Source organism: Actinacidiphila sp. bgisy145 (genome assembly GCF_057708125.1).
In genome coordinates this window covers 1-227517 of record NZ_JBYIRL010000008.1, presented here as the reverse complement: position 1 = coordinate 227517, position 227517 = coordinate 1, and the positions used below count along the sequence as shown (strand labels likewise).

Here is a 227517-nt window from a genome sequence, read left to right as displayed (position 1 = left end):
AGCCACGGTGTCATTGCTCCTGGGGTTCGCGGACGCCGTTGTCCGCAGGGTGGTGCTGCGGCCGCGCGCGGCGGGCGGTGCTGCCGCCGGGACGGCGGGGTGCTGCTGCCGGGGTGGCGGGCACGGCCGCCCGCCACCCCGGCCGGCCCGGCTACAGCGCCGGGTACAGCGGGTGCTTCTCCGCCAGCGCGGTGACCCGCTTGCGCAGCGGCTCCACCTCCGACGGCGGGAAGGCCGGCGACGCGGTGAGCGTCGCCGCGATGATGTCGGCGACCTCGCGGAAGTCGTCGGCGCGAAAGCCCCGCGTGGCCAGCGCGGGCGTACCGATCCGCAGCCCCGAGGTCACCATCGGCGGCCGCGGGTCGTTCGGGACCGCGTTGCGGTTGACGGTGATGCCGACCGCGTGCAGCCGGTCCTCGGCCTGCTGGCCGTCGAGGGCGGAGTTGCGCAGGTCCACCAGGACCAGGTGCACGTCGGTGCCGCCGGACAGCACCGACACACCCAGCTCCGCCACGTCGGGCCGGGTCAGCCGGTCGGCGAGGATCTTCGCACCTTCCAGGGTACGGGTCTGGCGGTCCTTGAACTCGTCGGTCGCCGCGGCCTTGAACGCCACCGCCTTCGCCGCGATCACGTGCTCCAGCGGGCCGCCCTGCTGCCCGGGGAAGACCGCCGAGTTGATCTTCTTCGCCAGGCCCGCCCTGGCCAGGATCACCCCGCCGCGCGGGCCGCCGAGCGTCTTGTGGGTCGTGGTGGTGACCACGTCGGCGTACGGCACGGGGGAGGGGTGCAGCCCGGCCGCGACCAGCCCGGCGAAGTGCGCCATGTCCACCATCAGGTACGCGCCGACCTCGTCGGCGATCCGGCGGAACTCCGCGAAGTCCAGCTGCCGCGGGTAGGCCGACCAGCCCGCCACGATCAGCTGCGGGCGGTGCTCCTTGGCCAGCCGCTCCACCTCGGCCATGTCGACGAGGTTGGTCTCGGCGTCCACGTGGTAGGCCGCGACCTGGTACAGCTTGCCGGAGAAGTTGATCTTCATCCCGTGGGTCAGGTGCCCGCCGTGCGCCAGGTCCAGGCCGAGGATGGTGTCGCCCGGCTTGAGCAGGGCGAACATCGCGGCGGCGTTCGCCTGGGCACCGGAGTGCGGCTGCACGTTGGCGCTCTCGGCACCGAACAGCGCCTTGACCCGGTCGATCGCGAGCTGCTCGATCACGTCGACGTGCTCGCAGCCGCCGTAGTAGCGGCGGCCCGGGTAGCCCTCCGCGTACTTGTTGGTCAGCACCGAGCCCTGCGCCTCCAGCACGGCGACCGGCGCGAAGTTCTCGGACGCGATCATCTCCAGCGTGGACTGCTGGCGGCGCAGCTCGGCGTCGACCGCCGCGGCCACGTCGGGGTCGAACGCGTGCAGGGACTGGTTCAGCAGCGACATCGCGGGGTTCCCTCAGCTCTCGATGAAAGCGTCGTACTCGGCGGCGGACAGCAGGTCGGACGGCTCCTCGGCCACCTTCACCTTGAACAGCCAGCCGCCCTCGAAGGGGGCGGAGTTCACCAGCGACGGGTCCTCCACCACGTCCTGGTTCACCTCGGTGACCTCCCCGCCGACCGGCGAGTACAGGTCGCTGACGGACTTGGTGGACTCCAGCTCGCCGCAGGTCTCGCCCGCGGTCACCGTCGCGCCCACCTCGGGGAGCTGGACGAAGACCACGTCACCGAGCGCGTCGGCGGCGTGCGAGGTGATGCCCACGGTGGCCGCGCCGTCGGCGGGGGCCGACAGCCACTCGTGCTCCTTGCTGTAGCGAAGCTGCTCAGGGTTGATGCTCATGGGTGGATTCTCCCGGATCGGCAGGGGTGCTCGCGTGCGCGGCACGGCAAACGGAAAGGTAAGGGTGGGGGTGCGGGGGCGGGGCGCCCGGGTCCCGGTCGGTTCGGGCGCCAGCCGGTGCCGGAGCCCCGCGGTCAGTGCCGGGGCCCCGGCTCGCGCCGGAGCCCCGCGCTCAGCGCTCGCGCTTGTAGAACGGCAGCGCCACGACGTCGTACGGCTCCCGCGTCCCGCGGATGTCCACCGCGACGTCCGGCGTGCCGGGCGCCGCGTGCGCCGCGTCCACGTACGCCATCGCGATCGGCTTGCCCAGGGTCGGCGACGGCGCCCCCGAGGTGACCTCGCCGATCACCGTGCCCGAGGCGTCGGTCACCGGGTAGCCGGCCCGCGGCACCCGGCGGCCCCGCGCGACCAGCCCGACCAGCTTGCGCGGCGGCAGGTCGGCGGCCCGCTCGGCGGCGGCGCCCAGCGCGGCGCGCCCGACGAAGTCCCCGGGCTTGTCGAACTTGACCACCCGGCCCAGCCCCGCGTCGAACGGCGTCACCGCGGCGGTCAGCTCGTGCCCGTACAGCGGCATGCCCGCCTCCAGGCGCAGCGTGTCCCGGCAGGACAGCCCGCACGGCACCAGGCCCGCGGGCGCGCCGGCCTCGGTGAGCGCCTGCCACAGCCGCTCGGCGTCGCCCGGCGCCACGAACAGCTCGAAGCCGTCCTCGCCGGTGTAGCCGGTACGGGCGATCAGCGCCGGCACCCCGGCCACGGTGCCGGGCAGCCCGGCGTAGTACTTCAGCCCGTCCAGGTCGGCGTCGGTCACCGCCTTCATGATCGCCGGGGCCTGCGGGCCCTGGACGGCCAGCAGCGCGTACGCCTCGCGGTCGTCGCGGACCTGCGCGTCGTACTCCGCCGCCCGCAGCGCGACCGCGTCGAGCACGGTCTGCGCGTTGGAGGCGTTGGCGACGATCATGAACTCCCGCGCGCCCAGCCGGTAGACGATCAGGTCGTCGAGGATGCCGCCGTCGGGCGCGCAGATCATCGTGTAGCGGGCCCGGCCCACCGCCAGCGCGGACAGGTGGCCGACCAGGGCGTGGTCCAGCGCCTCGCCCGCCTGCGGGCCGGTCACGGTGATCTCGCCCATGTGCGACAGGTCGAACAGGCCGGCGCGGGTGCGCACCGCCTGGTGTTCCTCGCGCTCGCTGGCGTACCGCAGCGGCATGTCCCAGCCGGCGAAGTCGGTCATGGTCGCGCCGAGGGCGCGGTGCAGGGCGTCGAGCGCGGTACGGCGGGGTTCGCTCATCGGTGACGGGCTCCCAGGCTCGGTCTCGGTGAAGAGAGAAAGGGGACGACGGATCGGATGCTCCCCATCTGTCATCGGAACCTGAGAGGTTCACCGTGAACCCCGCACCGGCGGGTCACGGTTTGCACCTTGGGTGGGCGGGGCCGGGCGGGTACCCCCAGGGGTGCGCCGACGGCTCCGTCGCTTTTCAGATCTGCCTCGCCCGCGCGGTATCTGTGCCTGAGAGATTCAAGGGAGGACTTGCTCCTTCGGCGCCCGGCCCGCCGCCCGCGAGCAGGTCGCGTGCACCGGTCCGGGACTCTCCCGCGCGGCCTCGAACGGCCGGTATGCAAGTTGTCGGCTTCATCATTGCATGCCCAGGGTGCGCGGCCCCCGGCAGCCGTTAGGGTTTCCGGGGCACGACGCTACAGACGCGGTACTCGGGCGGACAAGGGTGGACATGGAGAATCCGGCGCCGTACACATGGCCGGCGAACGAGCTGGAAGAGGTGCTGAGCGCCAGCCTCGGCAACCCCTCGGCCACGCCCAGGCTGCTGGAGGTGCTCGGCCGGTCCCGGGTGTGGGTGCCGCTGCCGAACGGCGGCTCGCGCGAGGCGGCCGGCCTGGACCTGCCGACGGTCGTGCTGGGCGGCGCGCCCTACGTGCCGGTGTTCAGCTCCGAGCAGCAGTTCCGGCAGGCCGCGGACGGCATGCCCTGCACGGTCGCGCCGGTGCACGAGTTCGCCCGCGGGCTGCCGCCGCTGGTCGGGATCGCCGTCAACCCCGGGGGCGCGGTCGGTGTGCCGCTGCCGCCGGCCGCGGTGGCCGAGCTGTGCCGCCCGGCGCAGGGCGAGCGCCAGGCGGCGTTCGCCGGGGTGCGCGGCGGCGACGCGCCGCCCGGCGCCCGGGTGCGGCTGTGGGAGCCGGACCACGACGAGGAGCCGGTGGACTTCCTGGCCGCCGCGGCCGGCGAGTTCGCGGTCACCTCGGTGGTGCTGAGCGGCCGGCGGGCCCTGGCGGTGGTGGAGGAGGAGCCGCCGGCGCTGTTCGTCGGCGTGGAGCTGGACCGCTGGACCGAGGCGGACCGGTCGGCCGCGATGGACGCGCTCGGCCGGGCGATGGGTGCGGCCCAGCCGCCGTGGCCGGTGCACCTGATCCTGCTGGACGTGGCGCAGGACCCGGTGGGGGACTGGATGCTGGAGACGGTGCGGCCGTTCTTCGCCCGCGACTGAGCCCGGGCACGGCACGGCACGGCACGGGGCAGGGCCACGGCAGGTGCGGCTCGGCGCACGCGTTCAGCGGTCGTATACCGCGTCTATAGCCGGTTCGGTTTGAGTCGGCGGGCATACCGCTGGGCACACTCGACCTGGTTTGATGTCGTGCGAAGAGCAGTACGAAGGGAAAGGGGCGGTCCCACGTGATCGCGGGCGCGCAAGGCGGTGCGGCGCAGGCCGGCCATGTGGAGCAGATGCTGCTCCAGGTGGCACCCGGCCGGTTCGACGCATACGAGAACCTGCTCGCGTCACTCGCCGAGGGCCAGGTGTGGATGCTGCTGTGGCAGGGCGCCCCCGGCACGCCCGACGCGCAGTACGGCACGATGGAGATCGGCGGCTACGGCTACGCGCCGTGCTTCACCTCGCCGCGGGAACTGGCCGCCAGCGGGTGGAACCGCGAGCACGAAGTGGTCTCCGGGCGGGACATCGCCCAGACCCTCTTCCCGGACCGGTCCGGACTCTGGCTCAACCCGCACAGCGCCGGCGGCGGCCTCGGCATCCCCTGGGCCGACCTGCGCCGGATCGCGGTCGGCCTGGACCTGCTGCCCGCCGGGCCGCTCCAGATCGGCGAACCCTCGCTCCAGATGCCCCAGTTCTACGCGCTGCTCGCCCAGGCGGCGCACCGCACCTCCGCGGTGCGCGCGCTGCGCCAGGCGTGGGTGCAGCCGGTGCTCGGCGAGCCCTACCTCGCGATCGGCGTCGAGCTCTACGAGGGGGCCGGGCAGGCCGTGGAGTCCGTCCGGCTGATGATGCAGCAGGCCGTCGGCGGGGTGCCCGACTCGGTGGCCGTCTCCACGGTCGCCATGGCCGACCCGTACGACCCGGTCGCGCTGTGGATGCGTACGTTCGGCCGGCCCTTCTTCGACCGCTAGGCGACTGCGCGGCGATCAAGCGGCGGCTGTGCGGCGGCTGTACAGCGGCGATCACGCGGCCGGGCCGGGCGGGTGGACCGCCGCGTCCAGCAGGCCCAGGGGCGGGCTGCCCAGGTGCAGCAGGGCGGCGTGGAAGCGGGGCAGGGTGAACTCGGCGCCCCAGGCGCGCTGCGCGCGGGCGCGGGTGCGCAGGATCTCCAGCTTGCCCCAGGTGTAGCGGCCGTACCCGGCGTCGAAGGTGCCGCGCCGCGCCTCCGCGGCGGCGGCCGCCGGCGACAGGTGGGCGTCGCGCACGAAGTACCGCGCGGCCTCCTCCAGCGACAGCGCCCCGGTGTGCAATCCGATCGCGCAGGTGAGCCGGGTGACGCGGACCAGCGCTTCGAGGGCGACGCCGATCGCGAAGCGCGGGTCGCGGGCGCGGAAGCCCTCGTCGAGGCAGACCTCCTCGACGTAGTGCGCCCAGCCCTCGGCGAAGGACAGGCTGTGCAGGAGCCGCCGCACCGGGGAGGGGGCGCGGCGCAGGGCGCGGCCGTGCGCGAAGTGGCCGGGCGCGACCTCGTGGAGGGTGATGGACGGCAGGCTGGTGCGGCTGAAGACGGTCAGCCACTCCTCGCGCTCGTCGGCCGGCCAGTCCGGCTCGGGCGGGGTGACGTGGTACCAGGAGGGCGCGTCGGCCTCGGCGGGCGCGGACCAGGTCATCATGGCCATCGCCCAGCGCCGGGAGGCGGGTGCCGGGCCGACCAGGCACTCGCCGTCGACGTAGGGCGCAAGGCCCCGTTCCCGGGTGAACTCCACGGCCTCCTCGGTGAGCCGGGCCGCCTCGGCGATGACGCCGTCGGCGCCCGGGTGGTCGGCGAGCAGCCCCGGCAGGAGTTCGTCCACGCCGCGGCCCGGGTCGAGGACGCGGCAGGCGTCGGTGAGCAGTTCGGTGAGCCGGACGCGCTCCTTGTCGGCCTGCCCGGCCAGCTCGGTCAGATCCACCCGAAGGCCCTCCTGAGCTCCCATCAAGGCAGCCAGGGCCCGCCCGCCGAGCCGCGGGTCGGGGTCGCCGTGCTCGGCGACGTGCCGCAGATGGCCCTCCAGCCGGGCGTGCGCGCGCAGTGCGGCCCGCTCCACCTTGCCGCCGTCCGGGTCGAGGTCGGCGGCCAGTCCCAGCACCGGCCCGAGCAGCGCCTCGGCGACCGGGGCCCGTACCCGGTCCAGCGAGGCCAGCGCGGCGTCCACCGCGTCCGGCCACCGCGCCAGATGCGCCTTGCGGGCCTTCCTGCGGTCGGCGCGCGGGGCGTACTCGCGGTCGTAGCAGGCGAGTTCGAGGTTGGACAGGTGCGGGTAGGGGTCGCGGCGGTGCAGCTCCAACTCGCCGTACTGCACCCGCAGTGACTCCTCGAAGACAGCCAAGTGGGCCTCGTCGTGCGGGTCCTGGAGCGGTCCGGCGCTCCGGGCGGCGCGGGCCATCGCGGCCAGGCCGGCGCGCACCCCCTGGGGGGAGAGGTCCTGCACCTGTCCGTCGTACTCGTGCAGGCCCGACATCTCGCGGGCCTGGGGCACCATCAGGTCGCAGACCGCGCGCAGCCGTTCGTCCATCTGGTGACCGTACCCCGAGGTACGCGTCGGTAACGATGAAAGAACCACCCACATCACAGTTGCGCATCCCTTCTCCGTGGGGTCTGGCGGGTGATCGCCGACCGGAAGAAGAATCCAGCGGCAAGACGCCTTGGCGTTGACATGTCCCAACCGCAATGCGCGTAGTGGATACGCACGTCGCACGCATGATCACGAAGAGCGTTCACTGCGGGTGACGGCCGTTTCGTACGCAACCGAAGCACCACAGGCACCAAGTGACGAGGAAGCCGCTACCGCGGCGGGCGCGCGCCGGTCACCACCGGCGAGAGGGGTCGGCAAAAACGCCATGACCGCACCTATCGAGACCACCTCCGGACAGGCGGCGGCAGACCCGGAGGCCGTCCTGAGCGGGGCCGGGCGAGGCATGATCGAGGGCCGTTCGCTCGGGCAGATAGCCTGGCGCCGGCTCAGACGCGACAAGGTCGCGATGGCCGGCGGTGTCGTGGTGGTGCTGCTGGTGCTGCTGGCGATCCTCGCCAAGCCGATCGAGATGGTCTTCAACCTCGACCCGAACGCCTTCCACCAGAACCTGGTCGACCCCGAACTGCTGGCGCCCAAGGGCGGCTGGGGCGGGATGAGCTGGTCCCACCCGTTGGGCGTGGACCCGAAGTTCGGCCGCGACATCCTCGCCCGGATCGTCGAGGGCTCCTGGATCTCCATGCTGGTGGCCACCGGCGCCACCGTGCTGTCCAACGTGATCGGCACCGTGCTCGGCATCATCGCCGGCTACTACGGCGGCTGGGTGGACAGCCTGATCAGCCGGCTGATGGACGTGTTCCTCGCCTTCCCGCTGCTGCTCTTCGCGATCTCCATCTCCGCCTCGCTCCAGGACGGCGCCTTCGGGCTGAGCGGGCTGCCGCTGCGGATCTGCGTGCTGATCTTCGTGATCGGCTTCTTCAACTGGCCCTACATGGGGCGGATCGTCCGCGGCCAGACCCTCAGCCTGCGCGAGCGCGAGTTCGTCGACGCCGCCCGCGGCATGGGCGCGCGCGGGCCGTTCATCCTCTTCCGCGAGCTGCTGCCGAACCTGGTGGCGCCGATCCTGGTCTACTCCACCCTGCTGATCCCCACCAACATCCTGTTCGAGGCCGCGCTGAGCTTCCTCGGGGTCGGCATCGCGCCGCCGCAGGCGTCCTGGGGCGGCATGCTGACCAGCGCGGTCGACGTCTACCAGTCCGACCCGCAGTACATGTTCGTGCCCGGCCTGGCGATCTTCATCACGGTGCTGGCCTTCAACCTGTTCGGCGACGGGTTGCGGGACGCCCTGGACCCGCGCAGCAAGTGATCCCGCAGGGACACCCATCGAACCCCGGGTGGCACCCCGTGTGCCGTGCGGCGCACCGCGACCGACCCGGCGACTCCATAGGAAGTGAGGGGCGTAACCCGGTATGAACACCAGAAAGGTGACCTCCGCCATCGCGCTCGGTCTGGCGATGGCACTCGGTGTGTCCGCCTGCGGCGGCTCGGGCGGCAGCAAGAGCTCCGGCAAGAAGGACCAGGCGCTCACGTCGATCGTCAACGCGTCGACGAAGAAGGGCGGGACGGTCACGGCCGACCACTCCAGCGGCCCCGACTCGCTCGACCCGGGCAACACCTACTACGGCTGGGTGCAGGACTTCTCCCGGCTCTACGCCCGTTCGCTGCTGACCTTCAAGCCGGCGGCCGGCAAGGCCGGCCTGACGGTGGTCCCCGACCTGGCGACCGGGCTCGGCACCGCCAGCGCCGACGCCAAGACCTGGACGTACCACCTGCGCACCGGCGTGAAGTTCCAGGACGGCACCACGGTGACCTCCAAGGACGTCAAGTACGCGATCGAGCGCAGCAACTTCGCGCCCGAGGTGATGTCCAACGGCCCGGTGTACTTCAAGAGCTACCTGGCCGACGACAGCACGTACCAGGGCCCGTACAAGGACAAGAGCCCGGACGGGCTGAAGTCCATAGAGACGCCTGACGACCAGACGATCATCTTCCACCTGGCCAAGCCGTTCGCCGACTTCGACTACCTGGCGACGTTCTCGCAGACCGCGCCGGTCGAGCAGTCCAAGGACACCGGCGCGACCTACGTGCAGCACATCCAGTCGACCGGCCCGTACAAGTTCGCCTCCTACTCCGAGGGCAAGGGCGCCACGCTGGTGCGCAACCCGGAGTGGAGCAAGGCCACCGACCCGATCCGCACCGCGCTGCCCGACAAGTACGTGCTGAAGTTCAACATCAACCAGCGCACCATCGACAACGACCTGATGGCCGACAACGCCACCGTCGACCTCCAGGGCACCGGCGTCGAGGCCGAGACGCAGTCGAAGATCCTGGGCAACAAGAACCAGCTCTCGCACACCGACGACGCGATCGCCGGCGCCACCTCGTACATGGCGCTCAACCTGCACGTGGCGCCGTTCGACAACATCAACTGCCGCAAGGCCGTGCAGTACGCGGTGGACAAGACCTCCGTGGTCAACGCCGAGGGCGGCGCGGTCAAGGGCGACGTCGCCACCACGCTGCTGCCGCCGTCGGTGAACGGCTACACCAAGTTCGACGAGTACCCGACCGCCGGCAACAACGGCGACGTGGCCAAGGCCAAGGCGGCGCTCGCGGCCTGCGGCAAGCCAGGCGGCTTCACCACCACGCTCACCGCGCGCAGCGACCGGCAGCCCGAGGTGGACGGCGCCACCGCCATCCAGGCGGCGCTGAAGAAGGTCGGCATCACCGTCAACATCAAGACCTTCCCCGCCGACAAGTACTTCTCCAACTACGCGGGCGTCCCGGACTACGTGCACTCGCACGACGTCGGCATGATGATGATGGCGTGGGGCGCCGACTGGCCCACCGGCTACGGCTTCCTGGACCAGATCGTCGACGGCGGCGCGATCAAGCCGTCCGGCGGCAACAACCTGATGGAGCTGAACGACCCGAAGATCAACCAGGCGCTGGCCGCGGCGATCTCCAACACCGACGCCGCCGCCCGCACCAAGGCCTGGGGCGACATCGACAAGATGGTCATGGCGAACGCCTCCGTGGTGCCGCTGATCTACCGCAAGAACCTGCTCTACCGCCCGAGTTCCGCCACCAACGTGACGGTCACCCAGGCGTACCTGGGCATGTACGACTACCTGCTGATGGGCTCCTCGAAGTAGCCGCAAGGCTCCTACGCACCGAAAGGCAGGTGAAGGCTCCGGCGTCCGCCCGGTCCGGCCCGCGATCCGGGCCGGGCGGACGCCAGCCGGAACGGCCGTGACCGCTTACTTCATCCGTCGCGTGTTCGCCGCGATCGTGCTCCTGCTGGTGGTCAGCATGATCACCTTCGCGATCTTCTTCCTCGTGCCCCGCATCGGCGGCCAGACCACCACCCAGCTCGCCACGCAGTACGTGGGCAAGGACGCCAACCCGGCGGCCGTCGCGGCGATCAAGAGGAACCTCGGCTTCGACCTGCCGCTCTACGAGCAGTACTGGCACTTCCTCAAGGGCCTGGTGGCCGGCGCCGACTACCACTACGGCCCCGACCCGGTGCACTGCCACGCACCCTGCTTCGGCTACTCCTTCAAGAGCCACGTCGAGGTGTGGCCGCAGCTGAAGTCCCGTATCCCGGTGACGTTCTCGCTGGCCATCGGCGCCGCGGTGATCTGGGTGATCACCGGTGTCGCGGTCGGCGTGGTCTCCGCGCTCAAGCGGGGCACCATCATCGACCGGCTGTCGATGGGCGTGGCCCTGATGGGCGTGTCGCTGCCGATCTTCTTCACCGGCATCCTCGCGCTGAGCGTCTTCACCGTGCAGTGGCCGCTGTGGAGCAACGGCATGAGCTACGTGTCGTTCACCGACAACCCCGCCGACTGGGCGTGGAACCTGCTGGTGCCCTGGTGCAGCCTGGCCTTCCTGTACTCCGCGCTGTACGCCCGGCTGACCCGGGCGGGCATGCTGGAGACGATGGGCGAGGACTACATCCGCACCGCGCGCGCCAAGGGCCTGCGCGAGCGGGACGTGGTGGTCAAGCACGCGCTGCGCTCCACGCTCACCCCGATCGTGACCATCTTCGGCATGGACTTCGGGCTGCTGGTCGGCGGCGCGGTCATCACCGAGCAGGTCTTCTCGCTGCCGGGCATGGGCGCCTACGCCATCCAGGGCGTGACCGCCAACGACCTGCCCATCGTGATGGCCGTGACCTTGGTGGTCGCCTTCTTCGTCGTGGTCTGCAACCTGCTGGTGGACCTCGCCTACGCCGTTCTCGACCCCCGCGTGAGGTACTCGTGAGTTCCGCCGACAGGCTGCTGAAAACCCCGCAAGAGCCGCCCGCCGCGCAGGACGCGTACCTGTCGGTGCGCGACCTGCGCATCCACTTCGACACCGACGACGGCCTGGTGAAGTCCGTCGACGGCATCAGCTTCGACCTGCCGCGCGGCCGCACCCTGGGCATCGTCGGCGAGTCCGGGTCGGGCAAGTCCGTCACGTCCCTGGGCATCATGGGCCTGCACCGCACCGCGCGGGCCCGGATCTCCGGCGAGGTGTGGCTGGACGGCGAGGAACTGGTCGGCGCCCCGCCGGACGCAGTACGGCGGCTGCGCGGCCGCAAGATGGCGATGATCTTCCAGGACCCGCTGTCGGCGATGCACCCGTACTACTCGATCGGCAACCAGATCGTCGAGGCGTACCGGGTGCACCACGCGGTCAGCAAGAAGGAGGCCGCCCAGCGGGCCATGGACATGCTCGACCGGGTCGGCATCCCCGAGCCGCGCAAGCGCTTCCGGGACTACCCGCACCAGTTCTCCGGCGGCATGCGGCAGCGCGCGATGATCGCGATGGCGCTGGTGAACAACCCCGAGCTGCTCATCGCCGACGAGCCGACCACCGCGCTCGACGTCACCGTGCAGGCCCAGATCCTCGACCTGATCCGCGACCTCCAGCAGGAGTTCGGCTCCGCGGTCGTCATGATCACCCACGACCTGGGCGTGGTCGCCGAGGTCGCCGACGACCTGCTGGTGATGTACGCGGGCCGGGTGATCGAGCGCGGCACCGCCGAGAAGCTCTTCAGCGAGCCCAAGCACCCCTACACCTGGGGCCTGCTCGGCTCCATGCCCCGGCTGGACCGGGAGCGCACCGACCGGCTCAACCCGGTCAAGGGGACGCCGCCCAGCCTGATCAACGTGCCGAGCGGCTGCGCCTTCCACCCGCGCTGCCCCTACGCCGAACTGACCGGCGGCGCCTCGCAGTCCGAGGTGCCCGAGCTGCGCGAGGTCGCCGCCGGCCACGTGGCCGCCTGCCACCTCGGCGACGAGGAGCGGGTCAGGATCTGGACCGAAGAGATCGAGCCGAAGCTGTGAAGGGCCGGGACGAGACCGTGGCGGAGAAGACCTCGCTGGACAAGGGCGGTCCGGCCGCCGACGCGACGCCGCAGGAGCGCACCCCCGCGCCGCGCAGGCCGGCCGGGGAGCCGCTGCTGAAGGTCACCGGGCTGACCAAGCACTTCCCGATCACCAAGGGCCTGCTGCGCCGCCAGGTCGGCGCGGTGCAGGCGGTCGACGGCATCGACTTCCAGGTCCGGGCGGGCGAGACGCTGGGCGTGGTCGGCGAGTCCGGCTGCGGCAAGTCCACCATGGGCCGGCTGATCACCCGGCTGCTCGAACCGACCGGCGGGACGGTCGAGTTCGACGGCCGCGACATCACGCACCTGAGCACCGGCGCCATGCGCCCGCTCCGCCGCGACGTGCAGATGATCTTCCAGGACCCGTACTCCTCGCTCAACCCGCGGCACACCATCGGCACCATCGTCGGCACCCCCTTCCGGTTGCAGAAGGTCGCCACCGAGCAGGGTGTGAAGAAGGAAGTGCAGGGGCTGCTGGAACTGGTCGGCCTCAACCCCGAGCACTACAACCGCTACCCGCACGAGTTCTCCGGCGGGCAGCGGCAGCGGATCGGCATCGCCCGGGCGCTGGCGCTGCGCCCGAAGCTGGTGGTCGCCGACGAGCCGGTCTCCGCGCTGGACGTGTCCATCCAGGCGCAGGTGGTCAACCTGCTGGACGACCTCCAGTCCGAACTCGGCCTGACCTACGTGATCATCGCGCACGACCTGTCGGTGATCCGGCACGTCTCGGACCGGATCGCGGTGATGTACCTGGGCAAGGTGGTGGAGCTGGCCGACCGGGAGGCGCTGTACAGCTCGCCCTTCCACCCGTACACCACCGCGCTGCTGTCCGCGGTGCCGGTGCCGGACCCGAAGCGGCGCAACCGGCCGACGGTGACGCCCGAGGTGCCCGGCGAGGAGGCCGCGGACACCGCTGCGGACCCCAGCGCCGATGCCCCGGCGGACGCCGAGCCGGCGCCCGCGCGGGCCGCCGCCCCGGTCAGCGGCAGCGGCCGCATCCTGCTCACCGGCGACGTGCCCTCGCCGATCTCCCCGCCGCCCGGCTGCCGCTTCCACACCCGCTGCTGGAAGGCGACCGCGGTGTGCACCACCGAGCAGCCGCCGCTGGTGGAGCTGGCGCCCGGCCACCAGGTGGCCTGCCACCACCCGGAGAACGCCGCCGACCAGCGTCCGGAGCCCGCTCTGCGATGACGCCCCGGCCGCTACTGTTCCGCCGCGCGGCCCCCTATCGTCGTAAGCATGGCGGACGACGCGAACGGGACGGCGGGCGGCACCGCGGCCGGCGGCAGCGGCCGGCGGGTGCTGCTGAGCATCGAGGCGGTCAACAAGCGGTTCGGTGACTTCGTCGCCCTGCGCGACGTCGACCTCGACGTGCACGAGGGCGAGGTCGTCGTCGTGCTCGGCGCGTCCGGCTCCGGCAAGTCCACGCTGTGCCGCTGCGTCAACCGGCTGGAGACCGCCGACTCCGGCCGGATCGTCTTCGACGGCCGCGAACTGCCGCAGGAGGGCGCCGCGTTGGCGGCGCTGCGGGCCGACGTCGGGATGGTCTTCCAGTCCTTCAACCTGTTCGCGCACAAGACCGTGCTGGAGAACGTGGTGCTCGGCCCGACCCGGGTGCGCAAGGTGCCCCGGGCCGAGGCCGTCGAGGAGGCGCGGGCGCTGCTGGAGCGGGTCGGCGTGGCGGACAAGGAGTCCCGGCACCCCGCGGAGCTGTCCGGCGGCCAGCAGCAGCGCGTCGCGATCGCCCGCGCCCTGGCGATGCACCCCAAGCTGATGCTCTTCGACGAGCCGACCTCCGCGCTCGACCCGGAGATGATCCGGGAGGTGCTGGACGTGATGGTCGGCCTGGCCCGCGACGGCATGACGATGGTCGCCGTCACCCACGAGATGGGCTTCGCCCGCCGCGCCGCGGACCGGGTGGTGTTCATGGACGCCGGGCAGATCGTCGAGACCGGCGAGCCCGAGGCGTTCTTCACGAAGCCGCGCACCGAGCGCGCCCGCGACTTCCTCTCCACGATCCTGCGGCACTGACGCCCGGCATCCGGCGCCCCGCGCCCGCTGCCGTCCGGACCACCCGTACCCGTACCCGTATCCGTACTCGTACCGAAGGAGTCCCTCATGGTTCCTCAGCAGCGCGGCCGTCGGACGGAGCAAGGACCAGGCGGTTTACCGCGGTGGCGCCGGGCGGTGCTCGCCGCGGGCGCGGCACTGGCGCTGACCGGAGTGCTCGCCGCGTGCGGCGGCAGCAGCGTCCACCCGGTCAAGGGCGGCCGGGGCGGGACGGCCGGGCCGACCCAGGAGCAGGTGGTCGCGGGCGCGCCGGTCGCCCCGGCTGCCGCGATCACCCCCGGCTCCTGGATGGCGAAGGTGAAGAAGCGCGGCACCCTGCTGGTCGGCGGCACCGACTCCTCCGCGGTCTTCTCCCAGCGCAACCCCGTCACAAATAAGTTGGAGGGCTTCGACGCCGGGCTGTCGCAGATGCTGGCGCGCTACATCATCGGCAAGCCGTCCACGAAGCTCTCCCTGGTCACCGTGGACACCCGCGAGACGCTGCTCCAGAACGGCACCGTGGACGCGGTGTTCGCCACCTACACCGTCACCCCGCAGCGCGCGGAGAAGGTCGCCTTCGCCGGGCCGTACTACGAGTCGGGCGACGCGATCCTGGTCAAGGCGGGCACGACCGGGATCACCGGGCCGGCCGACCTGAACGGGAAGACGGTCGCCACCGAGGGCAACTCCACCGCCGCGCTGGACCTGAAGAAGGTCGCCCCTAAGGCGAAGACCCTGCTCTTCCAGGAGGACGGCGAGTGCGTCGCCGCGGTCAAGCAGGGGCGCGCGGACGCCTACGTGCTGGACCAGAGCATCCTGCTGGGCGACGTGGCCGACGACACGGGCCTGAAGGTCGTCGGGCAGCCCTTCACCCAGGAGCCCTACGGCATCGGCCTGCCGAAGGCCGACCCGGAGGCGAAGGCGTTCGTCGACGCGTGGCTGAAGACGATCTACGCCGACGGGCAGTGGGCCAAGCTGTGGCAGGCCACCATCGGCGCCAAGGTGGGCGGTTCGCCACCCGCGCCGCCCGCCATCGGCTCCGCCGACGGCTCCTGACGGCCCGCCGTGCACGGGGTCCTCAGCCACCTCGGCTACCTCGCCGGCGGACTCGGCACCACCCTGGAGCTGTCCCTGCTCGGCTTCGCCGGCGCACTGCTGCTCGGCACCCTGCTGACGGTGCTGCGGGTCGGCCCGGTCCTCCCGCTGCGGCTGCTCGGCACCCTGTACGTCGAGGTGTTCCGCAACGTGCCGCTGCTGGCGTTCCTGGTGCTGTTCGTCTTCGGACTGCCCGACGCGGGCGTCACCTATCCGCTGTTCACCTCCGAAGCGGCCTGCCTGGCGCTGTACTTCGCCGCGTACGTCTGCGAGGCGCTGCGGGCCGGGATCAACGCGGTGCCGGTCGGGCAGGCCGAGGCGGCCCGCGCGATCGGGATGACCTTCGGCCAGTCCCTGGCCCTGGTGATCCTCCCGCAGGCCTTCCGCACCATGGTCCAGCCGCTGGCCAACATCCTCATCGGCGTGGTGCTCTCCTCCTCGCTGGGCGCGGCGGTCGGCGTCAGCGAACTCATCGGCCGCACCCAGTGGCTGGACCTGAAGTACGACGAGCCGGTGCCGACCTTCCTGCTCGCCGCGGCCGGCTACGTGCTGGTCACCGCGGCGGTCGCGCTGCTCGCCGGGCGGCTCCAGAAGCGGATGGCGGTGCGCCGGTGAGCGGGCCGAACCGGGTGCTGTTCGACGCGCCGGGACCGCGGGCCCGGCGCCGCATCCGGCTGGCCACCCTGCTGTCGGTGCTGCTCATCGCCGGGCTGCTGGCCCTGGGGCTGCACCAATTGGCGCGGCACGGCCAGCTCGACCGCGCCCGCTGGCAGCCCTTCGGGCAGTGGCCCTACCAGCGCTTCCTGCTCCAGGGGCTGGTGCGCACCCTCAAGGCGGCGGGGGTGGCCGCGCTCCTCGCGCTGCCGGCCGGGGCGCTCCTCGCGCTCGGCCGGCTCTCGCCGCACCGGCTGACCCGGCTGGCCGCGGGCGGCTTCGTCGAGCTGTTCCGCTCGGTGCCGCTGCTGCTGGTGCTGTACGTCTTCCTGATGGGCATCCCGCGGGCCGGCTACACCTTCCCGGTCTTCTGGGAGCTGGTCATCCCGGTGGTGCTGTGCACCTCGGCGCTGCTCGCCGAGGTCTTCCGGGCCGGCGTCCTGGCCCTGGACCGCGGGCAGTCCGAGGCCGCACACGCCCTCGGGCTCAGCCGCCGCCAGGTGATGCGGCTGGTGGTGCTGCCGCAGGCGGTCCGCCTCGTGGTGCCCACGCTGGTCTCCCAACTGGTCAGCCTGCTCAAGGACACCACCCTCGGATACGTCGTCAGCTACCCCGAACTCCTCAACCAGGGCAAGGTGCTGGGCTCCTACACGCACGACTTCCTGCAGAGCTACCTGACGGTCACGGTGGTGTACATCGTGGCCAACGCGGCCCTGTCCCAGCTCGCCGAGGCGCTGGAACGCCGTGGCAGGCGCCGTCCGGCAGCGGGCACACCGGGTACGGCAGGCGGGGCATCCGGGGTCGCCCCGCGCCTGCCCGGTCCCCGGGAGCCGAAGGCCGCCGGGGGCGCGGGGGCCGAGCCGCTGCGCCCGGTCTGAGCGCGGCTGCGGCCCCGCGGACCCCGCGGGCCGGGCGCGGCCGGGTCAGGTGCGGCCCGCCGCCCGGGCGCGTTCCACCGCGGGGCCGATCGCCGCGGTGAGGGCCGCCACGTCCTCGGCGGTCGAGGTGTGCCCCAGGGAGAAGCGCAGGGTGCCGCGCGCGTCGCCCGCGGAGCGGCCCATCGCCAGCAGCACATGGCTGGGCTGGGCCACGCCCGCGGTGCACGCCGAGCCGGTGGAGCAGGCGATGCCCTGCGCGTCCAGCAGCAGCAGCAGGACGTCGCCCTCGCAGCCGGGGAACGTGAAGTGGGCGTTCCCGGCGAGCCGGCCCTCGGGCGAGGGGTCGCCGTTGAGCACCGCGTCCGGCACCGCCGCGAGCACCCCGCGTACCAGGCTGTCGCGCAGCGCGCCGACGTCGCGGGCGAACTGCGCGCGCCGTTCGGCCGCGAGCGTGCCCGCCGTGGCGAACGCGGCGATCGCCGGCACGTCCAGCGTGCCGGACCGGCTGCGCTCCTGGCTGCCGCCGTGCAGCAGCGGCACCGGCGTGTCCTCGCGGCGCAGCAGCAGCGCGCCGACCCCGTACGGGCCGCCCACCTTGTGCCCGGTCACCGTCATCGCGTCCAGGCCGCTCGCGGCGAAGTCCAGGTCCACCTGGCCGAACGCCTGCACCGCGTCGGAGTGCATCGGCACGGCGAACTCCCGTGCCACCGCCGCCAGTTCCGCGATCGGCAGCACGGTGCCGACCTCGTTGTTCGCCCACATCGCGGTGATCAGCGCCACATCCGCCGGGCCCGCGCCCCGCTCCAGCGCCGCCCGCAGCGCCTCCGGCCGCACCCGGCCGTAGCCGTCGACCTCCAGCCACTCCACCACGGCGCCCTCGTGGTCGGCGAGCCAGTACACCGCGTCCAGCACCGCGTGGTGCTCCACCGGGCTCGCCAGCACCCGCACCCGCCGGGGGTCCTCCGCACGGCGCGACCAGAACAGGCCCTTCACGGCCAGGTTGTCCGATTCGGTGCCGCCGGCGGTGAAGACCACCTCGCTCGGCCGGGCGCCCAGCGCCGCCGCCAGCGCCTCCCGCGACTCCTCGACGGTACGGCGTGCCCGCCGGCCCGCCCCGTGCAGTGCCGACGCGTTCCCCGTCACCGTCAGGTGCGCGGTCATCGCCCGGACCGCCTCCGGGAGCATCGGCGTCGTGGCGGCGTGATCGAGGTAGGCCATGATCCCCCGATTCTAAGGGTGCCCCCGACCCCCCGGGTGCCCCCGTCCTGTCGGGCGAGGGACCACCTGCCGGTGGGGGGTTCCCTCCGGGCTGCCCGCCCCTGTGGATCGCGGGACCTTGCGGTGGGTGGGTGGCCGGTCGCGCAGTTCCCCGCGCCCCTTCGGCTGCGCGCCGTCGTGGTTGCGCTGTGCTGTCCGGCCTCCGGCCGGTGGCGTGTTGCGCGCGCAGTTCCCCGCGCCCCTGGATTCGCCCGGGTCCTTCCGGGGCAAGCCCGATGCGAGCCGCAGTTGCCCAGGGGCGCGGGGAACTGCGCGACCAGCCACCGCGGACCGCAAGGTCCCGTGGAACCGCGGACGGGGCAGCTCGGGGGGCACCCCCCACCGGCAGGTGGTCGCTGAGGGGGCCGGACAGGGGCACCCGGGGGCGTCAGCCGCGCGGGGCGCGAGCCAACTGGCGGGACTGGGCCACGAGCCGGTCGTTGCCGTCCCAGACCTCGCAGTCCTCCTCGAGCAGCCCACCGGCGAGGTTCCGCGTGGTGACAGAGACCCGCACGGGCCCGGGTGCGGGCCGGCACCGCAGGTGCACGGTGAGTTCGAGCGTGGGCGTCCACCCCTTGAGCCCGAGGTCGAACGCCGCCGGCGGCAGCGCGTCGACGGCGAGCAGCAGCGACAGCGGATCGTGGTCGCGTCCGTCCGCGAGCCCGAGCCAGCCGCGGACCTCCCCGGCCCCGGAGGGCGCCCCGACCGCCCACCCGGCCGTGGCCGGGTCGAGCCGCAGGTCCAGCCGGTCCATGATCGCGGTGGAGCCGGTGAAGGGCGCGTCCTCGGGCGCCTGCTCGCGGCCGACGCACTCGTCGTACCCCGGCATGAGGGGCGGCCGCGCGGAGGTCCGCACGTCGTCGGGGAGCGCGTCGAGGTCGCCGTAGCCGGCCAGCACCCGCAGCCGCTCGACCTCGTTGCCGTCCTCGTCGTACTGGAAGACGGACGCCTGCCCGGTCGACATGGTCCGCCCGGCGCGCACGGTCTGGGTGCGGACCACCGCGGGTCCGGCCTTCGCCGCGGTCAGGTAGTGCGCGGTGATGGTCAGCGGGTCCGGGTGCGGCAATTGCGCGCGCAGCGCCCGCGCGGCCAGCGCCAGCAGGTAGCCCCCGTTGATCGCCGCGACGATCGTCCACCCTTCGGACAGCTCGGCGTCGTACGTCCCGGGCTCGCCCGCCCTGGGCGTGACCGCGGTGTCCCGGTCGAACTCGCTGTCGTCGATGGCCGCGCCGGCCGTCCTGTGTGCCATGACCGCATGTTACCCATCGGTAAGGCCGACCTGTCCAGGCTTCCCGGGCAAAGACCGGGCGAGCGCGCGGTGGCCGGCGGCCGACGCCCGCGCCGAGGGGGCGGAAAAGCCCGCGCGGCTCGGCCCGGGCCGCCCGTTACCCTGGTCCGGTGAGTGATATCCCGACCGAGCCGCCGCGGCAGCGGCTCCGCGTGCTGGCCGCCATGAGCGGCGGCGTCGACTCCGCGGTCGCGGCCGCCCGGGCCGCGGGGGCGGGCCACGACGTGACCGGGGTGCACCTGGCCCTGTCCGCCAACCCGCAGAGCTTCCGCACCGGCGCCCGCGGCTGCTGCACCCTGGAGGACTCCCGGGACGCCCGGCGCGCCGCCGACGTCATCGGCATCCCGTTCTACGTGTGGGACCTCGCCGACCGCTTCCGCGAGGACGTGGTGGACGACTTCGTCGCCGAGTACGCCGCCGGCCGCACCCCCAACCCCTGCCTGCGCTGCAACGAGAAGATCAAGTTCGCCGCGCTGCTGGACAAGGCCCTCGCCCTCGGCTTCGACGCGGTCTGCACCGGCCACTACGCCGCCGTGCGCACCGCCCCCGACGGCAGCCGCGAACTGCACCGCTCCGGCGACGCCGCCAAGGACCAGAGCTACGTCCTGGGCGTCCTGGACCAGCAGCAGCTCGCCCACGCCATGTTCCCGCTCGGCGACACCGCGGCCACCAAGGACGAGATCCGCGCCGAGGCCGAGCGCCGGGGCCTGATGGTGGCCCGCAAGCCCGACAGCCACGACATCTGCTTCATCGCCGACGGCGACACCCAGGGCTTCCTGGCGAAACACCTGGGCACCCGCGAGGGCGAGATCCTGGACGAGAGCGGCGCGGTCGTCGGCACCCACACCGGCGCGTACGGCTTCACCGTCGGCCAGCGCAAGGGCCTGCGGCTGGGCGTGCCCGCCGACGACGGCAAGCCCCGCTACGTCCTGGACATCTCGCCGGTGGACAACACCGTCACCGTCGGCCCCGCCGAAGCCCTCGACGTCACCGCGCTCACCGCCATCCGCCCGCGCTGGTGCGGCACCCCGCCGGCCGGCCCGGCCGCGTACACCGCCCAACTGCGCGCCCACGGCGAGGAGGTGCCCGCCACCGCCGAACTCCTCGACGGCACCCTGCACGTCTCCTTCGACCACCCGATGCGCGGCATCGCCCCCGGCCAGGCGGTCGTGCTGTACGACGGCACCCGCGTCGTCGGCTCCGCGACCATCGCCACCACCGACCGCGAGCGCGCCCGCGACCAGGGCCGCCCCGCCCCGGCCGCGGCAGGACACCCCGCATGACCGGCACCACCGAACCGGCGGCCGAGCCCGCGGTGGGAGCCGCCCTCGCGCCCGTCGCCGGCACCCGCCCGGTCCGCCCGCTGAACATCTGCGTCTTCCTGTCCGCCGCGGACCTCCCCGAGCAGTACACCGCGCCCGCCCGCGACTTCGCCCGCCTGCTCGGCGCCGGCGGCCACACCCTGGTGTGGGGCGGCTCGGAGTCCGGGCTGATGAAGGTCGTCGCCGACGGCGTACGGCAGGCCGGCGGCCGGCTGGTCGGCGTCTCCGTGGAGTTCCTGCGCGCCAAGGCGCGCGCCGACGCCGACGAGATGGTGATCGCACCGGACCTCGCCGCCCGCAAGGCCGAACTGCTGCGCCGCAGCGACGCGATCGTCATCATGGTCGGCGGCACCGGCACCCTCGACGAGGCGACCGAGATCCTGGAGCTGAAGAAGCACGGCCTGCACGCCAAACCGGTGGTCCTGCTCAACAGCGGCGGTTTCTACGACGGACTGGCCGCCCAGCTGCGCAGGATGGAGTCCGAGGGCTTCCTGCCCCTGCCGCTCGCCGAGCTGGTGCACATCTCCGACCACGGCGCCGACGCGCTGGCCTACCTCCAGGAGCACGCGTGAGCGTCCATCTCGTCACCGGCGCCGGCTCGGGCATCGGGGCCGTCGTCGCCCGCCGGCTGCTGGACCGCGGCGACGAACTGTGGCTGCTGGCCCGCGACGCCGGCCGGGCCCGGCAGCTCGCCGAGGAGTTCGGCGGCGCGCACACCGTCGTCGGCGACCTCGCCGTACCGGGCCGGCTGTCCTGGGCGCTGGAGAAGCAGGCGCTGCCGGACCGGCTGGACTCGCTGCTGCACATCGCCGGCACCGTGGACCTCGGGCCGGTCGGCGAGATCACCCCGAAGCTGTGGGAGCACACCCTCGCGGTCAACCTCACCGGCCCCGCCGAACTGACCCGGCTGCTCCTGCCCCAACTGCGGCTGTCCCACGGCACCGTGGTCTTCGTCAACTCCGGCGCGGGCCTCCAGGCGCACGCCGAGTGGAGCGCGTACGCCGCGAGCAAGCACGGCCTGAAGGCCCTGGCGGACTCGCTGCGCGCCGAGGAGCATGCCGCCGGTGTGCGCGTCACCACCGTGTACCCCGGGCGGACCGCCACCCCCATGCAGCAGAAGGTCCACCAGCAGGAGGGCAAGCCCTACGACCCGGCGCGCTTCATCGACCCCGGGTCCGTCGCGACCGCCCTGCTGACCGCCCTCGACCTGCCGCGGGACGCCACGATCCCCGACCTCACGGTCCGCCCCGCGCGGTAGTCCCGGCGCGGGGCGCCGCGGCCGAACCTCTACGCTGCCACCGTGAGCACCGAGACCAGTGAACGTTTCACCCTGCCCGAGGGCGCCGCGACGGGCGTCGGGTCGATGCCCGGGGGAGACGCGCGAGAAGCCGCCCGGGTGGCCACGGAGGCCGTCGGCGCCCTGCCCTACCTGCCCGAGCTGCCGGCCCGCGGCCCGGGCGCGGACATGATCGGCCGCACCCTGGGACTGCTGGTCGACCTGTACGCGCGGGTGGAGCCCAGCGGCTGGCGCTTCGGCGACCGGCCCGGGCGCGACACCAAGCGGGCCCGGGCGTGGCTCGGGGAGGACCTGGACGCGCTGGAGGAGTTCACGCAAGGCCACCAGGGCCCGCTCAAGATCCAGGCGGTGGGCCCCTGGACGCTCGCCTCCGCCGTCGAACTGCACGGCGGGGAGGCCGCGCTGCGCGACCCCGGCGCCGTCCGCGACCTGACCGCCTCCCTCGCGGAGGGCCTCACCGCGCACCTCGCCGACGTCCGCCGTCGGGTGCCCGGCGCCCGCCTGCTGCTGCAACTCGACGAACCCGGCCTCACCGCGGTGCTGCGCGGCCAGGTCAGGACCGCCAGCGGCTACCGCACCCACCGCGCGGTGGACCGCGCCGTCGTCGAGGGCGCGCTGCGCGACCTGGCCGGCGCCGCACGGGCCGCGGGCGCCGCCGTCAGCGTCCACTCCTGCGCCCCCGACGTGCCGTTCGCGCTGCTGCGCCGCGCCGGGGTCGACGGCATCTCCTTCGACTTCGATCTGCTCACCGAACGTGACTGGGACGCCTTCGGGGAGGCCGCGGAGGCCGGCCTCGCGCTCTTCGCCGGTGTCGTGCCCGGCACGGACGCCCCGTTGTCAGACCCAGCCGGTAGCGTCAGTGGTGTTCGGGCGCTGTGGCGCAGGTTGGGACTGGCACCGGGGGCGTTGGGCGCCGCCGTGGCCCTCACCCCGTCCTGCGGTCTGGCGGGGGCCTCACCGGCCTATGCCCGTGCCGCGCTCGTGCACTGCGCGAAGGCGGCACGCTCGCTCGTCGACAACCCAGAGTGACGCCGGAGTGCGGCCGCTTGCGGCCCGATTGGTAGGAGGGACACGGACGTGGCAGCCGAGCAGGAGGCCGGCCGGGCGGACATCCCCGCCGAGGCCCGTGAGGAGCACGCGCGCCTGGCCGAGCAGGTCGAGGAGCACCGCTTCCGCTACTACGTGAACGACGCACCGGTGGTCAGCGACGCCGAGTTCGACCGGCTGCTGCGCCGCCTGGAGGCGGTCGAGGAGCAGCACCCGGCCCTGCGCACCCCCGACTCGCCCACCCAGAAGGTCGCCGGCGCGTACGAAACGGAGTTCACCTCCGTCCAGCACCGCGAGCGCCTGCTCTCGCTGGACAACGCCTTCACCCACGAGGAACTGGCCACCTGGGCCGACCGCGTCGCCGCCGAACTCGGCCCGCCGGACAACACCCGCAGCCCCTACCACTTCCTGTGCGAGCTGAAGGTCGACGGCCTCGCGGTCAACCTCACGTACGAGCACGGCCGGCTGACCCGCGCCGCCACCCGCGGCGACGGCCGCACCGGCGAGGACATCACGCCGAACGTGCGCACCATCTCCGACATCCCCGACCGGCTGGCCGGCGAGCGGGTGCCCGAACTGGTCGAGATCCGCGGCGAGGTCTACTTCCCCGGCGAGAAGTTCGAGGAGCTGAACGCGCGGCTGGTCGAGGGCGGCGACAAGCCGTTCGCCAACCCGCGCAACGCCGCGGCCGGCTCGCTGCGCCAGAAGGACCCCCGGATCACCGCCACCCGCCCGCTGCGCATGGTGGTGCACGGCATCGGCGCCCGCGAGGGCTTCGCCATCGACTGCCAGTCGCAGGCGTACGAACTGCTGCACGAGTGGGGCCTGCCCACCGCCCGCCACAACAAGGTGGTCGGCTCGCTCGCCGCCGTCCGCGAGTTCATCGCGTACTACGGCGAGCACCGCCACGACGTCGAGCACGAGATCGACGGCGTCGTCGTCAAGGTCGACGAGATCCCGCTCCAGGGCCGGCTCGGCTCCACCTCCCGCGCCCCGCGCTGGGCGATCGCCTGGAAGTACGCCCCGGAGGAGGTCAACACCAAGCTCGTGGACATCCGGGTCGGCGTCGGCCGCACCGGCCGGGTCACGCCGTACGCGGTGGTCGAGCCGGTGACGGTGGCCGGCTCCGAGGTCGAGTTCGCCACCCTGCACAACCAGGAGGTGGTGAAGAAGAAGGGCGTCCTGATCGGCGACACCGTGGTGCTGCGCAAGGCGGGCGACGTGATCCCGGAGATCCTCGGCCCGGTCGCCGACCTGCGGGACGGCAGCGAGCGGGAGTTCGTGATGCCCGCCGAGTGCCCCGAGTGCGGCACCGCCCTCCAGCCGATGAAGGAGGGCGACATCGACCTGCGCTGCCCCAACGCGCGGCGCTGCCCCGCCCAGTTGCGCGAGCGGATCTTCTACCTCGCCGGCCGCCGCTGCCTGGACATCGAAGCGCTCGGATACGTCGCGGCGACCGCGCTCACCCAGCCGCTCGCCCCCGACCAGCCGCCGCTGGCCGACGAGGGCGACTTGTTCGACCTCGCCATCGAGCGGCTGCTGCCGATCCGCTCCTACGTCCTGGACCAGGACACCGGCCTGCCCAAGCGCGACCCGGAGACCGGCGAGGAGAAGGTGGTCACCTTCTTCGCCAACCAGAAGGGCGAGCCGAAGAAGAACGCGCTGTCCATGCTGGAGAACATCGCCGCGGCCAAGGAGCGCCCGCTCGCCCGGGTGCTCACCGGGCTGTCCATCCGGCACGTCGGGCCGGTGGCCGCCGAGGCGCTCGCCCGCGAGTTCCGCGACCTGGACCGGATCAAGGACGCCGAGGAGGCCGAGCTCGCCGCGGTCGACGGGGTCGGGCCGACCATCGCCGCCTCGCTCAAGCAGTGGTTCTCCGTGGACTGGCACCTGGAGATCATCGAGAAGTGGCGCGCCGCCGGGGTGACCTTCACCGAGGAGGGCTCCGACGAGGGCCCGCGTCCGCTGGAGGGGCTGACGGTGGTGGTGACCGGCACCCTCACCGGCCACACCCGCGACGGCGCGAAGGAGGCGCTGGCCGGCCGCGGCGCCAAGGTCACCGGCTCGGTCTCCAAGAAGACGCACTTCGTGGTGGTCGGCGACAACCCCGGGTCGAAGTACGACAAGGCGGTCCAGCTGAAGGTCCCGATCCTGGACGAGGACGGATTCGGGGTGCTCCTGGAGCAGGGCGCCGACGCCGCCCGCGCGGTGGCGGTCAACCCGCCGGAGCCGGAGCCGGAGCCGGAGCCCGAGCCCGAGCCGCAGTCCGAAGCGGAATCCGACGCCGCATCAGACTGACCTGGAGCCACATGTCACCCGATCGGCCCCTGTCGGACAGGTGAGTTCGAGCGCGTGCGTTCCGGGGCGCGCGGAAGCATTGACCGCCGATCGGTGCCCGCGACGGCACGCCGCGGCCTACTGTTGAGGAGCGCCCCGTCGGGCAGCGGGATCGCGGCGGCCCATCCGGCCGCCCCGCGTCCGTCCCGGCACCCGCGCACCTGCTTGCTTCACGGGCTGTGAGAGGGACACGGGTATGGAACCCACGGAGAGCGCCGGAGCGGCACGGCTGCCCCGGAGCAGCGCGGCCGCACCGGTCCTCCCCACGAGCCCGGCCCCGATCGTGCGCTGGGCCGTGCTCGTCGGGGCGGCCGCCGTGCTCGCCGCCGGGGTCGGGCGGCTGCTGGACGAAGGCGACGCACTCTTCCCCGGCGGCCGGATCGGCTGGGCGCTGGCGGTCCTGACGGGGATCATCGTCGGCCATCTGGTCGCGATGGGGCGCGACCGCTGGTGGGGCGGCACCGGTTCCGGTGCCGCCCTCGTGCTTGCGGTGCTGCTGCTCTTCGGCTGGGTGCCCGCGGTGCTGGTCAGCCTCGCGGTGGTGGTGCTGGTCGGCGCCGCCCGCCGGCACCGCTGGTGGCAGGCCGGACTGCACGGCGCGATCGACATCCTCGGCATCGGCGCGGGCGCGCTCAGCCTCGACCTGTTCGGCATCCACCCCTCCGTGGCCCGGCCCTGGAGCACCTCCGGCTGGGACTGGTCGGCGCTGCCCGCCGTCATCGTCACCGCCCTGGCCTACCTCACCGCGACCAGGGTCCTGCTGTGGGCCGCGTTCGCGCCGCGCGGCGGCCTGCCCACGGTGGCCAGGACCGCCCTGGTCCGGCAGGGGCTGGTCGGCGCCGCCCTGCTCGGCATCTCCCCGCTGATCCTCGTCGTCGCCTGCGACCAGCCGGCGCTGCTGCCGCTGTTCGCGGTGCCGCTGATCGCCCTGGACTCCACGCTGTGGATCGTGCACGCCCGGGCCGAGGAGCAGCTGCGCGACCCGCTCACCGGGCTGCCCAACCGGCAGTGGCTGCTGGAGCGCACCTGGTCCGCGATCGACACCGCGCGCGGCGCGGGCGGCGGCCCCGGCGAGAGCACGCCCGCGAGTTGGGGCCGGGTCGGGCTGATCCTGATCGACCTGGACAAGTTCCGCTCGGTCAACGACACCCTCGGGCACCTCGCCGGCGACCGGCTGCTGCTCCAGGTCGCCGACCGGCTGCGGCTGGCCCTGCCGCGCGGCGCGGAGGCGGCCCGGCTGGGCGGCGACGAGTTCGCGGTGCTGCTGCCGGCCTGCGACTCCGCCACCCGCGCCCAGCGGATCGCCCGCACCCTGGTCGCCGCGCTCGGCTCACCGCTCAACCTCGACGGGCTGACGCTGGTGCTGGAGGCCAGCGCCGGGGTGAGCATCTTCCCCGAGCACGCCTCCGACGCGGAGGGCCTGCTGCGCCGCGCCGACGTGGCGATGTACCAGGCCAAGCGGGACCGCAGCGGCGCGGAGGTCTACGAGGCCACGCGCGACGCCAACACCCCCGACCGCCTCGGCCTGCTCGGCGACCTGCGGCGGGCACTGGACGCCGGGGACGTCGAACTCCACTACCAGCCGAAGGTGCGGTTCGACGGCCAGGTGGCCGGGCTCGAGGCGCTCGTGCGCTGGGAGCACCGCGAGCGGGGCCGGGTCAACCCGGAGGAGTTCATCGCGATGGCGGAGACCTCCGGACTGATGCCGCAGCTCACCGAGTACGTCCTGGACACCGCGCTCGCCCAGATCGCCCGCTGGCGGGCCATGGGGCTCGACGTCCCCGTCGCCGTCAACGTCTCGCCCCGCGACGTCCACAGCCCGGGGTTCGCCGGGGCCGTCGCCGCGCGGCTGTCCCGCCACCAGGTGCCGCCCGGCTCCCTCCAGCTGGAGATCACCGAGCACGTCCTGCTGGAGGACCCGCAGCGCGCCGCCGACACGCTCAACGGGCTCACCGGGCACGGCGTGAAGATGTCCCTCGACGACTTCGGCACCGGCTACTCCTCCCTGGTCCACCTGCGGAGGCTGCCGGTCAGCGAACTGAAGATCGACCGCTCCTTCGTGGCCCGGCTCATCGCCGACGCCGAGGACGCGGAGATCGTGCGCTGCACCATCGACCTCGCGCACTCGCTCGGGCTCATGGTCGTCGCCGAGGGCGTCGAGGACGACGAGACCTGGGAACGCCTGCGGGACCTGCGGTGCGACGCCGTGCAGGGGTGGCTGGTGGCCGCCGCCATGCCCGAGCAGGAGGCCACGCAGTGGCTGCGGGCCCGCGGCGAGCGCGGCTGGCAGCGCCCGGCCGCCGCCCTCCCCGCCAAGCAGGCGTAGCGGGCGCCCTCGCGGAAGAGGGCAACAAGGGGGCGCGGGGAACTGCGCGACCAGCCCTCCACCGGCCGGGGGTCCGGCGACTCGCCGCGGGGGCTGGGCCTGCGGGCCCGGCGCGGCGCCGTACCGGCCGAGCGCGCAGTTCCCCGCGCCCCCTTGTTGCTTGCCGCTGCCCGCGCAGGGCACCCGCACCCGGGGGATATCGGTTCGGGTCGGCCGCAGGGGCACCGTAGGATTGGGGGTCCATCGACATCTCACCCCGCAGAGGACCGCTGCATGCCTGGCATCACGCCCGAGGAGGTCGCCCACCTCGGGCGGCTCGCGCGGATGGAGCTGTCACGCGAAGAGTTGGACCACTTCGCCGGACAGCTCGACGACATCATCGGCGCCGTAGCCCGCGTCTCGGAGGTGGCCGGCGAGGACGTGCCGCCGACCTCCCACCCGCTGCCCCTGACCAACGTGATGCGTCCGGACACCGTCCGGCCGTCGCTGACCGCGCAGCAGGCGCTGTCGGGCGCGCCCGCGCAGGAGCAGCAGCGCTTCAAGGTCCCGCAGATCCTGGGGGAGGACTGACGTCGTGACGGACATCATCAGGCTCACCGCCGCCGAGACGGCGCAGAAGATCGCGTCCGGCGAGCTGACCGCGGTCGAGGTGACCGAGGCGCACCTGGCCCGGATCGAGGCCGTGGACGAGAAGGTCCACGCCTACCTGCACGTGGACCGGGAGGGCGCGCTCGCCCAGGCCCGCGCGGTGGACGCCAAGCGCGCCGCGGGGGAGGCGCTGGGCCCGCTCGCCGGGGTGCCGCTCGCGCTGAAGGACATCTTCACCACCGAGGGCGTGCCGACCACCGTCGGCTCGAAGATCCTCGAGGGCTGGCTGCCGCCCTACGACGCGACGGTCACCCGGAAGCTGAAGGACGCCGACGTGGTGATCCTCGGCAAGACCAACATGGACGAGTTCGCGATGGGCTCCTCCACCGAGAACAGCGCGTACGGCCCGACCGGCAACCCGTGGGACCTCACCCGCATCCCGGGCGGCTCGGGCGGCGGCTCGGCCGCGGCGCTCGCCTCGTACCAGGCGCCGCTGGCGATCGGCACCGACACCGGCGGCTCGATCCGGCAGCCGGCCGCGGTCACCGCCACCGTCGGCGTCAAGCCGACCTACGGCGGGGTCTCCCGCTACGGCATGGTCGCGTTCTCCTCCTCGCTCGACCAGGGCGGCCCGTGCGCGCGCACCGTGCTGGACGCGGCGCTGCTGCACGAGGTGATCGCCGGCCACGACCCGCTCGACTCCACCTCCGTGGACGTGCCCGTGCCGCCGGTGGTCGAGGCCGCCCGCAACGGCGACGTCAAGGGCCTGCGGATCGGCGTCATCCAGGAGTTCGGCGGCGAGGGCTACCAGGCCGGCGTGGTCCAGCGGTTCGAGGAGTCCGTCGAGTTGCTGCGCGAGCTGGGCGCGGAGATCGTCGAGCTGTCCTGCCCGTCGTTCACCTACGCGCTGGCGGCGTACTACCTGATCGCGCCGTCGGAGTGCTCCAGCAACCTGGCCCGCTTCGACGCGATGCGCTACGGGCTGCGGGTCGGCGACGACGGCACCCGGTCCGCGGAGGAGGTCACCGCGCTCACCCGCGAGGCCGGCTTCGGCCCCGAGGTCAAGCGCCGCGTCATCCTCGGCACCTATGCGCTCAGCTCCGGCTACTACGACGCCTACTACGGCTCGGCGCAGAAGGTCCGCACCCTGATCACCCGCGACTTCGAGCGCGCCTTCGAGCAGGTGGACGTCATCGTCTCGCCCACCACGCCCACCACGGCGTTCCCGATCGGCGAGCGCGCCGACGACCCGCTGGCGATGTACCTCGCCGACCTGTGCACCATCCCGGTCAACCTGGCCGGCAACGCGGCGATGTCGCTGCCGTGCGGTCTCGCGCCGGAGGATGGTCTCCCGGTGGGCCTTCAGATCATCGCGCCCGCGCTCAAGGACGACCGGCTCTACCGGGTCGGCGCCGCCGTAGAGGCCGCCTTCGTGTCGAAGTGGGGCCACCCGCTACTTGAGGAGGCACCGCAGCTGTGAGCACCCAGACGAAGTCCGCGGCGAAGAGCACCGGCAAGGCCACCGGTCCGGCGGACCAGGACAAGAGCGGCAAGAGCAAGAAGGGCACCTACCTGTCCATCGGCACCTCGCTGTTCAGCGCCTTCTCCGCGGTGAAGAAGGTCCGCGCCGCGCGCGCCGAGGAGGACAACCTCCAGCTGCTCGACGCGGTGCTGCGCGCCGCCGCGGTGACCACCGGCATCGTGCTGCTCGTCCGCGAGCTGCGCCGGCTCGGCGACGACGACGTCCTCGCGGGCTGAGCGACCGACGGACTGACGGAAGAAGAGGTACAGGAACAGTGACCGTCACGGACCTGCTGTCCTACGAGGACGCGCTCGCGTCGTACGACCCGGTGATGGGCCTGGAGGTCCACGTCGAGCTGGGTACGCGGACGAAGATGTTCTGCGGCTGCTCCACCGAACTGGGCGCCGAGCCCAACTCGCAGGTCTGCCCGACCTGTCTGGGCCTGCCCGGCGCGCTGCCGGTGGTCAACGAGATCGGCGTCGAGTCGGCCGTCAAGATCGGCCTGGCGCTCAACTGCGAGATCGCCGAGTGGTGCCGGTTCGCCCGGAAGAACTACTTCTACCCGGACATGCCGAAGAACTTCCAGACCTCGCAGTACGACGAGCCGATCGCCTTCAACGGCTACCTGGACGTCCAGCTGGAGGACGGCGAGGTCTTCCGGGTGCTCATCGAGCGCGCCCACATGGAGGAGGACACCGGCAAGTCCACCCACATCGGCGGCGCGACCGGCCGTATCCACGGCGCCTCGCACTCGCTGCTGGACTACAACCGGGCCGGCATCCCGCTGATCGAGATCGTCACCAAGCCGATCGAGGGCGCCGGGGCCCGCGCGCCCGAGGTGGCCCGCGCCTACGTCGCCGAGCTGCGCGAGCTGATCAAGGCGCTGGGCGTGTCCGAGGCCCGGATGGAAATGGGCCAGATGCGCTGCGACGTCAACCTGAGCCTGCGCCCGCACGGCCGGGAGAAGTTCGGCACCCGCAGCGAGACGAAGAACGTCAACTCGCTGCGCAGCGTGGAGCGGGCGGCCCGCTTCGAGATCCAGCGGCACGCCGCGGTGCTCTCCGCGGGCGGCACCATCGTGCAGGAGACCCGGCACTTCCACGAGGAGGACGGCTCCACCACCTCCGGCCGGATCAAGGAGGAGGCGGAAGACTACCGCTACTTCCCCGAGCCCGACCTGGTGCCGGTCGCCCCGGCCCGGGAGTGGGTCGAGGAGCTGCGGGCCCAACTGCCCGAACTGCCGCTGGCCCGCCGCAAGCGGCTCAAGCAGGAGTGGGGCATCTCCGACTTCGAGATGCAGTCCGCGCTCAACGCCGGCGCGATCGACCTGATCACGGCCACCATCGACGAGGGCGCGGACGCGGCCGCCGCCCGCAAGTGGTGGATGGGCGAGCTGGCCCGGCACGCCAACGAGACCGGTGCGGAGCTGGCCGGGCTGGCCATCACCCCCGCGCAGGTGGCCCGGGTCGCCGCGCTGGTGGCGGCCGGCGACCTCAACGACAAGTTGGCCCGCCAGGTCATCGAGGGCGTGCTCGCCGGCGAGGGCGACCCGGACCAGGTGGTCGACAAGCGCGGGCTGAAGGTCGTCTCGGACGACGGCGCGCTCGGCGCGGCCGTGGACCAGGCCATCGCGGACAACGCGGCGGTCGCCGAGAAGATCCGCGGCGGCAACCTGGCGGCGGCCGGCGCGCTGATCGGCGCGGTCATGAAGCTGACCCGCGGCCAGGCGGACGCCAAGCGGGTGCGCGAACTGGTGCTGGAGAAGCTCCAGGGCTGACCCGCGGTCCGCGTGCGCACATCGGGCACGCACCTGAAGGAGGCGGCACCCCGGCCGGGGGGCCGCCTCCTTCGTGCTGCCAACGGGGTGCGGCCGCCTTCGCCTGCCACCGGAACTCTTTATCCCTTTCGGACACTTGTGAGGAGAAGCACGAAAGACGCAAAAAACCGTTATCTGCTGGCAGAGTAGGCGGAACGTGTCGCCACGGAACCCACCCGGCGTACCGACCAACCGCACCCGCAAGGGGACAGCAGCCCATGGCCGTACTCGCTCGGTGGTGTTTCCGCCGCCGCCTCCTCGTGGTGCTGCTGTGGCTGACCGCGCTGCTCGGGCTCACCGCGGCCGCCGCCGTCGCCGGCTCCACGTACTCCCAGAAGTACGAAGCGCCGAACACCGAGTCCGGCCGGGCCGCGCAACTGCTGCGCACCGCCTTCCCCGCGCAGGCCGGCGACTCCGACACGATCGTGTGGCACACCGGGCACGGCACCGTCCGCGCCGCCGCCGTCGAGCAGACCATGACCAAGGTGCTCGACCAGGCCCGCACCCTGCCCGGCGTCACCTCCGTGACCAGCCCCTACAGCGCCGCGGGCGGCACCCAGATCAGCGCCGACGGGCACACCGCCTACGCCGCCGTGGGCTACGGCAAGGACGCCGACGGGGTCAGCCGCGCCCAGGCCCAGGCCCTGGTCGACACCGCCAAGTCCGGACAGCGGGCCGGCCTGGAGGTCGAGCTCGGCGGCGAGGCGGTCGGCACCACCGAGGCGGCCAGCGCCCACCTCAGCGAGGCGGTCGGGGTGGCGGTGGCCGCGGTGGTGCTGCTGGTCGCCTTCGGGTCGTTCGCCGCGATGCTGCTGCCGATCGCCACCGCGCTGATCGGCTGCGGCACCGCCTACATGGCCACGGTCCTGCTCGGCCACGCCATGACCGTCGCCGACTTCGCCCCCATGCTCGGCATGCTGATCGGGCTCGGCGTCGGCATCGACTACGCGCTGTTCATCGTCACCCGGCACCGCAAGGGCCTCAAACGCGGTCTGCCGGTGGCCCGTGCCGCCGAGGAGGCGGTGGCCACCACCGGCAAGGCGGTGGTCTTCGCCGGCGGCACCGTGTGCGTGGCGGTGCTCGGGATGCTGCTGCTGCGGCTGGACTTCCTGGACGGCGTCGCCGTCGCCGCCTCACTGACGGTGCTGCTCACGGTGGCTGCGTCGGTGACGCTGCTGCCGGCGCTGCTCGGCGTCATAGGGCACCGCGCGCTCAGCCGCCGGGAGCGGCGGGTGCTGGCGCACGGCGGCGGCTGCCCGGCGGCGCAGCACCGCCGGGCCGAACGCCATCCGGGCTGCCGCGGCGCCGACAGCCCGGCGGCCCCGCCCACCGGCGCCGCCGCCCGCTGGTCCGGTTTCGTCTCGCGCCACCCCCGGCTGCTCGGCGCGTTCGCCGCCGCCGCCATGGTGGTGCTCGCCCTGCCCGCGTTCTCGCTGCACCTGGGCACCTCCGACCAGGGCAACGACCCCTCGACCTCGACCACCCGCAAGGCGTACGACCTGCTCGCCGAGGGCTTCGGACCCGGCAGCAACGGCCCGCTGACGCTGGTGGCCACCACCGGCAGCGCGGGCGGGCTGGTCGCCCTGGAACACCTGCCGGACACCCTGCGCCACACCCCGGGCGTCGCGTCGGTATCCGGCCCCGACCTCGATGACGCCGGCAGCACCGGCGTCATCACGGTGGTGCCCACCACCTCCCCGCAGTCCACCGCCACCTCCCGCCTCGTCGGCGAACTGCGCCACCAGGTCCTGCCGGCGGCGGAGCGGGGCACCGACCTGGAGGTCGACGTCGGCGGCTCCACGGCCAGTTACGACGACTTCGCCGCCGTGGTGGTCGGGAAGCTGCCGCTGTTCGTCGGCTGCGTGGTGGGGCTCGGTTGCCTCCTGCTGCTGGTCGCCTTCCGCTCGGTGGGTGTCCCGGTCAAGGCGGCGCTGATGAACGTGGCCGCGGTCGCCTCGTCCTTCGGGGTGGTCACCGCGGTCTTCCAGTGGGGCTGGGGCAGCGAGTGGCTGGGCCTGGGCCGGGCCGGGCCGATCGAGCCCTTCCTGCCGGTGATCCTCGTCCCCGTGCTGTTCGGGCTGTCCATGGACTACCAGGTCTTCCTGGTCAGCCGGATGTACGAGGAGTGGCGGGAGACGGGCGACAACGGCCGGGCGGTACGGGTCGGACTCGCCGAGACCAGCCGCGTGATCAGCTCGGCGGCGGTCATCATGGTCGCGGTCTTCCTGGCGTTCGTGCTCAGCGGGGACCGGGTGATCGCGATGTTCGGCATCGGGCTGGCGTCGGCCGTCGCCCTCGACGCGTTCGTACTGCGCACACTGCTGGTCCCGGCGCTGATGCACCTGCTCGGCCCGGCCAACTGGTGGCTGCCGGGCTGGCTGGACCGGAGGCTGCCGCGGCTGGACATCGAAGTGGTGCCGGGCGGCGGTCCGGACGCGAAGGTGCCCGTCCCGGTCGCGGTGCCGGCACCCGCGGCGCCCGTCGCGGTGTCCGTCGTCCCGCCGCCTGTCCCGTCACCTGTCCCGCCGCCCGCGCCGCCGCGCGTCACCGTGTAGCCGCCGCGATCGGGCCCGCCGCGACGGGCCCGATCGCGGTCAGGAGACGGTGAGTTCGAGCACCCGGTCGTCGCCGGAGCGGGCGGTGCCGCGGTCGTCGGTGTTGCTCGTGGTGAGCAGCAGCGTGTGGTCGTCGAGGGCGACGACGGTCCGCAGGCGGCCGTAGGTGCCGGTGAGGAACGCCTGCGGGGCGGCGGACGGCTTGGCGCCGGCCAGCGGGACCCGCCACAGCCGGCCGCCCTTGAGGGAGGCCGTCCAGACGCAGCCGGCCGCGTAGGCGACGCCGCTGGGGGAGGCGTCAGCGGGGTGCCACTGCTCGACGGGGTCCACCAGCCCGGCCCGGTGGGCGGTGCCCTCGACCGTGGGCCAGCCGTAGTTGCCGCCGGGCTTGACCAGGTCCAGCTCGTCCCAGGTGTCCTGCCCGAACTCCGAGGCCCACAGCCGCCCCTGGCCGTCCCAGTCCAGGCCCTGGACGTTGCGGAAGCCGGTCGCGTAGACCAGCGAGCCGGACGTCGGGTTGTCGGCGGGGGCGGCGCCGTCGGGCGCCATCCGCAGGATCTTGCCGCCGAGCGAGGAGGCGTCCTGGGCGAGCGCGCGCCGGCCGGCGTCGCCGGTGCCCGCGTAGAGGTCGCCGTCGGGGCCGAACGCGATCCGGCCGCCGTCGTCCTGGGTGCCGGTCGGGATGCCCCGCAGCAGCGTGTCGGGCGCGCCCAGCTGCTCGCCCTTGGGCCGCGACGGGTCGTACAGGAAGCTCGCGACCCGGTTGTCGGACTCGGTGGAGAAGTAGGCGTAGACGAGGTGGTCGGAGCCGTAGTCCGGGGAGACCGCCAGGCCCAGCAGGCCGTTCTCGCCGCCCTTGGTGTGGGCGACCCCCGGCACGAGGCCGACCTCGCTCACCGCGTGCGTCGCGTGGTCGACCCGGGAGATCCGGCCGGTGTCGCGCGCGCCCACCAGCAGGCTGCCGTCGGGGAGCCGGGCCAGCCCCCACGGCGCGCTCAGCCCGGTCGCCATGGTGGCGGTGACCTTCGCACTTCCCTTGGCGGGCGGGGTGGACACCGGGGCGGAGGGGGCGGCGGACCCGGAGGGCGCGCCGCCGCCGGAGCGCGCGGTGCCGGACGCGGTGGGGGACACCGGGTGCGCCAGGTTCGGGGACGCGGCCGAGGAGCAGCCGCCGACCAGCACCGCGGCGAGCGCCGGCGCGAGCCACGCGGCGCGCCGCACCGGCGCGCGTACCGGCCCGCGTACGAGCCTGCGAGCGGTTCCGCGAGCGGGGCCGCCGGGCCTGCCGGGCCTGTTGAAGGGTCGGGCCAGGAGCCCTCGTACGGGCCCGCGCGCCGATCCGCCGTCCGCCACCGTCAGCTCCCGCAACCGTCGATCCACGCGCTCCACCAGTTCCGCCGGGCCCGCACCGCCGGGCCGCTCCAGCAGCCAAGCACACCACATCCCGCCGTTGCCCAGGGGCAGTTCGGGCCCGACGCGGTCGGCGTCACACCGCCCGGCCGGGCGCGGACGCGGGCCGGGCGGTCAGTCCCAGGAGCCCTGCGCGGGCGGCAGCGCGGCGATCTCCTCGAGGTCCGCGGCGGTCAGCGCGAGGTCGGCGGCCGCCGCGTTCTGTGCCGCCCGCTCGGCGGAGCGGGTGCCGGGCAGCGGGACCACCGACGGGCCCTGCGCGAGCACCCAGGCGAGCGCGACCTGCGCCGCGCTCGCCCGGTGCCGCGCGCCGACCCGGCGCAGCCCGGCCACGATCGGCTGGTTGGCGGCCATCATCTCGGCGGTGAACCGCGGGTGCCGGGCCCGCAGGTCCTCCGGCGCGAAGCCCTCGCCGGGGGTGAGGGTGCCGGTGAGGAAGCCGTTGCCGAGCGGCATCGCGGCCAGGAAGCCGATGCCGCGCGCGGCGCACCACGGCAGCAGCTCCGCCAGTGCCTCCGGCGCCCACACCGACAGCTCCGCCTGCACGCAGCCGACCGGGAAGACCTGCTGCACGCGGGCGAGATGACGGATCGTCTCGTCGTACCGGCCGCCGCCCGCGCGGCCGCCCCGGGTGCGGCGGCCGCGCGCGCCCACCGCGCTCAGGCCCAGCGCGCGCACCTTGCCGGCCGCGACCAGCTCCGCCATCGCCCCCCACGTCTCCTCGACCGGCACCTCCGGGTCGACCCGGTGCAGCTGGTAGAGGTCGATCGTGTCGGTCCGCAGCCGCCGCAGCGACGCGTCGCACGCCCTGCGCACGTAGGAGGGGCGGCCGTTGGCCACGAGGTGCTGCTCGCCGACGAGCAGCCCGCACTTGGTGGCGACGAACGCGTCCGCCCGGCGCTTCTCCAGCACCCGCCCCAGCAGCAGTTCGTTGGTGAACGGGCCGTACATGTCGGCGGTGTCCAGCAAGGTGGCGCCCGCGTCGAGTGCGGCGTGCACCACCCGCAGCGACTGCTCGATGCCGCTGCCGCGCCCGGCGGGGGCTGACACGCCGCGGTGCCGCGGGGGGCCGTAGCCCCAACTCATCGGCATGCAGCCGAGGCCGACCGCGCCCACGTCGAGCGCCGTGGCCCCGACCCTTCTGCGCTCCACCCGTCACAACCTCCTTGCGCCGCCCCACTGTGTCATAGCCTCCTGACCATGACCGACACCACCCGAAGCGACCGGACCGCGGCCCGCGGCACCTCCGGAGAGCGCCCCACCGTGTGGCTCTCGCTGCCGCCCGCGGACTTCGACGACCTGCCCGACGCCTTCGACTACGTCTTCTGGGACGGCGCCGACGAGTACCCCGCCGACCCCGCCGAGGCCGCCTTCTACGTCGTGCCGTACATGAGAGGGCCCGTGCTCGGCGCGCGCCCGCTGCCGCGGATGAGCCAAGTCCAGGTGGTGCAGACGCTCAGCGCGGGCGTCGACCACATCGCACCCCACCTCGGGCAGTTGCCGGCCGGCGTCCGGCTGTGCAACGCCCGCGGCGTGCACGAGGCCAGCACCGCGGAGCTGACCCTCGCGCTCATCCTGGCCTCGCTGCGCGGCATCCCGCGCTTCGTCCGCGGCCAGGACAACGAGAAGTGGTACGCCGGTTTCTACCCCGCGCTCGCCGACCGCCGGGTGCTGATCGTCGGTTACGGCTCGATCGGCTCGGCCGTCGAGGACCGGCTGACGCCCTTCGAGTGCACCGTCGACCGGGTCGCCCGCACCCGGCGGGACGCGCCGCGCGGGCCGGTCCACGCCATGGCCGAGCTGCCCGCGCTGCTGCCGTCCGCCGACGTCGTGGTGCTCACCACCCCGCTCACCGAGCAGACCCGGGGACTGGTCAACGCCCCGTTCCTGGCGGCGATGAAGGACAACGCGCTGCTGGTCAACGTCGCGCGCGGACCGGTGGTGGACACCAAGGCGCTGCTCGCCGAGACCGAGTCGGGGCGGCTCACGGCGGCGCTCGACGTCACCGACCCCGAGCCGCTGCCGGCCGGGCACCCGCTGTGGCACGCGCCGGGGGTGCTGGTCAGCCCGCACGTCGGCGGCAGCACCTCCGCCTTCCTGCCGCGCGCCAAGCGCCTGGTGCGCGCGCAGCTGGAGCGGTTCGCGGCCGGCCTGCCGCTGGAGAACGTGGTCGCCGGGAACTGAACGGCCCGCCGGGCGGCGCCACCTGGTCCGGGAATGCCGGCAACCCCCTGATGGTTACACACAGTAGGAAAGACCTATCCCAGAGTGACGAATCTGGTGTATCGTCGGCATTCGGGGGCACGTTGTGACCGAACGACCACGGGCGCGGCGCTGTGAACGACGACGAAGTGAGGGGGCGGGTGATGCAGGACCGACCGTGCGGACCGATCACGCGGCACCGGCGTACCGCGGCACAGCGGAGCGCGGCATGAGCACCGGGGGAGCCGTGCTCGCGGCGCCGCAGACCACCGCCGAGGCCGAGGGCCACGCCGCCGTCGGCCTGCTGCCCCAACTCCTGCTGGCCCTGGTCTGCGGCGGCTACACCACCGGCGCCGCACTCGGCTGGGGAAGCCACGAAATGGCCCTGGTCATGGGCGACTTCGGGCTCGCCGCGGCCGCGTCCGCCGCCTCGGTCTCCGCCCTGCTGTACGCCCGGCGCCAGGCCGGGCCGCACCGCCCGGCCTGGCTGCTGTTCGCCTGCTCCTCCGCGATGACGGCCCTGGGCAACGGCATCTGGGGATGGTACGAAGTGGTGCTGCGCCGTCCCGTGCCGCAGACCTCCGCCGCCGACTTCTGCTTCCTGATGTTCGCCCCGCCCGCGATCATCGGGCTGCTGGTGCTCGCCAAACGCCCGGTGACCAGGGCGGGTTGGGTCTGCTTGGCGCTGGACACCTGGCTGATCGGCGGCTCGCTGCTCACCTTGTCCTGGAGCCTGGCGCTGGCCCGCACCGCCGCGATCGACGCTCCCAGCACCGCCCGGACGGCCCTGTCACTGGCCTACCCGCTGCTGGACATCGTGCTGGTTAGCATGGTGCTCGCGCTGCACTTCCGGCGCGCCGGGGTCAACCGCGCCGCCGTCAACACCGCGATCGCCGCCCTGGCGCTCACCGTGCTGTGCGACGCGCTGTTCACCTCGCCGCTGCTGCGCGCGCACTACCGCTCCGGCCAGGTGCTCGACGCCGGCTGGTTCGCCGGCAGCCTGCTGCTGGCGTACGCGCCCTGGGTCGGCGCGCGGCTGTACGCCCACCCGCACCCCGCCCGCCGGGCCGGCGCCACCACCCGCAAGGTCGCCACCTCGCTGACCGCCCTCACGCCCTACCTGGCGGCAGCCGTCTGCACCCTCGGCATCCTGTACAACGTGATCACCGGCCAGACGTGCGACCGCGTCGTGCTGCTCACCGGCTGCACCGTGGTGCTGGCGCTCGTGGTCCGCCAGGGCATCATGCTCCTCGACAACATCGCCCTCACCCAGGAACTGGCCCACAAGGAGAACCACTTCCGCTCCCTGGTGCAGGGCTCCAGCGACGTCATCATGATCGCCGCGCCCACCGGCGTGCTGCGCTACGTCAGCCCCGCCGCCCAGGGCGTCTACGGCCGGGACCCGGAGGAGATGGTCGGCACCGAGCTGGCCGCCCACATCCACCCCGAGGACCTGGGCCGCGTCCTGCACGAGGTGCGCCGCTTCCTGGCCGCCCCGCCCGGCGAGGAGCCGGCCACCCGCATCGAGTGCCGCATCCGCGCCGACCGCCACGGCTGGCTCGACATCGAGTCCAGCGTCACCCGCTACCAGGGCGGCCTGATCTTCAACAGCCGCGACATCACCGAACGCGTGCGGCTCCAGGCCCAGTTGCAGCACAACGCGTCCCATGACCCGCTCACCGACCTGCCCAACCGCGCCCTGTTCCTGGAACGGCTCGGCCGCGCGGTCGGCGGCCGGCGGGCCGGGGACGCCAGGGCCGCCGTGCTCTATGTGGACCTCGACGGCTTCAAGGCGGTCAACGACACGGTCGGCCACCAGGCGGGCGACGACCTGCTGATCCAGGCCGCCCGCCGGCTGCGGGACACCCTGCGCTCCGGCGACGTGGCGGCCCGCCTCGGCGGCGACGAGTTCGCCGCGCTCATCTCGGGCCCGGAGGCGGCCCCCGCCGCCGCGCAGGCGCCCGGGTCTCCAGGGCACCCCACGCACCCGGCGCACCCGGCGCACCCGGCGCACCCCGAGGGGAGCGCCGACCACGCCGGGGCCGCCCCCGGCCACCTGCCCTGTCCCGCCCACCCCGGCGGGCACCCGGGCCACTGCGCGTACCTCGGGCACGGTTCGATCCCCGGGCCCCGCGCGGCCCCCGCCGAGCCACTGCCCGCCCCCGACCCGGCCGCGGGCCCCGGTACCGGCCCTGGCACCGGCGCAAGCACCGGGCCGGCTCCCGGCGCCGCTGCCCCCGGCCGGCCCGCCGCCACCGTCGAGGACCGCGTCCGCGACATCGCCGACCGGCTGCGCGCCGTCCTCTCCGAGCCCTACCGGGTGGACGGCATCGAGGTCCGGGTCGGCGCCAGCGTCGGTATCGCCTTCGCCGAGCCCGGCGCCGCCCCCGGCGACGTGATGCGCCACGCCGACCTCGCGATGTACCGGGCAAAACAGGCCGGCAAGGGCCGCGTGGAGCTGTACGCCCCGCGGCTGCAATCCGACGCCGTGCGGCGCAACGAACTGGCCGGGCGGGTGCGCAAAGCCCTCGACGACGGCGAGTTCACCCTGCTGCACCAGCCCGTCGTGGAACTGGTCGGCGGCCGGATCACCGGCGTCGAGGCCCGCCCCCGCTGGCGCACCCCGCAGGGCATACTCTCCACGCCCGCCGAGTTCCTGTACTCCGGTGACGGCGGCGAGCGCGCGTTAGGGACCGGGCGCCTGCTGGACCGCCTGCTCGACCAGGCCGTCGAACAGGCCGCGCTGCGCTACGGCGCCGGCCACCGCGTCCCGGTCACCGTACGGCTGTCCGCCGGCCGTCTGCTCCACCGCGACCAGCCGGCCACCGGCATCGAGCGGCTGCTCGCCCGCCACGAGCTGCCGCCCAGCGGCCTGGTCGTCGAGGTGACCGGGGGCGACCCCCGGATCGCCCCCGAGGAGCTGGAGCGCCGGCTGACCGGCCTGCGCCGGCTCGGCGTGCGCATCGCGCTCGGCGGCTTCGCCGCCGGATACGGCGCGCTCGGCGCCCTGCGCACCCTCCCGGTGGACATGATCAAGCTCGACCGCGCCTTCACCGACGGCGTGGTCGAGTCCGGCCGGCTGCGCAAGATCACCGGCGGCCTGCTGGACATCGCCGCCGACCTCGGCATCCGCGCCGTCGCCGACGGCATCGACCGCCCCGAGCAGCTCCAGGCGATGCACGAGATGGGCTGCGCCCAGGGCCTGGGCATGGCCTTCTCCGGCCCGCTCGACGAGCACCACCTGCGCGGCTCGCTGGCCCGCGGCGGCTACCCGGTATGCTCGAATAATGAGACGCCCGTCCCACCGGCTTGACACCAAAGCGGGGGCGGGAGGAGGGTCGGAGCCATGCGCACCCGAATTCTCGTACTTGGAAAGCGCGTCGGCTGACCGAGGCCCCTACGCCTCGCACCGCACCGGCGCGCTCCCCTCGCTTGCCTCACGGCACGGGGGGTTTTTTGTTGCCCGGCGGCAGCCCGTCGCCGCCGGCCACCGCAGTACCAGAGCAGCGACGCACCACCGCAAACCCTCATCTTCGAGAGAAGAGAACGCAGATGACCGAGCAGGCCACCGGGTCCCACCACCCGCAGCGGAGCCGCAGCGCGGCGCCCGCCGCCCCCGCGGAGCGCATGACTGGTGCACAGGCCCTCATCCGCTCCCTTGAGGCCGTAGGCGCCGACACCGTGTTCGGCATCCCGGGCGGCGCGATCCTGCCGGCGTACGACCCGCTGATGGACTCCGTGAAGGTCCGCCACGTGCTGGTCCGCCACGAGCAGGGCGCCGGCCACGCCGCCACCGGCTACGCCCAGGCCACCGGCAAGGTCGGCGTGTGCATGGCCACCTCGGGCCCGGGCGCCACCAACCTGGTCACCCCGATCGCCGACGCGCACATGGACTCCGTGCCGATCGTGGCCATCACCGGCCAGGTCGCCTCGAAGTCCATCGGCACCGACGCCTTCCAGGAAGCCGACATCTGCGGCATCACCCTGCCGATCACCAAGCACAACTTCCTGGTCACCGACCCGGCCGAGATCCCGCGCACCATCGCCGAGGCGTTCCACATCGCCGGCACCGGCCGCCCCGGCCCGGTCCTGGTCGACATCGCCAAGGACGCGCTGCAGAACGAGACCACCTTCAGCTGGCCGCCGCAGCAGGACCTGCCCGGCTACCGCCCGGTGACCAAGCCGCACGCCAAGCAGATCCGCGAGGCCGCCCGGCTGATCAACGAGGCCCGCCGCCCGGTGTTCTACGTCGGCGGCGGCGTGCTCAAGGCCCGCGCCACCGCGGAGCTGCGCATCCTCGCCGAGCTGACCGGCGCCCCGGTGACCACCACCTTGATGGCGCTCGGCGCGTTCCCCGACAGCCACCCCCAGCACGTCGGCATGCCCGGCATGCACGGCGACGTCTCCGCGGTCACCGCGCTCCAGAAGTCGGACCTGATCGTCGCGCTCGGCGCCCGCTTCGACGACCGCGTCACCGGCCGGCTGGACACCTTCGCGCCGAACGCGAAGGTCGTGCACGCCGACATCGACCCGGCCGAGATCTCCAAGAACCGGATCGCCGACGTGCCGATCGTCGGCGACGCCCGCGAGGTGCTCGCGGACCTGATCGTCGCCGTCCAGTCCGACCACGAGGCCGGCCACCGCGGCGACTACACCGACTGGTGGCGGCAGCTGTCCTTCTGGCGCAACACCTACCCGCTCGGCTACGAGACGCCCGGCGACGGCAGCCTCGCCCCGCAGCAGGTCATCGAGCGGATCGGGCAACTCGCCCCCGAGGGCACCCTGTTCGCCGCCGGCGTCGGCCAGCACCAGATGTGGGCCGCGCAGTTCATCAAGTACGAGCAGCCCGGCACCTGGTTCAACTCCGGCGGCGCCGGGACCATGGGCTACGCGGTGCCCGCCGCGATGGGCGCCAAGGCCGGCCGCCCGGAGCAGACCGTGTGGGCGATCGACGGCGACGGCTGCTTCCAGATGACCAACCAGGAACTGGTCACCTGCGCGCTGAACAACATCCCGATCAAGGTCGCCGTCATCAACAACGGGGCCCTGGGCATGGTCCGCCAGTGGCAGAACCTCTTCTACGGCGAGCGGTTCTCCAACACGGTGCTGCACGACGGCGCCGAGCACGTGCCCGGCTCCACCCAGGGCGTCGGCTCCATCCGCAACCACGGCACCCGGGTGCCGGACTTCGTGAAGCTCTCCGAGGCGATGGGCTGCGTCGGGCTGCGCTGCGAGTCGCCCGACGAGCTGGACACGGTCATCGCCAAGGCGAACGAGATCAACGACCGCCCGGTGGTGGTGGACTTCATCGTGAACGAGGACGCCATGGTCTGGCCGATGGTCGCCGCCGGCACCTCCAACGACGAGATCATGGCCGCGCGCGACGTCCGCCCTGACTTCGGCGACAGCGAAAACGACTGAGCGAGCCGGGACGAGCGAAGGAAACCACTGACATGTCCAAGCACACCCTCTCCGTCCTGGTGGAGAACAAGCCCGGCGTCCTGGCCCGGATCACCGCGCTGTTCTCCCGCCGCGGCTTCAACATCGACTCCCTCGCGGTCGGCACCACCGAGCACCCCGAGATCTCCCGGATCACCATCGTGGTCAACGTGGTGGACCAACTGCCCCTCGAACAGGTCACCAAGCAGCTCAACAAGCTGGTCAACGTGCTGAAGATCGTCGAACTCGACCCGACGGCCGCGGTCGCCCGCGAACTCGTCCTGGTGAAGGTGCGGGCCGACAACGACACCCGCTCGCAGGTCGTGGAGATCGTGCAGCTCTTCCGCGCCAAGACCGTCGACGTCTCGCCGGAGGCCGTCACCATCGAAGCCACCGGCGGCGCCGACAAGTTGGAGGCCATGCTCAAGATGCTGGAGCCGTTCGGCATCAAGGAGCTGGTCCAGTCCGGCACCATCGCCATCGGCCGCGGCGCCCGCTCCATCACCGACCGGAGCCTGCGCGCGCTCGACCGCTCCGCGTGACGCGGCGGACGGCCCGGCGCGCGCGACCCGCGCGCGGGCCGATCCGCATGGCGAGACCCCGAAACCCCTTCCCGCCCACCGGCGTACGGTGGGCCGTACCAACCGAACCAAGGAGATACCCGAAGTGGCCGAGCTGTTCTACGACGACGACGCCGACCTGTCCATCATCCAGGGCCGCAAGGTCGCGGTCATCGGCTACGGCAGCCAGGGCCACGCCCACGCGCTGTCGCTGCGCGACTCCGGCGTCGATGTGCGCATCGGCCTGCACGAGGGCTCCAAGTCCAAGGCGCAGGCCGAGGAGCAGGGCCTGCGCGTGGTGACGGTCGCCGAGGCCGCGGCCGAGGCCGACGTCATCATGGTCCTGGTGCCGGACCCGATCCAGGCGCGCGTCTACGAGGAGTCCATCAAGGACAACCTCAAGGACGGCGACGCCCTCTTCTTCGGGCACGGCCTGAACATCCGCTACGGCTTCATCAAGCCGCCGGCCGGCGTCGACGTCTGCATGGTCGCCCCGAAGGGCCCGGGCCACCTGGTCCGCCGCCAGTACGAGGAAGGCCGCGGCGTGCCGTGCATCGTGGCCGTCGAGCAGGACGCGAGCGGCAACGGCTTCGCGCTGGCGCTCTCCTACGCCAAGGGCATCGGCGGCACCCGCGCCGGCGTCATCAAGACCACCTTCACCGAGGAGACCGAGACCGACCTCTTCGGCGAGCAGGCGGTGCTGTGCGGCGGCACCTCCGCGCTGGTCAAGGCGGGCTTCGAGACCCTGGTCGAGGCCGGCTACCAGCCGGAGATCGCGTACTTCGAGTGCCTGCACGAGCTGAAGCTCATCGTGGACCTGATGTACGAAGGCGGCCTGGAGAAGATGCGCTGGTCGGTCTCCGAGACCGCCGAGTGGGGCGACTACGTCACCGGCCCGCGGATCATCAACGAGAACACCAAGGCCGAGATGAAGAAGATCCTCGGCGAGATCCAGGACGGCACCTTCGCCAACAACTGGATCGCCGAGTACAACGCCGGCCTGCCGAAGTACAACGAGTACAAGAAGGCCGACGAGAACCACCTGCTGGAGACCACCGGCAAGAAGCTGCGCAAGCTGATGAGCTGGGTGGACGAGGAGGCGTAAGCCCCGCGGTCCGGGCCGTCCCGGACCGGCCCCCGCGCGCCTCGTTTCGTACACGACCCCGCCCCCGGCAGTGCCCCTGAACGGGGGATTCGGGGCGGGGTTTGTACGAAGCGACGCAACCCTTGAGGGTGATCCTTCCATTTCGGCGATGGCGCTGATCCACCCCGCCGATACACTCCCTTAACAAGCGCGTCAGGCTCACAGCGTCGTGCGTCTTCCACGCGGCATGCCATCCCCCGGATGGGTGGGCTTCTTCTTCGCCCACTACCCCGCCCTCCCAGGAGCGGCCCCACGGGACCGGCCGCCCCCGCAGGAACAAGTGAGGACCACGTGAGCCAGAAGCCTGTCGTACTCATCGCAGAAGAGCTGTCGCCGGCCACGGTCGACGCGCTCGGCCCGGACTTCGAGATCCGGCACTGCAACGGCGCGGACCGAGCCGAGCTGCTGTCCGCGATCGCCGACGTCGACGCCATCCTGATCCGCAGCGCCACCAAGGTGGACGCCGAGGCGGTCGCCGCCGCGGGCAAACTGCGGGTCGTCGCCCGCGCGGGCGTCGGCCTGGACAACGTCGACGTGGCCGCCGCCACCAAGGCCGGCGTCATGGTCGTGAACGCCCCGACCTCCAACATCGTCACCGCCGCCGAACTCGCCTGCGGGCTGATCATCGCCACCGCCCGGAACATCGCGCCCGCCAACGCGGCGCTGAAGGCCGGGGAGTGGAAGCGGAACAAGTACACCGGCGTCGAGCTGAGCGAGAAGACCCTCGGCGTGGTCGGCCTGGGCCGGATCGGTGTGCTGGTCACCCAGCGGATGTCGGCCTTCGGGATGAACGTCGTCGCCTACGACCCCTATGTGCAGCCCGCCCGCGCCGCGCAGATGGGTGTCCGGCTGCTCTCCCTGGACGAGCTGCTGGAGGTCTCCGACTTCATCACCGTCCACCTGCCGAAGACCCCCGAGACGCTGGGCCTGATCGGCGACGAGGCGCTGCACAAGGTCAAGCCGTCGGTGCGGATCGTCAACGCCGCGCGCGGCGGGATCGTCGACGAGGAGGCGCTCGCCGCGGCCCTCAAGGAGGGCCGGGTCGCCGGCGCCGGCCTGGACGTGTACGCAAAGGAGCCGTGCACCGACTCCCCGCTCTTCCAGTTCGACAACGTGGTGGCGACCCCGCACCTGGGCGCCTCCACCGACGAGGCGCAGGAGAAGGCGGGCATCGCGGTCGCGAAGTCGGTGCGGCTCGCGCTCGCCGGCGAACTGGTCCCGGACGCGGTCAACGTGCAGGGCGGCGTCATCGCCGAGGACGTCAAGCCCGGGCTGCCGCTCGCGGAGAAGCTGGGCCGGATCTTCACCGCGCTGGCCGGCGAGGTCGCCGCCCGCCTGGACGTCGAGGTCCGCGGCGAGATCACCCAGCACGACGTGAAGGTGCTCGAACTCAGCGCGCTCAAGGGCGTGTTCGAGGACGTGGTGGCCGAGACCGTGTCCTACGTCAACGCACCGCTGTTCGCGCAGGAGCGCGGGGTGGAGGTCCGCCTCACCACCAGCTCCGAGTCGCCCAACCACCGCAACCTCGTCACCGTGCGCGGCACCCTCGCCGACGGCACCGAGGTGTCGGTGTCCGGCACCCTGGCCGGCCCGAAGAACCTCCAGAAGATCGTCGCGGTCGGCGACGAGGACGTGGACCTGGCGCTCGCCGACCACATGGCGTTCCTGCGCTACACCGACCGCCCGGGCGTGGTCGGCACCGTCGGCCGCATCCTCGGCGAGGTCGGCGTCAACATCGCCGGCATGCAGGTCGCCCGCGCGGCCGCGGGCGGCGACGCGCTCGTCGCCCTCACCGTCGACTCCACCATCCCCGCCGGCGTCCTCACCGACATCGCCGACGAGATCGGCGCCACGTCCGCCCGCGCGGTCAACCTTACGGACTGATTCCGGACCGCGGTGGCGCGTAGGCTTGTCTTTATGACGTGACCAGAAAACACCGGTAGTACAAATCACTCGTTCGGGTGGTGGCGCCGGTGTTTTCTGGCGTTCATCTGATCAATGCCGACACGATCCCGTCCATGGGAGGACAGATGACTGCCGAAAAACTCCCGGACTGGGTTTTCCCCCCTCCGGGTGGCTTCACCGCGGACGACCTCGACCGCATCCCCGATCTCCCGCCGCACACCGAGCTGATCGACGGGAGCCTCGTTTTCGTGAGTCCGCAGAAGAGTTTCCATGCGCTGGTCCTGGACCTGCTGGTCCACGCGCTGCGCGGTTTCGCGCCGAAGGACCTTCGGGTGCGCCGAGAAATGACCATCGTGCTTGACAAGACCAACCGGCCTGAGCCGGACCTGACGGTCCTGCACGAACGTGCGGTGCCGAAGGCCGGACATGGTGAGACGAGCTACCGTGCCGAGGACGTGGTCCTCGCGGTGGAGGTGGTCTCGCCGGAGTCCGCCGACCGTGACCGTGAGCGCAAACCGCTGCTCTACGCACGTGCGGGAATTCCGCATTTCTGGCTGGTCGAGCGGACGGAAATCGGTCGCCCGGTGGTCCACACCTACGAGTTGGACCGGCTCGGCCACGCGTACGAGTTGACCGGCATCCACCACGACCGCCTCAAGGTCTCCGCCCCGTACACCATCGACATCGACCTGACCGAGATCGACCGCATGTAGCGCTGTCCGACCGTGCCGCCACGTCCCGCTACAGGCGGGCGGCCTTCAGTGCCATGTGGAGCAGCAGGCGGGACTCGCCGTCGGCCAGGTCGAGTCCGGTGAGCTGCTCGATCCGGGACAGGCGGTAGTAGAGCGTCTGGCGGTGGATCGCCAGTGCGGTGGCGGTCCGCCCGGCCTGGCCCGCGTGGTCGAGGAACACCTCGGCGGTGTGGGCGAGTTCGCGGTGCGCGTCGGTGAGCAGGGAGGCGATCGCCGGGTCCGGCGACGCCTCGGCCGGCAGCGCGGTGAGCAGCCGGTACGGCCCGATCCCCGACCACTTGGCGACCGGCCCGAGCAGCGGCTGCGCCCGGGCCGCCCGGGCGGACGCGGTCGCCTCCTGCCAGGCGCCGGGCAGCTCCGCCAGCGAGGTGCGCGCGTCGCTCACCCCCGCCACCGGCTCCTGCGCCCCGCCGGCCCCGTTCGCCTCACCCGGGCCGCCCGCCGCGACCGCGGCCAGCACCCGGGTCGCCGCCGTCCGCGCGGGCGCCAGCACCTGCGGCGAGCGCAGCCGCACCAGCACCGCCACCGCCGCCCAGCGCCCCCACCCCGGCACCCGGGCGATCGCCGCGGCGCCCGGCACGGTCCGCGCCCCGGGCAGGTCGTCGGCGCGGCCGGCCCAGCCCTCCGGCGGCGGCCCGGCCAGCCGCTTGCCGCCCCGCTCCGGCGGCCACACGCACACCAGCGCGTGCGGCTCGTCCGCGTCCGGCCCCAGCGCCTTGCGCAGCGCCTCCTCCGCGGTGTCCAGCGCGGCCCGGGTCGCCCCGGTGAGCAGCGCCCGCAGTGCCTGACCGGCCTCGGCCCCGGCCGCGGACATCGCCGCGAGCCGGTCCCCGATCCGCGCCGCGACCGCCATCGCCGCACCGAGCTGCCCGGGGGAGTGGTCGGCCTCGTCCAGCAGCCACACATAGCCGTAGACCACCCCGGCGTGCCGCACCGGCAGGCACAGCCGGCCGGTGAAGACCCCCGCGGACGGCGCCGCGGGGATGCGGACCGGGGCGGTGGCGCGGGCGATGCCGAACTGCTCGAACCAGGCGCGGACCTCCGCGGTGGAGCGCCGGGTCAGGATCGACCGGGTCCGCACCGGGTCGACCGCGGCCTCGTCGTCGCTGTCGTGCACACCGAACGCGATCAGCCGGAAGTCCCGGTCCTCCAGCGTCGCGGGCGCCCCGAGGAGCGCCGAGACCTCGTCCACCAGATCCTGGAAATCACCGTAGTCAGCGGCCACCCGTCCATTGTCCTCCACGGGCCTCATACATCTGTATGAGGGGTCGCACCCGGATGCGTGACAGGTGTCGATGGCCCACCGGGCGGGCCCGTACCTACATTCGCGGTGACGGCACGCGATCCGTGCCGCCGCCCCGGTGCGGCGGCCACCCCCGCCGCACCGGCAACCCGCCCATCCGCCCACCGGCCCCGCCCGGCGGTCCCACCGCCCCGGCAGCCCGCCATCCGCCAGGAGGCCCCAAGTGCTCGGTCCCGTGCTGCTCGCCGCGTCGCGCAGCGACCGGCTGCGCCGCGTCGTCGCCGCCGCCCCCGTCACCCGTCCGGTGGTGGACCGCTTCGTCGCGGGCGACGCGCTGCACCCCGCGATGGACACCGTCCACGCGCTGACCGCCGCCGGCCTGGAGGTCACCCTCGACCACCTCGGCGAGGACGTCACCGACCGCGCCACCGCCCGGCAGACCCGCGACGCCTACCTGCGGCTGCTGGAGACACTGGCCACCGCCGACCTCGGCGGGCGCGCCGAGGTGTCGGTGAAGCTCTCCGCCTTCGGCCAGGCGCTGCCCGACGGCGGCCACGACATCGCGCTGGAGAACGTCCGCGCGGTCGCCGAGCTCGCCACCGCGACCGGCACCACCGTCACCCTCGACATGGAGGACCACACCACCGTCGACTCGACGCTGGCGGTCCTGCGCGAGCTGCGCCGCGAGCACCCGCGCACCGGCGCGGTCCTCCAGTCGTACCTCTTCCGGACCGAGGCCGACGCCAAGGAGCTGGCCACCGTCGGCTCCCGGGTCCGGCTGGTCAAGGGCGCCTACAAGGAGCCCGCGCACGTCGCCTACCAGGACCGCAAGTCCGTCGACCGCGCCTACGTGCGCGCGCTGCGCATCCTCTTCGAGGGCGAGGGCTACCCCATGGTCGGCTCGCACGACCCGCGCATGATCGCCATCGCCCAGGAACTCGCCGCCCGCAACGGGCGGGCCGCCGGGTCGTACGAGTTCCAGATGCTCTACGGCATCCGCACCGCCGAGCAGCGCCGGCTCGCGGCGGCCGGCGAGCGCATGCGCATCTACGTCCCCTACGGCGCAGACTGGTACGGGTACTTCATGCGCCGCCTCGCTGAGCGCCCGGCGAACCTCGCCTTCTTCCTGCGCTCCTTCGCCCCCAGCCGCTGAACCGTTCCGCCGAACCGATCCGTCGAACCGTTCCGCCGAACCGATCCCACAAGGAGACACGCTCCATGGACGCTGTGACCCAGGTCCCCGCGCCGGTCAACGAGCCGGTGCACACCTACGCGCCCGGCAGCCCGGAACGCGCCCGGCTCGAGGCGAAGCTCAAGGAGCTGGCCGGCAACCCGATCGACCTGCCGCTGGTGATCGGCGGCACCGAGCGGATGGGGCGCGGCGAGCGGTTCGACGTGGTGCAGCCGCACCACCACGCGGCCCGGCTCGGCACCAGCGCCGCCGCCGACGCCCAGGACGCCCGGGACGCGGTGGACGCGGCGCTCGCCGCGGCCCCCGCCTGGCGCGCCACCTCCTTCGACGACCGCGCCGCGATCTTCCTGCGCGCCGCCGAACTGCTCTCCGGCCCCTGGCGCGAGACGCTCGTCGCCTCCACCATGCTCGGCCAGTCCAAGACGGTGCAGCAGGCCGAGATCGACAGCCCCTGCGAACTGGTCGACTTCTGGCGGTTCAACGTCCACTACGCCCGGCAGATCCTCGCCGAGCAGCCGGTGACGAACTCCCCCGGGGTGTGGAACCGCCTGGACCACCGCCCGCTGGAGGGCTTCGTCTACGCGATCACGCCGTTCAACTTCACCGCCATCGCCGGCAACCTGCCCACCGCGCCCGCGCTGATGGGCAACGTGGTGGTGTGGAAGCCGTCGCCGACCCAGACCCACTCGGCGCTGCTGGTGATGCGGCTGCTGAAGGAGGCCGGGCTGCCGGACGGCGTCATCAACCTCGTCACCGGGCGGGGCGAGGCCGTCTCGGAGGTGGCGCTCACCCATCCGGAGCTGGCCGGCATCCACTTCACGGGCTCGACCAGGACCTTCCAGTACCTGTGGCGGACGGTCGGCGAGAACATCGAGCGCTACCGCTCCTACCCGCGGATCGTCGGCGAGACCGGCGGCAAGGACTTCGTGGTCGCCCACCCTTCGGCGGACCCGGCGGTGCTGAAGACCGCGCTGACCCGCGGCTCCTTCGAGTACCAGGGCCAGAAGTGCTCGGCCTCCTCGCGCGCCTACCTGCCGCGCTCGCTGTGGGAGGGCGGCTTCAAGGAGGAGTTCGCCGCCGAGGTCGACGGCCTGGCCATGGGCGACGTCACCGACCTGAGCAACTTCCTGGGCGCGCTGATCGACGGCGCCGCGTTCGCCAAGAACAAGGCCGCGATCGAGCGCGCCAAGGCCGACCCGGCCGTCGAGGTGGTGGCCGGCGGCACGTACGACGACTCGGTCGGCTGGTTCGTCCGCCCGACGGTGCTTGTCGCCACCGACCCGGAGCACGAGATCTTCCGCGAGGAGTACTTCGGCCCGCTGCTGGCGGTGTACGTCTACGACGACAGCGACGAGGCGGCGTTCGACGCGATGCTCGACCAGATGGAGTCGGTCGCCTCCTACGCGCTGACCGGTTCGGTGATCGCCCGCGACCGGGCGGCCGTGGCCCACGTGATGGAGCGGCTGCGCTTCGCGGCGGGCAACTTCTACATCAACGACAAGTCGACCGGCGCCGTGGTCGGCCAGCAGCCGTTCGGCGGCGCGCGGGCCTCCGGCACCAACGACAAGGCGGGCTCCGCGCAGAACCTGCTGCGCTGGACGTCGACCCGCGCGATCAAGGAGGCGCTGGTCCCGCCGACGGACTACCGCTACCCGCACCAGGGCTGACCGCCCCCGCGCCACTGCCCCCGCCTCCCGGCCTCGGAGACGGGGGCAGTTCCCTGTCCGGCCCCTACACGGCCTCCGTACGGCCGAACGAACGGCCGGTCGTCTCAGATAGTAGGAAGTCCGAGTAAACCTGGGGACAGGGCGCGCGCTGTGTCCTAACTTTGAATGAGCCGAACGTTTCCCGCTCGACCGAGCGGACGGCGGATGCGAGCCAGGCGCCTCCAGGCGGGCCACCCCCGCGGCGCTGCTCTCCGCCCGCGTTCCTTGGCACGTCTCACCACCCGTCGGTACCACTCTTCAACGGAGTTGATTCCCATGGACGACGACGCCCGCCAGAACGCCCTGCGCGCCCTCCAGCGCTCCATGGACCGCCGCGACAACGGCGGCTCCACCGGCCACGAGCACTGAGCCGCGCGCATACCGCACGCGCCCAGAACGCACCGGAGATGCTGCGTCCGACATGCGGACGTGCTGTGTCATAGGTCAAGACGCGGAGTAGGGTGCCCCGCATGTCTCGCAGCATCAACCTCGCAGTGATCCCCGGCGACGGAATCGGTCAGGAAGTCGTCGCCGAAGGTCTCAAAGTCCTCGCCGCGGCGCTCCCGCAGGAAACCAAGCTGGAGACGAAGGAGTACGACTTCGGCGCCAAGCGGTACCACGCCACCGGTCAGACCCTCACCGACGCGGACCTGGCCGAGCTCAAGGCCCATGACGCGATCCTGCTCGGGGCGATCGGCGACCCGTCGGTGCCCTCCGGCGTCCTGGAGCGCGGCTTCCTGCTGAAGCTGCGGTTCGCCTTCGACCACTTCGTCAACCTCCGGCCCAGCAAGCTGTTCCCGGGCGTGGGCACCCCGCTCGCGGGCAGCCCGGACATCGACTTCGTGGTGGTCCGCGAAGGCACCGAGGGCCCCTACACCGGCAACGGCGGCGCGATCAGGACCGGCACCCCGGCCGAGGTCGCCACCGAGGTGAGCCTGAACACCGCCTACGGCATCGAGCGCGTGGTGCGCGACGCCTACGCCCGCGCCCAGGCCCGCCCGCGCAAGAAGCTCACCCTGGTGCACAAGAACAACGTGCTGGTGCACGCCGGCGGCCTGTGGACCCGGATCTTCGAGGCGGTCGGCAAGGAGTACCCCGAGGTCACCACCGACTACCTGCACGTCGACGCCACCATGATCTTCCTGGTGACGCAGCCCGAGCGGTTCGACGTGATCGTCACCGACAACCTCTTCGGCGACATCGTCACCGACCTCGCCGCGGCCGTATCCGGCGGCATCGGTGTGGCCGCGAGCGGCAACATCAACCCCAGCGGCGAGTTCCCGTCGATGTTCGAGCCCGTGCACGGCTCGGCGCCCGACATCGCCGGCCAGTCCAAGGCCGACCCGACCGCGACCGTGCTGTCCGTCGCGCTGCTGCTGCGGCACCTCGGCTACGACGCGGAGGCCGACCGGATCGACGCCGCCGTCCACGCGGACCTCGCCGAGCGCGCCGGCCGCCCGGCCCGCTCCACGGTCGAGATCGGCGACGCGCTGGCCGCGCGGGTGGCCGGCTGACGCGGGAAGCCGGCCCACCCGAGGTACCACCCGGCCCCGTCGCTGCGATAATCGGTGACGGGGCCGCTTCCTGGCGGGAAAGTAGGACGTCCTAGCAGTACGGTCGAGGGCGTCAGCGACACGGTGAAGGAACAGAAGATGACGACGCCCACGATCGAGTTGAAGCCCTCCGCGCACCCGTTGCCCGCGGTGGAGCGCGAAGCGATCCTGTCCGACCCCGGCTTCGGGCGGTACTTCACCGACCACATGGTCACCATCAAGTGGACCGACGGCCGCGGCTGGCACGACGCCCAGCTGGTGCCGTACGCGCCGCTGTCGGTCGACCCGGCGAACATGACGCTGCACTACGCCCAGACGATCTTCGAGGGCCTCAAGGCGTACCGCCAGCCCGACGGCGGCGTGGCCACCTTCCGGCCCGAGGCCAACGCGCGGCGCTTCCAGAACTCCGCACGGCGGCTGGCGATGCCGGAGCTGCCGGTGGAGACCTTCGTCGAGGCGTGCGACGTGCTGGTCCGCCAGGACAAGGACTGGGTGCCCAGCCAGGGCGAGGCATCCCTCTACCTGCGGCCCTTCATGATCGCCACCGAGGTCGGCCTCGGTGTCCGGCCCTCCCGCGAGTACCTCTTCCTGGTCATCGCCTCCCCGGCCGGCGCCTACTTCTCCGGCGGGGTCAAGCCGGTCTCGGTGTGGCTGTCCGAGGAGTACGTCCGCGCGGCCCCCGGCGGCACCGGCGCGGCCAAGACCGGCGGCAACTACGCGGCCTCCCTCGTCGCCCAGGCGCAGGCTGCCGAGCAGGGCTGCGACCAGGTGGTGTGGCTCGACGCGATCGAGCGGCGCTGGATCGAGGAGATGGGGGGCATGAACCTGTACTTCGTCTACGGCAACCGCATCGTCACCCCCTCGCTCAGCGGCTCGCTGCTGCCCGGCATCACCCGGGACTCCCTGCTCGCGATCGCCGCCGACCTGGGGTACGAGGTCGGCGAGGGCCGGATCAGCGTCGACGACTGGAAGCAGGGCAACGAGGACGGCACCCTCACCGAGGTGTTCGCCTGCGGCACCGCGGCCGTGATCACCCCGGTCGGCTCGATCAAGTCCACCCGGGCGAACTGGACGGTGGGCGACGGCGGTCCGGGCGAGGTCACCCTGCGGTTGCGCGAGGCCCTGCTCGACATCCAGACCGGCCACGCCCCCGACCCCCACGGCTGGATGCACCCCCTGGGCGCGTGAGCGCCGGTACGCTGCCGAGCCCCCCGCCTGCCGTGGCGGGGGGCTCGCCGTCCTGCTCAGAACGTGAGACGGCCACCCGTATGGCGGAAAGGTGTGCCACACTGCTCGCGTGTCCTCGTACGCCACGCTGATTATTGGCCGCAGGCACGCCGGTCCGCAGTGACGCTTCCGCTGAACCCAGGTGGAACCTCACCGTGCCCCAGACCCGCGTGCAGACCTCTCGCATCCGCGAGGGGTTTTTTCGTTTCCCGGCCCACCCGCGCCGGAGGCGGAACCGCACGAGGAGACTGGGGGCAAGTGGAGTCGGAACCTCCGGATGAACGCCGTCCGGGGCCAACCCCACCCACCCGACAGGAGTTGCAACCACCATGACCGCCGAACCCGACGACAGCTTCCACGTCTTCGACACCACGTTGCGCGACGGCGCGCAGCGCGAGGGCATCAACCTCACCGTCGCCGACAAGCTGGGCATCGCACGGCACCTGGACGACTTCGGCGTGGGCTTCATCGAAGGCGGCTGGCCCGGTGCGAACCCCCGCGACACCGAGTTCTTCGCCCGCGCCGCCGCTGAGCTGGACCTGAAGCACGCCACGCTGGTCGCGTTCGGCGCCACCCGCCGCCCGGGCACCAAGGCCGCCGACGACCCGCAGGTCAACGCGCTGCTGGAGTCCGGCGCCCCGGTCATCACCCTGGTCGCCAAGTCCCATGACCGGCACGTGGAACTGGCGCTGCGCACCACGCTGGAGGAGAACCTCGCGATGGTCCGCGACACCGTCGCGTACCTGGTCGAGCAGGGCCGCCGGGTCTTCGTGGACTGCGAGCACTTCTTCGACGGCTACCGCGCCAACCCCGGCTACGCCACCTCCGTGGTGGCCGCCGCCCACGAGGCCGGCGCGTCCGTGGTGGTGCTGTGCGACACCAACGGCGGGATGCTGCCCAAGCAGGTCCAGACCGTCACCGCGCAGGTGCTCGCCGACACCGGCGCGCGGCTGGGCATGCACGCCCAGGACGACACCGGCTGCGCGGTCGCCAACACCCTCGCCGCCGTCGACGCCGGCGCCACCCACGTCCAGTGCACCGCCAACGGCTACGGCGAGCGGGTCGGCAACGCCAACCTCTTCCCCGTCACCGCGGCCCTGGAACTCAAGCACGACCTGCGGGTGCTGCCCGAGGGCGCGCTCGGCGAGATGACCCGCATCTCGCACGCCATCGCCGAGATCGTCAACCTGCCCTCCTCCACCCACCAGCCGTACGTGGGCGTGTCCGCCTTCGCGCACAAGGCCGGGCTGCACGCCTCCGCGATCAAGGTGGACCCCGACCTCTACCAGCACATCGACCCCGAACGGGTCGGCAACACCATGCGGATGCTGGTCTCCGACATGGCCGGCCGCGCCTCGATCGAGCTGAAGGGCAAGGAGCTCGGCATCGACCTCGGCGGCGACCGCGAACTGGTCGGCCGGGTGGTGGCCCGCGTCAAGGAGCGCGAGCTGCGCGGCTACACCTACGAGGCCGCCGACGCGTCCTTCGCGCTGCTGCTGCGCGACGAGTTGCAGAGCGGCCACCCGGAGGGCCCGCGCCGCTTCTTCCGGATCGAGTCCTGGCGCGCCATCACCGAGGACCGCCCGGACGGCTCGCACGCCAACGAGGCCACGGTGAAGCTGTGGGCGAAGGGCGAGCGGATCGTCGCCACCGCCGAGGGCAACGGGCCGGTCAACGCGCTCGACCGGGCCCTGCGGGTGGCGCTGGAGCGGATCTACCCGCAGCTGGGCACCTTCGCGCTGGTCGACTACCGGGTCCGCATCCTCGAAGGCCGCTCCGGCACCGACTCGACCACCCGGGTGCTGATCACCACCTCCGACGGCGCGTCGGAGTGGTCCACGGTCGGTGTCGCCGACAACGTCATCGCCGCCTCCTGGCAGGCCCTCGAGGACGCCTACGCCTACGGCCTGATCCGGGCCGGCCTGGAGCCGCAGGACGAGGTACCGAGCACCTGACGCCGACTGACGCCGACTGACGCCGACTGACGCAGCCTGACGCCGCCTGATTCCGACCGGCCGCAGTGCCTCGCGGGCCGCGAAAACCGGTCGAGTCCGCGCCCGGCAGGCCCTAGCCTGCCGGGCGTGACAGCAACCGAGCAGCAGCAGGCATCCGTCCGTCCGGCGGAGGCCGCCGACGCGGCCGCCATCGCCCAGGTGCACATCACCTCGCGGGAAGCCGCGATGCCGTGGCTGCCGCCGCGCAGGCGTACCGACGCGGAGGTGGAGCGCTGGGTGCGCGAGGTGGTGCTCGCGCAGTCCGACGTCTGGGTCGCGGTCGACGGCGGCGGCACCGTCCTCGGATACGCGGCGGTGGAGGGGGAGTGGCTGGAGCACCTCTACCTGCTGCCCGGCGCGCGGCGGCGCGGCATCGGCTCGCTGCTGCTGGCCCGCGCGAAGGCGCACCGCCCGCACGGCCTGGATCTGCACGTCTTCCAGCGCAACACCGACGCTCAGGCGTTCTACGCGCGCCACGGCTTCACGGTGGTGGACCGCAACGACGGTTCGCGGAACATGGAGCGGGAACCGGACATGACGCTGCGCTGGACCCCGGTGACCAACGGCACACCTACTGACGGGTAACCGTCCGGTGCCCGCGGTCGTAGGGTGAGCGCCACACCCTCGACCCGACACCACCGGGAGATCGCATGCGCTCGGCGAAGGACTTCTTCCGCCCGCTGGCCGTGGGGGCGCCCACGCCCGTCAGGGACGTGCCGTTCCGCCCCTCGCGAATGATCCACTTCTTCGACCCGGGCAACGAGAAGATGGCGGCCAAGGTGCCCTCCCTCGCGCCGGCCGTCGACGTCCTGCTGGGCAACCTGGAGGACGCCGTCCCCGCCGACCGCAAGGAGGCGGCCCGGGCCGGCCTGGTGCGGACCGCCCGGGCCACCGACTTCGGCGACACCCAGCTGTGGACCCGGATCAACAGCCTCGACTCGCCCTGGGCGCTGGACGACCTGCTCACCCTGGTCCCCGAGATCGGCGACCGCCTCGACGTGGTGATGGTGCCGAAGGTGGAGGGCGCCCACGACATCCACTACGTCGACCGGCTGCTGGCCCAACTGGAGGCGAAGGCGGGGCTGGACCGGCCGATCCTGGTGCACGCCATCCTGGAGACCGCGGCCGGCGTCGGCAACGTCGAGGAGATCGCCGCCGCCAGCCCCCGGATGCAGGGCCTGTCGCTCGGCCCGGCCGACCTGGCCGCCAGCCGCCGGATGAAGACCACCCGCGTCGGCGGCGGCCACCCCGGCTACCTGGTCCGCGCGGACCCCGGCCCCGGCGGCGACGGCCCCCGGCCCACCTACCAGCAGGACCTGTGGCACTACACGATCGCCCGGATGGTCGACGCCTGCGCCGCGAACGGCATCCTGCCGTACTACGGGCCGTTCGGTGACATCAAGGACGTCACCGGCTGCGAGGACCAGTTCCGCAACGCCTTCCTGCTCGGCTGCGTCGGCGCCTGGTCGCTGCACCCGGTGCAGATCGACATCGCCAAGCGGGTCTTCTCGCCCGCCCCCGAGGACGTCGCCTGGGCCCGCCGGGTGATCGCGGCGATGGGCGACGGCACCGGCGCGGTGATGATCGACGGCAAGATGCAGGACGACGCGACGTACAAGCAGTGCCAGGTGGTCGCCGGACTCGCGGACACCCTGGCCGCCCGCGACCCCGAACTCGCCGCCGCCTACGCCGCCGCGGCCGACACCGCCGCCACCGAGGAGCCCGCCCGATGAGCACCGCCGCCGACCCCGCCGCCAACTCCGCCGCGCCCGCCGCCGCGCCGCGCCCCCGCCGCTCCGTGCTCTACATGCCCGGCGCCAACGAGCGCGCCCTGGAGAAGGCGAAGACCCTCCCCACCGACGCGCTCATCCTCGACCTGGAGGACTCCGTCGCCCCCGACGCGAAGGCCGAGGCCCGCGCGCGGGTCGCGGCCGCCGCCGCGAGCGGCGCCTACGGCCCGCGCGAGGTCGCCATCCGGGTCAACGCCCCCGGCACCGCCTGGCACGCCGACGACCTGGCGGCCGCCGCGGCCGCGGGCCCGGACGCGGTCGTCGTCCCCAAGGTGGACTCCGCCCGGACCGTACGGGAGGTCGTGGCGGCGCTCGAGGCGGCCGGCGCGCCGGAACACACCGCGCTGTGGGCGATGCTGGAGACGCCCGCCGCGCTCCTGGACGCGCGGGCGATCGCCGAGGCGTCCCCGCGGCTGACCGTCCTGGTGCTGGGCACCAACGACCTCGCCAAGGAACTGCACGCCGAGCACGTGCCCGGCCGGGCCCCGCTGCTGACCGGGCTCTCGCTGGCCCTGCTCGCCGCCCGCGCGGCCGGCAAGGTCATCTTGGACGGTGTCTACAACGACGTCCAGGACACGGCCGGCTTCGAGGCCGAGACCCGCCAGGCGCGGCAGCTCGGCTTCGACGGCAAGACCCTGATCCACCCCCGGCAGCTCGAACCCTGCAACCGGATCTTCGCGCCGGACCCGGCGGCGGTCGAGCGCGCCGAACGGATCATCGCCGCCTTCGAAGAGGCCACGTCACAGGGGCGCGGCGTGGTCACCGTGGACGGCCGGATGATCGAGAACCTGCACGTCGAAGAGGCCCGGCGGGTGCTGGCGCTGGCCGCCGCGGTCGCCGCCCGCTGACCCCCGGGCCACCCGCGGCGGCACGCAACCGCGCGGTGGGGCGGGCCCCGGCACCGGCCGCCGGACCCCGCCCCACCTCGCCGTCTGTCGGGACCCACCAGGCTGAGCCGTTGGACACTGTACGAAGTTGATGGCGCCTTCCGGCCCTTGACGCTCGTACTGTCGGTACATGACCACATCGCAAGAGCTGCCCGTCACGGCGAACGACGCCCGGGGGCGCGTCGAGGAGCTTCGTGCGATCCGCGAGGAGGTGCAGCGGGGGCCGAGCGAGAAGGCCACCGCGGCGCAGCGGGCCAAGGGGAAGCTGACCGCGCGCGAGCGGATCGAGCTGCTGCTCGACGAAGGCTCCTTTCGTGAGGTGGAGTCGCTGCGGCGGCACCGGGCCACGGGCTTCGGGCTGGAGGCGAAGCGGCCCTACACCGACGGCGTGATCACCGGGTGGGGGACCGTGCACGGCCGGACCGTGTTCGTGTACGCACACGACTTCCGGATCTTCGGCGGCGCGCTGGGCGAGGCCCACGCGCAGAAGATCCACAAGATCATGGACATGGCGATCTCGGCGGGCGCCCCGCTGGTGTCGCTCAACGACGGCGCGGGCGCCCGTATCCAGGAGGGCGTCTCGGCGCTCGCCGGCTACGGCGGCATCTTCCAGCGCAACACCCGGGCCTCCGGCGTCATCCCGCAGATCTCGGTGATGCTCGGCCCGTGCGCGGGCGGCGCGGCCTACTCCCCGGCGCTCACGGACTTCGTGTTCATGGTGCGGGAGACCTCGCAGATGTTCATCACCGGCCCCGACGTGGTGCAGGCGGTGACGGGCGAGGAGATCACCCAGAACGGCCTGGGCGGCGCCGACGTCCACTCGGCGGTCTCCGGCGTCTCGCACTTCGCGTACGACGACGAGCAGACCTGCCTGGAGGAGGTCCGCTACCTGCTGTCGCTGCTGCCGCAGAACAACCGGGAGAACCCGCCCGCCGCGGAGAACCAGGACCCGGTGGACCGCCGCGGCGACGTGCTGCTGGACCTGGTGCCGGCCGACGGCAACCGGTCGTACGACATGCACAAGGTGATCGAGGAGATCGTCGACGACGGCGAGTACCTGGAGATCCACGAGCGGTGGGCCACCAACCTCATCGTGGCGCTCACCCGGATTGACGGCCAGGTGGTCGGCGTCATCGCCAACCAGCCCGCCTCGCTCGCCGGCGTGCTCGACATCGAGGCGTCCGAGAAGGGCGCGCGCTTCGTGCAGATGTGCGACGCGTTCAACATCCCGATCATCACCCTCCTGGACGTCCCCGGCTTCCTGCCCGGCGTCTCGCAGGAGCACGGTGGGATCATCCGGCACGGTGCGAAGCTGCTGTACGCGTACTGCAACGCGACGGTGCCGCGGATCTCGCTGATCCTGCGGAAGGCGTACGGCGGCGCCTACATCGTGATGGACAGCCAGTCGATCGGGGCGGACCTGACGTTCGCCTGGCCGACGAACGAGATCGCGGTCATGGGCGCGGAGGGCGCCGCGAACGTGATCTTCCGCCGGCAGATCGCCGAAGCCGACGACTCCGACGCGATGCGCGCCCGCATGGTCAAGGAGTACAAGGCCGAGCTGATGCACCCGTACTACGCCGCCGAGCGCGGCCTGGTGCACGACGTCATCGACCCGGGCGAGACCCGCGAGGTGCTCGCCCGCTCGCTGGAGATGCTCCGCACCAAGCACGCCGACCTGCCGTCCCGCAAGCACGGCAACCCCCCGCAGTGACCTCCCCGACCAGGACCGCCCAGGCGGCCCACCTATTGGAGACCATCGTGAGCACTCCCACCGATTCGCTGGTGCGCGTCGAGAAGGGGCACGCGGCACCCGAGGAGGTCGCCGCACTGACCGCGCTCCTGCTGGCCCGCGCCGCCGCCGGCGGCTCCGCCGCCCCGGCCGCGCCCACCCCCCGCTCCACCGCCGGCTGGCGCCGCCTGGAGCGCACCCCGGGCTTCCGCGCGCCCCACTCCTGGCAGGGCTAGCCGGCCCTCCGCGGTGCCCCGTCCTGTGATGCACGGGACCTTGCGGTCCGCGGTGGCTGGCCGCGCAGTTCCCCGCGCCCCTGGGTAAGTGCGGCCACCACCGGGCCTGCCCCGGAGGAACCCGGGCATATCAAGGGGCGCGGGGAACTGCGCGACCAGCCCACCACCGGCGGGTGGTCCCGGAACCGACAGGGACCACCCACCCCGGAGGGTCAGGCCAGCTTCGCCAGCGCAGCCTCGATCCGCGCGAGGGTGCGCTCGCGCCCCAGCACCTGGAGCGACTCGAACAGCGGCAGCCCGACGGTGCGGCCGGTGACCGCGACCCGCACCGGAGCCTGCGCCTTGCCGAGCTTGAGGCCGTGCGCCTCGCCGGCCGCGAGCACCGCCTCCTTCAACGACTCCGCGGCGGACCAGTCCGCCGCGGCCAGCTGCTCCCGGGCCGTGCGCAGCAGCGCGTCGGACCCTTCCTTCATCGCCTTCGCCCAGGACGCCTCATCGTCGACCGGCTGGTCGAGGAAGAGGAAGTCCACGTTCGCGGTGATGTCGGAGAGCACCGTGACCCGGGTCTGCGCGTAGGGCGCGATCGCCTGCCACGCCGCCTCGTCGAAGGACTCCGGCGCCCAGGGCGCGAACGGCGCCTGGAGCCAGGGCGCGCACGCCTCGGTGAACTCCTTCACGCCCAGCCGCCGGATGTGGTCGGCGTTGATCGCCTCGGCCTTCTTCAGGTCGAAGCGCGCCGGGTTGGCGTTGACGTCGGAGATCTCGAACTTCGCCACCATCTCCTCGATCGAGAAGACGTCCTGGTCGGCGGAGAACGACCAGCCAAGCAGCGAGAGGTAGTTGAGCAGCCCCTCGGGCAGGAACCCGCGCTCCCGGTAGAGGTTGAGCGACGCCTGCGGGTCGCGCTTGGAGAGCTTCTTGTTGCCCTCGCCCATCACGTACGGCAGGTGGCCGAAGGCGGGCACGGACCGGGCGAGGCCCAGCTCGATCAGCGCGCCGTACAGCGCGATCTGCCGCGGGGTGGAGGAGAGCAGGTCCTCGCCGCGCAGCACGTGCGTGATCTCCATCAGCGCGTCGTCCACCGGGTTGACCAGGGTGTACAGCGGCGCGCCGTTGGCCCGCACGATGCCGTAGTCCGGCACGTTCTCCGGGGTGAAGGTCAGCTCGCCGCGGACCAGGTCGGTGAAGGTGATCGGGTGGTCCGGCATCCGGAAGCGCACGATCGGGGCGCGGCCCTCGGCCCGGTAGGCGGCCGTCTGCTCGGCGCTGAGGTCCCGGCAGTGGCCGTCGTACCCGGAGGGGCGGCCGGCGGCGCGGGCGGCCTCGCGGCGGGCCTCCAGCTCCTCGGTGGTGCAGTAGCAGTCGTACGCGTGCCCGGCCTGCTTCAGCCGCTGTGCCACGTCGGCGTAGACGTCCATCCGCTGGGACTGCCGGTAGGGCGCGAACGGGCCGCCGACCTCCGGGCCCTCGTCCCAGTCCAGGCCGAGCCAGCGCATCGAGTCCAGCAGCGCCTGGTAGGACTCCTCGGAGTCGCGGGCCGCGTCGGTGTCCTCGATGCGGAAGACCAGGGTGCCCTGCTGGTGCCGGGCGAACGCCCAGTTGAACAGCGCGGTGCGGACCAGCCCGACGTGCGGGTTGCCGGTGGGGGAGGGGCAGAACCGGACGCGGACGGCGGAGCCGGAGCCGGAGTCGGAGGAGCCGCCGGAAGCGGGGGCGGAGGGTGCAGGAGTTGCGCTAGCCACGCGAGATCACCTTGTTGGTGAGAGTGCCGATGCCTTCGATGGTGACGGCGACCTCGTCGCCGGGGAGCAGCGGGCCCACGCCCGCGGGGGTGCCGGTGAGCAGGACGTCGCCGGGCAGCAGCGTCATCGCCTCGGTGATGTTGACGATCAGGTCCTCGATCGAGTTCAGCATCTGCCGGGTGCGGCCGGCCTGGCGCAGTTCGCCGTTGACGGTCGCGGTGATCGCGAGGTCGCCGGCCGCCTCCAGGTCGATCGAGGTCTCGATCCAGGGACCGAGCGGGCAGGAGGAGTCGAAGCCCTTCGCCCGCGCCCACTGCTTCTCGGACCGCTGGGTGTCGCGGGCCGTCACGTCGTTGGCGCAGGTGAAGCCGAGGATCACGTCCTTGACCCGCTCCCGCGGCACGTCCCGGCACAGCCGGCTGATCACGACCGCCAACTCCGCTTCGTGGTGCACCTCCTGGGAGAAGGAGGGGTACACGATGGGGTCGCCGGGGCCGATCACCGAGGTCGAGGGCTTGAAGAACGCCCAGGGCGCGTCCGGCACCTCGTTGCCCAGTTCCGCGGCGTGGGCCGCGTAGTTGCGGCCGATGGCGACCACCTTGTTGGGCAGGACCGGCGGCAGCAGCCGCACCTTGTCCAGCGGGACCTTCGTGCCGGACAGCTCGAAGTCCGCGAAGGGCACGCCCTTCATGATGTCGACGGAGAGAGCCTCGGGACCGCCGGCCGGGTCGCCCTCGACCGCTCCGAACGCCACGTTGCCGTCGATGGAGAACCTGACGATGCGCATGCCTTCACCCTAGCGGCCGGGCCGCCTCCCACCGGACCGAGGCGATCGCCGCAGGTCAGTGCCGTTCAGGGGGCGATGCGCGGCTTCGGCAGCTCGTTGAGCTTCGTACGGCGCGGGTTCGCGGTGGTCCGCGGCAGCACGGCGGCCGCCGCCGCTTCCGCGGCCTCGGTGTCCGCCGTCGCCACCGGGGCGGGCGAGCCGAGGAGTTCGGACGCGTCCTTTAGGTGCGCGAGAGTGGTGCGCCGCGGGTTGGCGATCATCTGTGGGGACCTCGGGTCTCGACGGGGGAGCGGGACACGGCGGCTCACACAGCCGCCTCCCGGATAAAGCACCAGGTTAGTGGGGGCTCTTCCCACGGCAGCCGGGCGCAGACATCTGACGGTGTGTGATTTTGCTCACGAACTCCACCGCATACCACGCCTTTCGGACAACCGACTCGGTAGCAGGAAAGCCGCAAAAGCCGTGAAGGCCGGGAAAAGTCCGTCGCGCGGCGTGACGGGCACGCTCTGACACCCCTCCGTGCGGTTACGCGAGCGGCCCGTATTCGCCCCATATCACCGCCCTGACGCTCGACGCAGTGTGCATGGTCCGTCGCGATCGGTGACGCATTCCAACAGGTCGGCAACGGGCCTTGTTGCGAGATCAGGCACTGTGCTGGAATTCCCCGAACCGCTGCATCACAACGAACCGGCGCGCAGGGGGCGCGGACGGAACACCGTGCGGCGGTGAAGGGCACACCAGCCGTCCCGTGACCCGGGTCGGCCCGAGCCCCCATGACTCGACACCGTCCCCGCAGCCTCACGGCGGGGGACGCCTGGTCCAGAGGTTGCGACGCTAGTGCAGGGACGTTTCAAGAGGGACAGCGGCGCTGCGGGCGAATCGGAGCAGCCCGGCGGGGCCGGCAACGGCTCCAAGGCCGCCGCCGACTCCGGAACCGCCACGCCGGGTACCACTGCGGCCCCCGGGCGGATGAGCATGCCCAGCGGCTTGGAAGCCGGCAAGATCACCGGCCTCGACGGCAAGCCCGGCCCCCGAATAGCCATGCGCAACTGGCGCATCAGCACCAGACTCATCTCCCTGCTCGCGCTCCCCGTGGTCACCGCCTCCGCGCTCGGCGGCCTGCGCATCAACAACTCGCTGGACAACATCCACCAGCTCGAGCACATGAAGACCCTGACCGACATCACCGAGCAGGCCACCAACCTGGCCGCCGCGCTCCAGGAGGAGCGCGACAGCTCGGCGGGCCCGCTGTCGGCCAACCAGAAGAACAACGACGCGGTCGCCGCCTCCCGGCAGGCCACCGACCGCGACCTCAAGCTCTACGAGCAGGCGACCGACGGCATCTCGGACGACGACCCGGTCTTCAGCGGAGTCCGCGCCACCCTGGTCGCCATCGGCGGCCAGCTCGCCAACCTCAACGAGATCCGCAGCGAGGCATACACCTCCCAGTCGGGCATCGCGCAGACCGTCTCCGAGTACGACGGCCTGGTCACCTCGCTGCTGTCGCTCTCCCAGGACATGGCGCAGGCCACCAGCAACTCCGAGATGATCAAGGCGACCCGCGCCCTGTCGGCGTTCTCCTCCGCCAAGGAGTACGAGTCGATGCAGCGCGCGGTGATCAGCGCCGCGTTCGCCAGCGGCGGCAAGCTCAACGCCGACGAGTACCAGTCGGTGAAGTGGTCCGCCGCGGACGAGAACACCGCGATCACCCGCTTCATGAAGGTCTACGGCACCGACGCCGCCTCGCTGCTGCGCCCGATCCAGGGTGACAACGACACCATCGCCGCCCACGACAACGAGCGTGAGCGGATCGCGAGTTCGCAGAGCGCGATCACCAAGATCAACAGCTCGTACCTGGACTGGGACGACGCGGCGAAGACCAAGATCGACGCGATGAACCAGATCGAGCGCTCGCTGCTCAGCGAGATGCAGCAGAAGTCGCTGCACCTCCAGAGCGAGGCGAAGCGCGAGGCGCTGATCTCCGGCGCGATCATCCTGCTCGTGCTCGGCGTCGCCGTCGTCGGCGCGTTCGTCGTCGGCCGCTCGATGGTCCGCTCGCTGCGCCGGCTCCAGCAGACCGCCCAGGACGTCGCCCAGAAGCGGCTGCCCGAACTGGTCAAGCAGCTCTCCGACACCGACCCGCAGGACGTCGACACCTCGGTCGAGTCGATCGGCATCAACAGCCGCGACGAGATCGGCCAGGTGGCCCGCGCGTTCGACGAGGTGCACAGCGAGGCGGTCCGGCTCGCCGCCGAACAGGCGCTGCTGCGGGGCAACGTCAACGCGATGTTCACCAACCTCTCGCGCCGCAGCCAGGGCCTCATCCAGCGCCAGCTGTCGCTCATCTCCGAACTGGAGTCGCGCGAGGCCGACCCGGACCAGCTCTCGTCGCTGTTCAAGCTCGACCACCTCGCGACCCGTATGCGCCGCAACGGCGAGAACCTGCTGGTCCTCGCCGGCGAGGAGCCCGGCCGCCGGTGGACCCGCCCGGTCCCGCTGGTCGACGTGCTGCGCGCGGCCGCGTCCGAGGTGGAGCAGTACGAGCGGATCGAGCTGACGTCGGTGCCCTCGGCGGAGGTCACCGGCCGGATCGTCAACGACCTCGTCCACCTGCTCGCCGAGCTGCTGGAGAACGCGACGTCGTTCTCCTCCCCGCAGACCAAGGTGCGGGTCACCGGCCACTCGCTGCCCGACGGCCGGGTGCTGATCGAGATCCACGACACCGGGATCGGCCTGTCCCCCGAAGACCTCGCCGACATCAACGAGCGGCTGGCCAACCCGCCGACCGTGGACGTCGCGGTCTCCCGCCGGATGGGCCTGTTCGTGGTCGGCCGGCTGTCCCTGCGGCACGGCATCCGCATCCAGCTGCGCCCCTCCGACTCCGGCGGCACCACCGCGCTGGTCATGCTGCCGGTCGACGTCACGCAGGGCGGCGCCAACGCGAAGGGCGGCGCCGCTCCCGGGGCACGCCCCGCGGGCGCCGCGGGCGGCAGCGCCGCCACCGGCATCGCGAACGCGTTCGGCAACGCCGGCAAGGGCGGCCGCGGCGCGGCCCAGGTCGGCCAGGGCGGGGCGCGCCCCGCGCTGCCCGGCCGGCAGCCGGGCGCCTCCGGCGGCCCGGGCGGCAACGCCGGCCCCGGCGGTCCCGGCGGCGGCCCGCGCTGGGCCGCGCAGGGCAACCAGCAGCAGGGCCTGGGCGAGGACACCCCGCGCGGCCACGAGGAGGTCGAGGCGCCCGCGTTCGACGCCTTCGACCAGTCCGGCCCCGGCAGCCGCCCGCAGCCCCAGCAGTCCGGTCCCGGCTGGCCGGGCCAGGGTCAGGGTCAGGGTGCGGGTCAGGACCAGGGCTCCGGCCGGCCGTCCGGCCCCGGCGGCTTCCCGACCCCGCAGCCGCAGAACACCGGCCCCAACGGCTTCCGCTCCGACGTCTTCGGCGGCCGCCCCGGCCCCTTGCAGCGCTCCGGCGGCCCCGGGGCGACCCCCGCGGCCGCCTCGGGTGGTCCTGGCGGTCCCGGCGACACCGGCCAGTTCCCCGCCGTCCGCGCCGACGGCCCCGCCGCCGGCGGCCAGGGCGACGGCTCCCGCGGCCGCCTCCCGCAGCGCGGCCAGCGCGCCCCCCAGGCCAACTCCGGTGACACGGGCTCCTTCCGGCTGCCGGGCGGCCCCGGCGACACCGCGCAGTTCCCGCCGATCCGTGACGAGAACCCGCCGCAGGGCCAGGGTGCCGGTCGTCCGGGTGACACGGGTTCCCTCCGGCTGCCGGGTGGTCCGGGTGACACCGGCCAGTTCCCGGCGGTGCGTGACGAGAACTCGCCGCAGGGTCAGGGTGCCGGTCGTCCGGGTGACACGGGCTCCTTCCGGTTGCCGGGTGGTCCGGGTGACACCGGTCAGTTCCCGGCGGTGCGTGACGAGAGCGGCCTGCAGGGTCAGGGTGCCGGTCGCCCCGGTGACACGGGTGCCTTCCGGCTGCCCGGCGGTCCTGGGGACACCGCGCAGTTCCCGCCGATCCGTGACGAGAACCCCCCGCAGGGCCAGGGCGTCGGCCGCCCCAGTGACACGGGTGCCTTCCAGGTGCCCGGCGCTCCCGGCGACACCGGCTCTTTCCCCCTGCCGGGCGGTCCTGGCGACACCAGCCAGTTCCCCGCCGTGCGCGACGGCAGCCTGCCGCAGGGCCAGGGTGCCGGTCGTCCCGGTGACACGGGTGCCTTCCCCCCGCCGGGCGGTCCTGGCGGCCCCGGCGACACCAGCCAGTTCCCCGCCGTGCGCGCCGAGGACGGCTCCGGGGCGTACCCGGCGCAGCAGCCCGGCCCCGCACCGGCCGGGGGACTGCCGCAGCGCGGCCCGCGCGGGCCGCAGGGCACCCCCGGCTGGAGCCCGCAGGGCGGCCAGGGCCAGGGCGGCCCCGCGCAGCAGCCGCAGGACCCGTACAGCACCGGCGCGCTGCCGGTGCCGGGCCACGGCGACACCGGCGGGTCGTACCCGGCGGTGCCCCAGTCGCCGTTCCAGGACGAGCTGGGTCCGCTGCCCGTGCCGCGCCAGGAGCCGCAACTGCCCGGCCCGGCCGAGCCGATGGCGCTGCCGCCGGCCCCGACCCGGGGCGACGAGCCGACGCCGATCTTCTCGTCGATCGAGTCCGACTGGTTCCGCACCGGCCAGGCCGAGCGGATGCAGCAGATCCACGTCGAGCAGGGCCTGCGCGGCCAGCAGGCGCCGCCGCCCCGCCCGGTGGGCCGCACCGCGCCGCCGCAGCGCCCGCGCACCGACCGGCCCGGGCCGGCCCCGGCGGGCGGCCCGCAGCGGCTGTCCGGCGGCCCGCAGCCGGCCGTCCAGGCCACCTCGGCGCCCGGCGGCCCGGCGGCGCCCGGCGGCGCGCAGAACGGCGCCCAGGCGCCGTCCGCGCCCGCGGCGCAGCCGCTGCCGCGCGAGACGCCGAACTGGCGCACCTCGCCCAACGACGCGCTGCGTCAGCGGGCCGAGGCCATCCGGGAACCCACCGCGGGCGGGGTCACCCCCTCCGGCCTGCCGCGGCGCGTTCCCCGGGCGAATCTCGTCGCGGGCGGCGCGGCCCCCCAGCAGGCCCCCCAGGGCGGCCCGCAGGTCTCCCGCGCCCCCGACGACGTGCGCGGACGTCTGACCAACCTCCGCAGGGGTATCCAGCAGGGCCGCCAGGCCGGCGGTACCGGTACCACCGACGGCCGTGGTTTCGGCATGAACAACCAGGAGCGCTAGTTGAGTGCGATGAGCCAGGCGGCACAGAATCTGAACTGGTTGATCACCAACTTCGTGGACAACACCCCTGGGGTGTCCCACACGGTGGTGGTCTCCGCCGACGGCCTGCTGCTCGCGATGTCTGATGGTTTTCCGCGTGATCGTGCGGATCAGTTGGCGGCGGTGGCCTCGGGGTTGACGTCGTTGACGGCTGGTGCCTCCCGGATTTTCGAGGGGGGGAGTGTGAACCAGACGGTGGTGGAGATGGAGCGGGGTTTCCTGTTCATCATGTCGGTGTCGGACGGTTCGTCGCTGGCGGTGCTGGCGCATCCGGAGTGCGACATCGGCCTGGTGGGCTACGAGATGGCCCTGCTCGTCGACCGGGCGGGCGCCGTCCTCACCCCCGACCTCCGCGCCGAGCTCCAGGGCAGCCTGCTCAACTGAGTACCGCCCGCCCGCTGTTCACCCGCACAACAGATCGTTCCCGTACTTCCGCACCAGCAAGAGCACTGCCCGGACACGGAGGACCCTCATGACCCCGCCACCCGCCTCGCCGGGCCCGTACGGCGCGTCCCACCATGCGCCGTACGGGGTGGAAGGCGACCAGCCGCTGGTGCGGCCGTACGCCATGACCGGTGGCCGCACCCGGCCGCGCTACCAGCTCGCGCTCGAGGCCCTGGTCAGCACCACCGCCGACCCGGCGCAGTACGCGGGACTCCTTCCCGAGCACCAGCGGATCTGCCATCTGACGCGTGAGATCAAGTCGGTGGCCGAGATCTCGGCGCTGCTCGCGATACCGCTCGGGGTGGCCCGGATTCTCGTGGCCGACCTCGCCGAGGCCGGCATGGTGGCCATCCACCAGCCCGGCAGCGGCGACGCGGGCGGCCAGCCAGACGTGACATTGCTTGAGAGGGTGCTCAGTGGACTTCGGAAGCTCTAGGCCGCAACCGCAGCAGGCGGCGTACGCTGCGCCGCCGGTGCGGTCGACCACCTCCGCGAAGATCGTGGTGGCGGGTGGCTTCGGCGTGGGCAAGACCACGTTCGTCGGTGCGGTGTCGGAGATCAACCCGCTGCGCACCGAGGCCGTGATGACCTCGGCGTCGGCCGGTATCGACGACCTGAGCCACGTCCAGGACAAGACCACCACCACGGTGGCGATGGACTTCGGCCGCATCACGCTCGACGACGACCTGATCCTCTACCTGTTCGGCACCCCCGGCCAGGACCGGTTCTGGTTCATGTGGGACGACCTGGTGCGCGGCGCGATCGGCGCCGTGGTGCTGGTCGACACCCGGCGGCTGGCGGACTGCTTCCCGGCGGTCGACTACTTCGAGAACAGTGGACTGCCGTTCGTGATCGCGCTCAACGGCTTCGACGGCCACCAGCCGTACCGGCCGGAGGAGGTGCGCGAGGCGTTGCAGATCGGCCCGGAGGCGCCGATCATCACCACCGACGCCCGGCACCGCGGCGACGCGAAGAGCGCGCTGATCACGCTGGTCGAGCACGCGCTGCTGGCCCGCCTGAAGTAGCGCGCAGCTGCGGGCGGACACCGCCGACGCAAGGCCGAGGGCCCGTTATGTCACACGACATAGCGGGCCCTCGGCCTTCCATAACATTTCGAGAGAGTTTCCTTCAGGTGGCGAACACGGCTCGCGCTCGATCAGTGCCGCCGCGTGTACGTCTGTCATATGGTTTGCTCGGCCTTTGGACTTATGCCCTTTTTATCTCTAGCCTTCTGGCGTGATCCGCCGGACGCCGGACGTTTCCGGACGTTTGGCGTGCACCTGCATGGCGTGCTGGAATGCGCAGACCTGAGTGCGGGAAGCGCAGGAAGCGCAGGGAACGGCCGTCGTTGTCGCGTCGTCGCCGAGAGGTTGTTGGTCCAGTGAGGAATACGAGGCGAGTCGAGGCGGGTGCCGACCGGGGCCCGCGGGGGAACTTCACTCCGCCGCAGCGCACCGGGGGCACCCCGGAGCCGGTGGCCGAGGACCTGCCGGGGCCGGGGCGCCGCTTCGGCATGCGCAACTGGCGGATGGCCACCCGGCTGAACGCGATCCTCCTGATACCGGTGCTCGTCGCCCTCGTCCTGGGCGGCTTCCGCGTCAACAGCTCCGTCACCACCTGGCAGCAGGCCGACGACGCGGTGCGCACCGCGAAACTGGTCCGCGCCGCCGCCACCTACAGCAACGCGCTGGAGAACGAGCGCGACACCACCGTGGTCCCGCTGCTGGAGGGCCACCGCACCGCGTCGAGCGTGTCCGCCGCGTACGCCGCCACCGACGCCGCCGCCCGCGCCTTCGACAGGGCCGCGGTCGGCATACCCGACGGCGCCGACCTCCGGCGCCGCATGGCCAGCTTCCGCAGCGTCGAGCCGCAGCTGTCCTCCCTGCGCAAGTCCGCCTTCACCGGCCAGCTCTCCGGCGTGCAGACCGAGGAGTGGTACGTCAAGATCCAGCACCCGCTGAGCGAGCTGTCCAACGAACTCGGCTTCGGCACCGGCAACAGCGCCTCCTACGGCCGGACCCTGTACGCCGTCTCGCTCGCCAAGGCCGCCGAGTCGCTGACCCGCGCCATCGGCACCCACATCCTGGTCGAGAAGCACCCCACCTCCCAGGAACTCGCCCTCCAGAAGACCGCGCTCGGCTCCTACCAGTACCTGGAGGGCATCGCGCTGGAGGAGTACGACGGCGGCGGCAGCACCGCCGACCAGGCCCGGCTGAAGGCCGCGCAGGACGCCGCGGTGAAGAAGGGCCAGGCCCAGGTCACCGCCGCGCTGAGCAAGGCGAAGGCGAACCACACCGCGTACATCGTGCCGCCGGACCTGACCCGGATGGTCACCGACCTGACCGACCCGGCCTACACCGTCACCCGGCTCAACGCCGAGGGCGTCACCCCCGCGTCCTACCTGTCCGCCGCCACACTGTCGTTCGACGCCTACCGCTCGGTCGAGACCCAGCTCGCCGACCAGGCGGCCGCCGACTCCGCGCGGGTGGCCGCCCACGCCAAGCGCGACGTCTTCATCAACTCCGCGCTCGTGCTGGTCGCGCTGATCATCGCGTTCATCGTCGCCGCCCTGATGGCCCGCGCGATGTCCCGCAGCATGCGGCGGCTGCGGACCGCCGCGTTCGACATCGCCGAGACCCGGCTGCCGGCGCTGGTCGACCAGCTCTCCCGCACCGACCCCGGCCGGGTGGACACCCAGGTCGCGCCGATCCCGATCACCACCCGCGACGAGATCGGCGAGGTGGCCCGGGCCTTCGACCAGGTGCACCGCGAGGCGGTCCGGCTCGCCGCCGAACAGGCGCTGCTGCGCGGCAACGTCAACGCGATCTTCACCAACCTCTCGCAGCGCAACCAGGGCCTCATCCAGCGCCAGCTGACCCTGATCACCGAGCTGGAGAACAACGAGGCCGACCCCGACCAGCTGGCGAACCTCTTCCGGATGGACCACCTGGCCACCCGTATGCGGCGCAACGGCGAGAACCTGCTGGTCCTCGCCGGCCAGGAGCCCGACCGCCAGTGGAACCAGCCGGTACCGCTGGTCGACGTGCTGCGCGCGGCCGCCTCCGAGGTGGAGGCGTACGACCGGATCGAACTGGTCGGCATACCCGAGACCGACATCCACGGCAGCGCGGTCAGCGACCTGGTGCACCTGCTCGCCGAACTGCTGGAGAACGCCACCACCTTCTCCTCCCCGCAGACCAAGGTGCGGGTCACCGCCACCCGGCTGCCCGACACCCGCCTGATGATCGAGATCCACGACAAGGGCATCGGCCTGACCGCCGAGGACTTCGCCGACATCAACCACAAGCTCGCCGACCCGCCCACCGTCGACGTGGAGATCGCCAAGCGGATGGGCCTGTTCGTGGTCGGCCGGCTGTCGCTGCGGCACGGCATCCGGGTCCAGCTGCGCCCCTCCGGCGAGCAGGCCGGCACCACCTCGCTGGTGATGCTGCCCGAGGCGATCACCCGCGGCGGCGGGGGCGACCCGGTCGCCGACGACACCGACTTCACCGTCTCCCGGATCGTCCCCGAGCACCTGGCCGACCGCATCGGCGACGCCCACCCGCAGGTCACCGGCGAGCGCACCGCCGCCGAACTCGGCTTCGACGACTCCCGCTACGACCGAGCGGGTGAGACCGGCCCCCACCCGCTCGACCCGGTCGGCCGCTCGCTGCAACGCGAGGAACTGCGCGAGGAGCGCCGCGCCCGGCTGGAGGCCGGCGCCGCCGGGACCCAGGACCCCCACCTGGGCCAACTCCCGCCGCAGCGAACGGAATCGGCCGACTTCGCCCAGCCCTATGCACAGGACCCCACCGCCCAGTACGCCCAGGGCTACGGCCCCGACGCCGCCCCTTCCTACGGGCAGCAGCCGTATGAGCAGGGCTTCCAGCCCGGCTACGAGCAGCAGGGGTACGCCGAACAGAACGGCTACTTCGAGCAGCCGTACGGGACGGTTTCCGGCCAGACCTACGACCCGGCCGCGCCCTACGGCGGGCCGTCGCAGTACGCCGAGCCGTACCAGGAAGCCGGACCGGGCGGCCACTTCGCGCCCGACGCGGGTTACAGCCCTGCTCAGGAGGGATGGCCGCAGGACGCACCCCAGGTAACGGAATCCGTTCCGCCGCTCCCCGAGGGCCCCTCCGAGAGCGTAGTCTCGCCTTCGCTGACGGACGCCGGCCTCCCGCGCCGCGAACGCCGGCACCCCGCCCCGTCCGACGACCCGCGGCCCGACCGGCAGCCCGGTGGGCCGATCCGGCAGGAGCAGCCCGACGACGAGTCCACCGACCCCCAGGAGCAACCCCAGCCGGACGGTGACGGCTGGCGGTCGACGAACGACGAGCACTGGCAGCGGGCCGAGTCGGTCCGCGAGCCGAAGGCAGGCGGAGTCACCCCTTCCGGTCTGCCCCGGCGGGTACCCAAGGCCAACCTGGTCCCGGGTGCCGCGGCACAGACCCCGCAGGGCGGCCCACAGGTCTCCCGCGCACCGGAGGACGTACGCGGCAGGTTGAGTAATCTGCGACGTGGCGTCCAGCAAGGGCGCACTGCTGGAGCTGACACGAACGGACAGGCCACCGACAGCCGATTCGGCGGCCCCCAGAACCAGGAGCGCTAGTTGAGTCCGATGAGCCAGGCGGCACAGAATCTGAACTGGTTGATCACCAACTTCGTGGACAACACCCCTGGGGTGTCCCACACGGTGGTGGTCTCCGCCGACGGCCTGCTGCTCGCGATGTCTGATGGTTTTCCGCGTGATCGTGCGGATCAGTTGGCGGCGGTGGCCTCGGGGTTGACGTCGTTGACGGCTGGTGCCTCCCGGATTTTCGAGGGGGGGAGTGTGAACCAGACGGTGGTGGAGATGGAGCGGGGTTTCCTGTTCATCATGTCGGTGTCGGACGGTTCGTCGCTGGCGGTGCTGGCGCATCCGGAGTGCGACATCGGCCTGGTGGGCTACGAGATGGCCCTGCTCGTCGACCGGGCCGGTAGCGTCCTCACCCCCGACCTCCGGGCCGAACTTCAGGGCAGCCTGCTCAACTAATGCATGGGCCGCGGGCCGGCCCGGGCACCTGCCAGGTGCTCAGGCGGCCGCGCGGCCGTTTCAGGAGGAGGACCAGTGAGCACTTCCCCCGGTGGAGACCCGTACGGCAACCAGCACCAGCAGCCGGCCCAGCCGTACGGCTACCCGGCCGAGCCCGAGCCGGAGCAGCGGCCCGGGCAGCCCGGCACGCCCTACCGCCAGCCGCGCATCCAGCCGTACGCCCCACCGCAGGCCCCGCCACCGCAGGGCCGGGTCCCGGGCGCGCCCGGCCACCAGGAGGTCCAGGCGCACCAGGTCCACGGCCACCAGGGCCAGGACTACGGCCAGGAGTACGGCCAGGAACGCCAGGGCCACGGCGGGCAGCCGGACCGGCACGACACCGGCCGCTCACGCACGCCCTCAGGACTGGTCCGCCCCTACGCCATGACCGGCGGCCGGACCAGGCCGCGCTACCAGCTCGCCATCGAGGCGCTGGTCAGTACCACCGCCGACCCGGAGCGGCTGCGCGGGCAGCTCCCCGAGCACCAGCGGATCTGCCTGCTGTGCCGCGAGGTCAAGTCGGTTGCCGAGATCTCCGCGCTGCTGACCATTCCGCTCGGGGTGGTCCGCATTCTCGTCGCCGACCTGGCCGAGGCCGGACTCGTCGCGATCCATCAGCCCGGCGGCGACGAGGCCGCGGGCGGCCAGCCTGATGTGACACTGCTTGAAAGGGTGCTCAGTGGACTTCGGAAGCTCTAGCGGTCCGGCCCGCGCCACCACCTCCGCGAAGATCGTGGTGGCGGGCGGATTCGGCGTGGGCAAGACCACGTTCGTCGGTGCCGTCTCGGAGATCAACCCGCTGCGCACCGAAGCCGTGATGACCTCCGCGTCAGCCGGCATCGACGACCTCACGCACGCGCCGGACAAGACCACCACCACGGTGGCGATGGACTTCGGCCGCATCACGCTCGACGAGGACCTGATCCTCTACCTGTTCGGCACGCCCGGGCAGGACCGGTTCTGGTTCATGTGGGACGACCTGGTGCGCGGCGCGATCGGCGCGATCGTCCTGGTGGACACCAGGAGACTTGCGGACTGCTTCCCGGCGGTCGACTACTTCGAGAACAGCGGACTGCCGTTCGTGATCGCGCTCAACGGCTTCGACGGCCACCAGCCGTACGGGCCGGAGGAGGTGCGCGAGGCGCTCCAGATCGGCCCGGAGGCGCCGATCATCACCACCGACGCCCGCAACCGCGGCGACGCGAAGAGCGCGCTGATCACGCTCGTCGAGCACGCCCTGATGGCCCGGCTGCGCTAGTGCCGCGCGCGGCCGCCGGTGCGTCCTGACGGCGCACCGGCCCGGTTCCGGGGGGACTTGGCGATACTCGTTTTGGAGCGCCGTCCCGGATCGGGTAATGTTCTTCCTGCGCCGCCGGACAGGGCAAAGCCCGGAACGGAGACGCAAACCGAACAAGATCCCTTACCGGGGTTGCGTTTTGGTGGGGTATGGTGTAATTGGCAACACGGCTGATTCTGGTTCAGTTGTTCTAGGTTCGAGTCCTGGTACCCCAGCAGCACTTCACAAGTGCGAGCCCCCGTTGTGTAGCGGCCTAGCACGCTGCCCTCTCACGGCAGTAGCGCCGGTTCGAATCCGGTCGGGGGTACAGATCCTTTCATTCCGTCCCCGCCGGGTCGCGCCCGGTGCGGACGACGCGAGGATCGCCAGGGCCCCCGTTGTGTAGCGGCCTAGCACGCTGCCCTCTCAAGGCAGTAGCGCCGGTTCGAATCCGGTCGGGGGTACGCATCGAAGCGACAGCGCCGGAAGCGGCGCCACATACGACGAGAAGCCCGCCGCGAACCGCGGCGGGCTTCTTCGTGTGTCCGTGTCCCCAGGTCTCTCCGGTTCCCCAGGTCCCCCGGTCTCCCGGTCTCCCCGGGCTCAGCCGGAGCGGCGCAGGGCCTCGCTGAGCCGCCCGGCGGCCTCCACGACGGCCTGGGCGTGCATCCGGCCCGGGTGCCGGGTGAGCCGCTCGATCGGCCCGGAGACGGACACGGCGGCCACCACGCGGTTGGACGGCCCGCGCACCGGCGCGGAGACCGAGGCGACCCCGGGCTCGCGCTCGCCGATCGACTGCGCCCAGCCCCGGCGGCGCACCCCGGACAGCGCGGTGGCGGTGAACCGGGCGCCCTGGAGCCCGCGGTGCAGCCGCTCGGGCTCCTCCCAGGCCATCAGCACCTGCGCGGCGGAGCCGGCCTTCATCGGCAGCGTGGAGCCCACCGGCACGGTGTCCCGCAGTCCGGACAGCCGCTCCGCCGCGGCCACGCAGATCCGCATGTCGCCCTGGCGCCGGTAGAGCTGGGCGCTCTCCCCGGTCACGTCGCGCAGATGCGTCAGCACCGGCCCGGCCGTGGCCAGCAGCCGGTCCTCGCCGGCCGCGGCGGCCAGCTCCGACAGGCGCGGGCCCAGGATGAAGCGGCCCTGCATGTCGCGAGCCACCATGCGATGGTGTTCGAGCGCCACCGCCAGGCGGTGCGCGGTGGGGCGGGCCAGGCCCGTGGCACCGACAAGCCCGGCCAGGGTGGCCGGGCCCGACTCCAGCGCACTGAGCACCAGAGCCGCCTTGTCGAGAACGCCGACGCCGCTAGAGTTGTCCATGCAACGATACTCGCGTCTCAGAGTGTGAAACGCAAGTTCAATTTTCCCGGGAACGCGTCACGCTGGACGCACAGCGCAGCACCAACACCTATGTAGGCCCCGCGACGACGCGGGCCGGAGGGACAGCGATGGGTAGGACACTCGCGGAGAAAGTCTGGGACGACCATGTCGTCCGCCGCGCCGAAGGCGAACCCGATCTGCTTTTCATCGATCTCCACCTCATCCACGAGGTGACCAGCCCCCAGGCGTTCGACGGGCTGCGGATGAACGGCCGGCGGGTGCGCCGTACCGACCTCACCATCGCCACCGAGGACCACAACACCCCCACCCTCGACATCGACAAGCCGATCGCCGACCCGGTCTCCCGGACCCAGTTGGAGACGCTGCGCAAGAACTGCGCGGAGTTCGAGGTGCGGCTGCACCCGCTCGGCGACGTCGAGCAGGGCGTCGTGCACGTGGTGGGCCCGCAGTTGGGCCTGACCCAGCCGGGCACCACCGTGGTCTGCGGCGACTCGCACACCTCCACGCACGGCGCGTTCGGCGCGCTGGCGTTCGGCATCGGCACCTCGCAGGTCGAGCACGTGCTGGCCACCCAGACGCTGCCGCTCGCCCCGTTCCGCACCATGGCGGTCACGGTGGACGGCGAGCTGCCCGAGGGCGTCACCGCCAAGGACCTGATCCTCGCGGTGATCAGCCGGATCGGCACCGGCGGCGGCCAGGGCTACGTCATCGAGTACCGCGGCAGCGCCATCGAGAAGCTGTCGATGGAATCCCGGATGACCGTCTGCAACATGTCGATCGAGGCCGGCGCCCGGGCGGGCATGATCGCCCCGGACCAGACCACGTTCGACTACCTCCAGGGCCGTCCGCACGCGCCCAAGGGCGAGGACTGGGACGCGGCCGTCGCGTACTGGAAGACGCTGAGGACCGACGAGGACGCCGTCTTCGACCACGAGGTGCGGATCGACGCGGCCGAGTTGGCGCCGTTCGTCACCTGGGGCACCAACCCCGGCCAGGGCGCGCCGCTGAGCGCGTCGGTGCCGGACCCGGCGTCGTTCGCCGACGCCAGCGACCGGCTCGCCGCGGAGAAGGCCCTGGAGTACATGGGCCTGACCGCCGGGCAGCCGCTGCGCGAGGTCGCCGTGGACACCGTCTTCGTCGGCTCCTGCACCAACGGCCGGATCGAGGACCTGCGCGCCGCCGCGGGCGTCGTCCGGGGCCGCCAGGTCGCCGACGGGGTGCGGATGCTCGTCGTCCCCGGCTCGGTGCGCGTGGCGCTCCAGGCCGTCGAGGAGGGCCTGGACAAGGTCTTCACCGCGGCCGGCGCCGAGTGGCGGCACGCCGGGTGCTCGATGTGCCTGGGCATGAACCCCGACCAACTCGCGCCCGGCGAGCGGTCCGCGTCCACCTCGAACCGCAACTTCGAAGGACGGCAGGGCAAGGGCGGCCGTACCCACCTGGTCTCCCCGCAGGTCGCCGCGGCCACCGCGGTCACCGGCCGCCTCTCCTCGCCCGCCGACCTGTCCGACGCCCCCGCCCCCTCCGCCTCGAAGGAAGCCTGAGCAGCCATGGAAGCCTTCACCACCCACACCGGCCGGGCCGTGCCGCTGCGCCGCAGCAACGTGGACACCGACCAGATCATCCCGGCGCACTGGCTGAAGAAGGTCACCCGCAACGGCTTCGAGGACGGCCTGTTCGAGGCCTGGCGCAAGGACGACGCGTTCGTGCTCAACGCGCCGCAGTACGCGGGCGCCACGGTCCTGGTCGCCGGACCCGACTTCGGCACCGGCTCCTCCCGCGAGCACGCCGTCTGGGCCTTGCAGAACTACGGCTTCAAGACGGTGATCTCGTCCCGCTTCGCGGACATCTTCCGCGGCAACTCGCTGAAGAACGGGCTGCTGACGGTGGTGCTGCCGCAGGAGGTCGTCGAGGAGCTGTGGCAGCTGACCGAGGCCGACCCGACCGCGGAGATCACCGTGGACCTGGTCGCCCGGCAGGTGCGCGCCGACCGCCCGCAGGGGCAGCTGGTCGCGCCGTTCGAACTCGACGACAACGCCCGCTGGCGGCTGCTGGAAGGGCTGGACGACATCAGCCTGACGCTCGCCAACGAAGCGGACATCGCCGCGTTCGAGAGCACCCGGCCGTCCTGGAAGCCCAGCACCGCAAGGGTCTGACGCCCTTCGGCGGCCGCACGCCCGCGCCGCCGCCACCGCCGGCGCAAGCGCCCCCCACGTCCTCGTGGGGGGCGCTTTCGCGTGTCCGGACGAGCCGGACGCCACCCCGCCATGGGTACGGAAAACCAGCCGCGGAACACCCGGTTGGCCCTGTCATGCGCCGCAACTCGCCGCAGATGGCACAATCGACGCATGGAACGCGACGGCCAACTGGAGCTCTACGGGGTCCTCGCCGCGCGTTTGAAGCAGGCGCACACGCGCGTCGCCCATCCCGAAGTCCCGGACGGGACAAGGCGGGAGTTGACCCGGCGACTGCTCGCGGTGACCGCGGTGGCGAAGCACGATCTCGCCGACGCGGCACGGCGCCTGGAGGTGTTAACGGCTGAGTTGGACGACCTCGGAATCCCCGATCACTGATCACGTGGAGCACCGAGTTCGTTGCGGCACAAGGGTGATTCGCCCGTTTCGTATTTGATTTGCGGTATATATCCGCCTAGCGTGCGAAATCAGCCCGTACTCATTCGCCGGGCAAGTTTCCGAAGGGGAAGACGTGAACAAGGCGCAGCTCGTAGAAGCGATTGCCGACAAGGTGGGCGGCCGGCAGGCCGCCGCGGACGCGGTTGACGCGGTTCTCGACGCGATCGTCCGCGCGGTGGTCTCCGGTGACCGGGTCTCGGTCACCGGGTTCGGTTCGTTCGAGAAGGTCGAGCGTCCCGCCCGTTACGCTCGCAACCCCCAGACCGGGGAGCGGGTCCGGGTCAAGAAGACCTCCGTGCCGCGGTTCCGTGCGGGGCAGGGCTTCAAGGACCTGGTCAGCGGGTCGAAGAAGCTTCCGCGAGGCGGCGAGGTCTCGGTCAAGAAGGCGCCCAAGGGCAGCCTGAGCGGCGGTGCCTCGACCACCGCCCGCACCGCCACGAAGAAGGCCGCTGCGAAGAAGGCGACCACCGCGCGCAAGGCGGCCACCGCCAAGACCGCGGCCGCGAAGAAGACCACCGCGGCCAAGAAGGCCACCGCGAAGAAGACCACCACCGCCAAGAAGTCGGCGGCCAAGAAGACCACCGCGAAGAAGGCGGCGGCGAAGAAGGCCCCCGCCAAGAAGGCCACCGCGAAGAAGGCGCCGGCCAAGCGCGCCGCCCGCAAGACCGCGAAGCGCACCGCCGCCAGGTGATACGGCCGCTTCGCCGCACCACTGATCGACCTGCTCCACCGCGCCGGGCCGGGCCCCTCTCCCACGGGGTGCCCGGCCCGCGCTATTGCGCCGCCGGGTCCGGGAAGGTCTGGAGGGTCAGGAAGGTCACGCGGCGCTCCGCGCCGGTGCCCTCGGTGCGGATGCGCACCCGCTGGCCCGGGCGCAGCAGCCGCAACTGCCCCGCGTCGAAGGCCGCGGCGCCGAACTCCAGCGGGGTGCCGTCATCCAGCAGCACGCTCCCCGTGCGGCTCTCGGCATCGAACGTGAACGCGGTGGCTTGCATGTGCCCAAGCCTAGACGCCGCCCGGACCGGTCTCAGCTGCCCTCGAAGGTCAGCGCCGCCGCGGCCGCGACGGTGAACCGGCCCACGCCCAGCGCCAGCGCCACCGCGAGGTCCTGCGGGGTGTCGACGTCCTGGCGGACCGAGGGCGCCGCGGGGAGGGTGATCTCGGCGGCGCCGGACGCGAGATGGCGGGCGCGCGAGGCCCCGCCGAAGCCGGGGGAGAGGGACACCCGCGGCGGAGCCGCGAGCAACGTTGTCCCCGTACCGGCCGCGTCGGCGAGGAACGCCCGCTCACAGGCTCCCGCGGCGGCCCGCAGCACCTCCGCCAGCTCCGCGGGCCGCAGGGCCGGGAGATCGCCGTTCAGCGCCGCGACCGGCGCGTGCGGCCTGCGGGACCTGACCGCCGCCTCGCCGTGCCGCAGCGCCGCGTTCAGCCCGGCGGCCGGGGAGTCCGCCACGACGAACGCCCCGAGCCCGGCCAGTTCCGCCCCCGCGGTGAGGTCGTCGGTCACCACCGTGACGTCCCGCACCTCCCGGCACGCCAGCGCGGCACCCACCGTGTCCAGCACGAACGCCAGCGCGAGCGCGGGCCGCACCGCACCCGCGCCCGCCAGCCGGCTCTTGGCCACCGCCAGCGGCTTCAGCGGAACCACCAGCGACCACCTCGCGTCATCCACGCCGTCCATTGTGCGGCCGCTCCCGCCGGCACGGCCGCCGCCGGTGGCAGAGGTGCTCCCTCGGCTGCCGGGCGCTGGCGTTAACCTCTCGGTAGCCGCGATCCCTGAGCGGCGCCAACGGCAACGAAGAGGAGTCCCGGGTGTCCCGCCGCAGAATCGGTTTCTGGTACCGCCTGGCGGCCGCCATCGCCAAGCCCCCGCTCACCGTGCTCTTCAAGCGGGACTGGCGCGGAAAGGAGAACATTCCGGCCGAGGGGGGATTCCTCACGGCGGTGAATCACAACTCCTACCTCGACCCGCTGCTGTACGCGCATTTCCAGTACAACACCGGTCGCCTTCCGCGCTTCCTGGCGAAGGCGTCGCTGTTCAAGCCGTTCTTCGTCGGCGCGGTGATGCGCGGCACCGGGCAGATCCCCGTGGTGCGCGCCAGCGCCGACGCGGCGGCCGCGTACCGCTCGGCGGTCGAGGCGGTCAACAAGGGCGAGTGCGTGGCCTTCTACCCCGAAGGCACCCTCACCCGCGACCCCGACCAGTGGCCGATGGTCGGCAAGACCGGCGTCGCCCGCGTCGCGCTGCTCACCCGCGCCCCCGTCATCCCGATCGCCCAGTGGGGCGGCAACGAATTCCTGCCGCCGTACGCGAAGAAGCCGAGCTTCTGGCCTCGCAAGACGCACCGCGTGCTGGTCGGGCCGCCGGTCGACCTGAGCGCCTGGCACGGCAAGGAGCCCACCGCCGAGGTGCTCCGCGAGGTGACCGGGGCCATCATGACCGATGTGAAGCACCTCCTCGCAGAACTCCGCGGCATCCCCGCCCCGGACGGCCTGTACGACCCGCGCAAGGCGGCCAAGGACGCGGAGCGCGCCGGCACATCCGCCGCCGCGCCCGCCGCGGCCACTGCGTCCGCCGCAACCACGGCCTCCGCCGCCTCTGCCGCCTCCGACAAGGACAACGACGCGACGGCCGCCGACGGCACGGGCGGCGCCGGCACCGGCGGCGGCCAGGGCGGCCACGGCAAGGGGGCGGCGTGACCGCTCGCTGCGCCGTGTACGGCACCGGGTCCTGGGGCACCGCGTTCGCGATGGTGCTCGCCGACGCGGGCTGCGAGGTCGCGCTGTGGGGCCGCCGGCCCGACATCACCGCCGCCATCAACACCACCCGGGTCAACCCCGCCTACTCCAGCGAGATCACGCTGCCGGCCACCGTGACGGCCACCACCGACCCGGCCGAGGCCGCGGCCGGCGCGGAGTTCGTCTTCCTCGCGGTGCCCTCGCAGTCGCTGCGCGCCAACCTCGCCGACTGGGCGCCGCTGCTGCGCCGCGACGCGGTCCTGGTCAGCCTGATGAAGGGCGTCGAACTCGGCACCGCGAAGCGGATGAGCGAGGTCGTCGAGGAGGTCGCCAAGGTCGACCCCGAGCGCGTCGCGGTGCTCACCGGCCCCAACCTGGCCGCCGAGATCGCCGCCCGCCAGCCCGCGGCCGCGGTCGTCGCCTGCCGGGACGAGGCGGTCGCCCGCCGTATCCAGACCGCCTGCCACACCGCCTACTACCGCCCCTACACCAACACCGACGTGATCGGCTGCGAACTGGGCGGCGCGGTGAAGAACGTGATCGCGCTCGCGGTCGGCATCGCCGGCGGCATGGGCCTGGGCGACAACACCAAGGCGTCGCTGATCACCCGGGGCCTGGCCGAGACCACCCGGCTGGGGCTGGCGATGGGCGCGGACCCGTACACCTTCGCCGGCCTGGCCGGGATGGGCGACCTCGTCGCCACCTGCTCCTCCCCGCTGTCCCGCAACAACACCTTCGGCCACAACCTCGGCCGCGGCATGAGCCTGGCGGAGACCATCGCCGCCACCAGCCAGACCGCCGAGGGCGTCAAGTCCTGCGAGTCCGTCGCCGACCTCGCCCGCAGGCACGGCGTCGACATGCCGATCACGGAGACCGTGGTCGACATCGTGCACAACGGGAAGCCTCCCGTCGTGGCCGTCAAGGAGTTGATGTCACGTTCCGCGAAACCCGAACGGTAAGGTCAACGCGACATGAGCAACCTGCCAACGCCCCCGAGCCAGGACCCGCGCTCCGAGCGGCCGGGCTACCACCGAAAGCCGCGCGTCGCCGTCGTGTTCGGCGGACGCAGCTCCGAGCACGGCGTGTCCGTGGTGACCGCGGCCAGCGTGCTGCGCGCCATCGACCGCGACAAGTACGACGTCCTGCCGATCGGCATCACCACCGAGGGCCGTTGGGCGCTGACCGCCGACGCACCCGAGCGGATGGCGATCGCCGACCGGCGCATGCCCAGCGTCGAGCAGGTCACCGACCACGACGGCGCGGTGCTGCTGCCGGTCGACCCGGCCAACCGCGAGGTCGTCTACACCGAGATCGGCGCCGTGCCCAAGGCACTGGGCGAGGTCGACGTCGTCCTGCCGCTGCTGCACGGCCCCTACGGTGAGGACGGCACCCTCCAGGGCCTGCTGGAGCTGTCCGGCGTGCCGTACGTCGGCGCGGGCGTGCTCGCCTCCGCGGTGGGCATGGACAAGGAGTACATGAAGCGGATCTTCACCTCGTTCGGGCTGAAGGTCGGCCCGTACACGGTGGTCCGCCCGCGCGAGTTCGCGCAGGACCCGGCCGCCGCCCGCCGCAAGGTGCTTCAGTTCGCGCAGGTCCACGGCTGGCCGCTGTTCGTCAAGCCGGCCCGGGCCGGCTCGTCCATCGGCATCAGCAAGGTCGACGGGCCCGACGGGCTGGACGCGGCCCTCGCCGAAGCCCGCCGGCACGACCCCAAGGTGCTGGTCGAGTCCCTGCTGAGCGGCCGCGAGATCGAGTGCGGCGTGCTGGAGTTCGCCGACGGCCCGCGCGCCTCCGCGCCCGCCGAGATCCCGCCCGCCGCCAGCAGCGACTTCTACGACTTCGACGCGAAGTACATCGACTCCGCCGAGGGCGTCGTCCCCGCGCCCCTCACGGCGGAGCAGACCGAGCGCGTCCAGCGCCTGGCCGTCGAGGCGTTCGAGGCCGCGTCCTGCGAGGGCCTGGTCCGCGCGGACTTCTTCCTGCTGGACAGCGGCGAGTTCGTGATCAACGAGATCAACACCATGCCGGGCTTCACCCCGATCTCGATGTACCCGCGGATGTGGCAGGAGAGCGGCGTCGGCTACACCGAGCTGATCGACCTGCTCATCCAGGCGGCGCTGCGCCGCTCCACCGGCCTGCGCTGACCCCCTGCGCCGCCGGGCCGGTCAGCCCGCGAAACCCGCGAGGCCCGGTACGCCCGCAACGCCGCCGAAGCCGTCCCCGCCGCGCCGTGTCACAGGCCGGCGGGGATGGTCGCCTTCACGGCGGGCGCCAACTCCGCCAGCGGCGTCGCGTCGTGGGCGTACCTGGCCGGCAGCAGCAGCTCCACGTACGCCTTGCGCAGCGTCGTGGTCAGCCGCGCGCTGCCGTCCGGGTCCTGCTGCCAGGACCAGGAGACCCCGCCCACCTCGGCGCCGGGGGTGTTCACGTCGTCGTCGTTCGCCGGCCGCGGTACCCCGCAGCGCAGCACGATCGTAGGATCTCCCCAGCCGGCGGTGAGCTCGGACGCCGGCTTGAGCGCGCGCCCGGGCATGCCGTCGATCTTCTTCGGCAACTGCGCGTGCAGCGCTCGGCAGTAGCCCGCCGCCTCCGCGCTCGGAACCGGTACGGCGACGGACTCGTCGTCGCTACCGGAGGCGGTGAACACGTAGACCGCCGCCGCGGACAGGCACGCGGCGGCGGACACGGAGACCAGCACGACCCGGCGGTGGAACATCACCGGGAAAGCATAAGGAACAGCGGGGAGGAGCCCTGCACCAGGGGCTCGTCGGGGGCTTGAGCGGCGGGGACTATATATGGACGACCGGACACGTCAGTGTGCGGGTGATGCCTTCGGCCTGCTGGACCTTGGCCACCACCATGCGGCCGAGTTCGTCGACCGTCTCCGCCTGTGCGCGGACGATGACGTCATAGGGACCTGTGACGTCCTCCGCCTGGATCACGCCGTCGATCTTGGAGATCACCTCCGCTACTGCCGAGGACTTCCCGACCTCGGTCTGGATCAGGATGTACGCCTGTACCACGGAACCTCCAGGGCGGCTTCGAGGATCATGTGGGAGGGGAGACGCCACGTTATCGCGTCGCCGCGCGCAGCGGGGAGACCCGCGCGGTACCAGACCCTTGTATTGACGGGAATAACGCAGTGGAACGGACCGGGGCACGGACGCCGGCCGACAACCGAGGGGACGACACTATGAAGGGGACTGTGGGCGAGCTGGGGGAGTTCGGGCTCATCAGGGAACTCACCTCCCGCCTCACCTCCACCCCCGCGGTGCAGATCGGCCCCGGCGACGACGCCGCGGTGGTCGCCGCGCCCGACCGCCGGGTGGTGGCCACCACCGACGTGCTCCTCGAAGGACGGCACTTCCGCCGCGACTGGTCCACCGCCTACGACGTCGGCCGCAAGGCCGCCGCGCAGAACCTCGCCGACATCGCGGCCATGGGCGCGGTGCCGACCGCGGTGCTCCTCGCCCTCGTGGTGCCCGCCGACCTGCGCGTGACCTGGCCGGTGGAGCTGATGGACGGCATCCGGGACGAGTGCCAGGTGGCGGGCGCCGCGGTGGTCGGCGGCGACGTGGTGCGCGGCGACACCATCACCGTCTCCATCACCGCCCTCGGCGACCTGCGCAGCCGGGCCGCCGTCACCCGCGGCGGGGCCCGCGCCGGCAACCTGGTCGCCGTCACCGGCTGGCTCGGCTGGTCCGCGGCCGGACTCGCGGTGCTCTCCCGCGGCTTCCGCTCGCCGCGCGCCTTCGTCGAGGCGCACCGCCGGCCCGAACCGCCCTACCACGCCGGCCCGGCCGCCGCCGAACTCGGCGCCACCGCCATGACCGACGTCAGCGACGGCCTGGTCGCCGACCTCGGCCACATCGCCGCCGCCAGCGGCGTGGACATCGACCTGCGATCCGCGGCCATCGACATCCCCGCGCAGATGACGGACATCGGCCAGGCCGTCGGCGTGGACCCGCTGCACTGGGTGCTCACCGGCGGCGAGGACCACGCCATCGTGGCCGCCTTCCCGCGCGACGTGAAACTCCCGGCCCGCTGGCGGATCATCGGCGACGTCACCGCGCCGGCCGGCCGCACCCCGCGGGTCACCGTCGACGGCGCGCCGTGGGACAAGGCCGCCGGATGGGACCACTTCGGGCCGGGGGAGTGAGGACGGACGAGCCCGCGGCGGGCACCGCGTACGACCCGGCGGCGGACCCCGCAGTTGACCCGGTGGACTCGGTGGACCCGGTGGACCCCGCGGCCGCGCCCCATCCGGCGCCGCCGCGGGTGCTCACCGTCGCCGGGTCCGACTCCGGCGGCGGCGCGGGCATCCAGGCCGACCTGAAGGCGATGCTCGCGCTCGGGGTGCACGGCATGAGCGTGCTCACCGCGGTCACCGCGCAGAACTCGCTGGGCGTGCACGGCGCTTGGGAACTGCCCGCCGAGGCGGTCCGCGCGCAGTTCCGCGCGGTCGTCGACGACATCGGGGTGCAGGCGGTCAAGACCGGCATGCTCTCCTCCGCGGCGACCGCCGCCACCGTCGCCGACCTGCTGGCCGGCCTCGACCCGGCCGTACCCGTGGTGGTCGACCCGGTCGCCGTCTCCAAGCACGGTGACGCGCTGCTGCGCGCGGAGGCCGTCGAGGTGGTCCGCACCCGGCTGCTGCCCCTGGCCACCGTGGCCACCCCGAACCTCGACGAAGTGACCTGGCTCACCGGGATCGTGGTCACCGACGAGGAGGGGATGCGCGCCGCGGCCCGCGCGGTGCTCGGCCACGGCCCGCGCTGGGTGCTGGTCAAGGGCGGCCACCTGCCCGACACCGAGCAGGCGGTGGACCTGCTCTCCGACGGCCGCGCGGAGCACTGGTACCGCGCCCCGAGGCACGGCAACCGCCACACCCACGGCACCGGTTGCACCCTGGCGAGCGCCCTCGCCTCCTACCTCGCCCTCGGCGACGACGTGCCCACCGCGGTCGGCCGCGCCAAGGAGTACGTCAGGGGCGCCCTCGCGGCCGGCTTCCCGCTCGGCGCGGGCATCGGCCCGGTCGACCACGGCTGGCGCGCGCGGGCACACTGAAAAGCCGATCCACCGCGAGGTGGATCGGCTTCAGGTGGCCACCCAGGACTGCGCTGCGGTCAGCGCGTGACCTTGCCGGCCTTGATGCACGAGGTGCAGACGTTGAGGCGCTTCGGCGTCTTCCCGACCACCGCACGCACGCGCTGGATGTTGGGGTTCCAACGGCGCGGGGTACGGCGGTGCGAGTGGGAGATGCTGTTGCCGAAGCCCGGCCCCTTGCCGCAGACGTCGCAGTTAGCAGCCACGGGTCACTCCAAAGACTTCAGATGCTCAGATGCATTTACGGTGAGAAAACCCGGGAGAACCCCAGGCAACCGGAGCAGCATACAACGACCGCTCCCGTACCGCGAAACTACCACGGTCCGGGCATCCGCCCGCCCGCCGCCGGGTGCTCGGCCCCTGCCGCGGCGCCGCCCGGCAGTACGCTCACCAGCAGCCCCCCGAGCCCCGCGGCGGCCGAACAACCGGAACGTCCGGCCGAACACCACGGGTCCGGTGCCCCGCAAGGAGGACCTGTTGCCCCCCACGCCCGACGCGGCCGCGGTGCGTTCCTGGTGCCGGCTCTCGCTCCGGGCGCTGGGCAGGGCCCGCGAGGAGATCGACGCGATCAACGTCTACCCGGTCGCCGACGGGGACACCGGCACCAACCTCTACCTCACCGTGGAATCGGCCGCCCAGGCCGTCGAGGCGGTCTTCGACGCGCACACGGCGGGCGGCGGCGCCGAGGAGGCCGTGCCGACCTTCGCCGAGGCCTTCCGCGCCCTGGCGCACGGCGCCCTCATCGGCGCCCGCGGCAACTCCGGCACCATCCTCGCCCAGCTGCTGCGCGGCATGCACGGCGCGCTCGCCGCGCCCACCGGGCCCGACGGGCGGATCTGCGCGGACGACCTGCGCCGCGCGCTCGCGGCGGCCGCCGCCGCCGGATACGACGCCGTCGCCCGGCCCGTCGAGGGCACCATGCTCACCGTGGCCACCCGCGCGGCCGACGCGGCCCGCGCCGCGGGCGGCAGCCCCGCCGAGGTCGCCCGCGCCGCCCACGCCGCCGCGTCGGCCGCGCTGGCCGCCACCCCCGCCCAACTCGACACGCTGCGCCGGGCCGGCGTGGTCGACGCCGGCGGCCTCGGCCTGGTCGCCCTGCTCGCGGTGCTCTGCGAGGTCGTCACCGGTGAGCCCCCCGCCGCCGCGTCCACCGCGGCGGCCACCGCCGCCCCGCCCGCGCAGGCCGTCCCGCCCGCCCCCGAGCCGTGCGCCGAGACCGGGCAGTTCGGGCCGGACGGCCCCGCGTTCGAGCTGATCTTCCTGCTGGAGGCGGCCGACGCCGCCGTGGCGACCCTGCGTACCCGGCTCGACGCCCTCGGCGACTCCCTGGTCGTGGTCGGCGGCGACGGCCTGTGGAACGTCCACGTGCACGTGGACGACGTCGGCGCCGCGGTCGAAGCCGCCATCGACGCCGGGCGGCCCTACCGGATCAGGGTCACGCACTTCGGCGACCAGGCCCGGCGCTCCCGCGGCGAGCGGGCGGTACGCGCAGTCGTCGCCCTCGTCCGCGGCGACGGCCTCGCCGCGCTCTACGGCCAGGCCGGCGCGACGGTGGTCGCCCTGCGCCCCGGCGAGCGGCCCGCCAGCGGTGAGATCGCCGCCGCGGTGCGCCGCGCCCACGCCCGCGAGGTCGTCCTGCTGCCCAACGACGCCGAACTGCGGCACACCGCCGGCGCGGCCGCGGAACAGGCCCGGGGCGACGGCGTACGGGTCGCCCTCATCCCCACCCGCTCGGCCGTCCAGGGGCTGGCCGCCCTCGCCGTCCACGAGCCGGGCCGCCGCTTCGACGAGGACGTGGTCGCCATGACCGCGGCCGCCGGCGCCACCCGCTACGCCGAACTCGCCGTCGCCGAGCACCAGTCCTGGACCACCGCGGGCATCTGCCAGGCCGGCGACGTCCTCGGGCTCATCGACGACGACGTCGCCGTCATCGGCACCGACCTCGCGGAGACCGCCGTCGGCACCCTCGAACGCATGCTGACCGGCGGCGGCGAACTCGTCACCCTCATCCTCGGCTCCACGGCTCCGCCGGACCTCGCCGACCGCCTCCGCGCCCACGTCCACGACCACCACCTCGCCGTCGACACGGTCACCTACGAAGGCGGCGACACCTCCACCCCCCTCCTCATCGGCGTGGAGTAGGGGACCCGGACTGGGCACCCACCCTCCCCCCGGCCGGCCCGTGGTAGCCGGTGAGCCGTTCTTACGTGTCGGCACCGTTACGTGCGAGCCGTTCTTACGCGGCGGCACCCGCTCAAGCCCCTTTTTTGCCGCCGGTTCGCCTCCGGGGGCTTTAACCCGGTGTGGGGGTACCTCCCAGGCGAAGCTCTGGGGGAGGTCGATCATGCTCGGTTCGCTCGTTCCTCGCGAACCTCCGCGTGTTCTCCCTTTCGACACCGGCGCCCCCTTCGGCTCACCGGCTACCACGGGCTGGCCGGGGGGAAGGTCGGCACCCCACGGGTGGGCCGGGGGGAAGGTCAGCACCCGCACCGGCGGACGGACCCGCCCCCGTGAACGTTCGGCCCCCGCCTGAGCGGGGTTGTCGGTGCGGTGGGGCAGGATAGGCGGGGATGACTGGTAATCCGTTGGACGACCCGCTGCGCAAGCTCGTCGGTGACCGTACGGCCAAGGTGCTCGGCGAGCATCTCGGGCTGCACACGACCGGGGACCTGCTCCACCACTATCCGCGGCGGTACGCGGAGCGCGGCGAGCTGACGCGGCTGGCCGACCTCCCGGTGGACGAGTACGTCACGGTGGTCGCGCAGATCGCGAAGGCGGACAAGCGGACGTACGGGCGCGGCTCGGGGGTGCGGCTGGAGGTCGTGGTGACCGACGGCAGCGGCTCGCTGACCCTGGTGTTCTTCAGCAAGGCGGCGCACGCGCACGCCCACCGGCTGATCCCGGGCCGGCGCGGCATGTTCTCCGGGAAGGTCTCGGTCTTCAACCGCACGCGCCAACTCGCGCACCCGGACTACCAGTTGCTCGACGCGGGTGCGGACGAGGGCCCGGACGCGAAGGACGCGGCCGACGCGTTCGCGAACCGGCTGATCCCGCTGTACCCGGCGGTGAAGCAGATCACGTCCTGGCGCATCGCGCAGGCGGTGGACACCGCGATCGACTCGCTGGGCGCGATCGGCTGGGCCGGGGTCGGGGAGCCGCTGCCGGCGGAACTGCGGGCCGGGCGCGACCTGGTGGGGTTGCCCGAGGCGCTGGAGAAGGTGCACCGGCCGCGGTCGAAGCGGGACATCGAGGTGGCGCGGCAGCGGCTGAAGTGGGACGAGGCGTTCGTCCTCCAGGTCGCGCTGGCCAGGCGCCGGGCCGACGAGTCGGCGCTGCCCGCGCTGCCGAGGGTGCCGGGCGGGGACGGGCTGCTGGCGGCGTTCGACCGGCGGCTGCCGTTCACCCTCACCGAGGGCCAGCGGGCGGTCTCCGCGGAGATCTTCGCGGACCTGGCGACGGAGCACCCCATGCACCGGCTGCTCCAGGGCGAGGTCGGCTCCGGCAAGACCATGGTGGCGCTGCGCGCGATGCTCGGGGTGGTGGACACCGGCGGCCAGGCGGCGATGCTCGCGCCGACCGAGGTGCTCGCCCAGCAGCACCACCGGTCGGTCACCGAGATGATGGGCGACCTCGCGGAGTCCGGCATGCTCGGCGGCTCCGAACTGGGCACCAAGGTGGTGCTGCTGACCGGTTCCATGGGGGCGGCGGCCCGCCGTACCGCGCTGCTGGACCTGGTCAGCGGGGACGCGGGCATCGTGATCGGCACCCACGCCCTGATCGAGGACAAGGTGAAGTTCCGCGACCTGGGCCTGGTGGTGGTGGACGAGCAGCACCGCTTCGGGGTGGAGCAGCGCGACGCGCTGCGCGCCAAGGCCGCGCAGCCGCCGCACCTGCTGGTGATGACGGCGACCCCGATCCCGCGCACGGTCGCGATGACGGTCTTCGGCGACCTGGAGACCTCGGTGCTCGACCAGCTGCCCGCCGGGCGCTCCCCGATCGCCACCCATGTGGTGCCGGCGGCCGAGAAGCCGCACTTCCTGGCGCGGGCGTGGGAGCGGGTCCGCGAGGAGGTCGAGGCGGGCCACCAGGCGTACGTGGTCTGCCCGCGGATCGGCGACGAGGAGGACGCGAAGGCGGCCGCCAAGCCGGCCGGGAAGAAGGGCGGCGCCGCCGGGCCGAAGGACGGCCCCGGCCCGGACGACGCCGAGCGCCGCCCCCCGCTGGCCGTGCTGGAGGTCGCCGACCAGCTGGGCAAGGGCCCGCTGGCCGGTCTGCGGGTGGAGGCGCTGCACGGCAGGATGGCCCCCGACGCCAAGGACGACGTGATGCGCCGGTTCGCCGCCGGCGACGTGGACGTGCTGGTCGCGACCACCGTCATCGAGGTGGGGGTCAACGTGCCGAACGCCACCGCGATGGTGATCATGGACGCCGACCGGTTCGGCGTCTCCCAGCTCCACCAGCTGCGCGGCCGGGTGGGCCGGGGCAGCGCCGCCGGGCTGTGCCTGCTGGTCTCCGAGGCGCATGAGGCCAGTCCGGCCAGGACCCGGCTGGACGCGGTCGCCCGCACCCTGGACGGCTTCGAGCTGTCCCGGATCGATCTGGAGCAGCGCCGGGAGGGCGACGTGCTCGGCCAGGCCCAGTCCGGCAGCCGCTCCAGCCTGCGGGTGCTCGCCGTCATCGACGACGAGGACGTGATCGCGGCGGCCCGCGACGAGGCCACCGCGCTGGTCGCCGCCGACCCCGAACTGGCCGCCCACCCCGATCTGCGCAGCGCGCTGGAGAGCCTGCTGGACGCCGACCGCGAGGAGTACCTCGACAAGGGCTGACGCCGTGGCGGGCCCGGGCGCCCGGTAGGGTCGGGGCCGTGAGCAAGTCATGACCCGCGTGATCGCCGGGGCGGCCGGCGGCCGCCGGCTCGCCGTCCCCCCGGGCAACGGCACCCGCCCCACCTCGGACCGGGCCAAGGAAGCGCTCTTCTCCACCTGGGAGTCGCTGCGCGGCCCGCTGGCGGGGGCCAGGGTGCTGGACCTGTACGCGGGCTCGGGCGCGGTCGGCCTGGAGGCGCTCTCCCGCGGCGCGGCGCACGTCCTGCTGGTGGAGGCCGACCCGCGGGCCGCCAGGGTGGTCCGGGAGAACACCGCCACGGTGCGGCTGCCCGGCGCCGAGGTGCGCCCGGCCCGGGCGGAGAAGGCGGTGGCCGGACCGCCGCCGGGCCCGCCGTACGACACGGTCTTCCTCGACCCGCCCTATGACGTGCCGGACCCCGAGCTGCGGGAGATCCTCCTCACACTCGCGGCCAACGGCTGGTTGACCGCCGACGCACTGGTCACCGTGGAACGCAGGACGCGCGGCGGTGCCTTCGAGTGGCCCGACGGCTTCGCCGGGGTGCGCTCGCGTACCTACGGGGAGGCGACTTTTTGGTACGGTCGCGCCGCCGAAGTTACCGGCGAGTCATGAACCCGCCATGAACCGCAGCCCGAGCGTCACCGCTACGGAGAGCGAGGAGCCACTCTTGCGCCGCGCAGTCTGTCCGGGGTCCTTCGACCCCATCACCAACGGACACCTCGACATCATCGCCCGCGCGTCCCGGCTGTACGACACCGTCCACGTCGCCGTGATGATCAACAAGTCCAAGCAGGGCCTGTTCGACATCGGCGAGCGGATCGCGCTGATCGAGGAGGTCACCGCGGAACTCGGCAACGTCCGGGTGGAGTCCTTCCACGGCCTGCTCGTCGACTTCTGCAAGCAGCGCGAGATCCCCGCCATCGTCAAGGGGCTGCGCGCGGTCAGCGACTTCGACTACGAACTGCAGATGGCCCAGATGAACATCGGCCTGTCCGGCGTGGAGACGCTCTTCGTGCCCACCAACCCCGAGTACAGCTTCCTGTCCTCCAGCCTCGTCAAGGAAGTCGCCCAATGGGGCGGTGACATCTCCCACTTGGTCCCGCCACCGGTCCTCCGGGCGCTGACCGCGCGGCTCCGGCAGCAGTAGGCTTTGCCGCTGTGGACGTCCAGAAGAAGCTCGATGAGATCACGGCGACCGTCAGCGCAGCCCGGTCCATGCCGATGTCGGCCTCCTGCGTGGTGAACCGGGCCGACCTGCTCGCGATGCTCGAAGAGGTCGCCGCGGCGCTCCCGGACTCGCTGGCCCAGGCCCAGGAACTCCTGGGCGACCGCGAGCAGATGGTGGAGCAGGCCCGCGCCGAGGCGCAGCGGATCATCGAGTCCGCACACGCCGAGCGCGGCTCGATGGTCTCGGACACCCAGATCGCCCGGCAGTCCCAGGACGAGGCCGACCGCATCCTGGCCGAGGCGCGCCGCGAGGCCGACGAGATCCGCGCCGAGGCGGACGACTACGTGGACAGCAAGCTCGCCAACTTCGAGGTGGTCCTCACCAAGACCATCGGCTCGGTGGACCGCGGCCGCGAGAAGCTGCTCGGCCGCGACCCGTACGCCGAGGACGGCCAGGGCTACGCCGAGGACGACCCCGACGCCCCCGAGCGCAGCACCGACCCGGAGACGCTGCGCCGCCGCGCGGACGAGTACGTCGACACCAAGATGCGCGCCTTCGAGGCGGTGCTCAGCAAGACCCTCGAAGCGGTCGGCCGCGGCCGGCTCAAGCTCACCGGGCACAACCCGATCGACGACCTCGCCGCGCAGATCGCCGCCGCCGACGCGGCCGACGGCAGCGGCGAGGTGCGGCACCGGCAGTCCGACGACGAGTTCATGGCGGGCCTGGCCGCGCCGGCCGCCGACAACCAGGCCGACCTGTCGCAGTACGGCTACACCCCGGCCGCCGCGGCCGCCGCGCCGCAGCAGCCCGAGCAGCAGCAGGGCTACGAGGCCGACCCGGCCTACGAGGCGGACCCCGCCTACGGCTACCCGCAGCAGGACGTCTACGCCCAGCAGGCCCAGCCCGGCGGCTACCCGCAGCCCCTGCCGCCCCAGCAGCAGGAGTACGCGCCGGCCGGCTACGACCCGTACGGCAGCCCGCAGCAGGGGTACGACTACCAGGCCGCCGCTCCGGTGGACCCGGCCGGCGGCTACGACCAGCAGTACGGCGGGCAGCCGCAGATCCCGTACCAGCAGCAGGGGCCGGGGTACGGCCAGCAGCCCGGGACGCAGCCCGCGGCGCTGGACGAGACCAGCTTCTTCGACACCGGCATGATCGACCTGAACCGGCTCCGGGAGCTGGAACAGGGCCTCTGACCTCGCCCTCGGCCCCGGCGTCGGGCGGCCGCCGCCCCTGCGGCGACCGCCGGCGTTTGGGCCCGGGCGCACTGTCAAGTATCCTGTGGGCTCCAGCCGTGTCACGCACCGGCGCTTCGGCCTGCCCGTCCACCAGGGCCCTCCAGGGGGACCGCGCGGACGCGGGCGTAACGCTGTAGGCCGTACCGATGAAAGCAGGAAGCCCTGAACACCCGCCTCGACCACCGCAACCCCCTCGTGTTCGACACACACGAGCTGGGTCGGCGTCCTGGTGCGATGAAGAAGGTCTCCCGCACGGTCTCCGCGCCCGTCGACCTCGGTATCGCCGAGGTCATCGGGGTGCCGGAGGGCGCCGACGTCGAGCTGGAGCTCCGCCTGGAGTCGGTCATGGAAGGCGTGCTGGTCACCGGCACCGCCCATGCGCCGGTGACAGGGGAGTGCATCAGGTGCCTGGAGCCGCTGGAGCGCGAGCTCGACGCGGAGTTCCAGGAGATGTTCTCCTACCCCGACGCCGACACCCGGACCGCCCGCAGGGACGAAGCCGGTGACGACGCCGCGGCCTCCGAGGAGGACGAGCTGTACCTCGAGGACGACCTGTTCGACCTCGAACCCGTGCTGCGGGACGCGGTGGTGCTCGCACTGCCCATGCAGCCGGTGTGCCGGGAGGACTGCCCGGGTCTGTGCCCCCAGTGCGGGGTGCGGCTCGCGGACGATCCCGACCACCACCACGAGGCGACCGACATCCGTTGGGCCGCCTTGCAGGACTTCCAGCAGAACGGCACCGGAGACGGTGCCGACGAGAACCAGGAGAAGTAGCCGTGGCTGTTCCGAAGCGGAAGATGTCGCGCAGCAACACGCGCCACCGCCGTTCGCAGTGGAAGGCTGCGCCCGTGAGCCTGGTGGCCTGCGAGCGCTGCCACGAGCCGAAGCTCCAGCACATCGCGTGCCCGAGCTGCGGCACCTACAACCGCCGTCAGGTCCTCGAGGTCTGATCGGCAGGTGACAGGCCCAGTGTCCTCAACGTCCTCCACGCCCGACACCCCGGTGTCGAAGAAGGCCGCCGCGGACAAAGCCTCGTCCCACACGCTTCTGGAAGGGCGGCTCGGGTACCACCTCGAGCCCGCCCTTCTGGTGCGTGCGCTCACCCACCGCTCGTACGCGTACGAGAACGGCGGGCTGCCCACCAACGAGCGGCTGGAGTTCCTCGGGGACTCCGTGCTCGGCCTGGTGGTCACCGACACCCTCTACCGCACCCACCCCGACCTGCCCGAGGGCCAACTGGCCAAGCTCAGGGCCGCGGTGGTCAACTCGCGGGCTCTGGCCGGGGTCAGCCGCGGGCTCGACCTGGGCGCGTTCATCCGGCTCGGCCGCGGTGAAGAGGGAACCGGCGGGCGGGACAAGGCATCGATCCTCGCGGACACCCTCGAAGCGGTCATCGGCGCGGTCTATCTCGACCAGGGCCTCGACGCGGCTTCGGCACTCGTCCACCGGCTCTTCGACCCGCTGATCGAGGAGTCCTCCAACCTCGGCGCCGGCCTGGACTGGAAGACCTCGCTCCAGGAGCTCACCGCCGCCGAAGGGCTCGGCGTCCCCGAGTACGTCGTCTCCGAGTCCGGCCCCGACCACGAGAAGACCTTCACGGCTGCCGCCCGCGTCGGTGGTGTCGAGTACGGCACCGGCACCGGCCGCAGCAAGAAGGAGGCGGAGCAGCAGGCGGCGGAAGCAGCCTGGCGCTCCATCCGCGAAGCGTCCACCTCACAGCCGGCGGGCTGAGCCCCTCCCGAACGCCGGGCGCGCCGACCGAACCGTCGGCCCGCCCGGCGTTTCCTGGAGCGGCCCGGCACCCGGCGAAGCAACCATCCCGCCCGGCCGTCAGGACCCCACCGTGCCAGAACTCCCGGAAGTCGAGGTAGTCCGCCGCGGCCTCGCCAAGTGGGCCGCCGACCGGACGATCGCCGCGGCCGAGGTCCTGCACCCCCGTGCCGTACGCCGCCACCCCGCCGGCCCGGACGACTTCACCCACCGCCTCACCGGCGCCACCCTCGCCGCCCCGCACCGCCGCGGCAAGTACCTGTGGCTGCCGGTCGGGGAAGGCACCGCGATGGTCGCCCACCTCGGCATGAGCGGCCAGTTCCTGATCCGCCCGCAGGAGGCGAGCGCCGAGAAGCACCTGCGGGTCCGCCTCACCTTCGACGACACCGAGGGCACCGACCTCCGCTTCGTCGACCAGCGCACCTTCGGCGGGCTCTCCCTGCACGACACGGTCCCCGGCGACCCCGAGCAGTTGCCGCAGCCGCTGGCGCACATCGCCCGCGACCCGCTCGACCCGGCCTTCGACGACGACGCCTTCCACGCGGCGCTGCGCCGCAAGCGGACCACGATCAAGCGGGCGCTGCTGGACCAGACCCTGATCAGCGGGGTCGGCAACATCTACGCCGACGAGACGCTGTGGCGCACCCGGCTGCACTACGACCGCCCGACCACCGCGCTGACCCGCCCGCGCACCGCCGAACTCCTCACCCACGTGCGGGAGGTGATGGGCGACGCGCTGGCCGCCGGCGGCACCAGCTTCGACAGCATGTACGTCAACGTGAACGGCGAGTCGGGGTACTTCGCCCGCTCGCTGGACGCCTACGGCCGCGAGGACGAGCCCTGCCGCCGCTGCGGCACCCCGATCCGGCGCCGGGCGTGGATGAACCGCTCCAGCTACTTCTGCCCGCGCTGCCAGCCGGCGCCGCGCGCCTCGTCGTAGCGTCCGCGGGCCGCCAGCACCTCCGGCATCCGGCCCTCGACCAGGTGGATCAGGTCAAGCAGCCGGGTCGCGGTCTCCTGACCGAGCGGGGTGAGCCGGTACTCCACGTGCGGCGGGGCGACCGGCTGCGCGTCGCGGATCACCAGACCGTCGCGCTCCAGCGCCTGGAGCGTCTGGGAGAGCATCTTCTCGCTCACGCCGTCCACCCGGCGCCGCAGCGCGTTGAAGCGCAGGGTGTCCTCGGCGAGCGCCGACAGCGTCAGGATGCCCCAGCGCCCGGTGACGTGCTCCAGGGTCGGCCGTGACGGGCAGTCCCGCGAGAACACGTCGAACGCGTCCACCTGCTCCGTGACCTGGCTCATGAGCCCAGCGTAGCGTCCGAACCGCGGCCGGTCAGTAGCCGAAGTCCTGGGTCCACCAGGGGCCGCCGGTGCCGAAGTGGATGCCGACGCCGAGGGTCTTGTAGTCGCAGTCGAGAATGTTGGCGCGGTGGCCGGGGCTGTTCATCCAGGCGGTCATCACGGCCTGGGCGTCGGCCTGGCCCATGGCGATGTTCTCGCCGCCGAGGTCGGTGATGCCGAGCTTCTTCGCCCGGTCCCAGGGGTCGTTGCCGTCCGGGTCGGTGTGGTCGAAGAAGCCGCGGGCGGCCATGTCGTCGCTGAAGTCCTGCGCGAGGGTGTCCAGGGCGGAGCTCGCGGTGAGCGGCCGGCAGCCGGCGGTGGCGCGCTGCGCGTTGACCAGGGTGAGGATCTGGGCCCGGGCGGAGGTGACCGCGTCGGTGGTGGCCGTGGCCGCGGTGGTGGGCGCGGCGGTCTTCGGGGCGGTGGTCCGCACCGGGGTGGTGGGCGCGGCGGTGGTGCGGGTGGGGGAGGGCGCGGCGGCCTTGGTGGTGGCCGTGCGGGACGGCGTGGCGGCGCGGGCCGTGGCCGCGGGCGCGCTCCTGGTCGCGGTCGCGGTGGGCGCGCCGGACGCGGAGGTGGTGGCGCCGTCGGACGAGGGCGTGTTGGTGCCGGCCAGGGACGAGGGCGAGCCGGTGCCGGTGGGCCCGGTCCCATCCGCCTGGGTGCTGGCGCCGTCGCCGTCGAGGTGGCGCAGCTCGCCGTCGAGGTCCGCCAGCAGCCCGGAGGACGCGGCGACCGCGCCCACCGCGAGCGCCGCCGACGACGCCAGCAGCCCGGTCCGTACCGGGTGGTGCCTGCGCGGGCCGCGGTGGCTGCGCGGCCCCGGCTGCGGGGCCGCGGGCTCGGCATGTCGGCTGTGACGCCCCATCGCCGCACTCCTCACTGCTCGCACTGCTCGCCTGAATTACTCCGAACGGGTGAAGCTGTTGAGGGGGGACTGTAGCGAATGCGGGGTGGGTCGGACGAGGCTGCGTGGTCAGGCGGCCGGACCGGCCGGGCCGCGGCGCTCGGGCGGGCCCGCGGCGGCGGACGGGATAGCGTGCCGGTATGAATGAAGAGGTCCGGCTCACCGCGTGGGTGCGCGGCCGTGTGCAGGGCGTCGGCTTCCGCTGGTGGACCCGGGCGACCGCGTTGGAGATCGGCGGCCTGGACGGCTACGCGGGCAATCTCGCCGACGGGCGGGTGCAGGTGGTCGCGGAAGGCGGCTTCGAGCGGTGCGAGCGGCTGCTGGAGTGGCTGCGGCACGGCGACACGCCCGGGCGGGTGGACGGGGTGACCGAAATCTGGGGGGTCACCCGCGGCGGATACGAGGGTTTCGAGATCCGATGACCACAACCCGTTGCCTTCCGGCGATCGGCGTGTCAGGCTGCCCCCGGGCGAGGATGATCGTCAGACCTCGCGGATGACCACGCGGGCAGCCCGCGGCGCAGGTCGGCGCCGTGTATTCCGAGGCGGACCCGACGGCTGGGCTGTGATCGTGTTGACCGGTCCCCGTTTTGGTGAGACGCTGGAAGCCCCGCGCATCGTGGCACCGATGAATGCACGGCAGCCTCGATTTCGGCAGTCGCGCGGGAGCGACCCCCCTCAACCACGACCCACCCGCCCCGGTCGGTCACTCAGCGTGGAGGACCATTCATCATGGCAAAGGCGCTTCTCGGTTACGTCGGCGGCCCCGACCCGCGACTCCTCGCCGAGATGCGAAGGCTTCAGCAGCGCGTTCAGGACCTGGAGTCCGAGCTCGTCCGCATGCAGGCGGAGAACGACGCACTGGCTGTCGCATCGCGTGAAGAGTCGCTGCTCAGCAGCATCGACGTCACTCGCGCGGAGCCCGCGCTCGCCTGATCCGGCGGGTGGCGGGGCCTTCCCCCACACCGATGTCGCCGGACGGCGGCCAGGGACTCCCGTCCCCGTCGTCCCCTCGGCAGCCTGCTTCCCGGGGCTGCCCTGACTTACCCATGCCTGGCTCGCCCATGCCGGTCCGCAGCGGCGCCGCTGGTCGGCGCCGTCGCGGCAGTACGCGGTCACGGCACTTCAAGGGACGCCCGTGCGGCGTCCCTTCGTAGTTCCCCGGAGGCCTGATCCCTCCGGCCCTGCTGCCCGCCCCTCGCCTCTTTGTCCCAACTGCTTCACATGCGCGACGATCACCCGTTGCCCCGGTTCTACGTCTGATCTGCCCTGCGGATTCCTCGGTGAAACCGCACCTGCCGGGTAGAGTCGACCGGCGTGCATCTCAAGAGCCTCACGCTGCGCGGCTTCAAGTCATTCGCCTCCGCGACGACGCTGCGCTTCGAACCCGGAATCACCTGCGTCGTCGGGCCCAACGGCTCCGGCAAGTCCAACGTCGTGGACGCGCTGTCGTGGGTGATGGGCGAGCAGGGGGCCAAGTCACTGCGCGGCGGCAAGATGGAGGACGTCATCTTCGCCGGCACCACCGGGCGCCCCCCGCTGGGCCGCGCCGAGGTGTCGCTGACCATCGACAACACCGACGGCGTGCTGCCGATCGAGTACGCCGAAGTCACCATCACCCGGATCATGTTCCGCAACGGCGGCAGCGAGTACCAGCTCAACGGCGACACCTGCCGGCTGCTGGACATCCAGGAACTGCTCTCCGACTCCGGCATCGGCCGCGAGATGCATGTCATCGTCGGCCAGGGCCAGCTGGACTCCGTCCTGCACGCCGACCCGATGGGCCGCCGCGCCTTCATCGAGGAGGCGGCCGGCGTCCTCAAGCACCGCAAGCGCAAGGAGAAGGCGCTGCGGAAACTCGACGCGATGCAGGCCAACCTCGCCCGCGTCACCGACCTCACCGGCGAACTGCGCCGCCAGCTCAAACCGCTCGGCCGGCAGGCGCAGGTCGCCCGCCGCGCCGCCGTCATCCAGGCCGACCTGCGCGACGCCCGGCTGCGGCTGCTCGCCGACGACCTGGTGACACTGCGCGAGGCACTGCGCGCCGAGGTCGCCGACGAGGCCGCGCTCAAGGAGCGCAGGGCCGCCGTCGAGACCGAACTCGCCGCCGCGGTGCAGCGCGAGGCCCGCCTGGAGGAGCAGGTGCGGGCCCTGACACCGCGGGTCAACGACGCGCAGGCCGCCTGGTACGCGCTCTCCCAGCTCACCGAACGGGTGCGCGGCACCATCGGGCTGGCCGAGCAGCGCCACCGGCACGCCACCGGCCAGCCCGCCGAGGAGCGGCGCGGCCGCGACCCGGAGGACATGGAGCGCGAGGCCGCCCGTATCCGGGAGCAGGAGGCCGAACTCACCGAAGCGCTCGACGCGGCCGAACGCGCCCTGGAGGACACCGTCGGCCACCGCGCCGAACTCGAACGCCGCCTCGCCGAGGAGGAGAACCGGCTGCGCCAGGCCGCCCGCGCCATCGCCGACCGCCGCGAGGGTCTGGCCCGGCTGAACGCCCAGGTCAACGCGGCCCGCTCCAAGGCCGGTTCGGCCGAGGCCGAGATCGGCCGGCTCGCCGCGGCCCGCGACGAGGCCCGCGAGAGGGCCGAGTCCGCGCAAGGCGAGTACGAGGAACTGCGCGCCCAGGTCGAGGGGCTGGACGCCGACGACAGCGAACTCGAAGCCCGCTTCGAGGCCGCCCGCGCCGCGCAGGCCGCCGCCGACGAGGAGTTCAGCGCCGCCCGGGAGGCGGCCACCGCCGCGGAGCGCCGCCGCGCCGCCGTCGCCGCCCGCCGCGACGCGCTCGCCCCGTCGCTGCGGCGCAAGGACGGCACCGGCGCGCTGCTGGCGCGGGCCGGGACACCGGACGGCCTGGACGGCGTCCTCGGCTCGGCCGCCGAACTGCTGCACGTCACCCCGGGGTACGAGGTCCCGCTCGCCGCGGCCCTCGGCGCGGCCGCCGACGCGGTTGCCGTCACCGGCCCGGCCGCGGCCGCGGACGCGCTGCGGCTGCTGCGCAAGGAGGACGGCGGCCGCGCCGCGCTGCTGCTGGCCCTGCCGTCCGGAGGCGCCGATCCGGTCCTGCCCGGGCAGAGCGCGGGGGACCGTACCCGGCCGGAGCACGGGCCGGGGCCGGGGCCCGTCGCACCCGCGGCCGGCGCGCCCCCGTACGGCGGTGCGGCCGGGGACCGCGCGGACCCGGGCCGGCCGGGCGCCGCGCCGTATGCCGACCGGGAGCGTACGGCGGCGGCCGTCGCGGGCTCGGGGGTGCCGGCGCCGCGGCCGGAGGAGGCGGGGCTGCCCGGGCAGGCGCGGCCCGCGGTGGAGCTGGTCGCCGGGGACGCCGGCCTGCTGCCCTCGGTACGGCGGCTGCTGGACGGTTTCGTGGTGGTGCCGACGCTGGAGGACGCGCAGGAACTGGTTGCCGCGCACCCGGAGCTGACCGCGGTGACCGCCGAGGGCGACGTGCTGGCCGCGCACATGGCGCAGGGCGGTTCGGCGAAGGCGCCCAGCGTCCTGGAGGTGCAGGCGCAGGTCGACGAGGCGGACGCGGAGCTGGAGCGGCTGGCGGGTCAGTGCGCGGAGCTGGCCGAGCGCCAGCAGGCGGCCAGGGACCGCCGGGCGGCCGCGGCGCGCGAGGTCGACGAGCTGGGGCAGCGGCGCCGCTCGGCGGAGAAGGCGAAGTCGTCGGTGGCGCAGCAGTTGGGCCGGTACGGCGGGCAGGCGCGGGCGGCGGCCGGGGAGGCGGAGCGCGCGGCGGCGGCCGTGGTCCGGGCGCAGGAGTCGCTCGCCGCGGCGCGCGAGGAGCTGGAGGAGCTGTCCTACCGGCTGGGCGAGGCGCAGGAGGAGCCGGGCGAGGAGGAGCCGGACACCTTCGCCCGGGACCGGCTTGCGGCCGACGGTGCGAACGCGCGGCAGACCGAGATGGAGGCGCGCCTGCAGGTGCGCACCCACGAGGAGCGGGTCAGGGGTCTGGCCGGGCGGGCCGACGGGCTGGACCGGGCGGCCCGCGCCGAGCGGGAGACCCGGGCGCGGGCCGAGCGGCGGCGGGCCCGGCTGGCGTACGAGGCGTCGGTGGCGGCGGCCGTCCTGGCCGGCGCGCGCGGGCTGCTGGCGTGCGTTCAGGTGTCGCTGGGCCGGGCGGAGGCCGAGCGGGTCGCCGCCGAGCAGGCCAGGGCCGAGCGGGAGGCGGAGCTCGGCGCGGAGCGGCGGCGTGGCCGGGAGCTGAAGTCGGAGCTGGACCGGCTGACCGGGGATGTGCACAAGGGCGAGGTGCTGGGCGCCGAGAAGCGGCTGCGGATCGAGCAGTTGGAGGCGAAGGCGCTGGAGGAGCACGGCATGGAGCCGGCCGGGCTCGTGGCCGAGTACGGGCCGGGGCTGCCGGTGCCGCCGTCGCCGCCCGCCGAGGGCGAGGTGCTGCCCGAGGACCCGGCGCACCCGCGCAACCAGCCGGTGCCCTACGTCCGCGCCGAGCAGGAGAAGCGGCTGCGGGCGGCGGAGAAGGCGTACGCACAGCTCGGCAAGGTCAACCCGCTGGCGCTGGAGGAGTTCGCGGCCCTGGAGGAGCGGCACAAGTTCCTCACCGAGCAGCTGGAGGACCTCCGCAAGACCCGCGCCGACCTGCTCCAGGTGGTCAAGGACGTCGACGAGCGGGTGGAGCAGGTCTTCACCGCGGCCTTCCACGACACCGCGCGGGAGTTCGAAGGCGTCTTCTCCCGGCTCTTCCCGGGCGGCGAGGGGCGGTTGGTGCTGACCGACCCGGACAACATGCTCACCACAGGGGTGGAGGTTGAGGCACGGCCGCCGGGGAAGAAGGTGAAGCGGTTGTCGCTGCTGTCGGGCGGTGAGCGCTCGCTGACCGCGGTGGCGATGCTGGTGTCGATCTTCAAGGCGCGGCCGAGCCCGTTCTACGTGATGGACGAGGTCGAGGCGGCGCTGGACGACACCAACCTGCAGCGGCTGATCCGGATCATGGAGGAGCTCCAGGAGAGTTCGCAGCTGATCGTCATCACGCACCAGAAGCGGACGATGGAGGTCGCCGATGCCCTGTACGGAGTATCGATGCAGGGCGACGGGGTGTCCAAGGTGATCAGCCAGCGGCTGCGGGACGGCAAGCGGACGGCCGCCAAGGCCGACTGAACCTTCACAACCTGAACTCGTCTTCCTGCCTCACCTGGGTTTCCCAGGTGAGATAGCTAACGTGCGCACGATTGCGCCCTCTTCTGATTTCTTGTGTTCGAAAGTTGTATGCATAATCTCTGAGCGTTTGCCTATACGTCCGAGTGGTGGCCGCTCCAACGGCGGCCAACACTGGAAGATCCGAACCCTCATGTGAGGGCTCGCCGCCGAGCCCCAGGAGCGCAACTTGACCAGCACCGCATCAGCGGCCGGCACCTCTGGCCGGGTCCCGCCGCCGACCGAACACCTCGGCCACGTCATCTTCATCACCGCCGCCGCCGCGATGGGCGGCTTCCTCTTCGGCTACGACAGCTCGGTGATCAACGGCGCGGTCGAGGCGATCCGGTCCAGGTACGGCATCGGGTCCGCGGCCCTCGCCCAGGTCATCGCGATCGCCCTGATCGGCTGCGCGATCGGGGCCGCCACTGCGGGCCGGATCGCCGACCGCATCGGCCGCATCCGCTGCATGCAGATCTCCTCGGTGCTCTTCACCATCAGCGCGGTCGGCTCCGCGCTGCCGTTCGCCCTGTGGGACCTGGCGTTCTGGCGGATCGTCGGCGGCTTCGCGATCGGCATGGCCTCGGTGATCGGCCCCGCCTACATCGCCGAGGTCTCGCCGCCGGCCTACCGCGGCCGGCTCGCGTCCTTCCAGCAGGGCGCCATCGTGCTGGGCATCGCCATCTCCCAGCTCGTCAACTACGGCATCCTGCAGTCCGCCAACGGCGACCAGCGCGGCACGGTGCTCGGCCTGGAGGCGTGGCAGGTCATGCTCGGGGTGATGGTCATCCCCGCGGTCATCTACGGGCTGCTGTCCTTCGCCATCCCCGAGTCGCCGCGGTTCCTGCTGTCGGTCGGCCGGGACCGGGAGGCCCGCGCGGTGCTCGCCGACGTCGAGGGCAAGGACACCGACCTCGACGCGCGCGTCACCGAGATCCGCACCGCCATGCGCCGCGAGCACAAGGCGAGCTTCCGCGACCTGCTCAACCCCAGGTCCGGCCGGATGCCCAACTTCCTGCCCATCGTCTGGATCGGCATCGGGCTGTCGGCGTTCCAGCAACTCGTGGGCATCAACGTGGCGTTCTACTACTCCGCCACGCTCTGGCAGTCCGTCGGCATCGACCCGAGCAGCTCGTTCCTGTACTCCTTCACCACCTCGATCGTGAACATCATCGGCACGGTGATCGCCATGATCTTCGTGGACCGGATCGGCCGCCGCCCGCTGGCCCTGATCGGCTCCGCCGGCATGACCGTCGCCCTTGCCCTGGAAGCCTGGGCGTTCTCCTCCAAGCACGGCGCGACCCTCCCCACCGCCGAGGGCACCGTCGCCCTGGTCGCCGCGCACTGCTTCGTGCTGTTCTTCGCGCTGTCCTGGGGCGTCGTCGTCTGGGTCTTCCTCGGCGAGATGTTCCCCAACAAGATCCGCGCCGCGGCCCTGGGCGTCGCCGCCGCCGCGCAGTGGATCGCCAACTGGGCCATCACCGCGAGCTTCCCCAGCCTCGCCGACTGGAACCTGTCGGGCACCTACGTCATCTACACCTGCTTCGCCCTGGTCTCCATCCCCTTCGTCCTGCTCTTCGTCAAGGAGACCAAGGGCAAGTCCCTGGAGGAGATGGGCTGACCGCGCGGGCCCGCTCGGCCGGGTGGAGCCGTTGACAAGCTCGGTTAATGAGATTAGCTTTTAGCTAACGAAGTTAGCCGCGCTGGGCCGGAGGAGACGCCATGACCGAGTACCTCGCCGTCGGGGACGGCACGATCGCGTACGAGCTGAGCGGAACCGGCCCGCTGGTCGTGCTGGCGCACGGGATGGGGGACAGCCGCGCCTCGTACCGCGCGGTGGTTCCCGCGCTGGTGGACGCGGGCTACCGGGTGGCCGCGGTGGACCTGCGCGGCTGCGGCGAGTCCAGCACGCGGTGGCCGGAGTGGAGCCGTGCGGCGATCGCGGGGGACCTGCTCGCGCTGATCCGGTACCTGGGCGGCCCGGCCGTCATCGTCGGGCACTCGATCTCCGGCGGCGCCGCCACCATCGCCGCCGCGCGGGAGCCCGCGCTGGTCAGCGCGGTGGTCGAACTGGGGCCGTTCACGCGCAAGCAGTCGTTCGCACTGGGCGACCTGCGGGTGAAGCGCTACCGGCAGGGCCTGCTGCGGCTGGCCGGGGCCGCGCTGTTCGGCAGCGTGCGGCTGTGGAAGGCGTACCTCGACCTGGCCACCCCCACCAAGCCCGCCGACTGGCAGCAGCGGATCGGCCGGATCGACGCGACCATGCGCGAGCCGGGCCGGATGAAGGCGATGCAGCTCATGGGCCGCGCCGCCCCGGCGGACGCCGGCGAGCAGCTCGCCCACGTCACCCGGCCCGTCCTGGTGGTCATGGGCACGCTCGACCCGGACTGGGCCGACCCGCACGCCGAGGGCGCCGCGATCGTGGCCGGACTGCCGGACGGGATCGGCCGGCTGGAGATGGTCGAGGGCGGCGGGCACTACCTGCACGACCAGTACCCCGACCAGGTCGCCGCCCTGGTGCTGGACTTCCTGCGGACGCAGGCCGCCCGTGCCTAGGGCCGGACTGGACCGGGCGGCCGTGGTCGCCGCCGGCGCCGACCTCGCCGACGAGGTGGGCCTGGCCCGGCTGACCATGGGCTCGCTCGCCGAACGGCTCGGCGTGCGCACCCCCTCGCTGTACAAGCACGTCGCCGGGCAGGACGACCTCAACCGCCGGATCGCGGTCCTGGCGCTGGCCCAGGCCGCGGACGCCGTCGGGAGCGCGGCTTCGGGGTACGCGGGCCGCGACGCGCTGGCCGCCGCGGCACGCGCCTTCCGCGCGTTCGTCGTGGCGCACCCCGGTCGGTACGCCGCGACCGTCGGCGTGGAACCCGCCGGCCCGGACGACCCGCTGGCCGCCGAGGGGCGGCGGCTGCTCGACTCCTTCATGGCGGTGCTGCGCGGCTACGCGGTCGCGCCGAAGGACGTGGACCACGCGCTGCGCACCCTGCGCAGCCTCTGCCACGGCTTCGCCACCCTCCAGGCGGCCGGCGGCTTCCAGTGGAGCGCCGACATCGACGAGAGCTTCGAGTGGCTGATCGCCTTCGCCGACCAGGGACTGCGGGCCGCCACGGCGCGGGTCGCGCCGGTTGGGACGGCGGCGACCCGGGAGTAGGGATACTGGGGGGGCTATGGAAACCGTCATCCTTGTCGTCGTCATTGCCCTGGTCGTGGTCCTCGGGGCCGGCGGGCTGGTGGTCGGCAGCCGCCGCAAGAAGAAGCAGCTGCCGCCGTCCCCCCCGAGCACCCCGACGATCACCAAGCCTCCCGCCGAACCGCACGTCGGGGATGAGGCCGCGCCCCCGCGGGAGGAGCCCCGCCGGACCATCGAGGAGGTTCCGCTCCCCGGCGCGACCGCCGCGCCCGAGGCCCCCGAGGAGGTGCAGCTCCCCGAAGAGGTCGTCATCGAGCGGCCCGAGCCGACCGCGGGCCGGCTGGTACGGCTGCGCTCGCGCCTGTCCCGCTCGCAGAACTCGCTCGGCAAGGGCCTGCTCACCCTGCTGTCGCGGGAGCGGCTGGACGACGACACCTGGGAGGAGGTCGAGGACACCCTCATCACCGCCGACGTCGGCGTGACCCCGACCCAGGAACTCGTCGAGCGGCTGCGCACCCGGGTGCGCGTGCTGGGCACCCGCACCCCCGAGGAACTGCGCACCCTGCTGCGCGAGGAGCTGGTCGCGCTGGTCGACCCGTCCCTGGACCGCACCCTGCACACCGACAGCCACGAGGAGTCCCCGGCCGTCGTGCTGGTCGTCGGCGTCAACGGCACCGGCAAGACCACCACCACCGGCAAGCTCGCCCGGGTGCTGGTCGCCGACGGCCGCAGCGTGGTGCTGGGCGCGGCCGACACCTTCCGGGCCGCGGCCGCCGACCAGCTCCAGACCTGGGGCGAGCGCGTCGGTGCCCGCACCGTCCGCGGCCCCGAGGGCGGCGACCCCGCGTCGGTCGCCTTCGACGCGGTCAAGGAGGGCATCGCCGAGAGCGCCGACACCGTCCTGATCGACACCGCCGGGCGGCTGCACACCAAGACCGGCCTGATGGACGAGCTGGGCAAGGTCAAGCGCGTGGTCGAGAAGCACGGCCCGGTCGACGAGGTGCTGCTCGTGCTCGACGCCACCACCGGGCAGAACGGCCTGGTGCAGGCCCGTGTCTTCGCCGAGGTGGTGGACATCACCGGCATCGTGCTCACCAAGCTCGACGGCACCGCCAAGGGCGGCATCGTGGTCGCGGTCCAGCGCGAACTGGGCGTCCCGGTCAAGCTCATCGGGCTCGGCGAGGGCGCCGACGACCTCGCGCCCTTCGAGCCGGAGGCGTTCGTCGACGCGCTGATCGGCGAGTAGCCGAGCCATGGTGACGCCGGAACCCCACCCGGCGCACGCGTAAGGGGCGCCCCTGCAGAGGGGCGCCCCTTACACATGACGGGCGGCTGCCGCGTACGCGGCCGATCGCGGCTACCCGCAGTCCCGCGTGCGGTGCGCCACGTACGCCAGCGTGCCCAGCACGAGGCGGGCCTCCGGCGGCTGCGGCAGCGAGTCCAGCCGCGGCTCGCGCAGCCACCGCACCGGCCCCAGCCCGCCGAAGTCCGACGGGGGAGCCACCACATGGTCGCCCGGGCCCAGGCAGCGCAGGTCCAGCCGCGCGTCGTCCCAGCCCATCCGGTACAGCAGCTGCGGCAGTTCGGCCGCCGCGCCCGGCGCCACGAAGAACCGCGCCCGCCCGGTGGGCGTCAGCAGTACCGGCCCCAGGTGCAGCCCCATCCGCTCCAGCCGCACCAGCGCCCGGCGGCCCGGCAGTTCGGCCACGTCGAGGATGTCGAAGGTCCGCCCGACCGGCAGCAGCACCGAGGCGCCCGGCATCCGCTGCCACATCCGCTCGGCCGCCTGGAGCCCCGCCCCGGCCGGGACCTCGGCCATCGGGTCCAGCGGGTGCGCGCCCGGCTCCTTGCACCGCACGTCCCCGCAGGAGCACACCTCGCCGCCGCGCCCCGCCCGCGCCCCCGGCGCCACCGTCCAGCCGCACAGCCCGGTGTACTCGGCGACGGTGCCGCACACCGCCGCACGCGCCCTGCGGCGTACGGCACTCCACCCGCCGGGGAGCGCCGCCGCCCGTGCAGCGTGCCGCACGACGGCCCGCTGCTCCCGCGTCTCGCGCATGCTGCCGATCGTGAACACCATGACCCCTCCAACGGATCGCGCCGGCCGTTGGTTACGCACGCGCAAGGCGGCGGTCCCGGCGGCATGTGTCAAGTGAATCGCTCGCAGACGCCCCGGAGTTCATCCGATGGGGTGGCGAATGGTGGCGTTTCCGCAATTGCGGTCCCGCGGCATATGGCCGGGGGATACGTTACGTATGAAGCAGAAGCGGGATGGGGGCGCGGCCGGTGACCGGGACAGCGGACAAGCAGCCCAACGCGCAGTTGACCTCGTGGTTCGTGCGCAGCGGCTGGTCCAAGGGTGAGCTGGCGCGCCAAGTCAACCGCAGGGCACGGCAGTTGGGCGCCCACCACGTCAGCACCGACACGTCAAGGGTTCGCCGGTGGCTGGACGGCGAGCAGCCCCGCGAACCCATCCCGCGCATCCTGTCCGAGCTGTTCTCCGAACGCTTCGGTTGCGTCGTCCCCGTCGAGGACCTCGGGCTGCGCTCGGCCCAGCAGCCGCCCTCCGGCGGCGACATCGACCTGCCCTGGGCCGGCCCGCAGACCGTCCAGCTGATCAACGAGTTCTCCCGCAGCGACCTCATGCTCGGCCGCCGCGGCTTCCTCGGCGCCTCCCTCGCACTGTCCGCGGGACCCGCCCTGCTCGAATCCATGCAGCGCTGGCTGGTACCGGCCTCCACCGCGCCCCGCCCGCCCGCAGCGGCCGCGGGCCTGAGCGGCGGCCGGGTGGCCCGGCTGTCCGAGCAGGAACTGCAACTCCTGGAGTCCACCGCGGCGATGTTCCGCGACTGGGACAGCCAGTGCGGCGGCGGACTGCGCCGCAAGGCCGTCGTCGGCCAGCTGCACGAAGTGACCGACCTCCTCCAGGAACCGCACCCCGAGCCCGTCACCCGCCGGCTCTACCGCGTCACCGCCGACCTGGCCGCCCTCGCCGGCTGGATGAGCTACGACGTGGGGCTGCAACCGATCGCCCAGAAGTACCTGGTGCTCGCGCTCCACGCGGCCAAGGAGGCCGGCGACCGCCCGCTCGGCGCGTTCGTGCTGTCCTCGATGAGCCGCCAGATGATCCACCTGGAGCGCCCCGACGACGCCCTGGAACTCATCCACCTCGCGCAGTACGGCAGCCGCGACTCGGCCGGCGCCGCCACCCAGTCGATGCTCTACGCGCTGGAGGCCCGCGCCTACGCCAACATGGGCCAGGTCAACAAGTGCCACCGCGCGGTCCGGATGGCCGAGGACACCTTCACCGACGCCCGCCCCGGCGAGGAGCCCGCCTGGATCAGCTTCTTCACCGAGGCCGAACTGCACGCGGAGAACGCGCACTCCTACCGCGACCTCGCCTACGTCGCCGGCCGCAGCCCGACGTACGCCTCCCTCGCCCAGCCCGAGATGCGCCAGGCCGTCGAGGGCTTCCGCACCGACCCCGTCCACCAGCGCGCCTACGCGCTGAACCTGGTCGGCATGGGCACCGTGCAGCTGCTGATGCGCGACCCCGAGCAGGCCGCGCACTACACCGACCAGGCCATCGCCGTCGCCAAGCGGGTCCGCTCCGAGCGCGTGAACACCCGTATCCGCAAGACCACCCATGCCGCCGTCCGCGACTTCGGCGACGTACCCGAAGTGGCTCAGCTCGCCGAGCGGCTTTCCGAGGAACTCCCGGAAGTCGCCGAGTCCGCGTAATCCGCTTCCCCACCCGTATACATCCTTCACCGAACACCCGGATGGTTCATCTCCGCGTAACACGGGTGACTTCTTCGTCACTGCGGTGAAACATCCTATGGCATCGGGTGAAACCCGCCTCGGCCAACCTCTAGGCCCATACCGGCCCACCCCTGCACCGCCCGCACGGGCCGTTCGGATGACGAGGAGACGCCGATGGCACCAGCCATCATCACACTGGCCGCGGACGCGCCCAAGCTCGACACCGGCAATACCGCATTCCTGCTCCTGAGCTCCGCGCTCGTGATGCTGATGACCCCGGGGCTGGCGTTCTTCTACGGCGGAATGGTCCGCGTGAAGAGTGCCCTGAACATGCTGATGATGAGTTTCATCAGCCTCGGGATCATCACCCTGCTGTGGACCGGATACGGATTCAGTTTCGCGTTCGACGGCGACCACGGCGGATTCCTCGGCGGCACCGGCTGGCTCGGCCTGCGCGACATCGCACCGGACGACCTGTGGGGCGCCACCGGCACCCCGGTCTTCGCGTTCGCCGCGTTCCAGCTGATGTTCGCCGTCATCACCCCGGCCCTGATAAGCGGCGCCCTGGCCGACCGGGTGAAGTTCACCGCCTGGTCGCTGTTCATCGCCGTCTGGGCGACCGTGGTGTACTTCCCGGTCGCGCACTGGGTGTGGGGCGGCGGCTGGCTCGGCAAGAAGGGCGTCATCGACTTCGCCGGCGGCACCGCGGTGCACATCAACGCCGGTGCGGCCGCCCTCGGCGTGATCCTCGTCATCGGCAAGCGGGTCGGCTTCAAGCGCGACCCGATGCGCCCGCACAGCATGCCCTGGGTGATGCTCGGCGCCGGCCTGCTGTGGTTCGGCTGGTTCGGCTTCAACGCCGGCTCGGAGATCACCTCCGACGGCGTCGCCTCCACCGTCTTCATCAACACCCAGATCGCCACCGCCGCCGCCATGATCGGCTGGCTGGCCTACGAGCGGCTGCGCCACGGCTCCTTCACCACCCTGGGCGCCGCCTCCGGCGCCGTCGCCGGCCTGGTCGCGATCACCCCCTCCTGCGCCTCGGTCAGCCCGCTCGGCGCGATCGCGGTCGGCGTCATCGCCGGCGTCATCTGCGCCGCCGCGGTCGGCCTGAAGTACCGTTTCAACTACGACGACTCCCTCGACGTCGTCGGCGTCCACATGGTCGGCGGCATCGTCGGCTCCCTGCTGATCGGCCTGCTGGCCACCGGCGGCGTCGGCCAGGACGTCAAGGGCGTCTTCTACGGCGGCGGCTGGCACCAGTTCGGCATCCAGGCCATCGGGGTCTTCGCGGTCCTGGGCTACTCCCTGGTCTGCTCCGCGATCCTCGCCAAGCTGATCGACATGGCGATGGGCTTCCGGGTCGCCGAGGACGTCGAGATCAGCGGCATCGACCAGGCCGAGCACGCCGAGACCGCCTACGACTTCACCGGCGTCGGCAGCGTCTCGCACGCGGCCCCCGCGGGCACCCAGGCCGCCGCGACCAAGAAGGTGGACGCGTGAAACTCATCACCGCCGTCGTGAAGCCGCACCGGCTCGACGAGATCAAGGAAGCCCTCCAGGCGTTCGGCGTGCAGGGCCTGACCGTCACCGAGGCCAGCGGCTACGGCCGCCAGCGCGGCCACACCGAGGTCTACCGGGGCGCGGAGTACACCGTCGACCTCGTGCCGAAGATCCGGATCGAGGTCCTCGTCGAGGACGCCGACGCCGAACAGCTCATCGAGGTCGTCGTCAAGGCGGCCAGGACGGGCAAGATCGGAGACGGGAAGGTGTGGAGCCTGCCGGTCGACACGGCCGTCCGGGTCCGCACCGGCGAGCGCGGCCCCGACGCGCTCTGACGACCCGCGGGTGCGATCGGCGGCGGGCGGGCACGGCGCTCCCCGGCGCCCGGCCCCCCGGGCGGGACAGGCTGCGCCAGGCAGCCGGCCGCCGACCGCACCCCGGGCCGCAGGCCCCGGCCACCTCGCGCCGCGGCCCGACCACGACACAGCGGAGCACGAGTGACCGACAGCGTCGAAGCGGAAGGCCACGGCTATGCGGCGGCCCGGCTGCGCCTCCTCACCGAGGAGGGGCGGTCCGGGCCGCCGCGCCGCGCCGCCCTCGCCACCCTCACCGACCAGTGGCTGGCCGCGCTGGCCACCGACGCCGCACGCGAGACCGGCGCCACCGACTGGGCGCTGGTCGCCGTCGGCGGCTACGGCCGCGGCGAGCTGTCCCCCCGCAGCGACCTCGACCTGCTGCTCCTGCACGAGTCCCCACGCTCCGCCGCCGCCCTCGCCGACCGCCTCTGGTACCCGGTGTGGGACCTCGGCCTCGCCCTCGACCACTCCGTACGCACCCCGGCGGAGGCCCGCGGCACCGCCGCGGACGACCTGAAGGTCCACCTCGGCCTGCTGGACGCCCGGCACATCGCCGGGGACACCGCCCTCACCGCCGGCCTGCGCAGCACCGTCCTCGCCGACTGGCGCAACCAGGCCCCGAAACGGCTCCCCGCGCTGCACGAGATGTGCGCCGAGCGCGCCGAACGCCAGGGCGAGCTGTCCTACCTGCTCGAACCCGACCTCAAGGAGTCCCGCGGCGGCCTGCGCGACGCCACCGCGCTGCGCGCCGTCGCCGCCTCCTGGCTGGCCGACGCCCCCCGCGAGGGCCTCGAAGAAGCCCGCAGCAGGCTGCTCGACACCCGCGACGCCCTCCACCTGGCCACCGGCCGCGCCACCGACCGGCTCGCCCTCCAGGAGCAGGACCAGGTCGCCGACGCCCTCGACCTGCCCGACGCCGACGCCCTGCTCCGCCAGGTCTACGAGGCCGCCCGCCGGATCGCCTACGCCTCCGACGTCACCTGGCGCGAGGTCGCCCGGGTGCTGCGCGCCCGCGCGTCCCGCCCGCGCCGCCGCGGCCTGCTCGGCCGCGGCCGAGCTCCCAGCCCCCAGGCGGCCGCCGAACGCGTCCCGCTCGCCGAGGGCGTCGTGGAGCAGGAGGGCGAGGCGGTGCTCGCGCTGGCCGCCAAACCCGAACGCGACCCCGTGCTGCCGCTGCGCGCCGCGGCCGCCGCCGCCCAGGCCGGCCTGCCGCTGTCCCTGCACGCCGTCCGGCGCCTGGCGGCCACCGCCCGGCCGCTGCCCGTGCCGTGGCCGGCCGAGGCCCGCGAGCAACTGCTCACCCTGCTGGGCGCCGGCGAGTCCGCCGTGCCGGTCTGGGAGGCCCTGGAGGCCGAGGGCCTGATCACCCGGCTCCTCCCCGACTGGGAGCGGGTGCGCTGCCGCCCGCAGCGCAACGCCGTGCACCGCTTCACCGTCGACCGGCACCTGGTCGAGGCGGCCGTCCAGGCGTCCGGCCTCACCCGCCGGGTCGGGCGCCCCGACCTGCTGCTCACCGCGGCCCTGCTGCACGACATCGGCAAGGGCTGGCCGGGCGACCACAGCGAGGCCGGCGAGGTGATCGCCCGCGACGTCGCCGCCCGGATCGGCTTCGGCCCGGCCGACGCCGACACCCTCGCCCTGCTGGTCCGCCACCACCTGCTGCTCATCGACACCGCCACCCGCCGCGACCTGGACGACCCCGAGACCGTCCGCACGGTCGCCGAGACCGTCCGCGACACCTCCACCCTGGAACTGCTCGCCGCCCTCACCGAGGCCGACGCGCTGGCCACCGGGCCCGCCGCCTGGAGCACCTGGCGCGCCTCCCTCCTGGCCGACCTGGTCGAACGCGTCGCCGGCGCCCTGGACACCGGCGACCTGCCCGACAGCGCCGACCGCGAGCCCACCGCCGAGGAGGAGCGCCTGGCCATCGAGGCGGCCCGCACCGGCGGCCCCGTACTGGCCCTGCACGCCAAGGCCGAGCCGGAACCGGAAGGCGACGCCCAGGACGAGGCGCTCGGCGTCGAACTGCTGCTGGCCGTACCCGACCGGCCGGGCCTGCTCGCCCACGCCGCCGGGGTGCTGGCCCTGCACCGGCTCACCGTGCGCGCCGCCGACCTGCGCGCGGTCGACCCGGTGGGGGAGGGGCCGGTGGCCCTGCTGAGCTGGCGGGTCTCCGCGGAGTACGGGGCGCTGCCCGAGGCCGCCCGGCTGCGCGCCGACCTCGCCCGCGCCTTCGACGGCTCCTTGGACATCGAGGCGCGGCTGGCCGAGCGGGAGGCCGCCTACCCGCGCCGCCGCGGGGTGGTGCCGCCGCCGGCCCGGGCCACCGTCGCCCCGGGGCACACCTCGCAGACCGCCACCGTGCTGGAGGTCCGCGCCCATGACGCCCCGGGCCTGCTGCACCGGATCGGCCTGGCGCTGGCCGCGACCGCCGTCACCGTGCGCTCCGCACGCATCTCCACCCTGGGCGCCAACGCGGTCGACGCCTTCTACCTCGTTGGCAAGGACGGCGACCCGCTGCCCGCGGCCCGCGCCGCGGAAGTGGCCCGCCAGGTCGAGGCCGCCCTGCGCTGACGGCCGATTCCGGCGGGTTCCGCCCGGGGCATCCGGCTCGGCGCGCGGGCCGGATACCCTGGAGGGCGACTGTCTTCCGCCCCCGACCCCTGAGGACCTGCGACCACCGTGTTCGACACTCTGTCTGATCGCCTCGCGAATACCTTCAAGAGCCTCCGGGGCAAGGGCCGCCTGAGCGAGGCGGACATCGACGCCACGGCACGCGACATCCGCGTCGCGCTGCTGGAAGCCGACGTCGCGCTCCCGGCGGTGCGGGCCTTCATCGCCAACGTCAAGCAGCGCGCCCTGGGCGCCGAGGTCTCCCAGGCACTGAACCCGGCGCAGCAGGTCATCAAGATCGTCAACGACGAGTTGGTCACGATCCTGGGCGGGGAGACCCGGCGGCTGCGGTTCGCCAAGCAGCCGCCGACCGTGATCATGCTGGCCGGCCTCCAGGGCGCCGGCAAGACCACGCTCGCGGGCAAGCTGGGCCGCTGGCTGAAGAAGGAGGGCCACGCCCCGCTGCTGGTCGCCTGCGACCTCCAGCGCCCCAACGCGGTCAACCAACTCTCCGTCGTCGCCGAGCAGGCGGGTGTCGCGGTCTACGCGCCCCAGCCGGGCAACGGCGTGGGCGACCCGGTCCAGGTCGCCCGGGACTCCATCGAGTACGCCAGGACGCAGCAGTACGACATCGTCGTGATCGACACCGCCGGCCGGCTCGGTGTCGACCAGGAGATGATGCAGCAGGCCGCGGACATCCGGGACGTCACCCGCCCCGACGAGATCCTGTTCGTGGTCGACGCGATGATCGGCCAGGACGCGGTGAACACCGCGGAGGCCTTCCGCGACGGCGTCGGCTTCGACGGCGTGGTGCTCTCCAAGCTCGACGGCGACGCCCGCGGCGGCGCCGCCCTGTCGATCGCGCACGTCACCGGCAAGCAGATCATGTTCGCCTCCAACGGCGAGAAGCTCGACGACTTCGACACCTTCCACCCCGACCGCATGGCGTCGCGGATTCTGGACATGGGTGACGTCCTGTCGCTGATCGAGAAGGTCGAGCAGACCTTCAGCCAGCAGCAGGCCGAGGAGATGGCCGCCAAGCTGGCCAAGGGCCCCAAGGAGTTCACGCTCGACGACTTCCTGGCGCAGATGGAGCAGGTCCGCAAGATGGGCTCGCTCTCCAAGCTGCTCGGCATGCTGCCGGGCATGGGCCAGATCAAGGACCAGATCAACAACCTGGACGAGAAGGACGTCGACCGCACCGCCGCGATCATCAAGTCGATGACGCGCGCCGAGCGGGCCGACCCGCACATCATCAACGGCTCGCGCCGGGCCCGGATCGCCAAGGGCTCGGGGGTCGAGGTCAGCGCGGTCAAGAGCCTGGTGGAGCGGTTCTTCGAGGCGCGCAAGATGATGTCGCGGATGGCGCAGGGCGGCGGCATGCCGGGGATGCCCGGGATGCCGGGCATGGGCGGCGGCCCGGGCCGGCAGAAGAAGCAGCAGAAGCAGGCCAAGGGCAAGCGGCAGTCGGGCAACCCGATGAAGCGCAAGGCCGAGGCGGCCGCGGCCGCGGCGCGCCGCGAACAGCAGCAGCAGGGCGGCGGCGCGGGCCCGGCGGAGCTGCCGGGCGGCAAGGACTTCGAACTGCCGGACGAGTTCAAGAAGTTCATGGGCTGACCTGGCGTCAGCAAGGGGGTCGGCGGTCGCGGACCGCCGGCCCCCGCCGCTGTGCGCGGTGCGGGGCCCTGTGCGGACAGCGCGCGGCGGCCGCGGTCGGCTGGGATGATGCGATCATGCGTATTTCGATCCGCGAGCCCCGGCTGGGGGACGCCCAGGCCCACCGCGCCGCCGTGCTGCGGTCCGCGGCGCACCTGCGGCCGTGGAACCCGGTCGAGCCGGACGCGCTGCCCGAGCTGCTGCGGCGGCAGGGCGACGGCCTGCGGACGTTCCTGATCCTCGACGAGGACGAGGACGAGGACGAGGGCGAGGACGGGGCGGCCGCGTCCGGCGCCGCCGGGGGCGGGATCGTCGGCGTGTGCAACGTCGCCAACATCGTGCTGGGCCGCTTCCGCAACGCGGCGCTCGGCTACGACAGCTACCTGCCGTACGCGGGCACCGGGCGGATGACCCGCGGGCTGCGGCTGGTGGTCGACCGCTGCTTCGCCGCCCGGCCGGGCGGGCTGGGGCTGCACCGGCTGGAGATCAACGTCCAGCCGCACAACGACCGTTCGCTGGCGATGGCCCGGCGGCTGGGCTTCCGGCACGAGGGCTTCTCCCCGCGCATGCTGTACATCAACGGCGACTGGCGGGACCACGAGCGGTTCGCGCTCACCGCCGAGGAGTGGGGCGCCGCGCAGCCGTAGCGGCGTTCGGCGCGCTGCGCGGGCGGTCACGGGGCAGGGAGTGCAGGGGCCAGGGCCGCAGGTCGCAGGTCGCGGATCACCGGTCACAGGCCGCGTATCACAGGCCGCGGGCGCGGGTCACAGCAGGGAGGGCAGCCCATCGGTCCTGGCCACCCGCTCCAGCTCGTCCAGCGCCCGCACCGCCCGGTCGGCGGCGGCCGGGTCCTTGGCGGCCAGTCCGCTCGCCGCGAACTCGTCCTCGTCCAGCCGCAGCACGTCGGCGCCGTCGGCGGACACCCACAGGTCGAGGTCCAGGTCCTCCGACAGCAGCGTGCCGCCCTCGACGGCGACCGGGCGCGTGACGTCGCAGTACCAGCCCTTCAGGGCGCCGGCCGGGTCGCGCACCTCCTTGACCGCGTACCAGCGGTCGCGCCAGTAGTGCTCGGTGAACACGTCGCCGGGCGCGAAGCGCACGAAGCCGAAGTCGCGGACGGCGGGCAGCGACCAGGGCGCGGTGACGGTCACCCGGACCCCGTCGTCGAAGCGCACGGTGGCGTCGTAGCGGACCTTCTCCCGGCCGGCCTTCAGCAGGCGGACGACGGCGGGGGAGCCGGCGGGCAGCGGTGCGGGCGGCTGGGTGTGCGGCGGGGCGGGCGGAGTCGGCATGCGGCCACTGTGGCCGAGCCGGCGCCCGGCGGCCAGCCGTTTTCCCCCGCGCCGCGCCGCGGGCGGCCGGGTGCCCCGGCGGCAACCGATTCACGCTGCGGCGGCGCGGGGCCGTACCATCGGCCCATGGCTAAGGCTCCCGTTCTCACCCCCCAGGCGGACGACTTCCCGCGCTGGTACCAGGACCTGATCAACAAGGCCGAACTGGCCGACAACGGACCGGTGCGCGGCACCATGGTGATCAGGCCGTACGGCTACGGTCTGTGGGAGCGGATGCAGGCCGACATGGACGCGCGGATCAAGGCGGTCGGCGCGCAGAACGCGTACTTCCCGCTCTTCATTCCGCAGTCGTACCTGACCCGCGAGGCCGAGCACGTGGAGGGCTTCGCGCCGGAGCTGGCGGTGGTCACCCACGGCGGCGGCAAGGAGCTGGAGGAGCCGATCGTCGTCCGGCCGACGTCCGAGACGATCATCAACGAGTACTTCTCGAAGTGGGTGCAGAGCTACCGCGACCTGCCGCTGCTGATCAACCAGTGGGCGAACGTGGTGCGCTGGGAGCTGCGGCCGCGGCTGTTCCTGCGGACCACCGAGTTCCTGTGGCAGGAGGGGCACACCGCCCACGCCACCCAGGCCGACGCCCGCGAGTTCGCCTCCCGCATCCAGTACGACGTCTACGCCGACTTCATGGAGAACGTCCTGGCGATGGACGTGGTGCCGGGCCGCAAGACGGCCAGGGAGCGGTTCGCGGGCGCGATCAACACCCTCACCCTGGAAGGGATGATGGGTGACGGCAAGGCGCTCCAGCTGGGCACCAGCCACGAGTTGGGGCAGAACTTCGCCAAGGCGTTCAACACCTCCTACCTGTCCAAGGAGGGCACCCAGGAGCACGTCTGGCAGACGTCCTGGGGCAGCACCACGCGGATGATCGGCGCGCTGGTGATGATGCACGGCGACGACAACGGGCTGCGGGTGCCGCCGAAGCTGGCGCACGTGCAGGTCGTCGTCCTGGCGATCAAGGACGACGAGGCCGTGGTGGGGAAGGTGCGCGAGGTCGGCGAGCAGCTGCGCGCGGCCGGGCTGCGGGTCGTCGTGGACGACCGGACGGACACCCCGTTCGGCCGGCGGGCGGTCGACTGGGAGCTCAAGGGCGTGCCGGTGCGGATCGAGATCGGCCCGCGCGACCTGGCCGGCGGCACCGCGATGCTGGCCCGCCGCATCCCCGGGGGCAAGGAGCCGGTCGCGCTGGACGCGCTCACCTCGGTGCTGCCGAAGGTGCTGGAGGAGGACCAGGCGCTGCTGCTCCAGGAGTCGCGCGACCGCCGGCTCGCCCGGACCGTGGACGTGGCGTCGGTCGGCGAGGCGGTCGAGGCCGCGGCCGACGGCTGGGCCCGCATCCCGTGGGCCGACCTCGGCCCCGAGGGCGAGGCCAAGCTCGCCGAGCAGGGTGTGTCGGTGCGCTGCCTGGTCGCCGAGGACGGCTCGGTGCCGGTCGCGGACGACGCCCCGGGCACCGTGGCGATCGCGGCCCGCGCCTACTAGATCGCGGCCCGCGCCCACGAGGCCGCCGTCGGGCGGTGCCTAAGGGCCGGCGGGCGGCTCCCCGCGGCGCTCCCGGCCGCGTCCGCTGACCGACCCTCGGCGTACGGAATATGTTCATACGTCCGCGCTTGGGGCGGGTGCGCAGGTTCACCGGTGTTACTCCGGTCCCTCCGCACCCGCCCCGCGTCATGCGTATCCATGCGCAACATCCGGAACTGACCGATCAGTGCAAATTAATTGGGCTGGCCCGGAATAGGAACACCGGGGGCGCCCGGCTCGTTGTCACGGCGTGAGCACGACACCACCTGTTCTCGCCGCCGAGCTGGCAGTCGCCTGGGCCGATATTCAACGGCACCACCCCGAGCTGCCCGATCTGGCCGCGCCCGAGTCCCTGATCGGCGAGTCCTCGTCCGCCTGCGGCACCGAGCTCTCCTTCGAAAGGCTGCTGCACGAAGCCGTGCACGGCATCGCCGCGGCCCGCGGCATCCGCGACACCTCGCGCGCCGGCCGCTACCACAACCGCAGATTCCTCACCATCGCCGACGAGATGGGGCTCGACCACGCCGACGAGCCGCATCCCAGCAGCGGCTTCTCGCTCGTGGTGATGCGGCCCGACACCCGCAAGCGCTACCGGGCCACCATCGAGCGGCTCCAGCGCGCGCTGAAGGCGCACTCCGCGGCCACCACCGACGACACTGCCCGCTCCTTCCGCGGACCTGCCGCCCGGCACGGCTCCTCGGGCGGCGGCGTGCGGGTCAAGGCCGTCTGCGACTGCGGGCGGAATGTCCGGGTGGTGCCCTCGGTCCTCGCCCAGGCCCCGATCATGTGCGGAGCCTGCGGGCAGCCCTTCCGCATCCCGGAGGTCGTTGGGGTCGCCTGACTGTGGCAGAATGTTCAGCTGAGAACTCGACAGCCGTGCAGGAACCCTCTCTCCTTCGGCTGACGCGTCCGCCGGGCGCACGACCTCCACAACCCCACGTGGCCGTCCGCGTGCCCAAACACGTCAACTCCAGGAGAACCCACTCCCGTGGCAGTCAAGATCAAGCTGAAGCGCCTGGGCAAGATCCGCGCGCCTCACTACCGCATCGTCGTCGCCGACTCCCGTACCCGCCGTGACGGCCGGGCCATCGAGGAGATCGGCCTGTACCACCCGGTGCAGAACCCGTCGCGCATCGAGGTCGACTCCGACCGCGCGCAGCACTGGCTCTCCGTCGGCGCGCAGCCGACCGAGCCCGTGCTCGCCATCCTGAAGCTCACCGGCGACTGGCAGAAGTTCAAGGGCGAGCCCGCCCCGGCCCCGCTGCTCCAGCCGGAGCCGAAGGCCGACAAGCGCGCGCTGTTCGAGGCCGCGGCCAAGGACACCGCCGACGAGCCGAAGGGTGAGGCGATCACCCCCAAGGCGAAGAAGGCTGACAAGAAGGCCGACGACGCCGAGGCCACCGCCTCGGCCGAGTCCACCGGGGCCTGAGCGTGCTGGAAGAGGCCCTTGAGCACCTTGTGAAGGGCATCGTCGACAACCCCGACGAGGTACAGGTCGGCATGCGGACGCTGCGCCGCGGCAGTGTGCTGGAGGTCCGGGTCCACCCCGACGACCTCGGCAAGGTCATCGGCCGCAACGGCCGTACCGCGCGTGCACTGCGCACCGTGGTCGGCGCCCTCGGCGGCCGCGGTGTCCGGGTCGACCTCGTCGACGTGGACCAGGTGCGCTGAGCGCGCCTGCCACGTCCCCGTGGGTGCCGGCGCCCGCCGGCACACCGGGTTTTCGTTGCACCGGGCCGGAGGCGGTCATACCGCCTCCGGCCCGACGCGTTTCCCGCCGCGGCCGCACCGGCCGCGGTCTCCACCGTTCCCCCAGCGGAAGTTGAGCAGGACGTGCAGCTCGTAGTCGGCCGGATCGGACGCGCCCACGGCATCAAGGGCGAGGTGAGCGTCGAAGTGCGCACCGACGAGCCGGAGCTGCGGCTCGCACCCGGCGCCGTACTGGCCACCGACCCGGCCGCGACCGGGCCGCTGACCATCGCCACCGGCCGGGTGCACTCCGGCCGCCTGATGCTGCGCTTCGAGGGCGTCACCGACCGCAACGGCGCCGAGGCGCTGCGCGGCACCCTGCTGATCGCCGAGGTCGACCCGGAGGAGACCCCGGAGGACCCCGAGGAGTTCTACGACCACCAGCTCATCGACCTGGACGTGGTGACCGTCGACGGCCGCGAGATCGGCCGGATCGCCGAGATCACGCACCTGCCGTACCAGGACCTGCTGGTGGTGGCGCGCACCGGGGGCGGCGAGGTGCTGGTGCCGTTCGTCTCGGCGATCGTGCCGGAGATCGACCTGGCCGAGCAGCGCGCCGTGATCGACCCGCCGCCCGGGCTGCTGGACGAGCTTCCCGCGCCGGGCGAGGGCGGTACTCCGGGCGAGGGCGGTACTCCGGGTGAGGGCGGCGCCTGACATGCGGATCGACGTCGTCACGATCTTCCCCGAGTACCTCGCGCCGCTGGACGTCTCCCTGGTCGGCAAGGCCCGCGCGGCCGGCCGGCTCGACGTGCGCGTGCACGACCTGCGCGGCTGGGCGCACGACCGCCACAACACGGTGGACGACACCCCGTACGGCGGCGGGCCCGGCATGGTGATGATGACCGGCCCCTGGGGCGAGGCCCTGGACCAGACCCTCGCCGACGGCTACGAGCAGGGCGCCCACGACCCCGTCCTGGTCGTCCCCACCCCCAGCGGCCGTCCCTTCACCCAGCAGACCGCGGTGGAGCTGTCGCGGTGCCCCTGGCTCGTCTTCACCCCGGCCCGCTACGAGGGCATCGACAGCCGCGTCACCGCCGAGTACGCCACCAGGATGCCGGTCTGCGAGGTCTCCATCGGCGACTACGTCCTGGCCGGCGGCGAGGCCGCGGTCCTGGTCGTCACCGAGGCCGTCGCCCGGCTGCTGCCCGGTGTCCTGGGCAACGCGCAGTCGCACGCCGACGACTCCTTCGCCCCCGGCGCCATGGCCGACCTGCTGGAGGGCCCGGTCTACACCAAGCCGCCCTCCTGGCGCGGCCGCGGCATCCCCGAGGTGCTGCTCAGCGGCCACCACGGCAAGGTCGCCCGCTGGCGCCGCGACGAGGCGCTGCGCCGGACCGTCGCCAACCGGCCCGACCTGGTCGAGCGCGCCGACCCCGCCGCCTTCGACAAGAAGGACCGCGAGATGCTCAGCATCCTGGGCTGGCAGCCCGGCCCCGACGGCCGATTTGGGCGCAACCCCGACGCCGTGGAAGAATGACCCGCTGTTGCCTGCCCCGCGAGCGCCCCTGCCACAGGGGGACAGCCGCCGCCCGGAGCGAGGCGGCCACACCGTAGGACCGATGAACATCCGACACGAGCATGCCGCCGATGACCTGTGGCATCGGCGAGGAAGCGACGAACGACCATGAGCAGCCTGATCGACAGCGTCAACAGCGCGAGCCTGCGCACCGACGTGCCGGCCTTCCGCCCCGGCGACACCGTCAACGTCCACGTGCGCGTCATCGAGGGCAACCGCTCCCGTGTGCAGCAGTTCAAGGGCGTCGTCATCCGCCGCCAGGGTGCGGGGATCAGCGAGACCTTCACGGTCCGCAAGGTCAGCTTCTCCGTCGGCGTCGAGCGCACTTTCCCGGTGCACACGCCGATCGTCGAGAAGATCGAGGTCGTCACCCGCGGCGACGTCCGCCGCGCGAAGCTGTACTACCTCCGTGAGCTGCGCGGCAAGGCCGCGAAGATCAAGGAGAAGCGCGACAACTGATCGCTTGACCTTCCCTTGGGGCGGGCCGGATAAGCTTCCGCCCCGATGGACAGCGAAGCAGTGACCCCGGAGCGCGACCGTTCCCCCACCGCCGATCAGGCGGAACCGGAGGAGCGGTCGCGTTCCGTCGTGAGCGAGCGGATCGCCGACTTCTGGGAGGACTGGCACCGCACGCTGCTGCTCGCGCTCGCCTGCTGCGCCGCGCTGCTGCTGGTCAGCCACTTCGTGGTGGAGCCCTTCGAAGTGCCCAGCTCGTCCATGGAGAACACACTGCGGGTCGGCGACCGGGTACTGGTCAACAAGTTGGCGTACCGGTTCGGCGGCACGCCCCGGCGCGGGGACGTGATCGTGTTCGACGGCAAGGACTCCTTCACCACCACCGCCGGCACCGACTACGTCAAACGCGTGATCGGCGTCGGCGGCGACCGCGTCACCTGCTGCGACGCCCAGGGCCGGATGACCGTCAACGGCCGGGCCCTGGACGAGACCGGCTACCTGCGCCCGGGCAACGCGCCCTCCCGCGACCCGTTCGACATCGTGGTGCCCGCGGGCCGGCTGTGGGTGATGGGCGACCACCGCGCCGACTCCGCCGACTCCCGCGACCACCTCGGCGACCCCGGCGGCGGCACCGTACCGGTCGGCAAGGTGATCGGCCGCGCCGAGTGGATCGCCTGGCCGCCCGGCCACTGGACCCGGCTGCGCCGCCCCGCCACCTTCTCCCACGTGCCCGCGCCGGCCGGTGCGCATGGGTAACCGGGGCCGCCCGCGCGGCACCGACGCACCCCCCGCGGCGCCGGTCAGCGGCAGCCGGGTGGAGCGGCGCAAGCTCGCCCGCAAGGTCAGGCGCAAACGGCGCCGCGCCACCGCCCGCGAGGTGCCGCTGCTGATCCTGGTGGCGCTGGCCATCGCGCTGCTGCTGAAGACCTTCCTGGTGCAGGCGTTCGTGATCCCGTCCGGGTCGATGGAGCAGACCATCCGGATCGGCGACCGGGTGCTGGTCGACAAGCTCACCCCGTGGTTCGGCGCGAAGCCGCAGCGCGGCGACGTGGTGGTCTTCAAGGACCCCGGCGGCTGGCTGCAGGGCGAGCCCGCGCCCAAGCCCGACCCGGTGGTGCTCAAGCAGGTCAAGCAGGCGTTCAGCTTCATCGGGCTGCTGCCCGCCTCCGGCGAGCAGGACCTGATCAAGCGGGTGATCGGCGTCGGCGGCGACACCGTGAAGTGCTGCGACGCCCAGGGCCGGCTGACGGTCAACGGACAGCCGCTGGACGAGCCCTACCTCTACCCCGGCAACCCGCCCTCGACCATCAAGTTCACCGTGCACGTACCGCTGGGCCGGCTGTGGGTGATGGGCGACCACCGCTCGGACTCCGCCGACTCGCGCTACCACATGGACGAGGTGATCGACGGCAAGCACACCGACGGCACCATCTCCGAGCAGCAGGTGGTCGGGCGGGCGGTCGTGATCGGCTGGCCGATCGGGCACTGGCGGCGGCTGAAGGCGCCCGCGACGTTCGGCTCGGTGCCGCGGGCCGACGCGGCGTTCCCGGGCCGTACAGCGGCCGGGACTATGGTGGACGGGACCGACAACTCGGCCAACAATGCTCAAAGGACCGACCCGCTCCCGACTCCTGCGGAACTCCCGCTCGTTATGGGAATGGTGGGCCTGCGCCGAATCCGGCGCGGGCGACGTTATCGAATGAGGAGTGGATGTGGGGGACCTGGTGGTCGGCGCGCGGTCCGGTTCCGGCGAGCCCGAGAAGGGGGATGGCCGCCCGGTGCCCCCTGCGGACGGCGCACGGGCCGACGGCGTGGTCCCCGCGGACTCGACGGGCAGCGCGGCATACGGCAGCCCGTCCGTCGGCAGGGTCCCCGGGCCCTCCGACGGCGGCTACCCGGGCGGCGGTGACCCCGGCGGCCACCAGCCCGGCGGCCAGGGCTACGACCCGGGCGGCCCGGCGTACGACCCGGGCGTTCCCGGTGACGGCGGCGCGGCGGGCCAGCCCGGTTACGAGCCGGGCTACGTCCCCGTGGCGGGCACCAGGCCGGAGGACGTGAACGGCGTGGGCGCGCACCGCTACGACCCCGAGGGCCCCGGCGGGCCCGGCGGGCCGGAGGGCGAGGACCCCTCGGGCGGCGAGCCCGCGCCCGCCGCGGCGCGCAAGCCGCGCTCCTTCTGGAAGGAGCTGCCGCTGCTGATCGGCATCGCGCTGGTGCTGGCGCTGCTGATCAAGACGTTCCTGGTGCAGGCGTTCTCGATCCCGTCCGACTCCATGAACAACACCCTGCTCAGGGGCGACCGGGTGCTGGTCGACAAGCTCACCCCGTGGTTCGGCTCCGAGCCGACCCGCGGCGAGGTCGTCGTCTTCCACGACCCGGGCGGCTGGCTGCCGGAGAACCCGCCGCCGAGCAGCAATCCGGTGGTGCGCGGCTTGCAGAAGACGCTGAGCTTCATCGGCCTGATGCCGTCGGCCGAGGAGAAGGACCTGATCAAGCGGGTGATCGGGGTCGGCGGCGACACCGTCAGCTGCAAGGGCACGGGTCCGGTGATGGTCAACGGCAAGGCGCTCGACGAGCCGTACGTCTACCCGGGGAACACCCCGTGCAGCCCGGACAAGCCGTTCACCGTCCATGTGCCCAAGGGCCACATCTGGGTGATGGGCGACCACCGCCAGGACTCCCTCGACTCCCGGTACCACATGGACGAGGTGATCAACGGCAAGCACACCGACGGCACCGTCTCGACCAAGCAGGTCGTCGGCCGCGCGATCGTGGTCGCCTGGCCGATCAACCGCTGGGACTGGCTGGGCATCCCCGGCACGTTCTCGCAGTCGGGCATCAATGCCGCAGGCACGGTCGCCCCGACCGCGCTCGGGGTGGCCGGCGCGGTCCCGCTGGTGATGCTGCGGCGGCGCAGGCTGCTGCGCCGGCACGAGGCGGCGGGCGCGGAGCAGGGCTGAGCGGGCTGAGAGGGCTGACCGGGGCGCGTGCCGCCGGATAGGGTGCGGCTCCATGAGCGCGACACGTACGAGCAGCCGCCAGGTGGTATCCAAAGGCCGTGGCGGGACCGGGCACCGGCTGTCCGGGATCGCCGTGGCCCTGGGCTGCGTCCTCTTCCTGGGCGGCTTCGCGTGGGCGGCGGTGGTCTACCGGCCCTACACGGTGCCGACGAACTCGATGGAGCCCACGGTCCGGCCCGGGGACAAGGTGCTGGCCGAGCGGGTCTCCGGCGGCGAGGTGCACCGCGGCGACATCGTGGTCTTCAAGGACAAGCTGTGGGGCGACCTGCCCGAGGTCAAGCGGGTCGTCGGGGTCGGCGGTGACACGGTCTCCTGCTGCGACGCGCGCGGGCGGCTGATGGTCGACGGCAAGCCGGTCGACGAGACGTACCTGGACGCGACCGGGCAGGCGTCGGCGACGAAGTTCGAGACGAAGGTGCCCGCGGGCAAGCTGTTCCTGGTCGGCGACAACCGGGCGGTCTCGCAGGACTCCCGGCTGCACCTGGACGACGCCGAGGGCGGCGCGGTGCCTGCCTCCGATGTGAAGGCCCGGGTGGAGGCCACGGCGTGGCCGCTGGGCCGGGCCGGGTCGGTGGCGCGCACCTCCGCGTTCGACGGCCTGACCGGCGGCGGCGCGTCCGCCTACGGCCCGCTGCGCTGGCTGCTGGCGGCGGTGGTGGCCGGGGTGGTGCTGATCCTCGGCGGGGCCGCGTACCCGTCGCTGGCGGGCCTGGTGCGGCGGCGCTCGGGCTGAGGCGGCGGCGGGTGATACGGCGGTGTGCGGCTCCGGCGGTCCCCGCGTAGCGCACAATGGGGTCACGTACGGCTGAAGGGGAACATGCCATGAGCGCCGAGGACCTCGAAAAATACGAGACCGAGATGGAGCTGAAGCTCTACCGGGAGTATCGCGACGTCGTCGGCCTGTTCAAGTACGTGATCGAGACCGAGCGGCGCTTCTACCTCACCAACGACTACGAGATGCAGGTGCACTCGGTCCAGGGCGAGGTGTTCTTCGAGGTGTCCATGGCCGACGCGTGGGTCTGGGATATGTACCGGCCGGCCCGCTTCGTCAAGCAGGTCCGGGTCCTCACGTTCAAGGACGTGAACATCGAGGAGCTGAACAAGGCGGACCTGGATCTGCCGTCGGACGACTCCGGCTTCAATAACTGAGAGTTTTCCACAGGCCGGCGTTCAAGATCATCTTTGGTGGGCCGCTTTCTGTCACTGTGAGTGACGGAGGTGGTACTGATGAACGCACGAGGTGCGCTGGGGCGGTACGGCGAAGGTGTGGCCGCCCGGACCCTGCAGGACGCCGGGCTGGCCATCCTGGCGCGGAACTGGCGGTGGGGCCGCCGGGGCGAGATCGACATCGTCGCGGCCGACGGCGACGCGGTGGTGGTGTGCGAGGTGAAGACCCGCCGGGAGGGCGGCCACCAGCACCCCATGGCGGGGATCACGCCCGGTAAGGCGGCCAGGCTGCGGTCGCTCGCCGAGCGGTGGGCCGCCGAGCACGGCGGGGCGCCGCCCGGCGGCGTCCGGATCGACCTGGTCGGCGTGGTGCTGCCCGCGCGCGGCGCGCCGCGGGTCGAGCACGTGCGGGGGGTGGCGTGATGGGCTTCGCCCGCACCTGCTCGGTCGCGCTGGTCGGCGTGGAAGGCGTGGTGGTCGAGGTCCAGGCCGACCTGGAGCCGGGCGTGGCCGCCTTCGCGCTGGTCGGGCTGCCGGACAAGAGCCTGGTGGAAAGCCGCGACCGGGTGCGCGCGGCGATCGTGAACAGCGGGGAGACCTGGCCGCAGAAGAAGCTCACCGTGGGCCTGAGCCCGGCGTCGGTGCCCAAGGGCGGTTCCGGCTTCGACCTGGCGGTGGCGTGCTCGGTGCTGGCCGCCGGCGGCCGGATCGCGCCGAGCGCCATCGCCGACCTGATGATGATCGGCGAGTTGGGGCTCGACGGGCGGGTCCGCCCGGTGCGCGGTGTGCTGCCGGCGGTGCTCGCCGCGGCCGACGCGGGGTACCGGCAGGTGGTGGTGCCCGAGCGCACCACGTCGGAGGCGGCGCTCGTGCCCGGCGTGTCGGTGCTGGGTGTGCGCAGCCTGCGCCAGCTCGTCGCGGTGCTCAACGACGAGGTGGTGCCCGAGGAGCCCGAGGACACCGCGGGGGGCCGGCGGGCGCTGCCGGCCGCGGCTGCGGGGGTGGGAGACGGGCTCGGCGGCAGCGGGGCCGGCGTCTTCGGCGGGGCGCGGTTCGGCGGCGCCGGGTTCGGCAGCACCGACTTCACGGGCGGCCCGGGCGCCGAGGGCGGCGCCGGCCCCGACAGCGACCGGCACCGGCCCGACCTGGCCGACGTCGCGGGGCAGCGGGCGGCCCGGCTCGCCCTGGAGGTCGCCGCGGCCGGCGGCCACCACCTCTACCTGCACGGGCCGCCGGGCGCGGGCAAGACCATGCTCGCCGAGCGCCTGCCGGGCATCCTGCCGCCGCTGACCCGCCAGGAGTCGCTGGAGGTCACCGCGGTGCACTCGGTGGCCGGCATCCTCCCGTTCGGCCGCCCCATGGTCGACACCCCGCCCTACTGCGCGCCCCACCACTCGGCCACCATGCCCGCGCTGGTCGGCGGCGGCAGCGGACTGCCGCGCCCCGGCGCGGTCTCCCTCGCTCACCGGGGCGTACTTTTTCTCGACGAAGCCCCGGAGTTCAGCTCCCAGTCGCTCGACGCGCTGCGGCAGCCGCTGGAGTCCGGCCATGTGGTCGTGGCCCGGGCCGCGGGGGTGATACGGCTCCCGGCCCGCTTCATGCTGGTGCTGGCGGCGAACCCCTGCCCCTGCGGGCGGTACTCGGTGATCGGCGGGGGCTGCGACTGCTCGCCGAGCGCGGTGCGGCGCTACCAGGCCCGGCTGTCCGGGCCGCTGCTGGACCGGGTGGACCTGCGGGTGGACGTCGAGCCGGTCGGCCGGGCCGAGCTGATCGGACCCGGCGGTAAGGGCCCGGCCGGGGAGTCCACCGCGGTGGTGGGCGCGCGGGTCCGCGAGGCCCGCGCCAGAGCCGCCGCCCGCTACCAGGACACCCCCTGGAAGCTGAACAGCGAGGTGCCCGGCCACGAACTGCGCACCCGGTGGCATGTCGCGCCCGGCGCCCTGCGCGCGGTCGAGCGGGACATGGAGCGCGGCCTGCTCACCGCCCGGGGCCTGGACCGGGTGCTGCGGGTGGCGTGGACCGTCGCCGACCTCGCGGGCGCGGACCGGCCGACCCCCGAACACGTGCTGCTGGCACTCCAGTTGCGCACCGGGGTGCAAAGGGGAGCGGCGGCCGTGGCGGGCAGGGCGTGATGGCCGGGGAGGGGGCGGGCCGGACCCCGGAGCAGGAGGGCGCCGCGGCTGCTCCGGCCGGGCCGGAAAGCGGCGCCGGGGCGGTCGAGGAGCAGCTGCGGGCCGTCTACGCCGGGGGCGGGCCGACCGGCGCCGCGGGGCCGGACGCGGTGGTGGGGTGGCCGGAGCGGCTGGCCCGGGTCGCGCTGACCAGGGTGGCCGACCCCGGCGACAAGGTAATGGGCCGGGCGGTGCGGGAGTCGGGTCCGCGGGAGGCGCTGGCCGCGGCGCTCGGCGGGCGGCGGCTGCCCGGGGCCGGCCCGGAGCGGACTGCGGGATACCGGGCGCGGGCCGCGCGGGCCGACCCGGTCGCGGACCTGGCCGCGGCGCACCGGGCGGGCGGCCGGTTCCTGTGCCCGGGCGACGGCGACTGGCCCGGCCAGCTCGACGACCTGGCGGAGCAGCGGCCCTACGGGCTGTGGGTGCGCGGCAGGCCGTCGCTGCGGCTGTGGGCCCTGCGGTCGGTGGCGGTGGTCGGCGCCCGCGCCTGCACGGACTACGGCCGGCACATGGCGGTCCGGCTCGGCGCCGGGCTGGCGGGCGCGGGCTGGGCGGTGGTGTCGGGGGCGGCGTACGGCGTGGACGGCGCCGTGCACCGGGCCGTGCTGGCGGCCGGCGGCGCCACCATCGGCGTGGTGGCCAGCGGCATCGACACCGCCTACCCGTCCGGGAACAGCGACCTGATCGCCGCGATCGCCGAACAGGGGCTGCTGGTCGGGGAACTGCCGCCCGGCGACCACCCGACCCGGTCCAGGTTCGTGCTGCGCAACCGGGTCATCGCCGCGCTGACCAGGGGCACGGTCGTGGTCGAGGCCCGCTACCGCAGCGGCTCCCTGATCACCGCGCGGCGGGCGGCGGAGCTGGGCCGGATCACCATGGGCGTGCCCACACCTATTTCCGGGGGTGCCGCTCTGGCTCCGATCCGGTTCCGGGTGGCCATCGCCGCCTGAGCCCACGGACGGCCACGGGAGCGCACAGAGACGCCCCGCCGGGCGCGAGTACCGGCGGGGCGTCTCTATGTCCGGGGAGAGCGACGGAGACCCCACGACGGGCCTATGCCGCCCCGGGCTGCTCCAGCAGCAGTTCATCCCCGGCCCGGAAGCGCTCGGTGCCGCCCTCCTCCCAGGCCACGACCACGAACAGGCCGCCCATCGCGCCGATATCGGTCTTCGTCGCCTTCACGGTGCGCCACTGTCCCTCGTAGCCGATCCGGTCACCCGGGCCGACGAGCGCGGCCACCCTGGTGGCCGTCACCGCTCGGACTCCTCAACCCTGACGATGCGTTCCAGGGGCACATCCCACTCGATGCCACCACCCAGCGGGCGCATGAACGCCTGGCTCTTGACGAGCCTGTTCTTCTCCTTGGTGCGCTCCTCCAGCACCCAGATCAGGAGGCCCGTGCGCTCCGAGATCTTGTCCATCACCAGCGTTCCGGCCGGGTAGGGGAGCGGCCCCTCACACAGCCTCGTCTCAACTTTGCCGGTCACTCCCGACCGCCTTTCCGGAGCGCGTCGGCCAGCCGCGCGGCCACGTCGGCGCGCACCCGTCCGAGGTCCACGAGCCGCAGCTTCGGTGACGCGACGTCAACCGCGAGCGAGGGAAGGACGATCCCCGCGTCGGCCAGTGCTGCCCTGAGGGACTCCATTGCTGCGAAGGGGTCGATGTCCTGCTGTTCCTTGGTCGCCATGAACGGGACGCTAGAACCGTCGAGTTGCTCGGGCGTAGGCGGTTTTCTCGATTTTTCTCGGATGCTGGCTTGCTTAGCTCGTTTTTTCGCACGAAGGTGGTCGGAACCCGTGGTCGAGCGACCTCCACCGGGCAATGCTTGGGTGATCAGCCCCCGGCGGAAGGATCTGGTCATGGCCCGACGACTGCGCTTCAACGGGACGGGCAGCGGCGAAGGTAGCTGCCCGGCGATTCATGAGGACCTGGACACGGGCGAGGTCATCGTGCACGGGCCACGCCTCACCGACCCGGATGCCCTCGCGCAGCTCCAGCACATCGACGAGGACGAGATCCCGATCGTGATGCCCCGCAACACGCTGATCGACTTCGGCCCGAAGGACCGCGACACCGAACCGCGCATCTTCAACCCCCAGCAGTTCGCCCGCCTCTTCGAGAACTTCCAGCACAGCGCGTGGCACCTGGAGATGCGTAAGCGCTACGCGGTCGATGAGGCCACGGACACCTACGCGCAGTTCGCTCGGGGTGAGGCACCGACGTGGGACCTCGACACCCCGTGGAGCCAGGGCATCCGGGCCAAGACGGCGGACGGCGTCTACGTCGGCCGGGTGCGCATCGTGGACAACCCTCCGACCGAGGGGCAGCGGTATCTGCTCGCGCACGCTGAGAAGAACGCCGCCCTGGGCGAGGACGTACGCAACATGTGGCGCGAGGACGCCGAGCGCGTCAACCTGCCGGATGAGGATTTCTGGATCTTCGATTCACACATCGTCGCCGTGTGCATCTTCGATGACGACGACAACCTGACGGGTGCCGAGCTGATCACGGAACCGGCGCGCGTCAACCAATACAACCGACTGCGGGACGTGGCCCAGCACCACGCCACCCCGTTCCGGAAGTTCGCGGCGGAGCTGGCCGCGAAGGAGGAGTAGCGCAGGCGTGAACCGGTGAGTACCGACTATCAGCAGGCTCGTGAAGCGCTCGGGGTTCGACTCCGGGAGCTTCGCTTGTCCTGCCCTGACGGTCGGCTCACCGGCACGGCCCTGGCGCGCAAGCTCGGGTGGCCCAACTCGAAGGTCTCGAAGCTGGAGCTTGGCAAGCAGACGGCCACCCCCGAAGACCTCGAACAGTGGGCCACCGCTTGCGGTCAGGTCGCGTCGTACGACGAGCTTCGGGCCAGGCTGGCGGGGTTCGAGTCGCACATCCGCTCATGGCGGCGTCAGCTCGTCGGCGGACATAAGCCCGTGCAGGACGCTCACAACGAGGCACAAGCCAATTCGAAGGTGCTCCGGACCTGGGAATCCTCGTGGGTCGTCGGCGTCCTCCAGACCCCCGACTATGCGCGGGCCGTGCTGACCCGGTCCGTCGAGCTGCACCGGTCCCCGCGTGACGTTGAAGAAGCCGTTCGTGCCCGGATGAAGCGTCAGGAACTTCTGTACAGCGGGGGCAGGCGATACCACGTCATCCTCTGGGAACCGGTGCTGCGGTCGCTGGTCTGCTCACCCTCGGTGCTGGCGGTCCAGCTCGACCGCCTCACGGGCGTGATCGGCATGGACACCGTGGAACTCGGCATCGTCCCGCTCACCGCGTCCTTGAAGGTCCCGCCCGGCTTGGGCTTCTGGATTTATGACGACCGCCAGGTGGTCACCGAGGCGTGGCACGCCGAACTGTGGTTGGACGACGCCGACAGCGTCGCCCTGTACCTGCGGACGTGGAAGACCTTGCGCGAATCGGCCGTGTACGGGGTTGACGCCCACAACATCATCAGTTCCGCCCGCCGGGCCCTGAACGCCCGTTGACGGGTCGCCTGGGCCGAGGCCCGGGACGGTATCTCCGGGGGTCTCGTGCTGGCGAGCACGGCCGGACGCCCCGGGCGGGGGCTCCAGGCCGCCGGAGACCCCACGGGAGGCCGCCGCTGGGTATGCCCGTGCCCGCAGGCCGGAGTCCCGGACGGCCGGGCGTCATGTTGAGACCCCGGGGTGCTCGCCGGCCTAACTTCCCGTAATCGATCTCAATACTTCTCGTTACTGGCGCTCAGAGGGTCGCCAACCCTCCAGGCACTTGCGCCATACGCAAATTGCGGGGGGCTGAACCCCCGTGCTCTCCTGGTACCAGCCGGGCGGCATAGCCCCCGGTCAGGGCCCCGCTTCGGCGGTGCGGCCCGAGGTTCCCGCCGTGTTCGGCACGTCCTGCCACACCTCAGACGGGAACCCCAATGTCTGCACGCACATTCAGCCCTGACGCCCTGCGCCAGATCCGGCGCGACCGTGGCGTGACCCAGGTTCAGTTGGCTGCCGTACTCGGTCGCAGCATCACGTCCGTGTCGATGTACGAGAACGGCCGCTCCACGCCGCCGGTCGAAGTGCTGGCCGCCATCGCCGACGCGCTCAACGCGCCGATGGACGCCTTCGTCACCGTCCCGGTCCGAGAGCTGGTGTCGGCCTGATGGACATCGCCAAGGACGCGCGCCCCATGACGGAGTCCGAGCGTAAGCGGCTCCTCCGTCTCCTCTTCGGCAAGCAGCCGCAGAAGTAACCCCACCCCGAACATGCCTGAGCCCCCGGGCGGCCGACCAAACCAACCCCGGGGGCTCCAACAAGAAAGTGGTCCTCCAGATGACCAACACCACCACGGAAACACGAGATTTGGCGCTGGCGCAAGCCCGGCTCGAAGTGCCCGAGTACGACACCGACCGGGCCGCGTACTTCGCTCAACTCGGCTTCGGCGTCGTGCCCATGCCGACCAACCGCAAGATGCCCGTCTACAAGGGCTGGCCCGACCTCGCGATGACCTCGGCCGAAGAGGTCGAGGAGATGTGGCGGAGCTTCACGCCGACCGGCTGGCGGAACATCGCGCTGACCCTGGACGGCTGGACCGTCGTGGACGTGGACCCGAAGAACGGCGGTACCGCGTCCCTGGAGAAGCTGACCGCCGAGCACGAGCTTCCGGCCACCCGGACGCATCACACCGCGTCAGGTCCGGACAGCCTCCACTTCATCTACCGGGCCGACCCGGACCGGCTTCTCAAGAGCGCACCGCTCGACCCGAGCCGTTACCCGGGCATCGACATCAAGACTGGTCGGGGCTCGCTGATCGTCGCGCCCGGGTCGGTGATCGACGGGCGACGTTACGAGGTGGTCAGCGCGGCTGAGCCCGTCGTGGCCCCTCCGTGGCTCTCGGAGATCCAGGGGGCCGCCCAGTACCCGGCCACCTCCTCCGTGCCCTCCCGTACCCCGTCCCGGGCCTCCGCTGGCCGCCCTCGCACGGCCACCCTGGCGGAGCTGCGCGCCGTGCCGCCGGACGACCCCGCCCGGGGTAACGGCTGGCTCGCCCAGGTCGCCGGACACCTCGCCCGGAAGCACACCGACTACCCCGCCTACCTTGCCGAGCTGGGCGAGATCGACAGCGGATCCGAGGTGCCTCACGAGAAGGACCGTTTCATGAAGACCGCCGATTCGATCTGGGAGCGCGAGCAGGGAAAGCCTCCGGCCGAGTCGCGCGAGCCCATCAATCCCGAATGGGGGTATCCGATCCAGTTGAAGGACGGAGCATCCAACATCCGCAATCTGCGGACGGCCCTCAACAACGGAGCCATCCCCGATGTCTACGTGCAGAACGGCCAACTGGTCAAGCTGTACGACGACTACGGGAACGTTGAGCTTCCGCAGGGCGAGTCACAAAAGGCGGTCGCGCCTTTCACGAACGACGCCTTCGGTAACGAGGTCGCCGATCACATCTTCTTCTACCAGGAGATCAAGGACGAGGACACGGGCGAATACAAGATGCGCCCGAAGCAGCCTCGGCAGGAGACCTTGCGGACGGTCCTCGGCAACAGGTCGTGGCCGGGCGTCCCGCCGCTGCGCGGCATCACCCGAGTGCCGATCCTTCGGACGGACGGGACCGTCCTCAACGAGGCCGGATACGACGCTTCCAGCGGCATGTACTTCGACCCGATGTGTGAGTTCGACGAGGTGCCGGAGCGGCCGACGCGAGACGAGGTCGATTACGCCTTCGACTTCGTTCACAACCAGGTCTTGGGCGGGTTCCCGTACGCCAGCCAGGCCGACCGGGCGAATGCCTTCGCCTACGCCACCCACGCCGTCGGTCGCCGCTTCCTCGAAGGTGCCAGCGACGGGGGAGTCCAGCCGACTCCGGGCGCAAACATCACCGCTGGTTCTCAGGGCACCGGAAAGTCGTACCTGGCAAATGTCGTCCGCTGGACGTCCGGCGGCACGATGACCGACTACCGACCCGACGAGACCGAGCTTTCCAAGACGGTCATTTCCTCGCTCTACAACAAGAGCGGCGCGGTGGTCATCCTGGACAACGTCCCGGACGGCTACATGGTCAAGAACACGACGCTGGCGAACTTCCTCACCAGCGGCACCCCGGACGCTCGTCTCCTCGGTCAGACGAAGAACATTCGGATGATCAATGACGTGTTCTGGGTGCTCACCGGAAACGGCACCCGGCTGAGCGACGACAACCGGCGACGGTTCTTCGACATCAGGCTTGACGCCAAGATGGCGAATCCGGCGATGCGGGACCACTTCGCCCTCGGCGACCTCGAATCGTTCTTCAAGCGCAATCGCCGGAACCGTGCCAAGTTCATTTGGTGCTGCCTCGTCCTGTGGCGCGCGTGGATTGTCGGCGGAGCCGACGAGGCCACTCCGGCGATGCGCGGTTCGTACGGCTGGTGGTCGCGGCCGACCGCCGGATTCCTGGACTTCCTCGGTATTGAGGGATTCATGGACAACTACGACCCGGGGGCAAGCGCCGAGGCAGACCACTGGGTGCCGTTCCTGTCGGCGTGGTTCGAGAAGTACGGCACCAAGCGGCTGAAGGTCGGCCAGCTCATCAAGGACCACATCGACAACGGCGAGCACGACGGTTGGGACGGGGCGTTCATGCTGCCCACGACTTCTGACCATCAGGACATCCGCAAGGCCGGTGACATCCTCGCAGGAAAGATCGACAAGGTTTGGTCGAATGGCCTCGTGCTGAGGTCGGCCAAGCGTGCCGGGTCCAACAACTACTGGGTCGAGAAGACCGAGAACTAGCCTGGTGGGATTTCTGGTGGGGGTCCTGGTGGGATATCCAACCAGGACCACACCCCCTCTGACCGGCTACGGAGTATCTCCCTGGTGGGATTGGTGGGATCTGGTGGGGGGGTCTGGAGAGGTAGAGAAGTCCGGCTGTGGGGGAGGGCGTAGAGACCCCCACCAGATCCCACCATCCCCCCACCACCCCACCAGGCCGGGTCGAGAGGGCCGAGGCCCGAGAAGGCCCACGGGAGACCACGGAGGACCGCCCCGGGCACGAGGGCCGCAGGCACCGGACGAGGCCACGGGAGATACCACCGGAGGCCGGGACGACACCAGGGCGCGGCGGCAGGTGGCCCGGCAGAAAGCCCAGGTGGGCCGCAATAACGACTCGTGACAGCCAATCACGACGAGTTAGGCCGGCGAGCACCTTGCCGCCAACACGACGAAGCCCCCTCGAACCGGTTCCTCAGCCGGTGGGAGGGGGCTTCGTCAGGCCGTACAGCGGCCCGACCATTAAAAATCGCGCGCGGGTGGCCAGGAAATACCAGTGAGCCCCGACCACCGCCGGGAGCGGAATGGTCGGGGCTCACATTCCCCGGCGGTCCACCGAGAGCGGTGGGGAAGTGGTGGACCCAGGACTTCCCGCCTTCTCATCCGTGACCAAGACCATTGAAAATCTGGCGGACGCTTCCGAGAAGACCAATTGCCGTGCGAGCAATTTGCACCTTGGGCAACCGGTATACCGCCCCTGGTATCACACCTGATTCCATAGGGATATGGACGCCGGACAGAAGTTGCGGCGGTTCCGTGAGGGTCTGGGTATCTCGCAGCGGGCGGTGGCCAAAGAACTCGGCACGACGCACGTAGTGATCGGGCGTTGGGAACGTGGTTATTTCAGGCCCAACGTGCAGAGCCTCACCAAAATCGCTGCTTTCATGAACTGCACGATTGACGACTTGGTGAAAGAGGAGGTGACGGAATGAGTGACGAATTCGAGTTCGTGCCGACAGGTGGCCAGCCCTGGTGGGCAATGGTCAAGACGCCGACCGGCGAGGTACCCGTGAGGGTCAAGAGCTGGACCGTCACCACCGAGGGCGTTACGGCGGAGCTGGCCGAACTGCGCGGAGTCGACACGAGCCCCGAAAACGTCGGTGCGCTTTGCCAGATGAGCCGTGACGAGGCGTGGGCGCAGGTGGCCACGTGGTCCAAAACTGGAGGGTCCGCGTGAGCCAGCGAGTCATCACCGAGGAATGGCGCAAGGTGCCGGGGCTCCGGCCGATCTACGAGGTGTCGAACTTCGGGGAAGTGCGGAGCAAGAGCGAGGTGGCCAGGGGGCAGAAACTCGCGCAGAGGCCCGAGAAATTCAGCGGGCTTCCCCAGGTCCGGGTGACGGACCTGAAAGGACGCCGACGTTACTGCCTGGTGCACAAGCTGGTGGCCAAGGCTTTCCCGGAGGAGGAATCGTGACGCGAATGGAAGCGGACCCCGGGACGTGGCTCGTCGGCAAACACCTCGGAGAGCAGAGGGTCACGCCGGTTGAGGGGTGGGACGTGGACGACCACGGCTCCGCACCGCTGACCCTGACCCTGCCGGGTGAAGACGCGATTCTGGTCAAGGGGAGGGAACTGGACGCGCGCAAAGTGGCCTACATGCGCGAGCTGGTCGAAATGGCCGACCGGTGCACGACGCCGGAAGCGCTGGCTGACCTCAAGAAGATCGCGGGTTGGGTGGCCGACTGGGAGCCGGGAGACCCGGGGCTGAGCCTGGGGGGTGCAAGTGCCTAAGTTCGACGGCGAAACGCCGGAAAGTATCGGCAACGAAGTCAGCACCGGCATGGAAGTGGCCGCCGACAACGTACCGGTACAGGGTCGCGCGGAGATGGTTGTTGTGCTCGCCCAGCAAGGTATGGGGCGAAATGAAATTTCACGCCGCACAGGAATTTCCACCGCGTCAGTTTCCCGAATCGCTGAGGCGAACGGCATCAGCTTCGACGGCAGAAAAGTCGAGGTGGCGTTGAAGGCGCGCATTGCCGAGCTGAAGAAGGCGCAAGCCGGAATCGCCCTCGGCCTGCACGAGGACATCGCGGTGGCCCGAATGCTGTTGCGCACCGCCCGCACTCACCGGGATTACGCGTTCGCCTCCAAGGCGATCGGTGATCTCACCCAGGCCGCCCAGCGCATGACCCCCGAGATCAGCGAGCGGGAATCGGCCGAAGAGGTCAAGGACGCCTTGATGGAACTGCGCGATCAGATGCGCGCGGTCCGCGACGGCTTCGAGGCGCAATACAGCGTTCCGTTCGACAGCCCCGAGGCTGCCGAAATCATCAAGCAGGAGGCGAATCAAGATGAGTCGTGAATACGGCGAGATCGTGCAGGGGCCGATGACCCCGGACGGCCCCAGCGTGGACGAGATCCGGGCCATGCGCCCGGGGTCGCCCGGCGCGTTCCACCACCGGGACGAGCGGGGCCCGCTGGACCACGCGGTGGTCCGGGGCAAGTCGGTCCACGGGGACGGCTCGATGTCCGAGGACCAGGCCGCCGAGATCCGCAAGACCGCCGGGATCGGGCGCGAGAACCTGCACGCCCTCCAGGTCGCTCGGTCCTACAGCGAGCACCGCCACCCGGTGACCGGCGACCTGATCCGGACCTACGAGGGCGGACGCACCGAGATCGTGGACGAGACCCGTCCGGCCAGCCGGGTCCGGGGCGGGCGGTAGGTCGTCCCGGGGCGGGACGGGGGCACGGACGGCCTCCCGTCCCGCCGGGGGCCCACGGGCCCGGCCAGCCCCGGAGAGATCCAGGGAGAGCCGCCGGGAGCCGCAGCCAGATCGGTGCGCGGAACGGGCGTCAGCCCTCCTCTTCCGGGTGACGCTCCTCGGTCCGCCCGCAGATCCGGCCGGGTCCGCCAGCGAGGGGCCCGGACCTTGACGACCACGCAACTCCGGATCTGGCTCCGGGCGTTGAGGTCCGGCCCGGGTCTCGATCCGATCGGGCCGACTTTGACGATCCAGCAAGCCAGATCCGCCCCCATCTTGACGATCCGGCAAGCCGGGGTCTGCCGACCTTGACGACCACGCAAGCCAGGTCCGGCCAGATCCCCCCAGACCCCGGCCGTGAACCCAGGGGGTCGGCGGCAGCGGGGTGGCCCCAACGCCCTCGCGCGAGGTCAACCCTCAACCCGTCGCCGGCCTTACTTCCCGTAATTGATCATCACGAGACGTGACAGCAGGAGTCGACATGACAGCACGCATCATCGAGGCGTCCAGGGAACTGGTCGGCTCGTCGGCGATGTACCACCCCGAGGGCATGATGGAGATCGGCAACGACTTCGCGCAGATGCCCGAGTTCCTCCAGAACCTGGCCAAGTCCATTCACCACATGACCCGCCAGGTCCAGGAAGGGGACACCCCGATGGACCCCGCGATCGTTGACCTGATCAAGGGCGTGCACGCCGGGGTCATGAAGGTCGCGCAGTCGGCCGAGGACCTGAAGCCGATGTTCGAGAACTACCACGCCGACGACATCAAGCGAATTCGCGAGCCCCGCCGCAACGAGCAGATGTGGGACGTCGGGTCGAATCGCGACTACTACGGCCGATGAACCCGGCGGCTTTCCCCGGCCGCAAATGGAACTGGAACTGGAACTGGAACACAGCCCCCGGACACCCCCTCTGGCCGGGCACGGGGCCCCGGTAGGGGGGTCTCCCCAGTTCCAGTTCCGGTTCCAGTTCCATTCGTCCGAGACCCGGTCACGGCCCGTGATTGGCGGTGCGTAAACAGGCGTGGTCACGCCTATTCCGCCCACCCTTTTAGATTCGGCTAAATTTCAGAAATTGTGCGGCACTCAATTCCCATGATTTGCTATTCCTGTAATTCCGGAACGGCCGGAATTCGGGGAATTCAGGGAGTACGAAATGGCCGCCAAGACCGCGAAGACCGCCCAGGCCGAGACCACCGCCGACGAGCTGCACCCCTGCGAGTGCGCCGCGTACGACGCCCTCCCGGCCGACCTCACGGAAACCGACCTGGAGACGGGCGATTACGAGGTCTTCACCACCGGTTGCGTGGCCACGACCAAGCGCCAGTTCGCTCCCGGACACGACGCCAAGCTGAAGTCCTTCCTCATCAAGCACGGCGCGGCCGGGCACGACGTCCGCCGGAACGAGGGCGGGGTGGCCACCTCCGCCAGCGCCGAGCAGCACGCCGCCCGCTACGCCTTCGGCCACATGGTCGCCGCCGGGGTGAAGCGCGCCGAGATCAAAGCCGCCGAGAAGGCCGAGCGCGCCGCAGCCCGCGCAGCCCGCAAGGCCGCCCCCAAGGCCAAGGCCCCGAAGAAGGTCACGGCCAAGGTCGGCCGCGCCACCTTCACCGGCCACATGGACGGCGACCACTTCGTCTACGAGGTCAAGGGCAAGGAGCGCCGCACCCTCAAGTTCCAGCCCGCCGCCTGACCGACCCGCACCGCCGGGCGGTCGGCAAGGCCGCCCGGCTCCCGAGAGGAGCCCCAGTGTTCAAGATCCAGTACCGCAACCCGCAGGGCCGCATGGTCACCGCCCAGAGCAGCAGCGCCGACACGATCCGCCAGCTTGCCGACAAGGCGCAGCAGGACATGCCCGAGACCCACGAACTCAGGGTGCGCGAGGTGGCCGTGGACGAGGCATCCGGCGATTTCATCTGGGCCGACTGCACGGCCGACTTCACCCGCTGACGAACGAGCCCGGTCGGGGTGGCACCCCCGACCGGGCCGCAATGCTGAGAGATAGAGGAACCCGGCGTGAACCAGCGAAGCACAGACGCCCTCGACATCGCTATGGGCGTCGTTGAGCGGGTGACCCAGACGACCCGGTTGCGGGCGGTCGCCTATGCCCGTGTCTCGACCGAGGAGCAGGCCAAGGGGTACGGCGTTCAGGCCGCCCTGAAGAAGATCACCCGGTACATCGGGCGCAAGGACTGGGACCACGTCGGCACCTACACCGACGAGGGCATCAGCGGCTCCCTGGAGGCCGCCGACCGCGAAGACCTCAAGCGGCTGATGGCCGACGCGCGCCGCAAGCCGAAGCCCTTCGACATCGTCGTCGTGAGCGAGGGCCGCGCTATTGGGCGCACTGGTCGTGCCTTCTGGCGGTGGGTCTGGGAACTCGAAGACATGGGCATCTGCGTGGGCGTTGTCCAGGACGACTACGACAACACCACGGTCGAGGGGCGCAAGAAGATGCGCCGTGACGCCGACTACGCCGAGACCGAATGGGAGACCATCCGCGAGCGCACCCAGGGCGGGTTGCAGGAGAAGGCCGAGGACGGGGGGTGGCCCGGCGGTCAGCCGCCCTACGGGTACGAGATCGCTTGCCAGGGTCAGAAAGGTAAGTCGCACCTCGTGCAGTGCGCGGCCGAGGTCAAGATTCTGCGGCTGGTCTTCAAGCTCGTCGTTGAAGACGGCATCGCCAACACGCGCGCCCTGGCCGCTCGCCTGAACGCTGAGGGCCACCTGACGCGCTCGGGCGTCCCCTGGTCGCACTCGAACCTACGGGCAAAGCTCCTCAGCGAGTCCACCACCAATGCCCGCGTGATCTTCCGGAACCCGAACCGCACCCATGCCGGACACGGCGCGAAGTTCGGCCGGGACGGCAAGCCGCTCAACGGCGAGACCGTGATCATCAAGCTTGACCCGATCTTCACGCCGGACGAGGTGGCCGCCCTCACCGCAGCCCTCGGCCGGACGTCCAAGGGCGTCGGTCGGCCGAAGCCTCAGCCTTACCCGCTGTCGAAGCGACTGTTCAACGAGCACACCGGGTGCAACGCGCATCACGTCGGCATGAAGCGGTCCGGCCGGGCAGGTCGCTGGTACCGCTGTTCCGGCCTCGCCTCGAAGTACCCGGGGGACGATGTCTGCACCTGCAAGATGGTCGACGCCGACGCGATGGAGTCGGCCGTCTGGGGCGAGGTCGTCAACCTGCTGGGCGACCCCGACCGCCTAAAAGCGATGGCGGCTGAGTGGGTCGGCATGGCTGAGGGTGACCAGGTCCAGCACGTCGACCGGATCGCCGATTTCGACTGCCAGATTGCGAACCTGGACACGGCCATCACGACCACCATCAAGGAGTACGCCAAGGCGGGGTTGCCAGCGTCGGCCGTGGCCCAGGTGACAGCGTCCCTTGTAGAGGAGCGCCGACAGCTCACCGACCTGCGCGACGAGGCCGCCTCGTGGCTGGAGGAGACCGAGGCCACCGCCCAGCGTGCCCGCGACCTCGAAGCGCTGGCGACGATGGCGCGCACCCGGCTGGCCGACATGGACCCCGCACATCAAGCCGAGGTGCTGGCCCTGCTGGATGTGCGGGTCACGATCACCGGACCGATTCCCATGCCCAAGCTCGGGCTCGTGTGCTCGCTGGCGGAGTGGTTCAAGGCCGCAGAGCGCAAGGTGCCCGGCGAGCTGACCGACGCCGAGTGGGCCGCAGCCGAACCGGTCGTCAAGGCGTGGGAGCCGCCGAACCACAAGCTCCGGCCGGGTCGCCTCATGCTCGATGCGATGTTCTATAAGGCGCGCACCGGGTGCCGCTGGGAGGACCTGCCCGAGCGGTTCGGGCTGTGGAAGGGCATCCACTCCCGATACAAGACGTGGCGAAACTGCGGGACGTGGGACGACATCATGGCGGCCCTGCCGACCGAGGGGCCCGGCTATCGCCCTGTGCCTGAACTCAACCTGGTGCCGCCGTTCCGGGTGGAGGGCCGCGTGGACCCGCGCGTCCTGACCGACGCCGATATCCAGGAAGAAGCGGTGCCCGCCGGAACAGGTGTCCCCGGGCCCTGCACCAGCAGCATGTCGGAAGGGGTGCACGAACTGCTGCGCGGCGGCGCGCAGATGGTCACCGACGCGGCCGAAGTCGTCGAACTGGTAGGGGAGATCGGCGCCGACCTCGCCCCGGCCCGGCAGGGCCCGGTGCTGCCCCGGGACCTGCTGCGCCCGGCGGCGGCCCGGGTGCTGGAGGCGATGCCCGGCCGCGGCGACGCGGCGGAGCAGGACCTCGCCGACCTGCTCGGCCTCTCGGCGGCCGACACGCTCGGCCGGCTCCACGAGTTGCGGGCACTCGGGTTCGTCGTACGCGAGTGCGGGCGCTGGCGGTTGGTCCGTACCGGGCGCGACGGCCGGAAAACGTCGCCAGGTTGACGCGGCCGACACCCCATCAGGTGACACGGAACCTCGCTGACCTGCGGTGTTCGCAGGGCGGACGGTGCGGCCGCGGCCGGCGGCGCATGATTGCCCTCATGCCCCCGCGCTGTCCGGTGCGCCCCCGTGCGCCCCGCACGGACCGCCCGCACCCGTAGAGGAACGTATCTGCGCATGTCCCACACGGATGCCGTAGCAATCCGCGACACTATGGTCACGCTACGCTCGCGGAGGTTTGATCTCCCGCCCACGCCAAGGCAGAACGGCTCACGACAACGTATGCCCCAGCACACCCCCGGGTCCGAACAGGCGACGGCCGTGGCCACCGCCCGGGCCACCCCCCGGCCCGGCGCGCCCACCTCGCTCGACGCGCTGTGGCGGACCTACAAGTCCACGGGGGACGCGCGGCTGCGGGAGCAGCTGATCCTGCACTACTCGCCGCTGGTCAAGTACGTGGCCGGGCGGGTCAGCGTCGGGCTGCCCGCCAACGTGGAGCAGGCCGACTTCGTGTCCTCCGGGGTGTTCGGCCTGATCGACGCCATCGAGAAGTTCGACCCGGACCGGGCGATCAAGTTCGAGACCTACGCCATCACCCGCATCCGCGGCGCCATGATCGACGAACTGCGGGCGCTGGACTGGATTCCGCGCTCCGTGCGGCAGAAGGCCCGCGCGGTCGAGCGGGCCTATGCCACGCTCGAGGCGAAGCTGCACCGCACCCCCAGCGAACCCGAGGTCGCCGCCGAGATGGGCGTGGGTCTGGAGGAGCTGCACGGCGTGTTCAGCGCGCTGTCGCTCGCCAACGTCGTCGCCCTCGAAGAGCTGCTGCACGTCGGGGCCGACGGCGGCGACCGGCTCAGCCTGGTCGACACCCTGGAGGACACCGGCGCGGACAACCCGTCCGACGTCGCCGAGGACCGCGAGCTGCGCCGCCTGCTCGCCCGCGCGGTCAACACCCTGCCCGAACGCGAGAAGACCGTGGTCACCCTCTACTACTACGAGGGGCTCACACTCGCCGAGATCGGCCAGGTACTGGGCGTCACCGAGAGCCGGGTCAGCCAGATCCACACCAAGTCCGTCCTCCAACTCCGGGCGAAGCTCGCCGACATGGAGGCACGCTGAGCCGGACTGTCTACAGTGGAGTAATGCCGAGAATTCGAGCGGCCTCGGTGGCCGAGCACCGGACCATGCAGCGCCGCGCCCTGCTGGACGCCGCCCGCACCCTGCTGTCCGAGGGCGGCACCGATGCCCTCACCTTCCCCGCGCTCGCCGAGCGGACCGGACTGGCCCGCTCCTCGGTCTACGAGTACTTCCGCTCGCGGGCCGCCGTCGTCGAGGAGCTGTGCGCGGTCGACTTCCCGGTCTGGGCCGCCGAGGTCGAGGCCGCGATGCAGGCTGCCGAGACCCCCGCGGACAAGATCGAGGCGTACGTCCGCAGCCAGCTCACCCTGGTCGGCGACCGCAGGCACCGCGCGGTGGTGGCGATCTCGGCCGGCGAGCTGGACGCCGGCGCCCGGGAGAAGATCCGCGCCGCGCACGGCGGCCTGGTCGCCATGGTGGTGGCCGCTCTGTCGTGCCTGGGGCACCCCGAGCCGCGGCTCACCGCCATGCTGCTGCAAGGCGTGGTCGACGCCGCGGTCCGCCGGATCGAGCTGGGCGCGGCGGAGATGCCCACCGAGATCGTCGAGGCCGCCGTCGCCATGGCCCTGCACGGCGTCACCCGGTCGGCGGACAGCGCGGAATAGCCCGCCGACAGCGCCCTGTTGCCGCTGGTATGACTTCACAAGCCCCAGGAACACCGCAGCAGAACATCGGCCGGGTCGGCGTGTGGGCCTTCCAGCTCAGCCAGGACAACGCCGAGTCCCCGGACGAGAACCGCGCGGCGGCAGCGGAGCTGGACGAACTCGGCTACGGCGCGATCTGGCTCGGCGGCTCGCCCCGGGTGGCCCGCGCCGTGCCGCTGCTCGCCGCGACCCGCCGCATCACCCTGGCCACCGGCATCCTCAGCGTCTGGAACCAGCCCGCCGAGGAAGTCGCCCGGGACGTCGCCGCGCTGGAGCCCGGCGCCGCCGAGCGGTTCCTGCTCGGCCTCGGTGTCAGCCACGCACCGATCACCGAGGGGTACGCGCACCCGTACGCGAAGATGGTCGAGTTCCTCGACGGCCTGGACTCCGCACCCGTCCCCGTGCCGCCCGCCCGGCGGGTGCTCGCCGCCCTCGGCCCCCGCATGCTCAAGCTGGCCGCGGACCGCTCCGCCGGCGCCCACCCGTACCTGGTCACCGTCGAGCACGTCGCACAGGCCCGCGCCGCCCTCGGCCCGGACCGGCTGCTCGCCCCCGAGCTGGGCGTCGTCCTCGACTCCGACCTCGTCCGGGCCCGCCAGACCGCGCGCGCCGCCCTCGCCGGCTACCTCCAGCTGCCCAACTACGTGAACAACTGGCGCCGGCTCGGCTTCACCGACGAGGACTTCGCCGACGGCGGCAGCAACGCCCTGCTCGAGGCCCTGTTCGCGATCGGCGACACCGTCGACGTCCGCACCCGCGTCGCCGCCTACCACGAGGCCGGCGCCGACCACGTGGCCCTCCAGGTGCTGCGCCCCGACGGCGCCCTGCCGCGTGAGGAGTGGCGCGAGCTGGCCGCCGTACTGCCGCTGAGCTGATCCGGCCCGGGCGGGCCGCCACCGCGCGGCCCGCCCGGCTCCGCGGCCCCGCGCTCCACCGCTCCACCGCCCCACTCCGCGGCCCGCCCGCGTCCGCCGCCCGCCCGGCAGCCGCGCTCACCCCTTCCGCCCGCTCACCCCTTTCCCGCCGCCGCCCGCCCCCGCCACCGGCAGCAACCGGGACGGCCCGGCCCGGCGCAGCACCGGCGGGAGCAGGGTGAGCGGGTCGAGGTAGACGTCCCCGCGCAGCAGCCCCCAGTGCACACACACCTCCGGGCAGTGCGGCAGCCGCCCTACGGCAACCTCGCCCACCCGGTCCCCGGCCTCCACCGCCGCACCCACCGCGACGGCGGCCCGTACCGGTTCGTAGGTGGTGCGCAGACCGCCGGTCAGCGCCACGACCACCACCGGGACGCCCCCGACCGGCCCGGCGAACGCCACCTCGCCCGCGGCGGCCGCCCGCACCGAAGCCCCCGCCCCGGCCGCCAGATCGACCCCGCGGTGCCCGGCCGCCCACGGTGTTGCCGGCGGCTCGAACGCACGCAGCACCAGCGGGCGGCCCCGCGCCCCCGGCCCCACCACCGGCCAGCACCGCGCCGCCGGACCCGGCGGTCCCGTACAGCCCGCCGACCCCGACCCCGCTCCCGACCCCGACCTCGCTGCCGACCCCGACCTCGCCGTCGACCCCGCTCCAGACCCGGACCCCGGACCCGCCGCCTCCCATGCCCGGGCCCGGGCGCCGTCCCCAACTCCCGTGCCCGCCCCGCCCTCGGCCCCGGCCGCCACGCTTCCGCCCGCCGCCAGCACCACCGCCACCACCGTCAACCACACCGCCGTGTACGCCATGTCCCCACGATGACCCACCGCGCCCCGCCCGCGATGATCTTGGTCCGCACCCTGTGGACAACTCGGGTGTCGCCCGCGGCTCCGGCGGTCCCGTACACTTTCCCTGGCGACCCGGGTCACCGGGTCGACTTCGCACGCCCCGCCACCAACCCCGGACCTTGATGGTCACGGGCGGTGGCCGCGCCCCTCGGTCCCCTGTGGCACGGCGCGTCGGGACGTCAGGCGCGGCCACCGTCCGGCGGCCGCGGTAACCGAGTACCTCAAGGAGTACGGCCATGGCCGTCGTCACGATGCGGGAGCTGCTGGAGAGCGGCGTCCACTTCGGGCACCAGACCCGCCGCTGGAACCCGAAGATGAAGCGCTTCATCTTCACCGAGCGCAACGGCATCTACATCATCGACCTGCTCCAGTCGCTGTCGTACATCGACCGCGCCTACGAGTTCGTCAAGGAGACCGTCGCGCACGGCGGCTCCATCATGTTCGTCGGCACCAAGAAGCAGGCGCAGGAGGCCATCGCCGAGCAGGCGTCCCGCGTCGGCATGCCCTACGTCAACCAGCGCTGGCTGGGCGGCATGCTCACCAACTTCTCGACCGTCTACAAGCGCCTGCAGCGCCTGAAGGAGCTCGAGGAGATCGACTTCGCGGACGTGGCCGCCTCCGGCCTCACCAAGAAGGAACTGCTCGTCCTCTCCCGTGAGAAGGACAAGCTGGAGAAGACCCTCGGCGGTATCCGCGAGATGCAGAAGGTGCCCAGCGCCGTCTGGATCGTGGACACCAAGAAGGAGCACATCGCCGTCGGTGAGGCGCGCAAGCTCCGCATCCCGGTCGTCGCGATCCTCGACACCAACTGCGACCCCGACGAGGTCGACTACAAGATCCCGGGCAACGACGACGCGATCCGCTCCGTCACGCTGCTCACCCGCGTGATCGCCGACGCCGTCGCCGAGGGCCTCATCGCCCGCTCCGGCGCCGCCACCGGCGACAAGAAGGCCGAAGGCGCCGCCGAGCCGCTCGCCGAGTGGGAGCGCGACCTGCTCGAGGGCGAGAAGAAGGCCGACGCCGAGGCCCCCGCCTCTGCCGACGCCCCGGCCGACGAGGCCGCCGCCCCGGCGGAGGAGGCGCCCGCCGCCGCCCCGGCCGACGAGAAGCCCGCCACCACCGAGGGCGACGCCGCCACCGGCGCCTGACTGCCCGCGGACGCGAGCGTCCGGGAACAGCACCACGCGTGACAACGGCGGGGGCCGAGCGCCCCCGCCGTTCACCCGTAGATCCACCGACCATCCGGGAAGAGACTCACACCCATGGCGAACTTCACCGCCGCCGACGTCAAGAAGCTCCGCGAGCTCACCGCCGCGGGCATGATGGACTGCAAGAACGCCCTCACCGAGGCCGAAGGCGACCTGGACAAGGCCGTCGAGATCCTCCGCGTCAAGGGCCAGAAGGGCGTCACCAAGCGCGAGGGCCGCTCGGCCTCCAACGGCGCCGTCGTCTCCCTCATCGCCGCCGACAACTCCGAGGGCGTCCTCGTCGAGCTGAAGTGCGAGACCGACTTCGTCGCCAAGGGTGACAAGTTCGTCGCCGTCGCCGACGCGATCGCCGCCCACGTCGCCGCCACCAAGCCGGCCGACCTCGGTGCGCTGCTCGCCTCCGAGATCAAGGACGGCCAGACCGTCCAGGCGTTCGTCGACGAGGCCAATGCCACCCTCGGCGAGAAGATCGTGCTGGACCGCTTCGCGCAGTTCACCGGCGGCTACGTCGCCTCCTACCTGCACCGCACCAGCCCGGACCTGCCCCCGCAGGTCGGCGTGCTGGTCGAGCTGGACAAGGCCGACGCGCAGACCGCCAAGGACGTCGCGCAGCACATCGCCGCGTTCGCCCCGAAGTTCCTCACCCGCGACGAGATCGACGAGGAGACCGTGGCCAACGAGCGCCGCGTCGCCGAGGCGACCGCGCGCGAGGAGGGCAAGCCCGACGCTGCCCTGCCGCGCATCGTCGAAGGCCGGGTCAACGGCTTCTTCAAGGAGAACGTCGTCCTGGAGCAGGCGTTCGCCAAGGACGCGAAGAAGACCGTGCAGAAGGTGCTCGACGAGGCCGGGGTCACCCTGAAGGCCTTCGCGCGCTTCCGCGTCGGCGTCTGACGTCCGCACCCACCGGCACCCGCCGGTCCGGCCGCAGACACCGACTCGGCCGCCGCGGGCTGCCACCGATGTCCGTACGGCCGCCCGGCGGCCGCGCGGGGCAAGACAGACGGTCCGCCAGGGCCGTACGCGGCCGGCCGCCCGCCGGCCGGCCGCAGAGGTGACGAGGAGGCCATTGCCGTACAGGGAACCGATAAGGACCCACGGCAATGGCCTCCTCGGTACGTGCACGAGGAGATCTCCCATGGATGATGGTGCCGAAGGCGCCCGCAAGGCCCGCGACCACACCCACGAGGGCGGCGGGCAGCAGCACGAAGGCCGCGACGGGACCGCTCCGCGCCGCTACCTGCTCAAGCTCTCCGGCGAGGCGTTCGCCGGCGGCGGCGGGCTCGGCGTCGACCCCGACGTGGTGCACGCCATCGCCCGGGAGATCGCCGCGGTGGTCCGCGAGGGCTACGAGATCGCGGTCGTGCTCGGCGGCGGCAATTTCTTCCGCGGCGCCGAACTCCAGCAGCGCGGCATGGACCGCGCCCGCTCCGACTACATGGGCATGCTCGGCACCGTGATGAACTGCCTCGCCCTCCAGGACTTCCTGGAGAAGGAGGGCATCGAGACCCGGGTGCAGACCGCCATCACCATGGGCCAGGTCGCCGAGCCCTACATCCCGCTGCGCGCCGTCCGGCACCTGGAGAAGGGCCGCGTGGTCATCTTCGGCGCCGGCATGGGCATGCCCTACTTCTCCACCGACACCACCGCCGCGCAGCGCGCCCTGGAGATCGACGCGGTGGCGATGCTGATGGGCAAGAACGGGGTGGACGGGGTCTACGACTCCGACCCGAAGCACAACCCGAACGCCGTCCGCTTCGACGCCCTGGAGTACGGCGAGCTGATCGCCCGCGACCTGCGGGTCGCCGACCTCACCGCGATCACCCTCTGCCAGGACAACAAACTGCCGATCCTGGTCTTCGAACTGCTCGCCGAGGGCAACATCGCCCGCGCGGTCAAGGGTGAGAAGATCGGCACGCTGGTCAACGACCAGGGCACCAGGGCGTGACCGGCGCGGCCGGTATGGACAACAGGCTGCCCGGTCCGACACCGTGCAGGAAGAGCACGAAGACGCGCGCAGGGGCCCGGACCCGACGGCTCTGCCTTCTGAATACCAGGAGCACATGGTGATTGAAGAGACCCTCCTCGAGGCCGAGGAGAAGATGGAGAAGGCCGTCGTCGTCGCCAAGGACGACTTCGCGGCGATCCGCACCGGCCGTGCGCACCCGGCGATGTTCAACAAGATCGTCGCCGAGTACTACGGCGCGGTCACCCCGATCAACCAGCTCGCCTCCTTCGCCGTGCCCGAGCCGCGGATGGCCGTGATCACCCCCTTCGACAGCAGCAGCCTGCGCAACATCGAAGAGGCGATCCGCAACTCCGACCTCGGTGTGAACCCCAGCAACGACGGCCGGATCATCCGCGTGGTGTTCCCGCAGCTCACCGAGGAGCGGCGGCGCGAGTACATCAAGGTCGCCAAGGCCAAGGGCGAGGACGCGAAGATCTCCATCCGCAGCGTCCGCCGCAAGGCCAAGGAGACGCTGGACAAGCTCGTCAAGGACGGCGAGAGCGGCGAGGACGAGGTGCGCCGCGCGGAGAAGGAGCTGGACGACACCACGGCGAAGTACGTGGCGCAGGTCGACGAGCTGCTCAAGCACAAGGAAGCGGAGCTGCTGGAGGTCTGACCTCCGCGGAGCTCCCGCGTAGCCGATGTGTCCTGGCCGGACCCTGCGCGTCCGGGCCGGACCGCCGCACGTTCCCCCCGGCCGACCACCAACCTGACGACGACGCGAGGCGACGTTCCGTGAACGATTCTTCCTGGGGCGCTTCGCCACGCGCCGGTCACGCGGCGGGTTCCGCCACGGAGCCCGGGGTCAGGAGGAAGATCTCCACCATGCCACCGCCACCGTCCGCGCCGCCCCAGGACCCACCGCCGGCCGCGAAGAAGTCCGCCGGGCGCGACCTGCGGGCGGCGATAGGGGTCGGTGTCGGCCTCGGTGCGGTGGTCGTGGCGGCGCTGTTCGTCGTCAAGGCGGTCTTCGTCGGGATCGTCGTGGTCGCGGTGGTCGTCGGGCTGTGGGAGCTGACCTCCCGGCTCGCCGAGCGCAAGCAGATCCACGCGCCGCTGGTCCCGCTGGCGGTCGGCGGCACCGCGATGGTGATCGTCGGGTACGTCCGCGGTGCCGACGGCGCGTGGATCGCGATGGCGCTCACCGCGCTCGCGGTGCTGGTCTGGCGGATGGCCACCCCGCCCGAGGACTACCTGCGGGACGTCACCGCGGCCGTGTTCGCCGCGTTCTACGTGCCGTACCTCGCCACGTTCGTGGTCATGATGCTCGCCGCCGACGACGGTCCGCGGCGGGTGCTGGTCTTCCTGCTGCTCACCGTGATCAGCGACACCGGCGCCTACGCGGTCGGCTGGCGCTTCGGCAGCCACAAGCTCGCGCCCCGGATCAGCCCCGGCAAGACCCGCGAGGGCCTGGTCGGCGCGATCAGCTTCGCGATGGTCGTCGGCGCCCTGCTCATGCAGTACTTCATCGACGGCGGCCACTGGTGGCAGGGCCTGCTCTTGGGCCTGGCCGCGGCGGTCAGCGCCACCCTCGGCGACCTCGGCGAGTCCATGATCAAACGCGACCTCGGCATCAAGGACATGGGCACCCTCCTCCCGGGCCACGGCGGCATCATGGACCGCCTCGACTCCCTCCTCCCCACCGCCCCCGTCGTCTGGCTCCTCCTCGTCTCCTTCGTCGGCCAGGGCTGACCCCCGCCTCCCGGCCCCGTCCCGGCCGCACGCAGCACGAACGGCGCACCGCGCGGAGTCTGCGACACTGGTAGGCATCATGCCTGTACCCGGAGAACTGACGTTTGCCGTGCCGCGCGGGGCCAAGAAGCCGCCGCGGCATCTTGCTGATCTTTCGCCCGCGGAGCGGAGGGAGGCGGTGGCGGCGCTGGGGGAGAAGCCGTTCCGGGCGAAGCAGTTGTCGCAGCACTACTTCGCGCGCTACGCGGACGATCCGGCGACGTGGACGGACATTCCGGTGGGGGCCCGGGGGAAGCTGGCCGGCGACCTGCTGCCGGAGCTGATGACGGTGGTGCGGCACGCCTCGTGCGACGACGGGGAGACCCGCAAGACGCTGTGGCGGCTCTTCGACGGGACGCTCGTCGAGTCGGTGCTGATGCGGTACCCGGACCGGGTGACGATGTGCATCTCGTCGCAGGCCGGCTGCGGGATGAACTGCCCGTTCTGCGCGACCGGCCAGGCGGGCCTGGACCGCAACCTGTCGACGGCCGAGATCGTGCACCAGATCGTCGCCGGGATGCGGTCCCTGCGCGACGGAGACGTGCCCGGCAGCGCGGCCGGCGCCCCGGACCGGCTGTCGAACATCGTCTTCATGGGCATGGGCGAGCCGCTCGCGAACTACCGCCGGGTCGTCGACGCGATCCGGCGCCTGACCGATCCGGCGCCCGACGGGCTGGGGCTGTCGCAGCGCGGCATCACCGTCTCCACCGTCGGCCTGGTCCCGGCCATGCACCGCTTCGCCGACGAGGGCTTCAAGTGCCGCCTCGCGGTGTCCCTGCACGCCCCCGACGACGAGCTGCGCGACACCCTCGTGCCGGTCAACACCCGCTGGAAGGTCCGCGAGGTGCTCGACGCCGCCTGGCACTACGCCGACGTCTCCGGCCGCCGCGTCTCCATCGAGTACGCCCTGATCCGCGACGTCAACGACCAGGCGTGGCGCGCCGACCGGCTCGGCCGGCTGCTGAAGAACCACCGGGTGCACGTGAACCTGATCCCGCTCAACCCCACCCCCGGCTCCAAGTGGACCGCCTCCCGGCCGGAGGACGAGCGGGCGTTCGTGGCCGCACTGGAGGCGCACGGCGTGCCGGTGACCGTCCGTGACACCCGCGGCCAGGAGATCGACGGGGCCTGCGGTCAGCTCGCCGCCTCCGCACGCTGATACGGTGCGCTGGTGTGTTCGTCGTACCAGCAGGACACATGAACAGCAGGACACATGAACCGCACGACCGCAGAACCGCAGGACAAGTGAACATCCGACAGGGGAGCGCCTGAGACGGCGCTGAGAGTGCGGCTGGGACCCGATCCGACGGCAGGACCGTCGAGGGACCCAGGCCGCAGACCCTCCCACCTGATCCGGGTCATACCGGCGTAGGGAGTCACACAGTGAACAGCACCATCCGTCGGCGTGCCATCGGCGCGCTCGTCCTCGCCACCGCCGGCGCCACCGTCCTCGCCGGCTGCGGCTCGAGCTCCAGCTCCGGTTCCGGCTCCTCCTCGGCCGCCGGCAAGCCCTCCAAGACCGTCACCCTGGTCAGCCACGACTCGTTCGCCGCCTCCTCCTCGGTGCTCGCGCAGTTCACCAAGGAGACCGGCTACACCGTCAAGGTGCTGCGCGGCGGCGACGCGGGCGCCGCGGTCAACCAGGCCATCCTCACCAAGGACCACCCGCGCGGCGACGTCTTCTTCGGCGTCGACAACACCCTGCTCTCCCGCGCCCTGAGCAACGGCCTGTTCGACTCCTACACCGCCAAGGGCCTGGACCAGGTCGCCGCGGACGTGCAACTGGACGCCGCCAAGCACCGCGTGACGCCGATCGACTCCGGCGACGTGTGCGTCAACTACGACCGCGCCTACTTCACCTCCCACCACCTCGCGCCGCCGCAGACCTTCGCCGACCTGGTCAAGCCGCAGTACAAGAACCTGCTCGTCACCGAGAACGTCTCCACCTCCTCCCCGGGGCTCGCCTTCCTGCTGGGCACCGCCGCCACCTACGGCGACTCCGGCTGGCAGGCGTACTGGAAGAAGCTGAAGGCCAACGGCGTGCAGGTCGTCGACAGCTGGGAGCAGGCGTACGACAACGCCTTCTCCGGGTCGGCCGCCGGCAAGAAGGCCAAGGGCAGCAAGCCGCTGGTCGTCTCCTACGCCTCCAGCCCGCCCGCCGAGGTGGTCGGCGTCACCCCGCAGCCCGCGCAGTCGCCCGTCGGGGTGGCCACCGGCACCTGCTTCCGCCAGATCGAGTTCGCCGGGCTGCTGCACGGCGCGAAGAACCCCGCCGGCGCCAAGGCGTTCATCGACTTCATGCTCAGCCGGACCTTCCAGCAGGACATGCCGCTCCAGATGTACGTCGACCCGGTCGTGAAGGGCGCGGTCGAACCCGAGGTGTTCACCAAGTACGGCGCGAAGGTCCCGCACCCCACGACGCTGGCGCCCGACAAGATCGCCGCGAAGCGGGACGACTGGGTGAAGTCGTGGAACTCGATCGTCCTGTAGCGCCACGGGAGGGAGCGCCAAAGAACGGGCTGCCGCGCAAGGCCGCACCGCGCAACGCCGCGCCGCGGGCCGACTCCCACCGCGGTAGCCGCCGCGTCCTCACCGGAGCGGCCCTGGCCGCACTGCCGCTGGCGTTCTTCGCCGCCTTCTTCGCCTACCCCGTGGCGGCGATCGTCGGCCGCGGCCTGCACGAGGGCGGCCGCTGGCAGCTCGGCCGGATCGGCGACGTCCTCGGTGACGGCTCGGTCCGGCACGTGCTGTGGTTCACCTGCTGGCAGGCGGCCGCCTCCACCGCGCTGACCCTGGTGGTCGCCCTGCCGGGGGCGTACGCCTTCGCGCGGCTGGACTTCCCCGGCAAGCGGCTGCTGCGGGCCGTGGTCACGGTGCCGTTCGTGCTGCCGACCGTCGTCGCGGGCTCGGCGTTCCTCGCGCTGCTCGGGCAGGGCGGCTTCACCGACAGCCTGTTCGGGGTGCGCCTGGACACCTCGGTGTGGGCGATCCTCATCGCGCACGTCTTCTTCAACTACGCCGTGGTCGTCCGCACCGTCGGCGGCCTGTGGGCCCAGCTCGACCCGCGCCAGGAGGAGGCCGCCCGCATGCTCGGCGCGGGCCGCCTCGCCGCCTGGCGCCGCGTCACCCTGCCCGCGCTCGGGCCTGCCGTCGCGGCCGCCGGGGTGATGGTCTTCCTGTTCACCTTCACCTCCTTCGGCGTCATCCAGATCCTCGGCGGCCCCACCCGCGCCACCCTGGAGGTCGAGATCTACCGGGAGACCGCCGAGATCTTCGACCTGCCCACCGCGGCCGTGCTCACCCTGCTCCAGTTCGCCGCCGTGGCCGCGATCCTGGCCGTGCACGCCTGGACCACCCGGCGTGGGGAGTCCGCGCTGCGCCTGGTCGACCCGGCCGGCACCGCGCACCGCCCGCGCGGCCGGGGCGAACGCGCGCTGCTGGCCGCCGTCCTCGCCTCGGTCGCGCTGCTGATCCTGCTGCCGCTCGGCGTGCTCGCCGCCCGCTCCTTCGACGGCCCGAACGGCTACGGCCTGGCCTTCTACCGCGCGCTCGGCACCACCGGCGGCGACGGCACCTTCCTCGTCCCACCGTTGCAGACCGTCTGGAACTCGGTGCGCTACGCGGCCGCCGCCACCGTGATCGCCCTGGTCGTCGGCGGGCTGGCCGCGGCCGCCCTGACCCGCCGCGGCGGCCGGCTGATGCGCGGCTTCGACGGGCTGATGATGCTGCCGCTGGGCACCTCCGCGGTCACCGTCGGCTTCGGCTTCCTGATCGCCCTCGACAAGCCGCCGCTGGACCTGCGGGACTCCTGGCTGCTGGTGCCGCTGGCCCAGGCGCTGGTCGGCGCGCCGTTCGTGGTGCGGGTGATGCTGCCGGTGCTGCGGGCCGTCGACGAACGGCTGCGGGAGGCCGCGGCGATGCTGGGCGCCTCCCCGCTGCGGGTCTGGCGCGAGGTCGAACTCCCGCTGGTACGGCGGGCGCTGGGCATCGCGGCCGGGTTCGCGTTCGCCGTCTCGCTCGGCGAGTTCGGTGCCACGGTCTTCATCGCCCGCCCCGACAGCCCCACCCTGCCGGTCGCCGTCGCCCGCCTGCTCGGCCGGGCCGGCGAGATGAACTACGGCCAGGCGATGGCGCTGAGCACCATCCTCATGGTGGTCTGCGCGGCCAGCCTGCTGATCCTGGAGTACCCGCTGTCGGAGAGGTCGCGATGACCGGCACCCTGCTGCGCGTGGACGCGGCCACCGTACGGTTCGGGGCGCGCGCCGCGCTGGACGAGGTGAGCGTGGACGCGGCCGCGCACGAGATCGTCTGCGTGCTCGGGCCGTCCGGCAGCGGCAAGTCCACGCTGCTGCGCACCGTTGCCGGGCTCCAGGCGCTCGACGGCGGCCGGGTGCTGCTGGATGGCGCCGACCAGCGGGGCGTGCCCGCGCACCGCCGCGGGGTCGGGCTGATGTTCCAGGACCACCAGCTCTTCCCGCAGCGCGACGTCGGCGGCAACGTGGCGTTCGGGCCGCGCATGCACGGGATGCCGCGCCAGGACCGCGAGCGGCGGACCGCCGAACTGCTGGACCTGGTGGGGCTGCCCGGCGCCGCGGCCCGCCCCGTCGCCACCCTCTCCGGCGGCGAGCAGCAGCGGGTCGCGCTGGCCCGCGCCCTCGCGTCCGAGCCGCGGCTGCTGATGCTCGACGAGCCGCTGGGCCAGCTCGACCGCTCCCTGCGCGAACGGCTGGTCGTCGAACTGCGTCGGCTGTTCGGGCAGTTGGGCACCACCGTGCTGGCCGTCACGCACGACCAGGGGGAGGCGTTCGCGCTCGCGGACCGGGTGGTGGTGATGCGCGACGGGCGGATCGTGCGCAGCGGTACGCCCCTCGAGGTGTGGCAGCAGCCCGGCTCGGAGTTCGTGGCCCGCTTCCTGGGGTTCGACAACATCACCGACGCCGTGGTCAGCGGTGGTGTCGCGGTGACCGCCTGGGGCAAGCTCGCCGTCCCCGACGGCACCCCCGACGGCGAGCACCGCCTGCTCGTGCGGCCCTCGGGCGTACGGCTCGGGCCGGCCGACGGCGCCGGACCGCGCTGCGAGGTGGTCTCGCGGACCTTCCGCGGCGGCCATGTGGGAGTGCTGCTCCAGCCCGCGCAGGGGCCCGCCCTCGAAGCGGAGTGCGCGCTGCGCGACGCGCCGGAGATCGGCGCCCGGGTGGGCGCGGTGTTCGCCCCCGAGGACGTCGTCGTCCTCGCCCGGTCCGCCGTACGGGCCGCTCCCGGCGAACGCCCGGCCGCGGGGTGAGGCGGGCTACGCGCTGAGGCGGGCCAGCGCCGCGGGCACCTCGTCGACGCTGTCGACCAGGGTGATGCGCGCGCTCATGGGCCGGCCGTCGGCGAGGGCCTGGAGCAGCGGCCAGACGGGCAGCTCGGCGGTCCAGTGGGCGTGGTCGACCAGGACCATGGGGGCCGGGTCGCCGTGCGAGCCGTAGTAGTTGGCGGTGGCGGCGTCGAAGACCTCCTGGACGGTGCCGGCGGCGCCCGGCAGGAAGACGGCGCCGGCGGTGCAGCGTGTCAGGAGCCCGTCCTCACGGGTGGCGTTCGCGAAGAACTTCGCGATGTGCGCGGCGAACGGGTTGGGCGGCTCGTGGCCGTAGAACCAGGTGGGCAGGCCGTAGGAGGGCCCGCCGTCCGGCCAGCGCTCGCGCACCTCGAAGGCGGTGGACGCCCAGGCGTCGACGGAGGGCGCGAAGGACGGGGTGCCCGCGAGGACGTCGAGCGCCTTGCCGAGCATCACGTCGTCGTACGCGGCCGCGTACGCCCCGAAGTTCGCCGCCTCCATCGCGCCCGGGCCGCCGCCGGTCGCCACGGTCAGCCCGGCGGTGGCCAGCGCGCGGCCCAGCCGGGCGGCGCCCGCGTACGCCGGGGTGCCGCGCTCCATGGCGTGCCCGCCCAGCACGCCCACCACCTGCTCGCCGCCGAGCTGCTCGTCCAGGGCGTCGGAGACCGCGTCGTCGTGGACGGAGCGCAGCATGGAGGCGAACACGTCGCGCTCGGCGGCGGTCCGCAGCCACCAGTCGTACGTCAGCGCGTCCGGTGTCGCGCCGTAGCCGCTCTCGGCCAGGCCCGCGTACAGCTCCTCGGGCCGGTAGGGCGCCGCGCGGTAGGGGTCGAAGGGCAGGCCGGGCACCGGCGGGAAGACCAGCGCGCCGCCGGCCCGCACCTGGGCCAGCGCCTGCGGCTCCATCGGGCAGCCGAGGAAGACCGCCTGCGAGGTGTCGGTGACCAGCAGCGCGAAGGTGCGGGAGGTCAGGTCCACCGCCCGCACCCGGCAGTCCGCGAAGGACCCGCCGAGCGCGACCGCGTCGAACTCCTCCAGCGTCTCCACCTCGCGGGTCCGGCGGACACCTTCCGGCGCGGCGCCCGAGGGCGCCTTCGGCGGCTCGGGCGGCACCGGGCCGCGGTACGGGCCGGCCGCGGGACGCGGCAGCCGCGGACGGGAGGGACGGGGCGAGTCTGGGGAGGTAGGCGCTGCCACGCGAGCACGATAGCGCGCCGCGGTCGGCGCCGGGCCGCCGCGAAGAGGGACAGCGGCGGCGCGCCGTTGACGCGGCGCCGCGTGCGGGAGGACCGCGCGCGGCGCCGGGGACGGATCGGGACGGGGGGAGGGGCCACGGGCCGGGAAGGGGACGGGCTACGGGCCGGGAAGGGGACGGGTTACGGGCCGGAAGGGGAGGGGCTGCGGACTGGGAAGGGGACGGGTTACGGGCCGGGAGGCGGAGGGGCTGCGGACCGGGAGAGGGAGCGCTAGGGCGTCGGCGAGAGCGCCGCGACCAGCAGCGCCGGCACCAGGAACGCGACCGCCAGCACGCCGGCCCGCACCGCCGCCGACGCGCGCAGCACCGCGGCGGGCGCCGCGAGTTCGCGCAGCGCGGCCCGCGCGGACGCGCGCGCGGCGTGGGACTCCCGCGCGGCCAGCGCGGCCGAGGCCAGCACGCACATGCAGATCAGCAGCACCGCGCAGGTGGTGACCGGCCCGAGGCTGCGGCCGCTGTCCTGGTGCAGGCCGTAGCCGGCCACCAGCGCCGCCACGGTCGCCGAGAGCAGGCCGAGCGGGCGGCCGAGCCGCCGCGCCTCGTGCTGGAGCCCGCGCCCGGCCAGCAGCCGCAGCCCGCCGGGCCGGTAGGCGGCGAGCAACCGCCCGCAGGCGTGGACCAGTCCGGGGCCGGCCAGCACCAGCCCGGCGGCGGTGAGCACCCAGCCGCCGACCGCGGCCGGCGCCATCGCGCCCAGGCCGCTGGGCAGCGGGAAGGTGTGCCGGTCGGGGGCCGTCGCCTCGAGCGCCAGCCCGACGGCGATCAGCGCGACGCCCCACGGGAGCCCGGCGGGCACCTGCTCGTCCGGTTCGATCGCGCCCGCGTCCGGGCCGCCCGGGCGGGCACGGCCCCGGTCCGGCCGCTGCCCGTCCGTCCGCCGTCCGTCGGGGCGCTGCTCGGTGCGCAGCCGTGCCGCGCTCGCGGCGCCCGCCGCCAGCGGGACCAGGGCCAGCAGCGTGACCGCCCCGGCGAGCGGCAGGCTGTGGCCCGCCGCCAGGAGCCCGGGGCCGACGCCGTGGTAGGGCACACCGGTCACGTCGCCGCGCAGTTGGAGGAAGACCAGCAGCGCCAGCACGCTGCCGCACGCGCACACCAGGGTCACCGTCGCCGCGGCGAGCAGCACCAGGCCGTTCCGGCCCAGGCCGACCGCGGTGAGCCCGGCCCGGGGCCAGCCGGTCGACTGGGCGCGGCCCACCGCGACCGCCAGCTGCACGCTGACGATCGCCGGCACCACGCACCAGCCGAGGCGTACCACCGTGTGCGAGGCGCCGCCGGGGTGGGCCAGCGCCCAGCCGAGGGCCGCCAGCAGCAGCAGTCCGGTGCCGCACGACGCGAGGGCGGCCAGCACCCACCGGCCGAGCGCCGCCGGACTCGCCCCGCGCAGCAGCCGCAGGCTCAGCACCGGCCGCACCCCCCGCGGCCGGCCGCGCTCCGCCCGGGGCGCGGGCGCCGTACGCGGGCGTTCATACGCTGGCCGGGCGGGGAGCGGCCAGGTCCGGGTTCTGCCCCGTCCCCTTGCCCTTGCCCTGGGCCGGCCCCTTGCCCTGGGCGGCGCCCTGGCCCGAGTTCTGCTCCGGGGCGGTGGTCACCACGCGGCCGTCGGCGAAGGGCACGGTCCGGTCGGCGTGCGCGGCGATGTCGGGGTCGGCCGTGGCCAGCACGACGGTGATGCCGTGGGAGCGGGCCGCGCTGGTGAGGGTGCGCAGCACGTGCGCCCGGTCGTCGCGGTGCAGCGTCGCGGTCGGCTCGTCGGCGAAGACCACGGCCGGGCCGGTGACCAGCGCGCGGGCCACGGCGACGCGCTGGCGCTGCGCGGCGGACAGCCCGGCCGGCCGGCTGCGGGCGACGTCGCCGATGTCGAGGCGGTCCAGCCACTCGCGGGTGGCGGTCCGCGCGGTCCGGCTGCTCTCGCCGCGCAGCAGCAGCGGCAGGGCGGCGTTCTCCCACACGTTCAGCTCGGGCAGCAGGTGCGGGTCGGTGCCGACCCAGCCGAACCGGTCGCGGCGCAGCCGCTCGCGGGCGGGGTCGGGCAGCGTGTGCACCGGGCCGCTGTTGAACCAGACCTCGCCCTCGTCGGGGACGAGCTGTCCGGAAAGGCAGCGCAGCAGCGTCGACTTGCCCGCGCCGCGCGGTCCGGCGAGCGCGAGGATCTCCCCGGCCCGCACGCTGACCGACACGCCGAGCAGCGCGGGCGAGCCCTGGTAGGAGTGACGCAGGGCGCGAGCCCAGAGCACGTCGTTGTCGGGCGGGGCCTCCATGCCGTACCTCCGCGGATCGCGAGTTCACCCGGGCAACGAGCCCGGGACGTGTCCGGTCACTGCTCGGCACGCTATGCGCGGCCGCCGCGCCCGCCCCGCAGGCGCCCCCGCGAACCCCCCGATCGGCGCAGCCCGCCCCCTGCCGGGTGGCAGGGGGCGGGCTGCGGTCCGTGCTCAGCGGCCGGCGGCCGGTCAGAGCTTCGTCCACGCCTCCTTGAGCACGCCGCGCAGGATGGACTCGATCTCGTCGAAGAGCGGCTGCTCGGCGATGAGCGGCGGGGCGAGCTGGATCACCGGGTCGCCGCGGTCGTCGGCGCGGCAGTACAGCCCGTTGTCGAAGAGCGCCTTGGACAGGAAGCCGTACAGCACGCGCTCGGTCTCCTCGTCGGTGAACGTCTCCTTGGTCGCCTTGTCCTTGACCAGCTCGATGCCGTAGAAGAAGCCGTTGCCGCGCACGTCGCCGACGATCGGCAGGTCCCGCAGCTGGTCGAGGGTGGCGCGGAAGGCCGCCTCATGGTCCAGCACGTGCTGGTTGAGCCCCTCGCGCTCGAAGATGTCGAGGTTGGTGAGGGCCACGGCCGCCGAGACGGGGTGGCCGGCGAAGGTGTAGCCGTGCAGGAAGGTGTTGCCGTCGCGGTAGAACGGCTCGGCGAGCCGGTCGGAGACGACGCACGCGCCGATCGGGGAGTAGCCGGAGGTCATGCCCTTGGCGCAGGTGATCATGTCGGGCACGTAGTCGAACTTGTCGCAGGCGAACATGGTGCCCAGCCGCCCGAACGCGCAGATCACCTCGTCGGAGACGAGCAGCACCCCGTACCGGTCGCAGATCTCGCGGACCCGCTGGAAGTAGCCGGGCGGCGGGGGGAAGCAGCCGCCGGCGTTCTGCACCGGTTCGAGGAAGACCGCGGCCACGGTGTCGGGGCCCTCGAAGAGGATCTCCTGCTCGATCTGGTCGGCGGCCCAGCGGCCGAACGCCTCCGGGTCGTCGCCGTGGATCGGGGCGCGGTAGATGTTGGTGTTGGGCACCTTGCGGGCGCCGGGCACCAGCGGTTCGAACGGGGCCTTGAGCGCGGGCAGTCCGGTGATGGACAGGGCGCCCTGCGGGGTGCCGTGGTAGGCGACCGCCCGCGAGATCACCTTGTACTTGGTGGGGTTGCCGGTCAGCTTGTGGTACTGCTTCGCCAGCTTCCAGGCGGTCTCCACCGCCTCGCCGCCGCCGGTGGTGAAGAAGACCTTGTTCAGGTCGCCGGGCGCGTACCCGGCCAGCCGCTCGGCGAGCTCGACCGCCTTGGGGTGGGCGTAGCTCCAGATCGGGAAGAAGGCCAGCTCCTGCGCCTGCTTGTAGGCGGTCTCGGCGAGTTCGTGGCGTCCGTGCCCGGCCTGCACCACGAACAGCCCGGACAGGCCGTCGATGTAGCGCTTGCCGCGCGCGTCGTAGATGGACGCGCCCTCGCCGCGGACGATGGTCGGCACCGGGGCGTCCTGGTAGTCCGACATGCGGGTGAAGTGCATCCACAGGTGGTCGTAGGCGGACTTCGACTGGTCGGGCTGCTCGGCGTGCGAAGCGGTCATGGCTATCTGGTTCCCCAGGTGTAGGTCTGCTTGCGGAGCTTGAGGTAGACGAAGGTCTCGGTGGTGCGGACGCCCGGCAGCGCGCGGATGCGCTTGTTGATCATCTCCAGCAGGTGGTCGTCGTCCTCGCAGACGATCTCCACCAGCAGGTCGAACGAGCCGGCGGTGAGCACCACGTACTCGACCTCGTCGAGGGCCGCGAGCGCGTCGGCGACCGGCTCGAGGTCGCCCTCGACGTTGACGCCGACCATCGCCTGGCGGCGGAAGCCGACGGTGAGCGGGTCGGTCACCGCGACGATCTGCATCACGCCCTGGTCCAGCAGCTTCTGCACCCGCTGGCGCACCGCGGCCTCGGACAGCCCCACCGCCTTGCCGATCGCCGCGTACGGGCGGCGCCCGTCCTCCTGGAGCTGTTCGATGATCGCCTTCGAGACCGCGTCTATCGAGGCGGAGGCGCCGTTCATGTCACGAGTGGCCACGCGCACCACTGTGCAGGAGAGGTCGACGGTCCCGCAAGCCCCGCACGATGAATTCCGTTGTGTTAAGCCGCCTGCAACACTGAATCGGTTGTTGTAGCCCGGCGGGCGTGTCGAATACGGCAGTCCTGGCGTTAAGCTGGGCGGCGTCTCACTACATGGACACGAACCGGATGGACCAGGGAGCAAGCGCCGTGACCGAACTCCGTACTCTGCGCAACCACATCGACGGAGAATTCCGCGACGCCGCCGACGGGCGCACCACCGAGGTGGTCAGTCCGGTCACCGGCCGGGCGTACGCGACCGCGCCGCTGTCCGGCAGGGCCGACGTCGACGCGGCGATGGCCGCCGCCCGGGCGGCCTTCCCCGGCTGGCGCGACACCACGCCCGCCGAGCGGCAGAAGGCGCTGCTGAGGATCGCCGACGCCATCGAGGCGCGCGCGGACGAACTGGTCGCGGTGGAGAGCGAGAACACCGGCAAGCCGCTCGCGCTCACCGCGAGCGAGGAGGTCCCGCCGATGGTGGACCAGATCCGGTTCTTCGCCGGCGCCGCCCGGCTGCTGGAGGGCCGCTCGGCCGGCGAGTACATGGAGGGCCTGACCTCGATCGTGCGACGCGAGCCGGTCGGGGTGTGCGCGCAGGTCGCGCCGTGGAACTACCCGATGATGATGGCGGTGTGGAAGTTCGCCCCGGCGATCGCGGCGGGCAACACCGTGGTGCTCAAGCCCTCCGACACCACCCCGGCCTCCACCGTGCTGCTCGCCGAGATCATCGCCGGGGTGCTGCCCAAGGGCGTGTTCAACGTGGTCTGCGGCGACCGCGACACCGGCCGGCTGATGGTCGAGCACCCGGTGCCGGCGATGGCGTCCATCACCGGCTCGGTCCGGGCCGGCATCGAGGTCGCCGGGTCCGCCGCCAAGGACGTCAAGCGGGTGCACCTGGAACTTGGCGGCAAGGCGCCGGTGGTGGTCTTCGACGACCTCGACAGCCAGGCGCTCGCCAAGGCCGCCGAGGACATCGCCCTCGCCGGGTTCTTCAACGCCGGCCAGGACTGCACCGCCGCCTGCCGGGTGCTCGTGCAGGAGGGCGTGCGCGAGGAGTTCACCGCGGCGCTGGCCAAGGCCGCCGCCGCCACCAGGACCGGCCTGCCCGACGACGAGGACGTGCTCTTCGGCCCGCTCAACAACGCCAACCAGCTCGCCCAGGTCGCCGGGTTCGTCGACCGGCTGCCCGCGCACGCCAAGGTCGAGGCCGGCGGCCACCGGGTCGGCGAGGAGGGCTACTTCTACGCGCCCACCGTCGTCTCCGGGCTGCGGCAGGACGACGAGGCGGTGCAGCGCGAGGTGTTCGGCCCGGTCATCACCGTCCAGTCGTTCACCGACGAGGAGCAGGCGGTCACCTGGGCCAACGACGTGGACTACGGCCTGGCCTCCTCGGTGTGGACCAAGGACCACGGCCGGGCGATGCGGATGTCGAAGAAGCTCGACTTCGGCTGCGTGTGGATCAACACCCACATCCCGCTGGTCGCCGAGATGCCGCACGGCGGGTTCAAGCAGTCCGGCTACGGCAAGGACCTGTCCGCGTACGGCTTCGAGGACTACACCCGCATCAAGCACGTCATGACCTCGCTGGAGGCGTGAGCGCGAACCCCGCCGGCGGCCGGTGCGCACCGAGGAGTGCGGACCGGCCGCCGGCGCGTCAGCGCCGCGCGCCGCGTACGGTGCTCAGCCCGCGTACGGTGCTCAGGCCGCCTTCGCGCGCAGCCGCAGCAGCACCTCCGGACGGTTGGTGGTGACCGCGTCCACCCCGGCCGCGACCAGGCGGGACATCGAGCGGCGCCAGTCGGCGGTCCAGGCGGCGACCAGCAGCCCGCGGTCGTGCGCCCACGCTACCGTCGCCGGATCGGCCAGCCCGAAGCGGAGGTTGAGCCAGCGCGGGGCGAGGCCGTTCAGCAGCGCGTCGGCCGGGCGCGCGGACGTCGTCCAGGTCATCGCGATCTCGGCGGCGGGCTCCAGGGCCCGCACCTGGCGCATCGCGGCCAGCTTCCCGCAGTAGTAGACCCGGTCCGCCGCACCCGCCTCCCGTACCGCCCGGACGGCCGCGGGCGCCTGGTCGGCCTCGGTCAGGTCGATCAGCATCCGTGTCCGGTCCGGGCCGGCCAGCAGCTCGGCGAGCGCGGCCGCGAAGGACGGCACCCCGCCGCCGGTCGCCTCGGCCACCTCGTCGTAGGCCAGCGAGGCCACCGGAGCCACGACGCCCCACAGCCGCTCCAGCGTCGGGTCGTGCAGCAGCACCGGCACGCCGTCCCGGGTGAGGCGGACGTCCACCTCCACGACGTCGGCGCCCTTGCGCAGCGCCGAACGCACCGACGGCAGCGTGTTCTCGCGGTGGGTGTAAGGGTCGCCCCTGTGGGCGACGACCGTTACCCCGTGCCCAGGGCGCGCGGCCACGGCGTCAGCCCCGCGCGGAGGGGACGCCGGGGCCGCCCGCGGCGGCGCCGTAGGACAGCGTGTAGGCGTCGATCTCCGCCGCCAGCCGCGCCTTGCCCGCCGGTTCCAGGAAGGACGCGTGCACCGCGTTCTTCGCCAGCTCCGCGACACCCGCGCGGTCCAGCCCCAGCAGCCGGGCGGCCACCGCGTACTCGGTGTTCAGGTCGGTGCCGAACATCGGCGGGTCGTCGCTGTTGACGGTGACCAGCACGCCCGCCTCGGCCATCCGCCGGATCGGGTGCTCCTCGATGTCGGTCACCACCCGGGTGGCGATGTTGGAGGTCGGGCAGACCTCCAGCGGGATGCGGTGCTCGGCGAGGTGGTCCAGCAGCCGGGGGTCCTGCACGGCGCTGGTGCCGTGGCCGATCCGCTCGGCGCCCAGCACGTTCAGGGCGTCCCAGATCGTCTGCGGCCCGGTGGCCTCCCCGGCGTGCGGCACGCTGTGCAGCCCGGCCGCCCTGGCCCGGTCGAAGTACGGCTTGAACTGCGGGCGCGGCACCCCGATCTCGGGCCCGCCCAGGCCGAAGGAGACCAGGCCCTCCGGGCGCAGGTCCAGCGCCAGGTGCGCGGTCTGCTCCGCCGAGGCCAGGCCCGCCTCGCCGGGGATGTCGAAGCACCAGCGCAGCACCACGCCCAACTCCGCCTCCGCGGCCTTGCGCGCGTCCTCGATCGCCTCCATGAACGCCTGCTCGGGGATGCCCCGGTTCGTCGAGGAGTAGGGCGTCACGGTCAGCTCGGCGTAGCGGATCTGCTGCCGGGACATGTCCCGCGCGACCTCGTACGTCAGCAGCCGGATGTCCTCGGCGTCGCGGATCAGGTCCACCACGGACAGGTAGACCTGGATGAAGTGGGCGAAGTCCCGGAAGGTGAAGTAGTCGGCGAGCGCGGCCGGGTCGGCGGGCACCTTGGAGTCCGGGTGCCGCGCGGCCAGGGCGGAGACGATCCGCGGGGAGGCGGAGCCGACGTGGTGGACGTGGAGTTCGGCCTTCGGCAGCCCGGCGATGAAGGCGTCCAGCCCGGTGCCGGGTGCGGTGCCGGGCGCGGCGGCGGGGGCACTGCCCGCGGGGGCGGTCCCGGCGGCGGGGGAGGGGCCGGGTGCGGTCTCGGGCATGCGGGGTTCCTCCGGTGGGACGTGCGGGACGGCCGGGGCGCCGGCCGGTGCCGTTCATCGTAATCCGCGCGCCCGCCCGTCCCCCGGGCCGCGCCGGGGCGGGGGGAGAAGGCGCGGCCGGCGGCCGGCGCGTGGCTGTTCACGCGCGCTTCGGGGTGATCGGTGCGATGAACGGACAGGGCACAGAATCCGTCGATTAACCAAAAGGCAACAACGGAATCCCTTGTTGGAGGAGGCTGGCTCTGCCAGGATCAGCGATCAATCCAGGCTTTGACCACGCTGGTACATGGATTCGCGACCCCGGCGGGGTGTCCCGGCCCGAGCGGGCCGGTCCATCCGGCCGCCCCGGCCCACCCGCCCGGCGCCACCCGGCCGAACCCTCGGAAGGGCACCACCCATGGAGCAGTTCGAGACCCTCTCCCCGCCCCAGCGTGCCGCCATGGCGCGCAGCATGACCAGTGGGCGGGCCGCGCTCGCCCGCCGCTCGCTGCTGCGGGTCGCCGGGCTCGGCGCCGTGGCCGGCGCCGGCCTCACCGGCTGCGGCATCCCCGCGGCCGGCCGCAAGGGCGAGACCGCCTCCACCGACCACTCGGCGCAGGAGAAGGTGGTGGACTTCTCCAACTGGACCGAGTACATCGACGTCAGCGACGACGGCAAGCACCACCCGACGCTGGACGCCTTCACCAAGCGCACCGGCATCAAGGTCAAGTACACCGAGGACATCAACGACAACGTCGAGTTCTTCGGCAAGATCAAGCCGCAGCTCGCCGCCGGCCAGGACACCGGCCGCGACCTGATGGTGCTCACCGACTGGCTGGCCGGGCGGATGATCCGGCTCGGCTGGGTGCAGCAGCTGGACTCCGCCAACCTGCCGCACGCCTACGCCAACCTCGAACAGCGCTTCCGCAGCCCCGACTGGGACCCCGGGCGCGCCTACTCCTACCCCTGGCAGGGCATCAGCACCTGCATCGCCTACAACAAGAAGGCCACCGGCGGCCGGAAGGTCACCTCCGTCTCCCAGCTCCTCGACGACGGCTCGCTGAAGGGCAGGGTCGCCATGCTCTCGGAGATGCGCGACACCATCGGCATGACCCTGCTCGACATGGGAGAGCTGCCCGAGAAGGTCACCGACGACACCTTCGACGCGGCCGTCGCCCGCATCCAGAAGGCCGTCGACAGCCAGCAGATCCGGAAGTTCACCGGCAACGACTACACCGACGGCCTGAGCAAGGGCGACATCGCCGCCTGCGTCGCCTGGGCCGGCGACCTGGTCCAACTGCGCATCGACGACCCGGACATCGAGTACGTCTTCCCCGACTCCGGCTTCGTCTCCTCCACCGACAACCTGCTCATCCCCGACAAGGCGCGGCACAAGGCCAACGCGGAGCGGCTGATCGACTACTACTACGAGCCCGCGGTCGCCGCCCAGGTCTCGGCGTACATCAACTACGTGTGCCCGGTCGCCGGGGTGAAGCCGTACCTGGCGAAGATCGACCCGAAGCTGGCGAGCAACCCGCTGATCATCCCCGACGCGGCGATGGACGCCCGCGGCCACGCGTTCCGCTCGCTCTCCGACGCCGAGGACGCGCGGTACGAGGACAAGTTCGCCAAGCTCATCGGCGCCTGACCCCGGCCTGCACCCGCACCCCCCGAGGACACCCCATGACGACCCCCAGCACGAGCCCGAGCCCGCAGCCCTCCGCCGACGCCGTCCGCCTCACCGGGATCAGCAAGTCCTACGGCGCCTTCACCGCCGTCCACCCGCTCGACCTGGCCGTGCCGGCCGGCTCGTTCTTCGCGCTGCTCGGCGCCTCCGGCTGCGGCAAGACCACCACCCTGCGGATGATCGCCGGCCTGGAGACCCCCTCCACCGGCGCGGTGCACCTCGGCGGCCAGGACGTCACCGCCCTGCCGCCGTACAAGCGCCCGGTCAACACCGTCTTCCAGAACTACGCGCTCTTCCCGCACCTGGACATCTACGAGAACGTGGCGTTCGGGCTGCGCCGGCGCGGCGTCAGGCCGGTGCGGGCGAAGGTCGGCGAGATGCTCGACCTGGTGCAGCTCGGCCCGCTGGCCCGGCGCCGCCCGCACCAGCTCTCGGGCGGCCAGCAGCAGCGCGTGGCGGTGGCGCGGGCCCTGATCAACCAGCCGAAGGTGCTGCTGCTGGACGAGCCGCTCGGCGCGCTGGACCTGAAGCTGCGCCGCCAGATGCAGCTCGAACTCAAGCGCATCCAGACCGAGGTGGGCATCACCTTCGTGCACGTCACGCACGACCAGGAGGAGGCCATGACGATGGCCGACACGGTCGCGGTGATGAACGCCGGGCGGGTCGAGCAGATGGGCGCGCCCGCCGACCTCTACGAGAACCCCGCCTCCACCTTCGTGGCGAACTTCCTGGGCACCTCCAACCTGATCGAGGCCGAGGTGGCCGGCGTGGCCGACGGCACCCTGCGGCTGGTGCGCGCCGGGCAGGAGCTGGCGATGCCGGCGGCCCGCTGCCGCACAAAGGCCGCCCGCGGCGACCGGGTGCTGGCCGGGGTCCGCCCGGAGAAGATCACCCTGACCCACCGCGACGACGCCGGGGAGGTGCCCGCCGGCCGTAACCGGATATCCGGCACGATCGCCGACTCCAGCTTCATCGGCGTCTCCACCCAGTACGTGGTCGACAGCCCGGTCGGCGCGGGCCTGGAGGTCTTCGTGCCGAACGTCGAGCGCGACACCCGGCTGGTGCCCGGAGCACCCGTCGTCCTGCACTGGAACCCCGCGCACACCTTCGGGCTGGACGCCGGGCAGGACATCGGCGCCGGGCTCGGCGCGGACCTGGACGAGGCGGCGCCGGGCACGGGGACGGGGCCAGCGACCGGGGCGGGCGGCACCGGGCGCACCGAGCCCGCCGAGGGGGCCGCCGTATGACCGCCGCCACCGAACCCCTGGCCGCGCCCGCCCCGAAGGCGCCCCCGCCACCCCAGGCGCTGCGCCGGGCCGCCGCGCGGCGGCGCCGCGTGCCCTATCTGCTGCTGCTCGCCGGGGTGGCCTGGCTGCTGGTCTTCTTCGTCGCGCCGATGGTGTACCAGGCGTCGACCTCGGTGCAGACCGGCACCCTGGAGGACGGCTTCAAGGTCACCTGGCACTTCGCCACCTACTGGGACGCGCTCAGCGAGTACTGGCCGCACTTCGTGCGCTCCCTGGCCTACGCCGCCATCGCCACCGCGCTGTGCCTGCTGATCGGCTACCCGCTGGCGTACACCATCGCCTTCCGAGCCGGCCGGTGGCGCAACGTGCTGCTGATCCTGGTGATCGCGCCGTTCTTCACCAGCTTCCTGATCCGCACCCTGGCCTGGGAGACGATCCTGTCCGACCAGGGCCCGGTGGTGTCCTTCCTCAACAGCGTGCACCTGCTGGACGTGACGTCCTGGCTGGGCGTCACCCAGGGCGACCGGGTGCTCGCCACCCCGCTGGCCGTCGTGTGCGGCCTGACCTACAACTTCCTGCCGTTCATGATCCTGCCGCTGTACAGCTCGCTGGAACGCGTCGACGGGCGCCTGCACGAAGCGGCCGGCGACCTGTACGCCACCCCGTTCACCGTCTTCCGCAAGGTGACCTTCCCGCTGTCGATGCCCGGGGTGGTGGCCGGCACCCTGCTGACCTTCATCCCGGCCTCCGGCGACTACATCAACGCCGAGTTGCTGGGCTCCACCAACCAGCAGATGATCGGCAACGTCATCGAGTCGCAGTTCCTGCGGGTCCTGGACTACCCGACGGCGGCCGCCCTGTCGTTCCTGCTGATGGCGGTCATCCTCGCCGTCGTCACCCTCTACATCCGCCGGGCCGGAACGGAGGAGCTGGTCTGATGCGCCTGATCCGCCGGCTGCGCGCCAACCTCGTGGTGATCGCGGGCGTCCTCGCCCTGTGCTACCTGATCCTGCCGAACCTGGTGGTGCTCGCCTTCTCCTTCAACAAGCCCAAGAGCCGCTTCAACTACACCTGGAACCACTTCTCCACCGACGCCTGGCAGCACCCGTGCAGCGTCTCCGGCATGTGCGGCTCGCTCGGCCTGAGCCTGCGGATCGCCGTCTACGCCACGCTCGCCGCCACCGTGCTGGGCACCATGACCGCCTTCGCGCTCGCCCGCTACCGCTTCCGCGGCCGCGCCGCCACCAACATGCTGATCTTCCTGCCGATGGCGATGCCCGAGGTGGTGATGGGCGCCTCGCTCGGCACCCTCTTCCTCAACATGCGCATCCGGTTCGGCTTCTGGACGATCCTCATCGCGCACATCATGTTCTGCCTGAGCTTCGTGGTCACCGCCGTCAAGGCCCGCGTGATGAGCATGGACCCGCGCCTGGAGCAGGCCGCCCAGGACCTGTACGCCACCCCGGCGCAGACCTTCCTGCGGGTCACCCTGCCGCTGGCCGCGCCGGGTATCGCGGCCGGCGCGCTGCTGTCGTTCGCGCTGTCCTTCGACGACTACATCATCACCAGCTTCAACGCGGGCAACTCCGTCACCTTCCCGATGTTCGTGTGGGGCTCGGCGCAGCGCGGCACCCCGGTGCAGGTCAACGTGATCGGCACGGCCATGTTCGTGCTCGCGGTGCTGCTGGTGCTGGCCGGGCAACTCGTCGGCGGCCGCCGGAAGGCGCGTGGCTGACATGGACCCCGCCCGCGCGCTCGCCGCCGCCCGCCCGGTGCCGTACTGGCTCGACGACCCGGCCCGGCCGGCCGCGCAGCCGGCGCTGGCCGGCGCGGAGCACTGCGACCTGCTGGTGGTCGGCGGCGGCTACAGCGGGCTGTGGACGGCGCTGCTGGCCAGGGAGCGCGACCCGGGCCGCGACGTGGTCCTCATCGAGGCGGGCCGGATCGGCTCGGCCGCCTCCGGCCGCAACGGCGGCTTCTGCGCGGCCAGCCTGACCCACGGCTTCGCCAACGGACTGGCCCGCTGGCCGGGGGAGTTCGCGGCGCTGGAGGACCTCGGCGCACGCAACCTCGACGCCATCGAGGCCGCCGTGCGGCGGTACGGCCTGGACTGCGAGTTCGAGCGGACCGGCGAGATCGACGTGGCCACCGCCCCCTACCAGGCCGAGGAACTGCGGCAGGCGCACGCCACCGCGCTCCAGCACGGCCTGGACCTGGAGTACCTGGACCGCGACCAGGTGCGCGCCGAGGTCGACTCGCCCACCTTCCACGCCGGGCTGTACGACCGGCGCGGGGTGGCCATGGTCCACCCGGCCAAGCTCGCCTGGGGACTCCGGCGCGCCGCCGAGCGGGCCGGGGTGCGGATCTACGAGCACACCCCCGCGCTGGCCCTGGTCCGCCACGGCGCCGCACTGGCCGTCCGCACCCCGTACGGCAGGGTGCTGGCCCACCACGCGGCGCTGGGCACCGGCGTGTTCCCCTCGCTGCTGCGCCGCACCCGGCACCGCACCGTGCCCGTCTACGACTACGCCCTGACCACCGAACCGCTCACCGAGGACCAGCGCGCCGCGATCGGCTGGCGCGGCCGGCAGGGCCTGGGCGACAGCGCCAACCGCTTCCACTACTTCCGGCTGACCGCCGACAACCGGGTGCTGTGGGGCGGCTACGACGCGGTCTACCCGCGCGGCGGCCGGATGGACCCGGCGTACGAGCAGCGGCCGGCGACGTACCTGCGGCTGGCCCGGCACTTCTTCGCCTGCTTCCCGCAGTTGGAGGGGGTGCGCTTCAGCCACGCCTGGGGCGGCGCGATCGACACCTGCACCCGCTTCTCGGCGTTCTTCGGCACCGCGCACGGCGGGCGGGTCGCCTACGCGGCCGGGTACACCGGGCTCGGTGTCGGCGCCACCCGGTTCGGCGCCGAGGTGATGCTCGACCTGCTGTCGGGGCTGACCACCGAGCGCACCGTGCTCGCCATGGTCCGCCGCCGCCCGCCGCCCTTCCCGCCCGAGCCGCTGGCCACCGCCGGGATCGGGCTGACCCAGTGGTCGCTGGCGCGGGCCGACCGGACGCAGGGGCGGCGCAACCTGTGGCTGCGGGCCCTGGACCGGGCCGGCCTCGGCTTCGACTCGTGACCGCCCCACCGCTGGTGGCGCCGCCCCGCCCGCACCACTCCCCTCGCAGTGTGAGGCGCGTCACATCCGATGGCCGGTGAAACCCGCGTAATGATCCGGCCCCCACGCCCTCTCCCGTGTGACGGCACACGCCTCGCACGACGGACGGAGGGGTCCCACGATGGCCGACACGGGTACGAAGGGCGCGGTGGAGTGGCTGGCTTCGGTCGCGGACGACCCGCGCGGATGCAGACGGGAGTGGGAGCGCAGCCCGCTCGGGGTGGCGCTGCTGCCCGCCGGACGGCAGTGGGACGTGCTGATCCTGCCCGGCCGGATCGGCTATTCCACGCTCGACGTGCTGACCCGGCTCACCGGCCCGCCCGGCCCGGTGCTCGCCGACTTCGGCGACGAGCGGATCGGCTTCTTCGTGCCGCCGGGCACCGCCGCCCGCTGGCTGGGCACCGGGGTGCGCGGCGCCGGGCGCGGCACCTGGATCGTGGTGCCCTACCCCGGCCGGCCGACCGGGGGAGTGCGCTGGCTGGTCCCCCCGGACGGCACCGGCCACCTCACCGACCCGGTGGTGCTGGAACTGGCGATGCACGAGGCGGCCGCCCGGCTCGCGGGCGGGTGAGCGCCGCGCGTCGCGGCCCCGCCCGCCCGGCCGGGTGCTTGTGGCACCCCGCCGCCGGTGGCGACACTGGGCGGCAGACGACGACGGAAGGGCTCACCCCGTGACGACCTCGACCTCGCACATCACGCACTGGATCGCCGGCCGGCCCTGGACCGGCACCGCCGAGCGGCACGGCGACGTCCACGACCCGGCCACCGGCCGGATCACCGGACGGGTGGACTTCGCCGGGCCCGAGGTCGTGGACGAGGCGGTACGCGCCGCCGCCGACGCCTTCCGCCAGTGGCGCCGGACGTCGGTCGCCAAGCGCACCGGGGTGCTCTTCGCCTTCCGCGAGCTGCTCAACGCCCGCCGCGAGGAACTCGCCGCGCTGATCGTCGCCGAGCACGGCAAGGTGCACTCCGACGCGCTCGGCGAGGTCGCCCGCGGCCTGGAGGTCGTCGAGTACGCCTGCGGCATCCCCCAGCTCGCCCGAGGCAGCTACACCGAGCAGGCGTCCACCGGCGTCGACGTGTACTCGCTGCGCCAGCCGCTCGGCCCGGTCGCGATCGTCTCGCCCTTCAACTTCCCCGCCATGGTGCCGATGTGGTTCTTCCCGCTCGCCATCGCCACCGGCAACACCGTCGTCGTCAAGCCGTCGGAGAAGGACCCGTCCGCCGCGAACTTCCTCGCCGCGCTGTGGCGCGAAGCCGGCCTGCCCGACGGGGTGTTCAACGTCGTGCACGGCGACAAGGACGCGGTCGGCCGGCTGCTGGAGCACCCCGGGATCAAGGCGGTCTCCTTCGTCGGCTCCACCCCGGTCGCCCGCGCGGTGTACGAGGCCGGCACCCGCCACGGCAAGCGCGTCCAGGCCCTGGGCGGCGCCAAGAACCACATGCTGGTGCTGCCCGACGCCGACCTGGACCTGGCCGCCGACGCGGCGGTGAACGCCGGCTACGGCGCCGCGGGGGAGCGCTGCATGGCGGTGTCGGTGCTGGTCGCCGTCGACCCGGTCGGCGACGACCTCGTGGCGCGGATCAAGCAGCGGATCGCCACCCTGACCGTCGGCCCCGGCGCGGCGCCCGGCTCCGCGATGGGCCCGCTGGTCACCGGCGCGCACCGCGACAAGGTCACCGGCTACCTCGACGCCGGCACCGCGGAGGGCGCCGTGCTGGTCGCCGACGGCCGCAAGCACGCCGTCGACGGCGACCCCGGCGGCTTCTGGCTCGGCCCGACCCTCTTCGACCACGTCCGCCCCGGCATGTCCGTCTACGACGACGAGATCTTCGGCCCGGTGCTGTCCGTGGTCCGCGTGCCCAGCTACGAAGCGGGCCTGGAGCTGGTCAACGCCAACCCGTACGGCAACGGCACCGCGCTGTTCACCCGCGACGGCGGCGCGGCCCGGCGCTTCCAGCACGAGGTGGAGGTGGGCATGGTGGGCATCAACGTGCCGATCCCGGTGCCGGTCGCCTACTACTCCTTCGGCGGGTGGAAGGACTCGCTCTTCGGCGACACGCACGCCTACGGCGAGGACGGGGTGCGCTTCTTCACCCGCGGCAAGGCCGTCACCCAGCGGTGGCCCGACCCCTCCCACGCGGGCCTGAACCTGGGCTTCCCGACGAACTCCTGACCGCCGCCCCCGGCACCAGCAGCGCCGCCCCCACCGCCGACAGCAGCGCCGCCGCCAGGCACCAGCTCGCCAGCACGTCCAGCGGCCAGTGGTAGTCGCACCACACCAGGGCGACCCCGACCAGCAGTGCCAGCAGCCCGGTGCCGGCGGCCAGCAGCGCGCGCAGCGCCGCCCGCCGGACGAACGGCAGCAGCACCAGCGCGGCCAGCCCGAACGCCACGGACGAGGTCGCGGTGTGCCCGGACGGGAAGTAGCCGTAGCTCGGGTCGGCGCGCACCTGCCCCGGCGCCGGGCGGTCCACCCCCGCCTTCACGGTGCCGACCACCACCGGCAGCAGGCACATCGCCAGCGCCGCGGCGCCCGGCGGCAGCCACCAGCGCGGCAGCCCCGCCCGCCGCCCCAGGCGCACGGCCGCCGCCAGCGCCACCAGCAGCACCGGCACGGCCACCGCGATGTCCCCCAGGTCGCTCAGCGCGTGCGCGAGGCCGTCGAAGGCGGGATGCGCGGCGGCCGCGCGCCGGGCCCCGCGCAGCACCCGCCAGTCGTCGCCGACCAGGCCGCCGCCGGAGGACACCTGCCAGGTCAGCAGGCAGAAGGCAGTGACTGCCGCGGCGAAGGCGGCGCCGAGGGCGAGCAGGCGGGCCCGGGCAGAAGTCGGCCGCCCCGGAACAGGGGGGAGAGTTCCGGGGCGGCCAGGGCGATCGCCGTACCGTCCGTCCCGGGGGGTTTGGGACGAACGGCCAGCCGATCGGCGAGGATCGCCGGGGCAAGAAGTCCCGGCGTTGTCGTGCGCGAGGGCACTGCCGCGCCGGTGATGGGGATTCATCGGCGCGTTGTCGCCCGCGGCCTCATCACTGGGATTCGGCCACGTGCGGGGTGTTCCTCGGAAACCGTACGTCACAGGCGGCTCATCAGGGTCGTCGATCACCCGTCCGCCATCAGGCTCGCACACCTTCTTCACGACCCCGTCCCCCGCGTCGCACAGGCCTCACCCGGCACACGGCACGTCCCTGGTTTCACACGCCGGCGAAGGCCGCCTCGATGATGTCCAGGCCCTCGTTGAGCAGATCCTCCCCGATGACCAGCGGCGGCAGGAAACGCAACACGTTCCCGTACGTGCCGCACGTCAGCACGACCAGCCCGGCCGCGTGGCACGCCTTCGCCACCGCCGCCGTCACCGCCGCGTCCGGCTCCTTCGTCCCCGGCCGCACCAGCTCCACCGCGATCATCGCGCCGCGCCCGCGCACCTCGCCGATCACCGGGAACTTCTCCTGCATCGCGCGCAGCCGCGGCGTCATCACCTCGCCGATCCGCCGCGCCCGCGCCGGCAGGTCCAGCTCGCGCATCGTCTCGATCGCGCCGAGCGCGGCCGCGCACGCCACCGGGTTGCCGCCGTAGGTGCCGCCCAGGCCGCCGGAGTGCGCCGCGTCCATGATCTCCGCGCGGCCGGTCACCGCCGCCAGCGGCAGCCCGCCCGCGATGCCCTTCGCCGTGGTGATCAGGTCCGGCACCACCCCTTCGTCCTCGCACGCGAACCACTGACCGGTCCGGCAGAACCCGGTCTGGATCTCGTCGGCCACGAACACGATGCCGTTGTCCCGCGCGAACTGCGCGATCCGCGGCAGGAAGCCCTTCGCCGGTTCGATGAAGCCGCCCTCGCCGGCGATCGGCTCGATCACGATCGCCGCCACGTGCTCGGCGCCGATCTGCTTGGTGATGATGTCGACCGCCTGCGCCGCGGCCTCCTCCGCCGCGTGCTCCGGCCCGGTCAGCCACCGGTAGCCGTACGCCAGCGGCACCCGGTAGACCTCCGGCGCGAACGGCCCGAAGCCCTCCTTGTACGGCATGTTCTTCGCGGTCAGCGCCATCGTGAGGTTGGTGCGGCCGTGGTAGCCGTGGTCGAAGACCACCACCGCGGGGCGCTTGGTGTACGCCCGGGCGATCTTCACCGCGTTCTCCACCGCCTCCGCGCCGGAGTTGAACAGCGCGGACTTCTTGGCGTGGTCGCCGGGGGTGAGCCGGGCCAGCTCCTCGCACACCTCCACGTAACCCTCGTAGGGGGTGATCATGAAACAGGTGTGGGTGAAGTCCGCGAGCTGCGCCGACGCCCGCCGGACCACCGCCTCCGCGCTGTTGCCGACCGACGTTACGGCGATGCCCGAGCCGAAGTCGATCAGCCGGTTGCCGTCCACGTCCTCCACGACGCCGCCGCCGGCGCGCGCGACGAACACCGGCAGCGTCACCCCCACCCCGTCGGCGACCGCGGCCGACTTGCGGGCCGCCAGCTCCCGCGACTTCGGTCCTGGTACGTCGGTGACGAGCCTGCGCTCCTGCGGCACTGCGGTCATGGCGGCGCTCTCCCTACTCGGTGTGCTGTGACGCCCCGGTCACTTCGGAGGCTAGGCGGGCCCCGGTACCCCCGCATACGCCGATCGGTCGCACTGGCGGCGCCGGTTTCGCCGGTTCGGACAGTGCGGGCGGCGGCACCGTAAAACGACAAGATCCTTTTGCCGGGGTATCGGCTCGACTACATTGTGCGCATCGGCGGCGATGAGGGGCGAGAGCAGGCGCGCGATGGATGCCAAGGACCGCAACACCCGTCCGCAGGGCCCCCCGTACGGGCAGCCCGCCCCGCCGCCGGTCCCGCCCCGCAGCCCGGTGCCGCGGCCCGCCGCGCCGCCGCCCGCCCCCGTGCAGGCCCCGCCGCTGTCCGCGGTGGAGCGCTGGCTGCGCACCCCGCGGGTCTCGGACGCCCCCGGGATCTACGCGTACGGGCACGTGCCCCGCCCGCCCGACGACCCCGACCGGATGACCGACCGCCGCCTGATCGGCGGAGCGGTGCTCGCCCTGCTGTGCGCGCTGCTGCTGTGGTCGCTGATGAAGAACGGCTACGTCCCGCTGTGGCGGCGACCGCTGACGCTGCTCACCCCGGGCTCGTGGTGGCACGGCAGCCACCCCAGCCGGGTGGGCCAGTTCGCCGCCGCGTTCTACGAGTGCCTGTGGCTGGCGCTGCTCACCCGCTACTTCGCGAAGATCGGCAGCTGGGGCGAGGTCGGCCGGCGCTACCTGCGCGAGCCGCGCGCCAGGGCCGCGGCCGCCTTGGTGATCGGCGTGTGCGTCTGGGTGCTCAGCGACAAGAAGTTCCTGCCGCTGATGTCGCTGATCCTCCCCTTCTACCCGCCCTCGGCCTTCCAGCACGGCGAGCAGGCGGCCCTGCACGTGGAGTACGAGGTCGACGCGATCGCCGCGCTGGTCGTGACGGTCGCCGCCGCGAAGTACGGCCGCTGGCCGGAACTGCTGCGCGCGCGCAGCGCCGCCCGCCGGCAGCCCGCCGGGTCCGAGGGCCTGCTGCCGCCGCAGGGCGCCCCCGGCGCCGCGGCCCTGCCCGCGCCCACCGACTGGGCGGAGGTGCGGGCGGCGGGGTACGGCGCCGCCGCCGACCGGCTGGCGCAGGACGTCCGCACCGGGCGGATGAACGACGTCGACTGCGCCCGGGTCCGCCAGGCGTGGCAGGCGGTGCACACCCGCCCCGAGGGCGCCCGGGAGTTCGCCGACGGCGTGCTGGAACTGGGCGGCGCCGCCATGGTGCACCCCTCCGGCGCCCGCGACGTGCCGCGGCGCACCGCCGACCACGACCTGCTCGGCGGCCAGGTGCGCATCGGCACCGGCGTCGCCGACCCGCGCAACGGCTACCAGTACCGCGGCTCGGGCATCGCCCTGGACCCCGGGGTGCTGGGCACCGGGCTGCTCGCCGTCGGCCCGCCCGGCTCCGGCAAGAGCCGGCTGCTGATGCGCCCGGTGGTCGAGTCGCTGTGCCTCCAGGCGCTAGCCGGGCGCGCCGCGGTCGTCGCGGTCGCCGGCGCCGACGTCGACCTCGGCCCGGCCGAGGCGTACGACGTGGTGATCTCCCTCGCCGACCCCGCCTCCCGCTACGACCTCGACCTGTACGGCGGCAGCACCGACCCCGACACCGCGGCCGGACTGCTCGCCGAGGCGCTGACCGACGGGCCCGAGAGCGAGCAGCGCCGCGCCGCCACGGCCCTGGGCCAGCTGCTGGGCCCCTACGCCGCCGCGCACGGCAGGTTCCCGACCGTGCCGGTGCTGCGCGAACTGCTGGAGGGCCTGCCGCACGCCTTCGCCGCGCTGCGCGAGGCCGTCGACGCGGTGGGCCTGCCGGGCCTGGTGCGCGAACTCGACGCGCGGGAGCGGCAGAGCGCCCGGCCCGGCGACATCGGCACGGTCCTCGCCGACCGGATCGGGGTGCTCGACCGGCCCGCGTTCGCCGGGTTCTTCGACACCTCCGGCCGCAGCCGGCCGTTCGCGATGCACGCGCTGGCGCACCCGCTGCGGGTCCGGGTGGAGCTGCCCGAGCGCGGCCACGCCGAGGCCTCCCGGATACTGGTGCGGCTGCTGCTCGCCCAGTTCACCGCCGCGGTCGCCGCCCGCCGGGACCGCGCGCTGTTCGCCTGCATCGTGGTCGACGACGCCGCGCAGGCGCTGTCGGAGGCGACGCTGCGCGCGCTGCCGTCGCTGCGGGGCCAGAACGCCGGCGCGGTGCTGGGCCTGCGCTCCCTGGACGCGCTGCCGGAGGCGCTGCGCGGCGCCGCGGTCGGCGCGGTGGGCTGCCGGATGGTGTTCGCGGGCGTCTCGCCGCGCGACGGCCGGTTCTTCTCCGAGACATGGGGCACCATGCGGGTGCAGACCAAGGACATCACCCGCACCCCCGACCAGTCCGGCGGGCTGCCCAGGCGGCTGAGCCGCGGGGTGCGGCGGCTGTTCACCGGCGAGGTCGTCACCACCGAGTCGGTCACCGTCCGCGAGGTGGAGCGGGAGCGCTGGTCGGCCGCCGACCTGGCCCAGCAGGTCCCGGTCGGCCACGCGGTGGTGTCGCTGACGACGACCGCGGGGGAGCACGCGCCGCCGGTGCTGGTGGACCTGCGGTCGTGAGGGGGTGCGGTACGGTGCGGGGACTCCAGGGTGTCGGCGACCGGTCGGCAGAACCACGTCCTCGGTCCGGCCCCGAACTTCCGTAGTCCGGCCCCGAACTTCCGGCCCCGAACCTCCGTCCCCGAACGGCACCAGGTAGGCATGCCTCTCACGCTCGCGTCGCTGGCGCACCACACGTCGCTCAGGCTCACCGTGCTCGCCGCGGGCGGGCAGCTCGCCGCCGAGGTGCGCTGGGTGCACACCAGTGAGCTGGAGGACCCGGCGCCCTATCTGGAGGGCGGGGAACTGCTGCTGACCACCGGGCTGAAGCTGGACACCGCCGACGCCGGCGCGGTCGCCGGATACGTGCGGCGGCTGGCGGCGGCGGGCGTGGTCGGGCTCGGGTTCGGCGTCGGCGTCGGGCACGACGAGGTGCCGCCGGCCCTGGTCGAGGCCGCCGAGGAGGCCGGCCTGCCGCTGCTCGAAGTGCCGCGGGCCACGCCCTTCATCGCGATCAGCAAGGCGGTGTCGGCGGCCGTGGCCGCCGACCGGTACCAGGCGGTGACCGCCGGGTTCGAGGCGCAGCGGGAGCTGACCCGGGCCGCGCTGTCCCCCGACGGGCCCGCGGCGCTGCTGTCCCGGCTGGCGGCCCACCTGAAGGGCTGGGCGGCGCTGTACGACGCGTCCGGCGCGGTGCTGGCCGCCGCGCCGGAGTGGGCGGGCCGCCGGGCGGCGCGGCTGGGCGGCGAGATCGACCGGCTGCGGGCCGTGCCGGCCCCGGCGAGCGTCGCGGTGGCCGGCCCGGCCGGCAGCGAGGACCGGGTCGAGCTCCAGTCGCTGGGCACCGCCCGCCGCCCGCGCGGCTTCCTCGCGGTCGGCACCGAGGAGCGCCTGGGCACCTCCGCGCGGTACGTCGTGCACGCCGCGGTCGCGCTGCTGACGCTCTCCCTCGAACAGTCCCGCGCCCTGGTCGCCGCGCAGGGCCGGCTCTCCGCGGCGCTGCTGCGGATGCTGCTGGCCGGCGAGGCCGACCACGCCCGCGCCACCGCCGGCCCGATGTACGGCACGCTGCTGCACGCGCCGGTGCGGATGATGATCGCCGAGGCGAACGGCGCCGCGCCGCCGCAGCCCGGTGCGGAGGCGCCGCAGGGCGTCGAGGCGCCGGAACTGCCCGAGGCGCTGGTGCTGCTGGCCGAGCGGGCGGAGGCCGCGGCGGTCCGCGCCGCCGAACCGGTGCTGGTCGTCACCGAGGGCGAGCGGCTGGTCCTGGTCGCGGCCGAGGGCGCCGCGGCGCTCACGGTGGCCGCGGACCTGGCCGGGGCCGAGGAGGGCCTCGCGGCCGGGCTGTCGGCCCCGCTGGACCCCGCCGACGCGCCCACCGCGCGCGGCCAGGCCGAGCGGGCCCTCGCGGTGGCCCGGCGGCGCGGGGTGAACCTGGTGGAGCACGGCGAGGTCGGGGTCGGCTCGGTCGTCCCGCTGCTCGCCGACGACGCGGTGCGGGCCTTCGCCGAGGGGCTGCTGCGGCCGCTGCGCGAGCACGACGCCACCTCGCGCGGGGACCTGGTGGCCTCGCTCGCCGCGTGGCTGGCCCACCACGGGCAGTGGGACTCCGCGGCTGCCGACCTGGGGGTGCACCGGCACACCCTGCGCTACCGCATGCGGCGGGTGGAGGAGATCCTCGGCCGCTCCCTGGACGACCCGGACGTCCGCATGGAGCTGTGGCTGGCCCTCAAGACGGAGCAGTGAACCGGGCGCCCTGGCCAATTCGGCGCGGCGCCGCCCGGCGGCGCTCCACCGCGGACAACAGGGCGCCGCGGCGGCGCGAACTACCGTGCGGCGTATGACGACCACAGACACAGCGCCGCACGGGTTCTGGATCGCCGGCCGCCCGGCGCGCGGCACGGAGACGTTCGACGTGACCAGCTCGTGGGACGGCGGCCTGGTCGGCCGGGTGTCCGTACCCGACGAGGCACAGGTCGAGCAGGCCGTCGCGGCGGCAGCCGCGGCCACCGCCGGCTTCGCGGCGACGCCGGCCCACGTCCGGGCCGCGGCACTGGACCACGTGGCGCAGCGGCTCGCGGAGCGGGCCGGGGAAGTGGCCGCGCTGATCACCGCGGAGAACGGCAAGCCGCTGAAGTGGTCGCGCGGCGAGGTCGGCCGGGCCGTGTCGGTGTTCCGGCTCGCCGCCCAGGAGGCGCGCCGCTTCAACGGCGGCGAGGCGCAGCGCCTGGACACCGACCCGGGCGGCGTCGGCCGCCTCGCGCTGACCCGCCGCTTCCCGCGCGGCCCGGTGCTGGGCATCGCGCCGTTCAACTTCCCGCTGAACCTGGTCGCGCACAAGGTCGCCCCCGCCCTCGCGGTCGGCGCGCCGATCATCCTCAAGCCGGCGCCGGCCACCCCGCTGTCGGCGCTGCTGCTGGGTGAGCTGCTCGCCGAGACCGAGGGCCTGCCGGCGGGCGCCTGGAGCGTGCTGCCGGTGCCGAACGACCGGATGCCCGCGCTCGTGCAGGACCCGCGGCTGCCGGTGATCTCCTTCACCGGGTCGGACACCGTCGGCTACCAGATCGCGGACTCCGTGCCGCGCAAGCACGTCACCCTGGAGCTGGGCGGCAACGCGGCGGCCGTGGTGCTCGCCGACTGGTCGAGCGAGCAGGACCTGGAGTGGGCGGCCACCCGGATCGCCACCTTCGCCAACTACCAGGCCGGCCAGTCCTGCATCTCGGTGCAGCGGGTCATCGCCGACACCGCCGTGTACGACGCGCTCGCCGAGAAGGTCGTCGCCAAGGTGCGCGCCCAGGTCACCGGCGACCCGACGGACCCGGCCACCGACGTCGGCCCGCTGGTCAGCGAGGCGGCCGCGGAGCGCGTCGAGCGCTGGGTGGACGACGCCGTCGCCAAGGGCGCGAAGCTGCTCACCGGCGGCGCCCGCGACGGCGCGACGTACGCGCCCACGGTGCTCGCGGACCTGCCAGCCGACGCGGTGCTGGCCTCCGCGGAGGCGTTCGGGCCGGTGCTGTCGCTGCACCGGGTGGACGGCACCGACGAGGCGTTCGCGGCGGTCAACGACTCCCGGTTCGGCCTCCAGACCGGCGTGTTCACCCACGACCTGCAGACCGCGTTCCGGGCCCACCGGGAACTGGAGGTCGGCGGGGTGATCATCGGCGACGCCCCCTCCTACCGGGCCGACCAGATGCCCTACGGCGGGGTCAAGGACTCCGGGCAGGGCCGCGAGGGCGTCAGGTACGCGATGGACGACTACACCTACGAGCGGGTGATGGTGCTGACCGGGCTGGACCTGTAGCGGCGGACGCGCACCTCCGGCCGGGCCGCCGGCACCCTGCCTGCGGCCCGGCCGTCCTTCGGTGGCCGCTTCGGGCGATGTCGGATAGGACGGACACGTACGCCGGCCGGTCGCCGGCCCGCCCGGAGGTGACGCAAACCGTGTCCGCACCCACCGCAACGCGCAACGTCTCGGAACGCGAGGCCCGGCAGGTGGCCGAGGCCGCCCGCGAACAGGAGTGGCACAAGCCCAGCTTCGCCAAGGAGCTGTTCCTCGGCCGCTTCCGGCTGGACCTGATCCACCCGCACCCGCTGCCGGCACCCGAGGCGGTGGCGAAGGGCGAGGCGTTCCTCGCCCGGCTCGGCGACTTCCTGCGCACGCAGGTGGACCCCGCCCGGATCGAGCGCGAGGCGCGGATCCCCGACGAGGTGGTGCGCGGCCTGAAGGAACTGGGCGCGCTCGGCATGCGGATCGACGAGTCCTACGGCGGCCTCGGCCTCACCCAGGTGTACTACGACAAGGCGCTGGCCATGATCGGCTCGGTCAGCCCCGCGGTCGGCGCGCTGCTGTCGGCCCACCAGTCGATCGGCGTGCCGCAGCCGCTGCGGATGTTCGGCACGCAGGAGCAGAAGGACGCGTTCCTGCCGCGCTGCGCCCGCACCGACATCAGCGCCTTCCTGCTCACCGAACCGGACGTCGGCTCCGACCCGGCGCGACTGGCCACCACCGCCGTGCCCGACGGCGACGACTACCTGCTCGACGGCGTCAAGCTGTGGACCACCAACGGCGTCGTCGCCGACCTGCTGGTGGTGATGGCGCGGGTGCCGCGCGGCGAGGGCCACCCCGGCGGCATCAGCGCGTTCGTGGTCGAGGCGGACCGCGAGGGCATCACCGTGGAGCACCGCAACGCCTTCATGGGGCTGCGCGGCATCGAGAACGGCGTCACCCGCCTGCACCGGGTGCGGGTACCCGCGGCCAACCGGATCGGCCCCGAGGGCGCCGGCCTGAAGATCGCGCTGACCACCCTCAACACCGGCCGGCTCTCGCTGCCCGCGGCCTGCGTCGGCACCGCCAAGTGGTGCCTGCGGACGGCCCGGCAGTGGTCGGCGGCCCGCGAGCAGTGGGGCAAGCCGATCGCCGAGCACGAAGCGGTCGGCGCGAAGATCGCCTACATGGCGGCGACCACCTTCGCGCTGGAGGCGGTGGTCGACCTGTCCTCGCAGATGGCCGACGAGGACCGCAACGACATCCGCATCGAGGCCGCGCTCGCCAAGCTCTTCGGCTCCGAGGCGGCCTGGCGGATCGCCGACGAGCTGGTGCAGATCCGCGGCGGCCGCGGCTACGAGACCGCCGACTCGCTGGCCGCGCGCGGCGAGAAGGCGGTCCCGGCCGAGCAGATGCTGCGCGACCTGCGGATCAACCGGATTTTCGAGGGCTCCACCGAGATCATGCACCTGCTGATCGCCCGGGAGGCCGTCGACGCCCACCTGTCGGTGGCCGGCGGCCTCATCGACCCCGACAGCACGCTCGCCGACAAGGCCAGGGCCGGCGCCAAGGCGGGCGGCTTCTACGCCCGCTGGCTGCCGAAGCTCGTCGCCGGACCCGGTCAACTTCCCTCCTCGTACGGGGAGTTCGGGGAGCTGGCCGGGCATCTGCGGTTCGTCGAGCGGGCCTCGCGCCGGCTGGCGCGCAGCACCTTCTACGCCATGTCCCGCTGGCAGGGCCGGATGGAGCTGAAGCAGAACTTCCTGGCCAGGATCGTGGACATCGGCGCCGAGCTGTTCGCGATGAGCGCGGCGTGCGTGCGCGCCGAGCACCTGGCCGCCACGGCGGAGCACGGCCCGGCCGCCCGGGGCCTGGCCGACGCGTTCTGCCGCCAGTCCCGGCTGCGGGTGGAGGAGCTGTTCACCCGGCTGTGGAGCAACACCGACGACACCGACCGGAAGCTGGCCCGGGCGGTGCGCGAGGGCAAGGCCGGCTGGCTGGAGGAGGGCATCGTGGACCGTGCGGACGACGGCGCCTGGATCGCCGACGCGAGCCCGGGCCCGGCCGCCACCGAGAACGTACGGCGCCCCGTGCGCTGAACGCCGCCGCCCGCGCCGCACCGCGCGGCCGGGCAGGGCCGTACGACCGCCCCGGGGCCGCCCCGCCTCGTACGGCCCGCCCGCGCCCCGCCCGCTCCCGTGCGCCGGTCCGCGCCCCAGCCGGGCCGCGCACGCGTCGGCGCCGCGCACAGCCGCCGGGCGTACCCTGGCCAGCGCCCCGTGCGGACCGCCGCACCGGACCGCGCACCGGGGCCCGTACCGGCCACCCGCCGTACACCGCCCGCCACCCGCAGCGACCCCACCCGACCCGGGCCCGTGCGTGGGCAGGGGCCCGGGCAGGACACAATGACCCCCATGACGGACGCTCTCGCTGACCCGCACCACCGCCCGTACGAGCCCGCCGGACCCGGCGACGGGCCGCGGGACATCGTGATCCTCGGCTCGACCGGCTCGATCGGCACCCAGGCCATCGACGTGGCCCTGCGCAACCCCGACCGGTTCCGGGTGGTCGCGCTGTCCGCCGCGGGCGGCCGGGTCGCCCTGCTGGCCGAGCAGGCCCACCGGCTGGACGTGCACACCGTCGCCGTCGCCGACGCGTCGGCGGTGCCCGCGCTGCGCGAGGCGCTGGCCGGGCGGTACGGCAGCCGGCCGCTGCCGGAGATCCTCGCCGGACCGCAGGCCGCCACCGAGGCCGCGGGCCTGCCCTGCCACTCCGTGCTGAACGGCATCACCGGCTCCATCGGCCTGCGGCCCACGCTCGCCGCGCTGGCCGCCGGCCGGGTGCTGATCCTCGCCAACAAGGAGTCGCTGATCGTCGGCGGCCCGCTGGTGAAGGCGCTGGCCAAGCCCGGCCAGGTGGTCCCGGTCGACTCCGAGCACTCCGCGCTGTTCCAGGCGCTGCTCGGCGGCAGCCGCGCCGAGGTCCGCAAGCTGGTCGTCACCGCCTCCGGCGGGCCCTTCCGCGGCCGCACCCGCGCGCAGCTGGCCGGCGTCACCGTCGAGCAGGCGATGGCGCACCCGACGTGGGACATGGGCCCGGTGGTGACGATCAACTCCGCGACCCTGGTCAACAAGGGCCTGGAGGTCATCGAGGCGCACCTGCTCTTCGACGTGCCCTTCGACCGGATCGAGGTCGTCGTCCACCCGCAGTCCTACATTCACTCGATGGTGGAGTTCACCGACGGCTCCACGCTGGCGCAGGCCAGCCCGCCGGACATGCGGATGCCGATCGCGCTGGGCCTGGGCTGGCCGCACCGGGTGCCGGACGCCGCGCCGGGCGTCGACTGGACGAAGGCCGCCACCTGGGAGTTCTTCCCGCTCGACGACGACGCGTTCCCTTCCGTCGCGCTGGCCCGGCATGTCGGTAGCCTCGGGGGCACCGCACCCGCGGTGTTCAACGCGGCCAACGAGGAATGCGTCGAAGCCTTCCGCGCCGGCCGGCTGCCCTTCACCGGGATCGTGGACACCGTCGCCCGGGTCGTCGAGGAGCACGGCACCCCGGCGCCGGGAACTCGGCTGCGGGTCGAGGACGTCCTCGAAGCGGAGACCTGGGCACGGGCCCGGGCCGGCGAACTGGCGCAAGCATCGGAGGCAGCAGGCGTATGACGGCTCTCATGACGGTCCTCGGCATAGTCGTCTTCGCCGTCGGTCTGATGATCTCCATCGCGTGGCACGAGCTGGGCCACCTGATGTGGGCGAAGATCTTCAAGATCCGCGTGCCGCAGTACATGGTCGGCTTCGGGCCCACCCTGTGGTCGCGGAAGAAGGGCGACACCGAGTACGGCTTCAAGGCGATCCCGCTGGGCGGCTACATCCGGATGATCGGCATGTTCCCGCCCGGGGAGGACGGCCGGATCTCCGCCCGCTCCACCTCGCCGTGGCGCAGCATGATCGAGGACGCCAGGAGCGCCGCGTACGAGGAGCTGCAACCGGGCGACGAGACGCGGATGTTCTACACGCGCAAGCCGTGGAAGCGCGTCATCGTCATGTTCGCCGGACCGTTCATGAACCTGGTGCTCGCCGTCGCGCTGTTCCTGACCGTCTTCATGGGCTTCGGCATCAGCATGTCGACGACCGTGGTCGGCCAGGTCAGCGACTGCGTGATCTCGCAGGCCGACACCTCGCACCGCGACGCGGACAACCCGTGCCGCGCGAGCGACCCGGTCGCGCCCGCCAAGACCGCCGGGCTCAAGGCCGGTGACAAGTTCCTGGAGTTCAACGGCAAGCCGGTGAAGAACTGGTCGGAGCTGTCGGAGGACATCCGCAAGGGCGCCGGCCCGGCCACGATCGTGGTGCTGCGGCACGGCCAGCGGGTCACCCTGCACCCGACCATCACCACCAACACGGTGGCCAGGACCGACAGCGACGGGAACCCGACCGACGGCGACCCGGTGAAGGCCGGCTTCCTCGGCTTCAGCCCGGCCAGCCACATCCAGCCGCTCGGCTTCGCCGACTCCGTGCAGCACATGGGCGACATGGCCAAGCAGGGCGTGGACTCGCTGGTCTCGCTGCCCGAGCGCATCCCCGACCTGTGGAACGCCGCCTTCCACCACGCGCCGCGCAAGGCCGACTCGCCGATGGGCGTGGTCGGTGCGGCCCGGGTCGGCGGCGAGGTCTTCGCGATGAAGGCCCCCGCGGTCGACCGGGTGGTGACGATGGTGATGCTGGTGGCCGGCTTCAACCTGTCGCTGTTCCTGTTCAACATGGTGCCGCTGCTGCCGCTGGACGGCGGACACATCGCCGGCGCGCTGTGGGAGGCGATCCGGCGGCACGCCGCGCGCGTCTTCCGCCGCCCCGACCCGGGGCCGTTCGACGTGGCCAAGCTCATGCCGGTCGCCTACGTCGTGGCGGGCATCTTCGTCTGCTTCACGCTGCTGGTTCTCATCGCGGATGTGGTCAACCCGGTCAAACTGAGCTCGTGAGGCCCCGAGCCGAGTGAGAGCCGCGGGCGCGGTGTCGTAATCTCGACCCTGGAGCCCGATCACACCGGGACCTCGATCCACACCTTGGGGATGCCACGCAAATGACCGCGATTTCGCTCGGTATGCCGGATGTTCCGACCAAACTCGCCGACCGCCGCAAAAGCCGTCAGATCCAGGTCGGAAGTGTCGCGGTGGGCGGCGACGCGCCGGTCTCCGTGCAGTCGATGACCACCACCCGCACGTCCGACATCGGCGCCACCCTCCAGCAGATCGCCGAGCTGACCGCGTCCGGCTGCCAGATCGTCCGCGTCGCCTGCCCCACGCAGGACGACGCGGACGCGCTGGCCACCATCGCGAAGAAGTCGCAGATCCCGGTCATCGCCGACATCCACTTCCAGCCGAAGTACGTCTTCGCGGCCATCGACGCGGGCTGCGCGGCGGTCCGGGTCAACCCCGGCAACATCAAGCAGTTCGACGACAAGGTCAAGGAGATCGCCAAGGCCGCCGCCGCGGCCCGGGTGCCGATCCGGATCGGCGTCAACGCCGGCTCGCTGGACCGCCGGCTGCTGGAGAAGTACGGCAAGGCCACCCCCGAGGCCCTGGTCGAGTCCGCGCTGTGGGAGGCGTCGCTCTTCGAGGAGCACGACTTCCGCGACATCAAGATCTCGGTGAAGCACAACGACCCGGTCGTCATGGTCAACGCCTACCGGCTGCTGGCGCAGAAGTGCGACTACCCGCTGCACCTCGGCGTCACCGAGGCCGGCCCGGCGTTCCAGGGCACCATCAAGTCCGCGGTCGCCTTCGGCGCCCTGCTGTCGGAGGGCATCGGCGACACCATCCGCGTCTCGCTGTCGGCGCCCCCGGCCGAGGAGGTCAAGGTCGGCATCCAGATCCTGGAGTCGCTGAACCTGCGTCAGCGCCGCCTGGAGATCGTCTCCTGCCCGTCCTGCGGCCGCGCCCAGGTCGACGTCTACAAGCTCGCCGACCAGGTCTCCGCGGGCCTCGACGGCATGGAGGTCCCGCTGCGGGTCGCCGTGATGGGCTGCGTCGTCAACGGCCCCGGCGAGGCCCGCGAGGCCGACCTCGGCGTCGCCTCCGGCAACGGCAAGGGGCAGATCTTCGTCAAGGGCGAGGTCATCAAGACCGTGCCCGAGTCGCAGATCGTCGAGACCCTGATCGAGGAGGCCATGAAGCTGGCCGAGCAGATGGAGGCGGCCGGTGTCGCTTCCGGCGAGCCGCAGGTGAGCATCTCCTGACCGCATGCCTCAGGCCGGGTGCCGCGTCCGCGGCGCCGCACGCGACACCTGGCCCGCCCGACCGCAGCCGAGTACGGTGCCCGGCGATCCCCGCTCCGGCCGGGGAGCGCGGCCCGTACGGTCAGGGGTGCCCGTGCTGACCCAGCCGACCACGCGCGTCCTGGAACCCGGGGACCTCGACGCCGCCCTCGCCGTCCTGGACCGCGACCCGGTCGCCAACGCCTTCGTCACCTCCCGCGTCGGCATCGCCGGGCTCGACCCGTGGCGGCTGGGCGGCGAGATGTGGGGCTGGTACTCCGGCGGCCGCCTCACCTCCCTGTGCTACGCCGGCGCCAACCTGGTGCCGATCTGCGCCACGCCCGAGGCGGTCGGCGCCTTCGCCGAGCGCGCTCGCCGGGCCGGCCGCCGCTGCGCGTCGATCGTCGGCCCGGCCGAGGCCACCGCCGACCTGTGGGCGCGGCTGGAGCCGCACTGGGGGCCGGCCCGCGAGGTCCGCGCCCGGCAGCCCCTGATGACCACCCGGGCGCTGCCCAAGGACGTGGCGCCCGACCCGCTGGTGCGCCGGGTCCGGCGCGACGAGATGGACGTGCTCATGCCCGCGTGCGTGGCGATGTTCACCGAGGAGGTCGGGATCTCGCCGCTGGCCGGCGACGGCGGGCTGCTCTACCAGGCGCGGGTCGCCGAACTCGTCTCCACCGGGCGGGCGTTCGCCCGGATCGAGGACGGCCGGGTGGTCTTCAAGGCCGAACTCGGCGCGGTCACCCGGCACACCTGCCAGATCCAGGGGGTCTGGGTCGCCCCGGAGTACCGCGGCCGCGGGCTGTCCGAGACCGGCATGGCCGCCGTCCTGCACTACGCGCTGCGCGACGTCGCCCCCGTCGCCAGCCTCTACGTCAACGACTTCAACGCCCCCGCCCGCGCCGCCTACCGCCGCGTCGGCTTCACCGAAGTCGGCGCCCTGATGTCGGTGCTCTTCTGAGCCTCGCCCGGCATACCGGGAGGGTCGCGGCGGGCGGGAGGCGATAAGGTCGCGCGTCATGGAGAACGTGGTGGTCCGCCCGTGTGAACTGGCCGAACACGTGGACGAGGCGCTGGGCGTGCAGGCGGTGGCGTTCGGGCTCGGCCCGGAGGAGGTCGCGATCCGCCGCCAGATCGTGCTGCGCCACCTGACCTGTACGGGGGCGCGGGCCTGGGCCGCGCACCACACCCGCGACGGCCGGATGGTCGGCTTCGTCTACGGCATGCCCAACGACCGCTCGCACTGGTGGTCCAGCGTCGTCCAGCCCTACCTGCGGATGCGCGGCAACGACAGCTGGCTCGACGACTCCTTCGTCATCACCGAACTGCATGTGCTGCCCGACTTCCAGGCCCGCGGCATCGGCCGCCGCCTGATCACCGAGATCACCGACACCGCCACCGAGCCGCGCAGCATCCTCTCCGCGATCGACGTCGAGAGCCCCGCCCGCCACCTCTACCGCACCCTCGGCTACCGCGACCTCGCCCGCCCCGTCCACTTCCCCAGCGCCCCCCGCCCCTACGCCGTCATGGGCGCCCCCCTCCCACTGCCGCGCCCGGAATAAACCGCTACGCCCTCCGTGCCCCGCCTCGATATCCTCCCCGGACCTTCGAGGAGACACGGAGCCCCACCATGGTCCTGCGGATGTCCAGGCTGCTGCTCAAGACACTGCGCGACGACCCGGCCGACGCCGAGACCACCAGCCACCGGCTGCTGGTCCGGGCCGGGTACGTACGCCGCTCGTCGGCAGGGGTGTGGAGCTGGCTGCCGCTGGGCAAGCGCGTGCTGGACAACGTGGCGCGGATCGTCCGCGAGGAGATGGACGCGATCGGCGGCCAGGAGGTGCTGCTGCCGGCGCTGCTGCCCCGGCAGACGTACGACACCACCGGCCGCGCCGCCGAGTACGGCGACCTGCTCTTCTCGCTCACCGACCGCAAGGGCGCCGCGTACGTCCTCGGGCCCACCCACGAGGAGCCCTTCACGCTGCTGGTGAAGGACCAGGTCGCCTCCTACCGGGACCTGCCGGTGATCCTCTACCAGATCCAGACCAAGTACCGCGACGAGGCCCGCCCCCGCTCCGGGGTGCTGCGGGGCCGGGAGTTCCAGATGAAGGACGCCTACTCCTTCGACCTCGCGCCCGAAGGGCTCGCCGAGGCGTACCGGCTGCACCGGGAGGCGTACGTCCGGATCTTCCGGCGGCTCGGCCTCACCGTCCGGATCGTGTCCGCGGTGTCGGGGGCGATGGGCGGCTCCACGTCCGAGGAGTTCCTCGCGCCCGCGCAGGCCGGGGAGGACACCTTCGCCGACTGCCCCGCATGCGGGTTCGCCGCCAACGTCGAAGCGGTCGCCCGCCCCGCGGACCCGCCGTCGGCCGACGGGCCCTGCCCCCGCTGCGGCGCCGCACTGCGGCTGGACCGTGCCATCGAGGTTGGCCACATCTTCCAACTCGGCCGCAAGTACAGCGACGCCTTCGGGCTCGACGTCCCCGGCCCCGACGGGCGGCCGGTCCGCGTCACCATGGGCTGCTACGGCATCGGCGTCTCCCGCGCGGTCACTGCGCTGGCCAAGCAGACCGCCGACACCCACAGGCTGTGCTGGCCCGCCGAGGTGGCGCCGGCGGATGTGCACATCGTGGCCGCGGGGAAGGGGGCGGCCGCCGAACTCGCCGAGCGCGCCGCGCGATCGGTTGAGGCGGCGGGGCTGCGGGTGGTGCTCGACGACCGGGAGGCGGTCGCGCCCGGGGTGAAGTTCACCGATGCCGAACTCATCGGGGTGCCCCGTGTCCTCGTGGCCGGGCGCCGCGCGGGCGAGGGCGTGCTCGAAGTGCGGGACCGCCGCACCGGCGCCCGCACCGAACTGCCGCTGGCCCAGGCGGTCGCCCGGCTCAGGGACGCCTGACGCAGCAGGACGCCTGACGTGTTCGGTCGGCGTCAGGCGGCCGGGTCGAGCCAGGTGGCGAACTCCAGCAGGAGTTCGCCGTCGTGGGTGTCGCCCACGGACAGGCTCCACACGCCGGCCTCGACGGCGCGGAAGCGGGACCAGCCGCGCAGGCGCTCGGGGTCGACGTCGACGGCGGCCGCGAGCTTGGCGAGGCGGCGGCGGGCGGCCGCGCGGGAGCCGGGCTGGGCGACAAGGGTGTCGAGCCGGTCGCGGACGAGCCAGGCGAGGTCGTAGGCGCGCTCGCCGACCAGCGGCTTGGGGTCGATCGCCAGCCAGGGCATGCGGTCCCCGGCGAGAACGTTGCCATGGTGGTAGTCGCCGTGCAGCAGGACGGCCTCGGGCGCGGTGGCGATGAGCCGGCCGTGGTCGGCGAGGGCCTCGTCGACCAGCGCCCGCACGTCCTGCGCGTACGGCTCCTCGCGGCGCGCCCGCAGCAGGGGCACCAGCGCGCCGGTGTACTCCTCGACGGTGGTGAAGGGGTGGCCGCCGGCGGGCGGCACCCACAGCCGCTGGAGCACCCCGGCCGCTTCGAGCATCGCCTTCGGCTCGGCCAGCGAGCGCAGCGACACGTCGGCGTGCAGCCGTTCCAGCAGCATCACGCCCTGCTCCGGGTCGGCCCGCAGCAGCCGCACCGCGCTGCGCCCGCCCCAGTGCGCGAGCGCGGCGTGCTCCTGGGCGGTCTCCTGGGTGACCATGCCCGCCTTCAGGACGGCCGGCGTGCCGTCGTCGGTGCGGACCAGCACGATCATGCTGATCTGGCCGCCCGCGGCGAAGACCCGCTCCGCGGTGAGCCCCCACCGGTCGAGGTAGCCGGCGACCGTCGCGGGCAGCGCGGCCAGCCACCGCCGGCCGGGCTCGCCCGCCCAGGCGGAGACGGTGCGCACGAGCCGCTCGGGAGGTGCGAGGACCACGCCCGCGGCCCGCGCGTTCCCGGACGCGTCCCCGGACGTGTTCCCGGCCCCGCCGGCCTGCGCCGCTGCGCTCATCGTGTTGCGTTCCCTCCGTCGTGTGCGCGTGCGGCCCGCCGGTCAGTGCTGCTCGGCCACCCCGGGGAAGGCTACGCCGACGCCGGTCCAGCGCACCCCGCGCACCGCCGCCTCACGCAGCGCGGCCGCCGCGTCCTGTCGTATCCCGCCGATCGCGACCGCCACCAGGTCGCCGTACGCGCCCGCGACCCGGTCCTCCAGGTAGCCGGCCAGCCGCAGCGCCGCGGCGGGGCCGGTCACCGCGAACGGCAGTTCGTAGCCGGCCGCCGCGGCCACCGGCGCCGCGCCGAGGTCCGTCACGGTGCGGGCCAGGGCGTCGCGGCGGGCCCGGTGCGCGTCGTACGCCTGCTGCGCCTCGGCCCTGCGATCGGCGGCCACCTTCCCGCCGACCACGCTGTAGCCGTAGACGGCGGCGTGCTCGGCGGCGAGGGCGGCCTGCGCGGCGTCGACGATCGTGGTCGCGGTCACCGGGCGCTCACTTTCCGGCCGGGCGGCCGAGCAGGGCGACGTGGGCGGCGTTCGCCGCGGCCGCCGAGGCCAGCAGCCGGGCGAGGGCACCCGGCGCGCTCAGCAGGGTGCCGGCCCTGCGGTCGGCGAGCTCCCGCTCGGCGGTGGCGAGCGCCGCCAGCGACGAGGCGGCGGACCCGGTGCCGTCCGAGGCGGTCGCGGAAGGGGGCACCGAAGCGGGCGGTGCGGCCTGCGAGGAAGGGGCCGACGGGGATGTGCGCGCGGTCGCCGACCGGCCGTCGAAGACCCGCACGTGCGCGGCGGTGTCCGCGCGCAGCGGTGCCAGCCGCGCCGCCAGCTGCGGATGCGCCGCGATCACCGCGTCGTAGCGCGCCAGCAGCGCTGTGCTGTCCCGGACCTCCCGCGCCTGGAGCGCGGCCTGCGCGGTGTCCGCCCGCGAGGCGGTGGCCGCGCCGCTGCGGCCGCCGGAGCAGCCCGCCAGCACCCCGGCGGTCGCCATGGCCACGGCGCCACGCCGGGTCAGCTTCGGGATCATGACAGGGAGTGTAGGCGCAGCCACTGTCATCCCGGTGCCCGCCCCGCGCCGCGTCCGGGCCCTGCGGACTCGGGTAAAGTTCCGCTCAACACGCGACCTTCCATGACAACAGCAGACGCGGCCGAGGAGTCACCCGGATGAGCACCACCCAGAGCGAGAGGCTGCGCGCGCTGCTTGAGCCGCTGGTCGGCGAGGCGGGACTGGAGCTGGAGGACGTCAAGGTGACGGTGGCCGGCCGGCGCCGCCAGCTGATGGTCGTCGTGGACGCGGAGGACGGCGTGCAGCTCGACGCCGTGGCCGAGCTGAGCCGCGCGATGTCGCAGGCCCTCGACGCGTCCGACGCCATGGGAGAGGCCGAGTACGTCCTCGAGGTCACCTCGCCCGGCACCGACCGGCCGCTGACCGAGCCGCGGCACTTCCGCCGCAACACCGGCCGCCTGGTCAAGCTCCAGCTCAAGGAGCGCGGCGAGCTGATCGCACGGATCATGGCGGTGGACGACGCGGGCCTGGACCTGGAGGTCCCCGGCGTCAAGGGCCGCAAGCCCAAGCCGGCCCGGGCGGACTTCGCCGAGATCGCCAGGGCCCGGGTGGAGATCGAGTTCAACCGCAAGAGCGGTGCCGAGGACGGCGCCGACGACGAGGCGGACGACGGCGACGAGACCGTCGGCGACGAGACCGTCGGCGACAACACTGACGACGAGAACACTGAGGAGGCGTAGCCGTGGACATCGACATGAAGGCCCTGCGGGGCTTGGTGACCGAACGGCAGATCTCGTTCGACCTGCTGGTCGAGGCGATCGAGTCGGCACTCCTCATCGCGTACCACCGCGAGCCCGGCAGCCACCGGCGCGCACGGGTCGAACTGGACCGCCACAGCGGGCAGATCACCGTGTGGGCGACCGAGGACCAGGAGGAGGCGGGGGAGGGCGCCGAGCCGCGCGAGTTCGACGACACGCCCACCGGTTTCGGCCGGATCGCCGCGTCCACCGCCAAGCAGGTGATCCTCCAGCGGCTGCGCGACGCCGAGGACGACGTCACCTTCGGGGAGTACGCCGGCCGGGAGGGCGACATCGTCACCGGCGTCGTCCAGCAGGGCAAGGACCCCAAGAACGTCCTGGTCGACATCGGCAAGCTGGAGGCCATCCTGCCGGTGCAGGAGCAGGTCCCCGGCGAGGACTACGGTCACGGCACCCGGCTGCGCGCCTATGTGGTGCGGGTCGCCAAGGGCACCCGCGGCCCGTCCGTCACCCTCTCGCGCACCCACCCGAACCTGGTGAAGAAGCTCTTCGCCCTGGAGGTGCCCGAGATCGCCGACAACTCGGTGCTGATCGAGGCGATCGCCCGCGAGGCCGGGCACCGTACGAAGATCGCGGTGCGCTCCGCCCGGTCCGGGCTGAACGCCAAGGGCGCCTGCATCGGCCCGATGGGCGCGCGGGTGCGGGCGGTGATGGCCGAACTGCACGGCGAGAAGATCGACATCGTGGACTGGTCCGACGACCCCGCGGAGATGGTCGCCAACGCGCTGTCCCCGGCCCGGGTCTCCCACGTCGAGGTGGTGGACGCCGCCGCCCGCTCCGCCCGGGTGACCGTGCCGGACTACCAGCTGTCGCTGGCGATCGGCAAGGAAGGCCAGAACGCGCGGCTGGCCGCGCGGCTGACCGGCTGGCGGATCGACATCCGGCCGGACACCGAGCAGCAGGACTGACGCCTTCGCCGAGCGGCGAAACTGTGGGTTCCGGACGAACAACCGTACGTTCGCCCACTCGAAGGAGTGAGGTTGGCGCGGGGAGGTAGACTTAGAGGTGTCTGGTCGGACGCTGACGCCAGCATGCCCGGAGCGAACCTGCATCGGCTGCCGTCAACGGGCGGCCAAGAGCGATCTGCTGCGTGTGGCGGCGAGCGGGGGCGCGTGCGTTCCCGATCTTCGCGGTACGCTGCCCGGTCGGGGTGCGTATCTGCATCCCGCCCTTGCCTGTCTCGACCTGGCGGTCCGCCGTCGGGCGTTCGCCCGGGCCTTCAGAGGGCCGGTCGCGCCGGACACCGCGGAGTTGCGCCGGTACGTCGAGCAGGCAGCCCCGTAACACCGGCAACACCCCGTAAGAACAGGAACGGCACGGGCACACCGTGCGGTCAGGTACCTCGCGAGATGGAAGTAGGTCGAGATTGCGATGAGCACTCGATGAGTACGCGATGAGTACGCCCATGAAGTAGCGACGGTCCGGCGGACGATCACCCCGGACCTAAAAGGAGCGAAGTGGCTAAGGTCCGGGTATACGAACTCGCCAAGGAGATGGGAGTCGAGAGCAAGGTCGTCATGGCCAAGCTCCAGGAACTCGGCGAATTCGTCCGTTCGGCGTCCTCGACGATCGAGGCGCCGGTTGTCCGCAAACTGACTGACGCTTTCCAGGGACCCGGCGGCGGCGCCGGCAAGTCCGCTGCGAAGCCGTCCGCGCCGCGCAAGGCGGCGCCCTCCCCGGCGGCAGGCCGTCCGGGGCCCAAGCCGGCAGGCCCCACCCCGGGCGCGTCGGCTCGTCCTGCTGCCCCGGCGCCCAAGCCGGCCGGCGGCCCGGCGGCTCCGGCCGCCCCGAGCGGCGGCGCCGCGCCGTCCGGCCCGCGCCCCGGCCCCCGGCCCACCCCCGGGCCCAAGCCCGCGCCGGCCGCACCCGTGCCCGCCGCGGAGTTCCAGGCACCCCCGTCGGCGCCCCCGGCCGCAGGCCAGCGCCCCGGCGCGCCGGCCCCCGGCCCGCGCCCGTCCCGTCCGGCCCCGGCCGGCGGTCAGCGCGACGGCGGCCAGCGCGACGGTGGCCAGCGTGACGGCGGCCGCCCCGGCGGCAACCGCCCCGCGCCCGGCCAGGGCGCCCGTCCGGCCGCGCCGCGTCCGGCCGGCCCGCGTCCCGGCAACAACCCGTTCACGTCCGGCTCCACCGGCATGCCGCGCCCCGGTGGCGCGGCGCGTCCCGGCGGCGGCCAGGGCGGTGCCCCGCGTCCCGCGGGTCCCGGCGGCGGCGCTCCGCGCCCCGGTGGCGCCCCGCGTCCCGGCGGCGGCCAGGGCGGCCCCGGCGGCGCCCGTCCGACCCCGGGCGGCATGCCCCGCCCGCAGTCCTCGGGCCCGCGCCCGAACCCGGGCATGATGCCGCAGCGCCCCGCGCCCTCCACCGGTGGGCGTCCCGGCGGTCCCGGCGGCCGTCCGGGCGGTCCCGGTGGCCGTCCCGGTGGCGGCGGCGGTCGTCCCGGTGGTGGCGGCGGCTTCGCCGGCCGTCCGGCCGGTCCCGGTGGCGGCGGTCGTCCCGGTGGTGGCGGTGGCGGCTTCGGCGGCCCCCGTCCTGGTGGCGGCGCCCCGGGTGGCGGCTTCGGTCCGCGTCCCGGCGGCTTCGGCGGGCGTCCGGGCGGCCCGGGCGGCCGTGGCGGAACGCAGGGTGCCTTCGGTCGCGGCCCCGGTGGCCGTCCGGCGCGCGGTCGCAAGAGCAAGCGCCAGCGGCGCCAGGAGTACGAGGCCATGCAGGCCCCGTCCGTGGGCGGCGTGCTGCTGCCCCGCGGCAACGGCCAGACCGTGCGCCTGTCGCGCGGTGCCTCGCTCACCGACTTCGCCGAGAAGATCAACGCCAACCCGGCGTCGCTCGTCCAGGTGATGCTGAACCTCGGCGAGATGGTGACCGCCACCCAGTCGGTGTCCGACTCCACCCTGGAGCTGCTCGCCGGCGAGATGAACTACGTGCTGGAGATCGTCAGCCCGGAGGAGGAGGACCGCGAGCTGCTCGAGTCCTTCTCCATCGAGTTCGGCGAGGACGAGGGCGGCGAAGAGGCCCTGGTCTCCCGCCCGCCGGTGGTGACCGTCATGGGTCACGTCGACCACGGCAAGACCCGCCTGCTCGACGCGATCCGCAAGACCAACGTGGTCGCGGGCGAGGCCGGCGGCATCACCCAGCACATCGGTGCCTACCAGGTCGCCACCGAGGTCAACGGCGAAGAGCGCGCCATCACCTTCATCGACACCCCCGGTCACGAGGCGTTCACCGCCATGCGTGCCCGCGGTGCGAAGTCCACCGACATCGCGATCCTCGTGGTCGCGGCGAACGACGGTGTGATGCCGCAGACGATCGAGGCGCTCAACCACGCCAAGGCCGCCGACGTGCCGATCGTGGTCGCGGTCAACAAGATCGACGTCGAGGGCGCCGACCCGACGAAGGTGCGCGGCCAGCTCACCGAGTTCGGCCTGGTCGCCGAGGAGTACGGCGGCGACACGATGTTCGTCGACATCTCCGCCAAGCAGGGCCTGCACATCGACAGCCTGCTGGAGGCCGTGGTCCTGACCGCGGACGCCTCGCTCGACCTGCGGGCCAACCCGGACCAGGACGCGCAGGGCATCGCGATCGAGGCGCACCTCGACCGCGGCCGCGGCGCCGTGGCGACCGTCCTGGTCCAGCGCGGCACCCTGCGGGTCGGCGACACCATGGTGGTCGGCGACGCGTACGGCCGGGTCCGGGCGCTGCTCGACGACAGCGGCGCCAGCGTGGAGGAGGCGACCCCGTCGACTCCGGTGCTGGTGCTCGGTCTGACCAACGTGCCCGGCGCGGGCGACAACTTCCTCGTCGTCGACGAGGACCGCACCGCCCGGCAGATCGCCGAGAAGCGTGCCGCCCGCGAGCGGAACGCGGCGTTCGCCCGCAAGGGCCGCAGGTTCTCGCTGGAGAACCTGGACGAGGCGCTCAAGGCCGGTGAGGTGCAGGAACTCAACCTCATCATCAAGGGCGACGCGTCCGGTTCGGTCGAGGCGCTGGAATCGGCACTGCTCCAGCTCGACGTCGGCGAGGAGGTCGACATCCGCGTGCTGCACCGCGGCGTGGGTGCGGTCACCGAGTCCGACATCAACCTGGCGACCGGCTCCGACGCCATCGTCATCGGCTTCAACGTGCGCGCCGCCGGGCGTGCCACCCAGATGGCCGAGCGCGAAGGCGTCGACGTCCGCTACTACTCGGTGATCTACCAGGCCATCGAGGAGATCGAGGCGGCGCTCAAGGGCATGCTGAAGCCCGAGTACGAGGAGGTGGAGCTCGGCACCGCCGAGATCCGCGAGATCTTCCGCTCCTCCAAGCTCGGCAACATCGCCGGTGTGCTGGTGCGCTCCGGCGAGGTCCGGCGCAACACCAAGGCCCGCCTGCTGCGCGACGGCAAGGTCATGGCGGAGAACCTCAACATCGAGGGCCTGCGCCGCTTCAAGGACGATGTCACCGAGATCCGTGAGGGTTACGAGGGCGGTATCAACCTCGGCAACTACAACGACATCAAGGTCGACGACGTCATCGCCACCTACGAGATGCGGGAGAAGCCGCGCGGCTGATCCCACGGCCCGCTGCCGACCGCGGCGGGCGGCACCACCGGTCCGGGGCCGGTCGACGGCAGAAAAAGCCGTCGATCGGCCCCGGCCGTCGCCTGTACCGTTCATGGTCATGTACGTAGGCACAGTGCGTTTCGACCTGCTGCTCGGTGACGTACGGTCGCTGAAGGAGAAGAGGTCCGTGGTCCGCCCGATCGTCGCCGAACTGCACCGCAGGTTCGCGGTGAGCGTGGCCGAGACCGGTGACCAGGACCTGTACCGCAGGGCGGAGATAGGGATCGCGACGGTCTCCGGCGACCTCGGACACGTCAGGGACGTCCTCGACCGGTGCGAGCGCTGGATGGCCGCCCGGCCGGAGGTGGATCTGCTCTCCGCCCGGCAGCGCATCCACGGCGACGACGAGTGACCGGACGACGGACCGAACGAACCGAGTGAAGAGAGAAGAACACGATGACCGACACCGCGCGGGCGCGAAAGCTCGCGGACCGCATCCGCGTCGTGGTCGCCGAGACCCTCCAGCGGCGGATCAAGGACCCGCGGCTGGGATACGTGACGATCACCGACACCCGGGTCACCGGTGACCTGCGGGAGGCGACGGTCTTCTACACGGTCTACGGGGACGACGAGGAGCGCGCCGCGTCCGCCGCCGCCCTGGAGAGCGCGAAGGGTGTGCTGCGCTCCGAGGTCGGCCGGCAGACCGGGGTGCGGTTCACCCCGACCCTGGCGTTCGTCGCCGACGCGCTGCCCGACAACGCCCGCACCATCGACGACCTGCTCGCCAAGGCCCGCGCGGCCGACGAGCAGGTGCGCAAGACCGCCACCGACGCGCAGTACGCCGGCGACGCCGACCCGTACCGCAAGGCGGCCGACGACGAGGACGCCGAGGACGCCGAAGAAACGGACGCCGCCGAGGACACAGACGCCGAGGAGACCGGCGAGCAGGCAGCGGCCGGCGCGGCCGACGACGAGGACGGTCGCGGCCAGGCATGAGTCCCAGGAAGGAAGGCCCCTCGGGCTTGGTCGTCGTCGACAAGCCCGGCGGGCTCACCTCGCACGGCGTGGTGGCCCGGATGCGCCGGCTGGCTGGCACCCGGCGGGTCGGCCACGCCGGCACCCTCGACCCCATGGCCACCGGGGTGCTGGTGATCGGGGTGGAGCGCGCCACCCGGCTGCTCGGGCACCTCGCGCTCACCGAGAAGGAGTACGCGGCCACCATCCGGCTCGGCCAGTCCACCGTCACCGACGACGCCGAGGGCGAGGTCACCGCGGAGACGTCCGCCGCCGCGGTCACCCGGGCCGCCGTGGACGCCGGGGTCGCCGCGCTCACCGGGCCGATCCTCCAGGTGCCCTCCAAGGTCAGCGCCATCAAGGTCAACGGGGTGCGGTCCTACACCCGGGTCCGCGAGGGGGAGGAGTTCGAGCTCGCCGCCCGGCCGGTGACGGTCAGCGCGTTCACGGTCGGCGAGGTGCGGGTGCCCGAGGGCGCGCCCGGCCTGCTGGACCTCGACGTCACCGTGACCTGCTCCTCCGGCACGTACATCCGCGCGCTCGCCCGCGACCTCGGCGCGGGGCTCGGGGTCGGCGGCCACCTCACGGCGCTGCGCCGCACCCGCGTCGGGCCGTACGACCTCACCGTCGCGCGCACCCTGGAGCAGTTGGAGGAGTCCTTCGAGGTGCTGCCGATCGAGCGGGCCGCGGCGGCTGCCTTCCCCCGCTGGGACGTCGACGCCGACCAGGCGCGGCTGCTCGGCAACGGGGTCCGGATCGGCACGCCCGCGCTCGGCGCCGGCACCCACGCGGTGTTCGGGCCCGACGGGCGCTTCCTGGCGCTGGTCGAGGAGCACCAGGGCCGCGCGAAGATCGTGGCGGGCTTCGGCCAGTAGCCGCCCGCCCGCTCCTACGGCCGGACCCCTGCCCGCCGTACGGCGAACGCCTCGCCGTACGGCGGGACTGCCTGTCCCCTTGGCGGTCCCGCCCCACGACCCCCTCCGCCCCCCGAGCTGTCCTTATCCATTCGGGCCGCCGAAATCACCCGGATGGCGGGGCGCTCGGAGTGAAGGGCGGGTCGTGGAGGGGGCGCGTTCCCCAGGCGATCTTGGCGCCGGACCGTCCGCCACCTACCGTCGATAGCGGGACGAAACGGGGCGTGGGGGGCGGGTGGAGTGGGGGAGTGCAGGCCATGACAGTGGTGCGCGGCGGCGGCAGGACCCGGGGACGGGGCGGGCACATCGGCGAGCAGGCCGGCGGACGGACCGGCGCACGCGACGGCGTACGGGACGGCGCGCCCGGCGGCACCGGGAGCGGGGCCGGCGGCGGCCCGGGGGGCGCGGGTTCGCTCATCCGGGTCTGCGACCTGGCCGGACGCCCGCGCGGCACCGGCTTCCTCGCCGACCGCGAGGGGACCTTGATCACCAGTCACGAGGCGGTCGACGGGCTGGCGCGGCTGGTGCTGCACGCCCCCGGCGACCAGGTGTGCCTGGTCGAGGCCGAGGCGGTCACCCCGCTGCCGGGGTGCGGGCTCGCGCTGGTGGCGACCGAGGGGCTCGACGTGCGCCCCCTGCCGATCGCGCCCCCAGGCTCCGGCGCCGGGCACCGCGACCGGCGGGCCGTCCTGCGGCTGCCGCAGCCTGCCGCGGCGACCGTGCTGGGCACCACCTCGGTCACGTACACCGCCACCGACCGCTTCCACCTGCTGGAGGGCGTCCATGAACTGGCGCTCGACGGCGCCGACCTGGCGGCGGCCGGCCCGCAGGCGTCCGGCACCCCGGTGGTCGACGCGGCGACCGGCGCGGTGCTCGCGGTGGTGGTCACCGCACTGCACTCCGGGCACCGCGCCGGCGGCTTCGCGGTGCCGCTGCACCCCGGGGCGGCGCCCGCGCCGCTGGCCGAGCTGATCGTCCGGGCCGCCGCGACCGTCCCGGCGTACGGCGCGCACCTCAACCTCGCCGGGGCCCTCCGGCTGGCCGACGCGAGCGTCGATGCCGCCGCGGGCGCCGGCGAACCGTGCCGGGAGGCGGTGCCAAGACCCGGGATCGCCGCCGCGCTCGACCACTTCCTCAGCCGCCGCGGTGAGGCCGCGCCGCTCGCCGCGGGCCTGGTCGGCGAGCCAGGCACCGGCCGCAGCACCGAACTCGCCGCCCTGGCCGCCCGCCGCCGCGAGGCCGCCGACCCGGCGCCCACGGTGTGGGTGCGCGGCGCGGAACTGCGGCCGGGCGACGGCAGCGTCAAGGACGCCGTGGAGCGCGCGCTGCGGGCCGCCGCCCGGGTGGTCGGCCCGGACGGCCACACCCCTGGGCGGCCGCTGCCCGCACCGCTCGCGTACGGCGCGGCTGACCCCGCCGAGGAGGTCGCTGCCCTCGCTCGCGCCGCCGGCCGCCCGCTGGTCGTGCTGCTCGACGCGCCCGAGGAGATGCCGCCCGTCCTCGCCCACGAACTGGCCGGGTGGATCGCCGCGACCGCCGGGTGGCTGCGCACCAGCCGGGCCCGGCTGGTCGTGGCGTGCCGCCCGGAGTTCTGGGAGCAGGCCGGCGCGCTGCTCCCCGCCGAGCTGGTCCACGAGCCGAGGGCGGGCGCGGGTGCGGGCGCGGGCGCCGGGGACGGGGAGGGCGAACCCGGCGTCCCCGTACGGCCGTTGCCGCCGTGCGTGCGGGTGGGGGACCTCGACGGGGCGGAGGCCGCCGAGGCCCGCGCGCGGCACGGCCTGCCCGAGGGCGCGCTGCGCGCGAAGGACGCCGGGCACGTGCTGGCGCTGCGGCTGCTGTCCCAGGTGCGGGCCGAGATCGGCCCGCGGGTGGCGCCCGCCCCGGCGCCCAGCCGCGCGGAGGTCTTCGCGGCCCACCTGGACGCGGCGTGCCTGCGGATCGCGGTGCGGCTGGGCGCCGCGGCACCGGACGCGCCGCCGGTCCGCGGCCGGGGGCTGCGCCGGCTCGCCGCCCGGGTGGCCGGGCAGACCCATGAGGCGGCCCGGCGCTGCCTGGGCCCGGGCCAGGGCGAACTGGACCGGGAGGCGTTCGAGGAACTGTTCCCGTGGCGTACGGGCTGGGCGTCGGCGGTCCTCGCCGAGGGCCTGCTCGTGCCGGCCGGCGCGGGCTACCGCTTCGCCCACGAGGAGTTCGGCGACTGGGTCCAGTCCCTCCACCTCGACCTGCCGACCGCGCTGAACGCCCTGGTGCACCGCTGGTCGCCCGCCGCGGGCCACTCCGTACCGCCCCTGGTGCCCGGTGACGCGCCGGTCCGGCTGCCGTCGCGCACCGCGGGCCGGTTCGGCGGGACCGGCGGCCCGGGGCTGACGCCCGGGGCGCCGCCGGTGCCGCCCGCACCGGCGGTCGGCCCGTCCGGGCGCCCCCGTTCGCTGCCGGTGCCGCGGCACCGGGCCGGGCCGGTGGTCGGCGCCCTGCTGCTGGCGCCGCCCGAGGCTCTGGCGGAGCATCTCGGGGCGCTGGTCGAGGTGTTGGACGACGGGCGGACCGGCCGCCCCGGGCCGTCGTGGCCCCGGGCGCGCCAGGAGCGCCCGCCCGTCCGGTGGGAGCCCGAGGGCGCGGACCTGGACGCGGACACCGTGCCGAACGGGCGGGTCCGGGCGGCCGGCCCTTGGACGGCGCCGCCCCGGCCGGCCGGGGCGGCGCCCGGGGCGGCGCGGCGCCGGGCCGAGGCCCAGTGGTGGGCCGCGCACCTGCTGCGGGAGGCGCTGCTGCGGGTCGAGGACGCCGGGCCGCTGCTGCCCGTGCTGCGCGCGCTGGCCGGGCGGATCGTCGTGCGCGCGATCGCGGTCGGCGGCTTCGTCCCCGAACACCTGGGCGCGCTGGGCGGGTTCGGGCCGTGGTTCTGGCGGGCGGTGCCGCTGGCGGTGCCGGACCGGCTGGAGCTGCTGCGGGTGCTGCTGCCGGCCGACGGGCCGCCCGGCCAGCACCCGCGGCAGGACCGGTTCCTGGGGGTCGCGGCGCAGCTGCTGCGCGAGCAGGGCGGGGCCGCGCTGCCCGTGGTGTGCGGCTGGTTCGACGACGACCGCCCGCTCCAAGCGGCGCACCCGTTCACCGTCGGCGGGCGGCTGACCGTCGCCTCGGCCGCGCAGGCCCTGCTGCACACCCACAGCCGCCGCGCGCCCGACGCGCTCACCGAGGCGCTGGTCGACGCAGGGCACCCGGGCGCCGACGCGGTGCTCGCCGCACTCGCCGAGGACCACCCGGGCGCGATCTGCCGGGCCGTCGACCGCTGGGCGCACGACCCGCGCCCCGCCCGCCGGGTCGCCGCCGCCACCTACGGCGCCCGGGTCGCCCGCTTCGCCCGCGGCCCCGCCGACCGCGAACTGCTGCGCTACGCCGCGCTCGCCCTGCTCGCCCGGGCCGACGAGACCGGCCTGCACGGCGCGGCGCTGGGGGTGCTGGTCCGCGACCTCCCGACCCGGGTGCGCTACCTGCCGGCCGCGCTGCGCGGCTTCGCCGCGGGCGACCCGGGGCTCTCGCCCGACGCCCTGGTGGAGGCGATGGACACCCACCCGGAGATGGTGCTCGACGCCTTCCGGACCCGGTTGCGGGCGGTGGACGGCGAGACCGGCGCGAAAGCGGCGATCGGCGGCGCGCGGCCGGCGGGCGTGCTCGGGCCGGTCGGTGCGGTCGAGGGCCGCGCGGCGGCGCGCGCGGCCGAGGTGCTCGCCGCGCTGGCCGCCGTACGGGAGCCGGTGCTCGCCCGCCGGGCCGCCGTCCTCGTCCAGGACCACCTGCGGCAGCACCCGGAGGCCGCCCCGGACGTCGCCCGCTACCTCGACCTGCGGCTCGAACACGGCCCGGGCGCCCGTCCGTTGCTGCTCAGCGTCACTGCCGAGCTGCTGCGCGAGCACCCCGCGCCCGTCCGGGCGGTCCTGCTGCCGGTCTTCGCCACACCCGGCACCCACCTCTCGCAGCCGCTGCGCCACGAACTGCTGGACGCCGCCCTGGAGACCGAGCGCGATCCGGACGTGCTCGCCGCGCTCCTGGCCGCCGCGGCCCGCGCCGCGCCCACCCAGCACCCGCTGCTCACCCGCGACCTCGTGCACCGCCTGGCGATGCTGCTCACCCGCACCCCCGAGGGCGCCGTCCGCTTCGACCGCACCGTCGTCGCGCTCGCCGCGGAGCACCCCCCGTTCGCGCACCTGCTGCGTACGTGGCTCACCGACGTCACCTGGGACACCCTGCTGGGCCCCAGCGCCCGCCACGACCTGCTCGTGGCCTCCTGAAAGATCCGGCGGGCCGACGGCCGGTCACATCGGCCCGCCGACCGGTCGGTTCGTCGGTCCGTCGGTTCCTCTGTTCATCGGGCCGTGGCCGGAACGGATCGGTCGGCCCCCACCGCGAGGCAACTCGGCGGCGACGGCGGAAAGTCTCGTAGGTGAAGAGGCGTTGTCCTTGACGCTGAGGGTGGTCGGAGGCGGTCGCGCGATCCGCGGCCGCCGCCGCGGAGCGCCCCGAGGGACGGCGACCGCCGGAAGGAGCAGGCAATGGCCCAAGGGATCGAGGGGATCGAGGGGAACGAGGGGATCGAGGGGTTCGACACGACAGCCGTGGCCATGGCGGTGGCGCCGCTGGACACCGCGGCGGCCGCCGACCCGTCCGTGGCCGGGGCGAAAGCGGCGAACCTCGCGCGGGCCGCCGCCGCGGGCCTGCCGGTGCTGCCGGGCTTCGTCCTGGTCCCCGCCGATCGGGCGCCGGACGCACCCGCCGGGGCCGGCGCGGTGCGCGCGGCGTGGGAACAGCTGGCGGGCGGCACAGCGGGACCCGCACCGCAAGAGGCCCGTGAACCGGCCGCGCTGGTGGTGCGCTCCTCCTCCGCCCATGAGGACACCGAGGACTCCTCGATGGCCGGCCGCTTCGACTCGGTGCTCGACGTACGCGGCTGGGACGCCTTCACCCGGGCGGTCCGCCAGGTGCTCGACTCCGCGCTGCGGGTGGCACCGGCGGACGGGGCGGAGGCCGGCCACCCGCTGCACGGGATGGCCGTGCTGGTGCAGCCGATGCTCCAAGCGGCCGCGGGCGGCGTGATGTTCGGCGCCGACCCCGTCGAGGGCCGCTACGACCACATCCTGGTCAGCGCGGTCGCCGGCGGCCCCGACCGGCTCGTGGACGGCAGCACCCAAGGCGTGCGCTACCAACTCACCCGCCGCGGGCGGCTGCTGCACACCGAACCGGCCCAGCCGCACGGCACCGGACCGCTCGACCGCCGGAAACTGGCCCAACTCGTCCGGCTGGCCCGCCGCACCGAGTCGGTCCACGGCGGCCCGCAGGACGTCGAGTTCGGCTTCGACCCGGCCGGCCGGCTCTGGCTCTTCCAGACCCGGCCGATCACGGCGATGGCGTCCCGCCCGCCCCGCGGCGCGCGGCTGCTGGGGCCCGGGCCGGTCGCCGAGACACTGCCGGGCGTCCTCCAGCCGCTGGAGGAGGACCTGTGGCTGGCCCCGATGAACCAGGGGCTCGCCCTCGCCCTGGACATCGCCGGGGCCGCGCCCCGCCGCAAGCTGCGCAGACTTCCGGTGGCCACCGCGGTGGACGGCCGGGCCGCCGCCGACCTGCGGCTGCTCGGGGCGGTGCCCGCCGCGCACCCGGTGCTCGACTTCGTCAACCCCGCCCCCGGCGCCCGCCGTGCCGCCGCCGCGTGGCGGGTCGGCCGGCTGCGGACGGCGCTGCCGCTGCTCGCCCGGGACCTGATGGCCGACGTCGACCGGCAACTGCACAACTTCGCCGCGCCCCGCCACATGCTCAGCGGCGAGCTGCTGACCGCGGTCGCCTGGGGGCGTACGGTGCTCGCGTCGCTGCACGCGCAGGAGTCCCTGGCCGGCGCCCTGCTGGACGCCGACCCCGGGAGCACCGCCGCGGGCGAGGCACTGGCGGTGCTCGCCGAGGGCCGGGCGGGCGGCCGTCCCGACCGCGAACTGCTCCGCCGCCAGCCGGTGTTGCTGGCCCTGCTGCCGCCGTCGCTCGGCGAGCACCCCGACCTGCCGGAGCGCGTGGGATGGAACGGGGTGCCGCGCGGCGTCGGGTTCCTGTCCGTCCGCGAGGGGCTGCGGCTGCGCATCCGGTGGGTGCAGGAGATGCAGGCCGCGATGGTGCGGGAGATCGGCGGGCGGATCGACACGCACGGCCCGGCCGCCGAACGGGGCCGGATCGCCCAACTGCGCTGGCGCGAACTCATGGCGGTCGCCGACGGCGGCCCCCGGCCCGCCGACCTCGCCGAGCGTCTGCCGCGCCCCGCGGCCGCCCCGCTCCCGGCGGCGTTCCGGCTCGCCGCCGACGGCCGGCCGCAGGCGGTGCGCACCGGCCGCGGGACGCGGGGCGCGGAGACCGGCCAGGGCGCGGGCGGCGGCCGCGGCACAGGCACCGCGTGGCACGGCAGCGAGCCGCGCCCGCCCCACCCGGTGCTGGTCGTCCGCACCCTCGACCCGGCGCTCGCCCCGCTGCTGCCCGGCCTGGCCGGGCTCGTCGCGGAGACCGGCAGCGTGCTGTCCCACCTGGCGGTGCTGGCTCGCGAGTACGGCGTGCCGACCGCGGTGGGCGTCCCCCGCGCCGTCGAGCGCTACGTCCCGGGCACGGCGCTGACAGTGGACGGCGTGACCGGCGTGACCGGCGCGGTCGGGCACTCCGGCGAGCCGGCCCCCGGCGGACGTCTTGCCCCCGGCCAGGAGCCCGAGACCTCACCCGCACCTGGCAGCCCCGGCGGGCGGGTTGGCGCCACCGGTCCTGGGAGTCCCGCGGGGCCGGTCGGCGCCGTGCCCGGTCCTCGGAGCCCCGGCGGTCCGGGCGAAGACGCCGGCCCCGGCGGCGATCCGCCGCCGGACGGCGGCAAGGGGCCCGGCACGGGAGCTGATTCCGTTGCCGCGGCTGACGGGCCCGCTGACCCGTCGTCGGCGGCGACGAGCGTACCCGCCGCCGCGCCCGTACCGCCGCCGGACGCCGGGGGCGCCGCGCAGGGCAAGGGGGCCGCGGCATGAAGTACGTCAGCTACCTGTTCGGCGGCCTGTCCACCCTCGCCGCCGCGGTCTACCTCGTCGTCTACCTGTACCGCTGGGAGTGGCAGCGCGCGGTGCTCTGCGGGGTGCTGCTGCTCGCCGTCGAGGGCTTCCTCGTCCTCGCGATCCTGCTCGGCCGGATGGGGCGGCTGGAGCGCCGGCTCAACGACTCCGACGCCCGCGCCGAGGAGATCCGGCGCCGGCTGGAGCACGCCCGCGAACAGTCCGCCACCCACCCCTTCCGCTGGCTCGGCGACGGCCGCGGGGACGGCGCCGACCCCGGCGAGGGCGCCTCGCGCACCTTCGTCTTCGTGCCGATCCTGATGGTGACCGGGGCCGCGCTGTCCGGCGTGGCGTGGGTGATCCAGCGGATCGCGGCCGCCACCGCCCGGCCGGGCGCCGAGCGCCGCCTCGCCGGACGGCTGGCGCCGCTGGCCGCGCCGCCGGGCGGAGTGCACGGCGCCGTACCGCAGTTGGAGGACCGGCCCGCGGTGCCGCCGGCCCGGCGGCTGCGGGTACTGCTGTCGGTGGCCGGGGCGGTGGCCGCGGTCGCCCTGCTGGTGTGGGGCGTGTACGCGCTCGCCGACGCCACCGAGACCCGGGAGGAGGCGCGGCCGAACGCCGCGGCCACCACGGTCGTCTTCCAGGTCAAGGTGCACGGCCGGGCCGACGCGCCCGCCCGTGAACTGGCAGCCCGCGACCTGTGGGAGGGTTGCCGCCGCTCCACCTCCGCGCCGAGCCCGGACGCCAGTCTCGGCGTGCTGTCCGACGGCGTGTACGCGGGCGTGATCCGGCCCGCGCTGAGCCCCCATGACGTACTGCGGCTGCGCGGCTGCCTCACCGACGCCTCCGCCAACCGCGTGTCGGCGAAGGTCCTCGGCGACGGCCAGGCCGCGCCTCCGCACTGACCGCGGCCGCGGTCGCTCTGACCGCGCCGGCGCCGCGGCGGAGTAGCCTGTGGCCACCGTCCCCCGTTTTCCACCCAGGTGGTGAACAGCGCCTTGTCCCAGGCCCCGGCTCCACCCGCCCCCGCCCTCCCGACCGCGCCCCCGCTCCCCGTTCCGGTGGACGGGGACGCGGCCACGGACGCCTGGACCGTACAGGCGCTGGTCCGGCGCACCGCGAAGGTGCTGGTGTGCTGCCTGCTCGGCTACGGCGTGCTGTGGGCGGGCGCAGCCGGCGGCATGCTCGCGCTCACCGCGTGGGCCCGGCACGACGCGTCCGGCGGCCGCCACACGCCCGCCGGGATCAACCACTTCCTCAAGGTCGACGCCAAGGTCTACCGCGGCTCCGCGCCCACCGCCGCCGGCTACCGCGAACTGGCCGCCGACGGCATCCGCACGGTGGTGGACCTGCGCGCGGAGGACCTGTCCGCCCGGGAGTCCGCGCTGCCCGCCCAGGCCGGGCTGACCGCCGTGCGGCTGCCGATCCGCGACGGCCAGACCCCGACCGGGCCGCAGGTCGCGGCCTTCCTGCGGGTGGTGCGGGACTCCGACGGGCCGGTCTACGTGCACTGCGGCGCGGGCGTCGGGCGCACCGGCGCGATGGTCGCCGCGTATCTGGTGCGCACCGGCCAGGCCACCCCCGAGCAGGCCGCGCTGCGCACCGTGGCGGTCGGCCCGCCCTCCATCGAGCAGGTCTACTACGTGCTGCACGCCGGCCGGCACGACAGCAGGCAGCCGCCCGCACTGGTCAGCGGGATCAGCCGGCTGCTCGACGCGCCCCGGCGGATCAAGGCGTCGCTGTGAGGCGGCGCGCGGCGGCATGGCAGGCTTGTCCGTAGCGCGGTAGAGCCATGACGGCAGCGCGGTAGAGCGATGACGGCTTGAGACAGTGAAGACACGGCCCAGCAGCGGCCGACCAGCAGAAGCGGAGCGTCAAGGTGCAGCGGTGGCGGGGCTTGGAGGACGTTCCCGGTGACTGGGGCCGCAGCGTCGTCACCATCGGGTCGTACGACGGTGTGCACCGCGGGCACCAGCTCATCATGGGGCGGGCCGTGCAGCGGGCGAAGGAACTGGGGCTGCCCTCGGTCGTGGTGACCTTCGACCCGCACCCCAGCGAGGTGGTCCGGCCCGGCACCCACCCGCCGCTGCTGTCGGCGCACCACCGGCGGGCCGAACTCGTCGCGGAACTGGGGGTGGACGCGCTGCTGATCCTGCCGTTCACCAGTGAGTTCTCCAAGCTGACGCCGAGTGAGTTCGTGCGCACCGTGCTGGTGGACGGGCTGCACGCGAAGCTCGTGGTGGAGGGCCCCAACTTCCGCTTCGGCCACAAGGCGGCCGGTGACGTGGACTTCCTGTCCGCACTGGGCCTGAAGTACGACTACGACCTGGAGGTCGTGGACCTGTTCGTCCGGGGCACCGCCGGCGGCGGCGAGCCGTTCTCCTCCTCGCTGACCCGGCGGCTGATCGCCGAGGGCGACGTGGCCGGCGCCGCGGAGGTGCTGGGCCGCCCGCACCGTGTCGAGGGCGTGGTGGTGCGCGGCGCCCAGCGCGGCCGCGAACTGGGCTTCCCCACCGCTAACGTGGAGACGCTCCCGCACACCGCGATCCCCGCCGACGGCGTCTACGCGGGCTGGCTGCACGTCGACGGCGAGCCGATGCCCGCCGCCATCTCCGTCGGCACCAACCCCACCTTCGACGGCACCGCCCGCACCGTCGAGGCCTACGCCATCGACCGCGTGGGTCTGGACCTCTACGGCCTCCACGTCGCCGTCGACTTCCTCGCTTACCTGCGCGGCATGGAGAAGTTCGACACCATCGACGCGCTGCTGGAGCGGATGTCCGACGACGTCAAGCGCGCCCGCGAACTCCTGGAGACCGCCGAACCGCCCCGCACCTGACCGCCGGGCCGGCCGTACGCGTAGCCGACGGCCTGCACGCGGTCGCGGACTTCGCGTGTGATCAGCACCCGGCTGCCGCTCCATCCGGTCGTCGTCCGGCGGGCCGTTCGTACGCCGCCAGGGCCGCCGCCACGGCGGCGGCCCTGGGGTCGCGCGTGCGCGCGCCCGGCGCGTCGTCGGACGCGTCGGGCGCGGGCGGTCAGTGCTGCGGGGGCGGCGGGGGCGAGGGGTAGCCGTAGCCCTGCTGGGGAGGCTGCGGGTTCTGCGGCGGCTGCCCGGGCTGGTCCGGTTGTCCCGGCCAGCCCTGCTGGGCCTGTGGCGCCTGCGGCTGCGCCGACTCCGGCTGGAAGCCCGGCTGCCCGGCCCCCGGTTGCCCCGGCGCCGGCGGGTACGGCTGCGGCGGACCGGCCGGCGCGGCGCCGTACTGGCCCGGCGGGACCTGGCCGGGCGGCATCGGCTGCCCGCCGTACGGCCCGGGCTGCGGCTGCCCGTACGGGCCCGCGGGCGGGGCGCCGTACGGGTTCGGGGGCTGCTCGGGGCCGGGCTGCCCGCCCGGCACCGGGTACGGCCCGCCGCCGTCCTGGGGGGCGCCGTACGGACCGGGCGGCGGGAACGCCGCGGGCTGGCCGGGCTGCCCCGGCATCGGCGGCGCCTGCACCGGCGGCGGGTTGTTGCCGTCCTGCGTCCACAGCCCCTGCGCCTGCTGGGCCCGTACGAAGTCCTCGGCGACCATCGCCGAGAGGTTGAAGTACGCCTCGCGGGTCTTCGGCCGCATCATGTCGAGGTCGACCTCGGCGCCCGCGGCCAGGTGCTCGTCGAAGGGCACGACCAGCACGCCGCGGCAGCGGGTCTGGAAGTGCGCCACGATGTCGTCCACCTTGATCATCTTGCCGGTCTCGCGCACCCCGGAGATGACGGTCAGGCTGCGGGAGACCAGCTCGGCGTAACCGTGCGCGGACAGCCAGTCGAGGGTGGTGCTGGCGCTGGAGGCGCCGTCGACGGACGGCGTCGAGACGATGATCAGCTGGTCGGCCAGGTCCAGCACGCCGCGCATCGCGCTGTAGAGCAGGCCGGTGCCGGAGTCGGTGAGGATCACCGGGTACTGGCGGCCCAGCACGTCGATGGCGCGCCGGTAGTCCTCGTCGCTGAACGCGGTGGACACCGCCGGGTCCACGTCGTTGGCGATGATCTCCAGGCCGGAGGGCGCCTGCGAGGTGAACCGCCGGATGTCCATGTAGCTGTTGAGGTAGGGAATCGCCTGCACCAGGTCGCGGATGGTCGCGCCGGTCTCCCGCCGCACCCGGCGGCCGAGGGTGCCCGCGTCCGGGTTGGCGTCGATCGCGAGGATCTTGTCCTGCCGTTCGCTGGCCAGCGTCGCGCCGAGCGCGGTCGTGGTGGTCGTCTTGCCGACGCCGCCCTTGAGGCTGATCACCGCGATCCGGTAGCAGGACAGCACCGGGGTGCGGATCAGCTCCAGCTTCCGCTTCCGCTCGGCCTCCTCCTTCTTGCCGCCGAGCTTGAACCGCGACGGCTGCGCGTTGGCACCCGGCCGCTTCGGCTTCGGCTGGTTGCGCAGCAGCCGCTCCGAACTCAGCTCGACGGCCGCGGTGTAGCCGAGCGGCGCGCCGCCCTGCGTGGTGCGCTGGCGCTGGTCGGGCGTCACCGTCGGCCAGCCGCCCGCGCGGGGGTCGACGGGCGCGGCCGGTGCGGCGGGCGGGGCGGCCGCCGGGGGCGCCTGGGGCGCCGGTTCGGGCGCGGCGGCCGCACCCGGCGGGTTCTGCTGCGGGAAGCCGTACGCGCCGTGCTGGGGCAGCGGCTGGAGCGAGCCGGCCTCGGGCTGCGGCTGGCCGGGCTGGCGCGGGTAGCCGTACCCGCCGTCCGGTCCGGCCCCGGCGGCCGCCGGAAGCTGCGACGGGCCCGGCTGCGGGTACCCGGGCTGCGGCGGGATGCCGCCGGGCGGCACTGGTGCGGCGGCCGGAGCTGGGGCCGGTGCGGGTGCCGGGGCGTGCGGCTGCGGGCCTTCCGCGGCAGGGAGCGCGGGAGCGGCGTGCGGCTGGGCCGGCTGACCGGGCGGGCCCTGCTGCGGGAAGCCGTATCCGGCGGCGGCCGGGGGCTCCTGGGCGGGGGCCGGTACCGGTGCCGGTGCCGGGGGAGCCGCGGCGGGCTGCGGCTGGGCGTAACCGGTTGGACCGGCGGGCGCGGGGGGCTGCTGCTGCGGGAAGCCGTAACCGGGCCCGGCGGGGGCGGTCTGCGCCGCCTGGGGCTCCTGAGGCGCGGTCGGAGCAGGCGCCGGCGCCGGGGGAGCGGGGGGCGTCGCGGCGGGCTGCGGCTGCGCGTACCCCGTCGGGCGCGGCAGCTCGAAACCGGACGGCTGGGCCTGGGGCGCGGGCGGCGGCAGCGGCGCGGCGGCCGGCTGCGGCTGCGCGTACCCCGCGGGCGCGGGCAACTGCTCGGCAGGCGCGGCCGATTGCGGCGCCTCGGGCTGCGGTTGCGATTGCTGCTGGGCGGGCTGCGGCTGCGGCTGCGGCTGCGCGGACGGCGGCGGGAAGCCGTACCCGGCCGGGACGACCGGCTGCCCGACCGGCGGCGGGAAGTCCGCCCCCGGGCCGCCGGCGACGGGCGCGGCCGGGGGAGCCGGTGCGGGCGGCGCCGGCTCCTCGGCGCGCTGGAACTGCGGGGGCAGCGGCGGCATCGGGCCGCGCGGCGCGTCCGGCGTCCACGGCTTCGGGTCCTCGGCGGGCGGCACCGGCAGCGGCGTCCACACCGGCGCGCGCTTCTGCGTCGGCGCGTCCTGCGCCTCGGGCTCCTGGGCGGCAGCCGGCCGCGCGTCCTCGGGGGCCTCGTTCTCCGGCCGGGCCTGCGGGCGGGTGTCCTGCGGGCGGGCGTCCTGCGGGGGCGCCGCCGGCTCGGCCGCGGGCCGCGTGTCCCGCGGCGGCCACTCCGCCTTCGCCAGCATCGCGGCCGCCCGCTCCTCGATCTCGCGGCGCATCGCGGCGGGGGAGCGGTGGTCGCCCTCGGCCGACGACCCCCGTGCCGCCGGGGCGTCGCTCTTCTTGGCCATGAGTTCGGACCCGGGCGGAAGCGGGGGCAAGCCGTCGTCCTCTTCCTCCTCGTCCTGCGTCCAGGCGGGCTTGGCGTCCTCCGGCTCCGGCGCACCGGCAGGCGCGTCCTTCGGCTCGACGGCAGCAGGGGCGGGCACGGACGGTACGGAGGAGGCGGACCAGGAGGGCCTGGCGTCCTCCGGCTGCGCCGAGCCGCCCGCGGCGACCCGGGCGCCGGAGGCCGAACCGCTGCCCAGGCCCCCCACCGGAGGCAGCGAGGCGGCCGACCACGACGACGCGTCACCCGGCGCGGCACCCGCGCCAGTCTCGGGCCGCGGCTCCCAGACCGGCGCGCGCGACCCCGAGCCCTCGGGCTCTGCCGCGGCCGCGGCGGAGCTGTCCGGCTCCGCTTCGGCGTCCGCGCCGCTGTCGGCGTCCGGGTCGCTGCCGCTCTGCATGTACCAGGCCGGAGGGGTGAAATCGAAGCGGTATTCGCCGGTGATGTCCGTGACCTCACCCCCGGAGGGGCCCTCGACAGGGGCGGCCCCGCCCGCGCGGTTGTCGTCCCGATCGCTGCTCACAATGCCTCCAGGTCTGCGTCGGGGAGCAACGCGTCACCGTCTCCCCACCCCGTGTGCCGCACGGGCTCTTCTGTGCCCCGCGGTCCCCGCCACTTCGACGGACAGCCTAATAGCCGGTCGCCGTACGCCGTCAGGCCGTTCGGACACCCTTTCCGCTCCTTCCCGCCCGAATCGCCCCGGACACCTCGGCCGCGCCTCGGCCCCGCCCCGCCCGGCCCGCCGCCGCGTGCCGCCACCCGCCGCCACCCGCCACCGCCTGCCACCGCCCGCGCGGCCGTGCTGTCGCCGCGCTGTGAAGCGCGTATACGATCGCCTCCATGCGCCCCGGGCGGATCATCTTCCTCAACGGCACGTCCAGCGCGGGCAAGTCGAGCATCGCCCGCGAGCTGTTGGCGATCCTCGACGGCGACCCCTACTTCCACTTCCCGGTCGACGGCATCAACGCCATGCGCGCGGCCAAGGACGTCGCCCCCGACGCGCTCGACGCGGTGCTCACCCGCACCCGGATGGGATTCCACCGCGCCGTGGCGGGAATGGCCGCCGCGGGCAACGACCTCGTCGTCGACCACGTGCTGAGCGAGCCGTGGCGGCTGGACGACTGCCTGACCGTCCTCGCCGACGCCGAGGTCTTCCTCATCGGCGTGCACTGCCCGCTGCCGGAGCTCAAGCGCCGCGAGCAGGCGCGCGCCGACCGCCCGCCGGGCCTGGCCGCCTACCAGTACACCCGGGTGCACGCCCACGGCGTGTACGACTTCGAGTGCGACACCGGCACCGCCTCGCCGCGTGCCTGCGCGGAGCTCGTCAAGGAGTACGTCGAGTCGCGCGTCGCCTGCGGCCGCCCGCCGACCGCCTTCCGCCGGCTGCGCGCGATCCGGGCCGCGCGGGAGGCACAGGCGGCCCGGGCGGCCCGCGCGGCGTACCCGGGCGCGCCCTGGTCGGCGTACCCGGCCGGCCACGCCGCCCACCCGGGGTGACCCGCGGGTAGGGAGGTCGACGCGCCCTGCTACCCTGGGTGGCGGCCACGCGTGTGCACGCACCGCGTGGCAGCGCCTTGCGAGTCATGTGAGATTCCCCCGCGATGCAGACCGGGGGCGCTCGAAGGCCGTAGACACCCTGAGGAGTCCGTATGTCGCTCGACGTCGAGACGAAGAAGCAGATCATCGCCGAGTTCGGCACCAAGGAGGGCGACACCGGCTCCCCCGAGGTCCAGGTCGCACTGCTGTCGCGCCGGATCTCGGACCTGACCGAGCACCTCAAGACCCACAAGCACGACCACCACTCGCGTCGTGGTCTGCTGATCCTGGTCGGCCAGCGCCGCCGTCTGCTGCAGTACCTGGCCAAGAAGGACATCACGCGCTTCCGTGAGCTGCGCGAGCGCCTCGGCATCCGTGCCGGTGCGGCCGGCGTCCGCTAGGAAGCCACCAGGGAGCGGTCCCCGTTCGACACGGGACCGCTCCCTTTTCCGTACGGCCTTCCGTACGACCGTTCCGTATGTTCCGTATCCGTATGTTCCGTACGACTTTCCGGCGGACGGCTCCGAGCAGCCGTTCGACGGACCCGCGGCACCCGCCCGGGCCGCGCGCATGACGTGCGCGATCCGGCCCGCGTCTGGTGCAATGGGGCTGTTGACACCGTTCGGGTGTTGGCAACGCACGAGGAGGAGCGTCCTCCTGACCGCCGCATACGCCGGTCCTCGGTAGTGGCCCCCGGGTGGCACCCGCCACCGGAGGCTTCGATCGAAGACCGGCCCCGGCGGGACGACGCACCTCCACCGAAGGCCCGGCAGGGACACGCCCTGCGGGCAAAAACGAGGAGAAACCCGATAGTGGAGAACGAGACCCACTACGCCGAAGCCGTGATCGACAACGGTTCCTTCGGCACCCGCACCATCCGCTTCGAGACGGGCCGCCTGGCCCGCCAGGCCGCCGGCTCCGCCGTGGCCTACCTGGACGACGACACCATGGTGCTGTCGGCGACCAGCGCCTCGAAGCAGCCCAAGGAGCACTTCGACTTCTTCCCTCTCACGGTGGACGTCGAGGAGCGCATGTACGCCGCCGGCCGCATCCCCGGCTCCTTCTTCCGCCGTGAGGGCCGCCCCTCCGAGGACGCCATCCTCACCTGCCGGCTGATCGACCGCCCGCTGCGCCCGTCCTTCGTCAAGGGCCTGCGCAACGAGATCCAGGTCGTCTGCACCGTCATGGCGCTCAACCCCGACCACCTCTACGACGTGGTCGCCATCAACGCCGCCTCCTGCTCCACGCAGCTGGCCGGCCTGCCGTTCTCCGGCCCCATCGGCGGTGTCCGGGTCGCGCTGATCAAGAACCAGTGGGTGGCGTTCCCGACCCACAGCGAGCTGGAGGAGGCCGTCTTCGACATGGTCGTCGCCGGCCGCGTGCTGGACGACGGCGACGTCGCGATCATGATGGTCGAGGCCGAGGCCACCGCGCACACCATCAAGCTGGTCGAGGGCGGTGTCGAGGCGCCGACCGAGGAGGTCGTGGCCGCCGGCCTGGAGGCCGCCAAGCCGTTCATCAAGGTGCTGTGCAAGGCGCAGTCCGAACTGGCCGCCAAGGGCGCCAAGCCCACCGCCGAGTTCCCGATCTTCCTGGACTACCAGGACGACGTGCTGGAGGCGCTGGAGTCCGCGGTCACCGGCGAGCTCGCGCAGGCGCTCACCATCCCCGGCAAGCAGGCCCGCGAGGCCGAGCTGGACCGGGTCAAGGGCCTGGCCGCCGAGAAGCTGCTGCCGCAGTTCGAGGGGCGCGAGAAGGAGATCTCCGCCGCCTACCGCGCCCTGACCAAGAAGCTGGTCCGCCAGCGCGTCATCCGCGACAAGGTCCGCATCGACGGCCGCGGCGTCACCGACATCCGCACCCTGGCCGCCGAGGTCGAGGCGATCCCGCGGGTGCACGGCTCGGCGCTGTTCGAGCGCGGTGAGACCCAGATCCTGGGCGTCACCACCCTCAACATGCTCCGCATGGAGCAGCAGCTCGACACGCTCGCGCCCGAGACGCGCAAGCGCTACATGCACAACTACAACTTCCCGCCGTACTCCGTCGGCGAGACCGGTCGCGTCGGCTCCCCCAAGCGCCGCGAGATCGGCCACGGCGCGCTCGCCGAGCGCGCCCTGCTCCCGGTCCTGCCCACCCGCGAGGAGTTCCCCTACGCGATCCGGCAGGTCTCCGAAGCGCTCGGCTCCAACGGGTCCACCTCCATGGGCTCGGTCTGCGCCTCCACCATGTCGCTGCTGAACGCCGGTGTGCCGCTCAAGGCCCCCGTCGCCGGTATCGCCATGGGCCTGATCTCCCAGGAGATCGAGGGCGAGACGCACTACGTCGCGCTGACCGACATCCTCGGCGCCGAGGACGCGTACGGCGACATGGACTTCAAGGTCGCCGGCACCAAGAAGTTCGTCACCGCCCTCCAGCTCGACACCAAGCTCGACGGCATCCCCGCGTCGGTGCTGGCCGCGGCCCTCAAGCAGGCCCGCGACGCCCGCCTGCACATCCTCGACGTGATGATGGAGGCCATCGACTCCCCGGACGAGATGTCCCCCAACGCCCCGCGGATCATCAGCATCAAGATCCCCGTGGACAAGATCGGCGAGGTCATCGGCCCCAAGGGCAAGATGATCAACCAGATCCAGGAGGACACCGGCGCCGACATCTCGATCGAGGACGACGGCACCGTCCTGATCGGCGCCACCGAGGGCTCCCAGGCCGAGGCCGCGCGGGCGATGATCAACCAGATCGCCAACCCGACCATGCCCGAGGTCGGCGAGCGGTACCTGGGCACCGTGGTGAAGACCACCACCTTCGGCGCCTTCGTCTCGCTGATGCCCGGCAAGGACGGACTGCTGCACATCTCGCAGATCCGCAAGCTCGCCGGCGGCAAGCGCGTCGAGAACGTCGAGGACGTCCTCGGTGTCGGCACCAAGGTCCAGGTCGAGATCGCCGAGATCGACCAGCGCGGCAAGCTCTCCCTGATCCCCGTCATCGAGGGCGAGGACGACGGCGCGGAGCAGAAGGACGAGTCGGCCAAGTGACGACCCGCTCCACCGCAGTGACGGCCCGCCCCTCCACCAAGGGGCGGGCCGTCCGCACACGGACCCTCCTGCCCGGCACCGACGGCACCGGCACCGTACGCCGCTCCGTGCTCCCCGGCGGCCTGCGCGTCGTCACCGAGACACTGCCCACCGTGCGCTCGGCCACCTTCGGCATCTGGGCCGGCGTCGGCTCCCGCGACGAGACCCCCGTCCTCAACGGCGCCACGCACTACCTGGAGCACCTGCTCTTCAAGGGCACCCAGCGGCGCAGCGCCCTCGACATCTCCGCGGCGATCGACGCCGTCGGCGGCGAGATGAACGCCTTCACCGCCAAGGAGTACACCTGCTACTACGCCAGGGTGCTCGACACTGACCTGCCGCTCGCCATCGACGTGGTCTGCGACATGCTCACCGGGTCCCTGATCCGCCAGGAGGACATCGACGCCGAACGCGGCGTCGTCCTGGAGGAGATCGCCATGACCGAGGACGACCCCGGCGACCAGGTGCACGACCTGTTCACCACCGCGCTCCTGGGCGACTCCCCGCTCGGCCGCCCCGTCCTCGGCACCGTCGAGACCGTCAACGCCCTCACCCGCGACCAGGTCGCCCGCTTCTACCGCAAGCACTACGACCCCACCCGGCTCGTCGTCGCCGCCGCGGGCAACATCGACCACGCCACCGTCGTCCGCCAGGTCCGCCGCGCCTTCGAACGCGCCGGCGCCCTCACCGACACCGGGGCCGCACCCCAGCCGCCCCGCGCCGGTAAGCGGACGATCCGCGGCGGCGGACACGTCGAGATCCTCGACCGGCGCACCGAACAGGCCCACGTGGTGCTCGGCATGCCCGGCCTGTCCCGCACCGACGAACGCCGCTGGGCCCTGGGCGTCCTCAACACCGCACTCGGCGGCGGCATGAGCTCGCGGCTCTTCCAGGAGGTCCGCGAGAAGCGCGGCCTGGCGTACTCCGTGTACTCCTACACCTCCTCCTACGCCGACTGCGGCATGTTCGGCGTCTACGCCGGCTGCCAGCCGCGCCGCCTGCCCGACGTCCTCAAGATCTGCCGCGACGAACTCCACCACGTCGCCGAGCAGGGCCTCAGTGACGAGGAACTGCGCCGCGCCATCGGCCAGCTCTCCGGCTCCACCGTGCTGGGCCTGGAGGACACCGGCGCCCTGATGAACCGGATCGGCAAGAGCGAGCTGTGCTGGGGCGAGCAGCTGTCCGTGGACGACCTGCTGGCCCGGATCGCCGCGGTGACCCCGGCCCAGGTACGCGAGGTGGCCCGCGATGTACTGGGGCAGCGGCCCTCCCTGGCGGTCATAGGGCCGGTCAAGGAGAAGCAGGCCGCACGGCTGCACGAGGCCATCGCGTAGCCTGCGCACTGTCCGCAGGTGCGCGGGCAGGCACCGTGTAACACCCGCACGCCCTGCTGCGTGACCCTTACACCCGGAGGACTCCCCAACGATGAGCAAGCTGCGAGTGGCCGTCATCGGTGCGAAGGGCCGGATCGGCTCGGAGGCGGTCCGCGCCGTCGAGGCCGCCGACGACCTCGACCTGGTCGCCGCGGTCGGCCGCGGCGACCGGCTGGAGGCGCTGACCGAATCCGGCGCCCAGGTCGCGGTCGAACTCACCCACCCCGACTCCGTCCTTGCCAACCTGGAGTTCTGTGTCGGCCACGGCATCCACACCGTGGTCGGCACCACCGGCTGGACCCCCGAGCGGCTGGAGACCCTGAGCGGCTGGCTCGACGCCTCGCCCGGCACCGGCGCGCTCATCGCCCCCAACTTCTCCATCGGCGCCGTCCTCACCATGCGCTTCGCCCAGCAGGCGGCCCCCTGGTTCGAGTCCGTCGAGGTCATCGAGCTGCACCACGACAACAAGGCCGACGCGCCCAGCGGCACCGCCACCCGCACCGCCCAGCTGATCGCCGCCGCCCGCACCGAGGCCGGCCGCCCGGCACAGCACGACCCCACCACCCACGGCCTCGACGGCGCCCGCGGCGCCGACGTCGACGGCGTCCCGGTGCACTCCGTACGGCTGCGCGGCCTGCTCGCCCACCAGGAGGTCCTGCTCGGCGGCACCGGCGAGACCCTCACCATCCGCCACGACTCGCTGCACCACAGCAGCTTCATGCCCGGCATCCTGCTCGCCGTCCGCACCATCCCCGGCGTCCCCGGCCTCACCTTCGGCCTGGAGCACTTCCTCACCGACGGACCCGGCGCGGCGGACGGCACCACCGCCGCCGGGCACCAGGGAGACTGAACCCGATGCGCGCCAAGCTCAGCTACACCGTCTCCGCGGTCGTCCTCGTCTTCTACTTCGTGCTCGTCGGCGACCGCGGAGTGCTGCTGATCGCCGACGGCCGGCCCGTCACCGTCGCCTTCGGCCTCGCCGTCCTGGTGCTCCCGCTGATCGGCGCCTGGTTCCTGTGGCACACCACCCAGTTCGCCCGGCACGCCGGACGGCTGGGCCGGGAGCTCGAGGCCGAGGGCGGGCTGCCCGTGGACGAGCTGGCCCGCACCCCCAGCGGCCGTATCGACCGCGCCTCGGCCGACGCCGTGTTCGCCAGGCGCCAGGCCGAGACCGAGGCCGACCCCGAGGACTGGCGCAACTGGTTCCGCCTCGCCGTCGCCTACTTCGACGCCCGCGACACCCCGCGCGCCCGCAAGGCCATGCAGCGCGCCATCCGCCTCCATGACGCGCAGGCGGCACATCCGCCCGTACGGGCGGCGGGCGCCGCCCAGCAGGCCGCGGACGACCCGCGGTAGCCGACAACGGGCCCACCGCAGGCGCGCGGCTCCCTCAGCGCAGTTCCAGCGACCAGCCCTCTATGGCGTCCGCGGCGACGTCGAACGCCTCCGCCCGCCCCAGGAAGTCCGCGTTGTGGTCGGTCATCAGCGGCCGCAGCGCGGTACCGCGCCGACTGATCACCAGCGCCTGCCCCTGCACGCTGCGCGGCAGCCCCAGCACCCGCACCGGCTGCTGCGCGGTGCGCACCGACGTCACCTGCGGCCAGGGCACGGTGACCGTGGTGAAGTACCCGACCTGCCGCAGCCCCCTGCCACTGAGCCACACGCCCATCCGCAGCAGCCGCAGCGTGCCCGCGATCACCAGTGCGGCCAACAGGACCAGCACACCCCCGCCCTGCACGCTCTTGGCGGCGACCATGATCAGCGCGGCGAACAGCAGGTAGGCGGCGAGCATCAGCGCCAGCGCGGCGACGGCGACCCGCCAGGGGCCCGGACGGTACGGGCGCATCCAGCGGTCCCGCAGGTCGGCGGGCAGTGGCCGGCCGGTCGCGTACTCGTCGTCAACGGCGGCGGCGGAGCGGAAGGGCAAGGACACGCGGAGAATCCTTCGGCTGCTGTCAGGTGCAAGGGCTGTTGACGGGTGAGGTTATCCGGCCCGGTCGCGGCGGCCAAGCTCCGGGTCGGCCCGGCTGCGGCTGCCGCCCGGACCCACCCCATAAGCTGAGCGGCGCACAACAGACAACAGGAAGGACCCGCCGGTGTCCACCGACCAGCCCGCCACCGAGACCCCCGCCCCCGCCCCCGTCCACTTGCGGGACGACGTCACGGTCGAGCTCGTCAAGCACAGCGCGTCCGACACCGACGTCCTGTGGGCGGCCCGCGTCTCCACCGCGGGCGAGCAGTCCCTCGAAGAGCTGACCAAGGACCCCGAGCGCTCCAAGGGCCTGATCAACTACCTGATGCGCGACCGCCACGGCAGCCCCTTCGAGCACAACTCGATGACCTTCTTCATCAGCGCCCCGATCTTCGTCATCCGCGAGTTCATGCGCCACCGCGCCGGATGGTGCCTGGCCGGCGACACCGAGATCACCCTGGAGAGCGAGGCGGGCGGACTGCGCCGCCGCACGATCAAGGACCTCTACCAGCAGTGGCACCACGGTGTCGAGGACCGGCTGCCGACCCCGGCCGGTGGGGCCACCTGGCACACCAAGGCCGGCAAGTGGATGGCGCAGGCGCGCCACCAGGGCCGCAACCACTACCTCGGCCTGTACGACAGCCGGGAGGCGGCGGACAGCGCGGTCGCAGAGTTCCGCGAGGAGCACCCGAGCACGCGGGTGCGCCGGTTGGAGTCGGTCCGCCGCAACCACGTGCGGTGCTACGACGAGGAAACCCTCCGAGCCCAGCGGGCCCGGATCGTCGACGTCATGGAGTCGGGCACCAAGTCCCTGATCCGCATCACCACCGAGGGCGGCCGCACCCTGCGCTGCTCGGTCGACCACGCGATCCTCACCCCCGACGGCTGGCGCAAGGCGGGCGAGCTGGCTGCCGGGGACGCCGTGATGAGCGCGGGCACCGCGGTACGCCCGTCCGCGGGGCTGGTTCCGCCGAGCCTGCGCCGCGGCATCGGCGTGTGGACGTCGATGCAGCGCGAGCGCCTGATCGCGGAGACGGACACCTGCCACCTGTGCGGCGGCAGCTTCCCGCGCGGGTCCCTGGCCCTGGACCATGTGGTGCCGGTGGCCGCGGACCTGACGAAGGCCCTCGACACCGGCAACCTCGCTCCCGCCTGCGAGGAGTGCCACGCCACCAAGAGCGCCTCGGAGCAGGCGCTCGCCCAGCGGGGCGGGAAGATCGCCGTCGCACTCCCCGACCGCATCACCGCGGTGGTCGAGGACGGCGAGGAGATGACCTACGACCTGGCCGTCGCCGGTCCGTGGCACAACTTCCTGGCGAACGGGATCGTCGTCCACAACTCGTACAACGAGGAGTCCGGGAGGTACCGGGAGCTGCGGCCGGTGTTCTACGTGCCGGGCAAGGAGCGCAAGCTCGTGCAGCAGGGCAGGCCGGGGAAGTACGAGTTCGTGGCCGGGAGCGATGAGCAGCGCGAGGCGGCGCTCGCCGTGATGGCGGAGTCGTACGAGCGGTCGTACGCGGCCTACCAGGAGCTGCTGGCGGCCGGGGTGGCCCGGGAAGTGGCCAGGTCGACGCTGCCGGTGGGGCTGTTCTCGTCGATGTACGCCACGTGCAACGCCCGGTCGCTGATGCACTTCCTCGGGTTGCGGACACAGCACGAGCTGGCCCGGGTCCCGTCCTTCCCGCAGCGGGAGATCGAGATGGTCGGCGAGCTGATGGAGGCGGAGTGGGCGAAGCTGATGCCGCTCACGCACGCCGCGTTCAACGCGAACGGCCGAGTCGCCCCCTAGGAAATGTCCGAAGTGTTCGGATTGCAGGCATTCGCGAATTTCATCTAGGCTGCGGAAACGGACTCCGGTGCTGCCTGAACCCCCGAGCAGGCAGCGCTGGAGTCCTCATCGCGGACCCGGTTGTCCACAGGCCGCGCCGACCATGGCTGCGCAGCCGCACACACACCCAGTAACGTGGGACGTATGGCTCCGACTTCCACCCCTGACGCCCCCTTCGGGCGGGTGCTGACCGCCATGGTCACGCCGTTCACCGCCGACGGCGCCCTCGATGCCGACGGCGCACAGCGGCTCGCCGCCCACCTCGTGGACCAGGGCAACGACGGACTCGTCGTCAACGGCACCACGGGTGAGTCGCCCACCACCAGCGACGACGAGAAGGACCGGCTGGTCCGCGCCGTCCTCGAAGCTGTGGGCGACCGCGCCCACGTCGTCGCCGGCGTCGGGACCAATGACACCGCGCACAGCACCGCCCTCGCCCGCCAGGCCGAGCGCGCCGGCGCCCATGGCCTGCTCGCCGTGACGCCGTACTACAGCAAGCCCCCGCAGGAGGGCCTGTACCGGCACTTCACCGCGATCGCCGACGCCACCGCCCTGCCGGTCATGCTCTACGACATCCCCGGCCGCAGCGCCGTCCCCATCGAGACGGAGACCCTGGTCCGGCTCGGCGACCACCCCCGGATCGTCGCCAACAAGGACGCGAAGGGCGACCTCGCCGCCGCGAGCTGGGCCATCTCCCGCAGCGGCCTCGCCTGGTACTCCGGCGACGACATGCTCAACCTGCCGCTGCTGTCGATCGGCGCCACCGGCTTCGTCTCCGTCGTCGGCCACCTCGTCTCCAGCGAGCTGCGCGCCCTCCTGGACGCGTACACCAGCGGGGACGTCGCCAAGGCCACCGAGATCCACCAGTGCCTGCTGCCCGTCTACACCGGCATGTTCCGCGCCCAGGGCGTCATCACCACCAAGACCGCCCTCGCGCTGCGCGGACTGCCCGCAGGCCCGCTCCGGCTGCCCCTGGTCCCCCTCGGCGAGGAGGAGACCGAGCAGCTCAGGAAGGATCTCGCCGCGGGCGGGGTACACCTCTGAGCACGGCCGGAACACCACAGGACCTCACAACTGAATACCGCAGCGCTCCGCGGCACCGCCCGGGCCCGGGCAGGCCGCGCGCGGCCCGCGGAGACGCCGGACGCCACACTTCGGTCCGCAGGACGCCGGACCACGAAAACGTCAGCGTCGGAAAAGCCTTCCGAACGCGGCAGCACCACTCGAACACCGGAACAGCGTCGCGCCGGCCGCGGCCCCCACGAGGGGCCCTCTGGCATGCGCGGTAAGGAGAAACCCTTTGAGTCATCCGCACCCTGAACTCGGTCCCCCGCCGGCACTCGCGGAGGGCGGTCTGCGCATCACCCCGCTCGGCGGACTGGGCGAGATCGGCCGCAACATGACCGTCTTCGAATACGCCGGCCGGCTGCTCATCGTCGACTGCGGCGTCCTCTTCCCCGAAGAGGAGCAGCCCGGCGTCGACCTGATCCTGCCGGACTTCACTTCCATCCGCGACCGGCTGAACGACGTGGTCGGCATCGTCCTGACGCACGGCCACGAGGACCACATCGGCGCCGTCCCCTTCCTGCTCCGCGAGAAGGACGACATCCCGCTGATCGGCTCCAAGCTCACCCTCGCCCTGGTCGAGGCGAAGCTCCAGGAGCACCGCATCCGCCCGTACGCCCTGGAGGTCAAGGAGGGCGACCGGGAGCGGATCGGCCCCTTCGACTGCGAGTTCGTCGCGGTCAACCACTCCATCCCGGACGCGCTCGCGGTCGCCATCCGCACCCCGGCCGGCAATGTCGTCGTCACCGGCGACTTCAAGATGGACCAGCTCCCGCTGGATGGGCGCCTGACGGACCTTCCGACCTTCGCGCGGCTTGGCGAGGAGGGCATCGACCTGCTCCTCGCCGACTCCACGAACGCCGAGGTCCCCGGCTTCGTGCCGCCGGAGCGCGACATCTCGCAGGTGCTCCGGCAGACCTTCGCCAAGGCGGAGAAGCGGATCATCGTCGCGAGTTTCGCCAGCCATGTGCACCGCATCCAGCAGGTGCTGGACGCCGCCCACGAGCGGGGCCGCAAGGTCGCGTTCGTCGGCCGCTCCATGGTCCGGAACATGGGCATCGCCCGCGACCTCGGCTATCTCAAGGTGCCGAGCGGGCTCATCGTCGACGTCAAGGTGCTCGACGACCTGCCCGACGAGAAGGTCGTGCTGGTCTGCACCGGTTCCCAGGGCGAGCCGATGGCCGCACTGTCCCGGATGGCCAACCGCGACCACCAGATCCGCATCGTCGAGGGCGACACCGTCGTCCTCGCCTCGTCCCTCATCCCGGGCAACGAGAACGCGGTCTACCGCGTGATCAACGGACTGACCCGCTGGGGCGCCAACGTCGTCCACAAGGGCAACGCGAAGGTCCACGTCTCCGGGCACGCCTCGGCCGGCGAGCTGCTGTACTTCTACAACATCTGCAAGCCGCGCAACCTCATGCCCATCCACGGCGAGTGGCGCCATCTGCGGGCCAACGCCGACCTGGGCATGCTCACCGGCATCCCCCGCGACCGCACCGTCATCGCGGAGGACGGCGTCGCCGTCGACCTCATCGACGGCAAGGCGAAGATCGCGGGCAAGGTCCAGGCCGGCTATGTGTACGTCGACGGCCTGTCGGTCGGCGACATCACCGAGTCGTCCCTGAAGGACCGTCGCATCCTGGGCGAGGAAGGCATCGTCTCGGTCTTCGTCGTGGTCGACAGCACCACGGGCAAGCTCGTCGGCGGTCCCCACATCCACGCCAGGGGCTCGGGCATCGAGGACGACGCGTTCGCCGCCGTGATCCCCAAGATCGAGGAGGGGCTGTCCCGTTCGGCCTCCGACGGTGTCATGGAGACCCGGCAGATCCAGCAGATCATCCGTCGCTCGGTCGGCAAGTGGGTGTCCGACACCTACCGCCGCCGTCCGATGATCCTGCCGGTGGTCGTCGAA

197 protein-coding genes, 3 tRNA genes, 3 pseudogenes and 2 riboswitches are annotated in these 227517 nt (G+C 73.1%); of the genes and pseudogenes, 163 read left to right on the top strand and 40 right to left on the bottom strand.

From position 1 onward, the window contains the following. Positions 1–151: 151 nt before the first annotated feature. The 3 genes from AC3ERT_RS10035 to gcvT form a co-directional block, all read right to left on the bottom strand. Positions 152–1426, bottom strand: coding sequence for a serine hydroxymethyltransferase (locus AC3ERT_RS10035; RefSeq protein ID WP_435173674.1), 1275 nt, complete (start codon positions 1424–1426; stop codon positions 152–154). A 12-nt stretch (positions 1427–1438) separates the two neighbouring features. Continuing rightward, entirely contained in the window at positions 1439–1819 is a 381-nt protein-coding gene (gcvH, locus tag AC3ERT_RS10030) for a glycine cleavage system protein GcvH (RefSeq protein WP_335974330.1), read from the bottom strand. Between the two features lie 172 nt (positions 1820–1991). Further along, complete coding sequence (gcvT, locus tag AC3ERT_RS10025) at positions 1992–3107, bottom strand: glycine cleavage system aminomethyltransferase GcvT (RefSeq protein WP_435173672.1); 1116 nt, start codon at positions 3105–3107, stop codon at positions 1992–1994. A gap of 197 nt (positions 3108–3304) precedes the next feature. Next, a riboswitch (glycine riboswitch) is annotated at positions 3305–3423 on the bottom strand. Between the two features lie 123 nt (positions 3424–3546). On the opposite strand from gcvT, the gene AC3ERT_RS10020 reads away from it, so the two are divergent. Together AC3ERT_RS10020 and AC3ERT_RS10015 are read left to right on the top strand one after the other, a co-directional pair. Next, positions 3547–4317: an enhanced serine sensitivity protein SseB gene (locus AC3ERT_RS10020; protein ID WP_335974325.1), complete on the top strand. Its 771-nt coding sequence runs from the start codon at positions 3547–3549 to the stop codon at positions 4315–4317. Between the two features lie 185 nt (positions 4318–4502). Continuing rightward, entirely contained in the window at positions 4503–5231 is a 729-nt protein-coding gene (locus AC3ERT_RS10015) for an enhanced serine sensitivity protein SseB C-terminal domain-containing protein (protein WP_335974322.1), read from the top strand. Positions 5232–5282: 51 nt separating this feature from the next. Here AC3ERT_RS10015 and AC3ERT_RS10010 read toward each other — a convergent pair whose 3' ends face one another. After that, positions 5283–6815, bottom strand: coding sequence for a DUF885 family protein (locus tag AC3ERT_RS10010; protein WP_435130767.1), 1533 nt, complete (start codon positions 6813–6815; stop codon positions 5283–5285). A 325-nt stretch (positions 6816–7140) separates the two neighbouring features. Here AC3ERT_RS10010 and AC3ERT_RS10005 point away from each other — a divergent pair, with 325 nt between their 5' ends. From AC3ERT_RS10005 to AC3ERT_RS09965, 9 genes are all read left to right on the top strand, one after another. Continuing rightward, positions 7141–8139: an ABC transporter permease gene (locus AC3ERT_RS10005; protein WP_335974315.1), complete on the top strand. Its 999-nt coding sequence runs from the start codon at positions 7141–7143 to the stop codon at positions 8137–8139. A gap of 103 nt (positions 8140–8242) precedes the next feature. Next, a complete protein-coding gene (locus AC3ERT_RS10000) occupies positions 8243–9985 on the top strand; it encodes an ABC transporter substrate-binding protein (protein ID WP_335974312.1) in 1743 nt (580 codons plus the stop codon). Between the two features lie 97 nt (positions 9986–10082). Then, the gene (locus AC3ERT_RS09995) at positions 10083–11096 is read left to right on the top strand and encodes an ABC transporter permease (protein ID WP_335974309.1); all 1014 of its coding nucleotides are present in this window, start codon (positions 10083–10085) and stop codon (positions 11094–11096) included. After that, on the top strand, positions 11093–12163 hold the full coding sequence (locus tag AC3ERT_RS09990) for an ABC transporter ATP-binding protein (protein ID WP_335974306.1): 1071 nt from the start codon (positions 11093–11095) through the stop codon (positions 12161–12163). The genes AC3ERT_RS09995 and AC3ERT_RS09990 overlap by 4 nt, the downstream gene beginning before the upstream one ends. 17 nt (positions 12164–12180) lie before the next feature. After that, positions 12181–13395 (top strand): ABC transporter ATP-binding protein, encoded by a 1215-nt coding sequence (locus tag AC3ERT_RS09985; RefSeq protein WP_435173669.1) that lies wholly within the window; start codon positions 12181–12183, stop codon positions 13393–13395. Positions 13396–13443: 48 nt separating this feature from the next. Further along, positions 13444–14235, top strand: a complete 792-nt coding sequence (locus tag AC3ERT_RS09980) for an amino acid ABC transporter ATP-binding protein (protein ID WP_435130770.1) — start codon at positions 13444–13446, stop codon at positions 14233–14235. 87 nt (positions 14236–14322) lie between these two features. Beyond that, complete coding sequence (locus AC3ERT_RS09975; RefSeq protein ID WP_435173667.1) at positions 14323–15309, top strand: glutamate ABC transporter substrate-binding protein; 987 nt, start codon at positions 14323–14325, stop codon at positions 15307–15309. A gap of 9 nt (positions 15310–15318) precedes the next feature. Continuing rightward, on the top strand, positions 15319–15963 hold the full coding sequence (locus AC3ERT_RS09970) for an amino acid ABC transporter permease (RefSeq protein WP_435173665.1): 645 nt from the start codon (positions 15319–15321) through the stop codon (positions 15961–15963). Beyond that, complete coding sequence (locus AC3ERT_RS09965; protein ID WP_435173663.1) at positions 15960–16880, top strand: amino acid ABC transporter permease; 921 nt, start codon at positions 15960–15962, stop codon at positions 16878–16880. Before AC3ERT_RS09970 ends, AC3ERT_RS09965 begins: the two co-directional genes overlap by 4 nt. A gap of 45 nt (positions 16881–16925) precedes the next feature. On the opposite strand, the gene AC3ERT_RS09960 is transcribed toward AC3ERT_RS09965, so the two are convergent. Both AC3ERT_RS09960 and AC3ERT_RS09955 read right to left on the bottom strand, forming a co-directional pair. Then, a complete protein-coding gene (locus tag AC3ERT_RS09960) occupies positions 16926–18098 on the bottom strand; it encodes a cysteine desulfurase family protein (protein WP_335974295.1) in 1173 nt (390 codons plus the stop codon). Between the two features lie 427 nt (positions 18099–18525). Next, positions 18526–19386, bottom strand: coding sequence for a thioesterase family protein (locus AC3ERT_RS09955; RefSeq protein WP_335974292.1), 861 nt, complete (start codon positions 19384–19386; stop codon positions 18526–18528). A gap of 203 nt (positions 19387–19589) precedes the next feature. Here AC3ERT_RS09955 and mnmA point away from each other — a divergent pair, with 203 nt between their 5' ends. The 11 genes from mnmA (at position 19590) to AC3ERT_RS09900 (ending at position 34235) form a co-directional block, all read left to right on the top strand. Continuing rightward, the gene (gene mnmA / locus AC3ERT_RS09950; RefSeq protein WP_435173688.1) at positions 19590–20708 is read left to right on the top strand and encodes a tRNA 2-thiouridine(34) synthase MnmA; all 1119 of its coding nucleotides are present in this window, start codon (positions 19590–19592) and stop codon (positions 20706–20708) included. An 80-nt stretch (positions 20709–20788) separates the two neighbouring features. After that, complete coding sequence (locus AC3ERT_RS09945) at positions 20789–21319, top strand: LOG family protein (RefSeq protein WP_335975212.1); 531 nt, start codon at positions 20789–20791, stop codon at positions 21317–21319. Beyond that, a complete protein-coding gene (locus tag AC3ERT_RS09940; RefSeq protein WP_435130775.1) occupies positions 21316–22005 on the top strand; it encodes an SDR family oxidoreductase in 690 nt (229 codons plus the stop codon). The genes AC3ERT_RS09945 and AC3ERT_RS09940 overlap by 4 nt, the downstream gene beginning before the upstream one ends. Before the next feature lie 42 nt (positions 22006–22047). Continuing rightward, a complete protein-coding gene (locus AC3ERT_RS09935; protein ID WP_335974284.1) occupies positions 22048–23073 on the top strand; it encodes a methionine synthase in 1026 nt (341 codons plus the stop codon). A 48-nt stretch (positions 23074–23121) separates the two neighbouring features. Further along, positions 23122–25389, top strand: coding sequence for an NAD-dependent DNA ligase LigA (gene ligA / locus AC3ERT_RS09930; RefSeq protein WP_435173660.1), 2268 nt, complete (start codon positions 23122–23124; stop codon positions 25387–25389). 235 nt (positions 25390–25624) lie between these two features. Beyond that, positions 25625–27754, top strand: coding sequence for a putative bifunctional diguanylate cyclase/phosphodiesterase (locus AC3ERT_RS09925; RefSeq protein ID WP_335974276.1), 2130 nt, complete (start codon positions 25625–25627; stop codon positions 27752–27754). 273 nt (positions 27755–28027) lie between these two features. Next, on the top strand, positions 28028–28324 hold the full coding sequence (gene gatC, locus AC3ERT_RS09920) for an Asp-tRNA(Asn)/Glu-tRNA(Gln) amidotransferase subunit GatC (protein WP_335974273.1): 297 nt from the start codon (positions 28028–28030) through the stop codon (positions 28322–28324). A 4-nt stretch (positions 28325–28328) separates the two neighbouring features. Continuing rightward, entirely contained in the window at positions 28329–29822 is a 1494-nt protein-coding gene (gene gatA, locus AC3ERT_RS09915) for an Asp-tRNA(Asn)/Glu-tRNA(Gln) amidotransferase subunit GatA (RefSeq protein WP_335974268.1), read from the top strand. Next, positions 29819–30100, top strand: a complete 282-nt coding sequence (locus AC3ERT_RS09910; RefSeq protein ID WP_335974265.1) for a hypothetical protein — start codon at positions 29819–29821, stop codon at positions 30098–30100. Before gatA ends, AC3ERT_RS09910 begins: the two co-directional genes overlap by 4 nt. 38 nt (positions 30101–30138) lie before the next feature. Continuing rightward, positions 30139–31641, top strand: coding sequence for an Asp-tRNA(Asn)/Glu-tRNA(Gln) amidotransferase subunit GatB (gene gatB / locus AC3ERT_RS09905; RefSeq protein ID WP_335974261.1), 1503 nt, complete (start codon positions 30139–30141; stop codon positions 31639–31641). Between the two features lie 257 nt (positions 31642–31898). Next, the gene (locus AC3ERT_RS09900; RefSeq protein WP_435173657.1) at positions 31899–34235 is read left to right on the top strand and encodes an MMPL family transporter; all 2337 of its coding nucleotides are present in this window, start codon (positions 31899–31901) and stop codon (positions 34233–34235) included. Between the two features lie 39 nt (positions 34236–34274). Here AC3ERT_RS09900 and AC3ERT_RS09895 read toward each other — a convergent pair whose 3' ends face one another. Together AC3ERT_RS09895 and AC3ERT_RS09890 are read right to left on the bottom strand one after the other, a co-directional pair. Further along, positions 34275–35456, bottom strand: a complete 1182-nt coding sequence (locus AC3ERT_RS09895; protein WP_335974256.1) for a PQQ-dependent sugar dehydrogenase — start codon at positions 35454–35456, stop codon at positions 34275–34277. 303 nt (positions 35457–35759) lie between these two features. Beyond that, positions 35760–36797 (bottom strand): aldo/keto reductase, encoded by a 1038-nt coding sequence (locus tag AC3ERT_RS09890; RefSeq protein WP_435173654.1) that lies wholly within the window; start codon positions 36795–36797, stop codon positions 35760–35762. 111 nt (positions 36798–36908) lie between these two features. Here AC3ERT_RS09890 and AC3ERT_RS09885 point away from each other — a divergent pair, with 111 nt between their 5' ends. The 7 genes from AC3ERT_RS09885 (at position 36909) to AC3ERT_RS09855 (ending at position 47608) form a co-directional block, all read left to right on the top strand. Further along, on the top strand, positions 36909–37829 hold the full coding sequence (locus AC3ERT_RS09885) for a 2-hydroxyacid dehydrogenase (protein ID WP_435173686.1): 921 nt from the start codon (positions 36909–36911) through the stop codon (positions 37827–37829). A 247-nt stretch (positions 37830–38076) separates the two neighbouring features. After that, positions 38077–41160 carry a putative bifunctional diguanylate cyclase/phosphodiesterase gene (locus AC3ERT_RS09880; RefSeq protein ID WP_435173652.1) on the top strand — a complete coding sequence of 1028 codons (3084 nt, stop codon included), beginning with the start codon at positions 38077–38079 and terminating at the stop codon, positions 41158–41160. A 239-nt stretch (positions 41161–41399) separates the two neighbouring features. After that, complete coding sequence (locus AC3ERT_RS09875) at positions 41400–43268, top strand: acetolactate synthase large subunit (RefSeq protein WP_435173650.1); 1869 nt, start codon at positions 41400–41402, stop codon at positions 43266–43268. A 32-nt stretch (positions 43269–43300) separates the two neighbouring features. After that, positions 43301–43828, top strand: a complete 528-nt coding sequence (gene ilvN / locus AC3ERT_RS09870) for an acetolactate synthase small subunit (protein ID WP_335974241.1) — start codon at positions 43301–43303, stop codon at positions 43826–43828. 124 nt (positions 43829–43952) lie between these two features. After that, the gene (gene ilvC / locus AC3ERT_RS09865) at positions 43953–44951 is read left to right on the top strand and encodes a ketol-acid reductoisomerase (protein ID WP_335974227.1); all 999 of its coding nucleotides are present in this window, start codon (positions 43953–43955) and stop codon (positions 44949–44951) included. A 330-nt stretch (positions 44952–45281) separates the two neighbouring features. Continuing rightward, positions 45282–46874, top strand: a complete 1593-nt coding sequence (gene serA, locus AC3ERT_RS09860) for a phosphoglycerate dehydrogenase (RefSeq protein WP_335974224.1) — start codon at positions 45282–45284, stop codon at positions 46872–46874. A 146-nt stretch (positions 46875–47020) separates the two neighbouring features. Further along, positions 47021–47608, top strand: coding sequence for a Uma2 family endonuclease (locus AC3ERT_RS09855; protein WP_435173684.1), 588 nt, complete (start codon positions 47021–47023; stop codon positions 47606–47608). 28 nt (positions 47609–47636) lie between these two features. Here AC3ERT_RS09855 and AC3ERT_RS09850 read toward each other — a convergent pair whose 3' ends face one another. Beyond that, on the bottom strand, positions 47637–48899 hold the full coding sequence (locus AC3ERT_RS09850; protein WP_435173648.1) for a PucR family transcriptional regulator: 1263 nt from the start codon (positions 48897–48899) through the stop codon (positions 47637–47639). A 214-nt stretch (positions 48900–49113) separates the two neighbouring features. Here AC3ERT_RS09850 and AC3ERT_RS09845 point away from each other — a divergent pair, with 214 nt between their 5' ends. From AC3ERT_RS09845 to AC3ERT_RS09800, 10 genes are all read left to right on the top strand, one after another. Continuing rightward, positions 49114–50043: a proline dehydrogenase family protein gene (locus AC3ERT_RS09845; RefSeq protein ID WP_435173646.1), complete on the top strand. Its 930-nt coding sequence runs from the start codon at positions 49114–49116 to the stop codon at positions 50041–50043. 65 nt (positions 50044–50108) lie between these two features. Next, positions 50109–51749, top strand: a complete 1641-nt coding sequence (gene pruA, locus AC3ERT_RS09840; RefSeq protein ID WP_435173645.1) for an L-glutamate gamma-semialdehyde dehydrogenase — start codon at positions 50109–50111, stop codon at positions 51747–51749. A gap of 509 nt (positions 51750–52258) precedes the next feature. Continuing rightward, on the top strand, positions 52259–53302 hold the full coding sequence (locus AC3ERT_RS09835; RefSeq protein ID WP_435130786.1) for a 3-isopropylmalate dehydrogenase: 1044 nt from the start codon (positions 52259–52261) through the stop codon (positions 53300–53302). Between the two features lie 138 nt (positions 53303–53440). Further along, complete coding sequence (locus AC3ERT_RS09830) at positions 53441–54529, top strand: branched-chain amino acid aminotransferase (RefSeq protein WP_335974209.1); 1089 nt, start codon at positions 53441–53443, stop codon at positions 54527–54529. Positions 54530–54897: 368 nt separating this feature from the next. After that, on the top strand, positions 54898–56523 hold the full coding sequence (gene cimA / locus AC3ERT_RS09825; RefSeq protein ID WP_435130787.1) for a citramalate synthase: 1626 nt from the start codon (positions 54898–54900) through the stop codon (positions 56521–56523). Between the two features lie 126 nt (positions 56524–56649). Beyond that, positions 56650–57147, top strand: a complete 498-nt coding sequence (locus AC3ERT_RS09820) for a GNAT family N-acetyltransferase (RefSeq protein WP_335974201.1) — start codon at positions 56650–56652, stop codon at positions 57145–57147. Between the two features lie 65 nt (positions 57148–57212). Then, on the top strand, positions 57213–58295 hold the full coding sequence (locus AC3ERT_RS09815; RefSeq protein WP_435130789.1) for an HpcH/HpaI aldolase/citrate lyase family protein: 1083 nt from the start codon (positions 57213–57215) through the stop codon (positions 58293–58295). Beyond that, positions 58292–59200, top strand: coding sequence for an HpcH/HpaI aldolase/citrate lyase family protein (locus AC3ERT_RS09810; protein ID WP_335974196.1), 909 nt, complete (start codon positions 58292–58294; stop codon positions 59198–59200). The genes AC3ERT_RS09815 and AC3ERT_RS09810 overlap by 4 nt, the downstream gene beginning before the upstream one ends. 169 nt (positions 59201–59369) lie before the next feature. Further along, entirely contained in the window at positions 59370–60953 is a 1584-nt protein-coding gene (locus tag AC3ERT_RS09805) for an acyl-CoA carboxylase subunit beta (protein WP_435173642.1), read from the top strand. 47 nt (positions 60954–61000) lie between these two features. Further along, positions 61001–61207 (top strand): acyl-CoA carboxylase epsilon subunit, encoded by a 207-nt coding sequence (locus AC3ERT_RS09800; protein WP_435173640.1) that lies wholly within the window; start codon positions 61001–61003, stop codon positions 61205–61207. A 212-nt stretch (positions 61208–61419) separates the two neighbouring features. Here the strand turns inward: AC3ERT_RS09800 and gltX are convergent, their stop codons facing one another. From gltX to AC3ERT_RS09785, 3 genes are all read right to left on the bottom strand, one after another. Beyond that, on the bottom strand, positions 61420–62949 hold the full coding sequence (gene gltX / locus AC3ERT_RS09795) for a glutamate--tRNA ligase (protein ID WP_435130791.1): 1530 nt from the start codon (positions 62947–62949) through the stop codon (positions 61420–61422). After that, positions 62942–63736 carry a fumarylacetoacetate hydrolase family protein gene (locus tag AC3ERT_RS09790; RefSeq protein WP_335974187.1) on the bottom strand — a complete coding sequence of 265 codons (795 nt, stop codon included), beginning with the start codon at positions 63734–63736 and terminating at the stop codon, positions 62942–62944. The genes gltX and AC3ERT_RS09790 overlap by 8 nt, the downstream gene beginning before the upstream one ends. Positions 63737–63801: 65 nt before the next feature. Next, positions 63802–63996: a hypothetical protein gene (locus AC3ERT_RS09785; protein ID WP_335974183.1), complete on the bottom strand. Its 195-nt coding sequence runs from the start codon at positions 63994–63996 to the stop codon at positions 63802–63804. Positions 63997–64573: 577 nt separating this feature from the next. On the opposite strand from AC3ERT_RS09785, the gene AC3ERT_RS09780 reads away from it, so the two are divergent. The 11 genes from AC3ERT_RS09780 to AC3ERT_RS09730 all read left to right on the top strand — a co-directional run bounded on the left by AC3ERT_RS09780 (position 64574) and on the right by AC3ERT_RS09730 (position 76262). Next, positions 64574–68965, top strand: coding sequence for a sensor histidine kinase (locus AC3ERT_RS09780; RefSeq protein WP_435173638.1), 4392 nt, complete (start codon positions 64574–64576; stop codon positions 68963–68965). Between the two features lie 9 nt (positions 68966–68974). Continuing rightward, positions 68975–69388 (top strand): roadblock/LC7 domain-containing protein, encoded by a 414-nt coding sequence (locus tag AC3ERT_RS09775; RefSeq protein ID WP_037917495.1) that lies wholly within the window; start codon positions 68975–68977, stop codon positions 69386–69388. Positions 69389–69476: 88 nt separating this feature from the next. After that, the gene (locus AC3ERT_RS09770; protein WP_335984411.1) at positions 69477–69884 is read left to right on the top strand and encodes a DUF742 domain-containing protein; all 408 of its coding nucleotides are present in this window, start codon (positions 69477–69479) and stop codon (positions 69882–69884) included. Further along, complete coding sequence (locus AC3ERT_RS09765; protein WP_435130796.1) at positions 69865–70473, top strand: GTP-binding protein; 609 nt, start codon at positions 69865–69867, stop codon at positions 70471–70473. Before AC3ERT_RS09770 ends, AC3ERT_RS09765 begins: the two co-directional genes overlap by 20 nt. 488 nt (positions 70474–70961) lie before the next feature. Then, positions 70962–74060, top strand: coding sequence for a sensor histidine kinase (locus AC3ERT_RS09760; protein ID WP_435173683.1), 3099 nt, complete (start codon positions 70962–70964; stop codon positions 74058–74060). A gap of 9 nt (positions 74061–74069) precedes the next feature. Further along, positions 74070–74483 (top strand): roadblock/LC7 domain-containing protein, encoded by a 414-nt coding sequence (locus AC3ERT_RS09755; RefSeq protein ID WP_093787504.1) that lies wholly within the window; start codon positions 74070–74072, stop codon positions 74481–74483. Positions 74484–74558: 75 nt separating this feature from the next. Further along, on the top strand, positions 74559–75221 hold the full coding sequence (locus tag AC3ERT_RS09750; protein WP_335984304.1) for a DUF742 domain-containing protein: 663 nt from the start codon (positions 74559–74561) through the stop codon (positions 75219–75221). Beyond that, on the top strand, positions 75202–75780 hold the full coding sequence (locus AC3ERT_RS09745) for a GTP-binding protein (RefSeq protein WP_202236420.1): 579 nt from the start codon (positions 75202–75204) through the stop codon (positions 75778–75780). Before AC3ERT_RS09750 ends, AC3ERT_RS09745 begins: the two co-directional genes overlap by 20 nt. A gap of 182 nt (positions 75781–75962) precedes the next feature. Then, positions 75963–76034, top strand: a tRNA-Gln gene (locus AC3ERT_RS09740). Between the two features lie 19 nt (positions 76035–76053). After that, positions 76054–76126 (top strand) — tRNA-Glu (locus AC3ERT_RS09735). A gap of 63 nt (positions 76127–76189) precedes the next feature. Next, positions 76190–76262 (top strand) — tRNA-Glu (locus tag AC3ERT_RS09730). Between the two features lie 139 nt (positions 76263–76401). Here AC3ERT_RS09730 and ndgR read toward each other — a convergent pair. Then, the gene (gene ndgR / locus AC3ERT_RS09725) at positions 76402–77118 is read right to left on the bottom strand and encodes an IclR family transcriptional regulator NdgR (protein ID WP_335984305.1); all 717 of its coding nucleotides are present in this window, start codon (positions 77116–77118) and stop codon (positions 76402–76404) included. 128 nt (positions 77119–77246) lie between these two features. On the opposite strand from ndgR, the gene leuC reads away from it, so the two are divergent. From leuC to AC3ERT_RS09705, 4 genes are all read left to right on the top strand, one after another. Continuing rightward, on the top strand, positions 77247–78680 hold the full coding sequence (gene leuC / locus AC3ERT_RS09720) for a 3-isopropylmalate dehydratase large subunit (protein WP_335984306.1): 1434 nt from the start codon (positions 77247–77249) through the stop codon (positions 78678–78680). Positions 78681–78686: 6 nt separating this feature from the next. Beyond that, positions 78687–79292, top strand: coding sequence for a 3-isopropylmalate dehydratase small subunit (gene leuD, locus AC3ERT_RS09715; RefSeq protein ID WP_335984308.1), 606 nt, complete (start codon positions 78687–78689; stop codon positions 79290–79292). A gap of 192 nt (positions 79293–79484) precedes the next feature. Beyond that, positions 79485–79709, top strand: a complete 225-nt coding sequence (locus AC3ERT_RS09710) for an SCO5555 family protein (protein ID WP_335984310.1) — start codon at positions 79485–79487, stop codon at positions 79707–79709. A 133-nt stretch (positions 79710–79842) separates the two neighbouring features. After that, the gene (locus AC3ERT_RS09705) at positions 79843–80460 is read left to right on the top strand and encodes an HU family DNA-binding protein (protein WP_335984312.1); all 618 of its coding nucleotides are present in this window, start codon (positions 79843–79845) and stop codon (positions 80458–80460) included. A gap of 82 nt (positions 80461–80542) precedes the next feature. Here the strand turns inward: AC3ERT_RS09705 and AC3ERT_RS09700 are convergent, their stop codons facing one another. Both AC3ERT_RS09700 and cofC read right to left on the bottom strand, forming a co-directional pair. Continuing rightward, positions 80543–80764, bottom strand: coding sequence for a hypothetical protein (locus tag AC3ERT_RS09700; protein WP_335984314.1), 222 nt, complete (start codon positions 80762–80764; stop codon positions 80543–80545). A 32-nt stretch (positions 80765–80796) separates the two neighbouring features. Beyond that, positions 80797–81450 carry a 2-phospho-L-lactate guanylyltransferase gene (cofC, locus tag AC3ERT_RS09695; RefSeq protein ID WP_335984315.1) on the bottom strand — a complete coding sequence of 218 codons (654 nt, stop codon included), beginning with the start codon at positions 81448–81450 and terminating at the stop codon, positions 80797–80799. 131 nt (positions 81451–81581) lie between these two features. Between cofC and AC3ERT_RS09690 the strand changes: the two genes are divergently transcribed. From AC3ERT_RS09690 to AC3ERT_RS09680, 3 genes are read left to right on the top strand one after another with little or no spacing between them, the layout of a single operon-like run. Continuing rightward, positions 81582–82469, top strand: a complete 888-nt coding sequence (locus tag AC3ERT_RS09690) for a lysophospholipid acyltransferase family protein (protein ID WP_435173637.1) — start codon at positions 81582–81584, stop codon at positions 82467–82469. After that, positions 82466–83467 carry an NAD(P)H-dependent glycerol-3-phosphate dehydrogenase gene (locus AC3ERT_RS09685; RefSeq protein WP_335984319.1) on the top strand — a complete coding sequence of 334 codons (1002 nt, stop codon included), beginning with the start codon at positions 82466–82468 and terminating at the stop codon, positions 83465–83467. The genes AC3ERT_RS09690 and AC3ERT_RS09685 overlap by 4 nt, the downstream gene beginning before the upstream one ends. A 12-nt stretch (positions 83468–83479) precedes the next feature. Then, the gene (locus AC3ERT_RS09680; protein ID WP_435130804.1) at positions 83480–84652 is read left to right on the top strand and encodes a D-alanine--D-alanine ligase family protein; all 1173 of its coding nucleotides are present in this window, start codon (positions 83480–83482) and stop codon (positions 84650–84652) included. Positions 84653–84741: 89 nt separating this feature from the next. Here AC3ERT_RS09680 and AC3ERT_RS09675 read toward each other — a convergent pair whose 3' ends face one another. Together AC3ERT_RS09675 and AC3ERT_RS09670 are read right to left on the bottom strand one after the other, a co-directional pair. Beyond that, the gene (locus tag AC3ERT_RS09675; protein WP_335984326.1) at positions 84742–85224 is read right to left on the bottom strand and encodes a DUF3515 domain-containing protein; all 483 of its coding nucleotides are present in this window, start codon (positions 85222–85224) and stop codon (positions 84742–84744) included. Positions 85225–85297: 73 nt separating this feature from the next. After that, a complete protein-coding gene (locus AC3ERT_RS09670) occupies positions 85298–85531 on the bottom strand; it encodes an Lrp/AsnC family transcriptional regulator (protein WP_202236430.1) in 234 nt (77 codons plus the stop codon). 170 nt (positions 85532–85701) lie between these two features. Here AC3ERT_RS09670 and AC3ERT_RS09665 point away from each other — a divergent pair, with 170 nt between their 5' ends. Both AC3ERT_RS09665 and thiD read left to right on the top strand, forming a co-directional pair. Beyond that, on the top strand, positions 85702–86667 hold the full coding sequence (locus tag AC3ERT_RS09665) for a thiamine-phosphate kinase (protein ID WP_335984322.1): 966 nt from the start codon (positions 85702–85704) through the stop codon (positions 86665–86667). 119 nt (positions 86668–86786) lie between these two features. Next, a complete protein-coding gene (thiD, locus tag AC3ERT_RS09660) occupies positions 86787–87575 on the top strand; it encodes a bifunctional hydroxymethylpyrimidine kinase/phosphomethylpyrimidine kinase (protein ID WP_435173681.1) in 789 nt (262 codons plus the stop codon). A 59-nt stretch (positions 87576–87634) separates the two neighbouring features. Here the strand turns inward: thiD and rpmB are convergent, their stop codons facing one another. Further along, positions 87635–87820 (bottom strand): 50S ribosomal protein L28, encoded by a 186-nt coding sequence (gene rpmB / locus AC3ERT_RS09655; protein ID WP_093737864.1) that lies wholly within the window; start codon positions 87818–87820, stop codon positions 87635–87637. Between the two features lie 271 nt (positions 87821–88091). Between rpmB and AC3ERT_RS09650 the strand changes: the two genes are divergently transcribed. The 9 genes from AC3ERT_RS09650 (at position 88092) to mutM (ending at position 97575) form a co-directional block, all read left to right on the top strand. Next, the gene (locus AC3ERT_RS09650; protein ID WP_435173635.1) at positions 88092–89756 is read left to right on the top strand and encodes a DAK2 domain-containing protein; all 1665 of its coding nucleotides are present in this window, start codon (positions 88092–88094) and stop codon (positions 89754–89756) included. Between the two features lie 428 nt (positions 89757–90184). Then, complete coding sequence (gene recG / locus AC3ERT_RS09645; RefSeq protein WP_435173633.1) at positions 90185–92440, top strand: ATP-dependent DNA helicase RecG; 2256 nt, start codon at positions 90185–90187, stop codon at positions 92438–92440. A gap of 49 nt (positions 92441–92489) precedes the next feature. Continuing rightward, positions 92490–93071: a 16S rRNA (guanine(966)-N(2))-methyltransferase RsmD gene (gene rsmD / locus AC3ERT_RS09640; protein ID WP_335981617.1), complete on the top strand. Its 582-nt coding sequence runs from the start codon at positions 92490–92492 to the stop codon at positions 93069–93071. 55 nt (positions 93072–93126) lie between these two features. After that, a complete protein-coding gene (gene coaD, locus AC3ERT_RS09635) occupies positions 93127–93606 on the top strand; it encodes a pantetheine-phosphate adenylyltransferase (protein ID WP_435130813.1) in 480 nt (159 codons plus the stop codon). An 11-nt stretch (positions 93607–93617) separates the two neighbouring features. Next, entirely contained in the window at positions 93618–94823 is a 1206-nt protein-coding gene (locus tag AC3ERT_RS09630; protein WP_435173631.1) for a F0F1 ATP synthase subunit B, read from the top strand. 204 nt (positions 94824–95027) lie between these two features. Further along, positions 95028–95639 carry a YceD family protein gene (locus AC3ERT_RS09625; RefSeq protein WP_335981641.1) on the top strand — a complete coding sequence of 204 codons (612 nt, stop codon included), beginning with the start codon at positions 95028–95030 and terminating at the stop codon, positions 95637–95639. Positions 95640–95641: 2 nt separating this feature from the next. Further along, positions 95642–95815, top strand: coding sequence for a 50S ribosomal protein L32 (gene rpmF, locus AC3ERT_RS09620; RefSeq protein ID WP_069465182.1), 174 nt, complete (start codon positions 95642–95644; stop codon positions 95813–95815). Between the two features lie 19 nt (positions 95816–95834). After that, positions 95835–96596: a ribonuclease III gene (gene rnc, locus AC3ERT_RS09615; RefSeq protein WP_335981608.1), complete on the top strand. Its 762-nt coding sequence runs from the start codon at positions 95835–95837 to the stop codon at positions 96594–96596. Positions 96597–96708: 112 nt separating this feature from the next. Further along, entirely contained in the window at positions 96709–97575 is an 867-nt protein-coding gene (gene mutM, locus AC3ERT_RS09610; protein WP_335981605.1) for a bifunctional DNA-formamidopyrimidine glycosylase/DNA-(apurinic or apyrimidinic site) lyase, read from the top strand. Here the strand turns inward: mutM and AC3ERT_RS09605 are convergent. Together AC3ERT_RS09605 and AC3ERT_RS09600 are read right to left on the bottom strand one after the other, a co-directional pair. Beyond that, positions 97530–97937 carry a winged helix-turn-helix transcriptional regulator gene (locus AC3ERT_RS09605; RefSeq protein WP_435173629.1) on the bottom strand — a complete coding sequence of 136 codons (408 nt, stop codon included), beginning with the start codon at positions 97935–97937 and terminating at the stop codon, positions 97530–97532. The genes mutM and AC3ERT_RS09605 overlap by 46 nt on opposite strands. A 31-nt stretch (positions 97938–97968) precedes the next feature. Further along, positions 97969–98844 (bottom strand): CAP domain-containing protein, encoded by an 876-nt coding sequence (locus AC3ERT_RS09600; protein ID WP_435173627.1) that lies wholly within the window; start codon positions 98842–98844, stop codon positions 97969–97971. Positions 98845–99023: 179 nt separating this feature from the next. On the opposite strand from AC3ERT_RS09600, the gene AC3ERT_RS09595 reads away from it, so the two are divergent. The 7 genes from AC3ERT_RS09595 to ftsY all read left to right on the top strand — a co-directional run bounded on the left by AC3ERT_RS09595 (position 99024) and on the right by ftsY (position 108421). Further along, positions 99024–99305 (top strand): acylphosphatase, encoded by a 282-nt coding sequence (locus AC3ERT_RS09595; RefSeq protein ID WP_335981600.1) that lies wholly within the window; start codon positions 99024–99026, stop codon positions 99303–99305. A 309-nt stretch (positions 99306–99614) separates the two neighbouring features. Further along, complete coding sequence (locus AC3ERT_RS09590) at positions 99615–99818, top strand: hypothetical protein (RefSeq protein WP_335981598.1); 204 nt, start codon at positions 99615–99617, stop codon at positions 99816–99818. A 381-nt stretch (positions 99819–100199) separates the two neighbouring features. After that, on the top strand, positions 100200–104006 hold the full coding sequence (locus tag AC3ERT_RS09585) for an AAA family ATPase (RefSeq protein WP_435173625.1): 3807 nt from the start codon (positions 100200–100202) through the stop codon (positions 104004–104006). Positions 104007–104232: 226 nt separating this feature from the next. Next, complete coding sequence (locus tag AC3ERT_RS09580) at positions 104233–105663, top strand: sugar porter family MFS transporter (RefSeq protein WP_435130823.1); 1431 nt, start codon at positions 104233–104235, stop codon at positions 105661–105663. 101 nt (positions 105664–105764) lie between these two features. Then, complete coding sequence (locus AC3ERT_RS09575; RefSeq protein ID WP_435173623.1) at positions 105765–106598, top strand: alpha/beta fold hydrolase; 834 nt, start codon at positions 105765–105767, stop codon at positions 106596–106598. A 22-nt stretch (positions 106599–106620) separates the two neighbouring features. Further along, positions 106621–107196: a TetR/AcrR family transcriptional regulator gene (locus AC3ERT_RS09570; protein WP_435130948.1), complete on the top strand. Its 576-nt coding sequence runs from the start codon at positions 106621–106623 to the stop codon at positions 107194–107196. A gap of 16 nt (positions 107197–107212) precedes the next feature. Next, entirely contained in the window at positions 107213–108421 is a 1209-nt protein-coding gene (ftsY, locus tag AC3ERT_RS09565; protein WP_335981591.1) for a signal recognition particle-docking protein FtsY, read from the top strand. Between the two features lie 111 nt (positions 108422–108532). Here ftsY and AC3ERT_RS09560 read toward each other — a convergent pair whose 3' ends face one another. Beyond that, positions 108533–109255 carry a bifunctional DNA primase/polymerase gene (locus AC3ERT_RS09560; protein ID WP_435173621.1) on the bottom strand — a complete coding sequence of 241 codons (723 nt, stop codon included), beginning with the start codon at positions 109253–109255 and terminating at the stop codon, positions 108533–108535. Positions 109256–109446: 191 nt separating this feature from the next. On the opposite strand from AC3ERT_RS09560, the gene nsdA reads away from it, so the two are divergent. The 6 genes from nsdA to AC3ERT_RS09530 all read left to right on the top strand — a co-directional run bounded on the left by nsdA (position 109447) and on the right by AC3ERT_RS09530 (position 117712). Next, positions 109447–110916, top strand: coding sequence for a transcriptional repressor NsdA (gene nsdA, locus AC3ERT_RS09555; RefSeq protein ID WP_435130827.1), 1470 nt, complete (start codon positions 109447–109449; stop codon positions 110914–110916). 195 nt (positions 110917–111111) lie between these two features. Continuing rightward, positions 111112–112440 (top strand): ammonium transporter, encoded by a 1329-nt coding sequence (locus tag AC3ERT_RS09550; RefSeq protein ID WP_335981585.1) that lies wholly within the window; start codon positions 111112–111114, stop codon positions 112438–112440. Further along, on the top strand, positions 112437–112775 hold the full coding sequence (locus tag AC3ERT_RS09545; protein WP_328469991.1) for a P-II family nitrogen regulator: 339 nt from the start codon (positions 112437–112439) through the stop codon (positions 112773–112775). The genes AC3ERT_RS09550 and AC3ERT_RS09545 overlap by 4 nt, the downstream gene beginning before the upstream one ends. Before the next feature lie 162 nt (positions 112776–112937). Beyond that, a complete protein-coding gene (locus AC3ERT_RS09540) occupies positions 112938–115370 on the top strand; it encodes a [protein-PII] uridylyltransferase (protein WP_435130830.1) in 2433 nt (810 codons plus the stop codon). A gap of 108 nt (positions 115371–115478) precedes the next feature. After that, the gene (gene ffh, locus AC3ERT_RS09535; RefSeq protein WP_435130832.1) at positions 115479–117026 is read left to right on the top strand and encodes a signal recognition particle protein; all 1548 of its coding nucleotides are present in this window, start codon (positions 115479–115481) and stop codon (positions 117024–117026) included. A gap of 116 nt (positions 117027–117142) precedes the next feature. Continuing rightward, on the top strand, positions 117143–117712 hold the full coding sequence (locus tag AC3ERT_RS09530; protein ID WP_435173619.1) for a GNAT family N-acetyltransferase: 570 nt from the start codon (positions 117143–117145) through the stop codon (positions 117710–117712). Between the two features lie 117 nt (positions 117713–117829). On the opposite strand, the gene AC3ERT_RS09525 is transcribed toward AC3ERT_RS09530, so the two are convergent. Beyond that, positions 117830–118357: a ribonuclease FAU-1 family protein gene (locus tag AC3ERT_RS09525; protein ID WP_435173617.1), complete on the bottom strand. Its 528-nt coding sequence runs from the start codon at positions 118355–118357 to the stop codon at positions 117830–117832. Between the two features lie 126 nt (positions 118358–118483). Here AC3ERT_RS09525 and proS (AC3ERT_RS09520) point away from each other — a divergent pair, with 126 nt between their 5' ends. The 15 genes from proS (AC3ERT_RS09520) (at position 118484) to AC3ERT_RS09450 (ending at position 130967) form a co-directional block, all read left to right on the top strand. Further along, positions 118484–119896, top strand: coding sequence for a proline--tRNA ligase (proS, locus tag AC3ERT_RS09520; protein ID WP_435173615.1), 1413 nt, complete (start codon positions 118484–118486; stop codon positions 119894–119896). 289 nt (positions 119897–120185) lie between these two features. Continuing rightward, positions 120186–120776, top strand: coding sequence for a hypothetical protein (locus tag AC3ERT_RS09515; RefSeq protein WP_435130839.1), 591 nt, complete (start codon positions 120186–120188; stop codon positions 120774–120776). A gap of 147 nt (positions 120777–120923) precedes the next feature. Next, a complete protein-coding gene (gene rpsP, locus AC3ERT_RS09510) occupies positions 120924–121364 on the top strand; it encodes a 30S ribosomal protein S16 (protein WP_202236462.1) in 441 nt (146 codons plus the stop codon). 2 nt (positions 121365–121366) lie between these two features. Next, positions 121367–121606 carry an RNA-binding protein gene (locus tag AC3ERT_RS09505; RefSeq protein WP_335981566.1) on the top strand — a complete coding sequence of 80 codons (240 nt, stop codon included), beginning with the start codon at positions 121367–121369 and terminating at the stop codon, positions 121604–121606. 162 nt (positions 121607–121768) lie between these two features. Beyond that, on the top strand, positions 121769–122341 hold the full coding sequence (rimM, locus tag AC3ERT_RS09500) for a ribosome maturation factor RimM (RefSeq protein WP_335981563.1): 573 nt from the start codon (positions 121769–121771) through the stop codon (positions 122339–122341). A gap of 1 nt (position 122342) precedes the next feature. Continuing rightward, positions 122343–123164, top strand: coding sequence for a tRNA (guanosine(37)-N1)-methyltransferase TrmD (trmD, locus tag AC3ERT_RS09495; protein WP_435130842.1), 822 nt, complete (start codon positions 122343–122345; stop codon positions 123162–123164). 147 nt (positions 123165–123311) lie between these two features. Further along, positions 123312–123662 (top strand): 50S ribosomal protein L19, encoded by a 351-nt coding sequence (gene rplS / locus AC3ERT_RS09490; RefSeq protein ID WP_335981562.1) that lies wholly within the window; start codon positions 123312–123314, stop codon positions 123660–123662. A gap of 45 nt (positions 123663–123707) precedes the next feature. After that, entirely contained in the window at positions 123708–124415 is a 708-nt protein-coding gene (gene lepB / locus AC3ERT_RS09485; protein ID WP_335981559.1) for a signal peptidase I, read from the top strand. Continuing rightward, positions 124408–125568, top strand: a complete 1161-nt coding sequence (gene lepB, locus AC3ERT_RS09480; protein ID WP_435130845.1) for a signal peptidase I — start codon at positions 124408–124410, stop codon at positions 125566–125568. The genes lepB (AC3ERT_RS09485) and lepB (AC3ERT_RS09480) overlap by 8 nt, the downstream gene beginning before the upstream one ends. Before the next feature lie 154 nt (positions 125569–125722). Continuing rightward, positions 125723–126619 (top strand): signal peptidase I, encoded by an 897-nt coding sequence (gene lepB, locus AC3ERT_RS09475; RefSeq protein ID WP_435173679.1) that lies wholly within the window; start codon positions 125723–125725, stop codon positions 126617–126619. A gap of 52 nt (positions 126620–126671) precedes the next feature. Then, positions 126672–127412, top strand: a complete 741-nt coding sequence (gene lepB, locus AC3ERT_RS09470; protein ID WP_335981554.1) for a signal peptidase I — start codon at positions 126672–126674, stop codon at positions 127410–127412. Positions 127413–127501: 89 nt separating this feature from the next. Beyond that, positions 127502–127828 carry a DUF2469 domain-containing protein gene (locus tag AC3ERT_RS09465; protein ID WP_103890395.1) on the top strand — a complete coding sequence of 109 codons (327 nt, stop codon included), beginning with the start codon at positions 127502–127504 and terminating at the stop codon, positions 127826–127828. Positions 127829–127906: 78 nt separating this feature from the next. Beyond that, positions 127907–128269 (top strand): YraN family protein, encoded by a 363-nt coding sequence (locus tag AC3ERT_RS09460; RefSeq protein WP_335981548.1) that lies wholly within the window; start codon positions 127907–127909, stop codon positions 128267–128269. Next, on the top strand, positions 128269–129978 hold the full coding sequence (locus tag AC3ERT_RS09455; protein ID WP_435130846.1) for a YifB family Mg chelatase-like AAA ATPase: 1710 nt from the start codon (positions 128269–128271) through the stop codon (positions 129976–129978). The genes AC3ERT_RS09460 and AC3ERT_RS09455 overlap by 1 nt, the downstream gene beginning before the upstream one ends. Then, positions 129978–130967 carry a DNA-processing protein DprA gene (locus AC3ERT_RS09450; protein WP_435173613.1) on the top strand — a complete coding sequence of 330 codons (990 nt, stop codon included), beginning with the start codon at positions 129978–129980 and terminating at the stop codon, positions 130965–130967. The genes AC3ERT_RS09455 and AC3ERT_RS09450 overlap by 1 nt, the downstream gene beginning before the upstream one ends. A 103-nt stretch (positions 130968–131070) precedes the next feature. Here AC3ERT_RS09450 and AC3ERT_RS09445 read toward each other — a convergent pair whose 3' ends face one another. Genes AC3ERT_RS09445 through AC3ERT_RS09435 form a run of 3 tightly spaced genes read right to left on the bottom strand, consistent with a single transcriptional unit; the run spans position 131071 to position 131704 of the window. Next, positions 131071–131271, bottom strand: a complete 201-nt coding sequence (locus AC3ERT_RS09445; protein ID WP_435173612.1) for a hypothetical protein — start codon at positions 131269–131271, stop codon at positions 131071–131073. Continuing rightward, a complete protein-coding gene (locus AC3ERT_RS09440) occupies positions 131268–131504 on the bottom strand; it encodes a hypothetical protein (RefSeq protein ID WP_435173611.1) in 237 nt (78 codons plus the stop codon). The genes AC3ERT_RS09445 and AC3ERT_RS09440 overlap by 4 nt, the downstream gene beginning before the upstream one ends. Beyond that, positions 131501–131704 carry a hypothetical protein gene (locus tag AC3ERT_RS09435; protein WP_435173610.1) on the bottom strand — a complete coding sequence of 68 codons (204 nt, stop codon included), beginning with the start codon at positions 131702–131704 and terminating at the stop codon, positions 131501–131503. Before AC3ERT_RS09435 ends, AC3ERT_RS09440 begins: the two co-directional genes overlap by 4 nt. Positions 131705–131876: 172 nt before the next feature. Here AC3ERT_RS09435 and AC3ERT_RS09430 point away from each other — a divergent pair, with 172 nt between their 5' ends. From AC3ERT_RS09430 to AC3ERT_RS09350, 17 genes are all read left to right on the top strand, one after another. Then, positions 131877–132632 carry a DUF6879 family protein gene (locus AC3ERT_RS09430; protein ID WP_435173609.1) on the top strand — a complete coding sequence of 252 codons (756 nt, stop codon included), beginning with the start codon at positions 131877–131879 and terminating at the stop codon, positions 132630–132632. A 15-nt stretch (positions 132633–132647) separates the two neighbouring features. Then, positions 132648–133499, top strand: coding sequence for a helix-turn-helix domain-containing protein (locus AC3ERT_RS09425; RefSeq protein ID WP_435173608.1), 852 nt, complete (start codon positions 132648–132650; stop codon positions 133497–133499). Between the two features lie 416 nt (positions 133500–133915). Beyond that, positions 133916–134146: a helix-turn-helix domain-containing protein gene (locus AC3ERT_RS09420; RefSeq protein WP_435173607.1), complete on the top strand. Its 231-nt coding sequence runs from the start codon at positions 133916–133918 to the stop codon at positions 134144–134146. A 169-nt stretch (positions 134147–134315) separates the two neighbouring features. Beyond that, on the top strand, positions 134316–136760 hold the full coding sequence (locus AC3ERT_RS09415) for a bifunctional DNA primase/polymerase (protein WP_435173606.1): 2445 nt from the start codon (positions 134316–134318) through the stop codon (positions 136758–136760). 761 nt (positions 136761–137521) lie between these two features. Next, positions 137522–137728 (top strand): helix-turn-helix domain-containing protein, encoded by a 207-nt coding sequence (locus AC3ERT_RS09410; RefSeq protein WP_381019321.1) that lies wholly within the window; start codon positions 137522–137524, stop codon positions 137726–137728. Next, a complete protein-coding gene (locus tag AC3ERT_RS09405) occupies positions 137725–137973 on the top strand; it encodes a hypothetical protein (RefSeq protein WP_435173605.1) in 249 nt (82 codons plus the stop codon). Before AC3ERT_RS09410 ends, AC3ERT_RS09405 begins: the two co-directional genes overlap by 4 nt. After that, complete coding sequence (locus AC3ERT_RS09400; protein WP_381019325.1) at positions 137970–138212, top strand: NUMOD4 domain-containing protein; 243 nt, start codon at positions 137970–137972, stop codon at positions 138210–138212. The genes AC3ERT_RS09405 and AC3ERT_RS09400 overlap by 4 nt, the downstream gene beginning before the upstream one ends. Continuing rightward, positions 138209–138529, top strand: coding sequence for a hypothetical protein (locus AC3ERT_RS09395; protein WP_435173603.1), 321 nt, complete (start codon positions 138209–138211; stop codon positions 138527–138529). The genes AC3ERT_RS09400 and AC3ERT_RS09395 overlap by 4 nt, the downstream gene beginning before the upstream one ends. After that, the gene (locus AC3ERT_RS09390; RefSeq protein ID WP_435173602.1) at positions 138522–139100 is read left to right on the top strand and encodes a helix-turn-helix domain-containing protein; all 579 of its coding nucleotides are present in this window, start codon (positions 138522–138524) and stop codon (positions 139098–139100) included. Before AC3ERT_RS09395 ends, AC3ERT_RS09390 begins: the two co-directional genes overlap by 8 nt. Next, positions 139090–139461: a hypothetical protein gene (locus tag AC3ERT_RS09385; protein WP_435173601.1), complete on the top strand. Its 372-nt coding sequence runs from the start codon at positions 139090–139092 to the stop codon at positions 139459–139461. The genes AC3ERT_RS09390 and AC3ERT_RS09385 overlap by 11 nt, the downstream gene beginning before the upstream one ends. Positions 139462–139981: 520 nt before the next feature. Next, entirely contained in the window at positions 139982–140344 is a 363-nt protein-coding gene (locus AC3ERT_RS09380) for a hypothetical protein (RefSeq protein ID WP_381019333.1), read from the top strand. Between the two features lie 313 nt (positions 140345–140657). Next, complete coding sequence (locus AC3ERT_RS09375; RefSeq protein ID WP_435173600.1) at positions 140658–141194, top strand: hypothetical protein; 537 nt, start codon at positions 140658–140660, stop codon at positions 141192–141194. Between the two features lie 56 nt (positions 141195–141250). Continuing rightward, complete coding sequence (locus AC3ERT_RS09370) at positions 141251–141451, top strand: hypothetical protein (RefSeq protein ID WP_435173599.1); 201 nt, start codon at positions 141251–141253, stop codon at positions 141449–141451. Positions 141452–141517: 66 nt separating this feature from the next. Next, positions 141518–143908, top strand: coding sequence for a recombinase family protein (locus tag AC3ERT_RS09365; protein ID WP_435173598.1), 2391 nt, complete (start codon positions 141518–141520; stop codon positions 143906–143908). Between the two features lie 279 nt (positions 143909–144187). Continuing rightward, complete coding sequence (whiG, locus tag AC3ERT_RS09360) at positions 144188–145027, top strand: RNA polymerase sigma factor WhiG (RefSeq protein WP_335981539.1); 840 nt, start codon at positions 144188–144190, stop codon at positions 145025–145027. A 65-nt stretch (positions 145028–145092) separates the two neighbouring features. Next, a complete protein-coding gene (locus AC3ERT_RS09355; protein WP_335981633.1) occupies positions 145093–145650 on the top strand; it encodes a TetR/AcrR family transcriptional regulator in 558 nt (185 codons plus the stop codon). A 29-nt stretch (positions 145651–145679) separates the two neighbouring features. Beyond that, positions 145680–146564 (top strand): LLM class F420-dependent oxidoreductase, encoded by an 885-nt coding sequence (locus tag AC3ERT_RS09350; protein ID WP_435130850.1) that lies wholly within the window; start codon positions 145680–145682, stop codon positions 146562–146564. Between the two features lie 117 nt (positions 146565–146681). Here AC3ERT_RS09350 and AC3ERT_RS09345 read toward each other — a convergent pair whose 3' ends face one another. Further along, positions 146682–147146, bottom strand: coding sequence for a peptidoglycan DD-metalloendopeptidase family protein (locus tag AC3ERT_RS09345; protein ID WP_435173597.1), 465 nt, complete (start codon positions 147144–147146; stop codon positions 146682–146684). Between the two features lie 539 nt (positions 147147–147685). On the opposite strand from AC3ERT_RS09345, the gene rpsB reads away from it, so the two are divergent. The 9 genes from rpsB to AC3ERT_RS09300 all read left to right on the top strand — a co-directional run bounded on the left by rpsB (position 147686) and on the right by AC3ERT_RS09300 (position 157677). Further along, the gene (gene rpsB / locus AC3ERT_RS09340; RefSeq protein ID WP_335981532.1) at positions 147686–148597 is read left to right on the top strand and encodes a 30S ribosomal protein S2; all 912 of its coding nucleotides are present in this window, start codon (positions 147686–147688) and stop codon (positions 148595–148597) included. Positions 148598–148711: 114 nt separating this feature from the next. Next, on the top strand, positions 148712–149548 hold the full coding sequence (gene tsf / locus AC3ERT_RS09335; protein ID WP_335981531.1) for a translation elongation factor Ts: 837 nt from the start codon (positions 148712–148714) through the stop codon (positions 149546–149548). 244 nt (positions 149549–149792) lie between these two features. Further along, a complete protein-coding gene (pyrH, locus tag AC3ERT_RS09330; RefSeq protein ID WP_335981529.1) occupies positions 149793–150602 on the top strand; it encodes a UMP kinase in 810 nt (269 codons plus the stop codon). Between the two features lie 118 nt (positions 150603–150720). Continuing rightward, positions 150721–151278 (top strand): ribosome recycling factor, encoded by a 558-nt coding sequence (gene frr / locus AC3ERT_RS09325; protein ID WP_335981631.1) that lies wholly within the window; start codon positions 150721–150723, stop codon positions 151276–151278. Then, positions 151275–152354, top strand: a complete 1080-nt coding sequence (locus AC3ERT_RS09320; RefSeq protein WP_435173678.1) for a phosphatidate cytidylyltransferase — start codon at positions 151275–151277, stop codon at positions 152352–152354. The genes frr and AC3ERT_RS09320 overlap by 4 nt, the downstream gene beginning before the upstream one ends. 79 nt (positions 152355–152433) lie before the next feature. After that, positions 152434–153552: a dual-specificity RNA methyltransferase RlmN gene (gene rlmN / locus AC3ERT_RS09315; protein ID WP_435130857.1), complete on the top strand. Its 1119-nt coding sequence runs from the start codon at positions 152434–152436 to the stop codon at positions 153550–153552. An 89-nt stretch (positions 153553–153641) separates the two neighbouring features. Beyond that, positions 153642–153785, top strand: a riboswitch (TPP riboswitch). After that, positions 153777–154883, top strand: coding sequence for a thiamine ABC transporter substrate-binding protein (locus tag AC3ERT_RS09310; RefSeq protein WP_435130859.1), 1107 nt, complete (start codon positions 153777–153779; stop codon positions 154881–154883). It overlaps the preceding riboswitch by 9 nt. A 113-nt stretch (positions 154884–154996) precedes the next feature. Continuing rightward, positions 154997–156604: an ABC transporter permease gene (locus AC3ERT_RS09305; protein ID WP_435173677.1), complete on the top strand. Its 1608-nt coding sequence runs from the start codon at positions 154997–154999 to the stop codon at positions 156602–156604. Then, positions 156601–157677, top strand: coding sequence for an ABC transporter ATP-binding protein (locus tag AC3ERT_RS09300; RefSeq protein WP_435173596.1), 1077 nt, complete (start codon positions 156601–156603; stop codon positions 157675–157677). Before AC3ERT_RS09305 ends, AC3ERT_RS09300 begins: the two co-directional genes overlap by 4 nt. A 6-nt stretch (positions 157678–157683) precedes the next feature. Here the strand turns inward: AC3ERT_RS09300 and AC3ERT_RS09295 are convergent, their stop codons facing one another. From AC3ERT_RS09295 to AC3ERT_RS09275, 5 genes are all read right to left on the bottom strand, one after another. Further along, a complete protein-coding gene (locus AC3ERT_RS09295; protein WP_435173676.1) occupies positions 157684–158760 on the bottom strand; it encodes an LOG family protein in 1077 nt (358 codons plus the stop codon). Positions 158761–159179: 419 nt separating this feature from the next. Then, positions 159180–160370: a hypothetical protein gene (locus tag AC3ERT_RS09290; RefSeq protein ID WP_435173595.1), complete on the bottom strand. Its 1191-nt coding sequence runs from the start codon at positions 160368–160370 to the stop codon at positions 159180–159182. Between the two features lie 61 nt (positions 160371–160431). Beyond that, the gene (locus AC3ERT_RS09285) at positions 160432–161226 is read right to left on the bottom strand and encodes an ABC transporter ATP-binding protein (RefSeq protein WP_435173594.1); all 795 of its coding nucleotides are present in this window, start codon (positions 161224–161226) and stop codon (positions 160432–160434) included. Positions 161227–161418: 192 nt separating this feature from the next. Continuing rightward, positions 161419–162798 (bottom strand): aspartate aminotransferase family protein, encoded by a 1380-nt coding sequence (locus AC3ERT_RS09280; RefSeq protein ID WP_335981517.1) that lies wholly within the window; start codon positions 162796–162798, stop codon positions 161419–161421. A 2-nt stretch (positions 162799–162800) separates the two neighbouring features. Continuing rightward, entirely contained in the window at positions 162801–163262 is a 462-nt protein-coding gene (locus tag AC3ERT_RS09275) for an Lrp/AsnC family transcriptional regulator (RefSeq protein WP_435130960.1), read from the bottom strand. A gap of 206 nt (positions 163263–163468) precedes the next feature. On the opposite strand from AC3ERT_RS09275, the gene AC3ERT_RS09270 reads away from it, so the two are divergent. Continuing rightward, complete coding sequence (locus AC3ERT_RS09270; RefSeq protein ID WP_335981516.1) at positions 163469–164914, top strand: gamma-aminobutyraldehyde dehydrogenase; 1446 nt, start codon at positions 163469–163471, stop codon at positions 164912–164914. Between the two features lie 102 nt (positions 164915–165016). Here the strand turns inward: AC3ERT_RS09270 and AC3ERT_RS09265 are convergent, their stop codons facing one another. After that, positions 165017–165724, bottom strand: coding sequence for a glycerophosphodiester phosphodiesterase (locus AC3ERT_RS09265; protein ID WP_435173593.1), 708 nt, complete (start codon positions 165722–165724; stop codon positions 165017–165019). 4 nt (positions 165725–165728) lie between these two features. Continuing rightward, positions 165729–166874 (bottom strand): adenosine deaminase, encoded by a 1146-nt coding sequence (locus AC3ERT_RS09260; protein WP_435173592.1) that lies wholly within the window; start codon positions 166872–166874, stop codon positions 165729–165731. Positions 166875–167271: 397 nt separating this feature from the next. On the opposite strand from AC3ERT_RS09260, the gene AC3ERT_RS09255 reads away from it, so the two are divergent. The 7 genes from AC3ERT_RS09255 to AC3ERT_RS09225 all read left to right on the top strand — a co-directional run bounded on the left by AC3ERT_RS09255 (position 167272) and on the right by AC3ERT_RS09225 (position 175134). Then, positions 167272–168501, top strand: coding sequence for a polyamine ABC transporter substrate-binding protein (locus AC3ERT_RS09255; protein WP_435130870.1), 1230 nt, complete (start codon positions 167272–167274; stop codon positions 168499–168501). A gap of 35 nt (positions 168502–168536) precedes the next feature. Continuing rightward, positions 168537–169787: an ABC transporter ATP-binding protein gene (locus AC3ERT_RS09250; RefSeq protein WP_435173591.1), complete on the top strand. Its 1251-nt coding sequence runs from the start codon at positions 168537–168539 to the stop codon at positions 169785–169787. After that, positions 169784–170725 (top strand): ABC transporter permease, encoded by a 942-nt coding sequence (locus AC3ERT_RS09245; RefSeq protein WP_435173590.1) that lies wholly within the window; start codon positions 169784–169786, stop codon positions 170723–170725. The genes AC3ERT_RS09250 and AC3ERT_RS09245 overlap by 4 nt, the downstream gene beginning before the upstream one ends. After that, positions 170725–171522 carry an ABC transporter permease gene (locus AC3ERT_RS09240; protein WP_335981503.1) on the top strand — a complete coding sequence of 266 codons (798 nt, stop codon included), beginning with the start codon at positions 170725–170727 and terminating at the stop codon, positions 171520–171522. The genes AC3ERT_RS09245 and AC3ERT_RS09240 overlap by 1 nt, the downstream gene beginning before the upstream one ends. Before the next feature lies 1 nt (position 171523). Continuing rightward, positions 171524–172918: an NAD(P)/FAD-dependent oxidoreductase gene (locus AC3ERT_RS09235; protein ID WP_435173675.1), complete on the top strand. Its 1395-nt coding sequence runs from the start codon at positions 171524–171526 to the stop codon at positions 172916–172918. 160 nt (positions 172919–173078) lie between these two features. After that, complete coding sequence (locus AC3ERT_RS09230) at positions 173079–173528, top strand: hypothetical protein (RefSeq protein ID WP_335981502.1); 450 nt, start codon at positions 173079–173081, stop codon at positions 173526–173528. A gap of 100 nt (positions 173529–173628) precedes the next feature. After that, positions 173629–175134, top strand: a complete 1506-nt coding sequence (locus AC3ERT_RS09225; RefSeq protein WP_335981500.1) for a CoA-acylating methylmalonate-semialdehyde dehydrogenase — start codon at positions 173629–173631, stop codon at positions 175132–175134. On the opposite strand, the gene AC3ERT_RS09220 is transcribed toward AC3ERT_RS09225, so the two are convergent. Further along, positions 175070–175708, bottom strand: a complete 639-nt coding sequence (locus AC3ERT_RS09220; protein WP_435130875.1) for a phosphatase PAP2 family protein — start codon at positions 175706–175708, stop codon at positions 175070–175072. The two genes, AC3ERT_RS09225 and AC3ERT_RS09220, sit on opposite strands and share 65 nt — an antisense overlap. Positions 175709–176150: 442 nt before the next feature. Next, positions 176151–177482: a 4-aminobutyrate--2-oxoglutarate transaminase gene (gene gabT / locus AC3ERT_RS09215; RefSeq protein ID WP_335981495.1), complete on the bottom strand. Its 1332-nt coding sequence runs from the start codon at positions 177480–177482 to the stop codon at positions 176151–176153. Between the two features lie 226 nt (positions 177483–177708). Between gabT and AC3ERT_RS09210 the strand changes: the two genes are divergently transcribed. The 10 genes from AC3ERT_RS09210 (at position 177709) to proS (AC3ERT_RS09165) (ending at position 192476) form a co-directional block, all read left to right on the top strand. Next, positions 177709–180081 carry a type IV secretory system conjugative DNA transfer family protein gene (locus AC3ERT_RS09210; protein WP_435173589.1) on the top strand — a complete coding sequence of 791 codons (2373 nt, stop codon included), beginning with the start codon at positions 177709–177711 and terminating at the stop codon, positions 180079–180081. Between the two features lie 141 nt (positions 180082–180222). Then, positions 180223–181806 carry a PucR family transcriptional regulator gene (locus AC3ERT_RS09205; RefSeq protein ID WP_435173587.1) on the top strand — a complete coding sequence of 528 codons (1584 nt, stop codon included), beginning with the start codon at positions 180223–180225 and terminating at the stop codon, positions 181804–181806. 94 nt (positions 181807–181900) lie between these two features. Then, entirely contained in the window at positions 181901–183361 is a 1461-nt protein-coding gene (locus tag AC3ERT_RS09200) for an aldehyde dehydrogenase family protein (RefSeq protein WP_435130883.1), read from the top strand. Positions 183362–183501: 140 nt separating this feature from the next. After that, entirely contained in the window at positions 183502–185424 is a 1923-nt protein-coding gene (locus tag AC3ERT_RS09195; protein WP_435173585.1) for an acyl-CoA dehydrogenase family protein, read from the top strand. A 315-nt stretch (positions 185425–185739) separates the two neighbouring features. Next, the gene (gene dxr, locus AC3ERT_RS09190; protein WP_435173583.1) at positions 185740–186990 is read left to right on the top strand and encodes a 1-deoxy-D-xylulose-5-phosphate reductoisomerase; all 1251 of its coding nucleotides are present in this window, start codon (positions 185740–185742) and stop codon (positions 186988–186990) included. After that, positions 186987–188306: a M50 family metallopeptidase gene (locus AC3ERT_RS09185; protein ID WP_435173581.1), complete on the top strand. Its 1320-nt coding sequence runs from the start codon at positions 186987–186989 to the stop codon at positions 188304–188306. Before dxr ends, AC3ERT_RS09185 begins: the two co-directional genes overlap by 4 nt. A gap of 101 nt (positions 188307–188407) precedes the next feature. Next, positions 188408–189562, top strand: a complete 1155-nt coding sequence (gene ispG / locus AC3ERT_RS09180; RefSeq protein WP_335981482.1) for a flavodoxin-dependent (E)-4-hydroxy-3-methylbut-2-enyl-diphosphate synthase — start codon at positions 188408–188410, stop codon at positions 189560–189562. 133 nt (positions 189563–189695) lie between these two features. Continuing rightward, complete coding sequence (locus tag AC3ERT_RS09175) at positions 189696–190541, top strand: GNAT family N-acetyltransferase (protein WP_435173579.1); 846 nt, start codon at positions 189696–189698, stop codon at positions 190539–190541. Between the two features lie 58 nt (positions 190542–190599). After that, the gene (locus AC3ERT_RS09170; protein ID WP_435173577.1) at positions 190600–191142 is read left to right on the top strand and encodes a GNAT family N-acetyltransferase; all 543 of its coding nucleotides are present in this window, start codon (positions 190600–190602) and stop codon (positions 191140–191142) included. Between the two features lie 80 nt (positions 191143–191222). Continuing rightward, positions 191223–192476, top strand: coding sequence for a proline--tRNA ligase (proS, locus tag AC3ERT_RS09165; protein WP_435173576.1), 1254 nt, complete (start codon positions 191223–191225; stop codon positions 192474–192476). Positions 192477–192508: 32 nt separating this feature from the next. Here the strand turns inward: proS (AC3ERT_RS09165) and AC3ERT_RS09160 are convergent, their stop codons facing one another. The 3 genes from AC3ERT_RS09160 to AC3ERT_RS09150 are packed head-to-tail and all read right to left on the bottom strand — an operon-like array spanning position 192509 to position 194507. Then, positions 192509–193504 (bottom strand): aminoglycoside phosphotransferase family protein, encoded by a 996-nt coding sequence (locus AC3ERT_RS09160; protein WP_435173574.1) that lies wholly within the window; start codon positions 193502–193504, stop codon positions 192509–192511. 42 nt (positions 193505–193546) lie between these two features. Then, positions 193547–193972, bottom strand: a complete 426-nt coding sequence (locus AC3ERT_RS09155) for a ferritin-like domain-containing protein (protein WP_435173572.1) — start codon at positions 193970–193972, stop codon at positions 193547–193549. Between the two features lie 7 nt (positions 193973–193979). Further along, positions 193980–194507 (bottom strand): hypothetical protein, encoded by a 528-nt coding sequence (locus tag AC3ERT_RS09150; protein ID WP_335981472.1) that lies wholly within the window; start codon positions 194505–194507, stop codon positions 193980–193982. 137 nt (positions 194508–194644) lie between these two features. Between AC3ERT_RS09150 and rimP the strand changes: the two genes are divergently transcribed. The 12 genes from rimP to AC3ERT_RS09090 all read left to right on the top strand — a co-directional run bounded on the left by rimP (position 194645) and on the right by AC3ERT_RS09090 (position 211658). Beyond that, a complete protein-coding gene (gene rimP / locus AC3ERT_RS09145; protein ID WP_435130899.1) occupies positions 194645–195226 on the top strand; it encodes a ribosome maturation factor RimP in 582 nt (193 codons plus the stop codon). A gap of 2 nt (positions 195227–195228) precedes the next feature. Then, the gene (nusA, locus tag AC3ERT_RS09140; RefSeq protein WP_335981468.1) at positions 195229–196212 is read left to right on the top strand and encodes a transcription termination factor NusA; all 984 of its coding nucleotides are present in this window, start codon (positions 195229–195231) and stop codon (positions 196210–196212) included. A 97-nt stretch (positions 196213–196309) separates the two neighbouring features. Then, positions 196310–196588: a YlxR family protein gene (locus tag AC3ERT_RS09135; protein ID WP_335981467.1), complete on the top strand. Its 279-nt coding sequence runs from the start codon at positions 196310–196312 to the stop codon at positions 196586–196588. 173 nt (positions 196589–196761) lie between these two features. After that, positions 196762–199845 (top strand): translation initiation factor IF-2, encoded by a 3084-nt coding sequence (gene infB, locus AC3ERT_RS09130; RefSeq protein ID WP_435130901.1) that lies wholly within the window; start codon positions 196762–196764, stop codon positions 199843–199845. A gap of 109 nt (positions 199846–199954) precedes the next feature. Further along, positions 199955–200248 carry a DUF503 domain-containing protein gene (locus AC3ERT_RS09125; protein WP_335981463.1) on the top strand — a complete coding sequence of 98 codons (294 nt, stop codon included), beginning with the start codon at positions 199955–199957 and terminating at the stop codon, positions 200246–200248. Positions 200249–200292: 44 nt separating this feature from the next. After that, complete coding sequence (rbfA, locus tag AC3ERT_RS09120; RefSeq protein ID WP_435173570.1) at positions 200293–200832, top strand: 30S ribosome-binding factor RbfA; 540 nt, start codon at positions 200293–200295, stop codon at positions 200830–200832. After that, positions 200829–201725, top strand: coding sequence for a tRNA pseudouridine(55) synthase TruB (gene truB / locus AC3ERT_RS09115; protein ID WP_435130906.1), 897 nt, complete (start codon positions 200829–200831; stop codon positions 201723–201725). The genes rbfA and truB overlap by 4 nt, the downstream gene beginning before the upstream one ends. A gap of 296 nt (positions 201726–202021) precedes the next feature. After that, positions 202022–206053 carry a serine protease gene (locus AC3ERT_RS09110; protein WP_435173569.1) on the top strand — a complete coding sequence of 1344 codons (4032 nt, stop codon included), beginning with the start codon at positions 202022–202024 and terminating at the stop codon, positions 206051–206053. A gap of 261 nt (positions 206054–206314) precedes the next feature. After that, positions 206315–208798, top strand: a complete 2484-nt coding sequence (locus AC3ERT_RS09105; RefSeq protein WP_435173567.1) for a PEP/pyruvate-binding domain-containing protein — start codon at positions 206315–206317, stop codon at positions 208796–208798. After that, positions 208795–209724 (top strand): hypothetical protein, encoded by a 930-nt coding sequence (locus tag AC3ERT_RS09100; protein WP_435130912.1) that lies wholly within the window; start codon positions 208795–208797, stop codon positions 209722–209724. The genes AC3ERT_RS09105 and AC3ERT_RS09100 overlap by 4 nt, the downstream gene beginning before the upstream one ends. Positions 209725–209880: 156 nt before the next feature. Continuing rightward, positions 209881–210564 (top strand): protein tyrosine phosphatase family protein, encoded by a 684-nt coding sequence (locus tag AC3ERT_RS09095; RefSeq protein ID WP_488180727.1) that lies wholly within the window; start codon positions 209881–209883, stop codon positions 210562–210564. Positions 210565–210698: 134 nt separating this feature from the next. After that, on the top strand, positions 210699–211658 hold the full coding sequence (locus AC3ERT_RS09090; RefSeq protein WP_335981450.1) for a bifunctional riboflavin kinase/FAD synthetase: 960 nt from the start codon (positions 210699–210701) through the stop codon (positions 211656–211658). Positions 211659–211857: 199 nt separating this feature from the next. On the opposite strand, the gene AC3ERT_RS09085 is transcribed toward AC3ERT_RS09090, so the two are convergent. Further along, positions 211858–215280 (bottom strand): SCO5717 family growth-regulating ATPase, encoded by a 3423-nt coding sequence (locus AC3ERT_RS09085; protein WP_435173565.1) that lies wholly within the window; start codon positions 215278–215280, stop codon positions 211858–211860. Positions 215281–215597: 317 nt separating this feature from the next. On the opposite strand from AC3ERT_RS09085, the gene AC3ERT_RS09080 reads away from it, so the two are divergent. The 6 genes from AC3ERT_RS09080 (at position 215598) to AC3ERT_RS09055 (ending at position 222093) form a co-directional block, all read left to right on the top strand. Continuing rightward, entirely contained in the window at positions 215598–216254 is a 657-nt protein-coding gene (locus tag AC3ERT_RS09080; protein ID WP_435130920.1) for a chloramphenicol phosphotransferase CPT family protein, read from the top strand. A gap of 152 nt (positions 216255–216406) precedes the next feature. Next, complete coding sequence (gene rpsO / locus AC3ERT_RS09075; RefSeq protein WP_033173003.1) at positions 216407–216694, top strand: 30S ribosomal protein S15; 288 nt, start codon at positions 216407–216409, stop codon at positions 216692–216694. Between the two features lie 411 nt (positions 216695–217105). Further along, a complete protein-coding gene (locus AC3ERT_RS09070; protein WP_335981436.1) occupies positions 217106–219325 on the top strand; it encodes a polyribonucleotide nucleotidyltransferase in 2220 nt (739 codons plus the stop codon). Next, positions 219322–220698: a M16 family metallopeptidase gene (locus AC3ERT_RS09065; protein ID WP_335981434.1), complete on the top strand. Its 1377-nt coding sequence runs from the start codon at positions 219322–219324 to the stop codon at positions 220696–220698. The genes AC3ERT_RS09070 and AC3ERT_RS09065 overlap by 4 nt, the downstream gene beginning before the upstream one ends. 91 nt (positions 220699–220789) lie before the next feature. Next, positions 220790–221587 (top strand): 4-hydroxy-tetrahydrodipicolinate reductase, encoded by a 798-nt coding sequence (gene dapB, locus AC3ERT_RS09060; protein WP_435173564.1) that lies wholly within the window; start codon positions 220790–220792, stop codon positions 221585–221587. A gap of 5 nt (positions 221588–221592) precedes the next feature. Beyond that, positions 221593–222093: a tetratricopeptide repeat protein gene (locus AC3ERT_RS09055; RefSeq protein WP_335981430.1), complete on the top strand. Its 501-nt coding sequence runs from the start codon at positions 221593–221595 to the stop codon at positions 222091–222093. A gap of 34 nt (positions 222094–222127) precedes the next feature. Here AC3ERT_RS09055 and AC3ERT_RS09050 read toward each other — a convergent pair whose 3' ends face one another. Then, the gene (locus AC3ERT_RS09050; protein ID WP_335981428.1) at positions 222128–222670 is read right to left on the bottom strand and encodes a hypothetical protein; all 543 of its coding nucleotides are present in this window, start codon (positions 222668–222670) and stop codon (positions 222128–222130) included. 163 nt (positions 222671–222833) lie between these two features. On the opposite strand from AC3ERT_RS09050, the pseudogene AC3ERT_RS09045 reads away from it, so the two are divergent. From AC3ERT_RS09045 to AC3ERT_RS09025, 5 genes and pseudogenes are all read left to right on the top strand, one after another. Next, positions 222834–223139 (top strand): annotated as a pseudogene (locus AC3ERT_RS09045) (FAD-dependent thymidylate synthase); the annotation flags it as partial. Then, positions 223119–224045, top strand: a pseudogene (locus AC3ERT_RS09040) (HNH endonuclease); the annotation flags it as partial. The pseudogenes AC3ERT_RS09045 and AC3ERT_RS09040, both read left to right, overlap by 21 nt. A gap of 3 nt (positions 224046–224048) precedes the next feature. Then, positions 224049–224498, top strand: a pseudogene (thyX, locus tag AC3ERT_RS09035) (FAD-dependent thymidylate synthase); the annotation flags it as partial. Positions 224499–224681: 183 nt separating this feature from the next. Beyond that, the gene (dapA, locus tag AC3ERT_RS09030) at positions 224682–225581 is read left to right on the top strand and encodes a 4-hydroxy-tetrahydrodipicolinate synthase (protein ID WP_335981425.1); all 900 of its coding nucleotides are present in this window, start codon (positions 224682–224684) and stop codon (positions 225579–225581) included. Between the two features lie 256 nt (positions 225582–225837). Further along, on the top strand, positions 225838–227517 hold a 1680-nt coding region (locus AC3ERT_RS09025; RefSeq protein ID WP_435173563.1), incomplete at its 3' end, for a ribonuclease J.

What these genes read in the sequence shown, in the direction of transcription:
- AC3ERT_RS09465 (WP_103890395.1), top strand. Translation starts at nt 127,502, where the DNA reads ATGAGCGCCGAGGACCTCGAAAAATACGAGACCGAGATGGAGCTGAAG.
- AC3ERT_RS09125 (WP_335981463.1), top strand. Translation starts at nt 199,955, where the DNA reads ATGTACGTAGGCACAGTGCGTTTCGACCTGCTGCTCGGTGACGTACGG.
- AC3ERT_RS09560 (WP_435173621.1), bottom strand. Translation starts at nt 109,255, where the DNA reads ATGGTGTTCACGATCGGCAGCATGCGCGAGACGCGGGAGCAGCGGGCC.
- mnmA (WP_435173688.1), top strand. Translation starts at nt 19,590, where the DNA reads ATGAGCGGCGGCGTCGACTCCGCGGTCGCGGCCGCCCGGGCCGCGGGG.
- AC3ERT_RS09525 (WP_435173617.1), bottom strand. Translation starts at nt 118,357, where the DNA reads ATGCCGACTCCGCCCGCCCCGCCGCACACCCAGCCGCCCGCACCGCTG.
- AC3ERT_RS09835 (WP_435130786.1), top strand. Translation starts at nt 52,259, where the DNA reads ATGTCTCGCAGCATCAACCTCGCAGTGATCCCCGGCGACGGAATCGGT.
- AC3ERT_RS09280 (WP_335981517.1), bottom strand. Translation starts at nt 162,798, where the DNA reads ATGACCGCTTCGCACGCCGAGCAGCCCGACCAGTCGAAGTCCGCCTAC.
- lepB (WP_435130845.1), top strand. Translation starts at nt 124,408, where the DNA reads ATGGGTAACCGGGGCCGCCCGCGCGGCACCGACGCACCCCCCGCGGCG.
- AC3ERT_RS09575 (WP_435173623.1), top strand. Translation starts at nt 105,765, where the DNA reads ATGACCGAGTACCTCGCCGTCGGGGACGGCACGATCGCGTACGAGCTG.
- AC3ERT_RS09275 (WP_435130960.1), bottom strand. Translation starts at nt 163,262, where the DNA reads ATGAACGGCGCCTCCGCCTCGATAGACGCGGTCTCGAAGGCGATCATC.
- pruA (WP_435173645.1), top strand. Translation starts at nt 50,109, where the DNA reads ATGGACGCTGTGACCCAGGTCCCCGCGCCGGTCAACGAGCCGGTGCAC.
- cimA (WP_435130787.1), top strand. Translation starts at nt 54,898, where the DNA reads ATGACCGCCGAACCCGACGACAGCTTCCACGTCTTCGACACCACGTTG.
- ispG (WP_335981482.1), top strand. Translation starts at nt 188,408, where the DNA reads ATGACCGCGATTTCGCTCGGTATGCCGGATGTTCCGACCAAACTCGCC.
- AC3ERT_RS09385 (WP_435173601.1), top strand. Translation starts at nt 139,090, where the DNA reads ATGAGTCGTGAATACGGCGAGATCGTGCAGGGGCCGATGACCCCGGAC.
- AC3ERT_RS09875 (WP_435173650.1), top strand. Translation starts at nt 41,400, where the DNA reads ATGACCGAGCAGGCCACCGGGTCCCACCACCCGCAGCGGAGCCGCAGC.
- AC3ERT_RS09460 (WP_335981548.1), top strand. Translation starts at nt 127,907, where the DNA reads ATGAACGCACGAGGTGCGCTGGGGCGGTACGGCGAAGGTGTGGCCGCC.
- dapA (WP_335981425.1), top strand. Translation starts at nt 224,682, where the DNA reads ATGGCTCCGACTTCCACCCCTGACGCCCCCTTCGGGCGGGTGCTGACC.
- AC3ERT_RS09205 (WP_435173587.1), top strand. Translation starts at nt 180,223, where the DNA reads ATGCCTCTCACGCTCGCGTCGCTGGCGCACCACACGTCGCTCAGGCTC.
- AC3ERT_RS09530 (WP_435173619.1), top strand. Translation starts at nt 117,143, where the DNA reads ATGCGTATTTCGATCCGCGAGCCCCGGCTGGGGGACGCCCAGGCCCAC.
- rbfA (WP_435173570.1), top strand. Translation starts at nt 200,293, where the DNA reads ATGACCGACACCGCGCGGGCGCGAAAGCTCGCGGACCGCATCCGCGTC.
- AC3ERT_RS09420 (WP_435173607.1), top strand. Translation starts at nt 133,916, where the DNA reads ATGTCTGCACGCACATTCAGCCCTGACGCCCTGCGCCAGATCCGGCGC.
- AC3ERT_RS09250 (WP_435173591.1), top strand. Translation starts at nt 168,537, where the DNA reads ATGACGACCCCCAGCACGAGCCCGAGCCCGCAGCCCTCCGCCGACGCC.
- AC3ERT_RS10020 (WP_335974325.1), top strand. Translation starts at nt 3,547, where the DNA reads ATGGAGAATCCGGCGCCGTACACATGGCCGGCGAACGAGCTGGAAGAG.
- AC3ERT_RS09675 (WP_335984326.1), bottom strand. Translation starts at nt 85,224, where the DNA reads ATGTTCCACCGCCGGGTCGTGCTGGTCTCCGTGTCCGCCGCCGCGTGC.
- AC3ERT_RS09790 (WP_335974187.1), bottom strand. Translation starts at nt 63,736, where the DNA reads ATGCGCATCGTCAGGTTCTCCATCGACGGCAACGTGGCGTTCGGAGCG.
- lepB (WP_335981554.1), top strand. Translation starts at nt 126,672, where the DNA reads ATGAGCGCGACACGTACGAGCAGCCGCCAGGTGGTATCCAAAGGCCGT.
- lepB (WP_335981559.1), top strand. Translation starts at nt 123,708, where the DNA reads ATGGACAGCGAAGCAGTGACCCCGGAGCGCGACCGTTCCCCCACCGCC.
- AC3ERT_RS09415 (WP_435173606.1), top strand. Translation starts at nt 134,316, where the DNA reads ATGACCAACACCACCACGGAAACACGAGATTTGGCGCTGGCGCAAGCC.
- AC3ERT_RS09100 (WP_435130912.1), top strand. Translation starts at nt 208,795, where the DNA reads ATGAAGTACGTCAGCTACCTGTTCGGCGGCCTGTCCACCCTCGCCGCC.
- AC3ERT_RS09595 (WP_335981600.1), top strand. Translation starts at nt 99,024, where the DNA reads ATGAATGAAGAGGTCCGGCTCACCGCGTGGGTGCGCGGCCGTGTGCAG.
- rsmD (WP_335981617.1), top strand. Translation starts at nt 92,490, where the DNA reads ATGACCCGCGTGATCGCCGGGGCGGCCGGCGGCCGCCGGCTCGCCGTC.
- AC3ERT_RS09170 (WP_435173577.1), top strand. Translation starts at nt 190,600, where the DNA reads ATGGAGAACGTGGTGGTCCGCCCGTGTGAACTGGCCGAACACGTGGAC.
- truB (WP_435130906.1), top strand. Translation starts at nt 200,829, where the DNA reads ATGAGTCCCAGGAAGGAAGGCCCCTCGGGCTTGGTCGTCGTCGACAAG.
- ftsY (WP_335981591.1), top strand. Translation starts at nt 107,213, where the DNA reads ATGGAAACCGTCATCCTTGTCGTCGTCATTGCCCTGGTCGTGGTCCTC.
- AC3ERT_RS09850 (WP_435173648.1), bottom strand. Translation starts at nt 48,899, where the DNA reads ATGAGGCCCGTGGAGGACAATGGACGGGTGGCCGCTGACTACGGTGAT.
- AC3ERT_RS09055 (WP_335981430.1), top strand. Translation starts at nt 221,593, where the DNA reads ATGCGCGCCAAGCTCAGCTACACCGTCTCCGCGGTCGTCCTCGTCTTC.
- AC3ERT_RS09785 (WP_335974183.1), bottom strand. Translation starts at nt 63,996, where the DNA reads ATGATCGCCAACCCGCGGCGCACCACTCTCGCGCACCTAAAGGACGCG.
- AC3ERT_RS09810 (WP_335974196.1), top strand. Translation starts at nt 58,292, where the DNA reads ATGAGCACCGCCGCCGACCCCGCCGCCAACTCCGCCGCGCCCGCCGCC.
- AC3ERT_RS09550 (WP_335981585.1), top strand. Translation starts at nt 111,112, where the DNA reads ATGGCACCAGCCATCATCACACTGGCCGCGGACGCGCCCAAGCTCGAC.
- cofC (WP_335984315.1), bottom strand. Translation starts at nt 81,450, where the DNA reads ATGGACGGCGTGGATGACGCGAGGTGGTCGCTGGTGGTTCCGCTGAAG.
- AC3ERT_RS09235 (WP_435173675.1), top strand. Translation starts at nt 171,524, where the DNA reads ATGGACCCCGCCCGCGCGCTCGCCGCCGCCCGCCCGGTGCCGTACTGG.
- AC3ERT_RS10010 (WP_435130767.1), bottom strand. Translation starts at nt 6,815, where the DNA reads ATGGACGAACGGCTGCGCGCGGTCTGCGACCTGATGGTGCCCCAGGCC.
- nsdA (WP_435130827.1), top strand. Translation starts at nt 109,447, where the DNA reads ATGGGGGCGCGGCCGGTGACCGGGACAGCGGACAAGCAGCCCAACGCG.
- rlmN (WP_435130857.1), top strand. Translation starts at nt 152,434, where the DNA reads ATGCCTGTACCCGGAGAACTGACGTTTGCCGTGCCGCGCGGGGCCAAG.
- AC3ERT_RS10005 (WP_335974315.1), top strand. Translation starts at nt 7,141, where the DNA reads ATGACCGCACCTATCGAGACCACCTCCGGACAGGCGGCGGCAGACCCG.
- AC3ERT_RS09185 (WP_435173581.1), top strand. Translation starts at nt 186,987, where the DNA reads ATGACGGCTCTCATGACGGTCCTCGGCATAGTCGTCTTCGCCGTCGGT.
- AC3ERT_RS09435 (WP_435173610.1), bottom strand. Translation starts at nt 131,704, where the DNA reads ATGGCGACCAAGGAACAGCAGGACATCGACCCCTTCGCAGCAATGGAG.
- AC3ERT_RS09755 (WP_093787504.1), top strand. Translation starts at nt 74,070, where the DNA reads ATGAGCCAGGCGGCACAGAATCTGAACTGGTTGATCACCAACTTCGTG.
- AC3ERT_RS09245 (WP_435173590.1), top strand. Translation starts at nt 169,784, where the DNA reads ATGACCGCCGCCACCGAACCCCTGGCCGCGCCCGCCCCGAAGGCGCCC.
- AC3ERT_RS09150 (WP_335981472.1), bottom strand. Translation starts at nt 194,507, where the DNA reads ATGATCCCGAAGCTGACCCGGCGTGGCGCCGTGGCCATGGCGACCGCC.
- leuC (WP_335984306.1), top strand. Translation starts at nt 77,247, where the DNA reads ATGGGTAGGACACTCGCGGAGAAAGTCTGGGACGACCATGTCGTCCGC.
- AC3ERT_RS09160 (WP_435173574.1), bottom strand. Translation starts at nt 193,504, where the DNA reads ATGAGCGCAGCGGCGCAGGCCGGCGGGGCCGGGAACACGTCCGGGGAC.
- AC3ERT_RS09760 (WP_435173683.1), top strand. Translation starts at nt 70,962, where the DNA reads ATGCGCAACTGGCGGATGGCCACCCGGCTGAACGCGATCCTCCTGATA.
- pyrH (WP_335981529.1), top strand. Translation starts at nt 149,793, where the DNA reads ATGGATGATGGTGCCGAAGGCGCCCGCAAGGCCCGCGACCACACCCAC.
- AC3ERT_RS09080 (WP_435130920.1), top strand. Translation starts at nt 215,598, where the DNA reads ATGCGCCCCGGGCGGATCATCTTCCTCAACGGCACGTCCAGCGCGGGC.
- whiG (WP_335981539.1), top strand. Translation starts at nt 144,188, where the DNA reads ATGCCCCAGCACACCCCCGGGTCCGAACAGGCGACGGCCGTGGCCACC.
- AC3ERT_RS09200 (WP_435130883.1), top strand. Translation starts at nt 181,901, where the DNA reads ATGACGACCACAGACACAGCGCCGCACGGGTTCTGGATCGCCGGCCGC.
- AC3ERT_RS10035 (WP_435173674.1), bottom strand. Translation starts at nt 1,426, where the DNA reads ATGTCGCTGCTGAACCAGTCCCTGCACGCGTTCGACCCCGACGTGGCC.
- gatC (WP_335974273.1), top strand. Translation starts at nt 28,028, where the DNA reads ATGCCTGGCATCACGCCCGAGGAGGTCGCCCACCTCGGGCGGCTCGCG.
- dxr (WP_435173583.1), top strand. Translation starts at nt 185,740, where the DNA reads ATGACGGACGCTCTCGCTGACCCGCACCACCGCCCGTACGAGCCCGCC.
- AC3ERT_RS09110 (WP_435173569.1), top strand. Translation starts at nt 202,022, where the DNA reads ATGACAGTGGTGCGCGGCGGCGGCAGGACCCGGGGACGGGGCGGGCAC.
- recG (WP_435173633.1), top strand. Translation starts at nt 90,185, where the DNA reads ATGACTGGTAATCCGTTGGACGACCCGCTGCGCAAGCTCGTCGGTGAC.
- AC3ERT_RS09380 (WP_381019333.1), top strand. Translation starts at nt 139,982, where the DNA reads ATGACAGCACGCATCATCGAGGCGTCCAGGGAACTGGTCGGCTCGTCG.
- AC3ERT_RS09605 (WP_435173629.1), bottom strand. Translation starts at nt 97,937, where the DNA reads ATGAGCCAGGTCACGGAGCAGGTGGACGCGTTCGACGTGTTCTCGCGG.
- AC3ERT_RS09710 (WP_335984310.1), top strand. Translation starts at nt 79,485, where the DNA reads ATGGAACGCGACGGCCAACTGGAGCTCTACGGGGTCCTCGCCGCGCGT.
- rpsB (WP_335981532.1), top strand. Translation starts at nt 147,686, where the DNA reads ATGGCCGTCGTCACGATGCGGGAGCTGCTGGAGAGCGGCGTCCACTTC.
- gcvT (WP_435173672.1), bottom strand. Translation starts at nt 3,107, where the DNA reads ATGAGCGAACCCCGCCGTACCGCGCTCGACGCCCTGCACCGCGCCCTC.
- AC3ERT_RS09260 (WP_435173592.1), bottom strand. Translation starts at nt 166,874, where the DNA reads ATGCCCGAGACCGCACCCGGCCCCTCCCCCGCCGCCGGGACCGCCCCC.
- AC3ERT_RS09980 (WP_435130770.1), top strand. Translation starts at nt 13,444, where the DNA reads ATGGCGGACGACGCGAACGGGACGGCGGGCGGCACCGCGGCCGGCGGC.
- AC3ERT_RS09830 (WP_335974209.1), top strand. Translation starts at nt 53,441, where the DNA reads ATGACGACGCCCACGATCGAGTTGAAGCCCTCCGCGCACCCGTTGCCC.
- AC3ERT_RS09410 (WP_381019321.1), top strand. Translation starts at nt 137,522, where the DNA reads ATGGACGCCGGACAGAAGTTGCGGCGGTTCCGTGAGGGTCTGGGTATC.
- tsf (WP_335981531.1), top strand. Translation starts at nt 148,712, where the DNA reads ATGGCGAACTTCACCGCCGCCGACGTCAAGAAGCTCCGCGAGCTCACC.
- AC3ERT_RS09455 (WP_435130846.1), top strand. Translation starts at nt 128,269, where the DNA reads ATGGGCTTCGCCCGCACCTGCTCGGTCGCGCTGGTCGGCGTGGAAGGC.
- AC3ERT_RS09255 (WP_435130870.1), top strand. Translation starts at nt 167,272, where the DNA reads ATGGAGCAGTTCGAGACCCTCTCCCCGCCCCAGCGTGCCGCCATGGCG.
- AC3ERT_RS09975 (WP_435173667.1), top strand. Translation starts at nt 14,323, where the DNA reads ATGGTTCCTCAGCAGCGCGGCCGTCGGACGGAGCAAGGACCAGGCGGT.
- AC3ERT_RS09590 (WP_335981598.1), top strand. Translation starts at nt 99,615, where the DNA reads ATGGCAAAGGCGCTTCTCGGTTACGTCGGCGGCCCCGACCCGCGACTC.
- AC3ERT_RS09815 (WP_435130789.1), top strand. Translation starts at nt 57,213, where the DNA reads ATGCGCTCGGCGAAGGACTTCTTCCGCCCGCTGGCCGTGGGGGCGCCC.
- AC3ERT_RS09665 (WP_335984322.1), top strand. Translation starts at nt 85,702, where the DNA reads ATGAAGGGGACTGTGGGCGAGCTGGGGGAGTTCGGGCTCATCAGGGAA.
- AC3ERT_RS09300 (WP_435173596.1), top strand. Translation starts at nt 156,601, where the DNA reads ATGACCGGCACCCTGCTGCGCGTGGACGCGGCCACCGTACGGTTCGGG.
- proS (WP_435173576.1), top strand. Translation starts at nt 191,223, where the DNA reads ATGTCCAGGCTGCTGCTCAAGACACTGCGCGACGACCCGGCCGACGCC.
- AC3ERT_RS09210 (WP_435173589.1), top strand. Translation starts at nt 177,709, where the DNA reads ATGGATGCCAAGGACCGCAACACCCGTCCGCAGGGCCCCCCGTACGGG.
- AC3ERT_RS09680 (WP_435130804.1), top strand. Translation starts at nt 83,480, where the DNA reads ATGAGCAACCTGCCAACGCCCCCGAGCCAGGACCCGCGCTCCGAGCGG.
- rplS (WP_335981562.1), top strand. Translation starts at nt 123,312, where the DNA reads ATGAGCAGCCTGATCGACAGCGTCAACAGCGCGAGCCTGCGCACCGAC.
- AC3ERT_RS09240 (WP_335981503.1), top strand. Translation starts at nt 170,725, where the DNA reads ATGCGCCTGATCCGCCGGCTGCGCGCCAACCTCGTGGTGATCGCGGGC.
- rimP (WP_435130899.1), top strand. Translation starts at nt 194,645, where the DNA reads ATGAGCACCACCCAGAGCGAGAGGCTGCGCGCGCTGCTTGAGCCGCTG.
- AC3ERT_RS09855 (WP_435173684.1), top strand. Translation starts at nt 47,021, where the DNA reads ATGACTGCCGAAAAACTCCCGGACTGGGTTTTCCCCCCTCCGGGTGGC.
- AC3ERT_RS10000 (WP_335974312.1), top strand. Translation starts at nt 8,243, where the DNA reads ATGAACACCAGAAAGGTGACCTCCGCCATCGCGCTCGGTCTGGCGATG.
- AC3ERT_RS09285 (WP_435173594.1), bottom strand. Translation starts at nt 161,226, where the DNA reads ATGGAGGCCCCGCCCGACAACGACGTGCTCTGGGCTCGCGCCCTGCGT.
- AC3ERT_RS09770 (WP_335984411.1), top strand. Translation starts at nt 69,477, where the DNA reads ATGACCCCGCCACCCGCCTCGCCGGGCCCGTACGGCGCGTCCCACCAT.
- leuD (WP_335984308.1), top strand. Translation starts at nt 78,687, where the DNA reads ATGGAAGCCTTCACCACCCACACCGGCCGGGCCGTGCCGCTGCGCCGC.
- AC3ERT_RS09350 (WP_435130850.1), top strand. Translation starts at nt 145,680, where the DNA reads ATGACTTCACAAGCCCCAGGAACACCGCAGCAGAACATCGGCCGGGTC.
- AC3ERT_RS09955 (WP_335974292.1), bottom strand. Translation starts at nt 19,386, where the DNA reads ATGGCACACAGGACGGCCGGCGCGGCCATCGACGACAGCGAGTTCGAC.
- AC3ERT_RS09600 (WP_435173627.1), bottom strand. Translation starts at nt 98,844, where the DNA reads ATGGGGCGTCACAGCCGACATGCCGAGCCCGCGGCCCCGCAGCCGGGG.
- gabT (WP_335981495.1), bottom strand. Translation starts at nt 177,482, where the DNA reads ATGACCGCAGTGCCGCAGGAGCGCAGGCTCGTCACCGACGTACCAGGA.
- AC3ERT_RS09775 (WP_037917495.1), top strand. Translation starts at nt 68,975, where the DNA reads ATGAGCCAGGCGGCACAGAATCTGAACTGGTTGATCACCAACTTCGTG.
- AC3ERT_RS09700 (WP_335984314.1), bottom strand. Translation starts at nt 80,764, where the DNA reads ATGCAAGCCACCGCGTTCACGTTCGATGCCGAGAGCCGCACGGGGAGC.
- gcvH (WP_335974330.1), bottom strand. Translation starts at nt 1,819, where the DNA reads ATGAGCATCAACCCTGAGCAGCTTCGCTACAGCAAGGAGCACGAGTGG.
- AC3ERT_RS09430 (WP_435173609.1), top strand. Translation starts at nt 131,877, where the DNA reads ATGGCCCGACGACTGCGCTTCAACGGGACGGGCAGCGGCGAAGGTAGC.
- AC3ERT_RS09925 (WP_335974276.1), top strand. Translation starts at nt 25,625, where the DNA reads ATGGAACCCACGGAGAGCGCCGGAGCGGCACGGCTGCCCCGGAGCAGC.
- ilvN (WP_335974241.1), top strand. Translation starts at nt 43,301, where the DNA reads ATGTCCAAGCACACCCTCTCCGTCCTGGTGGAGAACAAGCCCGGCGTC.
- AC3ERT_RS09355 (WP_335981633.1), top strand. Translation starts at nt 145,093, where the DNA reads ATGCAGCGCCGCGCCCTGCTGGACGCCGCCCGCACCCTGCTGTCCGAG.
- trmD (WP_435130842.1), top strand. Translation starts at nt 122,343, where the DNA reads ATGCGGATCGACGTCGTCACGATCTTCCCCGAGTACCTCGCGCCGCTG.
- AC3ERT_RS09960 (WP_335974295.1), bottom strand. Translation starts at nt 18,098, where the DNA reads ATGGCCTACCTCGATCACGCCGCCACGACGCCGATGCTCCCGGAGGCG.
- AC3ERT_RS09450 (WP_435173613.1), top strand. Translation starts at nt 129,978, where the DNA reads ATGGCCGGGGAGGGGGCGGGCCGGACCCCGGAGCAGGAGGGCGCCGCG.
- rpsO (WP_033173003.1), top strand. Translation starts at nt 216,407, where the DNA reads ATGTCGCTCGACGTCGAGACGAAGAAGCAGATCATCGCCGAGTTCGGC.
- AC3ERT_RS09900 (WP_435173657.1), top strand. Translation starts at nt 31,899, where the DNA reads ATGGCCGTACTCGCTCGGTGGTGTTTCCGCCGCCGCCTCCTCGTGGTG.
- ndgR (WP_335984305.1), bottom strand. Translation starts at nt 77,118, where the DNA reads ATGGACAACTCTAGCGGCGTCGGCGTTCTCGACAAGGCGGCTCTGGTG.
- AC3ERT_RS09805 (WP_435173642.1), top strand. Translation starts at nt 59,370, where the DNA reads ATGACCACATCGCAAGAGCTGCCCGTCACGGCGAACGACGCCCGGGGG.
- dapB (WP_435173564.1), top strand. Translation starts at nt 220,790, where the DNA reads ATGAGCAAGCTGCGAGTGGCCGTCATCGGTGCGAAGGGCCGGATCGGC.
- AC3ERT_RS09230 (WP_335981502.1), top strand. Translation starts at nt 173,079, where the DNA reads ATGGCCGACACGGGTACGAAGGGCGCGGTGGAGTGGCTGGCTTCGGTC.
- AC3ERT_RS09405 (WP_435173605.1), top strand. Translation starts at nt 137,725, where the DNA reads ATGAGTGACGAATTCGAGTTCGTGCCGACAGGTGGCCAGCCCTGGTGG.
- AC3ERT_RS09105 (WP_435173567.1), top strand. Translation starts at nt 206,315, where the DNA reads ATGGCCCAAGGGATCGAGGGGATCGAGGGGAACGAGGGGATCGAGGGG.
- AC3ERT_RS09880 (WP_435173652.1), top strand. Translation starts at nt 38,077, where the DNA reads ATGAGCACCGGGGGAGCCGTGCTCGCGGCGCCGCAGACCACCGCCGAG.
- proS (WP_435173615.1), top strand. Translation starts at nt 118,484, where the DNA reads ATGGCTAAGGCTCCCGTTCTCACCCCCCAGGCGGACGACTTCCCGCGC.
- AC3ERT_RS09375 (WP_435173600.1), top strand. Translation starts at nt 140,658, where the DNA reads ATGGCCGCCAAGACCGCGAAGACCGCCCAGGCCGAGACCACCGCCGAC.